This window comes from Parvularcula mediterranea, from assembly GCF_013085255.1.
Taxonomy (GTDB): Bacteria; Pseudomonadota; Alphaproteobacteria; order Caulobacterales; family Parvularculaceae; genus Parvularcula; species Parvularcula mediterranea.
Map to the genome: position 1 here is coordinate 1,521,163 of NZ_JABFCX010000002.1, position 205,553 is coordinate 1,726,715.

Consider the following 205,553-nt stretch of genomic DNA (forward strand, 5'->3'; position numbering starts at 1 on the left):
GCGCTTCGATGTCCGGAGCAACATGGTTAACGGCATGCCGCGCCGTGAGGAATTCCGGGTCTAAGCACCCTGCGGCAAGGCGAGGACGAGTTCGGGGAGAGCTTCGTAATCGTCAAATACTGGGGCGCCTGCAATCCTCGGATCGCCGGCGCCATATCCTTCTTTGAAGATGAGGCACGGCATCCCGGCAGCTTCCGCCGCGAGAAAGTCCGTCGCCGTATCCCCCAACATGACGCCCCGCTCAGCACCTGTCCGCTCCTTGATGGTCAGAAGAGGAAGAGCTGAAGGCTTTTTCTCCGGCAGGCTGTCAGCGGAAACGATTTCCGCGAACCGGTCCCAGAGGCCGAGATCCTTGAGAAGCGGCTCCGTCAGCCGCTCCACCTTGTTCGTGCAGATCGCGAGGGTCGCTCCGAGGTCGGACAGGCGATCGAGCGCGTCTTCCACGCCGGGGAAGGCATGGGAGTGCTCGCTGATCCTGCTCGCATAATCATCGATATAGTCGAGGACGAGGCGGTCGGCCTCCTCGCCATCCGGGAACACCCTGTCCTGCATCGCGAAACCCCGGGTCAGGAGGGCCCTCGCGCCTTCGCCGACAAGGCCCCGGACCTTGCTCTCATCGATTTCCTTGAGGCCCTCCCGGAGGAGCGCTCGATTCAATGCCGCCGTCAGGTCTGGCGCCGAATTCACGAGCGTGCCGTCGAGGTCGAAGATGCAGACGGTTCCGGAGAGCTTGGCCATGGCTCCTCTATGCCCCTGTTTTTTCCCGTAGCAAGCATTCACAGCTTGTGAGGCGACGCCAACTGGGAAAAAGCCCTATCCCACGCATCCCAAGGGAGCTTTCATGACCAAGGTCGCCGCCATCATCCTCGCCGCCGGACACGGCACCCGTATGCGTTCGGAAACGCCGAAGGTTCTCCACGAGGTCGCGCACCTGCCGATGCTGGGCCACTGTCTCAGGACCGCGCGGACCTTGGGCGCGGAGAACGTCTCCGTCGTCATCGGCGCAGGCGGAGAGAAAGTGCGCAAGGCGCTTGAGACGCTCGATGCCGATGCAGGGGTCGCGGTTCAGGACCCGCCCCAGGGCACAGGCGATGCGGTTACCGCCGCCCTGCCGCTGCTTGAAGGTTTCGAAGGCCACGTCTTGGTCCTCTACGGCGACACCCCGCTCATCACCGCCGATACGTTGGGGCGTCTCCTCGCAGAGCTCGACCAGGGCGCCGAAGTGGCCGTCCTTGGCTTCGAGCCCGAGGATCCCGGCCCCTATGGCCGCCTGATCACCGATGAGAGCGGCGCGCTTCTCCGCATCGTCGAGGCGAAGGATGCAAGCCCTGAAGAGCTGGCGGTCCGCCTGAGCAACTCCGGCGTCATGGCGATGACCAGCCGCGCATTGCGTGAACATCTTCCGCGCATCACCAACGACAATGCCAAGGGCGAATACTACCTCACCGACCTTGTCGGTCTCGCAGGCGAGGCGGGCGGCAAGCTCGCAGCGCTCAAAGGCGATGAGGACGAGGTGCTGGGCGTCAACAACCGGGTCGAGCTGGCCGAGGCCGAGCGTCTCTGGCAGGCGCGGGCGCGCCGGTCCTTCATGGAGGAGGGGGTGACCCTCCGCGATCCGGACACGGTCTATTTTGCTTACGACACCGAGATCGGGACCGACTGCGTCATTGGCCAGAACGTCGTCTTCGGTCCGGGGGTGAAGCTTGAGCCGGGCGTCACGGTGAAGCCCTTCTCCCACCTCGAAGGCGCCACCATGCGTGAAGGCTCTGACGCGGGTCCCTTCGCAAGGCTTCGTCCGGGTGCGGATCTTGGCAAGGGTGCCCATGTCGGCAATTTCGTTGAGATCAAGAAGTCGGTCCTTGGCGAGGGGGTCAAGGTCGGGCACCTCACCTATCTTGGTGACGCAACAATCGGTGCGCGGACGAATATCGGCGCAGGGACGATCACCTGCAATTATGACGGTTTCAACAAGTCGAAGACTGAGGTCGGTGAGGACGCTTTCATCGGTTCGAACACCATGCTCGTCGCGCCAATCTCGGTCGGGAAGGGTGCTTTCACAGGTTCTGGTTCTGTCATCACCAAAAACGTTACCGCAGACGCGCTCGCCGTCGCGCGGGGCAAGCAATTCGAGAAGGCTGGCTGGGCCAATTCCTTCCGTAAAAAGAATAATAAGGGTAGCTAATCATGTGTGGTATTGTTGGGATCGTCAGCGATCATGGGGTTGCCTCGCGTCTCGTCGAGGGGCTCAGGCGACTTGAGTATCGCGGGTACGACTCCGCGGGCATCGCAACCCTGATCGATGGAGAGATCCACAGGAAGCGCGCCGTTGGTAAGCTTTCCGCCCTCGAAACGAAGCTTGAGGCAGAACCCCTCGCGGGCACCACGGGTATTGGCCACACCCGCTGGGCCACCCATGGCAAGCCGACCGAGAAGAACGCCCACCCGCACGGCGGGGCCAAGGTTGCGGTTGTCCACAACGGCATCATCGAAAACTTCAGCCCCCTGAGGAACGACCTCAAAGACAAGGGTGTCACCTTCGAGAGCGAGACCGACAGTGAGGTCATCGCGCGTCTCCTCGAAGACGAACTGGCGCAGGGAAGCGACCCGATGCGCGCGTTCCGCGAGGTTCTCGCCAAGCTTGAAGGTGCCTTCGCCCTCGGCGTTCTCTTCGCAGGTGAGCCGGACGCTATTTTCTGTGCACGGAAAGGGAGCCCCCTCGCGCTCGGCAAGGGCGAAGGCGAGATGTTCATCGGTTCGGATGCGCTGGCGCTTGCTCCGTTCACGAACCGCATCACCTATCTGGAGGAAGGTGACTGGGCTGTGCTTTCTCGCGAGACTGTCGCCATTTTTGACGGCGCAGGCACGCCGGTTGAGCGCGAAGAGACGATCTCTGACGCTTCCGCAGCGCTCGTCGGCAAGGGCCGTCACCGCCACTTCATGGCCAAGGAGATCGAGGAGCAGCCCGAGGTCGTAGCCCATACGCTGACCACCTATCTGAACCCCTCCGAGGGGACGGTGAATCTGCCCGAAACCGGCATCGATTTCTCGAATATCAGCCGACTGACCATATCGGCTTGCGGCACGGCTTATCTCGCTGGCCTGATCTCGAAGTATTGGTTCGAGACCCTCGCCAGGCTCCCGGTCGAGATCGATATCGCGTCCGAGCTCCGCTACCGCGACGTGCCCTACCAGAAGGGCGAGGCGGCGCTGTTCGTCAGCCAGTCAGGCGAAACCGCCGACACCCTCGCAGCCATGCGGCACGCCGCCGAAGCAGGGGTCACGGTGGGCGCTGTCGTCAACGTCACCCAGTCGACCATGGCCCGCGAGGCGGACGCGGTCTTCCCGATCAAGGCTGGCCCAGAGATCGGTGTCGCGTCGACCAAGGCTTTCACCTGCCAGCTCGCAACCCTTGCCTGCCTTGCGATCGCAGCAGGCCGCGCCCGCGGCTACGTCACGCCGGAGCGCGAGGCCGAGCTTTGCGAGAGCCTCCTCAAGCTTCCGCGCCTGATGAACGACGTCCTCGCCCATGCAGAAGAGTTCGACCGCCTCGGCACGCTTCTCCAGCCTGCGCGTGATGTCCTCTATCTCGGCCGCGGTGTCAGCTTCCCGATGGCCCTTGAAGGGGCGCTGAAGCTCAAGGAAATCAGCTATATCCACGCGGAGGGCTATGCCGCCGGCGAGCTGAAGCACGGCCCAATCGCCCTTGTGGATGAGCATGTCCCCGTGATCGTCATCGCGCCCCGCGACGCACATTTCGAGAAGACCGTCTCGAACATGCACGAAGTCATGGCGCGTGGCGGCAAGTGCCTGCTGTTGGCGACAGAAAAGGGCCTCGAGGCTGCGAAAACCGATGAACCGCTCCTTGGCAGCTTCGCGATGCCCGACGTTGATCCGCTCTTCTCGCCGCTGATCTACGCCCTGCCGATCCAGCTCCTCGCCTATCACACGGCCGTTCACAAAGGGACGGACGTCGACCAGCCACGAAATCTCGCCAAGTCCGTCACGGTCGAGTGAGGTAAATCAAGGCTCCGGGAGTATTTCGAGGCAGTGTAACAGCGGGAAACAAACAGTCACTTCGATTGGCCGGTTTCTCCATACATAAGACACACTGCAGGGTTTAGGGGTCTTCCATGTTTGATGAACCGGCCAACGATTTGAGGGCAGCAGCCACCGTGCGCGGAACCGTCCGTCTTGTGGGCGTGGGTCTGCACACGGGTGAAGACTGCGAACTCATCATCGAGCCGGTTCCCGCAGGCCAGGGCATCCGCTTTATCCGTTCGGATCTCGAAGGCCCGATGGCCCAGCGAACCATTGCCGCTGACCCGGCCCTCGTGACCAAGACCCAGCTCGGCACGGTCCTCACAAACGCCCACGGCGCCTCGATCTCGACGGTTGAGCACCTGATGGCTGCGTTTGCGATGCTCGGCATCACCGAAGCTGACGTCTTCATCGACGGCCCGGAAATTCCCATCCTCGACGGCTCCTCCAAGAATTTCCTCGAAGCCATCGAGAAGGTCGGCGTCCGCGTCTACCCGCACACGATCGAGCCGATCGCTCCCAAAGGCGAAGTCACCGTGGCCCAGGGCGACAGCTGGGCGATTGCCGAGCCGCTTCCCGAGGGCTCGGGCGCCGAGGTCATCCTCGACGTGACCATCGACTTCGATCATCCCTCGATTGGCCTTCAGCGCATCATCATCGAAGGCGACCGCGAGACCATCCTCAAAGAGGTGGCCGAGGCCCGCACCTTCACCGAGCTCCGCCATGTCGAAGCTTTGCGTGAGATCGGTCTTGCCCGTGGGGGTTCGCTCGAGAACGCCATCGTCCTCAACGATGAGGGCGTGATGAACGAAGGCGGCATCCGCATGGAGCGTGAGTTCGTGCGTCACAAGGCGCTCGACCTCGTCGGCGACCTCTACCTTCTTGGCGCGCCGCTCGGCTGCAAGATCACGGCGCACAAGCCGGGTCACACGCTGAACACGGCCCTCGCCAATGCCCTCGCAGCGGACGAGCGTGAGAGCTTCGCCCGCGAGCCGATGGTCGCCACGGCCTGAGGCCCTTCAAAATCCTAACCCTTCGACGGCTTCACTTTGCATTTGATGCGATGTGACTCTACACCGTCTCGGCACGACGTCTGCAGGCGTCTGGCGGGTAGGTAGGCTAAGGGGTTCTTCATGTACGTATCGCGTCTCGCATTGGTTGCCGCTGTCGCGCTGGGGCTTTCCGCCTGCGCTGACGACCGGACCGGCACCAACCGTTTCGCCTATGTCGAAGAGCCGGTGGAGCAGCTCTACCGCAACGGCACCGAGAGCCTCGAGACCCGCCGTTACGAAGATGCCATCGCCTATTTCGCAGAGGTCGAGCGCCAGCACCCATACTCCGCCTGGGCTCGCCGTGCGATGCTGATGACGGCGTACACGGAATACCTCACCAACGATTTCGACGCCTCGCTTGAGTCGATCGACCGCTTCCTTGCGATCCACCCCGGCAACAAGGACGCCGGCTACGCCTACTACCTGCGTGCCATGAACCACTATGAGCGCATCCGCGACGTGAAGCGCGACCAGGGGATCACCCGCGATGCCCGCGATGCGCTGATCGACGTCATCCGTCGATATCCGGGTACGGAATATGCTCGGGATGCTCAGCTCAAGCTCGACCTGACCCTCGACCACCTCGCGGGCAAGGAGATGGATATCGGCCGCTGGTATCTCGAAAGGAACCAGCACGTCGCCGCTCTCGGCCGTTTCTCGAACGTCCTCGACAAGTACCAGACGACGTCGCACACGGAGGAAGCTCTCCACCGTTCGGTCGAGGCCTACCTTGAGCTTGGCCTTGTGGAAGAAGCCCGCCGTCACGCGGCATGGCTCGGCCACAATTATCCGAACTCGGAATGGTACGAGGACACCTACCGCGTCTTCCGACGTCACGGGCAGGAGCTTCTGGACCTTCAAGCCGCGAATGCTGGCAATGAGGAAGAACGAGAAGAGCTGACGCCAGAGCAGAAGCTCGAGCGCGCCGGCCGCATCCGCGACCTCGACAACGCGCCGGAAGTCCTCTCGCCGCAAGACGAAGTCGACGTCACCCCGCCGACGATCCCCGGCCAGCCCCCGACGAACTAAGACTAGGTCGGTCGATCTGCTCTCTTGTTTTTGCGCGATCCCAACTGCTTAATGGGAAGTCGGGAGGCACTCATGGCGAAGAAATTCAAAGAAGCGCAGCCGAGCAAGCTCGTCCGCGTAGATGAGCTGGAGGGGATGCACGAACTAACTGTTTGGCGCTCACGCGGCTTCTTTCAGACTCTTGGGCTTCTCCTGGGACCCGGCCTTCTCATCCTCGGAGGCTTCATTACTCCTTACACACCGGGCGGCCTCGTCGTGCTTCTGGTCGGTGCGGTCGTGTTATTCCTGTCTTGGAAGAAGCCGAAAGAGAAGATCGGCTTCGACGATGTGGGGATCAGTAAAGGAAGCAAGCGCTACCGCTATGAGCTGATTGAAGACCTCAAGCTTTCACATGCCTATTCTGAGGGCGTGATCGTCCCGCGGGGGAACATGGCGGCCGCTGCTGCGATGCACACGTCGCAGAATGGGTACTATGTCGCTCTCACCTATGGTGGCACCGAAATCCGCTTAGTCACCGGTCTTCAGCGCACCCCAGGGGAATACGTTTTCCGCGAGATTCTGCGGCTCGCTGAGAATTACGGATTTGTCGAGGCCTAAACTCAGGCCGCGTCCATGACCTCGATGGTGTAGCTCTCCATCACAGGGTTCGCGAGGAGGCGGTCGCACATGGCCTTTGCCTTTTCCTCAGCGTCCGCAGCGTTGGCCGCGTCAGTGATGTCGAGCTCGATCAGCTTGCCCTGACGGACGCCAGCTGCGCCTTCGAAGCCCATGCCGTGGAGGGCGCCTTCGATGGCTTTGCCCTGCGGGTCGAGGACACCGTTCTTCAGGGTGATCAGGACACGGACCTTCATGACGGAGCCTCTCCATTGTTCCTGACGAGCTTCGGCCCGGACTTGTCGCCGGTGCCCTCGTCATCATTGCGCAGGACGCCGAGACGGCGTGCCACTTCGCGATAGCCTTCGACCACGTCACCGAGGTCCTTGCGGAAGCGGTCCTTGTCCATGACTTCGCCGGTGTCGAGGTCCCAGAGGCGGCAGCCATCGGGGCTAATCTCATCGGCGAGGATCAGGCGGACCATATCGTTCTCATACTGACGACCGAACTCCAGCTTGAAGTCGATCAGGCGGATATGCGCCGCTGCGAAGAGACCCGAGAGATAGTCGTTCACGCGCAGCGCATAGGCCATCATGTCGTCAATCTCCTGCGGGCTGGCCCAGCCCCAGGCGGTGATGTGATCTTCAGAGATCATCGGATCGCCGAGCTTGTCGTCCTTGTAGTAGAACTCGACCACGGACCGGGGCAGGGGATCACCCTCCTTGAGGCCCAGCCGCTTGCAGATCGAGCCGGCGGCGACGTTCCGCACGACCACTTCGAGCGGCACGATCTCCACATGGCGGATCAGCTGCTCGCGCATGTTGATGCGCTTGATGAAGTGGGTCGGGATGCCGATGCGCTCGAGGCCCAGCATCACGAACTCTGAGATGCGGTTGTTGAGGACACCCTTGCCCTCCAGCACGGCCTTCTTCTGCGCGTTGAAGGCGGTCGCATCGTCCTTGAAGAACTGGATGAGCGTGCCCGGCTCAGGACCCTCATAGAGGATCTTGGCCTTGCCTTCGTAGATTTGCTTGCCGCGGGCCATGTCTGGCTCCTTCGTCGAATCTTGGAAAGAGCGGGGGCCGATGCCCGTCGCTCCGGAGCGAGCGCTGCTAACACGCATGGCGGATGCGAGCAAAGCGCTTTCATGCGAGGCCGCTGCGCCCTACGTAAGGGGTCAAGAAACGCCACGGGAGCGCGCCATGTCCACCTTCGAAGATCGCAAGAACCGCTTCGAATCGAAGTTCGCCAACGACCAGGAACTGAAGTTCAAGGTCGAAGCCAAGCGCAACCGGAAGGTCGGCCTCTGGGCCGCAGAAAAGCTCGGCAAGACCGCCGACGAAGCTGCCGCCTACGCCAAGGACGTCCAGAAAGCCGACTTCGAGGAAGCCGGTGACGAAGACGTCTTCCGCAAACTCCGCGCCGACCTTCCCAAGGGCGACGTCAGCGACGACGACATCCGCCAGGCCATGAGCGAAGCCCTCGCCGAAGCGATGGACGAAGTTCAGAACGGCTGAGGGTGAGGCTTTTCGAGCGGATATTCGGCACCAAGGACTATCGCCTGCGCCTGACCGAGGAGTTGAGGGGACATCCGCTCCGCCTCATTGCTCCATTCATAAGTCTGGCGTTTTTCGTCGGTTTGGGGGGAGCTATGCTCTTCGATATGACCGAGGTTTTTCAACACTGGGTCGACGACGCTTACCAGCTGATACTCCGGAAAACATTCCTCTGGCTCTTTGTGGTCGGACTATCCTTGCTCTCAACCTACATGGCCCTCAGTATGAGGATCATTTGGCGAGTAAAGAACGAGTTCCACGGGCGTCCGAGCTGGGCTCGTCGCGCTTTCAGGAGGTTGGGGCTCAGTTACGCACTTGCCATTCCAGCAGTCATCGTTGGATCCATTCTCACCAGCGTCATCAGGGGCGAAGAAGTATTTCCACACCCCGACCCCTATAGGAATGAATATGGTTCTCATTCATCCGTAGACTAATCGTTGCGCGATAGTCGCTGACGAGATTAAGATCAGAACGACAAGCCACGCTGTCCCAAGGAGGGCGGCTTAACGATATGAGGAAACACCATGGGCAACCGACTAAAGGGCAAAAAAGCCTTCATCACTGGCGGGGCGCAGGGCCTCGGCCTTGCCATGGGCAAGATGTTCATGGCTGAGGGCGCCGATGTGACGCTTACGGACATTCAGGTCGACAAGGTCGCTGATGCTGCTGAGGAAATCGGCGCCGCGGCGGGGATTGAGCATGACGTCACCGACCCCTTCGCGTGGAAAGCGGCCCTCGAGGCTGCCAACGAGCAGATGGACGGCATCAACGTCCTCGTCCACAACGCAGGGATCGGCAGCTTCGGCAATGTCGAGACCGAGACCTACGAGATGTATCGCAAGGTCTGCGCCATCGACATGGACTCGGTCTTCCTCGGCACGCAGGCAGCCATGCCTTACCTGAAGGAGCACCAGCCAAGCTCGATCATCGTCATCTCCTCCGTGGCCGGACTGATGGCCGATGGCAACTTCCTCAGCTATAACGTCGCCAAGGCTGGCGTTGCAATGATGACCAAATCGATCGCGCTCCACTGTGCCCGCAATGGCATGCAGATCACGGCCAACTCGATCCACCCAGTCTTTACACGGACGGCCATCATCGACCCGATGATCCAGATCAAGGGTTCGCAGGAAGAGGGTGAGAAAGCACTCACCCGCAACATCCCGATGAAACGCCTCGGTGAGCCTGAAGAAGTCGCCTCGATGGCGACCTATCTTGCTTCTGACGAAGCCAAGTTCGTGACGGGCTCGGAGTTCCGCATCGACGGCGGCATTACCGCCTGCGGTCTGGGGTCGAAGTAGGAACGGAGCGCTCCGCGCGCTTTTTCGTCGATGGGTCCTGGGCCAAGCCCAGGATGACGATATCTGAGAGCATGTCTCTCCATCCGTCATCCTGAACTCGATTCAGGATCCATCAGAAAACTAAAGCAGCGACCCCTGCTCGGGCTTGCGCACCTTGAGCGGAGCCCGGTCATCCCGCTTCATGCTCTCGATCTCCGCTGAGTACCGAATGTCGGGATCACGATCCGTCAGGAACGGGATCAGCTGCAGGTCTGTCAGCTCACCCCATTTCTTTCCCTTGAACTCTCCCCGAGGCACGCGCGGCAACTTGCCGGGCAGGGTGGTCCAGTCAATCAGCGTCTGTGCACCTTCCAGGTTCAGCATGTCCCTCAGGTGAAACGCCGTCGTATAGGCGTCAGGGTACGCACGATGCACCGGCAGCGCCCGCTCGCGGTCGAGGCCCTTAGGCTTTCGCCAGTACTTCAGCACCTGATTGGAGAAGGACGGGCTGTCCGGAAAGCACCGGAGCGCCGTTTTCCACGTGCAGATCCAGGGCAGGCCGCCCGTCAGCTCCGGCGTGCAGTAACGGCTCTCGAAAGATGCCCTATGCGCCGCTAGCGCAATGCAGCCTTCCCCAGGGCGAAGGATATCCTTCGCGATATCCCGAAAGACCGGTGCACCGACCACATCTTCATCCGTGATGTGATGAACCGCCTGCGTCATTGCGGGAATAGGGCGCTCGGGATTGCAAAGTTGCGCACCGTCCGCTCCGCCGATCTTCCAGCCCTTGGGGGTCTCGACGACGTCCTGCCAGCCAATCTCGCACACCGCATGGGCAGGTGGGCGCGAGCCGGTTGTCTCGAGGTCAATGACGCGAACGAAGCGTTGCATCGGAGGAGCTTAGCACTCCCGCCCACTGCACCTCAACGCGGCGAAAAGGTTGGAACGCAGCGGCTCTCGGCGTACCGTTCAGGCAGGAGGCCCCATGCAATATCTTCACACAATGGTCCGCGTCAGCGACCTTGATAGCTCACTCCGCTTCTTCTGCGACGGCCTCGGCCTTGTTGAGACCAACCGCTACGAAAACGAGAAGGGTCGCTTCACGCTCGTCTTCCTCGCAGCGCCCGATGACCTCGACTCCGCTAAGGAGAAGAAAGCGCCGCTGGTCGAGCTGACCTACAATTGGGACCCTGAGGAGTATGGCGGCGGGCGGAACTTCGGCCATCTCGCCTATCGCGTGGATGATGTCTATGCTCTGTGCACGCATCTTCAGGAGATGGGCGTGACCATCAACCGTCCGCCCCGCGACGGACACATGGCGTTTGTCCGTTCACCTGACGGGATCTCCGTCGAACTCCTGCAGAAGGGCGAAGACCTCCCGCCGCAGGAGCCGTGGGCGTCGATGGAGAACACCGGCAGCTGGTAGGGAGCGAGCGATGTTCGTCGGACACTATGCAGCAGCATTCGCAGGCCGGGCCGCATCCGTGGCCGTGCCGCTCTGGGTTCTCTTCTTTGGTGTGCAGTTTGTCGATTTTCTCTGGGCGGGTTTCATCCTGACGGGGATCGAAGAGGCGCGGGTGGTGGACGGATTTGTCGAAGCCTCGAACCTTGACCTCCACCATATGCCGTACACCCACAGCCTTGTCGGGTCGCTCTTCTGGTCCGTGATTTTCGCGGCGGGATATGTGTTGATTGCGAGGCCGCAGAACTGGAAGCTCGCGGCGCTCCTAACCGGCGGGGCTGTCTTTTCGCACTGGCTGACGGATCTCATCGTCCATGTGCCGGACCTGCCGCTGGTCTATGGCGAGCCGAAGGTCGGCTTCGGGTTATGGCGGAGCCTCCTCTGGTCGCAAGCTTTGGAGGTCACGATCCTCCTTGCAGGGACGATTTGGTTCGTCAGGCGGACGGTGCCGAATGGTATCGTAGGCAGGCTTTCGCCATGGCTTTTGCTTGGCGTCCTCCTGGTCATGCAGCTCGTCAGCCACCTGCCGGCAGAGGAGCTGCCATCCATCCAAGCCTTCGCGGTGCAAGCGCTTATCGCCTTCACCGTCCCTGTTCTGATCGCTGCCCTCGTCGACGCGACGCGGGCAGCGAAGCCTTGAGGCTTAGCTCTCGCCGAACACCCGCTCGAAGATCGTGTCGACATGCTTGGTGTGGTAGCCCATGTCAAACATCGCCTCGAGTTTCTCCGTGTCGAGAGCATTCATCACCTCGTCGTCCTTCTTGAGGTAGTCGAGGAAGTGCCCGCCATCGTCCCAGACCTTCATGGCGTTGCGCTGGACGAGCCGGTAGGCGTCCTCACGGCTGACACCCTCTTGGGTCAGCGCCAGCAGCACGCGCTGGGAGAAGGTGAGACCGCCAAGCTGGTCGAGGTTCTTCTGCATGTTCTCGGGGTAGACGAGCAGCTTCTCGATCACCCCTGCGAGGCGGTGAAGCGCGAAGTCGAGGTGTCCTGTCGCATCAGGGCCGATCCCTCTTTCCACGGAGGAGTGGCTGATATCCCGCTCATGCCAGAGGGCGACATTTTCCATCGCCGGAACCACGGCCGAGCGGACCAGGCGGGCAAGACCCGTCAGGTTCTCGGTCAGGATCGGGTTCTTCTTGTGCGGCATCGCCGAGGAGCCCTTCTGGCCCTTCGAGAAGTATTCCGAGGCTTCGAGAACTTCCGTGCGCTGAAGGTGGCGAATTTCTGTCGCCAGCCGTTCGACTGACGACGCGATGACGCCGAGCGCTGCGAAGTAGGCAGCATGGCGGTCGCGCGGGATCACTTGCGTTGAGACAGGCTCAGGCGTGAGGCCGAGCTTCTCCGCGACATAGACCTCCACCTCAGGCTTGGTGTTCGCGAAGGTGCCGACAGCGCCGGAGAGGGCGCAGGTGGCGATCTCTTCCCGCGCAGCCTTCAGCCTCGTCAGTCCACGGTCGAACTCGGCGTAGAACGTGGCCAGCGTCACACCGAAGGTCGTCGGCTCGGCATGGATGCCGTGGCTGCGGCCGATCTTGATCGTGTTCTTGTGCTCGAAGGCCCGCTTCTTGAGCGCGGCCAGAACCCGCTCCATACCTTCGATCAAGAGGTCCGACGCGCGGGCCAGCTGCACGGCGAGCTGGGTGTCGAGGATGTCTGAGGAGGTCAGGCCCTGGTGCACGAAGCGTGCATCGTCGCCCACGAACTCCGCCAAGTGTGTCAGGAAGGCGATGACATCGTGCTTGGTCTCAGCCTCGATCTCGTGGATCCGCTCGACAGAGAACTCAGCCTGCGAACCTTTCTCCCAGATCGTCTTCGCAGCGCCTTCAGGGATGATGCCTTCTTTCGCCATCGCTTCGGCGGCGTAGGCCTCGATCTCGAACCAGATGCGGTACTTCGTAGCGTCGGACCAGAGTTCCTGCATGGCGGGGCGGGTATAGCGGGGGATCATTTTTTCATGTCCTTGTCATCTGAAGCGAGCAGTGCTGACTATCTTTGACGAACAAAGCACCGCAAGGATGCCCTGCGGTTGAACCGAAAGAGCCTGACGATCAAGACCCAGTACGACTGCCTGAAATGCCCGGCTTATTGCTGCTCCTACGAGCACATCCCGGTGACGGGAGGCGACATCAAGCGCCTCGCCAAACACTTCGACCTGCCTGCCGACGAGGCAAAGAAGAAGTTCACCAAGAAGGGCGACGAGGAAAACCCCCGCGTCCTGAGGCACAAAGCCGACGAGCATTTTGGCACGATCTGCCGTTTCATTGATACCGAGACCCGTGGCTGCACCGTCTACGAGGCAAGGCCTGAGATCTGCCGGGATTTCCCGAACCGAAAGCGCTGCGGCTACTACGAATTTCTCCTCCATGAACGGGAGACGCAGGAGGACGAGGAATGGGTCTCAACGACGGGCAATTACGGCCGTTAGGCGAGGGCCGCTGCCTTCCTGCGATGGTCTAGCACCCGGAGCGTAAGCCAGAAGCCTGCGCCTGCCGATGCGCCGGCCAGCGTAAAGGCCGCCACTGAGCGCAGACCGAGAACAGCGTGCCAAGCTAGGGAACCAAGGCCTTGAGGCCCATGCTGCGCGAAGAACGCATCTGCTCTCAGGATCCCGAACAGCAGGACCAGCGGTACGGTGCCTATCACGGCTCCAGCGCCGACGCACCGCCATAGGGTCAGCCCGAACCGCTCCTCAACGCCAAGCGCGAGCGGATAGCCAATCAGCACGGCGATGATGAAGCAGAGCGGCCCGATAACCAGCGCCGCGGGTGCCATGACAACGGTTAGGAGAAAGGGAAGAGCCCCGAAAAACGCTGCGGCGATACAGGCAAGAAGCTTGTCTCCATTATCCGTACCGGTGAGCGTCACGGGCTATCCTCCTACCGCTTATGGTTCCGCCAGTCGTCGACCCTCGCGATGACGATGTAGATGGCTGCGATGATGGCGATGACGCCTGCAGCAATGACGATCGCGTCTAGCGCTTCGTCCGAGCCGACTGCCGAGACGAAGACTTCCTCGGCTTTTTCGATAGTGGAGACAGGCTCCGCCGGCGTTTCGGTCTCGGGGACGTCCACGACCTCTGGCGTCTCTTCTTCGGCCAGCTCGCACTCGGCCAGCTCCGTGTCGGTCAGCTCTTCGCCTTCCTCCAGCGGTTCCTGGCAGTTCGGCGGGTCACCGTCGTCGGTGCTCGTGCCGCCGTCGCCGGCGCTCGCGTCACCATCTCCGGGAGTTTCGCCGCCAGCGGTGTCTTCAGAGCCTGACTCCTCGTTGGCGTCGTTACGATTATCGAGAAAGACCGAGCCCGCAGCGACAGCGCCTGCGCCGCCTGCTGCCGTCGCACCGCCCACGGTCCGCGACTCGCCAAGGTTTCCGCGCCGCGGGGAGTTCTCCTCGATCGGCGCACCGCGCTGATCATCGAGAATGTCGGTGTCTTCTGGGCTGTAGCCTTCGAGGAAGAGCGCAGCTTCCGCCTCGCGGCGGCGCTTCAGGCCAGCCACCACGCGGCCGCCAGCCTTGTTCCACCACTTCATCGCCTCCGCCGCGCCTTCATAGTCGCGGTTGTTGATGCGTTTGATGAAGGTCGAACCCTTCATCGCGTTGACGCCGATATTGTAGGTCAGGGAGACCAGGGCATCGAACATATTCTGGGTGATTTCGACCTTCACGGCCCGCTCGACGCCGTTCTCATACTGGCCAAGGTCGCGGCGCAGGATTTCAGAAGCCTCGGCTTCTGTAATCTCCATGCCCGGTTTGACCTCGGGCGGACCGGCCATTGACGTATGGCCGTAGCCGATCGTCCAGACACCAACGATGTCTTGATAGGCCTCAAGCTCAAGGCCTTCGAACTCCTTGATTAAGTTCAGCCCTCGATTGGAAATATCCATTCCTAGCCCCAGTCACACCCACAGGTGCGGAGAGAATAACACAGGTCGGAACCCGGGTCAGCTTTTCCCTTTAACGAAAACTAGAGCCTTATCGCGCGAAACAACTTGTTGGTTTCATGAGCGCTGTTGTCGTTCCCCGTGACCGCCGTTAATGGCTGCATGTAGGCCCCGAAAAGTGGGTGCGGGGAGACCAGGGAGGCGGCTGTGTCTGTTGCCGAGCAAGAAGAGTATCGTCCGAGCGATGATGAGCCGTTCATGAATGAGCGGCAGCTGGAGTATTTTCGCAAGAAACTCCAGGACTGGAAGAACGACATCCTTGAGCAGAGCAAGCTGACGATCGGTCAGATGCAGGACGCGACGCTCCATGCGCCTGACGCCGTGGACCGCGCCTCGTCGGAGACCGACCACGCGCTCGAGCTCAGGACCCGCGACCGGCAGCGCAAGCTGATCGCCAAGATCGACTCGGCCCTGCGCCGCATCGATGAAGGCGAGTACGGCTACTGCACCGAGACGGGGGACCCGATCTCACTTCAACGACTGGAAGCCCGTCCCACGGCGACCATGTCTCTCGAAGCACAAGAGCGCCACGAACGGCGCGAGAAGGTCCACCGCGACGACTGACGCGGGGGCACGGAACTTGCGCTGGAAGGCGCGAACAGAACGGGTGATGACCATGCTGAGACCTCAAGCCATTTTCCTGACACTCGGCGCGCTCATGCTCGCTGCCTGTGCCGGCATCACGCCGCCGCCGAGCGAGGGCATTTCCCGCGCTGAGCTGCAGGGCCAGGAATATCCCGAATATGTGATCGGCCCGTATGACGAGCTCCAGGTCTTCGTCTGGCAGGCGCCCGAGCTCTCCCAGCAGGCCCGCGTCCGTCCCGATGGCCGTATCTCGACCCCGCTGGTCGAGGACATGGTCGCAGCAGGCAAGTCGCCGACCGAGCTCGCCGCTGACATCGAGGACCGCCTCACCGAATTTGTCCGCACGCCGGAAGTCACGGTCATCGTCACGGGCTTCAGCTCGACCTTCGACCAGCAGATCCGCGTCCTTGGCGAGGCCCAGCGTCCCGCTGCGCTGCCTTATCAGGCAGGCATGACCACCCTCGACGTGATGATCGCTGTCGGCGGCCTGACCGAATTCGCTGCAGGCAACCGCGCCAAGCTCATTCGTGGCCGCGATGGCGAGAAGCAGACCTACAAGCTGCGCCTCGGCGACCTTCTCCGGAAGGGCGACGTCACCGCTGACGTGCCGCTCCAGCCAGGCGATGTGATCCTCATCCCGGACTCGATCTTCTAGGGTGCGGGCCGGTCAGCCGATGCCGCGCGCCATGAGCCGTTTCCTGACAGCCACCTCGGCTATCGCCCTCCTCGCAGGGGGCGAAGCCCTCGCGTTCCAGCGCGGTGCACCCGCCGCCGATGGCGAGGTGCGCCGGATTGCAGGGAACAGCTGGTCCATCACGGCTTCGGTTAACCATTCCGATAACTTCTCGCGTCTCCCCGAGGGAAACTACGAGCGCCGCTTCATCCTCGATGATGAGTTCCTCGCGGCGCTGCCGATCATCGAAGAGTTCGAGCCGGGCCGCTTCCGCATCGTGCCGGAAATCATCAGCGACACGATCGAAGTCGACAACATTCCCAAGACCTCCGCTTCGCTGACCTTCAGCGGAACGTCGGTCTACTCCCGTCCGGGCCTCGAGGGCATCCTCCGCGGCCAGGTGCGTGTGGGCCATTTCTTCGATGGCGACGGCTTCAACGAAGAGATCGCGGACGAGCTGAACAACGGGTTCCCGCAGGAGCTCCTCGACGAGTTTCCCGACAGCGAGATCACGCCAACGGTCGCGATCCCGAACTTCTTCGAGCAGACCTTCATCGACCCGAATATCTCGGGGCTCGGGACGGTCGAGCTCGCGGGGCGTCGCCTGTTCCTCGAGGCTGGCGGCTTCGTCACCGAACAGTCCCGCGGCGGTGGAGGCGGTGCGCTTCTCCAGCAGGCCCCCGGCGCGAACATCAACGAGCTGATCGTCGGCGGCTTCTTCGTAACCCCGGTCAGCCAGTGGCGCCTCGCAGGCGACCAGATGGTCGAGCTGCGGGCCAGCCATTCCGCGGTCTATGCCCTCGATGAGCCCGATGAAGAACTCTTCGTCGGCAGACAGATCGAATTTGGATCGAGCTTCAACAATGAGGCCGGCGTCCTTTACACCACCGGTGGGCTCTTCTCGAACCTGACCGCTGAGCTTGAAGCTTCGGGACGCTACTTCGAGGAAGAGGAAACCGAGACGAACCCGGAGCAGACCTTCGAGCAGCTCTCTGGCGCGCTCAATATGAGCTACGCCCTAACGACGACCTTCGCCCTGACGGGATCCGTCGGCTACGATGATGCCGAGCTCGAAACGGGACCGCTGCCTGAGATCTTCCTGCCGGAGGTGGATGATCCGGACGATCCGTTCGTCAACGACCCGCGCGTTCAGGACCTGTCAGCCGTCTTCTACAATGTCGGCTTCGACTACAAACCTCGCCCTGACATCCGCATCGCGGCTGGGGTTGGTGAGCGCTACAATCAGTTCACCGTTCGCTCCAACGTCAGCTTTCCGATTACCCCGAGGATGCGCTTCGATGCGTCGGCGCAACGGAGGGTGACCTCAGGTTTCCAGGAAGCTCAGGAAGGCGCCCGTTTCGGAAACGCTCAGGGCCTCCAGTTCGTCCAGCAGCTTCGAAGCCAGAACCGCTCGCTGTCGAGCAGGGACATTGAGCGGATCTCGAGCCTGAACGCCGGTGGTAACCAACTCGGTGGTCTGGCAAACTTCAACATCCAGACGGTGCAGAGCTACCGCGCCCGGCTGCAGGGGACCTATGGTCGGACCACGTGGGCACTCTCGGCAGATTTGCTGCAGAACGACCCGGAGTTCGAAGAGGATGATGGGCGCCTGGGGCTTGTCAGGCAGGGGGATCAGTACCGCGCCGACGCCTTTATCGAGCGCCGGGTGAACCGGCGGCTGACGGTTTCCGCAAGGTCGCAGGCTCTGGCAACAGAAGTGATCCCGCCCGAAAACCCAGCAGCGGAGCCTGTCATATTCGGCCGTCTCCGTGACGACTTTGTCGAACATCTCCATTCGGTTTCCGCGAACTATCAGTTCGGTCGCAACTGGTCGATCAATGCCCGTTACTCCCACCTGCGCCGCGACATTCGCGGGGCGGAGCCTGATCCGATAAGCTTCTTCGATGGCGTGCTTTTTGAATATCAGGAGAACCAGTACCGCATCGGGATGCGGCGACAGTTCTAGCAGGAGGTGACATGGTCGAGGCGCAAGGAGGAAACCCCCCGGCGCCTTTTGCCAGGGCACGTCAGAACGGCTTCCTCTTTCAGTCAGGCGCCCTTTCGCGCACCTTCGAGAGTTTCGCCGAGACGCTCATGCGTTGCGAAGAACCCTCGGTGATCGCTGGCCGTCCCGGGATCGGAAAACGCACCATCCTCGAAGCGTTCGCCAGCCTCCGCGCCCGCGAAGGCGATACCCCTGTCATGCTTGCGGCGCGGGCACTCCGTCCGGGCCTCGTCGCTGAGCAGGTCCTCGCGGCCTTCGGCCAGCAGCCTGCAGAGGGCTCATCCGCGCTTCTCGGTCTCGCCGACTATCTCGCTGACGCACGTGAGGCACGAGAGACGCTCTTCGCCGTCGTGCCGAACCTTCAGACCGCCCAGCCCGAATGCCGCGAAGAGCTCGCTGAGCTCTGCAGGCCAATGGACGAGGGAGGCGCAGGCCTCTGCGCACTGATCAGCACGTCAGACCCTACACTGGCGCGTGCCTTCGGCGTTCCGGCGCTGATTATCGGAGCTATGCAGCCCGGCGAGATGCGCCGCTTTATCGAGAGCGTCTTGGCAGCCTCGGGCCTCGCCATCCGGGTCTCGGACGATGCCATCGACGCATTCTCGATCGCGAGTGACAGCCTGATTGGCAAGGCAGGCAGCCTCCTTGACGACGCCATCGCGCGGCTCGTGCGGGAGGAAGGCAGCACCCTCGAAGCCCGCCACGTCATGCCCGATGCGTCGGGAGCAGACGTTCCATCCGCCAGCGATATCGAGCGCGCGCTCCTCGACCTTGGCTCCGAAGCCGCCGGGGCACCCAGCAGGTCCTTCCCACGTTTCGGCGAAGGCCAGCCAAGGCTTCCGGAGCAGGGTCCCGCCAACGACATCCCGCCCGCGGTCGACCCCCGCGTCTTCTCGGCGCTCGAAGACATCCGAGGCGACATCGCTCATATTCAGGGGCGTCTGGAGCTTGCGAAGACCCGGCTTTCCTCGCTTTACGACCGCCATGCAGACAGGCGGCAGCGCATAGGCGACTCGTCCGAAACGCTCGTCTCCGACATGCGAAATCTCAGCGGCGACAGCATCAGGCGCTAGAGCGCGCGGTCTCAATAGGTTAATGCTCCCCGGTCTTTCCGTGGGGGTCACGCCGATGATCAGGGTCTTTCTGCCGCTCGTTCTTGCGCTCGTCGCCTATGCAGGCCCTTGGACGGGAGCGGGCGAAGGCCAGGTCTACGGCTATGATCTCGCCGAGACGACGAAGGACTGCTTCCTCGATCTCAACCCGAGCTTCACCGGCGAGTGCGCGCCGACGGGTAGCCTCAGGGACCGTCTCGTCACCTACACCGTGATCGGAGGAGCCATCGCCGCCGTCCTCTCGGTCTTTGGCCTCCTGCCTCTCATCGGCAGGCTCACGAGCCTCGTCGTGCTGATCGTCGGGGCTGCTGGCGCGGTCGCAGCGGTCCTGACCCTGCTTGAAAGCAGCGCCCAGCTCATGGGCTGGGGCGCATGGGGGAGCCTTGCGGCAGGGGTCGCCTGCATTGCTGGTGGGCTCGACGGCCTCCGCGGAGGCAGGGACTAGCGCGAGCGCCAGGTCGCCACAGGCGGCAGGCTCGACAGGATCGACTTCACATTGCCTCCGGTCTTGAGCCCAAAGGTCGTGCCGCGATCGTAGAGCAGGTTGAACTCCGCATACCGGCCGCGCTGAAACATCTGCTCCTCGCGCTCATCATCCGTCCACGGCTGGTCCATCCGCTTGGCGACAAGGGCAGGGTAGGCGGCGAGGAACTGCTCGCCCGTCGCCTTGGTGAAGGCGAAGTCCGCCTCCCAGTCACCCGTGTTCAGCCGGTCGTAGAAGATGCCGCCGATGCCCCGGGGCTCGTCCCGGTGGGGCAGCCAGAAGTAGGTGTCGCACCACTCCTTGAACCGTGGATAGTCGCCTGACGCGCTGGCCGCGCAGGCTTTCTCCATGGCCTCATGGAAAAAGACCGAATCGTCGTGCTCTTGCGTTCGATAGGCTGACAGCATCGGGTTGAGGTCTCCGCCGCCGCCGAACCACTGCTTCGACGTGACCACCATCCGGGTGTTCATGTGCGCGGCAGGGGCATGGGGGTTGCGGGTGTGGGCAATCAAGCTGACCCCGCAGGCCCAGAAGCGCGGGTCCTCTTCAGCACCGGGGATCTGCGCCCGGAACTCCTCGGAAAACTCTCCGTGCACTTCGGAGAAATGGATGCCAGCCTTCTCGAAGACCCGGCCTTCGATGAGGCCCATGCGGCCGCCGCCTTGCTCAGGACCGCGCTCCCATTCCTCGAGCTCGAATCGCCCGGGCTCCATCCCGTCATAGAGATCGCCGCCATCGTCCTCGAGCTTCTCGAAGGCTGCGATGAGCTGCTCCTGAAGAGAGCGGAACCACTGGCTGGCGCGAGATTTCTGAAGGTCGAGGTCTGTCATGGCGGGACGGGTAGGGGAGACCCTGAAGCACCACAACTCAGGAATGTCTCGTATGCAGCCGAGGCCGCAGACCACCTTTGACGCAGGCGCCGCGCCTCCAAATGAACAGCTGAGCTCTTACCTGAAGCATGCTCGTCAGGGACTGCGGGTTTTATGGGGTTCAGCGAGGCCGAGGCGCACAGGCGAGACGCCGGATCATTTTGCCTTCTGGCCCTAAGTTCACCGCAATATCTGGCAGATATGTCATCCCGGAGCGCGGGTCGCGCGACCACCCGGCACATTTACAAAAGGGCGGCAATCCCGCACCTGCACACTAGACCTCGCGGGCGCTTCGTGGCACCTGCGGCAGGAAAATTTAGAAGGTATTGTAGGCAACGATGAGTTCCACGACCGAAGACCAGGGCGAACTGATCAACCAGCACCGGCCGAAAGGCGACTGGGTCCAGCCCGACTCGAACGAACCCACCAAGCGTGAGTTCATTCACCTGCTCGCAGCAGGCACCGCGGCGGCGGCAGGCGCAGGGATCGTGATCCCGCTCGTCAGCCAGCTCGCACCCGATGCCGCCGTCCGCGCGCTCGCCCAAAAAGAGGTCAGCGTGGCTGGCGTCGAGCCGGGTCAGGCCGTGAAGACGATCTGGCAGGGCAAGCCTGTGTTCATCCGCCGCCTGACGGAAGACGAGCAGGCCACCGACGACGGCGTGGCGATGGCGACCCTGAAGGACGCCCAGGCCCGCAACGACAATATCGGCACCGCCGATGCGACCCTCGAGAACCGCATCCAGCAGGGCGGCTTTGTCGTCGTCCTCGGCGTCTGCACCCACCTTGGCTGTGTTCCGCTTGGCACCGAGACCGGCGAGAACCGCGGCGACTTCGGCGGCTGGTTCTGCCCCTGCCACGGTTCGCACTACGACAGCCTAGGCCGTATCCGTAAGGGCCCAGCGCCGACGAACCTCCCGGTTCCGCCGCTCGAGTTCCTGTCCGAAACCAACATCCGACTGGGGTAACGCATGTCCCATCAAAGCACTTACAACCCGCAGACCGGGGTCGAGAAATGGGTGGATGAGCGTCTGCCCATCGTCCGCCTCGGCTATGACAGCTTCGTCGATTTCCCGACGCCCAAGAACCTGAACTACTGGTACACCTTCGGCGGCATCCTCGCGATCTGCCTGATGGTTCAGATCGTCTCCGGTGTCGTCCTCGCCATGCACTACACGGCGCATGTCGATTATGCCTTCCTGTCGGTCGAGCACATCATGCGCGACGTGAACTATGGCTGGCTGATGCGCTACACGCACGCGAACGGCGCCTCGATGTTCTTCATCGCGGTCTATGCCCACATCGCGCGCGGCTTCTACTACGGCTCCTACAAGGCGCCCCGTGAGATCCTCTGGATCCTCGGCGTGGTCATCTTCCTCCTGATGATGGCAACCGCGTTCATGGGCTACGTTCTCCCCTGGGGTCAGATGAGCTTCTGGGGCGCGACGGTTATCACCTCGCTCTTCTCGGCGATCCCGGTGATCGGTGACCCGATCAAGACGCTCCTCTGGGGCGGCTTCTCGGTCGACAACCCGACGCTCAACCGCTTCTACGCGCTGCACTACCTGCTGCCGTTCCTCATTGCAGGTGCTGTGATCCTGCACATCTGGGCGCTGCACGTGCCGGGCAACAACAACCCGTCCGGCGTCGATGTGAAGGACGTGAAGAAGGACACGCTGCCGTTCCACCCGTACTACACGGTGAAAGATGGCTTCGCGATCGTCGTCTTCCTGCTGCTCTTCGCGGCGTTCGTCTTCTACATGCCGAACGCGCTTGGGCACCCGGACAACTATATCGAAGCCGATCCTCTGGTGACACCTGCGCACATCGTGCCCGAATGGTACTTCCTGCCGTTCTACGCGATCCTGCGGGCGATCGACTTCAACTTCCTCTTCATCGACTCCAAGCTCGGCGGCGTTATCGCGATGTTTGGCTCGATCCTGATCTGGTTCGTCGTGCCGTGGCTTGACCGTTCGAAGGTGCGCTCGATGCGCTACCGTCCGATCGCGAAGCAGTTCTTCTGGGCCCTGATGGTTGCTTTCTTCGGCCTCGGCTGGCTCGGCGCTCAACCGGCGGAAGGCATCTATGTCGTCTTCGCCAAGATCCTGACGCTCTACTACTTCGCCTACTTCCTGGTGATCCTGCCGGTCCTGTCGGTCACGGAGAAACCATTGCCGCTGCCCAAGTCGATTGCCGACGCGGTGCTCAGCGACAAAGCGAAGAAGGGCAAGGCGAAGAGCCCGGCTCCCATTACCGCAGGCGGCGCACAGCCGGCTCCGGCGGAGTAAGAATGATGATGAAGAAGCTCCTCACCGCTGCCGCTCTTGCGGCAGCCATCCTCCCCGGTGCCGCCTCTGCTGCTGGCGTTGCCAAGGAACCCAAGTCCAAGGAGTGGTATTGGGACGGCCCGTTTGGTCACTATGACCGCGACAGCCTCCAGCGCGGCTTCCAGGTCTACCGCGAGGTCTGCGCGGCCTGTCACTCGATGAAGCTGATCGCCTTCCGTCACCTCGGTGACCCGGCCGGTCCGTTCTACCTCGAAGAGTGCCCGGTCGAGCTTGGCCTGCCTGATTCCACCGACTGTTCCGACCCGGCCCAGAACCCGATCGTGAAGTCCCTCGCGGCTGAATACACGATCACCGATGGCCCTGACGAAGCAGGCGACATGTTCGAGCGTCCAGGCCTGCCCGCTGACTATCTGCCTTCGCCGTATGCGAACGTGCAGCAGGCAGCTTCGGCCAATGGCGGCGCCTATCCGCCGGACATGAGCCTCCTCGTGAAGGCCCGCGTCAACGGCGCGAACTACATCTACAGCCTGCTGACGGGTTATCCGGAGAAAGACCTCAAGACGATCGAGGTCCCGGGTGGTCAGTACTACAATCCTTACTATCCCGGCGACACGCTCAGCCTGATGAAGCCTGAGTACATCGACGAGAACGGTGAGATCATCGAAGACGCCGTGCGCGCTGCGGAAGACCCGAAATACGTCTCCTCCGACGGCCACATCTACGGCGGTGCCTTCAAGATGAAGTCTCCGCTCACGGACGGCATCGTCACCTATGAAGACGGCACCGAAGAGACGATCGAGCAGTACGCTAAGGACGTGGTGAGCTACCTCGCCTGGGCCGCTGAGCCGAAGCTCGACGAGCGCAAGGGCATGGGCACCTTCGTCATGGCCTACCTCTTCATCTTCGCAGGCATCACGTATGCCTCGTACCGCCAGATCTGGAGCTCGGCGAACATCGAGCACTAAGCTCTCTCTGGATTTCCTTTTGAAAAGCCGCCGCCCCTCGGGTCGGCGGCTTTTTTCGTGATGGATCCTGGACTTGATCCAGGACCTATCAAAAAAACAAAGCGCGCGAAGCGCACCCAACCCTGCTACCGCACGCGAAACACCCGAGGAGCACCCCATGACCGACACACGCGAAACCTGCCTCGCCATCTTCGGCGGCTCCGGCATCTACGAGATGCCCGGCCTGACGATTGAGGACGAGCGCGATGTCGAGACCCCGTGGGGCAAGCCCTCAGCACCCGTCACGGTCGGCAGGCTGAACGGCGTCCGCGTTCTCTTCCTCTCCCGCCATGGCAAGGGCCACTCGATCCCGCCGTCAGACCTCAACGCCCGCGCCAACGTCGCGGCAGCGAAGATGCTCGGCGCGACCGATATGCTCAGCCTCTCCGCCTGCGGATCGTTCCGGGAGGAGCTCGCGCCCGGCCACTTCGTCGCCGTCGATCAGTTCGTTGACCGCACGAAGGGACGCACACCGAGCTTCTTCGAGACAGGCTGCGTCGCCCACGTCTCCATAGCCCACCCGGTCTGCTCGCGCCTCTCGGAGGAAGCCGCCCAGGCCGCCGAAGCCGCAGGTGCCAAGGTGCATCGCGGGGGCACCTACCTCGTCATGGAAGGCCCGCAATTCTCGACCAAAGCTGAGAGCGAGCTCTACCGCTCATGGGGCATGGATGTGATCGGCATGACGGCGATGCCCGAAGCCAAGCTCGCCCGTGAGGCAGAGCTTCCCTACGCCATCCTCGCCATGGTCACCGACTATGACTGCTGGCACGAAGACAACGGCGCCGTGGACGTGGCGTCAGTCCTCGCCATCCTCGGCCAGAACCGTGACAAGGGCCATAAGACCGTCGGCGAGATCACCAAGATGATCGGTACCGAGAGGACACCGAGCCCTGACGGCATCGACACCTGCCTCGACTACGCCATCGTGACCGCGCCCGAAGCGCGCGACCCGAAGGCCGTCGAAAAGCTCAAAGCCATTGCGGGCAGGGTGCTCTGAGAAAAATCAGTGGCCTGAGTGACCGCCGCCGCTGCGGAGGGGATCCTTGACCTCAATCGGAAGGGTCTCCACCCGGCCGCTGGCGAAGGTCAGGGTCACGTCCCGCGTCTCACCCGCTTCGAAACCGCCGCCGAGACCGAACAGCATCAGGTGGTTGCTGCCTGGCTTGAGAATTAGCGTCTCGCCGGCAGCCACGTCATAGCCCTCGACTTGGCGCATCTTCATGACGCCGTTCTCGTCGAGGACAGTATGCAGCTCGACCCGGTCCACCCCTTCGATCGTCGCGGAGACGAGGCGGTCATCCTGATCGCTGGTCACGGAAAGGTACGCCGCAGACATGTCGGCTCCCGGCGCTGGCAGCCTGATGAAGCTCTCGACCGTACCTGACGTGGCGTCGCCATCCACTCCGCACGAAGTGAGGGCGAGGCTGGCGAGGAGAGCGGTCACGAAGCTGCGCATGGGGATACCTTTTCGATCCTGAACTTGACGCGGGGCTTAGGAGGAAGCACTCCATGGGCCAAGACAAGAACACGCGGATGACCATGAACGATCAAGAACGTAATCTCCTCCAGACCTTCCTGCGCGGCCGTTTCAACACCCAGGACCTCACCGTCCGGGGCCGCCCCAACAAGGAAGACAGCTCCGAAGTCTATATCGGTGAGGAGTTCATCGGCGTTCTGACCCGCGATGATGAGGACGAGGACCTGTCCTACGACTTCCACATGGCGATCCTCGACGTCGATCTCGAGCCCGTTGGCAACGCCTGAGCTTAGAGACGAGCTGATCGGCGCGCTCTCGGCGTGTCGCCACTGCGAGAGGGAGGGTCTCATTCCCGAGGCCCGGCCCATCTTCCAGCTGCCCGAAGGCGCGCGGATCGGCATCTTCAGCCAGGCGCCGGGCAATCTCGCCCATCAGGGCGGCAAGCCCTTCCTCGATCCCTCAGGCGTCCGGCTGCGCCAATGGCTGGGTGTCGACGAGGCCCAATTCTATGACAGCGGCCGCTTCGCCATCGCGCCGATGGCCTTCTGCTTCCCCGGCTATGACGGCACCGGAAAGACAGGGAAGGGCGGTGACCTGCCTCCGCCCAAGGTCTGCGCCGAGATTTGGCGCAAACGGGTGCTCGGACTTCTTGAAGGGACCCTCGAAGTCGCCCTCTTGGTGGGCAGCTATTCCCAGGATTGGCACCTCGGAAAGGCGAAACGGAAGACCCTCACCGAGACAGTCCGTGCGTGGCGCGACTATCCAAGAGAGCCTGCTACGGGGGCCAAGCTCTATGTCCTGCCCCATCCCAGCTGGCGCAACACGGCATGGCTCCGGAAGAACCCCTGGTTCGAAGAGGACATCGTGCCGGAAATCCAGGCCGACATCCAAAAAGCCCTGCGTGACTGAGCGCACGAAAAAGCCGGGCCGCATGACGCGGGCCCGGCTCTTCAGACGCTAGTCCTGTCCGCGATTAGCGGTTCGGTTCGTCGTTTTCGTCGACATCGACATCAGCGTCGACGTCTGCATCAACGTCAACATTGAGGCCTTCGTCGTCCATGACTTCAGTCTCTTCGCCATCAGCGTCGTCTTCCGGAACGTCAACACTGACAGTCGGGACTTCAACGGTGACTTCCTTCATGCCTGCGTCAACTTCGGGGCCGCGAACTTCGACTTCGGGAAGCTCGACGTCACCCTGGACTTCGACTTCAGGAATCTCACCGCCTTCAATGTCGGTGTCGAAGAGCCAAGTGTAGCCAAGGAAGGCCAGCACAACGACCACGACAGCAGCAACAATCTTACCCATGACAATACCCTTTCGCGTTGTCTGACCCTCTAACACGGACTTTAGGGTCTAGTTCGTTCCATTGCGGCGGCGACGCAGAAAACGGGAACTTTGCGACTCAATGTGAGCTTTGTTGCAAATGGCTCAGCTGACCGTCTCGTCTTCACGGCTCCGTGCGGACGATTGCTGCTGCCAAAGCCGGGCGTAGAGGCCGTCCTTCGCCAGAAGCTCCGCATGGGTCCCAATCTCTGCCACCTGACCCTGGTCGAGCACCACGATGCGGTCCGCATCCACGATCGTCGAAAGGCGGTGCGCGATCACGATCGACGTCCTGCCCTTGGACACTTCGTTCAGGGCACTGAGGATACCGGCCTCGGTCTCGCTATCGAGCGCCGAGGTCGCCTCGTCGAGAATGAGGAGAGGGGGGTTCTTGAGGATAGACCGCGCAATCGCCACCCGCTGCTTCTCTCCGCCTGAGAGCTTGAGGCCGCGCTCGCCAACGACCGTGTCGTACTTATCGGGCAGGGTCTGGATGAAGTCGTGGATCTGCGCAGCCCATGCTGCCTTCTCGATATCGTCCGGTGTCGCGCGAGGGCGGGGATAGCCGATATTGTAGCCGATCGTGTCGTTGAAAAGGACCGTGTCCTGAGGAACCACCCCGATCCCGGCGCGAAGGCTTGCCTGCGTCACGTCGCGAATGTCCTGATCACCGATTAGCACCGCGCCGCCCGTCACATCGTAGAACCGGAAGAGAAGCCGTGCGATCGTTGACTTGCCCGCGCCAGACGGACCGACAATGGCCGTCTTCTTCCCCGCGGGCGCCTCGAAGCTGATGCCTCTCAGGACCTCGCGCCCCCGGCCATAGCCAAAGCGCACGTTCCTGAACCACACCGAGCCCTCGGTGACAGAGAGAGCCTCCGCATGCGGACGGTCGGCGACATCCGGCCTGATCTTCAGAAGGGCGAACATCTTCTCCATATCGATCAGCGACTGTTTGATCTCGCGATAGGCGAAGCCGAGAATGTTGAGGGGCTGGTAGAGCTGCATCATGATGAGGCTTACAGCCGTCAGCTCACCGACCCCGTAACGCCCATCACCGACCCCCTGCGCGGTCAGCCCCAGCGCTGCGATCATCCCGCCATTCATGATAGCGGCCTGGCCGATGTTCACCCATGCGAGGGAGCGGTTCGAGCGGATGGCCGCATCCTGATAGCTCTCAAGAGCCTTCGAGTAGCGGTGTGTCTCACGCGCCTCGGCACCGAACAGCTTCACGGTCTCGTAGTTGAGAAGGGCATCGACCGAGCGCTGGGCCGCCTGCTGGTCCCTCTCGTTCATCTCCCTACGGAACTTCAGCCGCCACTCGGTCGAGCTGGCCGTGAACCAGAAGTACCCCACCACCGTCACCAGCGCGACCGCCGACAGCGCCAGCTCGTACCGCGCCGCGAAGATGATGCAGACAAAGCCAAGAAGCAGCAGCGTCGGCCCGATATTGAAGAGGAGGAAACGGAAGAGGAAATCGATCGACCGGTTCCCGCGCTCCATCACCCGCTGAAGGCTCCCCGTCTTCCGCTCGAGGTGGAAGCGTAAGGACAGCCCCTGCAGGTGCCGGAAGACATCGACGCCCACTTCGCGCTGGGCCGTCTGGCCGACCTTGGCGAACAGAAACTCCCGCAGGTTCGGGATCGCCGCCGACAGGAACCGCAAGAGGCCATAGCCGACGATGAAGCCCATGACCGAGGCGATGATCCCTTGGGTCAGGTCCTGCTCAGCAATCCGGTTGATCCCGTCCGCGAGCACCAGCGGCGCCTGCACCGTGATGAAGGAGCCCAGGATGATCACGACGATCGAAAGAACGATCCTGACCTTGAACCACGGCCGCCCTTCCTTCCACAGATAGGGGAAGAGGAGGCCGAGGTTGGAGATCTGCTCGCTCAGCTTGGTCTGGCGGGCGCTTTCGAGGTCTGGTTTCGGATCGGACATGGCGCCCACATAAGACCGATTTTACGGCATTACGAAGGCTTTCGCGTTGCGGCCTTAGTTGAAGCCGAGGATGTCGAACTTCACGAGGATTTCCTCATCCTGCTCAAAGCCTGCGACCGTCGAGTTGTCGAACCGGTAGCGGATCGAGACAGCCGCGCAGCGGTTGGCAAGGCGGACGGCGAACTCCGTCTGGGTGCTTTCGCCAGAGTCGAGGTTCTGGGCCTGACGCGCCGCGATGCTGAGATGCTTGTTCACCCGCCACGCAGCCGAGACCGTCAGGAACTCGTCGAGGATCTGGTTCGTCTCGAAGTCATCACTCTCTACACGGAGATAGTTGAGGTTTGCCGAGAGGGGACCGATGCGCGAGGAGACGAGCGATTCGAGCCGCCTGAAGGCGCCTGTGTCGTCATCAATCCGGAAGCGGTTATCGAGCACAAGGTTCTTGCCGATGCGGATGTCGACCGCGCCGACATAGTCCGACTGGACCTCACCGATGCCGCCTTCATCATCGAAGGCGTCGGATTGCTCGCGACGGAACTGGTTGCCGATCATGCCGTTGACCGTGAGGCCGGAGCCGAGCGCTGCCGTGCCCGAGACGCCCGCATTCACCCGCTGGCCGTCTTCCCAAAGATCGAGGCCCGTCGACTTGTTATAGTCGAAGAGGGTGATCTGATCGAATTGGAAGAACTGGCTGTCCTCGTTGAAGATGTCGTCCCGGAAGCTGCGCGTCGGGCTGACGACCGCCTGCACGCGAGGCTCGATTATGAAGCTCGTGTTCTCGCCAATGCGGGCGAGGGGGTAGGACCACTCCGCGCCGATGGTCGGCAGGAAGCGAGAGACCTGAAACTCCGTCTCCTGACCATCCCGCGGTAGGAACTGGCGGCAAGTGTTGTAGAACCTGTCCGCGACATTGCAGGGCTGGATGCCTTGATCGGCGTCGCGATAGGCATAGTGATCGCCGCGCACCTCGCCATAGGCCTCGAAGCGGTGACCGCTGCGGGTGAGCTTCACGCCCTGGTAGCGCAGGTGCGCCGAGCCACGGAAGCTGTCGACGCCGTCCTCGCGCAGGAGGCTCAGCAGGCTGCCGCCGACGGTGATCTCGCCACCGGGAGCCTTGTAGAAACGGTCATGCCTGATCCGCGGCAGGGCCTGCGCGGTGAAGCGCTGGTCTTCGTTCAGGCGCAGTGTCTGGAACAGATAGCCAGTGAGGTCCGTGCGAGATTGCTCCGTATTCCGAGAAAAGCTGAGATTGCTCGCAAGCCTGTCAGGACGGAGGATGTTGATCTCCTCCTGCAGCTCACCCTCGGGCGCAATGTCGTAGATGAGGGAATAGCCCTTGTCCGAGACACCATCGATATCGGCCTCGAGCTGCCATTGCATCGGCAGGTCGCGGCGGTAGCGGCTGAACCAGTGCCAGCGCGTCGAGTCGGGGTCGCCGCCTTCTTCTGTCAGGTCGTTCGTCGGATTGATGACCCCAGCCTGAATGATCAGGTCGGAGTTGTGCGTGTTCCGGCGATACTCACCCTTCATCAGCAGTCCGAGATCGGAGAAGTTCCGCGGCGAGAAGGTGAAGTCCTGATAGTTCGAGATGGCGAAATAGTAAGGGAGTTCCACCTCGGTCCCGCGCCGGGTGGATCCGCCGATCTCAGGGGGAAGGATACCCGATGCCCGCTCGACCGAAGGGTCCGGGAGCTGGGCGTAAGGCGTATAAATAAGAGGTACACCGAAGATTTCGAGGAAAGCGTCGCGGAACCGGAGGACCTTGTTCTCCTCGTCCTGAATGACCCGGCGGGCTTTCAGCTGCCACACCGGACGGTCTGCGCGCAGCCCCTCGTCGCAGACTTCGCACAGGGTGAACTTCGCGCGCCTGAGCTCGTTCTTGCCGTTGGCCCGCCTGATCGCTGAGGCAGCGCCGAGCGTTCCGTTTGGTGCCAACTCGGCAGCAAACGCCTCCGCGATGCCGTTCCTCAGGTCCTTGGACAGGACCACCGTGTCGCCAAAATAGAGCTGCCCGTTCTCGTCCTTCACCGCGACATTGCCCTCGGCGGTGACGAGGCCGGTTTCAGGATCGTAGATCACCCGGTCGGCCCGGACGAAGCGCTCTTCGCTCGCTGCGCGGACGTCGCCTTCCGCGATCAGCTTGCCGTTCTCGTCCTCGCGATAGACCCGCTCCGCAGACAGAAGGACATCGTCTTCCTGCGCAGGGGGCAGCTCTGTCGCCTGAACGGTCAGGGCAGCGCTGAGCGAGAAGAGGAGGCTGGCGAGCATGAGGTCTCCGGTGGGCCAGACTTCCCTAGTGAACCGGTCTTAACCACGTCTCAAGGGGGAAGGAGCGCCTAACCGTCTTCTTGGAAAAGAAGAATCGTCAATCCGACCAGCAGTGTGACGAGCGGCGGTGTCCAGGCCGCAATCCTTGCCGGGATGAGGCCCGCTTCACCGATCGTCTGGCTGAACTGGATCAGGATGAAGGACAGGAACCCCGCCGCGATACCGGACAGGATCAGCCGCGCCGTCCCGCCTCCGCGGGCGTGGATGGGGAGGGCGAAGACGCAGGCGAGGACCGCCATCGCTGCGAGCTTTACCGGCGTCGCGAAGATCTCGTTGAGCCTCAGCGCATAGGGCTCGAGCGGGATGCCCGCATTGCCGATCCGCGCCATGAGGCCCGGCAGGTTCCAGAGGTGCAGCACCTCCGGCCGGTCACCGGACTTGGCGAGGTCGTCGATGACAAAGGTCATGGGGAAGGAGACGTCGCCCACCTCTGCCGAAAGATCAGCTCCAGGCACGGAACGCTTGGCATCGAGGAGGGTGAGGGTCTGTCCTTCGAGCTGACCGTCCGCCGCGTCGAAGCGCTCGATCAGGGTCCCGATGGGCGTCTTTCTCCAGACGAGGAGCTCGCCGAACTCCCCGGTGGTCACATTGATCCGCTCGGCACGGACGATCAGGACCTGACCCTCGGCAAGGTCTTGCCTGAGCCAGACACCATCGCGGAACGCCTTGGGCGTCGTCTCCGTCGCGCCGCCCCGGTAGGAAGCGAGCTTGTTGTCGGCGGTCAGCGACATGCGCGTCGTCAGCGGATCGACCACGGCGATCAGGAACATGCCGATGGCCAGCGCCAAGAGGACCGGCGCCCCGACCACACGCCAGACCGAGAAGCCTGCGGCCCTGAAGACGGCAATCTCCAAAGAGCCCGCAAGCTGGGCAAAGGCCATCAGCGTGCCGAAGAGGACGATGAATGGCGACAGGATCATCAGGAGCTGGGGCGTCCTGAGGAGCGTGAGCTCGAACGCCTGCGCTGCACCAGCGCCTGGCAGCTCGCTGACCTGCCGAAGGGCTTCGAGGAAGTCGATCGAAACGGTCAGGCCAAAGGACGCGAGACCGAGCACGATGATACCGCGCAAGGTGCGCTGCATGATGTACCGCTCGGGAAGGGTCAGACCGATCATGCCGGAGCTCCTTCCCGTTTCGGTGTCGGTGCCTCAATCTCTCTCAAGGTTCGGGACGACACGCTCCGCGGGTTGATCAGCGCGATGCTGGCCACGGCGATCCCGAGGAGAGGCAGCCCGTACTGCACCCGGTCAAAGAGAGCGTTCTCCGAAGCGAGGCTCTGAGCAAGGAAGCCGAAGATGCGGAGGAGGGCACAGACCGCAGCGGCGATCAGGATGCGCCGACCGTATCCCCGCCTGCTCGTCGTCGCGGATAGCATCACAACCGCCGAGATCAGGACGAAGGCGATGCAGTAGAGAGGCGTCGCCAACCGGGCATGGCCCTCGGCCCTGAAGACGCCCTGATACTCTTGGTTATAGGGCCGTTCGAGATCGGGGTTGAAAAGCTCGCTCAGAAACCGCTCGGAAGTCTCCCACGGTTTGTTGACCGGTCGTCCGTCCGCAAACCCTTCGAGGTCTACAGCCGTCTCCTCGAAGCGCACGATCTCGATCTCGCCCGTCTCGGCATCCTTCCACTGACCGGTGCCCCTAAGCAGGTAAAGCCTAGGCCCTGCCTCGGTTACGGTGAAAAGACCGTTCTCTGCCGTGTAGGTGACCGGCCGTTCGGTATTCCGCGTATCGTAGATGTGCAGGCCCACATATTGGTCGCCCGGCCGGACCTCTTCGGCGTAGAAAGTGACTTGGCCTGTGACGTCGGTGAACACCTGATCCCGGACCAATGACGAGGCGATATTGGACCTCACATCCCAGACCGTCTCGCGAAGCTGACGGTGGCTCTTCGGCGCGAGGTCGAGGTTGATCCAGTAGACCGCCCCTGCCGCGATGAAGCCGAGAAGGAGAAGCGCCCGCGCGATCCTGAACCGGCTGGCGCCAGCTGCGCGCATGACCGGGATCTCGCTATCCACCATCAGGACGTTGAGGATGTAGAGACACGCCGCGAGGAGCGCGACGGGGATCACGATACCGACAAGGCTCGGGATCAGGAGGAGCGTGATCTTGAGGAAGGCTGCTATCGTCCCGCCATCATCGACGATGATGTCCATCCGTTGCAGCACCTGGGTCAGCCACGCCACGGCCGTCGTGCAGATGAGGATCATCAGAAAGGGCAGCGACGTCGCTTGGAAGAGGTAACGGTCGAGACGGCTCACTACGGACCTTTGATCATCTGGACAAACGGGGCGGGTTCCCCAAATCGCTGGCGACGCCTAGCACGCCTGTGACGAACGATACGAGGCCCCGAGCCCGAGGAGAATGACGCGATGCAATTAAACTTCACAAAAGACATCCCCAATTCCGGCATGATCGTCGTGCCCGTGGCCAAGGATGCCGCGATTTCTCTCCCCGCTGGCCTGAGCGCAGCCGAAGCGGAGGCCAAGCGCGCAGCGAAAGCCTCGGACTTCTCTGGTAAGCCCGGCCAGACCGTCGTGATCGCAGGCCCTGAAGCCATGCCCGAAGCGACCCTGATGCTGCTCGGCGCTGGTGAGATCGATGCTGACAAGGCCCTCGCCATGCAGAAGCTCGGCGGCAAGATCGCTGCCCAGGCTGTCCGCCGCGCAAAAGAGCTGACCATCCTCGCCCCCGGAGGCGCAGCGGCAGACGTCGCCTACGGCGCGATGCTCCGCTCCTACAGCTTTACCAAATACATGAAGAAGGCCGAGGCGGATGAGCTGCCGAAGCTCCAGAAGATCAACGTGGTCTCTGACGATCCGAACGCGGAAGACAGCTACAACGCTCTTGGCGCCGTTGCCGACGGTGTAAAGCTTGCCCGCGATCTCGTCACCGAGCCGCCGAACGTCCTGCACCCCGAGAGCTACGCTGAGCTCTGCAAGGAAGAGCTCGAAGGCCTCGGCGTCGAGATCGAGATCCTCGGTGAGAAAGAGCTCGCCAAGCACGGCATGCACATGATGCTCGGCGTCGGTCAGGGTTCTGTTCGTGAGAGCAAGATGGTCGTCATGAAATGGTCGGGCGGTGGCAGCGAAAAGCCGATCGCCTTTATCGGCAAGGGCGTGACCTTCGACACGGGCGGCATCTCGCTGAAGCCCGGCGCGAACATGGACGAGATGAAGATGGACATGGGCGGCTCGGCAGCCGTCGTGGGTGCCATCCGCGCGCTCGCCGGCCGCAAGGCTAAGGTCAACGCCGTGGGCCTGATCGGCCTTGTCGAGAACATGCCCGACGGGAATGCCCAGCGTCCGGGCGATATCGTCGACACCATGTCCGGCCAGACCGTCGAGATCCTGAACACGGACGCTGAAGGCCGCCTGGTCCTCGGTGACGTGCTGACCTACTGCCAGAAGTTCCACCAACCTAAAGCCATGGTCGACCTGGCGACCCTGACCGGTGCGATCATCATCGCGCTGGCCCATGAGTATGGTGGTCTGTTCACGGAAGATGACAGCCTCGCCACGGCGCTTCTCGAAGCTGGTGACACTTCGGGTGATGAGCTCTGGCGGATGCCGCTCGGTGATGCGCACCGCGACATGATCAAGTCCGACGTCGCAGATATGAAGAACATTGGCGGTCGTGACGGCGGCAGCTCTTCGGCTGCTGCTTTCCTTTCGCGCTTCGTTGAGAAGGGTACGCCTTGGGCGCACCTCGACATCGCGGGTTCAGCCTGGGTCAAGAAGGACTCCGACACATCGCCCAAGGGCGCAACGGGCTTCGGCGTCCGGCTCCTCAATGAGTGGGCCAAGGGCTTCGAGGCTTAGTCGCCGTGCTCACCGCACTCCTCGCATCGCTCAGCCTCGCCGCAGCGCAGCCCCCCGCGCTCGGCGGGGTGGAGCGGACGCCTGACCCGGTGGTCTCCGCTCCGGTGGGGCCGCTCCTCGACCAGCTTCAGTGGAAGCGGCGTATCCTGATCGTTCACAACGACTTCGTCCGTGACCAGATCGGCACGACGGAGAAGAACGCAGCCTTCGCTGAGCGGGAGATCGTGGTCGTCAATTTCGGCGCACGGGGCGTGGGCATCACCCTCTTCGATGAGGGCGGCCAGAATGTCCGGGGCAGGGCGCTCAAGGCTCCCGGCGCGCTGGAAGACCTCTTCCAGCGCTACGGCGTTGCTCCGGGCAAGCCCGAGATCGTGCTCGTCGGCAAGGACGGCCAGATCAAGGGCCGGTGGGAGGAGAGCGTTGAGCTCGAAACCCTCACCACACTGATCGACTCAATGCCTATGCGACAGCAGGAGATGGACAACCGCTAGCTTCTTGTTGGCTCGCGTTTTCGAACCGCGAAACCGGGCCCACTTTCGCTGAAAACGCGAGAGCTTAGCGGCTGTCCCTCAAGCCAGCCTTCTCGATCCCGGCGCGGGCGCATTTGGCGTCCTCGACGGCCGGTGCGCCTGAGACCCCGACCGAGCCCAAGAGCACACCGTCAGAGTAGACCGGAACGCCGCCCTCGACCGAAGGGCCACCCGTGGTCATCGCCCAGCCGAGGCGGCCTTCGCCCACGGCCTCGGCGAGCACCTTGGTCTCATGGCCCCAGCTTGCGACGTACTCGGCCTTTTTGACTGCGAGGTCGGCAGGGCCCTGGCGGACGCCATCCATGCGCAAGTAGCCTGCCATCTTGAGGCGGTCGTCAAGCACGGCGATCGCCACTGCCAGCTCATTCTCCTCAGCATAGGCTTTGCAGCCTTCGATAATCGCGAGGGTCGAATCAGCGTTGAGGCGCGGCGCGTCGGTCTGAACGGTGAGGGCGAGGGCGGCAGCTGCGAGAGCTGAGATCATGGCGGAGCTCCTTATTGGCTGCGCCTATCAGGACCCGCCGTGCCTCCATCGTCAAACGCTGTGAGCAGTCACGCCCATTAAGGCGCGTTTAGGCCAAGCGCCTTCAGCGCCGCCTTGTCCCAGCCCTTATCATCCGTATGGAGAGAGAAGGTGTTGGTATAAGCCCAGATGCACCACGCGATGTCGCGCTTCTCCATTTCCTCGGCCACCGCTCCCATATACTTCACCCGCTCACGGTTCTTCGCCGCGCTGTTGACGCCGATCTCGCCTAGGAACACTCGGTGCCCCGTCGCTTCCGCGAAGGCGGCAGCCGTGTCGGCATCGCGCTTCAGGGCCTGACGCTCGTCAGTATTGCCCCAGCCGCGCTTGCCTTTGGGCATGTTTTCACCGAGCCATTCCGCACCCTGATGAGTGAACTCGAATGGGTCGTAATAGTGGAAGCTGAAGACGATGTTCTCGTCCGGCGCATCCATGTTGGTCTCGAGCGAGCGGATGCTCGACCAATTGTCGCCCATGAGAATGATGATCCGTTCGGGATCGATCTCGCGAATGCCCTTCACCGCAACGTCCTGATAGGCACGCATCAGCTCACCCTCGAGGGCGTCGCGCGGCTCATTCAGGGTCTCGTACCAGAGGCTGTCGGGCGCATCGTTGTAGTGGGTCGCGATCTGACGCCAAAGCCCCAGGAACTTGCGCGCGTAGTCCCGCGGCTCCTCCATCACCTCGTCGAAATGGTGGATGTTGAGGATGACGTTGAGGTCCATCGCGAGGGCCGGCTCGACCAGCGCGTCGACCCGCTCGAAGAAGGCCGGGTCGATGGTGAAGGGCTCTTCGTCCGCGGCGTAGTCGTCCCAGCGCACCGGGATGCGGACCGTGTCGAAGCCGGCGGACTTGATCTTCTCAAGGTCAGCGACCGTATGCGCCCGCGCACCCCAGCTCGCGCCTTTGGGCCGCTCGAGATCGTTGCCGAGGTTTACGCACCGCTTGGCGTCATAGGCGGCGGCGATCTCCTGCGCGCCCGCGACGGCAGGGATGCTTGCGAGAAGGGCGGCGGCTAGGGCTTTCATGGCATCTCTCCCTCAGGACTTTGCGTCCGTTGACAACGATATCAACACGCAGGACCCGAGACTGCAAGAGAGCTGATCTTACCCCTGCGGGTGGAAGTGATCATAAATTCTCTGGGCTAGGCTCTCCGATATTCCGTCAACGGACATGAGGTCCTGTGCCTTCGCCCGGCTGACGCCCTTGGCGGAGCCGAAATGGTGGAGGAGGGCCTTCTTCCGTGCAGCGCCGACACCGTCGATCGCATCGAGAGGGTTCTGGCTGATCTGCTTCGTCCGCTTGGCGCGCTGGGCACCGATGGCGAACCGGTGGGCCTCATCGCGCAGGCGCTGGATGTAGTAGAGGACGGGCGAGCGCGGGGGCAGCATGAAGGCGTCCCTGCCGGGGGCGAAGATCTGCTCCGCCACAGCGCCTGCTGACCGGTCAGCCGTCTTTCCTCCGCGTGCGTCCTCACGCCGGGCCTTGGCGATGGAGATGAGCATGATCTCGCCGCCTTCGATGTCGGGACCGACGCGGATGCCCTGATCTTCCATTGCCTGCTTGGCGGCGGAGAGCTGGCCCATGCCGCCGTCGATGACGACGAGGCCCGGCCAATCGTCCTGACCCGGAGCGCTTTCCTTGACGAGGCGGGAGAACCGGCGGGAGAGGACTTCGTTCATGGCGCCGAAGTCATCACCTCCGACGACGTCCTCGCCCTTGATGTTGAACTTGCGGTAGCGGTTCTTCTCGAAGCCCTCTTCGCCGGAGACGATCATGGCACCGACCATTCCGGTGCCGCCAATGTGGGAGTTGTCGTAGCACTCGACGCGGGAGGGGCTGCCGGTGAGGTCGAAGGTCTGGCAGAGGGCCTGCATCAGGCGCTTCTGGCTGGCTGTTTCCGCGAGACGGCGAGCAAGGGCCTCCCGGGCGTTGACGAGCGCCTGGCGAACGATGTCCCGCTTCTCTCCGCGCTGGGGGACGGAGACCTCGACCTTGCGACCTGCCTTGATGCCCAGGGCTTCGCCCAGAAGCTCACGGTCGGGGATTTCTTGGTTCAGCATGATGGAGCGGGGAGGCATACGGCCATCGTAGAATTGGCTGAGGAACGCGCCGAGGATGGTGGCTGGCAGCTCTTCTTTGTCCGCCTTCGGATAGTATGCGCGGGAGCCTAGGTTCTGTCCTGCGCGGAAGAAGAAGGCTTGCACGCAGCATTGTCCGCCATCCGCGTGGACCGCGAAGACGTCGGCTTCTTCGACAGAGCCGGGGTTGATGCCCTGGCTTTCGGTAAGGTGGGCAATGGCCCTGATGCGGTCACGGAGCCTTGCAGCACGTTCGAAGTCTAGGGCCTCTGCGGCTTCTTCCATTTCCTTGGAGAGGTCGGCAGTCACCTCGCGGTTGCCGCCTCTCAGGAAGGTCGTCGCTTCACGGACGAGTTGGGCGTATTCGCGCTGGTTTACGACGCCGGTGCAGGGGGCTGCGCAGCGCTTGATCTGGTAGAGGAGGCAGGGGCGGTCCCTGTTCTCGAAGACGCTGTCATTGCAGGAGCGGAGGAGGAAGGCCTTCTGCAAAGTGTTCAGCCCACGGTTGACTGCGCCTGCGCTGGCGAAGGGGCCGAAATATTCGCCGGGGCGTTTCTGGGCGCCGCGGTGCTTGAGGATCTGCGGGAAGTCGTGGTCCTTGGCGACGAGGATCGAGGCGAAGCTCTTATCATCGCGCATCAGCACATTGTACCGTGGACGGAGCTGTTTGATGAGGTTCGCTTCGAGAAGGAGCGCCTCGGTTTCGGTATCCGTGACCACGAACTCCATGGCCACCGTCTCGGTGATCATGCGGGCGATGCGGTTCGTGTGGCCGTTGAGGGTCGCGTAGTTGGAGACCCTGGCCTTCAGGTTCTTGGCCTTGCCGACATAGAGGACCTGCTCCTCTTCGCCGAACATGCGGTAGACCCCGGGCCGCGTCGGCAGACGCTGCACCTGGTCTGCGATCAGCTCATGGCCGCGCAGGGGTCTTCCGAGTTGGTCGCTCATCCTATCCGCCGGTATCAAGGGATTCCGGCGTTTAGCGAAGGCAATCGGCGGTAACTAGCCCGCCTTGGCTAAATCCTTGTCACCCATGCTCTTCACCTTGCGGCGGATGAACTCACCCGCCTGCTTGGTGCGGCGCTTGGCCCGAAAGTGGAGCATGGCCATGGCCGGGACGACGAACATCAGGACCACGGTGCCGAAGAGGATACCGAAGCCGAGCGACACGGCCGTTGGCTTGAGGAAGGCGGCCTGCACGGACTGCTCGAGGACAATCGGCGTCACCCCGAGGAAGGTGGTGAGCGAGGTCAGGATAATGGGGCGGAAGCGCTCGATCGCGGCATCGGTGATGGCTTTGCCGACCTCGATCCCTTTCTCGAGCTTTTCATTGATGAAATCGACCATCAGGAGGGCGTCGTTGATGATGACCCCTGAGAGACCGATGATCCCGAAGATCGACAGGAGGCTGATTTGCAGGCCAAGGAGCGCGTGGCCCCAGAAGGCGCCGATCAAGCCGAAGGGGATGACCGACAGCACGATGAAGGGCTGGGTGTAGCTCCTGAACGCCAGTGCCAGGAGCGCGTAGATGCAGAACATGGCGAGGACGAAGTTCCTGAGGAGCGCGGGCAGGGCGCGAGCCTGCTCTTCCTGTTCGCCCGCCGGGGAGACCGAAACGCCGGGATAGTCCGCAGCGATTTCAGCCCATGCCGGGCCGAGGATGGCCTGGGTCACGGCGCCGCCTGTGGTCACAGCATCGTCGACGTCGCTCGAGATGACGAAGACGCGCTCGCCATTGATCCTTGTGATGGAAGCTGGTGCCTGACCGATGGAGATGTCGGCGACGGCGCTTATCGGGACGGAGACGTCACCGAGGATGATGCGCTGTTTCTTGACGTCCTCGATCGTCCGGCGCTCGTCTTCTGGGAGGCGTACACGGACTTCGATCTCTTCGCGGTCCCTCTGGATACGGACGGCTTCGGCACCGAAGAAGGCTGCACGGACGCTGCGGGCCACGGTCTGGAGATCCACGCCATAGGAGGCGGCCTCGGGCAGGAGGCTGATCTGCACCTCGCCCGTGGTCCGTGAGCGGTCGTCGGTGGCGTCGAAGACGCCGGGGATGGCTTCGAGCTTCTTGCGCAGCTTGCCGACCACTTCGCGGGCCTTGGCATCGTCATCGGAGGCCACCTGCACTTGGACAGGGAGGCCGCCGGCCACGAGGTCGTAGGAGAAGGTGAGGGTCTGCGCGCCCGGGATACGCCCCGTGGCATCGCGCCAGCGCCGTTCAAACTCTGGTGCCGTGAACTTGCGGACGGCTGCGTCCTGAAGGCGGACCTCGATGAAGGCGTAGTTGGCCGCAGCGCCGCCCGAGGTCGTGACATTGCCCACATCGGTGTTCGAAGTTTTCTGGCCAAGGGACCAGAAGACGTTCTCGATGATGTCTTCAACTGGCGTGCCGGTACGCTCGGAGATTTCCTGAGCGGCAACTTGCGCTGCGTCGAGGATCTGCTCGACCGAGCCGATTGTCTGGGTTTCCGAGGCGGCTTCCGCGAGCTTCAGTTCTCCGGTGACGAAGTTGCCTTCGATTTCGGGGAAGAAGATCGTCGTGATGACCCCGCCGGAGAAGAGGCCGAAGGTGGCGATCAGTGCACCGAGGGAAAAGAACGCGGTGGCGAGAGGTTTGTAGACCGCGAACTGGATCGCGGGCTTCAGCCTGTTGGCCGAGAAATGGTCGAGCTTGCGCGCCACCCAGTTCCTGAGCGGATCGGCATAGCGACGGATGGAGAGCTTTCCCGGCGGCCGGTCGTGAAGGTGGCTCAGGTGCTTGGGCAGGATGTAGAAGCTCTCGATCAGCGACAGGACGAGGACCGCTGACACAACGAAGGCGATGTCACCGATGAACTGACCGACCGTGGACGGAACGAACATCAGGGGCAGGAAGGCCGCGACAGTGGTCGAAACCGAGAAGAAGACCGGCGGCGCCACGCGGATGGTGCCGCGCTTGGCGGCCTGCTTGGGGTCTTCCTCGCCGTCCTCGACGGTGGCGTAGATGTTCTCGCCCACGACGATGGCGTCATCGACCACGATGCCGATGGCGAGGATGAAGCCGAAGAGCGAGAGCTGGTTGATAGCGATGCCTGCGGCGGCCATCGGGATGAAGACACCCATGAAGCTGATCGCAACGCCGACGCCGACCCAGAAGGCGACGCGGACATCGAGGAACAGGAGAAGGATCACGAAGATCAGGATGAAACCGATCAGGCCGTTCTTGACGAGAAGGTCGACACGGTCGCGCAGGTTGCTCGCCTGCTCCCAAAGGATCTGCGCCTCGACGCCGGGGGGCATATAGGATTGGGCTTCGTCCACGGCCTTGGTGACCGCGTCCATCATCTCGAAGACCTTCTCGTCCCCGACCCGGATGATGTTGAGCGCCACGGCTGGCTGGCCATTGAGGCGCATGAAGTAGGGGTTCTCGGATAGCCCGTCCCGGACGTCGGCGATCTCGCCGAGGAGGACCGGAGCCTGCTCTTCTGAGGTGAGAATGGTGATCTTCTCGAACTCTTCGCCGATCTCGGCTTCGCCCAAGGTCCTGACGAGGAAACGCGAGCGCTCATCCTCGATCTCGCCGCCGGACAGCTCCAGCGACCGTGCACGGATGGTCGACGCGATCTGGTCGAGGGAGAGGCCCAGCGCCTCAAGCCTTGCCGAAGGGATCGTGATGTCGATCAGATATTCCTGGATGCCCGCGATCTCCACCCGGCTGATGGCTGGAGAGGAGATGATCTGACTGCGGAGATCGTCGGCGAGCTTCTTGAGCTCTGCCGGGTCGCGGCTGCCTGAGACAGTGAGCTGCGCGATGGTCTCGTTGGATTCGAGCTCTGAAATCTGGGGCTCTTCGGCGGCTTCGGGGAAGACCGTGATCTGGTTGACGGCGTTGCGGACGTCGTTGGCGATCTCTGCCGTGTCCGCGCCAAAGTCGAGCTGGACGACAATGTTGGCGACGTTCTCCGCCGCCAGTCCGTTGATCTTGCGAACGCCGTCGAGGCCCTGAACCTGCTCTTCGATCGGTTCGACGATCCCTTCCTCCACCTCCTCGGGCGATGCGCCGGGATAGGGGACGGTGATGTTGACCGTGTAGGGATCAACGTCGGGGAACAGCCTGACGGTAAGGCTGCGTGCACTGACGAGCCCTGCCGCGACGAGGAAGATCGCGAGGAGATTCGCCGCAACACGGCTGTCGATGAACCAACGGATGAGCTTGTTCATGGATCAGGCGCCGCTTTCGTCCTGCTCGGAGGCGATCTCGACGCGGATGCCTTCGGCCTCTTCGGTGAGGGCGGTGAGGACGAGCCGCTCATCGGTCAGGTCGGTGGTGGTCCTGAAGATGACCTCTTCGCCGGTGCGCTTGAGGGGCGTGACATCGACCTTCGCGAGGCGCTGCTCTGCGTCGAGGATCCAGACGAAGCTCTCACGCCTCACCGAACCGAGGGGTGCGGAGAAGAGGAGGCCCTCGCTCTCTGCGGGGATCTCGACCGTCACGTAGTCGTTGGCGAAGACGGACGCTCCGTTGTCGGAGGAGAAGGCGTCGGGGACTTCGATGACGACGGGCACGGTGCGGCTGCGCTCATCAACGGCGGTGCCGAAGCGTTTGAGGTTGCCGGTGAGGGTGGCGGTGGAGGCGCTGGCCCTGCCGGGAGTGACCTGGACCTTGAGGCTGTCGCCCATGCGGCGGGATGCCCGGCGGACGGCGTCTGCGTCGGTGGGGCGGAGGCCCACGACGATTTCGGCTGCGCCGGTGTCGTAGATCCGCGCGGCGGCCATGCCGGGCTGGACGAAGCGGCCAAGCGCGACTGTTTCTGAGATGACCGAGGCGTCGAAGGGGGCGGAGACCTGCGTGTCGTCGAGGCGCTTCCTTGCCATCGTGAGGGCAGCGCGGCTCTGGCCGACGCGGGCTTTTGCCGAGGCGAGGGCTGCGTCGGACTGCTGGCGGCGGGCTTCTGCGGTGGCGCCGATTTCTGCGAGGCGCTGCTGGCGGGCGGCTTCGGCCTTGGAGCGTTCGAGCTCGGCTTCGGCTGCCGCTAGGTCTGCGACGGCGCGCTGGAGGTCGGCTTCGAAGGTACGCGGGTCGATGCGGAACATCAGCTCCCCAGCTTCGAAGCTGCCGCCGGGTTCAAGTTTGGGTGAGACTTCGACCACCTTGCCGGAGATTTCAGGCACGACGTCGATCACGGCGCGGGGGCGCAGGAAGCCCTCTTCCACGACGGTGAGGCTCTCGACCTTCGTGGCCGAGACGGTCTCGATGAGGGGGAGTGTCTCCTCGCGGGGCTCGCGCGCATTGTCGCGGGCCTTGGCGATCTCCCCGGCGATGACATTGATGGCGATCCCTACGCCTAGCGCGATTGCGCCAATCAGGAGCCAACGCTTACCGCCACCCGCGGTGTCCGACGTGCTCATATTCAGTGGTCCTCTTGCGGGCTCAACCTACCCTTACCAAACCGATGCTAGGGACCGGTAAAAGATCGGGGGCAAAGCGCCAATGAGACTCCATTTATATCTACTATGCGCCGCGTCACTCTCGGGATGCATCGCCGTGGGGCCGCGTTACGACGCACCCTCTCCCGATGGTGTGCAGGAGGGGTACGTCTACGAAGACCGCCCCGTTTATAAGCCCTCGCGAGACGAGGAGCATAACCCGCTGTGGTGGCAGGCTTTCTCCGATCCGAGGATCGGGGAAATGGTGGCCATCGCGCGGGCGGAGAACCGCGACCTGCGGGCTGCGTTCTACCGCCTCGAAGCGGCTGATGCGCGGGCGGGAGCCGCGCGTCGCGCGCTTCTGCCGCAAGGTGCCACGAGTTTCGCCATCACCCGGCAGCAGCAGGCCCAGGCGGCCTTTGCAGGCTTTGCCGGTGGGGGCGATGGTCCGCAGGGCGGGAATGCTCCGCCGCCGGACAACCCTGAGTTTACGATTTACAACGCCCAGCAGCAGGTAAGCTGGGAAGTCGATCTCTTCGGCCGCCTCCGCCGTCAGGCGCAGGGAGCCTCCGCGCGGGCCGAGCAGCAGGCTGAGCTGCTGGTTGATTCAGAGCGGCTGATCACAGCTCAGACGGTCGATACGTTCCTGACCCTCGTCGAGGCGCTGAACCGCAGGCGTGTGGCCCTCGACAATCTCGCGCTGCAGGAGCGCTCGCTGGTTCTCGTCGAGCAGCTCTACGACCTTGGCGAGATCCCGGAGCTCGATGTCCTGCGCCAGAAGACCCTCGTGGCGTCTACCGCTGCACAGGTGAAGCAGGTGGAGAACGCAGCCGCGGACGGTACAGCAGCCATATCCCTCATCCTCGGGATGACGGTGCCTGAGTTCCTAGCACGGTTCCCGGACCTGGTGGATGAAGAGGTGGCGCCTGAGCTGCCGACGGCTGATCCGGTGGTTGCGCTGATCCGTCCGTCGGAGGTGCTCCGTAGGCGTCCTGATGTCAGGGCGGCTGAGCGGGCATTGGCCGCGGAGACGTATGATATTGGCGTCGCCACCGCCGATCTCTTCCCGCAAGTCAATCTGACGGGATCGGGGAGCCTGACGGCTCTCGATTTTGCAGGGCTTGGTGAGGATGATGCGGTTGGTTACTCCGTAGGCCCGCAGATCAGCTGGAGGCTGTTGAGCTATCCGCAGATCCTCAAGCAGCGGGCTGCTGCCAAGGCGGAAGCCGGGGCTGCGCTGGCGCAGTATGAGCAGGCGGTCCTCCGTGCGCTGACCGAGACGGACCGGGCGCTAGCGCTCCATACCGGGGCGGTGGAGCAGGCGGTGATCCTGACCGGCGCGGAGAACGCTGCCGTGCGCTCAGCCGAGCTGGTCGAGGCGCGCTACAGGGAAGGGGCGGACAGCCTCCTGACCCTCCTCGATGCCCAGAGAACGGCGCTTTCGACCCAAGACCAGGCAGTTTCTGCCCGGATCGCCGCGCTCAGGACCCGCGTGCAGATCCACCGGGTTCTGGCTGACTAAGCCTTCCGTCTGCGGAGGAAGAGGAGCCCTGCTGCGAAGAGCGGGAGGGCGCCTGGCACCGGGATGGCGCTGCCAGGACGGTAGCTGAGATCATCGAAGAAGGTGCTGTCGATGGCTGCGTTTCCGGGGCCGTCATAGATGATGTAGGCGATGAGGCTGCCTAGCCCCGTCGCGTCGATGCCCCAGAAGGCCGAGCCACCTTCGCCGACTTGAGGGACGATCACCGTCTCGAGGAGTGATCCGTCGGCGGCGTAAGCGCTGAGGCGGCCTGTCGAGAAGTCGTTATCAATGATCTGCATACCGACGGCTGCAACAGCGTCGGTGAAGTCGATCCTGATGTCGGCTACGTTCTGGCCGTTGTTCGCCGGGCCGAGGAAGAGGCCGCCGGAGGTGTAGTTCGGCGAGCTCGATGGGGAGCCGCCGCCGCCGACCGTGTTCAGGACCTTCATGTCGTCCTCGAACCGGCCCGAGGCATCGGCGGCATCGGTGGTGTTGAGGGTGCCGATCTCGTCTTCGGAGGAGAAAACAAGCCCTGTGATCTGGGTCGAAAGATCCGTGTTGGGCGCAAGGCTGTCAAAGTCGATGACCACGTCGCTGGAGCCTGAAAAGAAGCTCTGTGACGTGATGGGCGCGGCGCTGGCTGCGCCGGTGAGTGCTGTGGCGGCTGCCAGAATGGCGAGTGTGCGCATGGTTTGTTTTCCCCTCATCCCCTTGCTCACGCGATCGTAAGAATTGTTAACCGTGAAGCCAAGCGCGAGGCGCAGCTGCGCAGCGTTAAGGGGCGGCCTGCTTTTCGGGGCAGCCGCTTGATGGGTCGCGGGGGCTGGAGCGGGCGGTCGGCAACGCTTCAGTGGTAATGTGTGTGGCGCGCGTCGCGCCCGCTCCCGGTGTCTTGGCAAGGGGCCGGGTCCGCGGGGCGCTAGGGGAAGGCACCCGGCGGCTCAGCACTTGAAGCCCTTGTCGTCAGGCTGGCTCTTCGGGACCGGGAGGCGCCTTCTCGCCCGCCCCGGCCCGCAGGGTGTCAGCCCTGCCCATCCTATCCGAACACCGCCCCTCCGCCGTCCCTGACGACCGGTCCGCCCGCGAATGCGGAGGGGAACGTGGGGGGATTGTGGGGGAGGGTTGGAGGTGGGGGGATAAGTTTGTGGTGCGCTGCCGCGCGCTTCTTTTGGGGATGGATCCTGGATCGGGGTCCAGGATGACGAGAATTGCGAGGTGTGCTCTCCGTCCGTCATCCTGGACTTGATCCAGGATCCATCCCCAAAGGAATGCGCGCGCAGCGCTCCGAAAGCCCTCACCCTCGGTCCCTCTCCCCTGGGGAGAGGGAGGCGGTACTTGCGCCGCTTTGCCCTTTTTCCGACGGTTCCGCGCGAAGGCGCCCGACCGGGCGTCCGGGCCGGTCAGGCCCGCCCCATCGGAGGCGCCACGCGCCGTGAGATAGAAAATCTTTCTAGGGGCAGAGGGACTCGAACCCCCAACCTAGCGGTTATGAGCCGCCAGCTCTAACCAATTGAGCTATGCCCCCAGAAGGGCGGGAATCTTGGCTCCCGGCCTGCCGCTGTAGCAGAGCGTAACGGAACCTCAAGCGTATGCAGAGCCGTTGCTGGCGTTCGGTGCCGCGACGGTCTAATGGCGTCCCCAACTAGGAAAGAAGGAGACGCCCCATGACTGAGGCCTTCATCTACGACGCGGTCAGAACGCCGCGCGGCAAGGGCAAGCCAGATGGCACCCTGCATGAAATCACCCCCGTCCAACTTGGAGCCCAGGTTCTCGCCGCACTGCGCGACCGGAACGAGCTCGACACCCGCTACGTCGATGACGTGGTGTTCGGATGTGTCTCGCCTGTCGGCGAGCAGGGTGCGGACATCGCACGGACTTCGGTCCTCCAGGCGGACTACGCCCAGACGACGGCTGGTGTGCAGATCAACCGCTTCTGCGCCTCGGCGCTCGAAGCCACGAACATGGCCGCTGCGAAGGTCATGTCCGGCGAGGCCGATATGGCCATCGGCGGCGGTGTCGAGGCGATGAGCCGCGTGCCGATGGGCTCGGACGGCGGCGCCATGGTCTCTGACCCGGCGGTGACGTTTAAAAACTACATCGTCCCGCAAGGCATCTCGGCCGACATCATCGCGACCAAGTACGGCATCACCCGCGACGACGCCGACAAGTACGCCGTCGAGAGCCAGAAGCGCTCGGCCAAGAGCTGGGAAGAGGGCCGCTTTGCGAACTCTGTCGTTCCCGTCAAAGACGTGATCGGCATGGAGATCCTGAAGCACGACGAGAACATTCGTCCGCAGACGGACATGCAGTCGCTCGGCTCGCTGCCCCCGGCCTTCCTCGGCATGGGCGAGATGATGCCCGGCTTCAACAAGGTCGCGCTTCAGAAGTATCCTGAGCTCGAAAAGATCGAGCACATCCACACCGCGGGTAACTCCTCGGCCATCGTGGACGGCGCTGCCGGTATCCTCATCGGCAACGAAGAGATGGGCAAGAAGTTCGGCATGAAACCCCGTGCACGGATCAAGGCGATGGCCTCGATCGGTTCGGAGCCGACCATCATGCTGACGGGCCCTGAGTTCGTGGCGAAGAAGGTCCTCGACCGTGCTGGCATGTCGAAGAATGACATCGACATCTGGGAGCTGAACGAAGCGTTCGCTTCGGTTGTCCTGCGCTTCATGCAGGCCCTCGACATCGACCACTCGGACATCAACGTCTGCGGCGGCGCGATTGCCATGGGTCACCCGCTGGGCGCGACCGGCGCGATGATCCTCGGCACGGTGCTCGACGAGCTTGAGCGCACCGGCAAGCAGACGGCTCTCGCCACGCTGTGCATCGGCGGCGGCATGGGCACGGCTACGATCATCGAGCGGGTCTGAGGCCCTTAAGGGATGAGGTCTCCCATCCAGCAGAGCGGAAGAGTCCTCGGCCTCCTGGCCGGGCTCTGCATCGCGGTTCTCGTGTGTCTTGCCATTGGCTGGCCGCTCGAGCGTGCGGTGTTTGGCATCCCGTTGGGATTGCTGGCCGCCTGGATAGCGGGTTTCGTCATCCGTAAGCGGAGTAACGCGGAATGAAAGCTGTCTTGTTCGCCGCGGCAGCCACCCTTGCATTGGGCGCAGCCCATGCCGAGGACTGTGCTGCCAGTACGGACTACGCCATCGGTCTTCACGGTGGTGCGTATACGAATGGTGAGAACATCTCGCAGCAGCAAATGACCTATATCCGCGAGCTTGCGGCGCAGGTCGGACGGCAACTTCGCGCGGGCGCTACGGCGGTCGATGCGGTGGAGCTGGCTGTCGGTGCGATGGAGGAAAGCGGGCTCTACAATGCCGGTCGTGCCTCGATCACCAACCAGGAAGGCTATGTCGAGAACGATGCGTCCATCATGGACGGGTCGAACCTCAACGCCGGATCGGTTGGCTCACTGATCAATACGCGCTCACCGGTCCACGCCGCCCGGCTCGTGATGGAGAAATCCCGTCACGTGATGGTCGTCGGGGACAGGGGCGAGGCCTATGTCCGCGAATTGGGTGCCGATGAGGCGCCCAAGGGCTGGTTCCTGAAGTCCGGTTCCGAGAAGGACGAGCACGGAACGGTTGGCGCCGTGGCGCTCGACCGCTGCGGCAACCTTGCTGCGGCCACCTCGACGGGCGGTTACGATGCCAAGGTGCCTGGGCGCCTCGGTGATGTGCCGGTCATCGGGGCAGGGACCTATGCGGACAATCAGGGCGCTGCGATCTCCGCCACGGGTCACGGCGAGTGGTTCATCCGCCACGCCGCCGCGCACTCCATCTCACTCCTCGTCGAGGGCGGCCTCGGCGTGCAGGAAGCCTCAGAAGTCGTCCTTGAACGGATGGCCGAAAAACGCGGCCTCGGTGCCGTCATCACGCTGGACACGGAAGGCAACTTCGCCGCTCCGCACTCAACGCGCGGCGTGATCCACGCCTTCGCCAGTGACGACACCGACGCCTATTCCAAGAAAACCAGCGCAGAGCCCCTTGGTCGCGCGAACTGAAACACGGGAGTAACCCCATGAGCTACGACAGCTTCAAAATCGAAACGGATGCCGATGGCATCGTCACCATGACCATCGACCTGCCGGGCAAGTCGATGAACGTCTGGGACCAGAACCTCATCGCGGACTTTGAGAAGTTCGTGGACGAATTTCTCGGCAATGACGACATGAAGGGCCTGGTCATCACGTCGGGCAAAGAGAGCGGCTTCCTTGCAGGAGCCGACCTCACCATGCTTGGTGCGATGCCAGAGGACGCGACGCCCCAGCAGATGTTCGAGGCGAACTACGGCCTCCAGCAGGCTCTCAGGAAGCTCGAGACAGGTGGTCAGCCTGCGAAGCTTCTCCAGAAGGGTCAGGCGCATGCCAAGCCGGTTGCGGCTGCGGTCAACGGCCTGGCGCTCGGCGGCGGTATGGAGCTGGCGCTGGCTGCGCACTACCGCGTGGCCTCCGATGCCAAGGGTGTCCAGTTCGGCCAGCCCGAAGTGCAGGTCGGCCTGATCCCGGGCGCAGGCGGCACCCAGCGCACCATGCGCCTCGCAGGTGTCCAGAACGCCATGCAGATCTGTACCCAAGGCAAGCCGATGAAGGCTGACGCCGCCAAGGCGATGGGCATTGTCGACGAGATCGCTCCGCATGCTGAGATCGTTGCCAAGGCTAAGGAGTGGGTGAAAGCCAACCCGAAAGCCGTTGCTCGCTGGGACGCCAAGGGCTTCAAGATCCCGGGCGGCGCAGGCGCCATGGACCCGCGGGTCGTGCCGATCTTCGCCGGTTCCTCGGCGATGGCCCAGGGCCAGACCAACCACAACTATCCGGCGGTCGAGCGTATCCTGTCCTCCATCTATGAAGGCTCGATCGTTCCGATCGATGTCGGCCTCCGCATCGAGAGCAAGTACTTCGTCCAGTGCTTGATGGAGCCGCAGGCGAAGAACATGATCCGTACGCTGTTCGTCAACAAGGGCGCAGCGGAGAAGGGTGCGGCACGGCCCGAAGGTGTCGAGAAGCAGAAGATCAAGACCCTCGGCGTTCTCGGCGCTGGCATGATGGGCGCAGGCATCGCCTACGTCTCGGCCAAGGTCGGCATGAAGGTCGTCCTTCTCGACCGCGACATGGAGTCTGCGGAGAAGGGCAAGGGCTACTCGGTCAAGCTGAACGAGAAGGGCATCTCGCGCGGCAAGCTCTCGAAAGAGAAGTCCGACGCGATGCTCGACCTCATCACGCCTACGGACAATGTCGAGGACCTCAAGGATGTCGACCTGATCATCGAAGCGGTCTTCGAGGATCCTGCGGTGAAGAAAGACATCACCGAGCGTGTCGAAGCGGTCATCCGCAAGGACGTCATCTTCGCTTCGAACACGTCGACCATTCCGATCGGCAACCTTGCGAAGAACTTCACGCGCCGTGAGGACTTCATCGGCATCCACTTCTTCTCGCCGGTCGACAAGATGCCGCTCGTCGAGATCATCACGCCGGAAGGCTGTGGCGACAAGGCGCTGGCAACGGCCCTCGACTATGTCCAGGCCATCAAGAAGACGCCGATCGTTGTCTCTGACACGCGCGGTTTCTACTGCAACTCGGTCGTTGTTCCGTACCTCAACGAAGCAGCCCTGATGGTGAAGGAAGGGATCAACCCGGCCCTCATCGACAATTGCGCCGTCCATATGGGCATGCCGGTTGGCCCGCTCGCCCTAATGGACGAGACGAGCCAGGAGCTTGGCTGGCGGATTGCTCAGTCCACGATGAAAGAGATGGGCGACGACTATCAGCCCAACGGCGTCGAGGACCTCCTGAAGCTTTTCGTCGAAGACCTTGGCCGCAAGGGCAAGAAGGTCGGCAAGGGCTTCTACGAGTACCCCGAAGGCGGCAAGAAGCACCTCTGGCAGGGCATGTCCGAGCACTTCCCGCTCGCTGACGATCAGCCTACGGCCGATGAAGTCAAGGAACGTCTCCTCTACGTGCAGCTCGTCGCTGCGGCGAACATGTATGCTCAGGACGTCGTCCATGATCCGCAGTCGGCCGACCTCGGCGCGATCTTCGGCTGGGGCTTCGCTCCGTGGACGGGTGGCCCGATGAGCCACATCGACACGATCGGCCTTGAAGAGTTCGTCCGTACCGCCGAGCGTCTCGCCCAGAAGCACGGCTCGAAATTCTCGCCGCCGGCGAAGTTCCGCGATATGGCGGAGAAGAACCAGAAGCTCTACGCGGCCTGAGGCTAGCTAGATGTTTTGAAGATCAGGGCCCGGAGGATTTCCTCCGGGCCCTTTTTTGTGGGGGAAGAGGAGAGGGCCCATGGCGACGGTGCAGGAGTACTTCGACAAGCAGGAGGGGGAGGTGCAGTCGATTGCTCTCGCGCTTCGTGCAGTGCTCGATGAGATGATCCCTGATGCAGAGGTGAAGTTGGCCTGGGGGTTTCCGTGCTGGCTGCGCGGAAAGTACCGCGTCGCGTCGATCATTGCGCATACGGACCGGTGCAATCTCCAACTCTGGCAGGGCTCTGCTCTCGCCGACCAGTTTCCCGAACGGATCGAGGGGACGGGCAAGGACCTGCGCCACGTCAAGGTGCGCAAGATCGGCGAGGTCGATGAGGGCCTTCGCGCGATCATGGATGCGGCGCTGGCGCTCGATCCGAAAGCCATCCGTTAGCGGATAAAGAGGAGAGCGCTCGCCTTCCCCCTCGAAGGCGAGCGCTTCCTTGATGGAGCGCCGTGGGCTGGCACTCCAGAGCAGCCGGCGTTTCAGGCGCAGATCCTCATCTGCAGCCCGAGTCTTCATCGCCAGCAGCGTCTCTTCCCGCCAATTGCCGAAAAGCCAGGAAGAGAAGAGCTCTTCCCCAGCTGCGCGAGCACTGGCGAGAGACAAGCCAAATGGCAGGCTCCGAAGACCTCGATCTCCAGTCGCCAACACGTTTGGAAGCCCTGTTGCTTGTTGTTTCTACGCCTTATTCAGCTGCGGCGAATTGTATAGAATCGACATCTCTGTCATTCTTGACAGCAAAGAGTTCCAACCCAAGGGACCCCTCAAAGCGTGCAGTTCGAGTATTTCACACCTGCCAGCGAACTTCAGGAGGCGATTGGTAGCTACTACCAGGTCTCCTTCTCCGCGCCTTTCGAAGACCGGATGCGGGCGGAAATCGCTAATGTCCGCTTTGTCCTTGAAGGCGCTGTGCGCTCTGACCTGATGGGTAAGTGGCGGGAGTTCAAAGCGCCGTTCGCTCTGCTCTGCGGGCCGACATTCAGGTCCAGCCGTATTGAGTTTGATCCGGGTACAGTTGTTTTCGGCGCAGCGGTCACGCCGCTTGGCTGGGCGCAAATGGCGCCGTCCTCCGCACACCATTTCGCTGACCAGTTCGTGGACCTCAGGAACACGATGGAGGAGCGGTTCCGCCCGCTGATCGACGAAATCTTCGCAGCGAAGACGACGGAGGAACGCCTCTCCAAGGTCGACGGCTTCTTCGCGGCTGCCCGCAGGACGTCAGCGCGGATCGACCGGGTGTTCCTCGACCAGATCACCGAGTGGATCACCCAGCCGGGTCCGATGGAGCTGGAGGACCTGCTTGAGACATCTGGACGGTCCCAGCGTCAGCTTGAGAGGCTTTGCAAAGCCTATTTCGGCGGGTCGCCGAAGAAGCTGCACCGCAAGTTCAGGGCCCTTCACGCTGCGAACGCCTTTGCCTGGGACGAGCATCAGGACTGGCGCGATGTGGCCTCGACGACCTACTACGATCAGGCCCATTTCATTCGTGAGTTCAAGACCTTCAACGGCAGGACCCCGACCGAGTTCATCAACGGTCCGCACTTTCTTGTGCGCGTGACGCTCGACCAGCGCAGGCAGATCGACCATCCTTCCCCCTATAGCCTGATCGGGTGATCCGGCACGTCGTTTGCAGCGGTCTCCGCATGATGAACAACGCAGAAACCATGTTGGACCTCCTCGAAGGCCGTGCGCGCGAGATCGCTGATACCGTGCGCCGGGAAGTCGAGGCCTGTGCCCCTTATGCAGAGTTTGGCCTGGCGCTGGGTGTGCCGACGTGGTCGCTCTTCGACAGGGTCGTCTCGCTCATTCCCTTCGAGCGGAAGTGCAACCTGCACTTCTGGCGCGGCAGTGACCTCGATGCGATGCTGCCGGGAAGGCTGCGGGGGACAGGCGCCGGGGCGATCCGGTTCATCGAGTTGCGGTCGCTCCTCGACGTCGATGCAGAGGTGAAGCTCCTCCTCCGCGAGGCCTTCCAGCTGCAGATCGCGCACCTGGCCGAGGCGGAAGCGGGCCTTGAAGGCAAGGTAGCTTTGTCGCGATGAGCGGCAGTTCCTGATTGCCGACAGGGCGTTTCGACCCAAAGTTCCTATCCGTCATTCGACGCGAGAAGGAACTCGACGATGAAACTCTTCGCCACGGCAGCCCTTGCCGCTCTCAGCCTTTCCACCGCAGCCGTCGCGCAGGATGTGCCCAGCGGGACCTATCAGCTCGACCCGACCCATACGACGGTGATCTGGGGCGTCAGCCATGCTGGCTTCTCCCTTTACCGCGGCTCGTTTGAAGAGGTCGGCGGGGCGATTGAATGGAACGCCGACCGCCCGGCACGCTCCTCCATGATGGTGACGATCGGTGCGGACAGCGTCGATGTGCCAGCAGCGGTCAGCCACGCGGGCAATGATACCTTCGCAGAAGACATCGCGAAGAACGCCCTCGGCTCTGAAACCCAGCCCGAGATCACGTTCAAGACGACCAAGCTGAAGAAGACCGGCGACAAGACCGGCGTCGTCACGGGCGACCTGAGCTTCAACGGCAAGACCGGTGAGATCACCATGGATGTCGAGCTTGTCGGCTCCGGCGATTTCATGGGCACGCCAAAGCTTGGCTTCTCCGGCAAGACCACGATCGACCGGACGAAATGGGGCTCTGACGCCTGGACCCAGTTCGGCATCGGCACCGATGTGACGATCGAGATCAACGCTGAGTTCGCGAAGACTGAGTAGTCGTTCGCGATCACTTTGGCGCAGTACAGTGAAGGCGGTGAAGCTTCTTGCTTCGCCGCCTTTTTCGCGCGAGGCTCGTGAGTCTAGGGTTAAGGATTCCGGGGCTTCACATGAAAAAACTCGTCTCTTTTGCTGCAGCTGCTCTCATGGCGACTGGCGTGGCCGCCGCGCAGGGCAACTCCTTCGGTCAGGCGTCACCAAGGCAGATTCTTGATAATCTGGACGTCGGCAACGTTCAGGCTGCTGTGGTTGCGAACGGCCAATCAGCGACGATCCTCTCAGCAGGTGACGGCAGCCGGGCGGTCGGTGTGCAGATGTCTTCGGGCGTTCGCTTCGTCATCGTCCCGGCCGCTTGCCGGAACGGCAACAGCAATTGCGCAGGGGCGTCCTTCATGGGCCTCGTGCAAGGGCCTCGCCTGACCGGCGATGGGCTCAACGCTTTCAACTCCTCTGGTGTGATCCCGAAAGCCATCAAGCACCCCGATGGCGTGATGATCCTCCACTACATGATCGCGGACTATGGTTTCGTCATCGGCAACTTCCGAAGCCAGATGGCAGTCATGGACACCGCTGTGCGCTCGATGATCCAAGGCACGCGCAGCGGTTCGGCTGCGTCCGTCTCCCTCGGTGCCCCCGGCAGTGCCGAGCGTGTGGAGCGGATCAAGGCGATCGTCGGTGATGCGCCCCACGAAGTGCCGGAGATGAGCTTCGAGATGCGCGAGTTCCTGATGGGCGGCAGCAACTAGCCTTCCGGCTACATGTTGTAACAGGTGTTATAACGCGCTATCTTCTCGGAAGAGGAGATAGCGCGATGCACAAGATCAAGCTCCGCAAGATCGGCAATTCGGTGGGCGTGGTCCTGCCGAAGGAACTGCTCGAACAGCACCAGTTCGAGCAGGGCGACGAGGTGTATGCTGTCAGCTCGACCGAGGGTGTTGAGCTCAGGCGGTACGATCCTGAAGTCGCGAAGCAGCTTGAGACCGGGCGTTCGGTGGCGAAGCGCTATCGCACGGCGCTCAGGGAGCTTGCGAAGTGAGCGAGCCGGTCTGGCTGCTCCCCGAAGTGCTCTCGATCCTTCACGAAGAACAGTTGCTCGAGCATGGCGGCGGTCGCGGTGTGCGGGACGCTGGCATGCTCGAAAGTGCACTTGCGCGGCCTCGAAACTCCTTCGCTTACGGCGAGACAGACCCATTTGCTCTGTCCGCAAGCTATGCGTTTGGCATCGCGAAGAACCATCCGTTCGTGGATGGAAACAAGCGGACCGCCTTCATTGCATCGGTGGTGTTTCTCGAGCTGAACGGCTTTGTGTTTGAAGGGTCTCAGCTGGATGTGGTGGAAACGGTGCTGAAGCTTGCGGCGGGAGAGCTGTCTCAGGATCAGTATGCGGAGTGGCTTCGCCACAATTCCGTGCCCGTTGCTTCTGACGACTAGCGGACGATGGTCAGCTTTTTCGCGGCTCTTGTGACGCCGGTGTAGAGCCAGGCCATGCGGTGTTCACGGAAGGCGTAGCTTTCGTCGAAGAGCACGACATCGTCCCACTGCGAGCCCTGTGCCTTGTGGACGGTAAGGGCGTAGCCATAGTCGAACTCGTCGGAGTTCCGGCGTTTCTGCCAGGGGATGTCGCCGGTTTCGCCTGCGAAGAACTCCGGCAGGACCGAGACCTTGGTGGCGCGGCCGCCATCTTCGGGGAGGAGGTCCATGCGGATCATGCCCCGGCGGCGGCCATTGCGCTGCTTGACGGTCCACATGGAGCCGTTGAGGAGGCCCTTCTGCTTATTGTTCCGCAGGCAGACGAGTTTTTCCCCAACGCAGGGCTCTAAGCCGTCAAAATCCTGCCTCTCGCGAAGGCGTTCATTGTAGCGGCGGCGGGTTCTGTTGGTGCCGACGAGGACTTGATCGGTGGATAGGACAATGTCGGGGTCGATGTCGCGCTTGGCGATGACTTGCGCATCGCCATAGTCGCCGAACTCAGGCAGCTCGCCGTCGCGGATCTGCATGGAGAGGCGGACGATGGGACTTTCCTCCGCCTGCCGATGAACCTCGGTCAGCATCGCGTCGGGCTCGGCGTCGGTGAAATAGCCGCCGCCTTTGACGGGAGGGAGCTGCGCCGGGTCGCCGAGGACCAACACGGGCGCACCGAAGGAGAGGAGGTCGCGGCCCAGCTCCTCATCCACCATCGAGCATTCATCGATGATGATGAGGGACGCTTCGCCCGCGGGCGCATCGCGGCGGATGGTGAACTCGGGGTTCTCGCCGGGGTCCTCATCCTCGCTGACGGCAGGGCGGTAGATGAGGGAGTGGATCGTCTGGGCGCCGTCGCAGCCCTTCTGGCGCAGGACGTGGGCGGCCTTGCCGGTGAAGGCGCCGAAGACCACGTCGCCGTCGACGTGCTGGGCGATCTCCTTGGCGAGGGTGGTCTTGCCCGTGCCTGCGTAGCCGAAGAGGCGGAAGACCTGGCTGTCGCGCTTGGAGAGCCACTGGCTCGCAGCTCTCAGGGCGTCGTCCTGCTGGGGGGACCACTTCATGGGCCTTACCTTTGGTGGTCGCTAGCCGGGGAACGTAAGGTGAACTGGCGGGGGCGTCCAGCGGTGCCGAACGCCCAGCCTGCCGTTGTGGATAACTGCTCAGTCGTTCGTCAGGCGGATTTCGACGCCTTCGATGGGGTTGGTCTCGACGTTCAGGACCTCGTTCGTCTCCAGCTTCACGGCCAGGACACCGCCTGACCAGACCATCGGGCCGAAGGCTTCGCCGGGTGCGCCCTTGACGATGACAGCGTTGCCGAAGCCCTCATCGAGGGGGGCGGCTTTTTCGATGACCGAGACGTGGGCGGAGGGCGTCGCGTTCTCACCGCACTGGCGGGCGAACATCACCGCGTCGAACCGGTCGTCAGGAGAGGTCAGGCGCGAGACCTCCGTATTCTGACATTCGCCTGAAGGGTAGGCGTTCTTGGCATAGAAATAGGTGAAGCCGATCATAGCCACCGCGAGGAGGCCGAAAACGGAGATGATGATGCGGGATTGGGTCATTCGAAAGTGGCCCAGACTGGGACGTGGTCGGAGGGTTTGGTGTCTCCGTTGCCGACCTCTGGGTCGCGGGCGTCGGCGTCGACGCCTGCTTCTTCGAGGCGGTCGGCGGCTTCGGGGGACATGAGGATGTGGTCGATGCAGAGGCCGTTGTTCTTCTTCCAGGCGCCGCCCTGGTAGTCCCAGAAGGTATAGTAGGGCTCGTGCAGGAGGGTTGGCACGGCGCTGGTGAGGCCAAGGTTCAGCATCCGGCGCAGGGCTTCTCTTGCCTCGGGGCGGAAGAGGGCGTCGTCTTTCCAGCCGATCGGGTCGTAGACACCTTCAGCGGTCGGAATGATGTTGTAGTCGCCTGCCACGAGGAAGGCGTCTTCGTCCTCAAGGCTCTCCTCCATGTGGCGGGTGAGGGCTTCCATGAAGGCGAGCTTGTACTCCCACTTCGGCCCCGGCGCGGGGTTGCCGTTGGGCATGTAGAGGCCGCCGACGCGGATGGGCTCTTGGTCCTCAGGGAAGACCGTACCCTGAATATAGCGGGACTGCTCATCCTCGAAGCCGGGGACGCCGCGGATGACGTCCTCCACCGGGTGCTTCGAGAGGAGGGCGACACCGTTATAGGTCTTTTGTCCGTGGACGAAGACGTTGTAGCCGCGCTCCTCGAAATCGCCTGCGGGGAAGGCGTCGTCCACGCATTTGATCTCTTGCAGGACGCAAACGTCGGGCTTCGCATCATCGAACCAGTCGAGGATGCGGGGCTTGCGCGCCTTGATCGAATTGACGTTCCAGGTGGCGATCTTCACCGAGTTACGCCCCCATCAGCTGGCCGTAGAGCTGGACCCACATGAGGATGAGGGTGACGAAGCTCACAAGGAAGATCAGGAGGCGGACCATCACGATGTTCACCGTGACATGGACCGCAGCGTGCAGGATCCGCGCGATCACATAGACCCAGGCAAGGGTCACGAAGCCGTCGCTGATCGGCTGGCGCGAGGCGATGGCGAGGAGGATTGCCACGTAGAAGAGGACAGGGGTCTCGAACTGGTTCTGGAGGTTGTCGATCCAGAGCTTCGACTGGGGCGTGAAGACGTCCTTCCGGCCCTTGGCGGCCTCGCGGGCCATCGCCTTGTCATTGAGCGAAGGCACGATGCGCATGAGCGCGCCGCCTGCGAGGATGACGAGGGACAGGGCGACCTGAATGAAGAGAGGCGGGAGAATGGCTTCCATGGGACTTCCTCAAACGCTTTTGGAGCGTCCCTAGCCCTAATCGCCGCCCCGCGGCCAGATCAGATGGAGAAAGAGGTGCCGCAGCCGCAGCCTGACTTGGCGAGCGGGTTGTCGATTTTGAACGCGGCAGCGATCAGCTCGTCGGCGAAGTCGATGACAGCGCCGGGCATGTATTGCTGGCTGACCTCGTCGATCAGGATCGTGGCGCCGTCGCGCTGGAGCACGAGGTCATCGGAGCCCTTCTCGGTGACGATCTCGAAGTCGTACTGGAAGCCCGAACAGCCGCCGCCGAGCACCGAAACGCGCAGCATGGAGCCCTGAGGCTCCCCCGCCAGCACTTCGGCAACGCGCGTTGCGGCGCGGTCGGTCATGGTGATCGGCTTGTCTTCGGTCATCGCTTCCATGACCCCCAGATAGGCGCGGAAGACGCCGGAATAAAGGCCTTTCCGGGCATGTCACAGTGCCGCGCAAAGCAAATTGTCTGGACCGGTCTAACGTTAATTTAGCCGCGTTGTGGGACGGATGCGCTCCAGGGCTGGAGAGATTCATCGTGCAAGAACGCTTCGCTAGCGCCAATGGCGGCGCTGCCATCGCAGGTTTTATCGCATTCGTTTCGGTGGTGGTGATGGCTTTTGCCGGAACTTCCACCCTTTTCCTCATTCTGGCCGGGCTCGGCTCTGCCGGTGCGCTGGTCTTAGGGATTGTGGCCATGAACCGGGCAGGTTCGGCCGCGGCGAAGTCGTCTGAGGTCGCTGCGCAGGCAAAAGAGGCGGAGGCTGCCCTGGCCACCGCCCATGCCGAGCGCGATGCAGTTCAAGCTGACGCGGAGGCTGCGTCCGCGGAAGCGGCTGAGCAGGGCGCCTTGCTTGAAGCGGTCGGCCGGACGCAAGGCTGGATCAGCTTTGACCTCGACGCGAAGGTCCTTGAGGCCAATGAAGTTTTCCTCGGCGCGATGGGCTATTCCGCTGACGAGATCAAAGGCCTGCCGCACAGCACGTTTTGTGATCCCGCCTATGCTTCTTCCCGTGAGTACGATGCGTTCTGGGGCAGGCTGAAGGCTGGCGAGGCCGTCACTGGCAAGTTCACCCGGTTCGCGAAAGACGGCTCTGAAGTCATCATCCGTGCTGCCTACAACCCTGTGGTTGGAGAAGACGGTGCGCCCAAGAAATTTGTGAAGTTCCTCACCGTGGTCACGAAAGAGGAGCGGACCGCGCAGGAGGCGGCTCGCAAGGGCGTTGCCTTTGAAAAGACGTCCGTCGCCACGGTGATCGTCGATGCCGAGCAACGGATCATCGACGCAAACGACGCATTCCTCGCCCTTGTTTCGGAGCAGTCCGAAGCCTTTGCGGAGCGCTGGTCAGGTATCGCTCGCGGTTCGATGGTCGGCGAGACGCTGCATGTTGCCGGAGCTGATCTTTCTGCGCAGGCGGGCCTCTTCGCTGAAGGTCGCCACACAGATGACCTTGATGCGGGTGAGCGCAAGTTCAGCATCAACGCCGCTCCTGTCTTCTCGAAGAAGGGCGACTATGAGGGCAGCGTCGTCGAATGGCGCGACGTCACCGCGAGCCTGACCCGCGATGCGCTCCTCAAGGCCTTCGATACGACCCAGGCGCTGATCGAATTCTCCGTCGACGGTACGATCAGGGATGCCAACGACAACTTCCTCGCAGCTGTTGGCTATGAGAAGGACGAGATCGTCGGCCAGCATCACCGCATGTTCGTGACGGCTGATGATGCGCGTTCGGATGAATACCGCGCCTTCTGGAACAAGCTTGCCGAGGGTGAAGCCCAATCCGGCCGCTTTGAGCGGGTGAGCAAGGACGGCGAGGCTGTCTGGCTGCAGGCGACCTACATCCCGGTCAAGGACCGCTCGGGCAAGGTCTTCAAAATCGTGAAGTCCGCTGCTGACATCACCGCTTCGGAAGTGGCTGAACGCGACCGGGTGGCTGTCCTCGAAGCTGTGGACCGGACCCAGGCTGTGATCGAGTTCGACCTCGAGGGCCGCATCCTGCGGGCGAACGACGCCTTCCTTTCGACCGTGGGCTATAGCCTCGACGAGATCGTTGGCGAGCATCACCGCATCTTCGTCGACAGCGCTTACGCCGCAAGCAACGAATACAGAGCATTCTGGGAGAAGCTGGCTTCGGGCGAGTACGATGCTGGCCGCTATGAGCGCCTGGGCAAAAACGGCGACACGATCGTCATTCAGGCCGCCTACAACCCGATCTTCGATGCCAGCGGCAAGCCTGTTCGCGTCATGAAGTTCGCCACCGACATCACTGAAGTTGAGAGCCTTGCGCGCGAAGCCATCTTCAAAGGCTCTGCCTTCCAGCAATCCGCTGCGCCGATGATTGTTGTGGCGCGCGACGGAAGTGTCGAGCACGTCAATGAAGCAGCAAAAGGCTTCTTCGGTTCACGGACGGAAGCATTCGGTACTGCGTTTGACGAGATCACTGGTGCTGCCATTGGCGATCTGCACGCTGACCTCGCCGGTGTGGTTGGCCGCGTGGCGTCTACCGATGAGCACCCGCTGGTCATCGATAGCGATGCAGGCGAGCTGAAGATCTGCATCTCGGCTTCTCCTATTGCGGATGAAGCTGGTGAGGTGATCGGCTCGGTCCTTCAGTGGGAGGACGTTACCGAGGCCCGGGTCTCTGTGGGTATGATCCAAGCCTTCGGCCAGAGCCAGGCTCTGATCGAGTTCTCCCCGGAGGGCGTGATCGAGAAGGCGAACGCGAACTTCCTTGACGCCGTCGGCTATTCTGAAGAGCAGGTCGTTGGTCAGCATCACCGCATGTTCGTCACGGAAGAGTACGCTCAGTCTTCTGAGTACCGTGACTTTTGGGCGGCGCTTGCGCGGGGTGAGTCCTCTGCTGGCAAGTATGAGCGCGTGCGCAATGGCGGCGAGCCACTGTTCCTGCAGGCGACCTACACGCCGATCACGGACGCTCACGGCGTGGTCTACAAGGTTGTGAAATCAGCAGCCGACATCACTGCCATGGAGCTTCAGGCCCAGGCAGATGAAGCTGAACGTCAGCGTCAGGACGATGTGCAGGAGCGCGTTGTCACGATGCTTGCGGAAGGTCTCGACAGGCTCTCCGATGGCGACTTCGGCTTCGAGATTCTCGACCATTTCCCCGAGGAGTATCAGCAGCTTCGGTATGACTTCAACGCTGCGGTGACCAAGCTCCGCAACTCTGAAGAACAGCGTGAGGTGATTGCTTCCGAGCAGAACCACGTCGTGGAACGTCTCGCGACTGCGCTTGAAGAGCTGTCGGAAGGCGTTCTGACCTGCCAGATCGATGACGCCTTCTCTGGCCAGTACGAAAAGCTGCGCGTCGACTTCAACGGTGCGATTGCGCAGCTGCGCGATGTGATGGGCTCGATTGCCGAGACCGCGACGCATATCTCGACGGGTGCGGGCCAGATTACGCTGGCTGCTGACGATCTGTCGAAGCGGACCGAGAACCAGGCTGCGACGCTGGAAGAAACGGCTGCGGCGCTTGACGAGATCACCTCCACCGTTCGTCAGACGGCTGATGGTGCCAAGGAAGTCAACACGGTCGCCACGGACACTCGCGCTGAGGCTCAGGAGTCGGGCGAAGTGGTCCGTAGTGCCGTGAGCGCGATGGGTGAGATCGAGAAGTCCTCGACCCAGATTAGCCAGATCATCGGCGTTATCGACGACATCGCCTTCCAGACGAACCTTCTCGCCCTCAACGCCGGTGTCGAAGCCGCGCGGGCAGGCGATGCGGGTCGCGGCTTCGCAGTCGTGGCGCAGGAAGTCCGGGCCCTCGCGCAGCGGTCATCGGATGCTGCGAAAGAGATCAAGGAACTGATCTCGACCTCCTCCGAGCAGGTCTCGCGCGGCGTGGATCTTGTCGGCCGGGCAGGCGAAGCCCTTGGCGAGATCGTCGGCCGTGTGGAAAATGTCAGTGCACTGGTCTCCGAGATTGCAGCCTCTGCGCAGGAGCAGTCGATCAGCCTCGCTGAAGTCAACGCCGCGATGAACAAGATGGACCAGGTGACCCAGCAGAACGCTGCGATGGTCGAGGAATCCACCGCTGCGAGCCACACGCTTGCAGAGGCATCGGGCAAGCTGATCGAGAAGGTCGGTCACTTCGAGACCGGCGTGAAGATCGAGACGGCGAAGACAGCTGCTCCGCGTGCTGCGGAACCTGCCGATGAGGAAGAGGCAGCGACGCCTCCTCCGGTTCATCAGCAGCGCGAGGCTGCCCAAGCCTTCTTCGCTGGCGCCGGCGGCGCGGCGGAAGAGCTCGACGATGATAATTGGGAAGAGTTTTAAGCTTTTAGAGGCATCGTGAAATTGGGGAAGACGCCGAGGGGAGGCGCTTCCCGCGTGAGAGTTTAGGGGTTGGCATCCACCATGGCGAAACGCCGTATCAAGGTCCTGATTATCGATGACAGCGCGACGATGCGCGGTCTGATGGCGCATGTCGTCGAGAGCGATCCCGAGCTGGAGGTCGTCGGCTATGCCGGTGACGCCTACGGAGCAAGGGAAGCGATCAAGACCCTGAACCCTGACGTCGTCACCCTCGATATCGAGATGCCGCGGATGGACGGGCTGACCTTCCTCGAGAAGCTCATGCGCCTGCGTCCTATTCCGGTGGTGGTCGTCACCTCCAAGACCGACGCGATGGATGAGATCGAAGGCGCTGCGCTCAAGCTTGGCGCTGCGCACTGCCTGTTCAAGCCACAGGGCCTGGCCGGGGCGGAGCTGTTCGATGCGCTGCCTGACAAGATCAAGGAAGCCGTTGATCAGGGTGCTGCCAAGGCTCCTGAAGACCGGGCGGAGCAGGACCAGATCTCCTTCAACCCGAGGAAGCACATCTTCCTTGGCGCTTCGACGGGCGGCGTGGATGCGCTGGTTTCGGTCCTAAGGACCTTCCCGAAGAACTGTCCCCCGACGATGATCGTCCAGCATATGCCGGCGAAGTTCATCGACCTCTTTGCCCAACGCCTGAACTCGGTCTGTGCACCGAGCGTCTCCGTGGCGCGCGGCGGTATGAAGGTCGAAGCGGGCCGGATCCTGATTGCTCCGCACGGCACGCATATGCGCCTCAGCCGGAGAGATCCGTCCGTCGTGATGCTCGAAGACCGGCCGCCTGTGAACGGCTTCAGGCCTTCCGTCGACGTGCTGTTCACGTCGGGTGCTGACGCCATTGGCAAGCATTGCGTGGCCGCTCTTCTGACCGGCATGGGCCGTGACGGTGCGACTGGCCTCAAGAAAATCCGCGAGGCGGGCGGTGTGACCCTGGCGCAGGATGAAGAGACCAGCGTTGTCTACGGCATGCCGCGGGTTGCCAACGAGATGGGCGCAGTCGACAAGCCGCTTCCGCTCGGTGAGATTGCGAACGCACTCCTCAAGCCCTGCCGCTCGGAACGTATGCGGGACGCGTCATGATGAGAGCTGTCAGCGACTACGCCCCTCGGCCGGGACCGCCGCCGACACTGATCGGCATTGGCGGTATCGCGTGGAGCGGTGATCCGTCCGTATGCTACTCAACCCTGCTTGGCAGCTGTATCGCGGTCTGCCTCTGGGACCCGATGGCATGCAAGGGCGGGATCACGCACTTCCTTCTCGCCGAAGCGCCGAGCGACAAGGCTGATGACACGCGTTATGGCACCGTGGCGCTGCCGCTGCTCGCCATGAACCTTGCTGCTGTCGGCTGTGACCGCCAGCGCTTTCGAGCGATCGTTGCAGGTGGTTCGGACCTCTTGAGCAATATGAAGCCCATCGGAACCGAGAACTCCGAATACGCGCTTGAATGGCTGCGTCAGGAACGGATCCAGATCGTACAGAAGGACTTTGGCGGTTCCAATGCCCGCAGGGTGCGTTTTCACCCCTCGACTGGTGTTTGCGAGATCACGACCATCGCAAATGCACCACAATCTCCGTCCTGAGCTTAAAAGGCCAGTAACCGCGCTGCGCTAGGTCTTTACCGTGAGAGATTATCCGGCGGCTCTTCATGAGTCTTCGGGCTGGGCAAAGGGCACATGGCATGAGTGAGGGCGGCGGATACTGTCAGATCACGCTCGACGCCAAGCTGGCCTCGCGTGCGGCACCTGAACTTTATGAGCGGCTGTCTGGCCATAAGGACGATACTGTCGTGCTCGACGCCTCCAAGGTCGAGCAGGTTGGCGTGCTTTGCCTCCAGATCCTGGCGTCGGCTCACAAGAGCTGGTCCGAGCGTGGACTTGAATTCGAGGTTGTCGATCCGTCGGCAGCCTTCCGCGAGAGCACCGAGACGCTGGGTCTCGATCTCTCGTTAATCGGTGTAGCGACGATGGGAGAGGTGCAGGGTGGCGCTTAAGATTCTTGCGGTTGAGGACAGCCTGACTGTCCGTACCATGATTGAACACGTCCTGAAGGATGCAGGTTTCGAGGTCCACCTCGCGGAGGATGGCCAGCACGGCCTGCGCCGCCTGATGGAGGTGAAGCCTGACGTCATCACGACGGACATGAACATGCCGGTGATGGATGGCCTCGGCTTCATCAAGGGCGTTCGTGCGAACGACCAATACAAGATGACGCCGATCCTGGTGATCTCCTCGGAAACGGCACCTGAGCTCAAGACCAAGGCCCGTAGCCTCGGTGCGAGCGGCTGGATGGCCAAGCCCTTCCACGATGAGCGCCTGATCTCGGCGGTCAAAAGGCTGGCGGCTTAAACCCGATGAGTGATCCGCTCGCAGAACTTCGGGAGACGTTCTTTCTCGAATGCGACGAGCTTCTGGAGAAGCTCGAGTCGGATCTGCTCGCGCTCGAGCAGGGCGCGACCGATGAAGAACTGGTCAACTCCGCTTTCCGCGCTGTCCACTCAATCAAGGGTGGCGCAGGCGCGTTCGGCATGTCGGGTATCACCGACTGCGCCCACGTCTTCGAGACGGCGCTCGACCATGTGCGTTCGGGCGAGCTGAAGCTCGATCCTGATCTCTGCCAGCTGTTCCTGCGCGGGAAGGACCTTCTGTGGACGCAAGTCGGCGCGGAGAAGGGTGGGCCTCCTGCCGATCCAGCCGAGATCGAAGCGGTGAACTCCGCCTTCGAAGAGGTGAACCCCAAGGAAGAAGAGTTCGACGCGTCTGAAGTCTTCAAGCCTGTGGCGATGAACCTCGGTGACCTTGGCGGCGGCTCTGATGATGCTGCGCCGATGGATCCGATGGATATCCTCGCGCAATTCGAGAGCGGCGGGGACGACGAGGGCGAGGCGGACGGTGACGAGCTGGCGGCTGGCCGTGAGCTGATTGTTGCGTTTGCGCCGAAGCCTGAGTTTTTCGCCCGCGGCAACGACGCGGCTCCCTTTATCCGTGAGCTGAGGGACCTTGGCGAAGCGGAAGTGATGCTCGATGCCTCGGGCCTTCCGGGCTTTGACGAGCTTGACCCGGAGAAGCCCTACTTCGAGTGGACGGTCTCCCTTGATCCTTCGGTGGATGAAGGTGCTGTCGAAGAGATTTTCGAGTTCGTGGCCGAGGACTGCACCCTGTCCGTCGGCCAGAGCGTCGGGTTTGCGCCTGACGTGACCGAGCCGTCCGAGCCCGAAGCGATGGTGTTCATCGACTTTGAGGAAGAGGCCGAGCTTGAGGCTGCTGCTGCGGTCGTTGAGGAAGTGCCCGAAGTGGTGGAGCCCGAGGCTCCCGCTGAGGTTGAGCCGCAGCCTGTCGAGAGCGTTCTCGATCTGGCGCAGGCCGCTGCCGTCGCGATTGAGGACGATGCTCCGAAGGCTGAAGAGAAGCCTAAAGAGGCTGAGGCTGAGAAGCCTGCCGAGGAACCTACTCCCGTTGCTGCCGCTGCTGCCGCGAGCCCGGCTGCGCGTCAGGTCCAGGCACCGAAGCCTGTGGTCCGGGTGGAGCTTGGCCGGGTGGACCGCCTGATCAACCTCGTCTCGGAGCTTGTCATCAGCCAGTCGATGCTGAGCCAGGCTGTCGAAGAGCTTCACGGCTCCACCGACAACCGTGCACTGACGACCGGGCTTGATGAGTTCCGCCAGCTGACCCGTGAGCTGCAGGAATCTGTGATGGCCATCCGCGCGGAGCCCGTCCGCTCCATGTTCATGCGCATGGGCCAGATTGCGCGTTCGGCTGCTCAGGTTTGCGGCAAGAAAGTCCGTCTGGTGACGGAAGGCGAGCAGACCGAAGTCGACAAGACGGTCATCGAACGCCTCGCCGAGCCGCTGACCCACATGATCCGCAACGCTGTCGACCACGGCATCGAAGGGATCGAGGAGCGCATCGAGGCCGAGAAGAAGCCCGAGGGCACGGTCTTTCTGTCTGCGGAGCACCACTCGGGCCGTGTAGTCCTGACGGTGCGTGACGATGGCAAGGGCGTGAACCGCGAAAAGGTCCGCGCCAAGGCGATCGAAAAGGGCATCATCACCGAAGATGCTGTCCTGACCGATGCCGAGATCGACCAGCTGCTCTTCGCGCCGGGCTTCTCCACCGCTTCGGAGATCAGCCAGGTGTCGGGCCGCGGCGTTGGCATGGATGTGGTCAAGCGCGAGATCAATTCGCTCGGCGGCCGGATCACTATGGCTTCGGAGCCGGGGAAGGGGACGACCTTCACGATCTCCCTGCCGCTGACCCTCGCAGTCCTCGACGGCATGGTTATCAAGGTCGCTGAGCAGACGGCGGTGCTGCCGCTGTCGGTGATCGCAGAGAGCCTTCGTCCGGAGGCTGATGAAATCCAGAAGCTCGGTGAGAACGACCAGTGCATCTTCGTGCGCGGCAAGTTCGTGCCGATCCTCGATGTCGGTGATGCCCTTGGCTACCGCGAAGCGATCGACGACTTTGCGGGCAAGGTCATGCTGCTGGTCGAGAACGATAACGGCCAGAGCTACGCCTTCGCCGTCGACGAGATTGTTGACCAGCGCCAGGTGGTCATCAAGGGCCTCCAGGACAATTACGGCCGCATCGAAGGCGTTGCAGCTGCGACGATCCTCGGTGACGGGCAGATCGCCCTGATCCTCGACGTCAATGATCTGACCCATGAATCCACTGCGATCGGCGCGGGAGTTCCCCTGCCGGACGCCATGAAGGAGGCAGCCCATGTCTGAAGCCGTCAGTGAGCTGAATGCAGCCATGACCGAAGTCATCGCCTTCAAGGTCCATGATGACGAATACTGCGTGGACATCATGTCCGTGCGCGAGATCCGCGGCTGGACCCCGGCAACGCGCATCCCGCATGCGCCGCCCTATGTGCGCGGCGTGATCAACCTGCGCGGTGCGGTCCTGCCGATTATCGACCTCGCCGCACGGTTCGGGTTCGATACAACGGAGACGTCCGAGCGGAACGTCATCATCGTCGCACAGATCGATGGGCAGCTCTTCGGGCTTCTCGTGGATGCAGTGAGCGACATCATGTCAATCACGGCGGATGACCTCCAGCCGACGCCGAACATCGGCTCGGAGCAGGCGCGGACCTTCATCAAGAACGTCATCGCCCGCGAGGAGCAGATGATCCGCTTCATCGACCTCAAGCAAATCCTGCCGCAACAGATGGCCAACGTCGCCTGAGGACTGAACGCCAGTGCTGCTAGAAGCCAGGAACCCTGAGTTTCCCTATACGGATGATGACTTTCGTCAGATCAAGGGCATGATCTATGACGATGCGGGCATCTTCCTGCCGGATACCAAGTCCAACCTCGTCTATTCGAGGCTGGCAAGGCGCCTGCGTGCGCTCGGGATGTCCTCCTTCCGGGACTATGTCGTGCACGTCCAGTCGCGGTCAGGCCGTGACGAGCGGCACCACCTGATCAATGCGCTGACGACGAACTTGACGCACTTCTTCCGTGAGCCGCACCACTATGAGATCGCGCGGCGGGAGCTGGCGAAAGAGGCGCTCGAGCGGACGGCCAATGGCGGGCGCTATCGCGTGTGGTCAGCTGGCTGCTCGACGGGAGAGGAGGCATACTCCCTGGCGATCACGTTGCTCGATGCGGAGCCTGAGCTCCTGAACCGTGATGTCCAGATTCTGGGTACCGACATTGACTCGAACGTCGTCGAGACGGCGACGAAGGGTGCCTACACCCGCGATGTGGTCGCTCCGGTCGAGCCCCGGCTGTTGCAGCGCTACTTCGAGGCAGGGTGGGGTCCGAGCTGCGAGAAGATGGTCATCGGTGACGACGTCCGGCGGATGGTGACCTTCAAGACCCTCAACCTGATGCAGCACTGGCCGATGGCGACGAAGTTCGACGCTATCTTCTGCCGCAACGTGGTCATTTACTTTGATGAGGCGACGAAGTCGGTCCTTTGGGAGCGCTTTGCCCAGCAGATGAAGCCTGAAGGATGGCTCTTCATCGGGCATTCCGAGCGCATTTCAGGCGCCGCGCGGCAGCGCTTCACATCGGCTGGCCTGACCACTTACCGGGTCCAGCGCTGAGCCTTATCCTTTTTGCCGGTTCACCAATTCGGGCTCCGGCGTCAGCCTCGCATTAACCGCGGGGTTCTAGATTGTAGAGGGGTTCCCCCTTCAGGGACCCGCCCTTTGGTGAGAGAGAGCGACGCATGTCACTGGCGAAAGTCCTCAAGGTTATGGTCGTCGACGATATGTCGATCAGCCGTGGTCTTGTGACCCAGACACTGTCTTCCGTCGGGATCCAGAACATCCGCTATGCGGAGGATGGCCGCGAGGCACTACAGATGATGCGGGAAGACCCCGCGCACCTTGTCATCTCGGACTACAACATGCCGAAGATGACGGGCATCGACCTGCTTTACGCCCTGCGTCAGAACCCGAAGACCCAGAAGGTCGGCTTCATTCTGATCACGGGCAAGGCGACCCGGCAGATCCTCGAAGAGGGTGTCCACCTGAAAATGAACAACTATCTCCTCAAGCCTTTCGAGCCGCGCCAGCTCATCAAGGCCATCCAGGAAGTGTTCGGCCCACTGTCGGCGGCAGGTTGACGGGCGGAGCTGCTCTCCTGCAGGGCTAGCGACAGCGCGCAGGGGAGGCGAGATGGCTGACCAGAGTTACGACAGCTTCGAGACCTATCAGGCGCGCAAGCGGTTCCTGAATCTCGACGGTCTGCGCTTCATCTGTATCTCGGCTGTGATCTGGCACCATTCGGCGGCTTACACTGCAGAGGGTCTGCGGTTTCTCGAGCGCGGGTTCCTGGGCGTCGATTTCTTCTTTGTGCTGAGCGGGTTTCTCATCACGTCGCTGATGCTGCGTGAGGAAAGCCGTCAGGGAAAGGTCTCCTTCTCAGGCTTCTACTGGCGCAGGTTCCTGAGGATCATCCCGGTCTACTTCTTCGTCGTGACGATCTGTACGCTGTATGTCGGCGTGATCAGGGGCGATGCCGAAGCGTTCGAGCGGGCGCCTTACTACTATCTGTTCCTGTCCAACTTCCTTGCCGGGGACACCCAGCTCCTTGGGGTGACCTGGTCGCTGTCCGTCGAGGAGCAGTACTACCTCGTCTGGCCGTTGATCCTCGTCTTCATGCCGAGGAAGATCCTGCCGTGGTTCGTGGTCGGAGCGATAGCGCTCAACCTGCTGACGGCTATCGGTGCGTTCGACTGGATCTCCGAGGAACCCTACCAGAACGGGCGGTTTATCCTGAAGCTGCCTTCAGCGACCTACTCTCCGATCCTGATGGGATCGCTCGTGGCGGTGATGCTCCACTACAAAAGGAGCTACGAGGTGCTGGCGAAGGCATTCGGCTACCACTGGATGCCTGCGATCCTCGGCTTCGTCCTTTTCATGCTGTGCTGGCATCTACCGAACCCGCTGATGGGATGGGGCGGTTTCTTCATCCACCTCGTCATGTCCGGGTTCATGATCGCGCTCCTCACCAAGGAGGCGAACGTAGCGACGCCGTTCCTGACGATGAAGCCGATCGTCCGTATCGGTGAGATCAGCTACGGCATCTATCTCTACCACCTGATCGCGCTCCACGGGGTTATGACGATCCAGCGCGAGGTCTTCGACACGGCGAACCTGTGGGTGAACCTCTTCGGGATGTATGCGCTGTCGATCGTGATCGCCGAGCTGAGCTACCGGACGCTGGAAGCCTTCTTCCGCGACCTGCGGCACAAGCCGCCCTTCTTCATTGCCCCCTCAACAAAGGTTCAGGGTTCGGCGCGCTAGCTGCTCTCGACGCGCACGGAGGAATCACGCAAGCGGTTGTCGTTCTTATCGAAGGATGACCGTCAATGCCCCTCGCTTTTCCCGCGCCTCTCGCGCCCTACGCCTCGAAGGCGGAGGAGACGCGCGGGCGGCTGCATGAGGAAATCGAGAGCACCGGCAGGACGCCTTTCCAGCGTGACCGCGACCGGGTCCTGCACACCGTCGCCTTCCGCAGGCTGAAGCATAAGACGCAGGTTTTCGTCTTCAACGAGGGCGATCATTACCGCACCCGGCTGACCCATTCGCTTGAGGTGAGCCAGATCGCGCGGGCGATGGCGCGGACGTTCAAGCTGGACGAGGACCTCGCGGAGGTCGTCGCGCTGAGCCATGACCTTGGCCATCCGTGCTTCGGGCATACCGGCGAGGACGTGCTCATCGAGATGATGGAAGGGGCAGGGGGCTTTGACCACAATGCCCAGACCCTCCGCCTGCTGACCAAGCTCGAGCGGCAGCACGGGGCCTATCACGGCCTCAATCTGACGTGGGAGACGCTCGAAGGGACCGTGAAGCACAACGGCCCGATGGTTGGACCGCGACGCGTCAAGGACAAGCCTCTGCCTGTCGCGATCGAGGAATATGCCGAGCGGCATGATCTATGGCTCGACACCTACCCGAGCTTCGAGGCGCAGCTAGCGGCGCTGGCGGATGACGTAGCCTACAACTCTGCCGATAGCGATGACGGCCTGCGCGCCGGGCTCTTCAGCTTTGACGATGCGATGGACGTCCCGCTCCTCGGGCCAGCGCTTCACGGCTCGCGCAAAGCCTGGCCTGACGAGCCGCGGGAGGTGCAGATCGCGGAAGCCGTATCGGCCCTGATCGGGCGGATGGTTGCCGACATCCAGGAAGAGACCCGCGCCCGGATCGAGGACCTCGATCCTCGCCATGCGGACGATATCCGCAGGGCGCCCCGCGCCATGGCAAGCTTCTCGGACAGCTTTGATGCCGAGCTTAAAGAGCTCCGGGCCTTCCTGTTCGAGCACATGTACCGCCATCACAAGGTGAACCAGGTCAGGAGCCAGGCGCGGCGAATCGTTCGCGACCTTTTCGAGCTCTATGTCGAGGAGCCTGACGTGCTGCCGCCTGCATGGTTCGACCGGCAGGACGGCGAAAGCATCGAGAAGCGCAAGCGCGTCGTCTGCGACTACATCGCTGGAATGACCGACCGTTTCGCGATTCACGAGCACAGCAGGCTCTTCGATCTGTCACGAAATTTTTTATGATGGTTAACAGCGTCTTTACCGATGGGTGGGCAAAGCCTTAACGCCCAAGATAAGGAATGACCGATGTCGAGCACGGCGGCTTCAATGAATGACTTTGTTGACGACGAAGAAGGTGGCCTCTCAGGCTTCACGATTCTTGCTATCCTCGTCACGCTGATCGTCGTGTTCAGTCTTGTGGTTTGGTATGCCTATCAGCAGGGCAAGGCTTCGGCCGCCGCGACCGCGGAGCTCCCGCAGGTTGCTGCCAACCCTTCACCAGTTGCGGAAGACGTCCCGCTCGATGCCACGCGTGATGGTGGCAGGCAGGAAGTCTACGACCGGGTCAGCGGTAGCGTTGAGACCCGTGTCGTGACCCAGGAGAATCCGGGCCGCGACCCTCTCGATGGCTATGGCGGTGCGCCAGCCTCGATGACACCGAGAGAGGCGCCCGCGACCGCAACCTCTGAGCCTGCGCGCGAGGACCCTGTCGTCGCTGCGATCACCCAGAACGAAGAGCCGGCGCGGACGGTCCAGCCTCCGAGCCGTAACCCGCGCACCCAGACGCAAACCCAGACCCAGCCTGCCCAGCGCCAGCCCGTCCGCGTGACCGAGGCCGGGACGGCTGCAGCCACCACCGCTGCGACCCAGACGCCAGCGCGCGCTGCGCCTGCGGCGATGACCGGCACCCATGTGGTTCAGGTCGGTGCGTTCGATTCGAACAGCGCGGCTCTCGATTATTTCGACGGTCTGTCGCGCCGCCTTGGCACCAGTGTCAGCTCGAAGCTTCCCGACATCCAGGTCGCTGAAGTGAACGGCCGGACCTACCACCGCCTGCGGATCGGCCCCTTCACGTCGAAGGCTGAGGCTGACCGCTACTGCGCGGATCTCAAGACCCGTGGCCAGGATTGCCTCGTTCGCGGAGTTTAATGTGCGGCGAACCTCCGACTCGGCTTAGCTGTTTGGAGGTAACGCCAGGAAAGAAGCAGCGTGTTTGACGATCAGGTCCCTGAATTCGAGGAAGATGCGGGCAAATCGGATGCGTCCGAAACCCTGATCCTCCGGCTCGAAGGCTACGAGGGACCCCTCGACGCGCTTCTCGATCTCGCCCACCGCCAGAAGGTGGACCTGCGCGAGATCTCCGTCCTCGCACTGGCCCAGCAATATATCGAGTTCGTCGAGGAGGCGCGGTCCCGGAACCTGCAGCTTGCCGCCGACTATCTCGTCATGGCGAGCTGGCTCACCTACCTCAAAACCCGACTCCTGCTGCCCAAGCAGGAGGATGATGAGGAGCTGTCCGGCGAGGAAATCGCTGCGCTTCTCGCCCACAGGCTTCGCAGGCTCGACGCCATGCGGAAGGCTGCACGGGCACTGACGGGCCGCCGTCTTCTTGGCCGGGATGTTTTCCCGCGCGGGGAGCGGGGGACCGAAGTCCGCCGCACGACCCACACGGCGGCTGAGCTTTATGACCTCCTCCAGGCTTATTCCTCGCAACGCCTGCGCGCGGCACCGCCTGAGAAACGCAAGGATCCGATCCCGATTTTCCGGATCGAAGAGGCCCGGGACACGCTGAAAGAGGCGCTTTCCAGTCACGACGACTGGTTCGAGCTGACCGGCATCAGCAGCCGCCGCGAGACGATTGCGCCGCGCGGCTCGGTGGTGGCCTCGACCTTCACCGCTGCCCTTGAGGCCGCGCGGGACGGCAACGCTGCCATCCGCCAGGACAAGACCTTCGACCCTATTCTCGTGAGAGCCGCCCATGGATGAGCTGACCCACAAGCCTGACGTGACCTATGAGCCGCAAGGCGAGGCGCCTGCGCTCGATTTCACCGAGGAGACGGTCGCGGAGGCCCAGCGCCTGCGCCGTATCGAAGCGCTGCTCTTTGCGTCGCCTGAGCCGCTGTCGGAGACGGTGATCGCCGACCGTGTGCCCGGTGGCCCCGTGAAGCCGCTGCTTCAGGAGCTTTCCGAGGCGTACAAGGACCGCGGTGTGAACCTGCGTCAGGTGGCAAACCGCTGGCAGTTCGTCACCGCTGAGGATTGTGCCCAGGTGCTCGTGACCACGCAGGAGACGACGCGGAAGCTGTCGCGGCCTGCGCTCGAGACGCTGGCGATCATCGCCTACCACCAGCCCTGCAGCCGCGCTGACATCGAGGAAGTACGCGGGGTTTCGGTCTCCAAAGGTTCTCTCGACCAGCTCATGTCGCTCGGTTGGGTGAAGATGCGCGGCCGCCGCGATGCGCCAGGCCGTCCGCTGCTCTACGGCACCACGGCTGCTTTCCTCGAGCACTTCGACCTGACGGCGATCGGCGACCTACCGGGTCTTCAGGATCTCAAGGCGCAAGGCCTGTTGGAAGGCACGCTTCCGCCGGACTTCGACGTGCCGAAACCGACCGAAGCGGACGACGGTATTCTACCGCTCGACGCAGAAGAACAGGAAGAGGCCGCTTGAGTTCGGCATTCGCTGGGCGCAGGTAAGGCTCCATTACGAACATTCCGGCAAAGGAGCGGGTATGTTTCCCGGTTGGCAGCAGCTTCTCATCGTCCTTGTCCTCGTGCTGATCCTTTTCGGCGGCCGCGGACGTATCTCATCTCTGATGGGTGACCTCGCGAAGGGCATCAAATCCTTCCGCTCGGGCCTCGCCGACGATGGCTCCGACGAGGAGCAGCCGAAGACGGCCCTCGACGCGAAGACCGGCGAGACCGTTGAGGTCTCCGAGAAAGACCCGGCCAAGAGCGAATGAGCCTCGTTCCGCAGCTCGGCTTTCCGGAGCTGATGGTGCTTGGGGTTCTCGCCCTGTTGGTCATCGGTCCCAAGGACCTGCCGAGATTCCTCCATTCCGCTGGTCAGGCCTTCGGCAAGATGCGCCGTATGGCTGACGAGTTCCGCGCCGGGCTGCAGCAGGTCGCCCGCGAGGCGGAGATCGATGAGATGCGCAAGGAGATCGAGAGCCTGAAAGAGGCCTCGGGCGCGAAGGATGTCGAAGACACTTTCCGCGACATCCAGCGTGAGGCAAACAAGCCCCTGAGCGTCGCTGAGCAGCGCGACGCCGACGACGATATCGACTCGGCCCTCGATCATCACGATGACCACGGCGACTATGAGTGCGATGGCGGCGGCGACGAGCCTGACGACACGCCTGAGCCGGAGACCAAGAGCTCCCATGGCTGAGGACCTCGCCAAGCCTGACCTCATTGACGATGACGGTGCCGATGGGATCGAGAGTTCCCGGGCGCCGCTGATGGATCATCTGATCGAGTTGCGTTCGCGGCTCCTCGTGATCGTGGGTGCGCTCGCGGTCTGTTTTGTCCTCTGCTTCATCGTCAGTGCGCCGCTCTACAATGCTCTGACGCTGCCTTACGTCGATGCACTGGCGGATGCGGGGCAGGAGGATGCGGTCCTCAACTATTTCCCGCTGGAGCTCTTCTTTGCCCAAGTGAAGCTCAGCTTCTTTGCGGCACTGATGATCAGCTTCCCGATCACCGCCTGGCAGGGTTACGCCTTCATCGCGCCGGGTCTCTACAAATCGGAGAAGCGGGCAGTTCTGCCGTTTCTCTTCGCCATGCCCGTGCTGTTCGCGATGGGCATCCTGCTGGTGCACCAGATGGTGCTGCCGTTGGTTCTCGACTTCGCCTTGGGCGTTGAGGGCAGGGCGGAGGCCACGGCTGCTGCGAGCTACAACCTGTTTGTGAAGGTCGGAGACTATCTCGATCTCGCCGTGGCGTTGATGCTCGGCTTTGGCTTTGCCTTCCAGCTGCCGGTGGTCCTGATGCTGCTGGGGCAGGCGGGGCTTGTGACCGACGACTTTCTCGTCAGGAACAGGCGCTATGCGATCGTGCTGATCTTCCTTGTGGCTGCGTTCCTGACGCCGCCTGATCCGATGAGCCAGATCGCCCTCGGCGGCACTATTCTCCTGCTCTACGAGGTCTCCATTTGGGGCGTGCGCTGGACGCAAAAAAAACGGAGGCCAGAAGCCTCCGAAAGCAAGATCTGAAATCTTGGAAAGGTTCTGCCTGTTCTTTGCCTGTCCGCCCCTCTCGGAACAGGCAAAGTTAAGGCTGGACCTTAAGCAGCTGCGCTCTTCCGGCGGCCGCCCTTTTTCGCAGTAGCTTTGCGGCCACCTTGGGTGCCGAGGCCGATTTGCTTGGCGAACTCGGAACGACGCTTTGCGTAGTTCGGTGCGACCATCGGGTAGTCAGCAGGCAGGTTCCACTTGCGGCGATACTCTTCCGGGCTGAGGTTGTATTGGGTCCGGAGGTAACGTTTCAGCATTTTCAGCTTCTTACCGTCCTCGAGGCAGATCAGGTAGTCGTCGGTGATCGACTTCTTCACCGGAACGGCCGGCTTCTGCTGAACCTCTTCTTCCTTCGGCGCGCCGCCGAGGGTGCTGAGGGTCTGGAAGGTGTTCTGCAGCAGGTCCTGAAGTTGTTCAGCTGGGACCGAATTGTTGGCGACAAAAGCAGAAACGATGTCTGCAGTCAGGGCCAGGGTCTCGGATTGATCAAGAACTTCCTGCTGAGAGGTATTTTCGGTCATTTGTAGTCCTTAGGGGTCAAATATGAAGGCGAAGTCGGGAGTCTTTCGAAAGACTTCTGATGACTTCGCACGACGTCGATTTATCGCTGCTAGAGATATTTGACTGCCATCTCAAGAGAAAAAAGGCGTAAACACAGTGAAGTTTTGTGGCATAGATGGGTGACGGGAAATGTTCGCGTCACTTGCGCCCAAGGGCTGTTTTCCCCTTTGCGCTGACGCTGCGACGGGCGTAGGTCCCGGGCTTCCACAGATTCTCGCTTCGGTGACCGACATGACCACTGCTGACCAACTCTCCGCACAACCCTTCACCTTCGATGAGGGCCTCTCCAAGACAGACCCGCAACTCTTCGAGATGATGGGCCGAGAGTTCGACCGGCAGCAGCGCCAGATCGAGCTGATCGCTTCGGAGAACATCGTCAGCCAGGCGGTGCTGGACGCGCAGGGCTCGGTCCTGACCAACAAGTATGCTGAGGGCTATCCGGGCCGCCGGTACTATGGCGGCTGTGAGTTCGTGGACGAGGTCGAGACCCTCGCCATTGAGCGAGCCAAGCGCCTGTTCGACTGCGCCGAAGCCATCGTGCAGCCGCACTCAGGCAGCCAGGCGAACCAGGCGGTCTTTATGGCTCTGCTTAAGCCGGGCGAGAAGATCCTCGGCCTCGACCTCGCCGCTGGCGGGCACCTGACCCACGGTGCGAAGGTCAACCAGTCGGGCAAGTGGTTCGAAGCTGTCCACTACGGCGTGCGCGAGGATGACCACCGCATCGACATGGACAATGTCCGCGAGATCGCCCTGCGCGAGAAGCCGCAGCTGATCATTGCCGGCGGTTCGGCCTATTCGCGGATCATCGATTTCAAGGCGTTCCGCGAGATCGCTGATGAGGTGGGTGCATACTTCCTCGTGGACATGGCGCACTTCTCAGGCCTCGTTGCCGGTGGTCATTATCCATCGCCGATCCCGCATGCCCATGCGGTGACGTCGACAACCCACAAGACGCTCCGGGGCCCGCGTGGCGGGATCATCCTGACCAATGAGAAGGATCTGGCGAAGAAATTCCGCTCGGCGCTCTTCCCAGGCCTTCAGGGCGGTCCGCTCATGCATGTCATCGCGGGCAAGGCCGCTGCCTTCGGCGAAGCTCTGACGCCTGAGTACAAGGTCTACACGCGCCAAGTGATCGAGAACGCGAAGGCGTTGGCTTCGGTGCTCGTGGACGCCGGTTACGCTGTCGTCTCGGGCGGCACGGACACCCACGTGATGCTGGTCGACCTCCGCCCGAAAGGCGTGAAGGGCAACGCGGCCGAAGAGGCGCTCGAGCGGGCAGGCATGACCTGCAACAAGAACGGCGTACCGAACGATCCTGAGAAGCCTGCGATCACGTCAGGCATCAGGCTTGGGACGCCTGCTGCGACCTCGCGCGGGTTTGGCGTGGCGGAGTTCCAGGAGACGGGCCGCCTGATCGCGCGCGTGCTCGATGGTCTCGCTGAAGGCGGCGATACGACGGAGCTTGAAAACAGCGTCCGCGCCGAAGTCGAGGCGCTGACGGGCCGCTTCCCGATCTACGGCGGTTGAGTTCGGCGCTTCACTTCTCCCTCCGGGAGAGGTCGAAATCTCCGATTTCGGGTGAGGGTAAGTGAAGCTCCGCCCTCATACGCACTCACCCAAAGCCTCTCTTCGAAAGCCTTTGACCTCTCCCGGAGGGAGAGGTGGGGCGCCGCTTCCAGCCATAGCGCGAGCAGGCTAGCCTTTCCCCATGCGTATCTTCCTCGCCGCCTTCGCCCTTCTTGCTGCCGCCTATGCCGGGGAGCCGGAGGAGGACATCCGCGCCGTTCTCTCCATGCAGACGGCGGCCTGGAACAGAGGCGACATCCACCGTTTCATGGACGGCTATGTGCGCTCGGAGCAGCTGCGCTTTGTCTCGGGCAATGAAGAGAAGCGTGGCCACGGCAAGACGCTCGCGCGGTATCTCGCGACCTATGACACGCCTGAGAAGATGGGGACGCTGAGCTTCAAGGACCTCGAAGTGCAGGTCCTGGGCGATGATGCGGCGATGGTGTTCGGGCGTTTTCTGCTCGTCAGGCCCGAGGTCGGCGACGCGACAGGGCTCTTCACCCTGATCTTCCGCAAGACGGACGAAGGCTGGCGCATCGTCCACGACCACACGTCGAGCTAGGTAAGGGCAGGCGCAGGAAACCTCCTGCGCCCAGAAAGATCAGGCTGTGGCCTTCTTCTTGAGGCGGGTCGCGAGAGCCACACCGCTCAGGAACAGCCATGCTCCTGCGGGCAGCGGGATCTCGCCAAGATCACCGTCATCATCCGAAGCTGCGATCCTGAGATTGTCGAAGCTGGCATAGCCACCCGACAGGAGGTCGATCTGCAAGGTGACGTTGCCGTTCGTGTTGCCAGCGGTGCTGAGGCCTTCAACGACGCGGGTCCAGTCGAAGGTATCGCGCGCGGAGAAGGTCGTGGTTGCGTCCACCGTTGAAAGAACGGTGCCCGAGCCTGTGTTCCGCGCGCCGCCGGGATTGTCGAACAGCGTAAAGCGGAAGGTGGCTTGCGCACCGCCAGCTGGCTGGAAGGGCCCACCGAAATTATTGAGGTCGACGGCCGAGATATCGATCCCGATGTTCAGGAAGTCCCTGTCACCGACATCGAAGCTCAGACCGACAAGGTCATTCTGCCTGCTCGACAGCATACCGACAGAGAAGTTGCCGCCGGTCCCGGACGGATCCTTAAACCCGGTACCGTGCGCAGCCGTCCCGCCGCCTCGGTTCGAGCCGGTGATGTTCAGGATTTCCGTGGTAAACTGCTGGGCGAAAAGAAAGTCCGGCGTGCTGTAGTTCAGGTTGATCGTGTCGGCGCGGATATCGACGTCGCCGCCGCTGTTCACGTAGCCGGCCGGATTCTCGAAGTCCTGATCGTAAAGCACGACAGTCCCTGCCAAAGCAGGCGATGCCATGGTGCCCGCCATTATGGCCGCGAGCGTTGCCTTGAGCTTTGTCACAATCGTTCCCATCCCTGTGATAATTGTTAAAGTGCGCTCTAAGACGCGTCTTGGTCAAGGAAATGATGCTGTATCGATGGTGTCACTTGGCGTGGGGGCCTGAGAGGTCTAAGCGCCCGTCCGATGCGCTGCCCATTCTGCCAAGGCGAAGATACCCAGGTGAAGGACTCCCGGCCTGCCGATGATGGCGCCGCGATCCGGCGCCGGCGGCTGTGCAACTCCTGCGAGGCGCGGTTCACGACCTTCGAGCGGGTCCAGCTACGAGAGCTGACGGTGCTCAAATCCTCGGGCCGCAAGGTGCCCTTCGACCGGGAGAAGCTGCAGCGCTCGATCGCCATTGCCACCCGCAAGCGCGATATCGACCAGGAAACGCTCGACATGACGGTTAGCAAGATCGTCCGCTCCCTCGAGCAATCCGGCGAGACGGAGATCTCCTCCCAGACCATCGGCGCCCACGTCATGGCGGCGCTGAAGGAGATCGATGACGTCGCCTTCGTTCGCTATGCGAGCGTCTACCGAAACTTCCGTGAAGCCCGCGATTTCGAGGGCTTCCTCCGTGAGATGAACAGTGACGACTGACAACAAAACCAAAGACTACGCAAAGGCCCTCCGTGAGCGGAGGACGCTGGCGCGGCTGGGGGCTGTGCAGGCCCTCTACCAGATGGAGCATTCGGGGCAGGGCGTGGATGCGACTGTGCGCGAGTTCCAGAACTACCGTCTTGGCGGGGAGCTCGAAGGCGAGGCGATCCGCGAGGCGGATGACGAGTTCTTCGAGGACCTCGTGCGCGGCGTCATCGATGCGCAGAAGCCGATCGACCCGCTGATCAACCGCAACCTGCGCGAAGGCTGGAAGCTGTCGCGGCTTGATGCGACGGCGCGGGCTATCCTGCGTTGCGGCGGTTACGAGCTTGTTCGGCGTGCGGACATTCCTGCGCCTGTGGTGATCGACGAGTATGTCGAGATTGCCAAGGACTTCTTCGGTGAAGGCGAGCAGGAACCGAGCTTCATCAACGCTGTCCTCGAGGCTTGCGGCCGCGAGGCAAGGGCGGACGAGTTCGCCTGAACCCATGGCTGAGTTCGAGCGCATCGCCCGCTATCTCCAGCCCCTCGCCGGGGAGGGGGCGATGGAGCTGCGCGATGATGCGGCGCGGGCCTATGGCCGTGTGCTGACGAAAGACGTGCTGGTCGAGGGCACGCATTTCCTCCCCGGTGATCCGATTGATCTTCTGGCGCGGAAGGCGCTGCGGGTGAACGCTTCGGACCTGATTGCCAAGGGTGCGGAGCCCGAGGCCTATATGCTCGGGCTTGTTTGGCCCGAAGCGCGGGGCGAGGCGGAGTTCGCCAGCTTCTGCGACGGGCTTCGGGTGGAGCAGGAGCTGACAGGGCTGGAGCTTCTCGGTGGAGACACGACTCGCGGTCCCTGCCTGATGATCAGTGTGACGATGTTTGGCGTGCGCACCGGTCCCGAGATTCTTCGCTCGGGCGGAGAGGTTGGTGATATGCTGATGGTCACAGGGACGATTGGCGATGGCCTTCTGGCGTTGGAGGCTGCGAAGGAGGGCCAAGCCGACGCTGCCGCGGCCTATTACCTTCCGCCTGTTCCCTATGGGGCGGAATTCGCAGTCTCCGCCCACGCCAACGCTGCTCTCGATGTCTCGGATGGGCTGATCGCGGATACAAGGCACCTCGCCGAGGAGAGTAAGATCGGTATACGGCTCTTCGCAGGGCGCATCCCTCTTTCTGCCGCGGGAAAAAAAGCCGCGTCTGAAGGACGTCTGCCAGATCTCCTGACAGGAGGAGACGACTATCAGTCGTTGATGCTCTGCCGCGTGGAAGAGAAGATCAGCGATGATCGGTTCACGGTCATTGGTGAGGCGATGGACGGCCTGCCGCCTGGACATGTCGAGGTCCTCATGCCCGACGGCGAGCTCTGGGTACCAGAAAAGGGCGGCTGGGACCACTTCACGTCCTAAGACACCGCCGGAGCCTGAGCCCTCCATCCGCACGGTGACGATCGCGTCATCTTCTGTGTACGGCAGTGGACAAGATACGTCTTCCGGCGTCTCATCACAGCATAAAGAGCCCGGCGAAAAGTCGGCGGATCCTTTGGGGTGAATGTCTCACGCGATGCGGATGAGCCATGCGCCACCGGCCTCAGGGCCCTCCCTTCGCGACGATCAAACCCGGGACGCCTCGCGCCGTCCCCCGCAAGGGAGAAGACCATGAAGACCCACGCCATCGCCGCCGCCCTGTCCCTGTCCTGCATCGCAGCACCGGCCCTCGCTGCCGATATCGAGGTAGAGGTTGATCTCAGGATGCTCGAAACCCGGCAGGGAACGGCCATTGTCTACGAGAAGCTTGAGAAGAAGGCCGTCCGCTCTTGCCGCCAGATGACCTCGCGACTGCCCACCCATCTCAGGGCCTGCGAAGCTGACCTGATGGAGCAGTTCGTCGAGGACCTCGACCATCCGATGCTGACCGCCCATCACCGCGGAAAAGACGCTCCGCTCTACGCCTCTCGCGGGTAAAAACCTGAACTGCGCCCGAAGGTTGAGCCCGGCGGCTGGAGCGACACTCCAGCCGCCGGGCTCAAATTGATTCCCTTTTTCAGGTGATTACACCATAAACATTGATTCTGGCAGTGAAGTGCTCGTGATACAGAATCGATGCATAGTCACGTGCTCACGAAAAATCGGCAGCGCTCGATCCGATTTTGTCTTGAACCCCACCAAACAAAGAACACATGGATCCCGTCAGAACGACGCATAACAGTTTCGATAGAGGCCAGAAATGCCACTACTATACATGATGCAGGTCGTGATGACGTTTGAAGTAGTTCAGTATTGTTTCGCAAGTCTTGGAATTGGGATCAAGGGAAAAGGACAAGAGCCATGCGTAAGATCACACTTGCCGTCGCAGCCACAGTCGCCGCCTCCATGGCAGCACCTGCGCAAGCCGGGGACGTGAAGTTCTCGTTCGAGCGCTGGATGCTCGGCTCCGACGAAGGGACCCATGCCGTCTACGAAAGGCTGGAACGGGTCACGAAACGCGCCTGCACCTTCATGCCGGGAGCAAAGTCCCAGCAGCTGAAAGAAGAGTGCCGCGATGATCTGATGACGCAGCTCGTCACCAAGATCGACAACCCGAAGCTGACGCTGCTCCACCTGGAAGGGGGCGCCGTCCGCTACGCCAAGCTCCAATAGGTCGCCGCGAGGCCGATCGCAGGAGCGCTTCTTCGGACAGGGGGCACGCCTCCTGCCCACCGTCCGCAAGAAGCGCTCTTTTCAAGGCCCTGGCGCTGCCCCGCCGGTGGCCGACCCCCCTCGCGAGCTTAGGGGAGCGGGACTTCATGCAGGGGCGTGAAGTTTCGTGAGGGGAGTGGTGACGCCGCGTCTGCCATCAGCTATGGCGGCGCGGCGTCCCCTTAGCTCATCAGGATAGAGCGACAGATTCCTAATCTGTAGGTAGCAGGTTCGAGTCCTGCAGGGGACACGCTCTTCAGTTTTGTCTGTATGGCCGCTTCGCTAATAGGGCGCAGCGCGCTAGCAACGGCTGGTAGGCCGTGTTGTGGCAGAGGGAGCAGCGCACATGCTCGGACGGTTCATGTCGGAGATACGCCGTCGGCGCGTTCTCAACCTTTTCACGCCTTATCTCGTCGCCGTCTGGCTGGTGATCCAGATTGTCGTGGCGATCGGGCCGACGCTCGGGTTTCCTGACTGGATCGCGACCCTCGTGGTTGTGGCGTCGATCGTCGGGGTGCCAGCGGCGTTCTATGTGGCCTGGTTCTTCGATTTCACCTCGGAAGGGGTCGTCCGCACGCCGAGCCGAGAGCGGGCGGAGGTGATCGAGCCTCTTGGCCCCGCCCATTATGCGGGTCTGGCAGCGACGCTATTGTTCGCGGCGCTGGCCGGATGGCTCTCTTTTGGCATTATCGTCAACAGGACAGACAATCCGCCCACGGCCTCGCGATCCATCGAGAACAAGTCCGTGGCGGTCATGCCGTTCGATGATTTGAGCCCCACCCAGGAGCTGAACTACCTCGCGCAGGGTCTTGCCGAGGAGATCACCGTGGCGCTGGGCAAGCTCGGCAATATCCGCATCTCCGCGCCTTCATCGGCATTCCGGGCGACAGAGCAGGCAGGTTCCGCCGTCGAGATCGGACGCCTCCTGAATGTCGGCGCGATCCTGCAAGGGAGCGTGCGCCTGGCGGGTGACCAGCTCCGCGTGACGGCTTCCCTCGTAAGCACCTCCGACGGGCTGACCATCTGGTCCGATGCGTTCAGCAGGTCGCTCTCTGAGTCGGTCCTGATGGAGGAACAGATCGCAAGGTCGATCCTCGGGATCATGCTCGACCGTTTTCTGACCGACGAAGACGAGATCCTTCTCGACCGCCCGAATGCTGCGGATGCCTATCAGTTCTACTTGCGTGGCCGTGAGAAGATGCGCATACGGACGGCAGAATCGCTGGGCGAGGCGCGGGCTTTCTTCGAGCAGACGATCGCTGCCGATCCTGAATATGCTCCGGGCTATGCGGGCCTTGCTGCGGTTCTTCTGCTGCTCGGGGAGGGGACGGAGAATTTCGGCACAATCGACAAGTCGATTGCGGCGCAGCTCGCTACGGCCAATGGCGAGAAGGCGCTGCTGCGCCAGCCGAACCTTGCCGAAGCCCATGCCGTGATGGGCCGTGCGGCAGCCTTCAGGGGCGAGGGGGAAGCGGCGCTTGCAGCCTACGACAAGGCCATCGCGATCAATCCGAGCTATGCCGACGCCCATCTCTGGAAGTCGAACCTTCTCTCCCGGCAGGGGGACCTCGACGGTGCGGCAGCCAGCCTCGAAGATGCCTTCAAGCTCGATCCGCTTTCGCCGGTGATCCTCTACAACAAGGGGTTCCAGCAGGTGCGGCGCGGCCGCTTCGCTGAGGCCAAGGCGTTTTACGAAACGCTTCTCGACCTCGAGCCCAATTCGCCGCTCGGGCATCGGGGCCTTGCTGACGTGGCGCGGAGGCAGGGGGACCTCGCCTCGAGCGCGAAGGCCTGGAAGCGGGCGCTCGATAACTCGCCCAATTCTGTTCAGTATAGGGAGAGCCTGGTTGGGGCTCTGCTGACCCTGGAAGCCGGAGAGGCTGCGCGCCTCTTTGCTTCGCCTGACTATGAGACGAACCTGCGGATTGCGGCGGGGGATTTTGATGGCGCCATCGAGAAAGTCCGCTTCGACTATGCTGCGTCCCCTGACGATGCATGGATGGCGTTCGAAGCGGGGTGGACGGAGCTTCTCTATGGTGACGAAGAGCGGGCCTATGACGCACTGATCAGGTCTGATGCCGCGCTTGGCGAGGAGGATCAGTTTGCCATGCCTTACTGCTCTCCTGCCATCGAGGCCGCGTGGGCGCTGCGCCAGCGGGGTGCCGAGCAGGAGGCGGCCGCGCGGATCGAGCGATGCCGCGCCGCCCGGGAGGAAGCCTTGGCGGGGGGACAGCGCTCCATTGAGCTCGACTATCTCGGGGCGAGACTGGCTGCGCTCGGCGGCAACGAAATCGAAGCGGTCCGCCTGCTGACGAAAGCCTACGAAGGCGGCTGGCGGGAGCCTTGGTCAGCCCACGACCCTCTGCTTCGCCCCGGCGGGGAAACGGATGGCCGTGTATCAGCAGTCCTGGACGAGATCGCCAAAGACCTCGCGCGGCAGCGTCTCGAAATCGCAAGCGAGATCGAGGCATGGAAGGCGAGCGCAGGAGACTAGCGCTTCGTCGCCCCGCGGATGCCGACTGCGCCGCCAAGGCCTGTCAGCATGAGGAGGGCGCCTGCCGGTAACGGGATCTCCGAAATCGGCCCGGTGCCTTCGAAGAACACCGCGGCGCGTTCGCCGCCGAAGACGATGGGGGTCAGATTATCCCGCCGCGCACCGCGGGTCGTACAGTCACTGTCAGCGCAGTCGAAGAATGCGTTTCCCTCGCTCGGCGTGAAGGTGACAGTCAATGACAGGAGGAGATTGTAGGTGTCGGGAAGGAAAAGGCTGTCCGGGATGTCGAAGGTGGGGTTGAGCGTATCGGACGTGAAGGTGAAGCCGCCTATCTCCCATTCGATCAACGCATCGAGCCCGGATGCGGGCTCGAGCTCGCCGTCCTGCCCGACCTGAAGGAAATCAAAGGCCGTGCCTTCACGGACCGCAAAGAATTCAAACTGCTCACCGAGCGCAAAGGTGTAGAAGACATCGTTGCGGTAGCTTCCGTCGGGAAGCGGGATGAAGGCGCCCTCATCGAGCGGCTCGAAAACGAAGGATGCGCCCGTGCTTGTGCCTTCTTCAAAGACGCCGACGCCGGTGCCAAAGAACCGGTTGTAGTTATCGCACTGACCGCTATCACCGCTCGATCCACCGGAGCGGACGACCCTTGCGTCTGCGGTGTTGAGAGCGGTTGCCGCCACACCGGCCGACAGCAAGCTGGCTACATGAACCCGAGTGATTTCATGTCTCTACCCCCGTCTAAGGGTCCGTTCTATCATCATTGCCGGACAGGCAACACGGCGATCCCACGCCCTGCCTGACTGCAGAAAAAGGTTCCCCTTCGCGGCGACCGTGGCAGCGTGACCACAGGCAGATTACAGGGGACCGACCCATGAAAATGTACATCAAGAGCGTCATGGTCGACGACCAGCAGAAGGCGCTGGACTTCTACACCGGCAAGCTCGGCTTTGAGGTGAAGCATGACATTCCGATGGGGCAGTTTCGCTGGCTGACCCTTGTGTCGCCCGAGGAGCGTGGCGGGACCGAGCTGGCGCTTGAGCCGAACCAGCACGACGTTGCGCGCCAGTGCCAGGAAGCGATGAAGAAGGATGGCATCCCCTGGACCGCCTTCAGCACCGATGACATCGAGGGCGAGGTTGCCCGCCTGAAGCGGGAAGGGGTCGGGTTCACCGTGCCGCCGACCAAGGCTGGCGATGTGACCATGGCGATCCTCGACGACACCTGCGGTAACCTCATCCAGCTGATCCAGCTCAGCTGATAGGAAGGGCCGGAGAGTGAACACGGCTCCGTGAAGGGCGGTCTCCCGGCCTTTCACGCAGCGCACAATTTTGCCAATGGCACTCGGCTCGCTGGCAATCTCTGCCAGCGGCGGCGCGCAGTGCACACAGCTGCCTTGCGCGCCATACGACGTCTCAAACAGGGAGTTTCCCTTGGACCAAGATCTTAGCCTCGATGCCCTCCGTGCGCGCCTCGCAGACCTGCGTGCGCAGCTGGAGAACGACCCGCTCGCCAACCCTGTCCGCCGCATGGCCCACGACCTGTCGCGTGCCATCGAAGCAGGGCGCCTGACACTGGACGATACGGAGGCGATGATCTCCGAGCTTGCGTGCGAGGCGGCACGGCAAAGGAAAGAGCGGGGCGCGGCCTATCTTGCGGAGAGCGGGACGCTTAGCGAGGCGATCAGCCTGCTGACGGATGGGGTGAAGGAGCCTGAGGAGTTTGCCCGGCGGCTGGAGAAGCCGCTGGAGACCATCGTCTTCACGGGCCACCCGACCTTTGCGATGGATGAGGATGGCGGCTTTGCCTTGCGCGGGAAGAGGGACATCGCCGAGGCGACCACGATCCGCACAGGGATTACCCTTGCCGAAGAACACCGCGAGGCGCGGCGCGCGCTGGCTGCGGGTGCAGATGCCATCGTTGCGGCGAGCCGTGAGGCGCTCAAGCTGGCTTCGGAGCGGTATGGCGATGCCTACAAGGACATGCTGCCTCTGCCGGTGAGCCTTGCGACCTGGGTCGGTTATGATCTCGACGGGCGCCAGGATATCAGCTGGACACGGATCTTCTGCCACCGCCTGATCGAGAAGGCGGAGGCGCTTGCTGACTATATTGCGCGGCTTGATGGGTTTGCATCTGTCGAGGGAGTGGCTGAGGTGAAGGCCCGGCTGCAGGCTTCGCTGGACCGGTCGCAGAAGCTGGCTGAGATCTTCAGCGATGATGAGAACCTCAAGGATCCGCAGGACATTGCCGCCGCTGCGAACCGTCTGACGGCGGATGATGCGGAGCGGCTTGTGTCGCTGAGGCTGCTGATCGCTGACCTGCGGAAGGCGGCGAAGGGCGCGGGCGATCAGGAGACGACGATCGGTCTTCTCGGTGTTGCGGCACTGATGAAGGCGCGGGGGCTTGGTCTCGGCGAGATCCACTTCCGCCTCAACGCCTCGCAGATCAGGAACGCCTCGCGGGCGCTCATCCCGATCAGTCGCGATGCTGACCTTTTCGGCCATACGGCCCTGCAACAGGTCAATGAAGCGATCGCAGGTGTGGTGCCGGTTCGGGTGAACTTTGGCAGCCTCGCGACGGAGACGAGCTCCGCGCGACGCATCGCTATCGCCGCAGCACAGATAACCAAGCATATCGACGGTGACACACCGATCCGCCTGCTGATTGCCGAGTGCGAAAACCCGGTAACGGTGCTGACCGCGATCTACCTCTCCCGCCGCTATGGTGCCGACAAGCTCGTGGACGTTTGCCCGCTCTTCGAAACGGCAAAGAGCTTTGACCGCTCACGGAGGATCCTCGACGTTCTCCTCGCGCAGCCTGCCTATCGTGAGCAGGTGGAGCAGCGGGGCAGGGTCTCGATCGAGGCGGGCTTCTCCGATGCGGGCCGGTTCATGGGGCAGCTTTCCGCCACACTGGCGATCGAGCGACTACAGGTTCAGCTTGCTGACGAAATGGAGCGCAATGGGCTCGGCCACCTCGAAGCGGTGATCTTCAACACCCACGGTGAGAGCATGGGCCGGGGCGGGCATCCGACCTCGATCCTCGACCGCAGCCGTTATGCCATGAGCCCTTATGCGCGGAAGAGCTTCGAGAACCGGGGCATCAGGCTTTGCCATGAGATCAGCTTCCAGGGCGGCGACGGCTATTCCTGGTTTGCTTCTGATGAGGCGGCCGAGGCTGTTGTCGCAGGCCTGCTGCGAGCGCTGACGGGCAATCCGGACCCGGACAAAGACCCGTTCTATGAGCGCTACGAGGCCAGCCTCGATTTCTACAATACGGTGCGTAAGGAGCAGATCGACCTCTTCGAGGAAGAGGCGATGGCGACCGTGGCCATGGGGCCGGGGCTGTCGCTCCTGCCGCCTGCTGGTTCGCGCAAGACCAAACGCCAGTTCGAGCGTTCGGGCGAGGAAGAGATCAGCCTGCGCCGTATCCGTGCGATTTCGCACAATGGTTCGCTGCAGCAGATCGGTTATGTCGCCAATATCCATGCTGGTGTCGGCGAGGCGATTTCTACCGAGCCTGAAGCCTATGAGGATATGGCGGAGACTTCTGACCGTTTCCGTAGGCTGATGAAGCTGGTCGCTCGCGCGGCGCAGCTCTCGGATATGAAGACGCTGATCGCCTATATGAAGCTCTATGACGGCAGCTTCTGGGCGACCCGGCCGATTTCTGGCGGTGAACCGCAGATTGAGAAGGCCTGCGGTGACCTCGCAACGCATCTCGTCGGGGACCGGCGGTACTTCGCTGCGCTGGAACTTGCAGCCCGGCTGCGGCCCGGGGCGATCACGCTCAAATGGGGGTTGAAGTCGATGGGCTTCGAGGACCTCGACCGTGCCCCTGCGAACCTTGATCTGCTCCATGCGCTGAGGATCGCGCTGATGCAGCACATGTTCCTCCTCGGCGCGCGGCTGCCTTCGTTTGCGCGGGCAGGTGGGTTCTCACGGCCTGAGGTGCTGGACGAGATTCTGGCGCTTGACGTGGACCGGGCGGTGCAACAGCTCCGCGAGGGCTTCCCGCAACGTCAGGATACGGAGATCATGAAGCTCTTCGACGAGCCTGCCGATGATGACGGCTCGGAGACGGGCTACGCTGCAATTGAGCGGGACACGATTGCGCCGCTCGAGCGTACCTTCAATCAGTGCCGGAGGATCAGCCTCGCCGTGGCGCACCATTTTGGGGCACATGGGTAAGCGGAGCATTTGGCTTGGATCACCTCTCCCTTGGGAGAGGTCTGAGGCTGCTTTAGCAGGCTCAGGGTGAGGGCGGGCTAGGTCCTGCTCTCGAAGCCCTCACCCGAAATCATAGATTTCGACCTCTCCCAGAGGGAGAGGTTGGGCGCTGCGCTAGAAATCCGTCTGTCTACGCAACATCAATGAGGTGGCTCGCTTCAGGCAGGTCCTCGCCAAAGGCGCGCTGGTAGAACTCCGCGACCAGGGGCCGTTCAAGCTCGTCGCACTTGTTGAGGAACGTCACGCGGAAGGCGTAGCCGATGTCGCCGAAGATTTCGGCGTTCTGAGCCCAGGTGATGACCGTCCGCGGGCTCATCACGGTGGAGATGTCGCCAGCCATCAGCGCGTTGCGGGTCATGTCAGCGACACGGACCATCGCGTCGAGGGTCTTCTGGCCCTCTTCGTTCTGGTAGCCGGGAAGCTTGCCGGAGACGATCTTCGTCTCTTCCTCATGCGCAAGATAGTTCAGTGTGGTGACGATTGACCAGCGGTCCATCTGGCCCTGGTTGATCTGCTGGGTGCCGTGATAGAGGCCCGTCGTGTCACCTAGGCCGATCGTGTTGGTCGTGGCGAAGAGGCGGAAGCTCGGATGGGGCTTCAGGACCTTGTTTTGGTCGAGGAGGGTGAGCTTGCCCTCGGCCTCGAGGACCCGCTGGATCACGAACATAACGTCAGGGCGGCCTGCATCATACTCGTCGAAGACGAGCGCGACAGGACGTTGGAACGCCCACGGAAGAATGCCCTCCTTGAAGGAGGTGATCTGCTTGCCGTCTTCGATGGTGATGGCGTCCTTGCCGATCATGTCGATGCGGCTGACGTGGCTGTCGAGGTTCACCCGGACGCAGGGCCAGTTGAGGCGCGAGGCGATCTGCTCGATGTGGGTCGACTTGCCCGTGCCGTGATAGCCTTGGACCATCACCCGGCGATTGTGGGCGAAGCCTGCGAGGATCGCGAGGGTCGTCTGCGGATCGAAGCGGTAGGAGGGGTCGGCCTCAGGCACGTGGTCGCCGCCCTCGGAGAAAGCAGGCACCTGCATGTTCGACTTGATGCCGAAGGTCTCGGCTACGGACACGGTGATGTCAGGTTCGCGTGCGGGATCGACGTCGCTCATTCATTCTCCTCGGGCGAACGCTGGCGTGTTCAGCGAAACACCTTGCTCAGGACTTTCCGGGTGGGCCGCATAAGAATTGGCGGCAGGATTTGTTCCAGCGTTTCGTTGGTCCTGACTTTCCAGTCAACGCGGTCGTTGGTCCCTTTGCGAACTTTGAACTGCGTCGTTTTCTCAATCTGATCATCCTGCCAGGTCGCCGTGTAGTAATAGAGGGCGATCGAGCGTCGAGGCTTGAGATCTGGATGAGCCACGGGTTCGGGATGCCCATGCCAGCTGTTACCCGTGGTCGAGAAGATGACGCAGCGGCTTGCTACCGGAGCGATCCTCTGACGGCACTCCTTCATTTTCTCGTCCCACAGCTCGAGGTTTCCGCCGTAGCTCTCGTCCCAGTCATCATTCAGATAGATCAGGACGTTGACCCTGCGCTCAAGCCCGAGTGGCTTGTGGTGGTTGAAGTCCGCATGCATCGACAGATGCCCGCCTTGCCTCGTCTCGTGGAAACCACCTCCGAGAAAGTATGGGTCCGGAATGAGCCCCTTGATCCCAGTAATACGTTCGACAAGTTGGAGGAACGGTAGGCTATTGAACGTGTGAAACAGAGACCTGAGCTTAAGGTCGTCAAGCTCATCAGGGCGGAAACTTCGTTTGAAGCGCTCCTGATCCCGGTCGAACTGGTTGCCCCCTTCGCGAATCTCGCCCGGGAAGTTCTGCTGACAGTAATCGACGACCCCCCGCGGGAGGAAGTCCTCGATGACTGTATGAGGAAAGGGGTCGGCGGCCTGATAGGCCGCCGAGAGCTCATCACCTCTCGCACGGATGGCATCCACGTCGAGCGAGAAGGGTGGTTGGTGACGGATCGGCAAATAGGACATCGCTGGGCCTCTGGGCTTTTCGCGTGAACATCTGCAAGCACTGTTCCGCGAGAACAGCACTTTTTGCAATGCACCTAAATCAGTCTCGAGCGGTTCCTTCAGCCATCTGCGCGTCGCGGATGGCTTTGAACTCGTTGCCTTCGTACCAGTTGGGGTAGGCTTCGGTGTTGGCCAGCTCGAGACCGGTGTCGCGCATGATGGTGAGGAGCTCGGTCATGCCGTCCCAGCGCCAGGTCGAGGGATGGTCCACCTCGTCCGTGACGTTGTGATAGGGGCCCGAGGAGTAGGCATTGCCTGCTGCGGTACCTGCAGCTTCGCCACCTTCAATCAGGTCGACGCCGTTATCGACGTAGAGCATCGGCACGCCGCGCTTGGCGAACTCCACATGGTCCGAGCGGTAGAAATAGCCGCGCTCAGGCGTCGGGTCGGGGCGGAGGACCTTGTCCGCGGCGGCTGCGACCTCGGCGAGGATGTCCTCAAGCTCTGAACTGCCGAACCCGACGACGGTGAGGTCACGGGCAGGGCCGGTGGGGAGGATGGCGTCGATGTTGATGCCCCCGACGATGGAGGAAAGCGGGACGGGCGGGTTCTCTGCGAAGGCTTTCGAGCCGAGGAGCCCTGACTCTTCCGCCGTCACGGCGAGGAAGATCTGAGAACGCGCCGGGCGGTAGCCTGCTTCGACGTAGGTCTCGGCAATGGCGAGGATGCCGCCTGTGCCCGTCGCATTGTCCACGGCGCCATTGTAAACGCCGTCCTCGCCCTCATCGAGGCGTGCCTGGTCGACGCCGAGATGGTCCCAGTGCGCGGTGTAGATGACATACTCATCCGGCCGCTCAGTGCCCGGCAGGACGCCAGCGACGTTGGCGCTTTCGGTCTCTTCGAGGCTCTGGGTGATCTTGGCGGAGAAAGTGATCTCGCCGATCGGCTGAGGGGTGAAGCCAGCCATGGTGGCAGCTTCTTCCATGCCTTCGAGGTCCATGCCGGCTTGCTCGAAGAGCATTTCGGCTTTCTCTTGGGTGATCCAGCCTTCGAGCATCACGGGCGGTGTGTCGTTCGGGTTCCGCGGCAGGTTGAGCTGCGGCCCTGACCAGGAGCCGGAGACGACGCCCCAGCCGTAGGAGGCGGGCGCCGTCTGGTGGATGATGATGGCCGCGGCTGCGCCCTGGCGGGCGGCCTCTTCGTACTTGTAGGTCCAGCGGCCGTAGTAGGTCATCGAGTTGCCGCCGAAGATCTCGCCCTGCTGGCGGAAGCCCGGATCGTTGATGAGCATGACGACCGTCTTCCCGGCGGCGTCAATGCCTGCGTAATCGTCCCAGCCATATTCAGGCGCCACGACGCCGTGGCCGACGAAGACGACTTCTGAGTCGTTGATGGTGATCTCGGTGTCGTCGAGCTTGGTCCAGAAGACGGTCTCCGGGCCGTATTCGAGGTCATCGACGAGCGTATCGGAGTAATTGAAGCCGGCCGAGGACTGGGCCGGGTCGAGGGCGCGGCTGACCAAGGTCACCTTGTGCTCGAAGCTGTCGCCGATGGGCTCAAGGCCGAGGCGCTCCATCTCTCCGACGAGGTATTCGCGGGTCATCATGCCGCCAGCTGTGCCGGGAGCGCGGCCTTCGAAGCTGTCGTCCGCCATGGTGATGACGTGGCGCTTGAGCGTCTCATCGGAGACCGGGGGCAGAGCGACGGAGGTCTCGACCTCCGGTCCAGCCGATTCGGTCGGGGCGTCTTCGCCTCCACAAGCTGCCAGAGCGATAATCGTTATGCCGAGGAGCGCCTTTGCGTGCGTCATGTTTCCTGCTCTTCTTTTGTCTCGAAACGCTGGATAATCGCGCCGGACGCCGGGAACAAGGCAAGAAGCGCGAACTAAGGGATGAGACATGGCTGAGGAAACCTGTGACGTTGTCGTCATCGGGGCAGGGCTGTCAGGCGTAGGGGCCGCCTCGAGGCTGAAGATTCACCACCCGAACCTGTCGGTTAGGATCTTTGAAGCGCGTGAGGATCTGGGCGGGACCTGGGACCTTTTCCGCTATCCCGGCATCCGGTCGGACAGCGACATGTACACCCTCGGCTATCCCTTCAGGCCCTGGCACCTGCCCAAGTCCCTGACCGATGGCCCGTCGATCAAGAACTACATCCGGGAGACGGCCGAGGAATACGGCGTCTATGAGCGGATCGAGTTTCAGACGCGCGTTACGGAGATGAGCTTCAACTCCGACGAGGCGATGTGGACCACGAAGATCAGGCGGGATGACGGCTCGACCGAGACTGTCCGGTCGCGTTTCGTCATCTCGGGCGTTGGCTATTACGACTATGAACGCGGCCACGTCCCGATGATGGGCGGGGAAGAGGATTTCAAAGGCGAGATCCTCGAGCCGCAGTTCTGGCCTGAAGACCTCGACTTCCAAGACAAGAAGATCGCCGTGATCGGCTCAGGCGCGACGGCGGTGACGATTGTCCCGGCGATGGCGGAGCAGGGGGCGGGCTTTGTCACCATGGTGCAGCGCTCGCCGACCTACATCGCCAGCCTTCCTGCGAAGGACCCGTGGTTCGATACGGTGAGCAAGGTGTTGCCTTCGAAGGCGACCTACAAATTCTTCCGTATCAAGAGATTGCTGATGGGCACCGCGACCTACCAGCTCTCGCGTCGCTACCCTCAGTGGATGAAAAAGCAGATCAGGAAAGCGACCGAAGAGGCGCTCGACGGCAAGCTGCCGGTCGAGCCACATTTCACGCCGACCTACAACCCGTGGGACCAGCGTTTCTGCCTCGTGCCGGACAATGATCTCTTCGAAGCGATCAAGAAGGACAAGGCGACGGTCGTCACTGGCGGTATTGATCGGTTTACGGAAGACGGCCTCCTCATGGAGGACGGAACGAAGATTGAAGCCGACATCGTCGTCAAGGCGACCGGCCTGAAGCTCAAGCCGCTCTCGGGGATGAACATCTTTGTCGACGGCGAGCGTTTCGTCTTTGGCGACAGCTATATCTATAAGGGCTTCATGTTCTCAGGTATCCCGAACTTTGCGGGGATGTTCGGCTATACGAATGCTTCGTGGACACTGAAGACGGACCTTGCGAGCCGGTACTTCTGTAGGCTGATCGATGAGATGAAGGCCAAGGGGGCGGAGATCATCGTGCCGGATTATGGCTCGGAGAGGCCAGACCCGCATCCCGCGATTGACCTGATGGCGAGCTACGTCAACCGCGACATCGACCAGTTCCCCAAGCAGGGCGGCGAACGTCCGTGGAGGAACCACCAGTCCTACATTGCGGACTATTTCGACATGAAATTCTCGAAGCTCGACGATGGCGTCATGGCCTTCCGACAGCGCTCGCCGCAGTCTGAACTCGTGATGAAGGAAGCTGCAGAGTGAGCGGCAAGGGTACCGCCGTCATCACAGGCGCAGGCAGCGGCATCGGCCGTGCACTGACAGCGCTTTGCGCCAGCAGAGGCTATGATCTCGCGCTGTTCGATATCAACTCAGAAGAGCTGGAAGAGGCTGGCGAAGAGGGGCGGGCACTTGGGGCGAAGGTCCTGACGCGCAGGCTTGATGTCTCCGATCCTCAGGCCTGCGATCAGGCGGCGGAAGAAGTCGCGCAGGGTTGTGGGCCTGTGTCCCTCGTCATCAACAATGCGGGTGTCGCGCTGGGCGGCTACTTCGATGAAGCCTCGCCGGAAGACTTCCGCTGGCTGACGGAAATCAACTATTTCGGCGTGGTCAACATGACCCGCGCGTTTCTGCCAATGCTTCAGGCGCATCCCGTGCACGGACAGCTCGTCAATGTCAGCTCCGTTTTCGGGATGATCGCGCCTGCCGGCCAGACGGCCTATTGCGGCGCCAAGTTCGCAGTGCGCGGGTTTTCCGAAGCGCTCCGGCACGAGCTGCAGGGAACGTCCGTAGGCGTCACAGTCGTCCATCCCGGCGGCGTCGCGACCAACATTGCGAAGCGCGCACGTATCTCGAAGGGGATCGGGATCGAGCGCCTAGAAGCAGCACGTGAGCAGGCGGAGAAGAGCCTGAGCATGCCGCCTGAAAAGGCTGCGCAGATCATCCTCGACGCTGCTGAGCGTAGGTCTCAGCGATGCATCGTCGGTAATGACGCACGGATGCTCGAAGCGATCCAGCGTGTCCTTCCCATCAACTACTACGCGATCCTAAAAATGCTGGGTCTCTCGGCCCCGCCGCCGAAACCTGCAGAGAAGTCAACGGCTTCCTGACAACGTAGGTCAGTTTATGACACAGGTCTCACGCTCAAGAGTTCCAAGGCATGATAGTCTTGGAACAAATGGGGGCTGGTAAAGGAGGCCATAATGGGCACCAAACCTTGGATTGCAGCACTCGCTGCTGGCCTGTCGTTAAGTCTAGGCGGCGCTGCACTTGCGGACCGCGGCGGACCCGACATCGATGTTGGGGTTCGTCTTGATGGCGCGAATTTCTCTGCGCTGATCGGGACCGACGGGTTCCGTTATTGGAACGATTTCTACCCGCGGCACCACGGCTATTTTGGCCGGGGCTACAGGACCGACACCTTCATCACGCGTGGCGGCTACATCGAGCGGGTCTATTACCGCCGTGGCCGGATCGTGGATAGCGTGATCATCGGGCGCGTCGACCGGTGGGGTAACCACCGCTACTGGAACGTCCGTGACCGGTATGGTCGGTACCATGATTATCGCGGCTGGAACCGTCGCCACGCGCGCTGGGACGACCGCTGGGATCGCCGGGACAGGCGCTATGACTGGCGCGATGACCGCCGTGACCGCAGACGCGACTGGCGCGATCACCGGTATGACGATCGCCGGGATCGTCGTGACCGCCGTGATGATCGGTATGATGACCGCCGTGACCGCAGGGACGACCGCTATGACGATCGTCGGGACAGGCGTGACGACCGTCGCGACAACCGCAGGGACCGCCGCGATAGCCGTTACGATAGTCCCTATCGCGGTGACCAGGGCAGCACAGGTGTTCGTGCACGGACGGATGTCCTTAAGAACCCTGAGAAGTACCTGAAGGACGATGACGGCTTGATAATCCGCAGCGAAAGCGGCGTCGTCGGTCGCCTCGTGAAGGAGAAAAAGGACGACTGACCCGTCCTCTATCTAACGACAGAGAAGGCCGGAGCCGCAGGGCTCCGGCGTTTTTCATTCCGCGAGCTCGAGGAAGCTCGCGATGACTTTCTTGTCGCCGACATCGTCGAACTCGACCTCGAGCTTGTTGCCCTCGGCGCGCAGGACCGTGCCTTCGCCGAACTTCGCATGACGCACGCGTTCGCCGGCCGAGAAGGTCTCTTCTCCGGGTGCGGAGGATGCAACAAGGCGTGCGTGGCCGTCGATGGCAGGCTCACTGACCCGCCGCTGGCCATACTCGCGGGCACGCTTCCAACCCGGGGTCTGGTAGCGGTTGGCGCTATCCTCGAGCACGAGGTCCGCAAAGCGCGACTGGGCCGGGGTGTCCTTGGCTGAGACGCCGTAGAGGCCGGGTTCAGAGATCACGTCGACCTCCTCCTCGGGCAGCTCATCGACAAAGCGTGAGGGCAGGGCGTTCTGCCATCGTCCGTACACTTGCCTGTTGGCCGCGAAGCTGATGCGGCAGCTCTCCCGCGCGCGGGTGATGCCGACATAGGCGAGGCGACGCTCTTCCTCGAGGCCGACCTTCCCGTTCTCGTCGAGACTGCGCTTCGAGGGGAAGATCTCTTCCTCCCAGCCGGGTAGGAAGACGACCGGGTATTCGAGGCCCTTCGCCGCGTGGAGGGTCATCAGCCAGACCTGTCCGTCTTCGGACTCTTCAGAGCGCTCGGCCACGAGGCTGACATGATCGAGATAGCCTGCGAGGGTTTCAAACTCTGATGCTGCGTTGACGAGCTCTTTCAGGTTCTCAAGCTTCGAGGGGGCCTGGACGTTCTTGGAGTTCTTCCAATAGTCTGTGTAGCCCGCTTCCTCCAGAACCATCTCGGCGAGGGGCGCGGGCGCCATCGCTTCGGCCTCGTTCTGCCAGCGCTGGAGGGAGGCAAGGAAGGTGCCCATCGCCGCCTTGGCCTTGCCCTTCAGCTCATTCGTTTCGAGCATGAGCTGGCCTGCCGCCACGAGAGACATGCGGTTCTGGCGCGCGATGACGTTCAGCTGCTGCAGCGTCTTGTCGCCAAAGCCACGGCGCGGCTTGTTGATGATCCGCGAGAAGCTGAGATCGTCCTCGGCGTTCCTGACGAGCCGCAGGTAGGCCAGGGCGTCGCGGGTTTCCTCACGCTCGTAGAAGCGGGGACCACCGACGACCCGATAAGCGATGCCTTGCGTGTTGAAGCGCTCTTCGAAGCTGCGCATCTGGAAGGACGCACGGACGAGGACGGCCATGTCCGAAAGGGAGCGGCCCTTCATTTGCTCGCTCTCGATATCCTCCGCAATCTGACGGGCTTCCTCCTCGCCGTCCCAGACGCCGCGCAGTTTGATCAGCTCACCGCCTTCCTGCTCGGTCCAGAGGTCCTTGCCGAGGCGGTCAGTGTTGTTGGATATGATCGCGCCTGCCGCGTTCAGGATCGCCTGGGTCGAGCGGTAGTTCTGCTCAAGCCTGATGACCTTTGCGCCGGGGAAATCCTTCTCGAAGCGGAGGATGTTCTCGACCTCGGCGCCGCGCCAGCCATAGATCGACTGGTCGTCATCACCCACCACGCAGATGTTCGCCGGGTCGCCTTCCTTGCCTTGGGCGAGGAGGCGCAGCCAGAGATATTGCGCAACGTTCGTGTCCTGATACTCGTCCACCAGCATGTAGCGGAAGCGGCGGTGATACTCCGCCCTGATCTCTGGTTCGCGCTGGAAGATCGTGAGGTTGTGGACCAAGAGATCGCCGAAGTCCGCAGCGTTGAGATCGATCAGGCGCTGCTGGTAGTCCCTGTACAGAGAAACAGCCTTGCCATCGCCGAAGACGTCCCCATCATGGGCCTTGAGGTCTGCGGGGGTCAGGCCCTTGTTCTTCCATCCGTCGATGACCGCGGCCATGCCGCGGCCTGACCAGCGTTTCTCATCGAGGCCAGACGATTCGATCACCTGCTTGCAGAGCCGGACCTGGTCGTCGGTATCGATGATCGTGAAGCTAGGCTTGAGGCCAACGATCTCCGCGTGGCGGCGCAGGATCTGCGCGGCGACCGAGTGGAAGGTGCCCATCCAGCGCAGGCCTTCGACCACCTCGCCGACGAGGGCACCGACGCGCTCCTTCATCTCGCGGGCAGCCTTGTTGGTGAAGGTCACGGCCAGCACTTCCCAGGGCTGGGCTTTGCCAGCGGCGAGGAGGTGGGCGATCCGCGTCGTCAGCGCCTTAGTCTTGCCGGTCCCCGCGCCAGCGAGCATCAGCACCGGCCCCTCGGTAGTGAGGACCGCTTCGGCCTGCTTGTCGTTGAGGCCGTCGAGATAGGAGCTGTTCTGGGGCGCAGCCGTGGCGCGCGCGCGCTGGGAGAGAGAAGCCATCCACCGCATATAGAAGAGTCGGAACGCTTCGGGAACGGCGGAAGCCGCCGCAGGGCATCTCTTCTTCTCCATCTAGGCATGTGGAAAACGGCCTCGGTGACGTGAACACGGCAAGATCACTGGGCTTGGGGGATCAGCTGCGCCTGAAATACACAGCGATTGTGCGAAATTTGATGAAAGGTCTTGATTTGTTCTCCCTAAAATGGGAACAGGAAAAGAACAAAGAGGGAGCGAACTATGTCCTTGCTGAAAGATCTCGCCGGATTCACCATCGTTATCAGTGTCATCGCCACGGCGATCACCGTCATCGGCTAAGGCCGCGCTCCCTGTGGAGAATGAGGGTGCGCAGGGGGCTCCTGAATCGCCTACCGTATGGGCGATGCCAGCTTCATTCGTTCACCTGCACACTCATTCGGCCTACTCCCTCGCGGAGGGGGCGATCCCGGTCAAAAAGCTGAAGAGCCTTTGCGAGGCGGCGCAGATGCCCGCCCTCGCGGTGACCGATGCGAACAATCTCTTCGGGGCGCTCGAAGTCGCGGAGACTTTCTCGCCTGCGGGTATCCAGCCGATCGTGGGGATCGAGCTGGCAGTCGGTGGCGACAAGCCAACCGATCCGCGGGAGAGGGCGCCTGCCCCTTCCAAGCTGGTGCTGCTGGCGCAGAACGAGACCGGCTACATGCGGCTCATGGACCTTGCGTCCAAGAGCTTTCTCAGCCCGGCGCAGGAGGGTGAGCCTTGCGTCGCGCTCGACGAGGTTTGTCAGTCAACGGATGGGATCATCTGTCTTTCCGGCGGACTCGATGGTCCTGTCGACCGTGCGCTGAGCAAGGGCGATGCTCGAAGAGCCGCCAAGCTGGTCGCTACTCTGGCCGCAGCGTTTCCCGACCGCTTCTACGTCGAGCTGGTCCGCTCGCCTGCTTCCGATGACACGGACCGTGCTGGGCGGTTTCCCCACGAAGCCAAGCTTGTGGAACTGGCCTTCGCGCAGGATCTGCCCCTCGTCGCTACGAACAATGTCTACTTCCCCAAGGCGCAGGACCACGCAGCCCACGACGCGCTCCTCTGCATCGCGGAGGGGAGCTATATCAGCCAGGACGACCGTCGCCGGGTGCCAGAGGATTTCTGGTTCAAGTCCGAAGACGACATGCTCGCTCTCTTCGAGGACCTGCCCGAAGCCTGCGCCAGCACGATTGAGATCGCCCAGCGCTGCGCCTTCCGGCCGCGCACCCACCCGCCGATCCTGCCTTCCTTCGCGGGCGACCTCGAAGGCGAGTTCGCAGCCCTCGAGAAGATGGCGCGCGAGGGTCTCGACGCCCGGCTTGAAGCCATCGAGCCCGCAGCCTCGCGGGAGGAGTATGACAAGCGCCTCGATCACGAGCTGAACGTCATCAAGGGGATGGGCTTCCCCGGCTATTTCCTGATCGTTGCGGACTTCATCCAGTGGGCGAAGGCGGAGGATATTCCCGTCGGTCCGGGCAGGGGTTCGGGTGCGGGCAGCCTCGTCGCCTATGCGCTGACCATCACGGACCTCGATCCTCTTCGGTTCAACCTCCTGTTCGAGCGGTTCCTGAACCCTGAGCGTATCTCGATGCCGGACTTCGACATCGACTTCTGCCAGGACCGCCGGGACGAGGTGATCCGGTACGTCCAGCGTAAGTACGGCCACGACCGCGTCGCCCAGATCATCACGTTCGGTAAGCTTCAGGCCCGTGCCGTCCTGCGCGATGTCGGCCGTGTGCTGCAGATGCCGTTCGGGCAGGTGGACCGGCTCTGCAAGATGGTGCCGAACAACCCCGCTAACCCCACGACCCTCGCCGAGGCTGTCGCTGGCGAGCCGCGCTTCGAAGACGAGAAGCGTGAGGACCCCCAAGTCGGTGTACTGATCGAAACGGCGCTGAAGCTCGAAGGTCTCTACCGCCACGCCTCGACCCACGCCGCGGGTGTCGTGATCGGCGACAGGCCGCTCCACGAGATCGTGCCGCTCTATCTCGATCCGCGCGCCGACATGCCGGCGACCCAGTTCAACATGAAGTGGGTCGAGCCTGCCGGTCTCGTGAAGTTCGACTTCCTCGGGCTCAAGACCCTCACGGTGATCAGGCGGGCGCTCGATAATTTGAAGGCGGAGGATATCGACCTCGACATCGACAAGATCGACGTCGGTGACGAGGACACCTTCGCCATGCTGACCCGCGGGGAGGCGACCGGCGTCTTCCAGCTTGAAAGTTCGGGCATGCGTTCGGCGCTGAAGGGCATGAAGCCTGACAGTCTCGAGGACATCATCGCGCTCGTCTCGCTCTACCGTCCGGGTCCGATGGACAACATCCCGACCTACAATGCGCGGAAGGCAGGCGAGGAAGAGCCCGACTATCTCCACCCGCTGCTCGAAGACATCCTGCGGGAGACCTTCGGGGTCATCATTTACCAGGAGCAGGTGATGCAGATCGCCCAGGTCCTGTCCGGCTACTCCCTCGGGGAAGCCGACCTTCTTCGCCGCGCCATGGGCAAGAAGAAGAAGGAGGAGATGGACAAGCAGAAGGTGCGCTTCGTCGCTGGCGCGAAGGAGAACAACGTCTCCGCTGCCAAGGCCGAAAGCATCTTCAACCTGGTCGCGAAGTTCGCTGGCTACGGCTTCAACAAATCCCACGCTGCGGCCTATGCGTGGATCGCCTACCAGACGGCGTTCCTGAAGGCGCACCATCCGGCGGCGTTTCTTGCCGCGTCGATGTCCCTCGACCTTGCGAACACGGACAAGCTTGCGACCTTCCACGGCGAGGCGAAGCGGTCTGGCGTCAAGGTGCATCCGCCGTGCGTGAACCATTCGCAGGCTGACTTCTTCTCCAAGGAGGGCGAGGTCTTCTACGCCCTCGGTGCGGTGAAGAATGTCGGCTTTGAGGCGATGCGCCATATCGCTTCGGTGCGCGCTGAAGGTGGGCCGTTCAAGGACCTCTTCGATTTCGCCGAGCGGATCGATGGCCGCCAGGTCGGCAAGCGCGGTATGGAACAGCTGGCGCGAGCAGGGGCCTTCGACGGCATCCACCCGAACCGCGCGCAGGTCTTCGCGGCGGCGGACACGCTGGTCCGCTATTCTGCTGCGTGCGCTGATGAACGGACGTCGGACAACCTCTCGCTCCTCACCCTCGACGAAGCGGTGAAAACCGAGCCGCCGCGCCTGCCGGGCGCTGCGGAATGGAGCCTGATGGAGCAGCTCGAGGAAGAGCGTCAGGCGATTGGCTTCTACCTCTCCGGCCACCCGCTTTCGGCCTTCCGGGAGGAGCTGGAGCAGAACCGGGTCCAGCCCTCCGCGCCGCTCCTCGCCGAGGAGGAAGTTGGTACACGCACGGTCCTTCTCGCAGGCGTCATCCGTGAGGTGACGAACCGCCGTTCGAAGTCGGGCAAGCCCTTTGCCTGGGTCACGCTGTCGGACGAAAGCGGCGAATTCGAGGTGACGCTTTTCTCGGAGACGCTGCAGAAGCACCAGGCGCTCCTTGAGCCCGGAACACCCATCCTCCTCTCCGCTACAGCAGACGACCATAGCGGTTCGCTGCGCCTGACGGGTGAGGGGATCAGGAAACTGGAGAAGGGGCTCGGCACGAAAAAGCGCGGTCCGGTGCCACTGGCGATCACAGTGGCTGAGGTCGACGCCTTCGCGGAGATCAAGCAGAGCCTCAAGGGGTGCGCCTCTTCTCAGGAAGACGCGCCGCCGCGGCTTGTGCTGCCGATCCCCGAAGAGGGCTGCGAAGTCGTGATCCACCTGCCTGAAGCATTCAAAGCAGGCACCGCGAGCAAGGGACCGCTGCAGCTGATCCAGGGCGTTGGCGCTGTGGAAGAGACCGCCTGAGAAGCAACCCGCGGAGGGAGAGTTCCCTCAAGGGGTGGCAAACCCCGCGCCAGCGGCTAACTCACGGCGGTGTGGGCAGCCCGACGGCGGGTTGCCTTATCTTACGTAAGGATGCGCTATGACCCCGTTTCGCCTGCTGTTTGCTTCGCTTCTCGCCCTTGGCGTCGCCGCCTGTGGAGGGTCCTCTGACGAGGCGAGCGATGCGGCCCAGGCCGGCGTCGCGGAAGAGCCTGCTGAGGAGCAGCTCGCTTCGACGCTCCTAGAGATCATCCAGAGTGAAGCGCGTTTTTCCACCCTTGCAGCCGCATTGGATGCCGCTGACCTCGAGACGACCTTCGATACGGAAGGTCCTCTGACCCTGTTCGCACCAAGTAATGATGCATTTGGCAGCCTGCCCACAGGTTTCTCCGTGGACGTCCTGACGGCGCCTGAGAACCAGGCGCTGCTTCAACAGATCCTCGCCTACCACGTGCTCGGCGAGCGTGTGACGTCGAGCGATATCACTGGTCAGCAGACGGAGGTACCGACTGTGGGCGGACCGATGCTGCGGATCGACGCTTCGGGCGAGATCGTCATCATCGGCAGCGAACCCGCCACGGCGCTCGTCGTCGTGCCTGACATCGAGGCGCGCAATGGCGTCATTCACATCATCGACGGCGTGCTTCTTCCGCCTGCCGAGTAATCAGACTTCGCGAAATGCGATGAGTATGCCGGGTTGGGGCAGGACATTTCCTGCTCCGCCAAGGCAGCGTGCGAGCGCGGCTGGGTAGAGGATGTGCTCGGCCTTCTGCACGCGCTCGGCGAGGGTGTCCGGCGTGTCGCCGGGCTCCACAGGCACGACGGCCTGACCGACGATCGGACCACCATCAAGCTCGGGCGTGACGTAGTGGACGGTGCAGCCCGAAACGGCGACCCGCGCTTCCAGCGCCTGCTCGTGGACGTGGAGGCCACGGAAGAGCGGCAGGAGCGAGGGGTGGATGTTCAGCATGCGCCCCGACCAGGCCTCGACGAAGCCTTGCGAGAGGACCCGCATGAACCCTGCGAGGCAGACGAACTCTGCGCCCGCGTGGATCAGTTCTTCCTGTACGGAAGCCTCGAAATCTTCACGGCTTTTGCCCTTGCTCGGGACCACGGCGACAGGGATGCCCGCATCGCTCGCGGTCTGAAGGCCAGCCGCATCGGCGCGGTTGGAAAGGACCAGTGCAACCTCGGCGGGGACCTCGCCGCGCTTTATCGCATCGAGGATGACGGCCATGTTCGAGCCGCGGCCTGAGATCAGGATGGCGATCTTCTTCATGCGTCTGTCAGCGTACCGATCACGAAGGAGCCCTCGGCTTTGGCGAGGACCTCGTCCGCCTTCTCCGCCGACGCGATCAGGACCATGCCGACGCCGCAGTTGAAGACGGTCCTGAGCTCGGTATCCGACAGGTCGCCCGCCTTTTGCAGCCACTCGAAGAGCGGTGGCTTGGGCAATTTCTCGTCATCGAACGATGCCGCAAGACCGTCAGTCAGGACCCGCGGGACGTTCTCGATGAGGCCGCCACCGGTGATGTGCGCCATGCCCTTGAGGAGCCCGCCAGCGAGCAGGGGCTTGACCGCCTCAGCATAGATGATCGTCGGCGCAAGGAGCGCATCGCCCCAATTCTCACCCCACGGAGCGTCGGCGGAGAGGTCCACGTTCTGCTCCGCGATCAGCTTGCGTATGAGGCTGTAGCCGTTGGAGTGGGCACCGGAGGAGGAGAGCGCGATCATGACATCGCCCGCCTTCATCTGATCCATCACGGGCAGAATGGCAGAGCGTTCGACCGCGCCGACGCAGAAGCCTGACAGGTCGAAGTGTCCGTCTGCGTAAAAGCCGGGCATCTCGGCCGTCTCACCGCCGATCAGCGCAGCGCCTGCCTGGCGGCAGCCCTCAGCGACCGAACCGATGACGGAGGAGGCTGCGTCCTGGTCGAGCTTACCCGTCGCAAAATAGTCGAGGAAGAAGAGCGGCTCTGCGCCCTGAACGAGGACGTCATTGGCGCACATGGCGACGAGGTCGATGCCGATGCCGTCCAGCTTCCCGGTTTCGATCGCGAGGAGCAGCTTCGTGCCCACGCCGTCGGTACCAGAGACAAGAATCGGATCGTCGAACCCAGCGGCTTTCAAGTCGAAAAGTCCGCCAAACCCGCCGAGATCGGCGGCGGCGCCGGGACGGCGCGTGGCGGCTGCTAAGGGGCTGATGCGCTTCACGAGCGCATTGCCGGCGTCGATGTCGACACCGGCCTTTTTGTAGGCATCGGTCATGGCGCCCGATAGGCGGAAACGGCCCCCTCGTGAAGACCTGTCAAACTGGCTGTTAGCAGTCGCCCTTTAGGGCAGGCGGTGCTAGAGGAGGACAGGATCGCTCCGGGGACCGCTTGATGCTGCGTTTTTTCGCCCTTTTTTCCGTTGTTTTGAGCCTTCTGCCTGCCTTTGCGCAGGACGTTTTCACCGTCGCGGAGGTGCCTGTGGCTGCGCAGGCGAAGTCCGCTGCGGAGGCCCAGGAACAGGCCCGTGACCTTGGACGCAGGCAGGCGCTGGACCTTCTGCTGCGCCGTCTCGTGTCGGAAGAGGACTGGATCTACCTGCCGAACCTCGCTGAGGAGCTTGAGGCCGAGGCAGTTACGACCCCGCGGGCCGAGACTTACGACATCTACGATCCCAATTCGGTCGAGGCGCAGCTTCCGACGAAGCAGCCGCTCTCCCTAACGGAGCAGCAGATTCGCTCGTTCGAGATGGAGACCAACGTCTTCAACGAAAAGTCGTCGGGAACGACCTACCGGGCGCAGATCACCTACCGGTTCAAGCCCGATGCGATTCGAAACATCCTGCGCGGCGCGCGGCTTCCTTACTCTGAGGAGCAAGCGCGACGGGTGTTGATCCTGCCGGTGCTGAGGACCGCGAACGACACCTATCTCTGGGAAGCGAAGAACCCCTGGGCGCGGGCGTGGCTGGCAAGACCGCTGGTCAACGAGCTGACGCCTATGGAGCTGCCTCAGGGCGACGTCATCGACACCCAAGCGATTACCGCTGACGAAGCTGCGAACCTGAACGGCGCTGCGCTGCGGGCATTTGCTGAGCGCTATACCGCCAGCAAGATCTACCTCGCCAAGGGCGACCTTCAGGAAGTGAACGGTGAGTTCCGCCTGCGAGTCCGCCTGATCGATGCCACGCCGCCCTCGCTCAATGCCTCAGGCCCTCAGACCTCGGCCATCGGAACAGAGGTCGTGGACCTCTTCTTCCGGGGCAAGGATGACGATTTCCCTGCGCTCGCCCGCCGTGCGGTGGAGAGCACCGTGGCCCGCCACTCGGCAAGCTGGAAGCGCCGGACGCTGGTCGACTACAGCCAGCAGCGGACCTTCGACCTCACGGCCTGGTTCAACACCCAGGCCGCCTGGTCGCACATTCAGGACGCGATCAACGATTCCGCGCTGGTTCAGGATGCTGAGACCCAGGCCTTCAGCAACGCGAACGCGATCATGATGCTGACGGTCGTCGGCGCCGAAGAGCAGTTCTCCCTCGCCATGCGTGAGCGTGACCTGACCGTCTGGCAGGACCGCTCTGAGCGCTGGCACATCGCCGAGACAGATCTTGCTTCGGTCCTGATGACGCGGACCGAGCCGCTGACCACGGACATCGACGAGGAAGTCGAGCGTCGCCGGGGTCTTGGCCGCTTCTTCGGTCGCCGGGGCAATCGCGATGACCGGGCCGATGAGCCAGAAGCCGAGGACACGTCCGAGGCTGAAATCCCCGAGCTCCCCGACGATCTCTTCGGTGATGACGGCGGACGATAAGATGGGGGCGGCAGTGCAACCCGCGCTGCCCTTCAAGCCGCGTATCGACGAGCAGCCGCCTTATCGGCCGAGCCCGCAGCAGCTGGCTGCCGAGAGCGGCCTACTCCGTCAGTTCGAGGCTTTCGGCAGGGCGGTTGGCGGCCTGACTTCGGTCATTCTGACAGGCCCGGCAGAGGCCGGGAAAACGCGCCTCCTCGAGGAGCTCCTGCTCTCCGGCCGCGCGACGGAGTTCGAGGTGCTGACCGTCGCCGAAGTCGCGCCGCTGGAGCTTTTCGCTGAGATCAACCGCTGCGCCTCGGCGGGGATGGCGCTCGTGCTCGAAGCGCGCCAGCCGGTCAGCCGTTGGTATCAGGACCGCGAAGACGAAGTGCCGCCTGACCTGACCTCACGCCTTGGCGCGCTGCCGGTCGTCACCGTCGAGCGTCCCGGAGTGGAGGGCTTGCTGCCGGCGCTCGTCGCTGACCTCGACGCGCATGGGCATCGGCTGAACGAGAGCGAGGCCGCATGGGTTGCAGGCGAGCTTCCCCGCTCCATGGCTGCGCCTCGCCGTTTCTGTCGCGCTCTTGATCGTGCAGGGGGCAAGGAACCCCGTCGGGCCCTGTTGCAGTGGGCGGTGGAACAAGCTCATCTCCGCCCCGAATCACCAGACTGAGAACGAGGATTGACGTGAGCGCCACGCCGAATGACCAGCAACCAGCCGCCATCACGATGGAAAGCCCTGAGCGCTTCATCAACCGGGAGCTGAGCTGGCTCGATTTCAACGATCGGGTGCTCGACGAAGCGAACAATGAGAACCAGCCTCTTCTGGAGCGCCTGCGGTTCCTTTCGATCTCGGCCAGCAACCTCGATGAGTTCTTCATGGTGCGCGTTGCAGGCCTCGCGGGACAGGTCTCGAGCGGGGTCACGAGCCGCAGCAAGGAAGGCTACAGCCCCTCGCGGCAACTGCGCCTGATCAACGAGCGGGCCGGCCAGCTGATGGGACGCCAGCAAGACACCTGGCGCGACCTGCGCGGGCAGCTCGCCGCGGAGGGCGTGGAGCTTGTTGGGCCCGAAGGTCTAACGGTAGAGGAAGCGGCGTGGCTGGAAGAGGAGTTCCTCGGGAACATCTTCCCTGTGCTAACGCCACTGGCCCTCGACCCAGCGCATCCGTTTCCGTTCATCCCGAACCTTGGCTTCGTGCTCTGCTATGAGCTCAAGGGTCAGATGGGCGATCTGACGGCGCTCATCCCTGTACCGAGCAAAGTCAAGCGTTTCGTCCGCCTGCCGAACGTCTCCGAACGGACGGACGGCAAGCCGCGGGTGCGGTTCATCACCCTTGAAAAGACCATCTCGCACTTCCTCCACCACGTCTTCCCCGAGCGCTCCATCGCCGCCTCTGGTGCATTCCGCGTGATCCGGGACAGCGATGTCGAGATCGAGGATGAGGCCGAAGATCTCGTCCAGCAGTTCGAAACCATGCTGCGCCGCCGGCGCAGGGGCGACGTCATTCGCCTGACCATGGACAAGGAGATGCCCGAAGAGCTGCGCGAGCTCGTCGGCTCGAAGCTCGATGTCGAGAGCAGCGCCTTCGTGCTTGTCGATGGGCTTCTGGGCCTCGCGCAAACCTCGGAGATGATCCCTTCGGACAGGCAGGACCTGCTGTTCGAACCCTTCGAGGCGAGGTTCCCCGAGCGGATCCGCGAGCACAATATGGACTGCTTCTCGGCTATCCGTGCCAAGGATATTGTTGTCCACCATCCGTATGAAGACTTTGATGTTGTCGTGCAGTTCCTCAAACAGGCCGCCGCCGACCCGAACGTCATCGCGATCAAGCAGACACTCTACAGGACGTCGAAGGACTCACCCATCATCAGTGCCCTGGTCGAAGCGGCTGAGTCCGGAAAGAACGTGACCGCCCTTGTCGAGCTGAAGGCCCGGTTTGACGAGGAAGCAAACATCCAGTGGGCGCGGGCGCTCGAACGCGCCGGGGTCAACGTGGTCTACGGTTTCGTCGACTACAAGACCCACAGCAAGCTGAGCTATGTCGTCCGCCGGGAGGGGGAGCAGACCCGCTCCTACGTCCATATCGGCACCGGCAACTATCACCAGTTTACGGCCAAGGTGTATACGGACATTTCGCTCTTCACCTGCGACGAGCGTATCGCCAAGGACACGGCGCGTGTCTTCAACTACGTCACAGGTTACGCCGCTCCCAAGGAGTTCGAGCACTTCGCCATCGCGCCGGTGAACCTGCGCGAGACCTTCGAGCAGCTGATTGCCGACGAGATCGAGCATGTGCGCGCCGGTCGCCCCGGCGGGATCTGGGCAAAGATGAACTCGCTGGTCGATGGCGACATGATCGATCGCCTTTACGAAGCGAGCCAGGCCGGGGTTCAGATCGATCTGATCATCAGGGGTATCTGCTGCCTTCGCCCCGGCGTTCCGGGTCTCTCCGAGAACATCAGGGTCAAGAGTATTGTCGGTCGTTACCTCGAGCACTCGCGGATCTTCTGTTTTGGCGCGGGAGAGCCTCTCCCGTCTGATGATGCGAAGGTGTTTATCTCATCAGCGGACTGGATGCCGCGTAACCTCAACCGCCGGGTTGAAGTCCTCTGTCCTGTGACCAACGAAACGACGCACAACCAGATCCTCGACCAGATCATGGTCGCGAACCTCAAGGATAATGTGCAGAGCTGGACGCTAGGATCTGATGGTCAGTACACCCGCGTCCAACCTGAAGAGGGCCGTGAGCCGTTCAGTACGCAAGACCACTTCATGACCAACCCGTCTCTCTCAGGTCGCGGCACAGCGCTCAAGGAACGCCCGCCTATGGCCTTGAAAGTGAGGAGCGATAGCTGATGCCCCACTGGCCGCGCCGCGCCGTCGTTGATATCGGATCCAACTCGGTCCGCCTCGTGATCTTTTCCGGCCCTCCGAGGGTACCGGTGACCATCACCAACGAGAAAGCGCTTTGCGGCCTAGGCGACAGGGAATCGGACACGGGCAACTTGCGAGCCGACGCCATGGAGCGAGCGCTGGCGATCCTCCGACGGTTCCGGGTCCTGGTCGAGACGGAAGCGCCAGAGACCCTCGAAGTGTTTGCGACGGCAGCTGTTCGAGATGCTCCGAACGGGGAGGGCTTCCTCCAGGCTATCCGCAAGATCGGGTTTTCGCCGCGTCTTCTTCCGGGTGAGGAGGAAGCGCGGCTTGCGGGCCTCGGTATCCTCTGTAGCGCACCAGAAATCCTTAGGGAGGGCCGTCCTGCCATCGGTGGCGACCTCGGCGGCGGTAGCCTCGATATGAGCCTTCTGGGCGGTGATGCGGGAGATGTGACGGAGACAACGAGCCTCCCCATCGGATCCCTGCGTATGCTGACGGAATTCGGTGACGATCACGACGCAGCGCGGAAGCTTGCGCAGCGCAATTTTGGGGAGATGCCGTGGCTCAAGAGCCTTCGCGATCCACGTCTCTATGTCGTTGGTGGATCCTGGCGGGCGATTGCTCGCGTCGCGATGCATCAGGCCGAGCACCCGGTCCCGATACTCGACCACTACACGATGTCGGCGGATCAGGCGCTCGAGGTTTGTCGCCTCGTCGAGGAGACCGATCCTGAAGACCTCGGCAAGATCAGCGGTGTGCAGAAGAAACGCGTCCCGACCCTTCCGATGGCGGCCATCGTGCTGCGTGAACTGATCAACTACGCAGAGGCGTCGGACGTTTGCGTCAGTGCGTGCGGCGTTCGTGAAGGCCTTCTGTTCGACCGGCTGCCGGGGACACTGCGTGCTACGGAACCGCTTTTTGCGCTCGCAGACGATCTGGCGGACAGGCTTTCCGGTGGGCGCAAGCCCCGAGCGAGCGCAGTCTGCAGCTTCGTCGATCCACTTTTTGAAGACAGCGAAGCCATGCGCAGGCTGCGTGTTGCGAGCGCCAAGATGATCCGCATGGGGAACATGACGCACCCTGACCGCCGGTCAGATCATGCAGCCGCGACGATCATGGCTGGACCATTCCTAGGCATTGATCATCTTGAAAGGGCGCTCCTGACCGTGATGGTCAAGTCGCGGTTCCAAGGATCGATATCGAAGTCGGACCCTGTCGTGCCTATCGACCTGATCAGTGATGAGCTCATGGACTACGCCGTCCGTGTCGGGCTCGCTCACCGGCTTGCTGCATCGCTCCGCATGCCGCTCTTTCAGGAGGAGAGCGGCTTCAGGATCGAGCGGCTTGATGACCGGATCGTCCTGCATGTGGATGATGACGTCGCGGACTTCGTGGCCGAGACTGCTGTCAAAGACTTCGACAAGCTCGCCTCGGCTTTCTCCTTGCCCGGAGAGATCGTCAATCAGTCTGGTGATCGACGAGTTTGACGCGCCGGCCATCAAGGCTGAGTGCAAGTTCGCCGTTCTTGAGGCGCAGCGCCATCTCGCCGAACACCTCGTGCCGCCAGCCCTTGAGGGCGGGGATATCGGCCTGATCACTGAGCGCGAGTGCGTCGAGATCAGAGGAGCTTGCAAGCAGCTTCGGCGCCACCTCATGCTTCTCGCATTGACGCTTCAGCAGCACGCGGAGGAGGTCGACGACATCCGGCGGGGCCTGCTCGCGTGAGCGGGTCGCAAGCTTCGGTAGTTCTTCGTGCGGAATGGCGATGCCTTCCGCCACAGCCTCGAGGAGCCCTTTGGCCATCGCCGAGCGCTCGAAACCCTGGGGTACAGAACGCAGAGCGCCTAGCTCCTTGACCGAGCCTGGCCGGGCCCGACCAACTTCGAAAATGACGTCGTCCTTGATGATCCGTGCACGGGGGACGTTGCGCTGCTGCGCTTCGCGTTCGCGCCACTCGGCGATCTTCATCAGGGGGCCGAGTTCTTTTGGCCTCACGTTGCGCATCTTGAGACGCTTCCATGCCTCGGTGGGCTCCGTGCGGTAGAGCTCGATGTCGTAGAGCTGCTGCAGCTCCTCCTCGACCCACGGACTGCGGCCGGTCTCGTCGAGGCGCTTGCGCAGGGCCTCGTAGACATCGCGAAGGTGCGTGACATCGCCGAGGGCATAGGTGAGCTGCTTGTCCGACAGCGGCCTGCGCGACCAGTCGGTGAACCGGCTGCCCTTGTCGACTTGGTGGCCGGTCAGATCACGGACGAGCGGCTCGTAACCGACCTGGTCACCGAAGCCGAAGACCATCGCTGCGATCTGTGTGTCGAAGAGTGGCTTGGGGATTTCCCCTGAGAGGTGGACGAAGATTTCGAGGTCCTGCCTTGCGGCGTGGAAGACCTTCACCGTCGCTTCGTGCTGCATCAGCTCGAAGAAGGAAGCGAGGTCGATGCCTTCCGCCAGCGGGTCAATGATGACGGCTTCGTTCGTCGTCGCCGCCTGAATGAGACAGAGCTGGGCGTAGTAAGTCTTTTCACGGAGGAATTCGGTGTCCACCGTGACGTAGTCGAACGATTTTGCGCGCTCGCAGAAGCCTTTCAGCTCCTCCGTGTCGGTGATGACTTTCATGCTGTCTTTCTGATGGTGAGGATGAGAACCGGCCAGCGTTCAGTGCCGCGGACATCGCGGAGCTTAAAGCCGTTCTCTTCGTAGACGGATTGAACAGAAGCCATCTGCTCATCAAGAAGGCCCGCAAGGATCACGGTCGCGTTGTCCGCAGCGACAGCTGCGATGTCTGGCGACAGCTCCTTCAGCGGGCCAGCGAGGATGTTAGCGAAGATGAGGTCGTAGGGGGCGTTGTCCTGAATGAGAGGACTGTCCGTACCCGCTGCGATCCCGAACCGGACACGGGGCGTGCCGTTGGTGGTCGCGTTCACTTCGGCGATGGCCACCGAAGGTTCGTCGATGTCGGTCGCGACAATCAGCGCTTCTTCGTAAAGGCGGCGCGCAGCGATGGCGAGGACGCCTGAGCCTGTGCCGATGTCGAGGACTTTCGTCGGCGCGGTGAGGAGATGGTCGAAGGCTTCGAGGCAACCTGCCGTGGTCGGATGATGCCCGGTACCGAAGGCCTGGTTCGCTTCGATCTGAAGGGGAATCCCGTCGCGGCCCTCGATTTTGTCCGCGTCGTGACTGCCATAGAGGAGGAAGGGGCCTGCTTCGACGATGCCGAGCCCCTCGAGCGAATGGGCGACCCAGTCGCGGTCTTCCAGCTCTTCTTCCTCAGGCTTCGGCGTGCCTTCGGGAAGGATGGCGAGGATATCGCGGGAGATCTTGTCCTCCGTGTAGACGTGAAGCAGCCACGGGGCGTCTTCGGGCTCCGCGCTCGCATCATCGTCCCGCACGAGGGATACGGCGTCCACGGAGGGCATGGCGACCTCGGTGAGGATCGTTTCAATCTGTTCGAGGAGGGCGCGGTCGCCGCTCCATGTCGTCTTCCAGATCATGAGGCCACCTTGACGAGGCCGTGCTTCTTCTTGCCGATGGAGAGTTTGATCGCGCCATCACGGAGGTCGTCCGTGGACAGAGGGCGTTCTTCCTTCAGAGCTTCGTCGTTCACCTTGAGGGCGCCAGCCTTAATGTGACGACGGCCTTCGCCGTTGCTCTTGATCAGGCCGAGCTCGCTGAAGGGGCCGAAGAGGGGCAGGCCCGCGGAAAGCTCCGCCTCGGAGGCGGTCACAGAGGGCAAGTCAGCGGATGCTGCGCCTTGCTCGAAGGTCTGGCGCGCGGTTTCGGCGGCCTCTTCCGCAGCCTGACGTCCGTGGAGGAGGGCTGTGGCTTCGGTCGCAAGGATCTTCTTCGCCTCGTTGATCTCGCCGCCTTCGAGGGTTTCGAGGCGCTGGACCTCATCGATCGGGAGGAGCGTGAAGCGGCGCAGCATCGTGCCGACATCGGCATCGTCCGTGTTCCGCCAGAACTGCCAGTAGTCGTAGGGACTGAAACGCTCTGCGTTCAGCCAGACGGCGCCTTTCTCCGTCTTGCCCATTTTCTTGCCGCTGGCGGTGGTCAGGAGCGGCGTGGTCAGGCCAAAGGCGTGGAGCTGCTGGTCGTCGGTCGCGCCGACGCGGCGGATAAGTTCTACGCCATTGACAATGTTCCCCCACTGATCACTACCGCCCATCTGCAGGACGCAGCCGTAACGGCGCTGCAGCTCGAGGAAGTCGTAGGCCTGCATGAGCATGTAGTTGAATTCAAGGAACGTCATCGGTTGCTCGCGATCAAGGCGCAGCTTGACCGAGTCGAAGGTCAGCATGCGGTTGATCGTGAAGTGCACGCCGTAGTCGCGCAGGAACTGGACGTAGCCTAGCTCAGACAGCCACTCGTCATTGTTGACCATCATCGCATCGGATGGTCCGTCGCCAAAGGTCAGGAACGGGTCGAAGGCTTTCTTGATGCCTGCGATGTTCGCTTGAATGTCCGCATCTGAGAGAAGCTTACGCTGTTCGTCCTTGCCCGTCGGGTCACCGACCTTGGTCGTGCCGCCGCCCATCAGGACGATAGGCTTGTGCCCTGCCGCCTGCAGGTGGTGGAGCATCATAATCTGGACCAGCGAACCCACATGAAGGCTGTCCGCCGTCGCATCGAAACCGATATAGGCCGACACAGGTCCCTTCAGCAACGCTTCGTCGAGCGCGCCAGGGTCCGTGGTCTGATGAATGAAGCCGCGCTCCTCAAGGGTGCGCAGGAAGTCCGAACGAAAACCGGACGTGGTCATAGGTCTATCCTTCTAGCTACGCTCGCTCTCGATCCACCGGTCGATCTCCTTTTCGAGGAGGTCGAGGGGGAGGGGCCCCGTGCGCAGAATGGTGTCGTGGAAGCCGCGGACATCGAAATTCTCACCGAGTTCGGCCTTGGCCTTCTCGCGGAGTTCGATGATGCGCAGCATACCGATCTTGTAAGCGGTGGCCTGGCCGGGAAGGACGATGTAGCGCTCGATGGCCTTCACCGAGTCGCCGTCCGGGTTTGGCGTGTTCTCCTGGAGGTAGGCGATGGCCTCGTCCATCGTCCAGCCTTTGGCGTGAAGGCCCGTGTCGACCACGAGGCGCGCCGCGCGCCAAAGCTCCATCGCGAGGCGGCCGAAGTCCGAATAGGGATCTTCGTAGAAGCCGATTTCCTTGGGCAGAAGCTCTGAATAGAGGCCCCAGCCTTCCGTATACGCTGTTGCGCTGCCGAAGCGGCGGAACATGGGCAGGCCCGTCTGCTCGATCTGTAGCGCACGCTGCATATGGTGGCCCGGGATCGCCTCGTGATAGACGAGCGCCTCGAGCTGGTAGGTCGGCATATCCTCCATGCGCATCAGGTTCGCATAGAAGTAGCCGGGACGCGTGCCCTCTTCATCCGGCTGAGAGTAGAAGGCCTTGCCAGCGCTCCGCTCACGGAAGGGCTCGACGCGGCGGACTTCGACGGAGGCTTCAGGCTGGATCGTGAAGAGCTCGTCGATCTTCGGCCGGAAGCCTTCGATATAGTCGCGAGCCAGCTGCAGATAGGCCTCTCGACCTTCAGCGGTGTTCGGCAGGTAGAAGCGTTCGTCCGTGCGCATCGCGTCGAAGAACTCTTCGAGCGTACCTTCGAACCCGACGGTCGCCATGATGCCGCGCATCTCTTCATGGATACGTGCGACCTCGGCGAGGCCCGTCTCATGGATCTCGTCAGCTGTCAGATCGGTCGTGGTGTAGTTGGCGAGCAGAGCGGCGTAGAGCGCACCGTCTTCGTCAAAGCGGGTGACGCCGAGGTTTTCCTCGTCCGCCGTAAGCTCGGCCAGCGCATCGACGCGGGCTGCGAAGCGTTCATAGCCCTCTGTGTAGGGACCGAAGAGCGCCTGTTCGAGCTCGGCCTTCAGTGCGTCAGCATTCTCGAGCCCGGCTTCACCGACCTTCTCCGCAAAGTCGTCGCGAACGGCGTCGCCCGAGCGAGCGTTCCGCGCGGCCTCAGCGATCAGGGGATAGGAGAAGGACGGAAGCGTCGCGCCAGCTTCCGCTCCGGCTTCTAGCTGCGAGGCGGCCTGGTCCAGCACCTCGTCCACCTTGCTGACCCGGGCGATGTACGCCTTCGCGTCGGCCTCGTTGTCGATCACGTGGTAGTTCGACAGGAACACCGGGATCGAGCTGTGAATGCCGCTGAACTGGCTGAGCGGATAGCGCTTCAGGCGGAAGGCATCGAGGGCGAGGCTGTTCTCGGACTGCGCGATGAACAGGTCGTAGTTGAGCTGACCTTCCGTGCTCAGAGCATCGCGGTTGATATCTTCGCGGAGAACGGCGATCTGACGGCGCATGAGCTCCGCTTCCAGCTCGTCAGCCTCAGGCGTGCGCGGGGTCCACTGGTCGTAGTTGGTCTTGCGGCCGAGGCGCGTCTGATACTCCGGGTCCAGCGCAACGCGGGCTTCCCAGAAGGCGTCCAGCATCTCCACCAGCCGGGCGTCTGCAGCCGCCATCTCCGCCGAGAACTCAGGCGGAGGCGGCGGTAGCTCGGTTGTTTCGGGGGCAGGGACGCTCCCCTGTCCGCAGGCGGCGAGGAGAGCGCAGAGCGCGGCGAGAGAGGTGGAGCGTCGCATACCCTGTCCCATAGAAGAGCCGTTTACTCCGCAGCCTGACCGGTCTGCATTTCCGGGCGGCCGTGGCAGTGCTTGAACTTCTTGCCCGAGCCGCATGGGCAGGGCGCATTGCGGCTGACCCGGCCCCACGTGGAGGGGTCGTCCTGCCGCACTTCCTGGCTCATCCTCTGGGCACGGATCGATGAAGCGCCGACCGCCTGGCCGTAGCCGCGGCGGGGAGCTTCAGGATTGCCGTGGCCAGCGTCATTGATGCCGGTCGTCGCGTCGATATGCTCCTCACGGAGCTTCGACGGGTCGAGCGCGCCTTTCTGCTGGAGCTCCGCGATGAGGCGCTTGGCTTCTTCGACATCGAGCTGCGGGGCCTCCGGCTGACGGATCTGCACGTGGAAGAGGCTGCGCGTCACGTCGCGGCGCAGGCCGTCGAGCAGGAACTGGAAGAGCGCGAAGGCCTCGGTCTTGAACTCGTTCAGCGGGTCACGCTGGCCGACGCCGCGCAGGCCGACGATTGAGCGGAGCTGGTCAAGCTGCTGCAGGTGCTCGCGCCAGTTCTTGTCGATGGTCTGGAGGAGAATGGCCTTCTCGACCCGGCGAGCGTTTTCCTCACCGAATTCAGCCGTCTTCTCTGCCCATTTTTTCTCGGCAGCTTCGCGCACGCGCTCAGCGATCTCATCGTCGGCAACGCCTTCTTCGGCGGCCCAGTCCTGAACCGGCAGGTCGAGGCCGAGCACCTCGATCAGGTCCTCGCGCAGGCCGTCCGTGTCCCATTGCTCTGCATACGAACGCTCGGGGATGAAGGTGCGGACGATGTCGTCAATGATCGTCTCGCGCATGTCCGCGACAATGTCAGCGACATCGTCCGTATCCATGAACTCGATACGCTGCTCGAAGATCGCCTTGCGCTGGTCGTTCATCACGTCGTCATATTTGAGGACGTTCTTACGGATGTCGAAGTTGCGCTGCTCGATCTTCTTCTGGGCGTTCTCGACAGCCTTGGTGAACCAGGGGTGCTCGATCGATTCGTCAGGCTTGATTCCGAAGCGCTTCAGCATCTTCTCCATACCGGAGCCGAAAATGCGCATCAGATCGTCTTCGAGGGAGAGGTAGAACTTGGTCGTCCCCGGGTCGCCCTGACGGCCTGAGCGGCCGCGCAGCTGGTTGTCGATCCGGCGGCTTTCGTGACGCTCCGTAGCCAGAACGTAGAGGCCGCCTGCTTCAAGAGCCTTCTGTTTCTGATCAGCGATCTTCGCCTCGATTTCGGCACGCTTGCGGGCGATGGTTTCTGCGTCGTCCTCGTCGGTGAGGTGCTGGACGATCTCCATGTCGACCGAGCCACCGAGCTGAATGTCCGTACCCCGACCAGCCATGTTGGTGGCGATGGTCACGGCGCCGGGCTCGCCTGCCTTCGCGACGATCTCGGCTTCCTGTTCGTGGAAGCGGGCGTTGAGAACGCTGTGCGGGACAGGGATCGGCCGGCGTGCCATGGCCTCGACTTCGCCTGCCAGCTTGACCAGCTCTTCCTTCGCTTCGACTTCCTTGTCCTTCAGGTTATCAGCCTGCTGACGGAGATCGGCGGCGACGTCTTTCCAGAACTTCTTGTCGGAAAGCAGTTGCGAGAGGTACTCGGACTTCTCGATCGAAACCGTGCCGACGAGCACCGGCTGTCCCTTGAGGTGGCAGCGCGCGATCTCCTTGGCGATGGCGCGGTACTTCTCCGCTGCCGACATGTAGAGCTCGTCGTCGAAGTCTTCGCGGGCGATGGGGCGATTGGTCGGGATTTCGTAGACATCGAGCTTGTAGATGTCCTGAAACTCGCCTTCCTCCGTGATCGCTGTACCGGTCATGCCGGAAAGCTTCTTGTACAGACGGAAATAGTTCTGGAACGTGATCGAGGCCATCGTCACGTTTTCAGGTTTGATATCGACGCCTTCCTTGGCCTCGACAGCCTGGTGCAGGCCATCGGACCAGCGACGGCCATCCATCATGCGGCCGGTGAACTCGTCGATGATGACGACCTTGCCGTCCTTGACGATGTAGTCCTTGTCTCGCGTGAACATCTTGTGCGCACGCAGAGCATTCTGGACGTGGTGGACGACCGAGACGTTCTCGGCCTCGTATAGCGCTTCGCCCTGCAGAAGGTCGGCCTCGCGGAGGAGGTCTTCCATCCGCTCATTGCCTTCCTCGGTGAGGATGATCGTGCGCTTCTTCTCGTCGATCTCGTAGTCTTCTTCCTCGAGCTGAGGGATCAGCTTGTCGACCGCGATGTAGAGCTCGGACTTGTCGTCCGTCGGTCCACTGATGATCAGCGGCGTCCGTGCTTCGTCGATCAGGATCGAGTCCACTTCGTCGACGATGGCGTAGGCGTGGCCGCGTTGGACCATCTCTTCCTTCGTCTGCTTCATGTTATCGCGCAGATAATCGAAGCCGAGCTCGTTGTTCGTCGCGTAGGTGATATCGCAGGCGTAGGCCTCACGGCGCTGGTTGTCGTCGAGCTCGTTGGCGATGACGCCGGTGGTCATGCCAAGCTGGGCGAAGACCTTGCCCATCCATTCCGCGTCACGCTTGGCGAGGTAGTCGTTGACGGTGACGACGTGGACGCCTTCGCCGGTCAACGCGTTGAGGTAGGCGGGCAGGGTGGCGACAAGCGTCTTGCCCTCACCGGTCTTCATCTCGGAGATGTTGCCGCCATTGAGGACCATGCCGCCGACGAGCTGCACGTCATAGGGGCGAAGGCCGAGGGCGCGCTGGGCGGCCTCACGGACCAGGGCGAACGCTTCATCGAGGAGCTGGTCGAGGGTCTCGCCGTCCTTAAAGCGTTGCTTGAACTCCTCAGTCTTGGCGATAATTGCCTCGTCCGAGAGGGCCTGCATCTCCTCTTCGAGACCGCCGATCTTTTTCGCGCGCTTCATCATCGGCTTCAGACGCCTGTCGTTGGCGGAGCCGAAGATGCGCTGCGCGAGCGATTTTTTTGCCATTATTCCAAGCCTTTTCGAACTTTTCACGTTGCCCGCCACCGGCGTGCTGGGCGCACGAACAAGGGTCCGCGCCCGGCGGCTGCTGGGGGCTTTCGCAGATAGGTAGGTCCCGCCGCCGCTGTCAAATGGAGAGGTGTCTGGACAGTTGGCACTTGTCTCGCACTGGAGAATTCGTCACTGGCGTTCTCAACCCTTAATGACCAGTTAACGGGGACGACCAGGGGGACGGAGACAAATATGACGCAACTTTCCTCTAAAGCGGGCGTGGGGGCGCCTTCTTCGCTGGGTTTCCAGGCGAAGGTGATGGGATCGTTCCTGCGTGATTTCGATGCGCGCACGGCTCTGCGGGCCATTTTCTGCGGGGTTCTGGTGAGTGCAGCCGCTGCGGAAGCTATCCGTTTCGGTGTCGTGGAGCGCCCGCTGTCGCTCTACGCCAACTATGAAGAAGTCGATCCCGTCGTGGCCCGTGTGGGTGACGATGTGCTCCGCGTTTCGGATGCCATGGCCCACGCCATGTACACCGGCGTTGATGCCGAGACCGCCGCGGATGTCCCGAAACTGATCGCCACCGGCACCGTTGAGGATGCTGTGGACCATCTCGCTCTGGCACAGATGGCGCGCGATGCAGGTATCGCTGATGCCCTCGAGATCCGCGCTGCCGTTGCGCTGGCTGAGCGCCAGATCCTCGCTGAGGCGTTCCTCGACACCATTGCCCGCGATGCTGCGTCGGAAGACAAGATCGTCGCTCGCTACGAGGCTGAGAAAGCCACGCTCGAGCGCGACAGCCTGATGCGCCTTTCCAAGATCGTCGTGGAAACGGAAGACGAGGCGAAAGCCCTCGCTGCCCGTTTGCCGCGCGCCAACTTCGCAACCCTCGCCAAGCAGAAGTCGCTGCACCGCCAGACCGGCGAGAATGGCGGCGCCATGGAAGAGCGTCAGATCGCTGAGCTTGGTCCTGAGCTGACCGAAGCCCTCGCGACCCTGCCGATCGGCGGCGTGACCGAGCCGGTTCAGACCGAAGAAGGCTGGACCCTCGTGAAACTCGAAAGCCGCCGCACCCTGCGTCTGGCTCCGCTTTCGGAGCGCCGTGAGGCGATTGCCAAGGCTCTCCGCGAGGAAGCCATTGCCGCTGCGATGGACAAGTCCCGCGACGAGTTTCCGACTCAGGTGCGGTCCGCCGAAGCGATCATCGAAGCTGCGCCGGACTTCCCGGCTGGCATGATCGCCGCTGCCCGCATCAAGAACTGAACAGCGAGGCGTGCTGGTCGTCTCCGCCTGCGCGCTCATTGACCGCGCAGGCCAGGTCCTCCTGACACAACGACCTCCCGGCAAGGCCCATCAGGGCCTCTGGGAATTCCCCGGCGGCAAGGTCGAGGAGGGCGAAGACCCTGCCGAGGCTCTGATCCGCGAACTCCGAGAGGAGCTGGGGATCGACACGCAGACGAGCTGTCTGGCGCCGCTGGCGTTCAATGCGGTCGATGACCTGCTGCTGCTTCTCTTCGTGTGCAGGAAGTACAAGGGCATCCCAGCCCCGCTCGAAGGGCAGGGGCTTGCTTGGACCGCGCCGGGGGATCTCTTGAGCGCCGACCTCGTCCCCGCTGACATACCGTTGGCCGCTGCTGTCCGCGACTTGCTGAGCTAGCAGTCGGCGCGGCCTCTACCTCTCCCTCCGGGAGAGGTCGAAATCTGCAGATTTCGGGTGAGGGCAGGCTACGTTCCGCCTCGAATTCCCTCACCCGAAGCCTTCCGCAGGAAGCCTTCGACCTCTCCCCGAGGGAGAGGTGAAATCACTCATCCTGCATCCGTTGCACCGCATCGGCGAGCGATGCCTTCGCACTTCCTGGCTTCAGAGGCTTGGGCTGGCTCGGATGGGGCGTCCATCCTGTGAGCACGCCGAACTCGAAGAGTGTTTCCTGACCTTCCAGCTCCGCCATGGCCGTTGCCAGCACATCCCGCCTCAATGGCGGCCCCGGCTTCTTCAGCGCCAGCGTCTCCCCCATGCCACGAAGATCCTTGAGCAGCGTCAGTGGCTGGCGATACCGGACCTTCACCGGCTGCACGTCGACCACTGGGAGGGCGAATCCTGCGCGTTGGAGGAGGGCTCCTGCGTCCTTGATCTGCACGAAAGGCGCAACGCGGGGCGCGACCCCTCCGGTCAGCGCAGCCTCGGCGTTTCGCAGGGCTTGCCTCAGGCCCATCAGCGTCTGCTCCGCCGGGAAGCTGCCGATGAAGAGGCCGTCGGGCTCTAGCACCCGCCGCGCCTCCATGAGCGCGCCGGGGAGATCATCCTCAGCGTGGAGGCTCATCAGCGAGACCACGAGGTCGAAGCTGTCGTCCTCAAAGGGCAAGGCTGTCGCGCTCGCCTCGATGGGATCAGCTGCCCCGCGTGCGTTGAGGAAGGCGCCGCTCTCGCCAGCGATCGTCACCTTCCCAACGTCGGCTGCATCGGTCAGCAGCTCTGCCAGAAGCGGTGCCGCCGGACCGTAGAACAGCGCATTTTCGAACCGCTTCTGCACCGTCTCCAGACGGTCGAGAGCATCCTCGGCCACGCGGCGGTGGAGGAAGTCATGCTCAGAAAAGTTGCGTGCCGCACGGGTTAGGCGCAGCTTCCTCACGTGGGGCGCGAAGACTGAGGGCGGCTTTTGATGGACCATCGGGGCGCTGTTCCTCTGGGGCTCTCCGCCATTTGGCAGAGATTGAGCCTGCGCCAAGCCCTTGGCCGCTCTAAGCGACTGAGTGAAGCGCTTCTCTTCCCCGCGTCGTGCCCCCTGACCGGCGAACCCTTGGCCGACGCAGGTGAGTTTTCTGCTGAGGGCTGGGCCAAGCTGGAGCATAGCTCAGACAGAGGGTGCACCCTCTGCGGCGGTCCTGTCCCGGCGGAGCGCGATGGCCCCCTTTGCGGGCCCTGCGCGGCGCCCGACCGCTATCCCCGGAACCTTTGCGGTAAGGGGCGGCTCGACCGGCTCAGGAGCGGCGTGGTCTATGGCGAGGCCGTCGCGAAGCTGATCCTTGAGCTCAAATATGCCGACCGGCACGACGTTGCGGCCCCGCTCGCTGCACTCCTGAGGCAGGCGGTGACAGAGCTCGATCCACCGAAAGACGCCATCCTCGTCCCCGTTCCCCTGCACCCGCAAAGGCTGCGGCAGCGCCGCTATAACCAGGCGCTGGTCCTCGCACGGGCGCTCGGCAAACGCTCAGGCCACCTGGTCGAGGCCGAATTCCTCTTCCGGCGAAAGGCGACGCCGCAGCAGAAGGGCCTCGGCTTCGACGCCCGCTTCCGCAACCTGACCGGCGCTTTCGAGGCGAGCGATAGAGCGAAGGGCCGGAACATCGTCATCGTCGACGATGTTCTCACCTCGGGAGCGACCCTTGTCGGCTGCGCCCGCGCGCTGAGGCGCAATGGTGCGCGATCTGTGATGGCTGTAACCGTTGCGAGGGTTTTCCCGGATAGCAAAGACGCTCAAGTGGAGCTGCCCGAGATCTAGGAGACCGACCTTGGCCAAAGTGACCGTCTACACGAAGATGATGTGCCCCTACTGCATCCGCGCGCTCGATGTTCTGAAAAAGAAGGGCGCCGAGATCGAGGACATTCCGGCCGCCTTCGACAAGGCGAAGAAGCAGGAGATGATCGAGCGATCGGGAGGTCGCATGACCTTCCCGCAGATCTTCATCAATGATGAGCATATCGGCGGCTGCGACGACCTTCTCGCTCTCGACCGCGCAGGCAAGCTCGACGCAAAGCTCGCCGCCTAGGCATGCGCGTCGCGGCGGTGCAGATGCGCTCCGGCATCGACCGGGCAAGCAACCTCGAGGCAGCCGAGGCGCTGATCCGCAAGGCTGCCAGCGAGGGCGCGAGCTTCATCGCGACACCGGAAATGACGACGCTTGTCGATCAGAACCGCAAGCGCATCCTCGCCTCCGTCGCTGAGCCTTCGCCTGACGAAGAGAGCGCCCTCTGTGCCCTGTCGCAGGAGCTGGGCGTCACCCTCTCGATAGGCTCGATGCCGGTGATGGGCGAGAAAGAGGGGATGCTGCGCAACCGTCAGCTTCTCGTCTCCGAAGGCCGGGTCGTGGCGACCTATGACAAGGTGCACCTCTTCGACGTGGACCTCGACACCGGGGAGAGCTGGAAGGAATCGAGCCTCTACGAACCGGGCGAGGAGGCGGTGGTGGCGGACCTTGGCGGGGTGAAGCTCGGCCTCACGGTCTGCTTCGATCTTCGCTTCCCCAAGCTCTACCGCCAGCTTGCCGAAGCCGGGGCGCAGGTCTTCACCGTGCCCGCCGCCTTCACCGTGCCAACCGGCAAGGCCCACTGGCTGACCCTCCTCAAGGCGCGAGCCATCGAGACAGGCAGCTTCGTGATCGCCCCTGCGCAAGGCGGAGAGCATGAGGACGGCCGCAGGACCTATGGCCACTCCGCCATTATCAGCCCCTGGGGCGAGGTGCTGGACGAGCTGCAGCATGACGAGCCGGGCATCGCCTACGCCGATATCGACTTTGCGAAGGTGGCGGACATGCGGTCGCGCATCCCGACCCTCGACCTTGCGCGCGACGCCAAGCTCCGCATCTATAAGGCGTGATGAAGTACTCCCTGCGTTGTTCCGACGGCCACCAGTTCGAAGGCTGGTTCTCCTCCTCCGCCGACTATGACCGGCAGAAGGAAGAGGGCCTGCTCGAGTGTCCCGTCTGCGGCACCGATGAGGTGCAGAAGGCGCTGATGGCTCCTGCCGTGAGGACCAGCCGGCGCGCCGAGAGCTCCCGCGCCATGGAAACCTTCCGACGGGAATGGAACGAAACGGCGAAGAAGGCGCAGGTCTACGTCGAGAAGAACTTCGAGAATGTCGGCAAGCGCTTCCCCGAGGAGGCGCGCAAGATCCACTATGGCGAAGTCGAGGCCAAGCAGATCTACGGCGAGGCTTCTCCGAAAGAGGTGAAGGAGCTGAAGGAGGAGGGAGTCACTGTCGCTCCCGTTCCCCAGCCCGTGCCTGAGCCCTCCGAGGCCAAGAAGAAGCTCAACTGAGTCGAATTGACTCACTGGGGAAAGCGAGCGCGCTGGCGGCGGTCAGTCCGTGTTAAGCTTTTCCCATGCCACTTGATTCGCCAGCCCTTGCCGATGCGCCGCTCCTCGGGGTCGAACACTCCGCCAAGGGACAGGTCTGGAAGCAGCGGCCCATCTGTCGCCGCTCGGCCGATCTGGCGGTCCAGCGCTATGGCGTAGATCCTCTGCTGGCTGACGTTCTTGTCGGCAGGGGTGTCGAGGTCGAGGAGCTGAAGGCGTATCTTTCGCCGAGCCTCAAGAGCTCGATGCCTGACCCGTCGGTTCTTCTTGAGATGGATGAGGCCGCAGCGCGGATCGCTGATGCCGTCGAGCGTGGCGAAACCATCGGCATCTTCGGTGACTATGACGTGGACGGAACGAGCGCGGCATCGCTGCTCTTCCGTTACTTCCGCGAGCTTGGCACCGAGCCGGTTGTTCATCTCCCTGACCGCTTCACTGAAGGCTACGGGCCATCCACGGAAGGCTTCCGCAACCTGGAAGAGCGCGGAGCGAGCCTGATCCTGACCGTCGACTGCGGCTCGAACCACGGCGATGTGGTCGGTCGTTCGTCTGCAGACGTCATTGTTCTCGATCACCATTTGATGGGCGAGCGTCCCGACGTCTTCGCGCTGGTGAATCCGCAGAGGGAAGGGGACCATTCCGGCCTCACCGGGCTGTCGGCAGGCGGCGTGGCCTTCATGGCTGCGGTCGCGACCAACCGCGAGCTGCGCAAGCGCGGCGCGTTTGAGACCAAGCTTGAGCCGAAGCTCATGCGGCTCCTCGACCTTGTGGCCCTGTCTCTCGTTGGTGACGTGATGCCCCTGCGCGGGCTGACGCGGGTGCTGGTCGCCCAGGGCCTGAGGCTCATCGGTACGTTCGAGGAAGGCGGCGGAAATGCTGGCCTGCGCGCACTCGCCGAAGTCGCAGGACTCTCGGGGCAGGCGCAGGTCTCGCATCTTGGCTTCCAGATCGGCCCACGGATCAATGCCGCTGGCCGGATCGGCCATGCGCGGATTGCCTTCGATCTTCTGACCACGGACGAGCCCTCCCGCGCTGCCTCTATCGCCCAGAAGCTGGAGGCCCTCAACAAGGAACGCCGCCGCATCGAGGACGCCGTCCGCCGCGAGGCGCAGGCGCAGGTGGACGCTCAGATCGAGGCGGGCCAGCTCCCCGAAGGCGCAGCTATCGTCGCGGCGGGCGAAGGCTGGCACCCAGGCGTCGTCGGCATCGTCGCGGGCAGGCTGAAGGAGCGCTATCACCGTCCTGCCTTCTGCATCGCCATGGAAGGCGGAAAGGGCACAGGCTCTGGCCGCTCGCTCACTGGCGTCGACCTCGGCTCAGCAGTCTCAGCGGCTGCTGCTGCAGGGGTCATCGACGGCGGAGGCGGCCACGCCATGGCGGCTGGCCTTTCCTTGCGCGAGGAGCAGATCGACGGCTTCCGCGCCTTCCTCGCTGACCGCCTCAGCCAAGACGTCACCATGGCCACCGAAGAGCGCCCCCTGACCATAGACGCGGTCGTCAGCGTCGGTGCCATCCATGGCCGCACGTGCAAAGCCGTTGCTCCGGCAGGTCCTTTCGGAGCTGGCCACCCCGAGCCGCGCTTCGCCGTTGCCGACGTCGTCATCCGTCACGCAAGACAGGTTGGCGACCGCCACCTAGCCATCACCATCGAAGATGCCGTGGGCAACACAGCGAGGGGGATCGCTTTCGGGGTCATCGGCGAGCCGATCGGCGATCTTCTCCAGTCCGGCGACCGCACCCGCCTCCACCTCGCAGGCCGGATCACTCCTGATACATGGAGGGGCGGGGAGGCTGCACAGTTCGAACTCGACGACGCCGCAGAGGCCTGATCGGGACCGATGGGGAAAAGTTGCGCGACAGCAAGGCACAGACCCCAAAAAAGGGGTTGATCGCCCCCTCCCGATTTTCTATGTGCGGCTTTCCGAGCGCTACGGCTCATGCGCTCCCTTCGTCTATCGGTTAGGACGCCAGGTTTTCAACCTGGAAAGAGGGGTTCGATTCCCCTAGGGAGTGCCACTTTTCCCTGCTATTGGAGTGGCCTGAGCTTGTCCACGGCACGCTGCTGCCTGTCTGAAACTGTTCCCAGTTTTTCGAGCTGTCTGGACGGGGGCGCTGCCCTTCGATAGCTCCACCACGCTATGTCCCAGACCCATGTTGCCGCACTCTACCATTTCGCGCCGCTCGATGAGCTTGAGCGCCGCCGCGAGGAGCTGTTCTCGCGGCTTGGGCAGTTGGGCATTCGCGGGACGCTGCTGATCGCCCCTGAGGGGATCAACGGGACGATCGCAGGCCTGCGCGACGGGCTGGATCAGGTCGTCGCGCAGATCCGCTCCTTTCCCGGCTTTGAGGATCTCGAGGTCAAGTGGAGCACGGCTGACGAGCAGCCTTTCCTGCGCACGAAGGTCCGTATCAAGAAGGAAATCGTCACCATGGGCGTTCCGGGAATCGACCCGACGCTGAAAGTGGGGCGCTATGTCGAGGCGCGGGACTGGAACAAGGTGCTCCAGGATCCTGACACGATCGTTGTTGATACGCGTAATGACTATGAGGTTGAGATCGGCACTTTCACAGGTGCGATCAATCCGGACATTGAGAGCTTTCGTGAGTTCCCAGCCTGGTTCGACGCCCTGAAGGCTGAGAACCCGGACAAGCGGATCGCCATGTTCTGCACGGGCGGCATCCGCTGTGAGAAGTCGACGTCCTATGCCATTCAGCAGGGTGCGGAGGATGTCGTGCACCTCAAGGGCGGGATCCTCAAATATCTCGAGCATGTCGATCAAGCCGATAGCCAGTGGGAAGGCGAGTGCTTCGTCTTCGACGGGCGCGTCGCGGTCCGGCACGGGCTAGAGGAGGGGACCTACGACCTCTGCCATGCCTGTCGGCGCCCAATCGACGAAGAGATGAAAGCAGACGCGCGCTACGTGCCTGGTGTCTCCTGCCCACACTGCGTTGATGCGGTTACGGATGAAAAGCGGGAACGCTTCGCTGAACGCCAGAAGCAGATGGAGCTGGCCAAGGCCCGCGGGACCCAGCACCTAGGCGTCAAGCAGGACGGCTGATCATGGGTGAGACTCTCCCGACGCTCTACTCCTTCCGCCGCTGCCCGTACGCCATGCGCGCAAGGATGGCTTTGGTCGTGACGGGTCAGCGGGTGATGCTCCGTGAGCTGATCCTTCGTGACAAGCCTCCCGAGATGCTGGCAGCCTCGCCTAAAGGAACCGTCCCAGTTCTGGTGCTTCCTAATGGTGAGGTGATTGATGAAAGCCTCGCGGTCATGGATTGGGCGGCGAGCAAAGCGCCCGACGCGTTCGGGTTGCCGACGCCAGACGGCGCCCAGCTGATCGAGCGAAATGATGGTCAGTTCAAGCGCGACCTCGATCGGTACAAGTACCCGACCCGCTACGAAGACGTAGACCCGCTCGAGCACCGCGCCTCAGGAGCAGAGTTTCTCACCGCGATTGACGAGGCTCTTTCAGGCACGGGCCAGCTTCAGGGGCAGGAAGCTGGGTACACGGACTACGCAGTCTTCCCCTTTATCAGGCAGTTCCGCATCGCCGATCCTGAATGGTTCGACGCACAACCGTGGCCGCAGCTGCATCCCTGGCTCCAAGCGCACATCACCTCCGACCTGTTCAAGCAGATCATGCGCAAATACTCTCTCTTCGCGGAGACGGGCGAGGAGCATGAATTCGGCTGTCCTTCTTCTTGAACCTGCGGTTCTACGCTCCGTGCACGGCAAACTTCACCTGGTCGTGACCCAGCGCGCAACCTTAACGGGACTTCACCCGAACGGGATCTCCTCCAGCCCGTTCGTTAGGTGAAGCTGCTTTCGAGCGGCGCGAAAAAATACAAGGAGGCATATTATGAGCAATTTTGGCACGCTGAAGGAACTCTACGTCGACCAGCTGCAGGATAACTATTCTGCCAACAAACAAATGGCATCGATCCTTGCCGATTTTGAAGGGGTCGTGGAGACGCCGAAGCTGAAGCAGTACCTGCGCAACAGCCATGACAAGATCGTCGAGCACCAGACGACGCTTGAAACGGTCATCAAGAGCCATGACGCAGACCCCAATGGCGAGCACTGCAAAGGCATGCAGGGTCTCGTCCGTGAGGGCCGCGCCCATGGTCTCGAGCCGGAGTTTTCGGACAAGAAGGTCCAGGAAGCCGCGATCATTGCGCAGCTGAACCGCATGAACCACTACGGTCTCGCAGGCTACGGTACGACGAAAGCAATGGCCCAGGAGCTTGGTCTCGAACGCGACCAGCAGCTCATCCAGAAGGGTCTGGACGACATCTATGATGGCGACCGCTTCGTCAGTTTCCTCGCAGAGGAACGCATCAACGAACAGGCCGCAGCCTAACAGTCAGGCAGCTGAGTAACTTGAAAGGGCCGTCCCTACCGGGGCGGCCTTTTTCGTGCGCGACACTTTGCGACAAAGATCGCGTGGCTGGGGACACTTCTGGGACAGCGAACTCTGATCCTTGAGGGGCGAAAGGAGACATCCCATGCGAAACGTCCTGATCCTTGCCCTGACCACCTTTGCGGTTGCTGCTTGCGCCAGCAGCCAGGCGAATGCCGGGTGGCGATTGAACCCCGCGCTCTGCCCCGACCTGCGGGAGGATGTGAGGGATCGAGCCGTGACGCGCGGCGTGCGTGATCTTCGCGAAGACCGGCGGGACGAGCGGGTGGTGAACTGTCCGCGTTCGGCTTTCGTCTACACGGATGCCCGCGGCAGGGCCCTCAGAAATCCCCCCGTCCTGCCGCGTGCCTATGGCCGGGTCTATCTCGGTCCGCGCGGTGCTTATTACACCGTGTACGGCGGACGGCGCCGATCCCTCGCCGTCATTCGCCTCTAGGAGCTCAGCCCTCGAGCTCCTCCCGTTTCATCTCGAGCTCGAGCCATTGCTCTTCCGCCGCGGCCAGGTCTTCCTGCGCCGCGGTCAGGCCTTTCTGGGCCTTGTCGAAGGCTGCCGGGTCCTTGGTGAAGAGGTCTGGATCAGAAAGGGCAGCCTCATGCTTGGCGATAGATACCTCGAGTTCTTCCATCCGTGAGGGGAGGGTTTCGAGGGCGTGCTTGTCCTTGAAGCTGAGCTTTCCGGACGGTTTCTTCTTCTGAGGGGCCGAGCCGCCGGTTTTCTTCGCGGCGGGCGCGGCATCTTTGGGCACGGTAGCGCCTTTGCGCTGGGCCATCATGTCGTCATAGCCGCCGGGATATTCGCGCCAGCGTCCAGGGCCTTCTTCAGGGACAGGGGTCAGAGTGCTGGTGACCACCCGGTCGAGGAAATCCCGGTCGTGGCTGACCAGCATCAACGTACCCTGATAATTCGCCAGCGCCTCTTCGAGAACGTCGAGCGTCTCGAGGTCGAGATCGTTGGTCGGCTCGTCTAGGACGAGAAGGTTCGACGGCTTGGCCAGCGCGATGGCGAGGGCCAGCCTGCCACGCTCACCGCCCGACAGCGCACCGATCGGCTGGCGCGCCTGCTCGGGCGAGAAGAGGAAATCCTTGAGATAGCTGAGCGCATGGCGCGGCTGGCCGCCGATGGTGATCTGGTCGCCGCGACCTTCGGTCAGCGCATCCATGAGGCGGGTGTTGTCTTTCAGGCCCGCGCGTTCCTGATCGAGGCCAACGATTTCGAGCTTCGTTCCGTGCCGCACGCTTCCCTCATCAGCCTGCTGCTGATCGAGAAGGAGGCGGAGGAGGGTGGTCTTGCCCGCGCCATTGGGTCCGACCAAGCCCAGCCTGTCACCCCGGGCGAGCTTGAGGTTCAGGTCTTTGACAATAGGCCTGTCGCCATAAGCGAAGCTGATGCCCTTCGCCTCGATGACGAGCTTGCCTGACGCTTCTGCCTCGCTGACGGAGAGGTCGACCGAGCCCTGTGGGCCGCGCCATTCTGCGCGCTGCTGGCGCAAGTAGCCGAGTTCCGCCAGCCTACGGACATTCCGCTTACGTCGTCCGCTGACCCCATGGCGAAGCCAATGCTCCTCGCGCACGATCTTGCGGTCGAGCTTGTGGGCGGCGAGTTCTTCCTCTTCGAAGACTTGATCGCGCCAGTCTTCGAAGCCTTTGAACCCCTTGTCCCGGTGCTTCGTCTCGCCACGGTCGAGCCAGACGGTCTCGCGGGTGATGTTCTCGAGGAAGCGCCGGTCGTGGCTGATCAGGACGATGGCCGACCGCAGCCGCGCCAGCTCGCCTTCAAGCCAGAGGATTGTGTCGAGGTCGAGGTGGTTGGTCGGCTCATCCAGCAGCAGAACCTCCGGCTGCGGAGCAAGTGCGCGGGCAATGGCCACACGGCGCTTCTCCCCACCGGAGAGGGGCTTGGGATCGGACTGCGGATCGACGCCGAGTTCCGCCAGCAGCCTCCCCACTTCTCCCGGGTCATCGGTTGGCGCCAGGCCGTCCAGCACCACGTCCTCTGCCGTTGCGAAACGCGAGAAGTCCGGGTCCTGTTCGAGATAACGGAAGGTGGTGCCGGACTTGACCGTGCGCTCGCCGCCGTCGGGTTCGACGATGCCTGCCGCGATCTTGAGGAAGGTCGACTTGCCGGAGCCGTTGCGTCCGACGAGCGCGATCCTCGCGCCCTGGTGAACGATCATCTCCGCCGACGTGAGGAGTGGGTCGCCTCCAAACGTGAGCGCAATATCTTTGAGCGAGAGAAGAGGCGCTGCCATCTGCCGGGGCTAACCGCCGTCAGGCCCGGATGCAATCACCGCCCGAACCTGCAAAGGGAAAACCATGTTGAGAATCGTTGCCATCGCCTTCGCCCTCATATCCGCGGCTTCGGCCCAGAATACGGCGGGCGTATTCGGGCCCAAGATCAACCGTGACCACAAGCTCGCCGAGTACCGGTTCTCGTCAGGGGAAATCTTCGATGAGCTGACCCCCTGGGCCCAGCGGATCTTCTATGAGCAGGCCTTCACCGACAACATGATGTGGCGGGTCGAGTACCAGTGGCGTGACACGTCTGAGTTCACCGACGCCGAGTTCGACTTTGTCCGCGGCATGCTCTGGATCGACGCAGGTCAGATCACCGAAAACTGGCACACAGGTTTCCGGCTTGATGCACGGATCAGAGATGGTGCACGGCCCGACGATTTCGCGACCAGTTGGTCGAACCAGTTCAATATCTCCGACACGGTCTTCGCGCGGTTCGTCGTCATGGGTTTCTTCAATGTCGGCGATGGCGTGGACTCAACGCCGATCATCGAGACCCGGTCGAGCCTCTACAAAAGCCTCTCCAGCGGCCACAGCATCGGTGTCGAGCTCTACGACAATTTCGGCCGGGCCAATGATTTCCGCTCCTTCGATGAAGGCCGACACGAGATTGCTCCCGTCGTCACCTGGCCGATCCCGGGGCCCTACACGCTCTACACCAGCGTGGCGTTCGGACTCTCCGATCCGATGCCCGACTATGGCCTGCGTCTGAGGGTCGGTCGGCGTTTCTGACGCTCGCATGGGTTGAGGGGAGAGCAGAGCTTTCTCCTCGCTTCCGAGCGCTTGGGCGCTAGGCTCCCCCTTGTCTGAAGACGAGGTCACGCCATGCTTTTCTCCCTAACCGCCGCCCTGATGCTCTCCGCCGCTGCGGTGGACGACCACGCCGCTGAAGCGCCCAAGGCGACTTCGCAATCCAAGGTCAGCCAAGCGCACAGCGAAACGGTCATGACCTGGTCAGCAGGCGGGACGCGCTTCGACTACACGGTGCGCGCGGGGTTCCTCCCGCTGGGCCCGGAAGGGGCGCCGGACGTTGAAATCTTCCACACGGCTTATTTGAAGCAGGACATCGACCCGGCCGAGCGCCCGATCACCTTCGTCTTCAATGGCGGCCCGGGCGCGGCGTCGGTCTACCTGCACATGGGCTCACTCGGCCCAAAGCGGATCGGCTTCACCGAGGATGGCGACCTCAAGGCACCGCCCGCGACCGTCGAGGACAATCCCGACAGCTGGCTCCCCTATACGGATCTCGTCTTCATCGACCCCGTAGGCACAGGCTTCTCCCGCTTCGTCGGCGAGGCTGCGGAGATGGAAGGCGGTGAGCCGAAGGGCGCCAAGGACTATCAATCCGTAGACGGAGACCTGCGGGCGCTCGGCGAGTTCATCGAGCGCTGGCTGGCCGAGAACAAGCGATTCCGCTCGCCCGTCGTCGTCGCCGGTGAGAGCTATGGCGGCTTCCGCGCGGCGATGCTGGCGCAGCTGCTGCCGAAGAGCCACGACGTGCCGCTCTCCGGCTCCGTGCTCATCTCGCCGAAGTTCGACCTCTTCGGGGGCAGGAGCGACGGCCTCCACCCTGCGCCGTGGCTGACCCGCGTGCCGAGCTACGCCGCCAGCGCCGCAAGCCAGGGCAGGGGGCTAGCCGACGAGAAGATCACGACGCTTGAGGGGATGGAGGACATCCTCAACGAAGCCGAAGCTTTCGCGGTGGGCGACTTCACACGGTACCTCGTGCAAGGCGAGCTGATGCCGCTGCCCGAGCAGGCCGACATCCTGAAGCGCTTTGCAGAGATTACAGGACTGCCTGAAGACTTCGTCCGTATGCAGCGCGGACGGGTATCGCAGTCGGAATATGCCAGCGCGCTCCTCAGGGACAAAGGCGAGCTGGTCGGCATCTACGATGCGACCATTGCTGTAACGGACCCGGAGCCTGAGGATTTCGAGAGCGGCTACGCCTCGGATCCACTTTTCGTCCTGTCCGGGCCCTATCGCGCGGGGCTGATCAGCTTCCTGTCCGAAGAGGTCGGATTCGAGATGCCTGACCGCCGGTACGACAGCCTCTCAGGCTCGGTGAGCTCAGCATGGCGCTACTATGTCGGCTCCGCCAAACGGCCCCAGCCGCCCGCCGCCGCCATGGCGATGCGCGAAGGGCTGAGCATGAACAAGCACCTGAAGGTCTGGATCACCCACGGCGCCATGGACCTGCAGACGCCTTATTTTGAGACGGCGTATGTTGTGGCCAACATGGGCATCCCTGAGGCCGTGCGCGAGAATGTGACGCTCACCAACTATTATGGCGGGCACATGTACTACATGCACCCTCAGTCATCGGAACAATTCGCCGAGGATACCGCCGAGTTCTTCGAAAGCTTGGGGGAATAGGGACCCCTTACCTCTCCCTTCGGGAGAGGTCGAAATCTATCTGATTTCGGGTGAGGGTGAATGGAGTGCGACGTTGCTCGCCCTCACCCAAAGCCTGCTGGCGCAGCCTTTGACCTCTCCCGGAGGGAGAGGTGGTCAACGCTTCGATCAATCAAAAAGGCTTGAAACCGACTCTTCATTCGCGATCCGGCGGATCGCTTCGGAGAGGAGCCGGTCGATCGACACGACTTCGATCTTCTTCGCCCCATCCCGGCGACCGTCATTGCCGATCGTGTCGGTGATCACGAGGCGCTTCAGGTGCTCAGACGTCTCGACGCGCTCGACGGCTTTGCCCGAGAGAACACCGTGGGAGACGTAGGCTTCAACGGACTTGGCGCCCTTATTCATCAGCGCGGTCGCTGCGTTGACGAGCGTGCCGCCCGAATCGGCGATGTCGTCGAACAGGATGCACTCCATCCCCTTCACGTCACCGATGATGTTCATGACTTCCGAGACGCCGGCCTTCTCCCGTCGCTTGTCGACGATAGCGAGAGGCGCATCGCCGAGGCGCTTCGAGAGCGCGCGGGCGCGGACAACGCCGCCGACGTCCGGCGAGACGACGCAGACATTGGAGAGGTCGTCCTGACGCTGGCGGCGGATGTGATCCTCCATCACCGGGGTCGCGTAGAGGTTGTCGGTCGGGATATCGAAGAAGCCCTGGATCTGCCCGGCGTGGAGATCCATCGTCAGCACACGGTCAGCACCTGCCGTGGTGATGAGGTTAGCCGCCAGCTTCGCCGTGATCGGGGTGCGGGGACCCGCTTTCCGGTCCTGCCTTGCATAGCCGAAATAGGGAATCACCGCCGTGATCCGGCTGGCCGACGCGCGGGCGAGGGCGTCGATCATGATGAGCAGTTCCATCATGTGATCGTTTGCCGGGTTCGACGTCGACTGGATGACGAAGACGTCCTCGCCGCGGACATTCTCTTGAATTTCCACGTGAACTTCGGAGTCGTTGAAGCGCTTCACATGCGCTTTTGCGACGGGGACATCGAGGCGTTTCGAGATGGCTTCGGCAAGGGGAAGGTTCGAGTTGCCGGCGAGGATTTTCATGGCGCTGGGCTCCTGGACGCTGGCGCGTTTGTGACCCTCCCGTGACAGGAGTCAAGCAGGCCGAGCGACGCCCGGGACAATAGCCGACAGGTTGTGCCCGAACTGCTTCTCACCAGCGTGGCAGGCGGCGCGGTACGAGAAGAAACGCTGAGGCTCCGCCAACGTGTTGCCGCCCGTATCCGCGATCAGGTCGTCACTGATTCCCGCCTCGATCAGCCGGGCGCGCACGAAGCCGGTGTGGTCGTAGTGCCAGTGCTCGGCGTCCTTTTTCGTGAAGAACTGATCTGCGTCCGGATATTTTGCAGTGACTTCCGAAAGAAGGTCTTCCCGAACCTCGAAATGGCTGCCGCGCAGGTGGGGCCCAATCGCCGCGCGCAGGTTCTCCCGCGCCACGCCTTCGGCTTCCATCAGCGCTACGGTGGCTTCGAGGATGCCGCCGAGGCTCCCTCTCCAACCGGCGTGGGCCGCCGCAACAAGATCGCCACCATCGAACAGCACAGGCACGCAGTCAGCCGCGAGAACACCGACCGCAAGACCGGCCTTGCCCGTCACCAGCGCATCGGCTTCGGGCCGCTGATCTGGGGGGAAGGGCTCCCCCACGAGGATCGCCCGAGCCGAATGGGTCTGCTTCGCGGTCAGCACATGCTCAGCACCGAGAGCTTCTGTCATACGTTGCCGATTCTCGGTGACGGGCTCTAGCTCGTCGCCCGAATGAAGGCTGCCGTTGAGGGAGGCGAAGATTCCCTCCGACACACCGCCTTCACGCCCGAAGAACCCGTGGGGCGCATTGAGGAGATTACTCGTCAGTCTCGGGATCATTCAAAACCCGGCGGAACGTCAGCACCCTTGGGGCTGAGGCACAGGACCTTAAACAGAGAGCCCATCCCATCCCGGTCGATCAGGCGGAGCGCGCCCGACCGGAAGAGCTCGCGCTTCTCCTTGTCCTTGATGCCTTTCTCGACAGCCTCGAGGCGGATCTTGAGGCCGAGGCGTTCCAGGAAGTCACCCTGCCTGACGGGGCCATCGACGCGCATGTCCTGCTGGCGTCCCTGCCGCGCGAGGGCCGCGAAATCGACATGGGCGGTGATGTCAGCAAGGCCCGGCTTCTCGAGCACCGGCCAGAACTTATGCCCCTTCATCGCCTGCAGCGTGTCGCCATAGCCTGAACGGCCGTGGCCGTAGTCGATGATCAGGGCACGGCCCTTATGCTCACGCAGGCGGTGGCTGATTTCCGCCACGACTTCGCCCGCTGCGGTGCAGACTTCGAAGACGCTTTCGGGCTGGGCGCCGGGAGGCATCCCCGTTTGCTCGCCATAGGTCTGCTCTGAAAGGACGAAGGCCAGCTTTCCGTCATCGCCGAGGCCGACAAGACGCTCCCTCCACGGAGCATCATCGCGCGCCGAGGTCCTTACGAATTGCCGGATAGGCAGGCAGTCGAAAAACTCGTTGCCCACGAGGAGGAGGGGACCTGGCGGCACATCGTCGAGCTTGTCGGCCCAGGTAATCCTGACACCAGCATCGGCAAGAAGCCGCTTCTGGGCATAGCGCATCCTGCCGGATGCCTCGATCATGTAGACGTGGGCCGCCTTAAGGAACCGCGGCCTGACCTTCGCGACACGAAGGATGTCGTTCATCAGCGTACCGCGGCCGGGGCCCAGTTCGACAAGGTTGAACGCTGAGGGCGCGCCGATCGCTTCCCAGCTGTGCACGAGCCACGAGCCGATCAGCTCACCGAAGATCTGGCTGATCTCAGGCGAGGTCGTGAAATCGCCCTTCGTGCCCAGAGCTTCCTGCGTCGCGTAATAGCCATGCTGGGGATGGACCAGTGCATCGGTCATGAAGTCCCCGACACGGATCGGTCCGTGGTCGCGGATCAGGTCGACAAGCCTTGTCTCCAGCGGTGTGGGTTCGTGGGCCTCGCTCACGCCGCGCTCCTCGCGGGGCCTCCGAGCTTCGGATGCACCCGGTAGAAGAGGAACGCTCCGAGCAGCACCATCGGAAGCGACAGCAGCATCCCGCGCGTCAGGAAGCCAAGTGTCGCCGCATAGGTGTCGGGCTCGCGGAAGAACTCCACGAAGAACCGGCTCGCGCCATATCCGAGGAGGAAGAGACCGGTGGCTGCGCCCCGGAACCTGAGGATGCGGAACCGGGTCACCGCGATGCGGATCACTATGAAGAGGACGAGGCCCTCGAGCGCTGCCTCATAAAGCTGGCTGGGGTGCCGGGGAACGGCGTCAGCGGCGTAGACCCACTCGCCAGAGGCACGGTCGTAATATTGCGGGAAGCGCATGCCGATCCAGCTGTCCGTCGCGCGGCCATAGAGCTCGGCATTGATGAAGTTGGCGAGCCTTCCGAAGAAGAGCCCGATGGGCGCTGCGCAGGCAAGGAGGTCGCCGATCCGCAAAGGGTCTGTGCCGCGCTTCTTCGCAAACAGCACCGTCACGATGGCCACGCCGATCAGCCCGCCATGGAAGCTCATGCCGCCGGTCCAGACGGCCAAAGGCGGCCAGATTGGCACCGTGCCTAGAAGCTGCGGCCACTCTGACAGGCTCTGCCACATCAGCTCAGGCCGGTAGAACAGGACGAACCCCAGCCTGCCGCCGAGGATCACGCCTAGGATGATCCAGCTCACAAAATCGTCGAGCTTTTCCTTGTCGAGGGGCGGCGTCTCGGGGTTCTTGATCGACCCCCGCGCGTTCCAAAGCGGCTGCTGCTTGAGGAGGCGGTTCAGGTAGATCCAACCGAGCGCAATTCCCGCCAGATAGGCAAGGGCATACCAGCGGATCGGAAGCGGTCCGAGATGGAAGAAGACTGGGTCAATCTCAGGAAAGGACATGGGAGGGGCCTTAGTGCGTTTGTGCGGGGAGCAACAGGGCTTCGTAGCCAGTCCGCGCAGCGGATCAAAACCTCCGGGGGAGGTTTTGAAGGCGAAGAAGGCCACGGCAGTGGCTCAGGTGCTTTCTGTTGAAAGCATCTTGGATGCCTCGCTGACGCTCGCGATGGATCCTGGATCAAGTCCAGGATGACGAGAATCGCGAGCTGGTCTCTCCGCCCGTCATCCTGGACTTGATCCAGGACCCATCAAAAAAGAAAAGCGTGCGAAACACACCACCCCCGCGACCCTGCTGGCGCTTGACCTAGGAGGCTTTTCGGCGCCTACCTGCCCCAGAACTTCAGGAGGCCCCGGCCATGCAGACCAAATCACCTGTTTTCGACGGTATGGCGAAGATCATCGCCGAGGCTGCAGGCACGGTCGACGGCGTCCGTCGCGAGGCGGAAACGGCGCTCTCCAGCCAGCTCCAGCGGTTCCTCGCTGAGCAGGACCTTGTCACCCGCGAGGAGTTCGAGACGGTCGAGGACATGGCCAGATCCCTTAAGGAAGAGGTCGAAGCGCTGAAGGCTGAGATCGCCGCCCTCAAGTCAAGCGACTGATTCGCCCACGGAGCGTCATGCGCTGCAGCGATTGTGGATAGGGTGGAAAACTACCCCCTTGCCGCTGCCAGCTGATTCGCGGCTCGTTTCGTTTTCAAGATCGACTGCGGTCTTTCCCGATCCCGCTTGGCGACCCTTGCGAGTCATCCCCTCATAGGCTCACCGGGCGAGGCGCTTTGCTCTCGCGTGAATTGGAGGTGGCCATGTCCCTGTACGAGCCGAGCTTGGAGACCGAGATCGCTGATCCGATCGACATGATCGAAACCCTTGCGCGTTCCCAGGACATGGAAACCCAGCGTGTCGACGACACTGAAGTGCATCTCTGCCTTTCAGGTTCGTGGAAGGACATCTCGCTCTGGTTCTCCTGGCGAGCAGAAGCGCAGGTCCTCCAGATCGGCGCACCGCTCGAGCTTAAAGTGCCTGCACAGCGCAGGGCAGAAGTGCTCAACCTCCTTGCACGGATTAACGAGCGGCTCTTCATCGGCCACTTCGATATCTGGGGCGAGAGCGGAGAGATCGTCTACCGCAACGGCGCGGTTCTGGCGGAGCGTCAGGGCATTGCACCGGGTCAGGCAGAGGTCCTCCTGCGTAGCGCCATGGAGGCGTTTGAGCTCTACTACCCGGCCTTCAATTACGTGGTCTGGGCGGGGAAGACTGCCGAGGAAGCGATCACCGCGTCGATCCTCGAGCCGGTCGGCTCTGCTTAATCAGGGCCCGGAGCGTCGAACACCTCGACGCCCTCGGAGGCTTTCAGCGCACCGACCACCTTGTACGTCACCGGCGTCAGCAGGGCCTCCCACAGCACCTTCAACACATAGTTGGTCACCGCCACGGTGATCACGAGGCTGACCGGCCAGACGCCAAGGAAGGCGAGGGGATAGAAGAGAAGGCTGTCTACGCCTTGCCCCACGGCCGTTGAGCCAATGGTCCGCTGCCAGAGTTTCGAGGCTCCGCGCTTCACCTTCATAAGCGCCATGACCCGCGCATTTGCGATCTCACCGAAGAAGAGCGCAACCAGCGAAGCGGCCACGATCCGAGGCGCCTGGCCGAAATTGGCTTCGAAGGCCGTCTGCCGGTCAATCCCTCCGAGGTCTGAATTCCAGCTCCCCGCAGGCGGCATCCAGGTGATGACTCCTGCCATCAACGCAGCGAACAACGCCGCCGCCGTCGCTGCCATGATCGCCCGCCGCGCCTTGGTGTACCCATAGACCTCTGTCAGCACGTCACCGAGGACGTAGGAGAGGGGGAAGAAGAGAACCCCTGCGCCGAACGCAAAGCCGCCAACCTCTGCGACTTTCCCCGCACCGATGATGTTTGAGCAAACAACGATCACGCAGGTCGCGGCAAGCAGCAGGTCGAAATGCTTGTAGGCCCGCGACCCCGCAACATCGCCCCTGATCTGGGTGAGACCTTCCTGCATCGCCGTGCCCTCGTTCCGATCGCGGGGAGTTAGCGGCGGTCGGAGCTTTGGCCAAACGCGGAGCAGGCCAGCCTCACAATCGCTCCATCCCCCTTGGGTTTCCCGAAAGGTTCCCCTAGCCCCCTGCCATGACCAGACCGATTCGCATGATCCAAATCGGCGCAGGCTCCATGGGCGGCGCACTCCTGAAATCCTGGGTAGAGAGCGGCATCCTCGATGCAGCCAACTCTGCCGTCATGGACCCGAACCCGCATCCCGAAATCGCTGAGCTCTGCGAGAAAGCAGGCCTGCCCATCAATCCTGAGGTGAAGGCCGATTACGACCTCTGCGTCCTCGGCATCAAACCGCAGATGTTCGGCGCGATCCTGCCGACCCTCGACTGGCCAAACTTCGGCGAGACACTGTTCGTCTCGATCGCTGCTGGCTTCACTGTCGAGGAGATCGGCATGCTCCTCAAAGAGCGTGCGGCCGAGCCCAAGGTGCTGCGCGTCATGCCGACCCTTCCGGCAAAGGTCCGCCGCGGCGTCTCGCTCCTCGCCGAGAACCCCGCGATCAGCGCCGAGCAACGCGCCATGGGCGAGCGCCTGATGGAAGCCGCTGGCGAGACGCAATGGTGCAAGGACGAGGACGAGCTCGACCGCCTGATGGGCGTCACGGGTTGTGCACCAGCCTTCCTGCTCCGGGCCGTCGAGGGCCTCGCTGCCGCAGCCGAAGATCAGGGAGCGACCCCGGAAGCCGCGAGAAAGATGGCTGAAGAGACCTTCATCGCCACGGCCATGCTCCTCAATGAGGACGGCCGGGACGCCGGCTCCCTGCGCGAGGCCGTGACCAGCCCCGGTGGCACCACGGCCGCAGGGCTCGATGTCCTCAACGAACGCGGGCTGGTGGAGAGCTTCGTCGCCGCGGTGCAAGGCGCTTATAAGCGGGCCAAGGAGCTGGCGAAAGGATAAGGGCTAGCCCCCTCGCTCAGCGCACCCTAAGAGCCTCTTTCGATGACCGGAATGATCGTCACCGCGCGTCACGGGCGCCCCAATGTCGACCGCAGCGTGAAGATCACGGCGCGGGAGTACGGTTTCTGGTGGGCGAATTACGACAAGACCGGCCTCGCCCCCGGACAGACGCCGCCTGACGGCCTGGTCAACATCGCATCCGAGGCGGAGGTCGTGCTCTGCTCGACCCTGCCGAGGGCGATCGAGACCGCCGACCGCGTGACCAACGGCGCAAGGATCGTCCCTAGGGACGCGCTCTTCGTGGAAGCGCCGCTTCCGCCACCGCCTTTCTTTCCGGACTTCATCAAGCTGACGCCCACCACTTGGGGCGTGATCAGCCGGGCCTTCTGGTTCGTCGGCTACGCGCCTGAGGGCTGCGAAAGCCACCGCCGCGCCCGCCGCCGGGTGAAGAAGGTCGTGGAGCGCCTGACCTCCGAGGTGGACAAGGTGGACGGCGATGTCCTTCTTTGCGCCCACGGCTATCTCAACTGGATGGTCCACCGTGTGCTGATCAAGCGCGGGTGGAAGCTCGTCGATCACCAGGGCGGCAATGACTACTGGTCCCACAGGGCCTACCGCCGCCAGACCCCTCCCGCTGCCGCCTCCGGGCGCAGCACAGAAGCTACGATGGCTGCCGAATGACAGAACAGACCAAAGCCGCCCCCGTCGAAAGCCTCTCCTTCGAGGAGGCGCTGAAGCAGCTCGAAGCGATCATCGCCAAGCTCGAAAGCGGCGATGTGGCCCTCGAGCAGTCGATCTCCCTTTACGAACGCGGCGCTGCCCTCAAGGAGCACTGCGAGAATACCCTTGGCGCTGCTCGCGAGCGCATCGAAAAGATCGTCGAAGGGAGGGGCGGAGAGGTCTCCGCCGAGCCTGCAAGCTTCGAATAGAGCCCGCGCACCCGCAGCAATGCTCGCTTGCCGCACCTCGCGGAACCAAGTAGCCCTACGCGATGACCACCACCCCCCTCCTAGACCGCGTCGTTTATCCTTCTGACCTCCGCACTTTGGCGAAGTCAGACCTTCGGCAGCTTTGTGATGAGCTTCGTTCGGAGGTGATTGATGCTGTGTCCTGCACGGGCGGGCATCTTGGCTCTGGGCTTGGTGTGGTCGAGCTGACGGCGGCTATCCATTATGTCTACGACACGCCTCGGGACCGGTTGATCTTTGACGTCGGGCACCAGTGCTATCCGCACAAGGTGCTCACCGGACGGCGGGAGCGGATCAGGACCCTGCGCCAGAAGGATGGCCTCTCGGGCTTCACCAAGCGCTCCGAGAGCCCCTACGACCCCTTCGGCGCGGCCCATGCGGCCACCTCGATCTCCGCGGCGCTCGGCATGGCCGTGGCGCGGGACCTCAAGGGGGAGCAGGACCGCAACAGCCCTGACGATGCGGCCACGGGCGGCGGCGCCAAGAATGACGACCGCCGGGTGATCGCGGTGATCGGCGATGGCTCCATGTCGGCGGGCATGGCCTATGAGGCGATGAACAATGCCGGGGACACAGGCGGACAGCTGACCGTCATCCTCAACGACAACGAGATGTCGATCGCCCCGCCGGTGGGGGCCATGTCGGCCTATCTCGCAAGGGCTGCCAGCTCGGGCAGCTATCAGGGCTTCCGCAACCTCGCCAAGCAGCTGACCAAGCGCCTGCCTCCGCGCCTCCGGGACATGGCAGGCAAGGCGGAGGAGTATGGCCGCGCCATGGTCACCGGTGGTGGCACCCTCTTCGAGGAGCTGGGCTTTTATTACGTGGGCCCGATCGACGGGCACAATCTCGACCACCTTCTGCCCGTGCTTGAGAACGTCAAGAACATCACCGACCGCCCCGTGCTGGTCCATGTCGTCACGCAAAAGGGCAAGGGCTACCAGCTCACCGTCGACAAGGGTGACAAGCTCCACGCGGTCTCGAAGTTCGACGTCATCTCCGGCGAGGAGGTCAAGAAGACCTCGAACGCGCCGAGCTACACAGGCGTCTTCGCAGGCCAGCTGATCGAAGAGGCCAAGAAGAACGAGCGCATCGTCGGCATCACCGCGGCCATGCCGTCGGGCACCGGCATCGACAAGTTCATGAAAGAGTTCCCTGACCGCACCTTCGATGTCGGCATCGCCGAGCAGCATGCGGTGACCTTTGCGGCGGGCTTGGCGGCCGAAGGCATGGTGCCCTTCTGCGCGCTCTACTCGACCTTCCTGCAGCGGGCTTACGATAGCGTCGTCCACGACGTGGCGCTTCAGAACCTGCCCGTGCGCTTTGCCATGGATAGGGCGGGGCTCGTCGGCAATGACGGCGCCACCCATGCGGGGGCCTATGACACGGCCTACTTGGGCTGCTTGCCGAACATGGTGCTGATGGCCTGCGGCGACGAGGCCGAGCTCCAGGCGATGACCCGCACGGCGGCGGAGTTCGACGAGCACCCGATCGGCTTCAGGTTCCCGAGGGGCGAGGGCATGGGCGTCGACATGTACGCGCCCGAAGACGTGCCGCTCCTCGAGATCGGCAAGGGCCGCATCGTGGCCGAGGGCACCAAGGTCTGCCTCCTGAACTTCGGCGGACGTTTGGGTGAATGCATGAAGGCCGCAGACCTTCTCGAGGCCCGCGGGCTCTCCACCACCGTCGCCGACGCCCGGTTCGCCAAGCCCCTGGACGAGGACCTGATCCGCAGGCTCGCCAAGGAGCACGAGGTCCTGATCTCCGTCGAAGAAGGCTCGATCGGCGGCTTCGGCTCCTTCGTCCTCGAGTTCCTGAACCGCGACGGCCTCCTCGATGCCGGCGCCCTCAAGGTCCGCACCATGCACCTCCCCGACATCTACCAGGACCAGGCCAGCCCCAAAGAAATGTACGAAGAAGCCCGCCTCCAGGCCGAACACATCACCGAACAGGCCCTCATGGCCTTCGGCCAAGCGGCTGCGGCTGCAGGTGACCGCGCCTAAACCCATGCGGCTCGACCAGGCGCTCGTGGAGCGAGGCCTCGCGCCAAGCCGCTCCCGGGCGCAGGAGCTCATCAAGCTTGGCCATGTGTCCATCAGTGGGCAGACGGCTACAAAAGCCAGCGTGAGGGTCGATCCGCAGGCGGACTTCTCTATCAGCGACGACGCCCACGACTATGTCTCCCGCGCTGCGCTCAAGCTCGCGGGCGCCCTTGATGCGTTTCCAGTGGACCCGGCGGGGAAGGTCGCACTGGATCTCGGTAGCTCGACCGGCGGGTTCACTGAGGTTTTACTGCGACACGGCGCGGCAAAGGTCTATTCGGTGGATGTGGGGCGCGACCAGCTTCATCCATCACTTCGCAACAGGCCGGAGGTGGTGAGTCTCGAAGGAACTCACGCCAAGGACCTGACGCGAGAGCTCATCCAAGAGCCGATCGACATCCTCGTCTGCGATGTCAGTTTCATCAGCATTCTGAAAGCCCTGCCGCCTGTGGCCGCATTGATGCGGAAGGGCGGCGACATGATCACCCTCACCAAACCCCAGTTCGAGCTCGGCAAGGACGCCATCGGCAAGAACGGCCGAGTCCTGCCCTCGCCGGAAGAGCAGGAAGGCTTCATCAGGGAAACGATCCTGCCAGAGATTGCCAGCTGGGGCTTCACCATCCACGAGCTTATCAACAGCCCCATCCTCGGAGGTGAGGGCACCAAGGAATTCCTCCTCCATGCGACCAAGACGACCGACTAAGCGCCGCCGTCTCAAGACGGAAGTCCGCAAGCTGACCGTCGAGCGGCTGAACGCGGCTGGTGAAGGGCTCGCTGGCGACATCCGCGTGCCCTTTGCGCTGCCCGGCGAGGAGATCACGGCCACCGTCGAAGGTGGTCTCGCACGGGTGAAGGAGCGGCACACCGATGCTCCCTCACGCACCAAAGCGCCGTGCAAGCATTTCGGCCTGCCTGGCGATGGGTGCGGCGGTTGCTCACTCCAGCACATGGGCGACGAGGATGCCTTGGCTCTCAAAGAAGACCAACTCCTCCGTGCCGTGAGGAGTGTCTATCCCGACGCTGAGATCTCCGCCACCCATCGCTCTCCCCCGCGCTCCCGTCGCCGGGCAAAGATCGCCGTCAGGCCTGAAGCGGCGGGCTTCTACCGCAAGGCCGCGCGCACGATCGTTCCGCTGACGGAGTGTCATGTGTTGAGGCCAGAGCTCTTCGCGATGCTGGGACCTCTGCGCGAGCTTTCCCGGAAGCTCGGCAAGCCTTTCGAGGCGCAGGTGACGATTACCGGTGATGGCCTCGATGCTGACCTGCAGGGCCTCGATGTGGCGGAGCTCGAGCTCCCTCAGCATGAAGCCCTCGCGGAGTTCTCCGAGAGCCAGTCCCTCGCGCGGTTATCGCTGGAAGGTTCGACCGTTGCCGAGCGTCGTCCGCCTACGGTGCGTCTGGGCGGTATCGAGACCCAGTTGCCCCACGGCGTCTTCCTGCAGGCGACGGAAGAAGGTGAGGCGGCGCTGGTGCAGGAGGTGCTCGCGGCGACGCAAGGCTATGACCGGGTCGCCGACCTTTTCAGCGGTATGGGCACCTTCGCGCTGCCGATCAGTCAGCATGCCGAGGTCTACGCCGCAGATGCGCAAGGGCCAGCAATCGTGTCGCTCGACCTGGCGGTGAAGGCGACGGAGCGCGCCATTACTGCCGAAGCGCGGGACCTCTTCAAGAGGCCGGTCATGGCGAAGGATCTCGCGGCCTACAGCGCCATCGTCTTCGACCCGCCGCGGGCAGGGGCTCGGGAGCAGGCGCCAGAGATCGCGGGCAGCGGTGCCGCTCGCATTGTCGCGGTGAGCTGCAACCCCCAGACGCTGGCGCGGGACCTTCGCCATTTCGCTGCGACCTACGACCTCACCCGGCTCGTGCTGGTGGACCAGTTCGGCTGGTCTCCCCATGTTGAGGCGGTGGCGGTGCTCGACCGGAGGAGCGATGGGACTGGCGGCTAACATCGAAACGAAGCTTCGCGAGGCGCAGTATCGTGCTGCGACGACGGCGAAAGTCGGTTGGTTTACAAGCTTCTATGTGATGGGTCGCCATATCGTTGGCCCGCTGACTTCGCCCGGTGAGGTCCCCAAGGCGACGCCCACCGAGGCCCCGAGCATGGGGGATATGCGGGCGTCCTTCTTCAAGCTGTTCGATGACGAATGGGCTGATGTGGAAGCAAAGCGCTACCGGATGCCGCGCGAGTTCCGCACCCGGCCTGACCCCGTGGCGGCTGTTCGTAAGGCGCGGAACTATCTCGATGAGGCGCGCGCCGTGGCCCGGCGTTCGAAGACCAAGGGCGGCGGGACCGAGGTGCGCGAGACGGCGCCTGATGGTCTGCCTGCGTATTATCGCCAGAACTTTCACTTCCAGTCCGATGGCTGGCTGTCCGAAGAATCAGCCAGCGTCTACGACACGCAGGTCGAGGTGCTCTTCACCGGCTCTGCCGACGCGATGCGCCGACGGGCACTGCCGGCCATCTCAGAAGAGGTGCGGCGGCTCGTCCGTGAGCGGGGAAGCGAGAAGGACATCCATTTTGCTGACGTGGCTTGCGGGACCGGGCGGCTTCTCTCAGATGTGGCTGATAACTTCCCTGAGCTGACGGTTTCTGCGGTGGACCTCTCCGGGCCCTATCTTGAAAAGGCGCGCGCGAACAACGCCCATGCGAAAAACGCCAGCTTCATCGAGGCGGCGGCGGAGAAGCTCCCCTTCGAAGATGGCAGCGTCGATATTCTGACCACGGTCTATCTCTTTCACGAGCTGCCGCCGAAGGTGCGGCGCGAGGTGGCCGCTGAGGTCGCGCGGGTCTTGCGGCCCGGTGGGCTCTACGTGCACGTCGATAGTGCGCAGTATGGCGACACCTGCATGGATGCGCTGCTCGAAGGCTTTCCGAAGGCGTTCCACGAGCCGTTCTATGACAGCTACGCGCGCGAGGACTTGCCTTCGCTCTTCGGTGAGTCAGGGCTCGAGCCGGACGGTCAGCGGATCGGGTTTTTGACGAAGGCGTCCTCGTTCAGGAAGCCGAACTAGGTTTCATGCGCCAAGCGAACACGTTGGCTGCAATGATAATGGCCCAGTAGGCCAGCGTGGCGATGATCGGGAATCCGTTAAACCCCAGGGCCATTGCCGCTGCCTCAGGCAGCGTCTCGAGCCCTTCCTTGATCGTTACCAGACCAATGGATTGGTCGTGGCCCGACCCCAAGACCAACTGAACTAATGCGAAAACCGCTAGGTGTCCGAGCAGCACCAAGCCTCCCACGAGTCGAAAAAGCCAGCGCACTCGCTACCCTTCAAACATCCTGAGCGCGATCTGCGCGCTCGCTACGGCACGGTCGCGGTCGTCCTGCCAGCCTCTGGCTTCGACGAAGGCGATGCGGCGGCCAACGCGCTGGACGTCGACGGAGACGAGGAGGTCCTGGTCCCGGCTTCCCCGCAGGTAGCTTGTGTGCACACTGATGGTACGCGCCTGCACCGGGGTCGGCGCGCGGCTCAGGACTTCCAGCGTTGAGGCGTACTGAAGGAAGGCCGAAATCACGCCGCCGTGGAGGGCGCGGATGACTGGATTGCCGATATGGGGCTCGTCAAACGTCAGACGGTAGCGCTGCTCGCCCTCATCAATCGACACCTTGGTGCCGAACCATTGACCCATGGCGGAGGCTTCAGCGAGCTCGAGGGCCTTAGCTACAGTCTCGTCCGAGACGTCGAGGAGATCGCGGCGGGTGCTCATATGCGGCTCACCTGTGCCGAACGGGTGCCGACCATAAAGGTGCCTGCGCCGGTGGCGAGCAGTGTTCCGTCCTCGGACGTCGCTTTACCGCGGACAATGGAGACGTCATCGCGGATGCCTTCGCAGGTCGCTTCGATGATCACATGCTTGCCAACGGAAGCGTTCTCATAGACGTCTGTCTGCAGATTGATCGTCGCGAGGGGCGAGAACTCGTCAAGGTCCGCCCAGGTCGCCATGCCCATCACCGTGTCGAGGAGGATGGTCATCAGCCCTGAATGTACGCCGTCTCCATCGAGAAACGTCTCTGTCGGCGTGATGCGCACGATCAGCTCACCGCGACCGACGCGCAGGGGCTTCGGCGCCATCTGGGTGAAGAGCGGATGCTCCTTCATGAAGGCGTTCTGAATGCCCTCGAAGGCCATCGCTACCGCAGGGGCGAGGGGTTGCGGCTGGTCGCTCACTTCTGCCTCAGTTTTTCTTCTTCATACTGAATGCCCCAGCCGATGATCTGACGCCACAGCGCCTCGGCGAGGGAAGGGGGGAGCCCTTCGGTCTCGGCGCGGGTGCGCACCTTGTCGATCACTTCCTGGATCCGCCAAGGCACCGTGGCCTCTGCCGGATTGGCTTTCAGCTGCCAGGCGCGGTCCACATAGCCCCAGCGCTCTGCCAGAAGGTCGATCAGCGCAGCGTCAAGACGGTCGATCTCCGTTCGCACGTCGCCCATGTCTTGGCAGTCTTCAGGCTTCATCCCGCTTCCCCTCGGTCAGGACGCGGGCGCACCCCGCGTGGTGATGTGTGAGCCGCGCTCCAGCGTTTTATGCACCGGGCAGCGGTCCGCGATCTGGAGCATACGCTCCCTTTGCTCGTCGCTCAAATCGCCTTCCAGCGCAATCTCACGGGTGAAGCAGTCGGTCGGGGTGTCCTTCTCCATGCCGTCCTTCATGCTGTCGGCGTGGCATTTCTCGTGACTGACCTTCACCGAGACCCGGTCGAGAGGGATCTTCTTGAAGTCCGCATACATACGAATGGTCATTGACGTGCACGCGCCGAGCGCCGTTGAGAGGTACTCGTATGGGCTAGGCCCCGTGCCAAGGCCGCCATCAACGGAGGTCGGCTCATCGGCCAGCATCATGTGTGGCCCGGCTTTCACCAGCGCCTGAAACTTGCCCTGTCCGGTCTCGCGGACAGTCACGTCCATGGCCTCTTCCGCTGCGCCTTCGGCGAGCTCCAGCCCGTTGCCGATATAGCGCTCAGCCCATGCCGCGATGACATCAGCTGCGTACGCTGCGTCTTCCTTGCTGGTCAGCAGGTGGTCCGCCGTGTCGAGGCTCACGAAACTCTTAGGGTGCTTCGCCGCGAGGAAGAGGCGGGAGGCATTGTCGATGCCCACCGTGTCATCGGTCGGTGCGTGCAGGACGAGAAGCGGCCGCTTCAGAGCCCCGGCGCAGGCTTCGACATCATGCTCGTCAAGGTCATCAAGGAACTGCTTGGTGATCGTGAAAGGCCGTCCGGCCAGCGAGACCTCGGCCGATCCGTCCCGCTGGATCGCATCTGCGCTTTCGCCGAACTGGTGCGTGACGTGAGCAACGTCCGCAGGCGCACCGATCGTCGCCACGGCCTTCACCGAAGGCAGCTTCTGCGCCACGGCGATCACCGCTGCGCCGCCGAGGGAATGGCCAACGAGAAGGCTCGGAGCCTGGTAGTTCTCCTCGAGATAGCGCGCGGCGCGCTCGAGATCGCCAAGGTTCATCGTGAAATTGCTCGACCCGAAGTCTCCGCCAGAGCCGCCAAGCCCTGTGAAGTCGAACCTCAAGACACCGATCCCGGACTTGGTCAGCGCCGTGGCAACCGCTCGGCTGGCCGTCAGGTCCTTCGAGCAGGTGAAGCAGTGCGCAAAGAGCGCGAACGCCTTCGGGTGACCCGCCGGCAAGTCGATCCGCGCGGAAAGCTCGGCTCCGCCTGCGCCCTCGAAATTAGCCCTGATCGGTTTGGCCATGATGGTCTCCTCTCTGTTACACCTAGATGGCGCGCGCTCAGTCTCTCGGCCAACTCTTCGGCACAGCTGAGCTGAGGTTACTTCTGGACGACATCTCGAAAAACGATAAGTCTTCTCCGTCTAAGGGAGTTCCAGCATGCGTAACCTGTTCTATTTGCTCATTTTCGTTGTCGTAGCGGCTTGCGGGCGAGAGCCTGAAGCGGCGGAGGGCAACCGTGCAGCGACGCTGGAAGACTATCGCGGTGACTGGGAGGGCATCCTGTCGGTGATGACCCAGGAGCTGCCCGTGAACATCCACGTGACCCCGGACGCCGGGGAGCAAGTGACCCTCGACAGCCCTGACCAGGGCCTCTTCGGGCTCGCCGCCACGGAGGTGGAGGTCTTCGAGGGTGCTCTCCGGCTTGAGTGGGAGACCCTCGGCGCCGCCTATGTCGGCCGGATCGATGATGCTGGCGAGGCGATCAATGGTGAGTTCAGCCAAGGGCCGATCACGACCGAACTGGTCTTCACCCGGATGGACCCGGCCGAGGCCGCGGCGCTGGAAGAGGAAGCTGCCGCCCCGACGGCGACACGCCCGCAGGAGCCTGTCGAGCCATTCCCGTACCGCACAGAAGAGGTGTCGCTTGCGACCACTGACGGGGTGACCCTCGCCGGGACCCTTACGCATCCTGAAGGGGAAGGGCCATTCCCTGCTATCGTGCTGCTGTCAGGATCGGGCGCGCAGGATCGCGACGAGGCCCTGGCGCGCCACCGGCCTTTCTTCGTTTTGGCTGACCGGCTGACCCGAGCAGGCATCGCGACGGTACGCTTCGATGACCGCGGCGTCGGCGGCTCTGGCGGTCAGTATGACAACACCGAGTTCGACCGTTTGGGCGATGACGCAGCGGAGATGCTCGCTATGCTCCGTATGCGGGAGGATATCAGAGAGGCCGGTTTCCTTGGTCATTCCGAGGGCGGCATGGTGGCAGGCGTCGCTGCGAGCCGCGGCGAGAAGCAGCCTGACTTCATCGTCGCGCTGGCCAGCCCCTTTGCTCCTCTGACAGAGGCCATCATCGACCAGGTCGCCTACGGCCAGCGTCAGGCCAAGGTGCCCGAGGCCATCGCCGAGCAGAACATCGCGCTTCAGAGGCAACTCCTCGACGCGCTGACCTCTGCCGATAGCCGCGAAGAGGGCTGTGACGCGGCCAAGGCGATCCTCGAACCGTTCGGAGCCGCTGCGCAGGCCGAACCGCTTTGCGGCATCCAGCGCTACAGCTCGTTTCTGGTCGACATTGAGGCTGACTACACAGCTTACGGAGGACCGGTGCTGGCGCTCTTCGGCGGCAAGGATATTCAGGTCGTCGCGGAAACCCACGCACCGGTGGCGGAGCGTGCGCTGGAGGGCGAAGAGATGAGCCGCGTGGTCGTCGTCCCCGACGCCAACCATCTCTTCCAGACGGCGGAGACGGGTGATCTCTCCGAGTACGGTTTGATCGAGACAACCATGGAAGAGGACGTCATGGCGACCATCGCGGAGTTCGTCAGCGAGGTCACCGCGCAGCAGTAGGCGACTTCCGCTACTTGATGTCCTGATAACGGGCGAGCGCTTCTTTCCGGCGCTCCCCGTGGTCGACAATCGGCTTCGGATAGGTCTCGCCGAGCTTCACACCTGCCTTGGCTAAAACGTCCCGCGGCGCATCCCACGGTGCGTGGATATGCTTTTTCGGCATATCCTTCAGCTCCGGCACATGACGGCGGACATAGTCACCGTTCGGATCAAACTTCTCACCCTGACTGACGGGGTTGAAGACCCTGAAGAAGGGCGAAGCATCAGCGCCGCAACCTGCTACCCATTGCCAACTCGCCGTGTTGGATGCGGGATCAGCACAGACGAGCGTGTCCCAGAACCAGTCCATGCCGCGCCGCCAGTCGACCAGCAGGTCCTTGACCAGGAAGCTGCCAACGATCATCCGCACACGGTTGTGCATGTGCCCTTCGGTCCAAAGCTGCCGCATGCCTGCGTCTACGATGGGGTAGCCGGTCTGTCCCTTCGTCCATGCAGTGAAGGCATCATCGTCGTCGTTCCAGTTGAACGCCTCGAACTTCTCCATGAGAGGCTTCTCGAACATCTTTGGAAAATGAAAGACGAGATTGTAGCTGAACTCGCGCCAGGCGATCTCCGACAGGAAGGTTTGTCCGGCGTCTGACGGTATCTCGCGTTCTGCGATCTTGTCCTGCATCTCTCTGTACATGGTGACCGCGGAGATTTCACCGAAATGGATGTGCGGGGCCATGCGCGAGGTGTTGTCGCAGTCAGGCCGGTTGCGTTGTTCGCCGTAGTTCTCCGCACCCTCGGTCTTCAGCCAGGCAAGCCAGCGCTTGCGGGCCCCGCGTTCGCCTGGTGTCCATACGGGCCCAAAGCCCTCAGCCCAGTCAGGCTTGGTCGGGAGGAGATCCCAGTCTTCAAGCTTGTCTGACTTCGGACTGTCTGAAAGCACATCAAGCTTCTGGACCTTGGGGAGAGGGTCTCGCACGTCGCGCTGCTGAACCTGTTTCCAGTAGGGGGTATAGACCTTGTACGGACCACCGGACTTCGTGCAGATCTCCCACGGCTCGTTAAGGAGCCTCCCATTAAAGCTCTTGACCTCGTAATCGTCAGTCAGCGCCTCTTTGAGCGCTTTGTCCTGTTCGATTTGCCAGCTCATGTAGCGCCGGTTCCAGAAGATCGCGCCTGCGCCGATCTCTTTCGCGACTTCGGGCAGCAGCTCTGAGGCGTCGCCGCGCCTTAAGATCAGTGTGCCGCCGAATTTGTCGACATCTTCCACGAGGGCCTTGAGGGAATAATGCAGCCACCAGCGCTGGGCGCCCCCCAGCTTGAAGTCGCCCGGGGTCTCGTCGTCGAGAATGTAGAGGATGGCCGTCGGCGCATCGCGGTCCGCGGCTTCGCGGAGCGCTGGGTTATCATCGAAGCGCAGGTCTTCGCGCAGCCACACGAGAGAAGGTTTGTTGCTCATCGCGAGGACATAGCGCGCTTGGTCGCTATGCCACTGCGTTGCGAGGTCTCAGCCGCTGCGGGGCCGACAAAAAGAAAGAGCGCGACCCGAGGCCGCGCTCTTCTTGCGATCGTTATAGAGTGTTCGCTTAGCTGCGCTTCTTGCGGCGAGCAACAGCGATACCGCCGAGGCCAGCAAGGAAGAGCGGCAGTGCACCCGGGATCGGCGTCGTGATGCCCGGAGGCGTCGTGAAGTCGATCGCTGCGAGAGCGTAGTCGCCGTCAGCGTCATCGTTGCCGAGGCCAGCGGTGAAGACGATGCTCGAAACGCCGAGGACGTCGAGATTGCCTTGGTTGCCAGCGCGCTCGTAGCCCGGCGTCGAACCCGTGTTGGTCATGCCAGCGAGGGTTTGAACAGTGCCGGTGCTGAACGTTGCAATAGCGGTTTCGGTGTTAGCCGCCGTCATGTTGCTCTCGTCGCCGGTGAAGAGGTCAAGAACACGCCAATCGTCGATCTGGACGAAGACTTCCGAACCGTCGTCGAGGTTGAAGAACTCAACGGTCAGCGACTGGTTGCGTGCTTCGTTGTCTTTCTGGGTGACTTCGTCGTTGCCGATGCCGAGGCCGTCGGTGTCACAGGCGAGGTCGTTCTCAGGATCGGAACAGCTGGCTTCGCCGGTCTCGTCCGAGTTGATGCCTTTGCCGATCGGCTGACCGGTGATCTTGATGACCAGGTTGCCAGGGCCGACTTGGACCCAGATCGGGTTGTTGGCGTTCGGCGAAGGAATGCCGTTGTAAACGTCGATGTCACCGAATGCGGTGCCAAGCAGCGTCGTGGCGAAGTTGTCACGCTTCGTCAGGTCAAGCGTGACGGACGCAGCGTTAGCAGCGCCGGTAAGGGCCACGAGAGACGCGGCCGCGATTGCAAAATGCTTCTTCATTTGGTTTCCCACTCGTCTTTGGCGCGAACGCTTTGGACCCCCCAAAACGCGACCTGAATAATTTATACACGAACGGGTTAGAGTTTGTATACCTTGAAGCAGTCGTTAACCATGAAAAGTCGCAAGAAATTGAAGTTATTGCCGAAAATTTTCCTTAACCACGTCAAATCACAACGTCGAGAGGAGGCTTAGGCGCCAGGCTTCCCGCTCTCCGTGTAAATCGCGGCTCGATCGAGAGGAATCGTCGTGCGTCCCGGCTGGCGTTTCACGGCCACGACAGCGTAGTTCGTAGCCACGGTTCGCTCGAATGCGCGGATGAAGAGGGCGAAGTAGATCTGCCAAAGAATCGTCCTGGCCTCGCCTGCCTCTCGCACCGCAGCATCGCGGTTCTCTTTCAGGCGGCGCTCCCACTCCTGAAGCGTCAGGTAATAGCTATCGCGCAGGCACTCGACGTCCATCACCTCGAGGCCCATTCGGCCCATATTTGTCAGGGTGTTACCGATGTAGTCGAGCTCGCCGCCGGGGAAGATGTAGGTGGTGATGAAGGTCATCGACTTCGTCGCCTTGCGGAAGTTCGAGAGGTCCTTTCCGCCGCGCCGAGTCGTTGCCTGGTGGTAGTAGACGCCTTGCGGGACGAGCAGGTGCCGCACGGTTTCGAAGTGCATGTCGAAGTTCTCCCACCCGACATGCTCGAACATCTCGACCTGGCAGACCTTGTCATAGACCTCACGCTGGTCGGCTAACTCACGGTAATCCTTGAGCTCCAGCGTCACCTGGTCCTCAAGGCCGCGCCGCTTCACCTGCTCGAGGCCGTAAGCAAGCTGCTCCTTGGAGAGGGTCAGGCCGTGGACGTGAGCGCCATAGTGCTCTGCAGCATGGCACGCGAGAGAACCCCAACCGCAGCCGATATCGAGCATCCTGTCGCCCGGTGTCAGGCGCAGTTTCCTGCAGATCATATCCAGCTTGTGGAGCTGGGCATCCTCGAGGCTCTCATCCTCGGACCGGTAGTAGGCGGTGGAATAGAGCATCCGCTCATCGAGGAAGAGGCGGAAGAAGTCGTTCGACACATCATAGTGGAAGCCGATCATCTCCTGATCGTCCCGCTCTTCGACGGTCTCGCCGGCATCCTTGTGATAGCCCGGCAGGTCTCGATCAGGAATATCGCCGCCAAGAACGAAGGGCAGGGCGTGCCTTGCGACCTTCATCTTGTCGATCCGGCGGACCAGGTGAATGCCCTTGCCGTGGTCCCAGCGTTTGACAAAGTCGTAGGGGCTGCCGCCCTCCAGCATCAGGTCCTTCGACGCCACAAGCTGAAGCAGCGTCAGGATTTCAGGCTTGAGGAGAAGCCTCCGCACCACGTTCGGCGAGCGGATATGCATCCTGAGGTCGCCTTGAGCATCTTCCTTAAGCGGCACTTCCTCGCCGTTCCAGAGAACAACGACGAAGTCAGCCTCAAGATGACGCGCGACCTCGGCGAGCATGATGCGGATGCTCTTCAGCTGCTTCTGGGCGCGGGCCGAGCCGAGGTTCTGGGTGCTCTTCATGTCCATGACAGTGTCTTTTTCGGTCAGGCGTAGGCGATTCGTCGTCCCTTAGGTGAGGAGAACGCCTGCGCGAAGCCCTGAGGGCTCGTGATAATCTCGGCTTTGCGCTTGTCGCGGTGCGGCCTATGGCTGGTGGTCCACTGAATTTCAGGAGCCCCCGCATGGCCCGCCGCCCAAGCGCGAAGAAGAACGCGCCTCCGCCACCCGAGAAGATCTTCGACGAGCCGATTACCGAAGCGCTGGCCCAGCGTTACCTCGCCTATGCGCTCTCGACCATCACCGCCCGCGCGCTTCCCGACGTGCGCGATGGCCTGAAGCCGGTCCACCGGCGCATTCTCTACGCCATGCGCTCGATGCGCCTGCTGCCGTCGGGCGGCTACAAGAAGTCGGCGAAGATCGTCGGCGAGGTCATGGGTAACTTCCACCCCCACGGCGACCAGGCGATCTATGATGCGCTCGTCCGCCTTGTGCAGGACTTTTCCGTCCGTGTGCCCCTTGTCGATGGACAGGGAAACTTCGGCAACGTCGATGGCGATAACGCAGCCGCCATGCGGTATACGGAAAGCCGGATGACCCATGCCGCTGAGCTCCTGCTCGAAGGCATCGACGAAGACGCTGTCGATTTCCGCGACACCTATGATGGCGAGGGCAAGGAGCCTGCGGTCCTGCCTGCTGCGTTTCCGCACCTTCTTGCCAATGGCGCGGCGGGCATCGCGGTCGGCATGGCGACTTCGATCCCGCCGCATAATCCGTCAGAGCTGATCGACGCCGCCGTCCATCTAATCAAGACGCCCAACGCGCGGACCGAGACGCTCCTCAAATATGTGCAGGGCCCGGACTTTCCGACCGGCGGCGTCTGCATCGAGCCGCGCGAAAGCCTTGTCGAAGCCTATGAGACGGGCAGGGGCGGCTTCCGCCTGCGCGCCAAGTGGCATACGGAGGATCTCGGTCGCGGCAAGTACCAGATCGTCGTCACCGAGGTCCCCTATCAAGTCCAGAAGGCGCGGCTGGTCGAGCGCATCGCCGAGCTGATCAATGGCAAGAAGCTGCCCATCATCACGGACGTCCGCGACGAGAGCGCGGAGGATGTCCGCCTGATCCTCGAACCGCGAGCAGGGACCCTCGACCCTGATCAGGTAATGAGCGCCGTCTTCAAGATCACCGATCTCGAGACCCGCTTCCCGCTCAACATGAATGTTCTCGATGCGGAGGGTTCACCCCGCGTCATGGGCCTCAAGGAGGTCCTCGCGGCCTTCGTCGATCACCGCCGCGACGTCCTCGTCAGGCGGACGAATCACAGGCTCGACAAGATCGCCCACCGCCTCGAAATCCTTGGCGGCTACCTCATTGCGTATCTGAACCTCGATGAAGTCATCCGCATCATTCGGTACGAGGATCATCCGAAAGAGCAGCTGATTGAGACCTTCGACCTGTCAGAAGTGCAGGCCGAGGCGATCCTCAACATGCGTCTCCGCGCCCTTCGCAAGCTCGAAGAGATGGAGATCAAGAAGGAGAACACGGCCCTCAAGAAGGAGCAGAAAGAGCTCCGTGCCCTGCTGAAATCGCCTGAGCTGCAGGACAAGGCGATGACCGAAGCTCTGCGCGAGGTGAAGAAGCACTTCTCCGGCAAGGACGGCCTCGGCAAGCGCCGCACGGAGATGTCCGACGCTCCTGTCGAGGTGGACATCAGCCTCGATGACCTTGTCGAAAAAGAGCCGGTCACCGTCGTCATCTCGGCCAAGGGCTGGGTCAGGACCCTCAAGGGGCACACGGAGGACCCTGCCACCATCAAATACAAAGAGGGCGACCGCGCGCGCTTCGTTCTCAACGCGATGAGCAATGACAAGCTCACGCTCTTCTCGACGTCGGGCAAGAGCTACACCCTTGCCGTGGCCGACCTGCCGGGTGGGCGCGGGCAGGGCGAGCCGATCCGCATCCTCGTGGACATGGCGTCCGGCGATGAGCCCCTCACGCTCCTGAAGCAGGAAGAGGGCCGCACCTTCCTCCTCGCATCGTCGGCAGGGCACGGCCTCTTCGTCGAAGAGAAGGACGTCTCCGCCAACACGAGGAAGGGCAAGCAGCTCCTCAACCTCGCCGCTGGCGCCGAGATGGTCGTCGCGCGGGTGCTGCCTGCGACCCCGACGGACAAGGATTATGTCGCATCGGTAACCTCGAACCGAAAGCTCCTCATCTTCCCGGCTTCCGAACTGCCCACGATGACCCGCGGCAAGGGGGTGATTCTCCAGAAATCAGCCCGTGCATCCCTCGTAGACGCCAAGCTTGTCCAGCCTAGCGAGGGCTTCACCTGGAAAGACCGCGCAGGCCGCGAACAGTCCGAATCCAAGTGGAAATCCTGGCAAGGAAAGCGTGGCGGTGCGGGCACAGCTGTCCCGAAAGGTTTCCCGAAGAACTTGAAACTGGGATCCTAGTGTTAATCTCTGAGCGCATCAGTGTATGACATGCGTACGAGGGTAAGAGGCAGAGTGATGATTCGTTCTTTGATGACGGCAGCGGCGGCCTATTGCCTGCTCACCGCCGGTGCTTCTGCCCAGACGCCCGAGGAGATCGAGCGCTACAAGAAGATGACGATCTTCCAGATCGGTCTCGCTGTAGCGGTCAATGACGAGCCTTATGTCAATTTCAACGACGGCACGCCGAACATCCTCGCGGTGCCGTTCTACGTCTACAACAAGAACAATTTGACCCTCGCGGGGCCGAACATCTCCTACCGGTTCTGGAAGCCGGGCGGGGTGCAGCTTTCGGCCGAGGCGAAGTACCGCTTCCAGAACTACGACGAAGACGACAGCCCGTTCCTCGAAGGCATGGGCGACCGCAACGGCACGTTCGAAGTCGGCATGAAGGCCCAGAAGCGCGTCGACCGGCTGCGGCTTCAGGCTAACGGCTTTGTCGATGTGGCGGGCCAGCATGATGGCTACGAGCTTCAAGCCCTCGCCACCCTTGAGGTCGGCAACGGCCGGATGATCTCCTTCCGTCCGCTGATGGGCATCGCCTACCAGTCAGAGAACGTGCTCCAGTATTATTACGGCGTCACCGCCGAGGAAGCGCGCACGGGCCTCGCCGTGGGCGACGGCACCTTCATGGACCGTCCAGAGTATAGCGCAGGCCCAGGCTTCACGCCCTTCGCAGGTGCTGAATTCAGGATCCGCCTCTCCCGCCGCCTCGCCCTGTCGGGCCAGCTCAAGAACAATTTCCTCGGCGACGAGATTGTGGACAGCCCCATCGTCGAAAGCGGCAACCGTGCCAGCGCCTTCGTCGGCCTCAGCTACGGCCTCTCCGGCCCGGGTATCATCAAGGGCAAGTGGCTCTAGGCCTTACCCAAGCTTCGGCACCTCCGCCGCAAAGCTGACCATCAGGCTGCCGTCCGTCAGTTCTTCCCTTCGGAGCTTCAGGTAGGGCGCGTACTCAGGCGAGGTGTAGAACGCCTGCGCCTGTTCCTGGCTCGGAAACTTCGCCAGCACGGCCCAGTTGCCCTCGGCTTCACCTTCGACCACCCCGGCGATCTGCGTCGCCGCGAGGAACTCGCCGCCGAACTTTTCAATGATCGGGGGCAGGGGCTTGCCGTACCGCTCCAGATAGTCGGCGTGATCCTTCACCTGGATGTAGGCGAAGCTGTAGACGGGCTTGGACATGAGGGCTCCTCAGAAGCGTTGCGCCGCGGTGAGGCTTGGGGCATCAGGCGGCATGGCTCGCATTCTTATCACGTCCGCGCTTCCCTACATCAACGGCATCAAGCACCTCGGCAATCTTGTGGGCTCGATGCTCCCGGCCGATGTCTATGCCCGCTTCATGCGCGCGCGGGGGCACGAGGTCCTCGCCATCTGCGCCACCGATGAGCATGGCACCCCGGCTGAGCTTGCGGCGCTCAAGGCAGGCAAGGACGTCGCCACCTATTGCGGTGAGCAGCACCAGATCCAGAAGGACGCAGGCGACGCCTTCGGGCTGAGCTTCGACCATTTTGGCCGTTCGTCGTCGGCCCAGAACCATCAGCTCACGCAGCACTTCGCCGCGAAGCTGAAAGAGAACGGCTACATCGCCGAGGTGGAGGAGGAGCAGATCTACTCCCTCGCCGATGAGCGCTTCCTGCCTGACCGCTATGTCGAGGGCACGTGCCCCAACTGCGGCTTCGAGAAGGCGCGGGGCGACCAGTGCGACAATTGCGGCAAGCTCCTTGACCCCACCGACCTCATCGATCCGTACTCGGCGCTCTCGGGCTCGAAGGATATCGAGCGGCGCAAGACCACCCACTACCACCTCCTGCAGTCCAAGCTCGAGGGTGAGGTCCGCGCATGGGTCGATGCGCACCCGGACTGGCCGGTCCTGACCAAGAGCATCGCCTACAAATGGCTCGACGAGGGCCTGCGCGACCGGACGATCACTCGCGACCTCTTCTGGGGCATCCCTGTTCCGGGGCTCGAAGGAAAAGTCTTCTACGTCTGGTTCGACGCACCCATCGCGTACATTGCCGCGACCGAAGAACATCTCGGTGCGGACTATAAGACATGGTGGCGCGAGGACGAAGGCGCGGACGATGTCCGCTACGTCCAGTTCATGGGCAAGGACAATGTCGCCTTCCACACGGTCAGCTTCCCCTGCACCCAGATCGGCTCGGGCGAGCCTTGGAAGAAGGTCGACACGCTGAAGTCGCTCAACTGGCTCACCTGGTATGGCGGCAAGTTCTCGACCTCCGAGGGCCGGGGCATCTTCATGGACCAGGCGCTCGAGCTGCTGCCCGCCGATCTCTGGCGCTGGTACCTGATGGCCAATGCTCCTGAGTCGGACGACACGGCCTTCACCTTGGAGGCCTTCCAGCAGACGGTGAACAAGGACCTCGCCGACGTTCTCGGCAATTTCGTGAACCGCATCGTGCGCTTCACAGGCTCGAAGTTCGACGGCGTCGTCCCTGACGGCGGCGAGCCGGGCGAGGCCGAAGTGCAGCTTCAGCAAGATCTCTCCGACAAGATCGCAGCGTACACCAAGCATCTCGAAGCAATGGAGTTCCGCAAGGCCTTCGCAGAGCTCCGCGGCCTCTGGGTCCTCGGCAACGAATACCTCCAGTCTGCGGCGCCCTGGGCGGCGTTCAAGGAGGACGAGGACAAGGCGGCGATGATCGTCCGCACGGCCCTCAACCTGATCCCGCTCTACGCCCAGCTGTCGGCGCCCGTCATTCCGCACACGGCGGACAAGCTCGCCGGCGTTTTCGGCACCGATGCGCAGGGCTGGCCAGGTGAGGGCGAAGCGCTCCTCGACAGGCTCGAACGCGGCAAGACCTTCGAAGCCCCGCCGGTCCTCTTCAAGAAGATCGAAGATGAACAGGTCGAGGAATGGGCGGAGAAGTTTGGCGCGCCGAGGGGGTAAGCGCTGCCTCGACCTCTCCCTCTGGGAGAGGTCGAAGGCTGACGCAGTCAGGCTTCGGGGGAGGGCATGAGAGGTTCTTCACTGCGCACCCTCACCCGAAATCAGATAGATTTCGACCTCTCCCGGAGGGAGAGGTGAGGCACTCAGCGGTTCGTACTCTCAAAAATCTTGTCAGCGCTCGCAGCGACAAAGCCCTGATAGAGCCCGCCTGCAGGCATCTCGAACCGTTTTGCGAACTCGTAGAAGCAGCTCGGCAGCTCGTGTTCGCCATCTTCGAAGCTGACGGTGACCTTGGTGGCCATGGTCGAGCATTGCTCGAGGTAGACCTCCGGCGAGCCTTTCACGAGGCCGCCTGAGCGGTTCATCGGGTAGCCTGCATCTTCGATAAACGAAGCCAGCTCTTCGAGGTTCTTAAAGCCCTCGAGCGCGTTGACGAAGACGGTGAAGTGGTTGGCGCAGAAGCCGAAGGCCGAGAACCACGCCGCGTACTCGCTCTCCTCATAGAGGCGCTCATAGGTCGCAAAGTCCGACTTCCAGCAGCGCCCGGAGTTCAGCATCAGAGGATCGGAGAGCTGCTCTTCCGTCATCTGATCGATGATGTGTTCCATCGCCTGTCGGACGTCGTCGGAGCATTCTTCGAGCAGCAGCTCGGAGATGAAGACCTTCGGCCGCGTCTCGTCCTCGTGGGCGTAGTAGCGCGCGAACAGTTTCTTTTGTTCGAAACGATACTCGTCCTTCGCCTCGTAGCCGAGGGAGAGGAACGGCGCGGCGATCTTGTCGATGCCGAGCCTGTGGTCGTTCAGCGTGCGGAAGGCGACGTGGTCATTGATGACCGTCTCGCCGCGACCCTCGAAAAGCTGCCTGATGGCATCAGCCTGCGGGGTGAGGGCGGCATAACGCTGCCAGAGCTGGCCGAACAGGCTGTCGAGGGTCAGGTCCGTCATTCCGCCGGTTTCTCCGCATCAGGCTTCTTGCCGAAGGTCTGCTTGATGTTGCCGATGATATCCACGTCGGCACCGGCCCGCTTCATGATGAAGTACTGCTGCACCACGCCGAGGAACGTGTTCCAGAACCAGTAGAGGACGAGGCCCGCGGCGAACGGCGCGAAGATGAAGATGAAGATCAGCGGCAGAAGGCCGAAGACCTGCGCCTGGATCGGGTCCGTGGGCGGAGGATTGAGCTTGGTCTGCACCCACATGGCCGCGCCCATCAGGAGCGGCAGGATGCCGATGCCGAGGAACGCGCCGACCACCGGGATCATCGTCGGGTCGTAGGGGAGAAGGCCGAAAAGGTTGAACAGGTTCGTCGGGTCCTGCTCCGCAAGGTCGCGGATATAGAGGAAGCCTTCGTGACGGATCTCGATCGTCGTGAAGAGCACCTTATACAGGGCAAAGAAGATCGGCATCTGGAGAAGCACCGGCAGACAGCCCGCGGCCGGGTTGATCTTGTGCTTCTTGTAGAGCGCCATCATCTCCTGCTGCTGCTTCATCTTGTCGTCGCCGTAGCGCTCGCGGATCCGCGTCATCTCCGGCGCGACCTTCCGCATACCCGCCATTGAGCGGTAGCTGGCGTTGGCGAGGGGGAAGAGCAGAGCCTTCACGACAAGGGTGAGAAGCAGGATCGCGACGCCGTAATTGCCCGTCAGCTCCGCGAAGAAATGCATGGTGTGGAAGATCGGGCGTGTCAGGAAGAACAGCATCCCCCAGTCCACGGCCTTGTCGAAGTCCGAGATGCCGAGGCCATCCTCATAGCCGCGCAGGGTCTCGACGACCTTGGCGCCTGCGAACATGCGCGAGGTGACGGTGGCTTCCTGGCCGGGTTCAAGGAAGAAGCCGTCGAGTTGGTAGCTGGCGCGGTAGAGCGGCGTGCGGGTGCCCTGAACGCGAGTTAGCTTGAGGTCGAAGTCCTGGTCCTGGGGAGGAATCGCAGCAGCCAGCCAGTACTTGTCCGTGATGCCAGCCCAGCCGCCAGTGCCGGCCTCGTCAATCGTGTTCTTGGACTTGTCGAGCTTCTTGTACTTCTTCGAGAAGAGCTGGCCGTCGACGACACCCAGAGGGCCTTCGAACAGGATCATGAAGTTCTTGAGGTCGTCGGGCAGGTTCTTCTGCGCGGCAAAGCCGTAGGGCAGGAGCGCTGCACGGCCTGAGCCCTGGTTGATGACCTTGTGCTCCGCCGTGAACATGAACTCTTCATCGACGGTGATGGTCATCTCGTGGCGGACCTCGCCGTCCTGACGGCTGAGGGTGACAGGGGTCGCTGGCGTCAGGCGAGCACCCTCAGGAGCGGTCCACACCGCCTGGTCGTCGCTCTGGCCGTCGACGATGACGCCGTTCCTGATGAAGGTCGCGGTCTCGGTGGAGCGGGGGCTCAGAACGTTGACCAGCGGCGCGTCGTCTTCCGGCGTGATGCGGTAGTTCTTCAGCGAGATGTCGTCGAGCGTCGCGCCAAGCAGATTGAGCGAGCCAATCATGGTCGGCGTCTCGATCGCCACACGGCCCGGCGCCTGCTTCAGCGCCTCGATCCTCGTGAGGGTAGCATCGACCGTCGGCACGGAGAGATCAGCGGTCAGCGAGGGCCCTGCGGCCTCTGCCGCTTCAATGCCTGCTTCCCGCTTCGCGGCCTCGAGAGCCTCGCGCTGCGGTCCGGCAATGAGCACATCCCAGCCGAGGAGAATGATGAATGCCAGCCCGATGGCGACGACGAAATTGCGGTCCATGAAACGCTCTTTCCAGTGCGGGGCCCTGCTGACGCCCGCCAAATACGTAAGAAGGCCGCGGGGGCGCGGCCTTAACCTTCGCGTGCGTCTAGGAGCGCGCCGCGAAGCTCGTCAAGCAAGTCGGGGAAGTCTCTGGTCGCCGCCTTGCCTCTCGCAAGGATCACGTAGTCATGACCCGGCTGCGCTTCGAGAGGAAAAATGTCCCGAACGGCAGCCCGGAGGCGTCTTTTGATGCGGTTTCGCTGAACAGCGCCGCCGAGCTTCTTCGTAACCGTCAGGCCCACGCGTGCGAAAGGCAGGTCATTGGAGAGGACCTGCAACGTGAAACTTGGACGGGAGAAGCGACGGCCTTTGCGCGCCCTGATGAAATCAGGACGCTTTCGGAGCGTGTCGACTTTTACGCGGACAGGCTCTTGCGGCCCTTGGAGCGGCGGTTGGCCAGGACTTTGCGGCCACCAACGGTGGCTTTGCGTGCAAAATAGCCGTGACGGCGTTTGCGCTTCAGATTGGAAGGTTGGAACGTGCGTTTCATCGGTGACCACCGGTCTAAGGTCTGACAAGTCGCGCCCAATACTCGGAAACCCCCTGCGAGGTCAACGGACTTCGCCCATGAATTTCTAGTGGAGACCACAATGGCAGATGCGAGCGGAACGAGCGCCGAACCCATGACCCTTGATGATGCAAAATCCAAGGCGACAAAGACCCTGAAAGTCGATGTCTGCGTGATTGGCGCTGGCTCCGGCGGCCTGACGGCTGCTGGAGGTGCAGGCGGTCTTGGGCGCAAGACGGTGCTTCTCGAAGCGAACAAGATGGGCGGCGACTGCCTCAACTATGGCTGTGTTCCGTCAAAGACGCTGATTGCTTCGGCCAAGGCTGCCCATGCCATGCGCGATGCTTCACGATTCGGAATCACGCCGGTCGAGCCTGACGTCCACTTTCTCGAAGTGATCGACCGGGTCCAGAAGACGATCGCTGATCTCGCCCATCACGACTCAGAAGAGCGGATGAAGGAGGAGTTTGGCGTCGACACCATCCGCGAGCGCGGCCGATTCGTCGGGCCGCGTCAGGTGCTGGCCGGCGACACGCTGATCGAAGCGAAGCATTTCGTCATCGCGACAGGCTCCTCGCCCTTCGTGCCGCCTATTGAGGGTCTCGCGGAGACGGACTTCATCACCAACGAGAAGGTCTTCGAGCAGACCTTCCAGCCAAAGCACCTGATCGTCTTGGGCGGTGGTCCCATCGGCTCCGAGATGGCGCAGGCCCACAGGCTTCTTGGCTCGAAGGTCACCATCATCGAGATGGGCCAGATCATGGGCAAGGATGATCCCGAACTCGCGGAAGTCGTGCGCAAGCGCTTCATCGCTGACGGCATCGACCTGCGCGAAGGCCATAAGGCCATGAAGGTTCGCCAGGACGGCGACCTCTTCACCGTTACTGTCGAGACGCCTTCGGGCGAAGAGCTCGCCATCTCCGGCGACCAGCTCCTCGTCGCGGTCGGCCGCAAGGCGAATGTCGATGGCCTCGGCCTCGAGCAGGCGGGCGTCGAGTACACCCCTCGCGGGATCAAGGTGGATGACAAGCTCCGCACCACGAACAGCCGTATCTATGCCATCGGCGATGTCACCGGCGGGCTGCAGTTCACCCACGTCGCGGGCTATCAGGGCCGCCTCGCGCTCAAGAACATCCTGCTCAAGAACATGGGCGGGAAGAACAACACCGACATCGTCCCGTGGGTCACCTATACCGAGCCAGAGCTGGCGCATGTCGGCCTGACTCAAGCCCAGCTCAAGGAACGCGGCATTGACTTTGAAGTCGTCCGCGCTCCCTATCACGACAATGACAGGGCCAACGCCGAGGGCGAGACCGAGGGCATCGTCAAGGTGCTCGTTGGCAAGGATGGAAAGATCTGGGGGGCTGACATGGTGGGACTGCACGCAGGCGAAGTCGTCCAGCAATATGCCCTCGCCGTCGCCAATGGCCTCAAGATGGATGCCTTCGACAAGATGATCTCTCCGTACCCGACGCTTGGCGAAATCTCCAAGGCGGCCTCGGACGAGTGGAGCTTCAAGAAGACCTTCACCGCCTTCAACAAGGCCGCGATCAAGCTGCTGGGAGCTTTTGACTGATGACCGACCGCGCAGAGCTCTACAAGGAAGCTGTGAAAGCTCTGCGCCATGATGCGCGCAACCTGCTGAACGCCGTCGTCATCATGCAGGAGCATGCTGAGAAGCTGGACGATCCCAAAAGCAAGCAGTTTGCTGACTATCTCGACGACAAGGTGCGGGCGATGGTGCGGCTCGGCGAGCGGGCTGACATCATCGCGGGCATCGCCTCGACAGAAAACACCGTACACGACCTTTATGTGCTGGTCGGCACCGTCGTGGACCAGCTTGAAGCCGAAGAGGGGCAGGTTACTGTCCAGCTTGGAGCGTCCGAGGCGACCTGCGATGGCGCGCTGACCTGCCTTGCCCTCGAGGAAGTGCTGGTCAACGCCGTGCAGACAGGGTCGAGGGTGACGGTCAGTTTCGATCACGATGCCGGAGCCCTGACGGTTGCTGACCAAGGGCCCGGCGTACCGGGCGCTGCCCTGCCGAAGCTGTTCGAACCCTATCGCGGCGCGAAGCGTCCGGGCGGTTCAAGTCTTGGGCTTCCCATGGCAAGGCTCGCCATGCGGGCACAGTCGGGTGAGCTCGATCTGTCTACGGACAAGGATACCGGAACGACCGTCAGGCTCGTCCTGCCGAACGCCTAGGCGGGCGTCAGGTCAGCTGGCCAGCGGCGGTGGAACCAGAGCCATTGCTCAGGCCGCGCAAGGATGAACTCGCCGAGAATATCGTTCACTTCGCGGGTCAGGTCCTCGACCGACCGATCGCCCGGTTCGATCGGATCATGCACGGTAATTGCGAACCGAGCGCCTGGCAGCCTGACCAGCTGAAGCGGCACAATCGGAATGTTGTGCTTCTTCGCAAGCCGCGCAGGCGCAGGAGCCGTCATGGCGGGATGGCCGAGCAGCGGAACCTCGATCCCGTCGTTCAGCTTCTGGTCCGTCACCATGGTGAGCGACAAACCGCTCTTCAGTGCAGAGAGCAGTTCGCGGCCGCCGCGCTTACCCTTGGGGATTTGGTAGCGGGTCATGGCTTTCGCCCTGACCTGGATGATGTGTCTGTCCACCAGCGCATTATTCGGTGCACGGTAGACCGCGGCGAACTTGACGCCCTCACGCCTGATGACAGCGCCAAGGACTTCCCAGTTGGCGAAGTGCCCACTGACGAAGATCGCCTGCTTGCCTTCCTCCGCATAGGCGCGGAGGCCCTCGACATTCTCGACGGTCACGCGCTCGGCCATGTTCTCGAGATGGGCATACTCGGCCATCGTCCGGCCGATATTGTCCCAGGCATCCCGCAGGATTGCCGAACGCTCTGCAGCGGTCATGTCGGGGTAGATCAGCCTGAGGTTCGCTTCACCGCGATGGTGGACCGAACGGAGGAGGGGCCCAAGGGTCCGCACCAGCTTGCCTGCAAAGCCTGATGCGCGCTCGACCGACATCGAGCCCATGACTTTGAGGAACGCGAAGAAGAGGGCTGCCTCGATCCGGCGCCTCAGGGTCAGCGGCTTGTTGGTGCGAGGCTCAGGAAGCTTCGCATCCGCATCCCAGACATCTAGTGTCGTGTCACTCATTCCGCGTTCTCGACAAGGCTCAACAGTGCCTCTTCCTCGGCAATCCTCATGCCGCCGGGGATGGGTGTGATGCCATCTCTCCTCTCCGGAGGGAAGCGGACATAATCCTTCTCCGTCGTTACAAGGGTCGCTCCTGCTTCGATGGCGTCCGCCTTCAAGGCGTCGATCTCGTCGCTCGAGAAAGGATGGTGGTCTGGAAAAGCCTTGAAAGACAGAATCTTGCCACCACTCTCTTTGAGAGAGCGTTCGAACCGTTCCGGCCTGCCTATGCCGCAAAAAGCGTGGAGGGGGGCGTCCGGGATGGACGATTGTTCAACCTCGAACCATGCACGGAAGACGGGTTTTCCGTCTGCAAGAGCGCAAATTCTGTCCGGAACCTGCGTCTCTGGACCCGGGAGGACAGCCACCAATGCCCCTGCGCGGGATGCGGCAGCCTCCGGTCTTTCCCGCAAGGGGCCGGCTGGGAAGACCTCGTCATTGCCGAACAGCGTGGCTGCGTCGACGAGCATCAGGGACAGGCTCTTCTGAAGGCTTGGGTTCTGGAAGCCGTCATCCATCAGGATCATGGACGCGCCTGCTTCCTTGGCAGCTTTCGCGCCCATTGGTCTGTCGCGGCTGACCCAGACTGGAAGGGTCCTTGCGAGGAGCAGGGGCTCGTCACCGACATGCGCGGCGTCGTCCTCGGGCCTGACGCAGTAGGGGCCCTTCTCCTTGCCGCCATAACCGCGGGTCAGGATGTGCGGGGCATGCCCCCGCGCCTGCAGAGCCTCTCCCAGCGCACGGACGAAGGGCGTCTTGCCGACCCCGCCTACGGTCGCGTTGCCGATGCAGATGACGGGGATGCCGGCCCTTGCTCCCGGCTTCTTGAGCCTGCGCTGGGTCTCCCAGTGGTAGATGGCACCGAGCGGCGAGAGCAGCTTCGCGGCGAGCGAAGTCCCCTCCGCCTGCCACCAGAAGCTGGGGCCTTCGAGGTGCATCAGGCGGCGATGCCGCCTTTTTCGAGGACCGGCTCGAGCGCTTCGACAAGAGCCTCCAGAACAGTCCGCGCGCTGGCTTCCGCCCATGTCGCGGCCTGGTCGGCCATGGTCTTGCGGGTCATCTCATCGGTCAGGAGCCTGGTCAGGCTGGCCGCGAGATCACGCTCATTGCGAACGAGCGCTGCTGAGCCGGACCGGCGCATGTCCTCGTAGGTGTCCGCGAAGTTGAAGACTTCCGGCCCATGAAGGATCGCGCAGCCGAGCCTTGCAGGTTCGAGCGGGTTATGCCCGCCAATGGCTGGGAAGCTACCGCCGACGAAGGCAATGTCCGAAAGGGAGTAGAAGGTCCCAAGCTCACCGAGCGTGTCCGCGAGATAGACCTGCGTATCGGGCCCGATCCCTTCGCCGTCCGACCTGCGCGCAACAGGGAAGCCGTGGTCATGGCAGATCTCAACGATCTCATCGCCGCGGGCAGGGTGCCTTGGCGCGAGGAACAGGACGGTGTCCGGCAGCTCTGCAAGGATCTGGCGGTGCGCGGAGAGAACTTGGATCTCCTCGGTCTCGTGGGTCGATGCAGCCAGCCAGCGCGGGCGGCCATCGAGCCAGCCTTCGAGCTGGCCGAGCGCTTCAAGCGGAGCGGGCAGCTTATCCGCCGCGAGCTTCAGGTTGCCCAGCGTTCCGACGTGACGCTCGCTGAGGCCCTCGAAGCGCTCTGCGTTCTCAGCGTTCTGGGCGATGATGATGTCGAAGACCGAGAGCAGCTCGCGCGCGGCTTTCTTCCGGCCCTGCCAGCTCTCGTAGGTGCGGGGGGACATGCGCCCATTGATGAGCGCAGCCGGAATCTTCCTCTTCGCAACTTCGCCGAGCATGACAGGCCAAAGCTCGGATTCAACAAAGAAAGCTGCATCTGGCTTCCAGTGATCAAGGAAGGCTCTGACGAAGTGCGGCTGGTCGATCGGGATGTAGTGGTGGACAGCCTTTGGAGGCAGGCGGTCAGCCATCAGCGCGGCCGACGTCACGGTCCCTGTCGTCACGAGGAACCGCAGCTCCGGATGAACCTCCGACAGGCGGTCCACCAGCGGCAGGATCGAAAGGCTCTCACCCACCGACGCGCCGTGCATCCAGAGAAGCTTGCCCTCAGGACGCGGCAGCGAGGCGATGCCGCGGCGTTCGGACAGGCGCGAAGGGTCTTCCTTCCCGGCCCGCAGGCGGCGCTCCAGCGCATAATTGGCCACCGGACGAAGCAGCTTCGTCGCGGCCCTGTACGTTCTGAGCGACCAGGCCTTCGGCGTGGGCATTATGGGAGACCTCCTGAGTGGTCCTCGCCTATGCCACTGCCCGCGGGAAAAAGCACGCTGCGGTGCACGCTTTTCGCAAAATTCTGGCGCTGGACCCGGCGGGCGGTCATTGCCAAAGGTGGCTGATGGCTGAACGGTCGTCCCTTCTCCTCCGCGTCTGGCGAGAGCATCTGAGCCGCTACAAGGGCCGGATCGCCATTGCGTTCGTCTTCATGGTGGGCCTCGCGCTGGCTGAAGTCGGCTTCGTGCTGGCCACCGAGTGGATCTTCTCCGGCCTCGAACCTGACCGCGACAGCCGCTTCACGGGCGTCGATGCGCGGCAGGTGATGATCTTCGGCCCGACACTGATCATCGGGCTCGCGATCCTTCAAGCCGGGTTCTTCTACGCCCAGGCACTCACGGCGCAGAGCGTCGGTATCTCCGCCCTGCGCGACATCCAGAACCGCATGTTCGGCGCGATCCTCCGCTACGACGTGGCCCAGCTGAAAGGCCGGGGCGAAGGCGAAGCCAAGGTCGGCGGGCTCGTGAGCCGCTTCACCAACGACATGACGACCCTGCGCGAGACCCTCCGCAGGGCACCCAATGGCGCGAGGGACCTTGTCAGGCTCATAGGTTTCATCGGTGTGCTGGCTTTCCTCGACCCGATATTGTTCCTCTGTGTGCTGCTGATCTATCCGCTGGTCGGCTTCCCCATCGGCATCATCGGCAAGGCCATCAGGAAGCTCGCCCGGAGAGTTCAGGCGCAGATCGGCGACATGACCGGCCTCCTGACCGAAAGCATCTCGGGGCAGGAGGTCGTGAAGAGCTACCGCCTGGAAGACAGCGAACGCGCCCGCATGGGCGATGCCTTCGAGGAACGCCGCTCCCTCCTCATGCGGCTCGTGCGCTTCACGTCCGCCAACGAACCGATGGTCACAGTGGTCGCGTCGCTTTCGATCGCCTTCATCATCGCCGTCGCCGCGTTCAGGATCAGCGCAGGGCTGCTGACCGGACCAGAGCTCGTCGCGTTCCTGATCGCGATGGCGCTTCTGTCCCAGCCAGCCCGGGGCCTCGGAACCCTGAACGCCGTCCTGCAGGAAGGCCTTGCCGCGATGGAGCGCGTGTTCGGCGTTATCGACGAAAAGCCCAAGATCACCGGCCCCTCGGACCCCATTGCGCCGCCTCAACCAAAAGGCGGTGCACCGACGGTCAGCTTCGAGAACATCGTCTTCAGCTACGACGAGGCCGCGTCGCTCCTCAAAGGTTTCAGCCTCCACGTTCCCGCGGGCGCGACGGCGGCATTGGTCGGCCCTTCGGGCGCAGGCAAGTCGACGGTTTTCGGCCTCCTGCCGCGTTTCTACGATCCGCAATCCGGGCGCATCCTGATCGAGAGCACCGACATCCAGAAGGTCTCCATCCCTGATCTCCGCGACCAGATCTCCATCGTCAGCCAGACGCCCGTGCTCTTCGATACAACGGTCGCTGAAAACATCCGCATGGGTCGCCCCGACGCCACCGATGAAGAGCTCGAGGCCGCCGCAGAAGCTGCCGCCGCGCACCGCTTCATCGTCCGTATGCCAAACGGCTATGCTTCGCGCGTCGGCGAGGGCGGTAGCGCTCTGTCTGGCGGGGAACGCCAGCGGATCGCCCTTGCGCGGGCTTTCCTCAAGGACGCGCCGATCCTCCTCCTCGACGAAGCGACCTCCGCTCTCGACGCCGAGAGCGAGCGGCTGATCGAAGAGGCGATGGCGAAGCTCCGGAAGGGCCGGACCACCCTCATCATCGCGCACAGGCTCTCCACGATCCGTGATGCCGACATGATCGCCGTCATGGAGCGCGGGCAGCTCATCGAGCAGGGCACGCATACAGAGCTTCTGGAGCAAGGTGGCCTCTACGCCCGCCTCTCCGCGCTCCAGGGCCGCGAGACGGAACCCGCATGAAGCCGCGCGAGGCGCTCCTTCTCCTCGCGGTCTGCGCAGCGTGGGGCCTCCACATGGTCATCGTGAAGTTCGTGACGGGGCATGTCTCGCCTCTGGTCTACGTGGCCTTCCGCATGCCGATCCTTGCGCTGATCCTGGCCCCGCTCCTCCGCTGGTACCCAGGCCAGATGCACCGCGTGCTGATCGCCGGAGCGTGCTTCGGCGGGATCAACTACATCTTCATGTTCTCAGGCATCGCGCTGACCAATGCTTCGATGGGCTCCGTCCTCGCAGAGACCTACGTCATCATCGCGACCATCTTCTCCGTGGTGTTCCTCGGTGAGAAGGTCGGCTGGAAGCGGATCAGCGGCATAGGCGTAGCTCTCATCGGCGTGCTGATCATCGCAACGGCTGAGGGGGACGGCGAGGCGAGCCAGAACTTCGCCCTCGGCGCGCTCCTCATCGTCCTTGGCTGTACAGCGGAGGCGACAGGCGCGATCTTCGTCAAGAAGATCGACGGCGTCACGCCCCTCGGCCTCCTCGCATGGATGGCGGTCGTGGGCAGCGTCGTCTGCTTCGTGCCTGCGGCGCTCCTGACGGATAACCAGTTCGCGTGGATCTCGAGCGACTCCTTCACCCCTGTCACGCTCTCGCTGCTTTATTCCGTGCTCGTCGCATCGGTCTTCGGGCACACGAGTTACTACTGGCTCTTGAAGCGTGTGCCGCTGAGCATCATTGCGCCGTCAGGGCTCCTCATCACCCTGTTTGCCGTGGTGTTCGGCGTGCTGCTCTTGGGTGAAGAATTGACCATCCGGCTGATTCTCGGGGCACTTCTTGTGGTGTCAGGTGTCGGAGTGGTTCTGGTTCGCGGCGCGAAGCCCGACCGCAAGCAAGTGATCGCCAGCGCGGCGGCAGGAAGCGAAGGCTGATCCATGAACGGCACACCGGTAAGAACCGACTGGAAGTCTCCCAACCACGGCGACCGAAAGGGCCGTGACGTGTCGATGGCGGTGATCCACTACACGGGCATGAAGTCGGCCAAGGAGGCACTCGAGCGCCTCTGTGATCCCGAAGCGCAGGTCTCCGCCCACTACGTCATCGAGGAGAACGGTCGCACCCACCAGCTCGTCGCCGAAGACCGCCGGGCTTGGCACGCAGGCGCTGGCATCTGGAAGGGCGAGGCGGATATCAACTCAGTGTCCATCGGGTTTGAGCTTGTGAACCCCGGCCATGAGTTCGGCTATCGCGAATTCCCCGGCGAGCAGATCGACGCCCTGATCGATATCCTGGAAGCGGTGAAGGCCCGCTACAACATTCCCCGTGCACGGATCATCGGCCACTCGGACCTCGCGCCTGATCGCAAGGAAGACCCCGGCGAGAAGTTCCCCTGGCGCGCCCTCGCAGCGGAGAAGCTGGCCTTCGGCCCTTGGACTGGCGAGCGTCCAGAGCAGCTACCGACCGAGGAAGAGGCCGCCGCGATGCTGTCGAAGATCGGCTATGGGGTGGAGATGTTCGGCGTCGAGCCCTGCGTCACGGCCTTCCAGCGCAGGTTCGCACCGCGCCTTCTGGGGCAGAAGCTCTTCGACGATACGCGCTCGGCAATCTGGGAAGTGCACAAGCGCGTGACGGCTTAGCCGCCGAAGATACCAGCGTGCCAGAACGCCACGGCGACGATGACGACAAACAGGGCGAACCCAATCACGGAGCCTTTGCGCTTCATTCGGTGCTTTCCTCAAACGTATCGGCACCGATAGACACCGAGCTTTCGCCTTCCGCAAGGTATGGGACAATCGGCTGCGGTTCAGCGATCGCCTCGCGCCGCCTGACCTGCCGCATCACGAGGTAGATGATGAGGCCGAACGGCCCCGCCATGAAGGTGAAGAACAGCGCCGGGATGGTGAGGAAGTGGTTCACCCGGTTCGCCGCTGCATCCCTCGTGATCCATGCGCCGACGAAGAGGTCGAAGGCGAGGTAGTGCACCCAGCCTGCAACAAAGCCGAGCTTGTTGCTCATCAGCGCCTGAATGCTCTCGATCGAGGAGAAGTCGGGGGCTTCGAAGCTACCGCCTGAGGTCGTCACTTTGATCAGGACGCTTGCGTAGACGAGGCTGAGGATCGGGATGATGATCCCAAACACCGCCATCTGCGAATACCGCCAGCGTGGCGCGATCACCAGGAGCAGCCAGCCCGGCAGGACCGCCATATTGCAGACTTTGAACAGTAGGTCGGCGCTCATAAGGTTCTCCCGCGGGATTCGCTTCGAAGGATGATAGCCATGTGCACGCGCTTTGATAGCTCAGAGGTCAGCCAGCACCGATGACCGTCATCGTCGTCATGGGGCCGTCAGGGTCCGGAAAGACCACCGTCGGCCAGATGCTTGCGGACCGCCTCGAGGTGCCTTTCTACGAGGGGGATGATTTTCACCCGCCGGAGAACATCGCCAAGATTTCCCGCGGGGAGGGGCTTTCTGCGGACGACAGGCGTCCGTGGATCAGCACGATCTCAAAGGCACTCAATGCCGATGCAGCGCCGATATCCGTCCTCGCCTGTTCAGCCCTCAACGCGGTCGTCAGGGATCAACTCTGCGAAGAACTTCGAGCGGAGGCTCGCTTTGTCCTTCTTGATGTTCCGCCTGAGGAGCTTCTGCGTCGCCTACAAACCAGGGCCGCTCATTTTGCGGGGCCTGACCTTCTGAAGAGCCAGCTTGAAGCTCTCGACGCGGCTGAAGAGGCGTACCGTCTGCCTGCGGATCGCCCAGCGGATCAGCTTGCCACCGCGATCGCGGATTGGATCCAGGCTGCGCCATCTTCCTAAGGGTCTGGACGGTGAAGTCCCGGAAGGACGCCACGCGGAAATAGCTCGTGTGGATCATCTCGTCCCAGGTGAAGGTCTCCTGCACCTCGTTGAAGATGTCGCCCGAACGCCGCGGCTTGCTCGTCAGAGTATGGCGGAGGTCAGAGACGCGGTTCCGCATGTGGGTGTCCGCGTGGTCTGACAGCGCCTTGGCAAGATTGTTCGGAATGCTGACAAACTTCGCGGCACCGCTTTCCGGCCGGTCGCCGACGCGCTTGATCGGATAGCCGTCATCCATCCCGAGGGAGCTAGTGATGACGCCGGATGATGCTGCTGCGTTCACGATTGGCGTCACGATGGCTGCAATCGGATGGGCGATCACTGGCGCGATCAGACGAACGAGCGTCGTCCCGATTGCAGCGAGACTGATCAGGAACGGGAAGGCAATGATCGCGATGAGGCCGTAGACAGCCGCCATGCCCTTGAGCTGGTCGAGCGTGTCCTCAAGCGAACTGTTCCCCTGAGGGATCGGGTTGTTGGGGTTCACCGTGGGCGGCGGCTGGTTCGTGAAATTGAGCCAGGCCATGTAGCCGAGAAGCCCGAGGAAGCCGACCAGCGCGAGCTGGTTGAAGATCATCGGCGCGTTGTTCCGGAAGGACTTCGCAAGCGAACTGACGGTGACGACCTTGATCTTCAGCTTACGGACATTGCTCAGGAACGCGATAGCCTCATCATCCTCGTGGGCAATCGCCGTGATCCGCTTCGCGACGGAGCTATAGCGGTTCGGGTTCAGGATGATCCCCCGCACCGTCTGGAAGATCAGGAAGATGCCATAGAGCACCGTCGGCGCAGCTGCTGCCATCGCGAACAGCTGACCTTCGGCACGGCTCATCGACAGTTGTCCGATGATGCCCAAAGAGACGAATGATAGGATAGCGAGCACGGCGAAGATAAAGCCGTGACGCTTCTTCACCCCCGCCAGCAGCATCTGGTGCAGCGGCCGCTTGCGGTCGAGAAACGGCGTACCGACAGTAATCAGGCGAGCAGTCTTGTTCTTCCGTGAGCGGACGAGCGCTTCCCGCGCGACATTGCCGCCGTGGCTGTGTGCGAGGATCAGCGTATCAGGATCTTCGATGGCATCGAGTTGCTTCGCGAGCCGCTGGGCGGCGACCATGCGGTCACGGTCGGAATTGTTGCCGGACCACTGAAAGGCCTCAACGTGATATCCGGCGCGTTCGAGGTCGGCATGCATGGGGCTACCATGCTGCCACCAGCGATCACCGTCGGTTGTCTTGTCGTTGTCGAACGTCCCGTGGACGCAGATAACACTCGCCATGCCCCGTACTCCCTGAGGGAAAGTCTAGCACGGAAGAGCAGCTCAAGACATGGAAAGCGAAGACGAGACGAAGCCACAGATAAAACGTCGAAGATACAAAAGCTTGCTAAGCGCTCTGCACATCTGACCATCAAACCCAGTCGGTTTTAGCCTCCAACCGCCTCGAGAATGTGTGCCCTTGCCTCGGGCACTCGGAAGTAGGCCGTGTGGATCAGCTCGTCCCAGGTGAACTCCCGGTCGAGGACGCCGAACACATCGCCCCCTTTTTGAGCCATATCGCTGAGGACACCCCGCAAGTGACCGACGCGAGCACCAAGATGCTTGTCCGCGTGCGAGGTCATGGCTTCTTCAACCGAGGAGGGGAGCGCGGGCACCTTGCCCCCTGCCACCGGCACGCCGCTGACGCGCTGAACGGCGGACGTGTTGCCGAGGCCAAGCGCATTGGACGTGAGCGCTCCGTCCACCACACCGTTGAGGACAGGGGTCATTGCAACGCCGAGTGGGATGGAAAAGATCTTCGCGACCGCGCTCAACATCAGGAATGTTGCCCCGAAAAAGAAGACTGACGATATGATAATCAATGCCGGGATGATCGCCCAGTCGATGAGGCCGGGTCCATCAGGACCACTCAGAAACCGTGTGAATGCGTAAGCGAGAAAAACGACCGTCCCCAAGAAGAGCGGTATAAGGAGGAAAGTCGAAAGGGTCTTCTCGAGCGTAGACCCGGATGACCGCCAGTTGAGCGGAGCTATCTTGGCCTGGTAGACTGCGTGCAGGAGGTTGACTGCTTCGTCGCGCCGATGGGAAATCGGTACTGTGAAGTCCGCGACCTTCGCGTACTTCACCCTCGATCGTAGATATCGTCGGACAATGCTTACCGGCCAGAACAGCGCCGCTGCTCCCGCCGCGATGTAGAATGGCACCTGCAGAAGCTGCGCAAATCCGTCACCGGCCAGCGATCTGACCGTCGCGGCGATCAAGATCAAAACCCCTACAATCACCGTATGCGGTCCCAGCAGCAGCGACAGAAGGTTTCCCGTCCGGTCAATGAACGGCGTGCCGACCGTCACCACACGGAGCGCCTCTCGCTCTTTCGCCGAAAGCCGCGCAGCCGCTTCCCGCGCGACGTTGCCGCCGTGGCTGTGGGCGATGATCCTGATCTCCCCCTCGGCAAGGAGAGGCTTCAGCTTCTTCGCCAGCTTCTCTCCTGCGGCGACGCGGTCGCTGTCGGAGTTCTCACCAGACCAGCGAAACGCGATCACCTGATGGCCAGCGGCTTCGAGGTCGGCGCGCATCGCGCCGCCCTTTTGCCACCAGCGCTCGCCCGTTTCGCTCTCGTCACCGTCAAAGGTGCCGTGGATGAGGATAATCCGTGTCATGACGTTCCAACCTTCTCAAGAATGTACGCGCGGCACGCTGGCACCCGGAAATAGGCCGTGTGGATCAGCTCATCCCAGGTGAAGGTCTCGTCGAGCGCTTTCATCGGATCGATGCCCTTCTGGGAGGCCGTGGTCAGAACCTCGCGCAACAGACCGACCCGTCCGCTCAGCGCGGCGTTGGCGTGATCGGAGATGGTCGCCTCCAACCCGCTGGGCATAGTCTGCACTTTGCCTCCAGCGACAGGGCTGGGCCCGACGCGCCTGTAGCTGGCACCGCTGTCGAGGCCGAGGCCCGATGATTTGATCGTGGACTGAACGATCCCGTTGAGAACCGGAGGTGCCACGTAGCTCAGCGGGAAGGAAAGAAACGTCGTCAGGATCACGCCTGCGAAGAACGTTCCCGCGGCAAACAGCGGAATGCCGACAAGCAGCCCCTGCCATTCATCATACGCGACCTCCCAGTTGATCGCGAAGTAGTAGAGCAGCCACACGACACTTCCCGCCATCGCAAGGAAGACCAAGGGCATCATCGCGAGCCTGATCGTGCTGCGGGAATTGGCGACGGTCGCAGCCTCGATCTTCTGGCGGTCGGCCATCTGGAGCATGGCGACTGCTTCGTCCCCGGTGTGCGTGATCGGCGTGAAGAGGCCCGCCACATCCGTGTAGTTGGCAGCTCGGTTTCTGACGATGCGCCACAGGAACAGAAGCGCCCAGCTCACGCCGATCACCCCGAACCCTGTGAGGATCTCGTTATCGCTCAGCCCACTCATCTCCTCGAATGATCGACCCGAGACAGGCTGAATGGCAATCAGGATTGCGAAGACCGAAACGAGAAGGAGCGTCTCCCACCCCCAGAGGTTTCGGGTGAACGGCGGCACACGGTCGAGAAACGGGGTGCCGATCGAGACCGTCCGTATGCGGGCTCGCTCGTCAGGCTTGAGCAGGATGAGCGCTTCTCGGGCGACATTGCCGCCGTGGCTGTGGGCGAGGAGGGTGACCTCGTCGTCCGTTTCAGCGAGGCGGTGAGCAAGCGCCTGTGCCGCCTTCATGCGAGCCACGTCGGAGTTCTCGCCCGACCAGCGGAACGCCTCGACCTGGTGCCCGGCAGCCTCAAGGTCAGCGCGCATGGCGCCGCCCTTCTGCCACCAGCGCTCGCCGGTTTCGCTCTCGTCACCATCAAAGGTGCCGTGGATGAGAATGACCCTGCCCATGCTCTCGCGCCCTTTCCCTGAGCGAAAGCTAAGCGGAATGCCGGGGGCAGGGAAAGCCTTGCGGAAACTAGCCTTTCCGGACGGCCTTTCCGACTGCAAGATCAAGCGCTTGAAGGAAGCGTGACCGGTCGTTCTTGGAGAAGGGCGGGGCACCTTTGCCGACCTGATCGCCCGATCCGCGCAGGTCGTTCATGATTGCGCGCTGGGCAATCGCCCCGCCGATCGTATCCTTGGTGAAGGGGTGACCATTATTGCCGATCACCTCGGCACCAGCCTTGAGGCAGCGGTCTGCGAGGAGGATGTCGGCCGTGACCACCACCTTTCCGGGTGCCGCCAGCTCAGCGACATAGTCGTCGGCCTCGTCGAACCCTCCGCCTACGACATGTTGCCTGATAAGCGGGTCTCGCTCCAGCCTGAACCCCTGATTGGCGACGAACAGCACGCCAACCCCGTAGCGCAGGGCCACGCGAATGGCCTCGTCCTTCACAGGACAAGCATCGGCATCGACGAGGATGAGGGCGTCTACGTTAGTCATCATGGATATGAAAAGGCCGCCCGAAGGCGGCCCGATCTCTTAGTTGTCGAGGAAGCTGCGAAGCTTCCGGCTGCGGCTTGGGTGCTTCAGCTTACGGAGCGCTTTTGCCTCGATTTGGCGGATGCGTTCGCGGGTCACCGAGAACTGCTGGCCGACCTCTTCGAGGGTGTGATCGGTGTTCATGCCGATGCCGAACCGCATACGGAGGACACGCTCTTCACGCGGCGTCAGCGAGGCGAGGACGCGGGTCGTGGTCTCGCGCAGGTTCGACTGGATCGCCGCATCGATGGGCAGGATCGCGTTCTTGTCCTCGATGAAGTCACCGAGATGGCTGTCTTCCTCGTCGCCGATCGGCGTTTCGAGGGAGATCGGCTCCTTGGCGATTTTCATCACCTTACGGACTTTCTCGAGCGGCATGGAGAGCTTGTTGGCAAGCTCCTCAGGCGTTGGCTCGCGGCCGATCTCGTTGAGGATCTGGCGCGAGGTCCGGACGATCTTGTTGATCGTCTCGATCATGTGGACCGGGATACGGATGGTCCGCGCCTGGTCAGCGATCGAGCGGGTGATGGCCTGACGGATCCACCAGGTCGCGTAGGTCGAGAACTTGTAGCCGCGGCGGTACTCGAACTTATCGACCGCTTTCATGAGGCCGATATTGCCCTCCTGGATCAGGTCCAGGAATTGAAGGCCACGGTTCGTGTACTTTTTGGCGATCGAGATCACGAGGCGGAGGTTCGCTTCGACCATTTCTTTCTTGGCGATCCGCGCTTCGCGCTCGCCCTTCTGGACGGTCTGCACGATGCGGCGGAAGTCGGAGACGGTGAGGCCGGTTTCCTGAGAAAGCTGACCGATCTCGTCGCGGATCTCCTGGATCTGCGGTTCAGCCTTCGTCGTGAAGTTACCCCAGCCACGGCCATCGAGGGCCGAGACGCGCGGCAGCCATTCAGGATCGAGCTCGTTGCCGAGATACTCCTTCAGGAACTCCTGACGGTTCACGCCATAGCTGTCGGCGAGCCGCACGAGCTTGCCCTCGAGGGCCATCAGTGCACGGTTGATCGCGTAAAGCTGTTCGACCAGCGCTTCGATCCGGTGGTTGTGAAGGCGCACGGACCGGACGCGCTCGACAATGTCCTTCTGGAGCTTCTTCAGGCGCTTCACCTGGCTCTCGGTGAGGTCTTCACCCTGGAGCTGCTGCTCGATCTGAATGTCCTGCAGACGGCGGAGTTTCTTGAAGTCGTCCGCGATGTCCTGGAACGTCTGCATGACGCCTTCGCGCAGCTCGGCTTCCTTGGCCGAGAGCGAGAGGTCGCCTTCGTCGAACTCGTCTTCGTCCTCGCCGGTTTCAGCGGCGCGGGCTTCCTGTTCCTTCTGGACCTGCTCGGCGACTTCGGGCCGCGTCATGTCAGGCTTGCTCTCAGGGCCACCCGAGAACGTCGCGTCGAGGTCGATGATGTCACGGAGAAGGACGCGGCCTTCTTCGAGTTCCTCGCGCCAGACGGTGATTGCTTCGAAGGTCAGCGAGCTCTCGCAGAGCGCGCGGATCATCGATTCGCGGCCAGCCTCGATCCGCTTGGCGATGGCGATCTCGCCCTCGCGCGACAGGAGCTCCACGGCGCCCATCTCGCGCAGGTACATGCGCACCGGATCATCGGTGCGGTCGCTGTCTGCCTTGGTGTTGGTCGTGACCGTCTGGGCGGTTTTCTTTTCGACAACAGCGGAGCCCGTCGCTTTCGCGCCGTCCTTGTTGTCCTCTTCCTCGACCTCCTCGTTCTCGGTGACGTTGATGCCCATATCCGAGAGCTTGGACATGATATCTTCGATCTGCTCGGACGAGAACTCGTCCTCCGGCAGCACCGCATTGAGCTGGTCGTAGGTGATGTAGCCTTTTTTCTTGGCTTCCTCGATCATCTTCTTGACCGAGGCCTGGTTCATGTCGAGGACCGGCTGTTCGCCTGTTTCCTCACGCTGCACTTGAGAAGTCTTGCTCATTAGGCCCCTTGTCTCGCGCCATCTACTCTGCGCGAGGGCCGGGAATGCGGCCTAGTCGTCGGCAGAGCTCTGTTTTTGCTCGTCATGCGTACCAAGGCTTAGTCGCACGGAGTTTAACCAAATTTTCTCTCGGCCGCTGTCGAGGTGTGCCTCCGCGCCCGCTTCATTGATCTCGGCGTTCAGTACCTTCTGCCGCCGGTCGATCAGAAAAACGTCGCGCCACCCGTCCTTTGCGACCTCGTCGTCTGCATCCCGTCTAATGAACCGCACGGTCCGGATCAGGGGGTCCGCGGACCAGCGCTGATAGACGGATTCCGAGTCGGAACAAACGCTCAACTGAGAACGAAGGCCCTCAAAGTCAAGGTCAGGGTGCGCAATCAGCGCATCGACTGTTTTGCCCCAAAGCTTTGAAAGCCCGGGGTCCGAGAGCTGCAGCTCCAGTATTTCCGATTCGAAATGCTGAAACAGATCGGGATGGTGGACTAAACCGATCACCAGCTGCGCCTCGCGAGCCGCTGATCCGGGTGCTCCCGTCGCGCCTTGGCCGAGACGCGAGCGGAGCGCCTCGGAGAGCCGGGTCGCCTTGACCGCACGGCCACGCTGCACCCGCTCCTTCTGGCGCTTGGAGGCGAAAAGCTCACCGCGCAGGGCGTAGAGCCTGTCCTTGAAGGCCCGCTGGAGGGCCGAGCGCATGGCCGGGTCCTGAATCTTCTGGCCACGCTCCTTCAGCTCGCCTTCCAGGGCGGCCAGCGCTTCGGCGGACTGGGTCCCGTGGCGGGCGAGGGCGAGGCGCCACATCGTCTCTTCGGCATCGGCACGCGCATCGACCTGCGCCTGCATGGCGCCCTTGCCGCCGCGCTTGATGAGATCGTCAGGATCCTCGCCATCGGGCAGGAAGACAAAACGAAGGGTCTGCTGCGGCGTCAGGAAAGGCAGGGCGCGCTCAAGGGCCCGCTCAGCCGCCGCCCGGCCAGCGCGGTCGCCGTCGAAGCAGAGAACCGGGGCAGGGGTCACGCGCCAGAGGAGCTTCATCTGCTCCTCCGTCAGCGCGGTCCCGAGAGGCGCGACGGCCGCAAACCCGGCCATGTCGAGCGCCAAGGCGTCCATATAGCCCTCGCAGACGAGGACAGGCGCATCGCCCTTCATCCGCTCCCGCGCACGGCCGAAATTGTAGAGGACGTAGCCCTTGTGGAAGACGTCAGTCTCGGGGGAGTTGAGATACTTCGCGGGGACGTCCTTCGACAGGGCCCGCCCGCCGAACGCGATGCAGCGGCCTCGCGTATCGTGGATCGGGAACATCACGCGGTCACGGAAGCCGTCATAGGTCGACCCGTCGCTCTCCCGCACCTTCAGGAGCCCGGCCTTCACAAGTAGCTTCTCGTCGACGCCGCGGCCAAGGAAGAACCGCTTGAGGCCGTCCCAGCCCGCGGGAGCATAACCAAGGCCGAACCGCTCCACCGCTGACATCTTTACACCCCGTCGCCGCAGGTAGTCGCGAGCGTCCCGCGCCTCGTCGCCCTCCAGCGCCTTGCGGAAGAACTGGTCCGCATCGCTCAGGACCTTGTAGAGGACCTCCCGCTCGGACATCCGCCGCGCTTCCTCGGGGGTGTTGCGCGGCACCTCCATCCCGGCGAGGGCCGCCAGCTCTTCAACCGCCTCGGGGAACGTCTTGTTCTGGTGCACCATCAGGAACTTGATGATGTCCCCGGACTGTCCCGACGAGAAATCGAAGAAGGCCATTTTCTCGTCATTCACGTAGAAGCTGGGGGTCCGTTCCTTGTTGAAGGGGCTCAGGCCACGCCATTCGCGCCCGGCCTTTTTGATCTGGACATGCCGCCCGATCACATCCGATGCGCGAAGCCGGGACTTTAATTCGTCCAAAAATTGCGGGGGATAGCTGGCCACGGGTCAGAAGGTACGCCCGCCCGGCCCGCGGGGCTACCGATCTTTATCAAGGCTCGCAGTCAGAAGTGTTACCAAATCCTTACCACTTATACGGGAGACTCGGCACGGATATTGTATCAGGTTGGTCAAGGAGACCGACCCGAGCGATGCGAGACCTGCCAGAACACGACAACCGCAAGGCAAGCCTGCCCGTGCTGACAGCACGCAGGGCCCGTCGCCTGCGCAATATCGCGGTGCTCGCTGTCTTCGGCAGCGCAGCAGCTGCAACGGTTTTCGCGACGGCTCAGGTCGAGAACAAATGGCCTGAGCCCAACGTCGAGGCGTTCCTGATGCCCGGCGAACAGCTGATGCGCCAGCGTCTCAAGGCCGAGGAGGCGTCAGGCGAAAACCAAGCGCAAAACGAAAGCATGGCCTCGCTTCGCGCGAGAAATGAAGAGAACCTCCGCCAGCGCTTCGATGAGAAAGAGCAGGGGCTCTGGGACAAGGCTCAAGGTCCCGACGGCAAGGACGACTTCGGAACCGATGGCGACCAGGCCGCAGCTCCCGCCACTGGTGATGCGCCAGGCGAAGCCCCTGAAGGCAAGGGCAAGGTCTTCACCGCTGAGAAGATCCAGGAGATCATCCGGGAAACCTTCGGTGGCCCGGCGGAACGCAGCTTCCCGGTTTTTGCCAGCCTTCCTGCCAGCTCACGCCCAAGTCCGGGCGGCTCTGGCGGCTCCAGCCGTCCCGGTGCACCTGTGACGGGTGACGCTGGCAGGCACAGCCCAACGGGCGGTGGTGGCATAGCCATCCCCGTCGGCGGAATTGGCAGCGAAGTCGTCAGGCAGGTTCTTCCTCTCGATGAAGACGAGGAAGGCGAGAACGGCAGCATCCCTGAAAACCCGGGCGACGATCAGCCGGACAATGGTCCGCCGCCGCCCGTGGTTCCGGACATGCCTGATGGCGAGGTGCCGATCCCGGCACCCCTGATCCTCCTGCCCACGGGTGTTCTGATCTTCAGGGCCGTGAAAGCCCGCGCCAAAGCTTAGCCCAGGCGCTCTTTCACGACCTTGTTGGCCGCGGAGAAGTCCATCCGGCCAGCATAGCCCGACTTCAGCGCGCCCATGCACTTGCCCATGTCTTTCAGGCCCTCGGCACCGATGTCGGCAATGACGCCATCAACAGCGGTTTCGATTTCCTGTGCGTTCATCTGCTGGGGCAGGTAGCCGCGAATCACTTCGTTCTCCGCGCGCTCCTGTTCGGCCATCTCAATACGGCCCGCGTCCTCATAGGTTTTGGCAGAGTCGTCCCTCTGCTTGACCATCTTGGTGAGGACCTGACGGACCTCATCATCGGAGAGGCCACAGCAGCGGTCTTCGCTCCTCGCCTGGATGTCACGGTCCTTGATCGCAGCCTGCATCAGGCGAAGCGTGGCAATGCGCAGCTTGTCGTCGCGCGCCTTCATCGCGGTCTTGAGGTCCGAGGCGATCTGTTTCGCCAGTTGTCCCTGCTCGCTCATAAATTCCTTCCGCGCGGGCGGCAGTTTTGCGTGCCCGCTCTATCTTAACCTCTTGCGTACGGCGCGACCGGGTGTATGCCCCTGGCCGTTTGCCAAGAATTCAAGAGGCTCCTCGGACCGGCCTGTCCGGACACAAGAGCCGCGGGAGATGATGTGCCGCTCAAGCTTAGTCAAGAGACCACTCCGCAGACTGTGACCGGCCTCCTCGTTTTGGAGGACGGAACCATCTTCGAAGGACAGGGCTTCGGCGCTGTCGGAGAAGCGGTGGGCGAGGTCTGTTTCAACACAGCCATGACGGGGTATCAGGAGATCCTGACGGACCCCTCCTACGCCGCGCAGATCGTGACCTTCACGTTTCCGCATATCGGCAATGTAGGCGTGAACGACGATGATCTCGAGAACGCTGCGCCAAATGCCGCAATCGCGGCCCGTGGAGCCATCGTCCGCGCTGACGTCACGAGCCCCTCGAACCACCGGGCGCGCCTCGATCTCGAGGCATGGCTCAAGCGTCGCGGAATCATCGGCCTCGCAGGCATCGACACCCGCGCGCTGACGGTCCGTATCCGGGAGCAGGGGATGCCGAAGGGCGTCATCGCGCACAGCCCCAATGGACGCTTCGAACGCGACTGGCTGATCGAGCGGGCCCAGAAGTGGGACGGGCTCGTCGGCATGGACCTCGCCAAGGAAGTGACCACTGACCGGCCCTTCGTGCTCTCCGGCACAGGACCGCACGTCGTCCTCATCGACTATGGCGTGAAGCGGAACATCCTCAACCGCCTCCAGGCTGAGGGCTGCAAGGTCACGGTCGTCCCGGCCCAGTCGAGCTTCGGCGACATCATGAGCCACCAGCCTGATGGCGTTGTCCTCGGCAATGGCCCGGGTGATCCCGCAGCGACGGCGGAGTACGCCGTTCCAGTCATCCGTGAGCTGATCGACGCGAAGATCCCGCTCTTTGGCATCTGCCTCGGTCACCAGCTGATGGCCCTCGCGCTTGGCGGCAAGACCAAGAAGATGGAGCAGGGCCACCACGGCGCGAACCATCCCGTGAAGGACCACGAAAGCGGCAAGGTCGAGATCGTCTCGATGAACCACGGTTTCACGGTCGACGAGGACAGCCTGCCCGACCGGGTGGAGAGCACCTACACCTCGCTCTTCGACGGCTCGAACTCAGGCCTCCGCGTGAAGGACGCGCCCGCCATGGCTGTCCAGCACCACCCCGAGGCGAGCCCTGGTCCGGAAGACAGCTTCCCCGTGTTCAAACGCTTCGTGGAGCTCATCCGTGAGCATACAAAAGCGGCCTGAAAATGCGCCTTCAGGCACTGCCTGAGGGCCGATTCGGAGCCTGAAGTTGAGGATTCATCAGGGCTTTAGCCTATGATGCACCGCAAGATTGCCAGCCGGTAAGGTCGTGGTTAACGTTCCCTTTCGGACATCGAAAAAGGGCACCTTTCCATGGTCATGAAAGCACTCGGCGGCATCCTCAATCTCGGCATCTTGCCGCTTGTCGTTCTCTTCCTCGTCACGCTCTTCGCGTCGGACTATCTCGGTCCGGTTCTTGGCGCAGGCGACACCCTCGGCAATCTCGTCGGCGGCCTCGTTCCCCTCAACGGCGCTGAAGGCGCAGGCGACAGCGCGTTTGGCGGTGACGGCCTTGTTACGCTCTTCCTCGGCGTCATCATGGGCCGCTTCGCAGGCTTCTTCGGCGGCCGCGACTAAGCGATCATCCTTTGGGGCATTTGGTGAAGGCCTTGGGCGTCAGCCCTGGGCCTTTACTTTGTCCGCATACATCTTTTCGAGCGGCTCATAGTGCAGCCAGAAGTCACGCGCCTCATCGCCATTGGTGAGATCGACCAGCAGGTCGAGATGCGCATGCCATCCGGCAGCCGCGCCTGACCTGTGCTCATCCTTCGCGAGCCGCGAGTGCTCGAGGTGAAGCTGCGTCCCGCCATCCTTCTCTTCGAGCCGTATACGGACATGTGTGTCTGCGCCGCTCTCCTCAGGCCAGCTGAAAGCCAGCTCTCGCGGCGGATCATAGGTCGTGATCTCCCCTTCGAACGTGATCGCCTCCGAACAGCCCGTCTTGCCGGGAGGAGGTGAATTAGAGATCCGGTTATGGTCGAAGGCGAAGACCATCTTCCCGCCCGCATGGGCATCCATGTCCCCGGCGCAGAACCATTTCTGGCGCAGGGCAGGGTCGGTCAGGTACTGCCAGACCACCTCCCGCGAAGCCTTGAGCTGCCGCTCGATCGTGAGCCTGTCTTCGAAAAGCTGAACATCCGTACTCATCGCTTCGTCTCCTCTTCGAGAGCGGTTTCAAGGGCGTCGAGAGCATCCGCCCAGAACCGCGCATAGCGTTCGAGCCAGTCCCGCGCCTCGCGCAGGCGCTTGGCTTCGAGCGCCAGGATCTGCTGCCTGCCGACCTTCCGCCTGCTGACGAGCCCTGCACGTTCGAGCACCTGTACGTGCTTCGAAGCCCCGGCGAGGCTCATGTCGAGCGGTGCTGCCAGGCTCGAAACGGAAGCCTCGCCTGCCGACAGCGCAGCAAGCATCCGCCTTCGGGACGGGTCGGAGAGCGCCTGAAAGATGGCGTCGAGATGCTGTTCTTCAACCATAAGGTTGAGTATCGCATGTGCGCCGAAAGATCAACCTATCGGTTGAATGAATGTCAGCGCGTGCCTTTGGGCGGTCCTCTGCGCGGGGCAGGCCCCTTCCGTGCAGGCGCACGCCGCGCCGAAGCCTTGCCAGCCGCGCCCTTGCGCGGACGACGCTCGAACTTGGCCGGTGCGTCGCCATCGCCGCTCCTGCGCGAGCGGTCGCCCTCGCGCCGGTCGCTTCGGGGGCCGGAGGGCTTGCCGCGCCGCTTCTCGTTCTCCCGCTCTTTCGCCGCTTTCTTCTCAGCCGCCTGCTTCGCAGCACGCCGCTCGCGCGTGTCCTCGGCCTCTTCGTCCGTGCGCCGCTTTTTGTTCTTCGAACGGCTGGCCGCGATCTTAGCCTTCTCATGGCGCGAGACAGGCTTCTTCTTCTCCGCCCTCAGCGGAGGTTTCTTCTTCGCACGCGGCGCCCGAGCAGGCTTCGCATTCTTTTCTTCAGGCTCGCCAGCCTTGGTGATCATCTCAAAGAGGAGCCCGCCCTGAACGGGCGTCACTTCGAGGAGGCGTACCTTCACCGGCATACCGAGCGTATAGGCCGCGCCCGAATGCTCCGAGACCATCGCGTTGCGCTTCTCGTCATGCTCGAAGCGTTCCCAGCCGAGGGTCCTCGCAGGAATGAAACCGTCAGCCCCCGTCTCATCAAGCGAGACGAACAGCCCGACCCGTGTGATGCCTGACACACGCGCAGGGAAGACCGCGCCCGTCTGCTCCTCGAGATAGCTCGCCAGCATCCGTGCAGCCGTATCCCGCTCAGCCTGAATGGAAGCCCGCTCGGTCTGCGAGATCTTCTCCGCCACCGTCTGGAGGCGGAGGGAATCCTCATCCCGCTCAGCACCCGGCCCAAGGCCCAGCGCCCGCACGATACCGCGGTGCACCGTCAAGTCAGCATACCGACGGATCGGCGAGGTGAAATGCGCGTAGTGCTTCAGGCTCAAGCCGAAATGGCCGATGTTCTTGGTGTCGTACACAGCCTGGCTCTGTGAACGGAGGATCGACATCGCGATGATGTCCATCTCCTCCCGCTCCCGCGCACGCTGGAGGACGGAGTTCAAATTCTTCGACGCCACATCCTCCGCCTTCGGAAGAGAGTAGCCGAGCCCTTCGAGATACTCCTTGAGCGTATCAAGCCGCTCGAGGTCCGGCGCATCATGCACCCGGTAGATCGCCTCGCGGTCGTGCTCCTGCAGCGTCTCCGCCGCGCAGACATTGGCAAGCACCATGAACTCTTCGATCAGCCGGTGGGCATCCATCCGCTCCTTCCGCGACACGCCAGTGACGTTGCCGTTCTTATCCGTCTCGATCACGCGCTCGGGCATATCGAGATCGAGGGGCTGCCTGCGCTCCCGCGCGATCACGAGAGCCCGGTACGCCTTGAAAAGCGTGCGGACCGTCTCCGGCCCCTCCATCGCGCCATCCTCAATGGCCTGCGCCTTCTCATAGGCGAGGTTCTGATGGTTCTTGATCTTGGCACGGAAGAAGCGGTGCTTCTTCTTCCCGCCCTTCGCCCCGATCTCGATCTCGCAGCAGAGCGCCAGCCGCACCTCGCCTTCGCGCAAGGAACAGAGGTCGTTCGACAGCCGCTCAGGCAGCATCGGGATCACCCGGTCGGGCAGGTAGGTGGAGTTGCCGCGCTTCTCCGCCTCACGGTCGAGAGCCGTTCCCGGACGGACGAAATAGCTGACATCAGCAATGGCGACGGTCAGGCGGAACCCGCCATCCTCCAGCTCCTCCGCATGCACCGCATCGTCATGGTCTCTCGCCGACGCGGGGTCGATCGTGACGAGGGGCAGGGCGGTCAGGTCCTTGTGGTGCTTCGAGGCTTCAAGGTCGAGCGCCTCGGATTCGGCGATCACCTTGCGCGGAAACTCAACAGGAATGTCCTGCTCGGCCACTGCGATGAGGGAGAGGTTCTTCTGCTCGTCCACCGAGCCGATCACTTCGGCGACCCGACCCCGGCGAGGCCCGTAACCGCGCTGGGTCTTAGGCTCCGCCCAGACAAGGTCGCCATCCTCGGCGCCTCCCGTGTCACTCTTTGCGATCTCGAAGCTTGTCTTGGTCTTCCTGCTGACAGGCTCCACGAACCCGCCCGAACGGGTGGAACGGAACACGCCGAGCATCCGGCCCGCAGGCTTGCCGAGCGCCTTGATCACCGTCGCCCGCACCCGGCCCTTGTCCTGGTGCAGCTTGCCGAGAAAGCGGTCCCCGACGCCGAGCGGCGGCTTCTGCTTCGCGGCTTCGGAGGAGAAGAGAATCACCTCCGCGTCGCTGTCGTCCTTGGTCAGTTTGCAGACGAGGTCGCCCTGGCTGTCCATCTTCTCAATCGACAGCACCGTGACAGGGGGCAACTGCCCGGGCTTCTTCGTCTTCTTGCCGTCGAGGGCGAGCTTCCCTTCATCCTCCAGCCTGCGGAGCGTGGCGCGCAGTTCGGTGCGGGCAGGGCCCTTGATCCCGAAGGCGCGCGCGATGTCCCGGCGGTCGACGGGAGTCTTCCGCTCGGCGTTCTCGCGTTCAACATAGGCAATGAGGTCTTGGTCTGAGGGGAAATCCATTCGCCCCCAATGGCACAGACCGCCCAATTGTCCCAAAGAGAAACAAGCTGAGCGGTAAGATTAGCCGTTTGTTAAGCGCAGATACCCCAATGGTTGACTGACTCTGAATCCGACACCCCCTGCGGAGCCTGTCATGACGACCCTGAAGAAGCGCTTCCTCCCAGTCTCCAGCCTGGCCCTGGTCACCGCTGCCTGTGCCGCGATCATTCTCGATGCCGCGCACGCCCAGCAGGTGCCAGTCCGCTACGGCACGGACCCGGGCTACTCCAGCGAAGCACCGCAGGTTCTCAGCTACGCGGACCGCGATGCGCCCGAGCCCACCGGCGAGATCGAGCACGTGGTCGAGCCGCGGGAGACCGTCTACGCCCTCGGCCGCCTCTATGATGTCAGCCCTGCTGCGATCATCGAGAAGAATGGCCTGCGCCGCCCCTATGGCCTCGAAATCGGCCAGGTGGTCCTGATCCCCGTGAAGCCCGAAGAGGACCTGACCCGCATCCGCGAGGTCTCGACCTCGCGCCGCGATATGCCCTCGGCCCGTGAACTTGCAGCTCTTGAGAGCACCCGCCGCATTCCGGTCACCACGGGGGATTACATCGTCCGTCAGGGCGATACGATGTATTCGATCTCCCGCCGATTCGGCGTGTCGGTGGCCCAGCTTGCCGCTGCCAACAGCATTCGCGCGCCCTACACGATCAGTCTCGACCAGCGCCTCGTTATCCCGGGGCTTCAGCAGGCTCCCCAGCAGCTTCCGCGCATGGCCCGTTCGGAGGCTCTCGAAGCCCGTGCGCCCGTGCGCCGTCCGGTGCAGGAGCAGCTCGACCGCAAGATGGTCGAAGAGACCATGACCCCGCGTTCGCTCCCTGAGCTTGGCGCCGGCAGCCCCTTCGCCTGGCCCGTCCGTGGCCCCGTGCTCACTGATTTCGGTGATGCGCTGAAGACCGGCGGCCGCAGCGACGGCATCAACATTGCCGCCCCGATCGGCGCACCGGTCCGCGCTTCGGCTGACGGCGAAGTGGTCTATCGCGGCAATGAGCTCGACGGCCTCGGCAATCTGCTCCTCGTGAAGCACGATGGCGGATGGGTCTCCGCCTACGCCCACGCCGACGCGATCCTCGTCCGCAAGGGCGACTATGTCCGCCAGGGCCAGGTGATCGCCAAGGTGGGCCGCAGCGGCACAGTCGACCGTCCGCAGCTTCACTTCCAGCTTCGCAAGAACCTGCAGCCGCAGGACCCGATCATCGCCATGCAGGGCGAGCTCGACGGCGCGACCCTGACGGCTGCGAGCCTCAGGAAGCGCTAAGCGCGGCGGAGCTTCAGAGCTCCGTCACCGTCCCATCGTCGGCAATCAGTTTCGGCCGCTTTGCCTGCAGTGAAGCGCCGATGATCCCTGAGCGGGCGACGATCTTTACCGGCACGTAGGCGAGGTGCTTGGAGCGCGCAGCTTCCGGAACCTCGGCCATGTAGACCCAGATCTCGCCGTCGATATCGCCTCGGTCGTTCTCTTTGTAGCCAGCGACTTTTTTCTGGAAGAGGCGGCACTTGTAGGCATCGCCCTTGAACCGGCCCGGGCCGTTCTTGGAGATGTATTCCTGCCCGTCGGGCTCCATCACCAGATCGAATCGCCTCCGGCCATCAAGCACAGGCACCGCGCGGTCGCAGGGCTCTCCGCCCTCAGCGACAGGAGTGAAGGCCAGCGCCACGAGAGCGGCAAGGGGGTCCACGGCGTCCTCAGCCTGCTCGACCGAGACGGGCTCACGGAAATTGTACTCAGGCAACGCCCACAGGCGGTAACGCTCAGCTTCGGCCTCCCGATAGATCTCGGTGCGCTGCTGGTCGTCTTCGCCGTTGAAGTCGTGGTTGTAATAGTAGCTGGAGACAATGTCGGAGGACTGGGGCGCAAAGAGGCCCTCGGCGACAGCCACCGCCTCGCCATCGGAGAACCAGCGGGCGATGCCGCGCTGCTCCATCTTGTAATCCACGCGGTAGCCCTTGTCCGTGACCTTCACGTCGAGGAACACCCGGCCGATATCGAGGCCAGCCAGTTCCCCCTTCAGCGTCGTGTTGTAGGTCACGCCGCGGCCGATATCGAACGGCGCCTCGCCAAGCGGCGTCTCCGTCGGGTCCACGGCAAACAGCTTCTTCCACGCCTCTGTCCCGGGGTCGGGGTAGGGCCCCGTGTCACTGACGACAGCGGAGGCAGCCCCGAGGGCGAGGAGGGAACAGGCGGCAGCGCGAACCATGGTGGACCTGACTTTGCTCATACGGACTTCCCGATAATACCTCAGAAAGCTAAACGTCTCGCAGCGCAGCGAAAAGGGAAGGAACTCTTTCCCACGTCATTGTAACGCTTGACGCGCTCAGGTCTCGCCGCTACGCGCCGCGCTTCCGATTTCTTTTGATTTGCTTGAGGTCACCCCATGTCCCGCGTCTGCGAGTTCACCGGCAAAAGGCCGATGGTGGGCAACAACGTTTCCCACGCTCAGAACAAGACGAAGCGCCGTTTCCTTCCGAATCTGTGCAATGTCACCTTGATGAGCGACCGGCTCGGCCGTCAGTTCAAGTTCCGCATTTCCGCTGCAGCCCTGCGCTCGGTGGACCATGTGGGCGGTCTTGATGCTTTCCTCACCAAGGCGAAGGACGATGTCCTCTCGGACCGCGCCCGCAAGGTGAAAAAAGACATCGCTGCGGCAGTGTCGGCCTAACTGATCTCCTTTGATCGCCTTCCGGCGGCAAGCGGGAGGGGCGAATGGCGGCTTCCAAGCCATCGAAAAGGCTGGGCTCTGAGTCGATAGAGCCCATGGTCACGGAGCGTTTCTACGACCGTGAACTGAACTCGCGTGAGCGGGCAGTCCGAGGGCTGCGCGCCACGCTTCAGGGCTTTCTGAAAGCCCTGGCTCTCGCCGGGATCATGCTGCCCTTGCAGCTCTTCGGGATCCTGACCCTCGATCTTCCGCTCTCTCTCTTCGACGCCTTCGCACCGACGCAAGGGCTCAGGCCGTCCGCGTGGATGAGCCTTGGCGAGGGGCTCCTGATGCTCCTCGTTCTGCTGACCATTCTCATGACGAGGCGATGGGGCGCGGGGGCCGTTGCCGGCTCGGCGCTGCTTGGGTGGGCGTTGACCTTCTCGATCATCACGATGCTGATCGTCGAGCTTGCACCGGAACTTCAGGACGGCGACTTCCCGAGCGGCCGCTTCATTTCGGTGCTGATCATTTCCTGGGTGGCAGGTCAGCTCTTCGCAGGAAGGGTCTTCGACATCACGCGCGGCGGGAACTGGTGGAAGGCACCATTCTTCGGTGCAGCCTTCGGCTACGGCTTCCAGGCACTGATCTATTTCCCGGGAGCCTTCGCCGGGACAGGCGCGCCCTGGCTCTGGTGGATGCTGATCTACCTCGTCATCACGACGGCGATCTCTCTGGCCTTCGTCCTGATCTACGGCCCACTCCGCAGGCTCATCGTGCCGAAGGCGGGCCTCGGCGGCCGCTTCGACTAGGGTTCAGACCCTAGAGCGGACAGCTTTCGTTCAGCCGCAGGCTCATCAGAACCGTGCGCTGGATGTCGTTGTGATTGTCGTCCGAGATCAGAAGAAGATGCGGCGCGCCATTCTTTGCACGGAAGAACGTCATGCCTTCCATGTTGTCGGCACCGTCAAGAAACGTCAGCCGTCCAAGCTCCTCCGCAGGCAGGACATCAGTCGCACCTGACCCGAGCTCTCCCACAGGCACAGCAGCGATCCGCGCACGCGGCCCCTTGGCCCGGCTATAGGCGCGCTCGAGGATTAAAAGGGTCTCACCTTGATCATCGACGCTCAGATCGGTGACGGCATGCTCGTCCCGGGGTTTGTGAAAGCCTGATGCCGCAGCGATGCCATCCTTCGCGATGACCACGGGGGAGAGGCCGCCGGCGAAAACAGTCTCGGGGATCGCAACATAACCGCCGCCGGGCAGGGCGGTCACGCCCTCATATCCGCCATTGCCCTCGACGCCGTCGACAACGCCGAAGTTCATCTCGATACGGACAGCCTCTGCGCGCAGGTCATCGACCTCAACCATCACGAGGTCCTGCCGCCGCTCACGTGACACGAAGAACCCGCCATCGGCACCGATCAACGCTTCGGTATCGCGCACAGGCCGGATCTCGCGGGCAGCAAAGCCCATCTCGCGCATCACGCCGTTCGACAGGCTGACCACTTCGCCCTCATCGCTGATCTCGACATCAGCAAAGAGGAGGTGCGCCCGGTCAGAGAGAAGTGTGAGCTTCTTCTGCTCCTCATCGAGGTGCATCCCGGAATAGCCGCCAAAAGCTTCCGGTCCGAAGAGGACGTGCCCCGACACCATGGTCATGCAGCCAATCTCGAGGCCATTCTCACCAAGGCCCGGAAAGGCACGCACACGGATGGGTGCGGGCATGTCTGCCGCGGCTAGGGCCGAAGCGGCCAGAAGCATTGAGATCATGCGCGTTTCCTACGCGGGCGAGGGGCCCGGCTCTCATCTTCGAACAGCGCCGCCAACTGCTCGGTCATCGCACCGCCCAGCTGATCGACGTCGGAGATGGTAATCGCCCTTCGATAAAATCTCGTGACATCGTGCCCGATACCAATCGCGAGAAGCTCGATCGGCGAGCGGTTTTCGATCTGCGCAATCACCTCGCGCAGGTGCCGCTCGAGATAGCTGCCGCCATTGGCCGAGCTCGTCGTGTCATCGACCGGCGCGCCGTCCGAGATCACCATCAGGATACGCCGCTGCTCTGGCCGCGCCATTAGCCGGTCATGGGCCCAGAGGAGCGCCTCGCCGTCGATGTTCTCCTTGAGGAGTCCCTCCTTGAGCATCAGCCCGAGATTGTCCCGCGTCCTCCGCCAGGGAGCCGAGGCCGATTTGTAGATAATGTGCCGGAGGTCGTTCAGGCGCCCGGGATGCTTGGGCCGTCCGTCTGCGACCCATTTCTCCCGAGACTTACCGCCTTTCCAGGCCATGGTCGTAAAGCCCAGCACTTCGGTCTTCACCGCGCACCGCTCCAGCGTCCGCGCGAGAATATCCGCGCAGATCGCCGCCACCGAGATAGGACGCCCACGCATCGATCCTGAATTGTCGAGTAGGAGCGTCACCGTCGTATCGCGGAACTCCTGCTCCTGCTCTTGCTTGAAGGAGAGGGGCTGGAACGGGTCCGTCACCACACGGCTCAGCCTCGCAGCATCGAGCACTCCTTCGTCGAGGTCAAACTGCCAAGCCCGGTTCTGCTGAGCGAGCAGCCTCCGGTGCAGCCTGTTCGCCAGCCGCGCCACAACCGCGTGCAGCGTCTCAAGCTGGCCATCGAGCTGGTTCCTCAGCCGCGCCAGCTCTTCCGGTGCGCAAAGCTCATGGGCATGGGCCACCTGATCGAACTCTGTCGTGTACGCACGATAGACCTCACCAGAATCACCCAGCGTCTCCCGGCGCAGGATCGGCGCCTCGTCGCCCGCATCGTCGCGGGGGTCGCCTTCATCAAGCTGCTGCGGATCGTCGTTGATCTCCGCATCGCCATCATTGGCCTCGCCAAAATCAGGGGTCTGGTCCTCGGGCTGCTCGCCACCATTCTCGGTGTCTTGATCATCCTCGGACTGAGCATCCATATCAGGTTGCTCGTTCTCGTCCGGCGGCGCGTCTTCGTCGTCCTTCTGGTCGGTGTCCTCCTCGCCAGTCTTGTCACCAAGGTCGAGCGCCTCGATCAGGCTCCGCGCGAGGTCAGAGAATGCCGTCTGGTCGCCGTGCGCCGCATGCTCAGCCAGCGCATCGAGCGCTTCGCCAGCGGTGTTCTCGATTTCCTCTCGCCAGAGGTCGACCAGCTTCTCGGCAGATTTCGGCACCGCCCGGCCCGTCATCCGCTCCCGCGCGAGAAGAGAAACGATGTCCTGAACCGGCACATCCTGCCGGTCCTCCATCCTCTTATAGCCCTTCTCCTCGAGCCGCCGGTCCAGCGCCGCGTCGAGATTGTCGCCAATGCCCTTCAGCGCGTTCGACCCCAGCGCCTCACAGCGCATGTCCTCAAGCAGCTGGAAGAGGGCCCGCCCTTCAGGGTTCTCAGGCTGAAGCTGCATGTGCAGCGCCTGATCATGGTGCGCGAGCCTGAGCGCCGCGCTATCCGCCTGGCCGCGGCTGACGGATACCTTCTTCTTGTCGAGCCTCCGGGGTGGAAGCGGCAACCGCGCCTCATTCCCTGCCACAACAGGCTGATCCCCGCCAAACTTCACCTCGGCATCGGGCTCAGCCGCAATCGCCCGCGTCGCGGAGGCAATCACACGCTTGAAACGCTCAGACGGGCTCTCTTGATGATCCATCAGCGGGACTTAAGGCGCAGCGCCCCGAATGTCAGCCCGAACCCTTGCGGCGAAGCGCTACGTTTTCCGGCCGAGGAGGTGGCTGAGCACCCTTCGCCAGAAGGGCGCGCGGAGCTCTTCCCAAGAGACCGAGCCGTCGGCGTGCCGCCTCTCGCGAAACGCGATCCCTCGCTCGTAGATGATCCGGGGTTTCTCCCGCCTCAGGAGACCAAACGGCATGGCCTCAAACGTCCAAGGCTTCCTGCGCAAAGGCGGCGTTGTCCTGAATGAACTGGAAGCGCGGCTCGGCTTTCTTGCCCATCAGGCGGCCGAAGAGGTCAGACGCTTGATCGAACTCGTCGGGGAGCTGAACGCGGGCGAGCTGGCGCGTTGCGGGGTTCATGGTCGTGTCCTTGAGGTCCGCGGCGTTCATCTCGCCGAGGCCCTTGAAGCGTCCGACGTCTACCTTAGCATTCGCAGCAAATTCCTCCGCACGCAGCTTTTCCCGCTGGGCATCGTCGAGGGCGTAGACCGTCTTTCCGCCATGGCTGAGGCGGTAGAGCGGGGGCTGGGCGAGGTAGAGGTGCCCGGCATTCACGAGCTCCGGCATCTCCACGAAGAACAGCGTCATCAGTAGCGCCGCGATGTGGGCTCCATCGACGTCGGCATCGGTCATGATGATGACCTTGTCGTACCTGAGATCGTTCACGTCGAAGTTCTTGCCCAGCCCGACACCGAGCGCGAGGGCGATGTCCATCACCTCCTGGTTGGCCATGATCTTGTCGCGGGTGGAGCTCGCGACGTTCAGGATCTTGCCGCGTAAGGGGAGGATCGCCTGCTTCTCGCGATTCCGCGCCTGCTTGGCAGAGCCGCCAGCCGAGTCGCCCTCGACGAGGAAGATCTCCGTGCCCGTCCTATCCTTCGCGGTGCAGTCCGCGAGCTTGCCGGGCAGGCGGAGCTTTTTCATGGCTGAGGCGCGCTGCACCTCTTTCTCCTTACGCCGACGAACCCGGGCCTCGGCCTGGTCGATGACGTGCTGGAGGAGCTTCTCCGCTTCCTTGGGATGGTCCGCAAGCCAATGGTCGAAGGCCGGGCGCACGACGCTGTCAGCGATCTTCTGCGCCTCGACCGTGGCGAGCTTGTCCTTGGTCTGGCCCTGGAACTCAGGGTTCGAGACGAAGACCGACAGCACAGCCGCTGCCGTACCCAGAACATCTTCCGCAGTGATCGACGCGGCCTTCTTGTTGCCGGTCATCTCCGCATAGGCCTTGAGGCCGCGGGTAAGGGCCTGCCTGAAGCCTTGCTCGTGGGTGCCGCCTTCGGGCGTCGGGATCGTGTTGCAGTAGGAGGAGGTGAAGCCGTCCGCCATCTGGCCAGCGGGGCTCTGGAAACCGGCGCCGCCCCAGGCGATGGCCCACTCCACCGTGCCGTGGCCGCCATCCTTCTGCACACGTCCTGAGAATAAAGACGACGTCACCGTAGGCCGCTCACCGACGATCGAGGCGAGATAGTCGCGCAAGCCGCCGGGGAACCGCAGGGTTTCTTTCTCAGGCGTCGGATCATTCTCCTGAAGAAGCGCCTTGTCGCAGGACCAGCGCACCTCCACCCCGCCAAAGAGGTAGGCCTTCGACTTCGCCATCCGGAAAAGCCGCGAGGGCTTGAAAGCAAGCTTCTTCCCGAAGATCTCAGGGTCCGGATGGAACTTCACCGTCGTTCCGCGCCGGTTGGGCGCCTTGCCGACCTTCTTCAGCTTCGAGGTCGGAAGCCCCCGCGAATAGGTCTGGCGATAGAGCTCCTGGTCCCGCGCCACCTCGACGGAGAGATCATCCGTAAGCGCATTGACCACCGAGATACCGACACCGTGCAAACCACCGGAGGTCGCATAGGCCTTGTTCGAGAACTTACCGCCCGCGTGGAGGGTCGTCATGATGACTTCGAGCGCCGACTTGGTCTTGAACTTAGGGTGCTTGTCGATCGGGATGCCGCGACCATTGTCGCCAACGGTGAGGTAACCGTCAGCATCAAGATGAACCTCGATCCGGGTCGCATGGCCTGCCACGGCTTCGTCCATCGAGTTGTCGAGCACCTCGGCGAAGAGGTGGTGCAGGGCGCGCTCGTCGGTGCCGCCGATATACATGCCGGGGCGCTTGCGGACGGGCTCGAGGCCTTCAAGGACCTCGATATCCTTGGCGCTGTAGGAATCGGCCTTGGGGGCGCGGCGGGTCGCGGACATGCTCTCTCCGGCAGTTCGGAACGGATAAGGAACGTCAGCGCTTAGGCTGATCTGCCCGCCAGTGAAAGGCTAACGGAGCCGTCTGGGGATAGTTACCCGCCGCATAGGTTCGCCAAGGGAGGCTGTCGCGCGCTCGGGCGTCTTCTCGCTGTCCTCGTCCTCGTCGCTCTCCGTCTCGTGGAGAGGGCCGGCCAGCTCATCAGGCAGCACGTTCTCCGCCTTGCGGAAGAAGCGGTTGAGCCAGGGCCAGCGCTTGCGCATCGCCTTGAGGAGCTTCGCCGCATAGGGGTTCGACGCGACGAGGATCACCACGCCGATGAAAAGGATCAGGAGGCCCAGAGGGATGGGCGACAGGGTCAGCGGAATGCCGATCAGCACAAGCGCGGCACCGACCACGTTCCCAATGATGCGCCAAAGAAGCATGAGCCCTGCCTTCCTGAACTCAAGGTAAGGGCGGACGGCATCTCCGGCTAGGGCAGGCGTGAAATCTTCACACCAAGACCGGGACGGGAGCGCGGGGGCTGACCCCTTGTGGCGTCACATCACAGACGACGGCCCGCATGTGGACGCCATTTTCAGCGGCCCAGCTCAGGCCCTCGGCATATTTCGGGTCGAGATCGGCGGCAGCCTTCACCGCCTCCGCATCACCGCGCTGGACGATGAAGAGGAGGAGGGCATCCGCGCCCGTCTCCTGCGCCCGGACCAGCTCGCGCAGGTGCTTGAGGCCCCGGGCCGTCACGCAGTCCGGAAACTCCGCCACGCCGTCTTCCCGGCGCAGGAGGTGGCAATTCTTCACCTCGATATAGAGGTCCCGCTCGCCCGGCTGGAGGAGGTCGATCCGCGACTTCTCCTCGCCGTAGCGGACTTCCTTCCGAAGCTCGCCTTCAGGATCGATCCCCTCGACGAGGCCCGCCTTGATCGCTTCCACCGCCAGCTTGTTCGGCAGGTTCGTATTGATCCCCACAGGCACCGTCCCGCCCGGAGAGCTCGGGCAATCCACCACCTCCAGCGTTAGCGGCAGCTTCCGCGCCTTGTTCGCCGAACGGCTCAGCCAGCAGGGCGCGCCCTCGGGCGCCACCCCCAGCATCGCGCCTGGGTTCGGGCAGTGCACCGTCTCCTCCCGCCCATCGGGATGGGCGACATCGGCAAGGAAGCGCTTGTAGCGGCGGAGGAGGGTTGCAGGCTCAAGGGGCGGGTCGAAAAGCATGGCAGCATCCAAAGCGCGGTTCTTCGCCTCTGTCACGGCAAACGGGGTGTGATCCTCCGCGAGCGCATCTATAAGCCGCCGATGACCGACCTCCCGAAATACCCCCGCGTCGCCTGCCTCCTCATCGGAGACGAGCTCCTCTCAGGCCGGACGCGTGATTCCAACTCCCACCACCTCGCCCAGAAGCTTCACGAGCGCGGTCTTCCGCTGATCGAAGTGCGCGTCGTTCCCGACGAGGAGATCTCCATCGTCAAGGCGCTCAGGTCCCTGAAGAAGCGCGCGGACATCGTGTTCACCTCGGGCGGGATCGGCCCGACCCATGACGACATCACCGCCGACGCCGTCGCCTCCGCCCTGCAGGTCCAGATCGGCGAGCGTGAGGACGCGATGGCCATCCTCCGCAAGCACTACGCAGCCAGGGGCGAAGACGTCACCGACGCCCGCCGCCGCATGGCGCGCATCCCCGACGGCGCGGAGCTGATCGAGAACGGCATCTCCGGCGCGCCGGGCTTCTCGCTCAAGGGCGTCTACGTCATGGCCGGGGTGCCTGCGATCTTCGAGGACATGCTTGCCCGCGTCCTGCCGACCCTCCCTGAGGGGCCGAAGGAGACGGTCTACACCGTCGCAGGCACCATCGGCGAAAGTCAGATCGCTGACGGCCTCAAGGACCTGCAGATCGCCCTCAAGGGCCTGAAGATCGGCTCCTATCCCGGCCCAACAGGGCAGGGCGGCCAGCTTTCCATCGTCTGCAGCTCCCACAATCCGGCCACCGCGGAGCAGGCTGCCCTCGCCGTGAAGGCGCTTTTTTCAGCGCAAGGGGTCGATGCTGAGATCCTTGAGGGAAGACCGCGTCAATCTTAGGAAAAAGATTAGGCGAACTGTGACCATCTTTTGGCGTTATCCTCATCATGGTCGAGAGAGAACGCCATCACAGGCAGAACGCCGTGCTCGTTTGCGAGGATGATCCCGTACAGGCGCACGCCACCGTCAGCGTCCTGCAGGCGCAGGGCTGGCGCGTCATTGGCCCGGCAGTCTCCGCCAAGCAGGCTGCACGATTGGCCGAAGACGAAACGATCTGCGCAGCGCTCCTCGATGTCTCGCTTGATGGAGGTTCGTCGGCCGAAGCTGGCTCGATCCTCCGTGCCCGCGGCGTGCCTTTCGCCTTTGTGACGTCCTACGGCCCCGCAACCGCCGCGACCCTCGGTCAGTTCTCGGAGCATCTCGTGGTTCCAAAGCCGATCACCGCGGAACTTGTGGAGCAGATCCTCGATACGCTCCTGACGCCGCACCGGGCAGCGGCACTCCGCGAAGCTCCCGCATTGTCAGCGACCCCCTGATCAGTCCATAAGACCCGAACGCGCGGGCGTGGCGGAATGGTAGACGCAGCGGACTTAAAATCCGCAGGCCTTGGCCGTGAGGGTTCGAGTCCCTCCGCCCGTACGTTACGTTTTCTATCTCACGGCGTGCAGCGCCTCCGATGGGGCGGTGCAGAAGCGCCGGACGCACGCTTGTGCGCCTTCGAGCGGAACCGTCGGGATGAATGAACAGCGGCGCAGGTACCGCCTCCCTCTCCCTAGGGGAGAGGGATCGAGGGTGAGGGCTTCGGAGATGGTCCGCAAAGCGGATCAAAACCTCCGGGGGAGGTTTTGAAGGCGAAGAAGGCCACGGCAGTGGCTCCCCTCAGGAAGAACCATCAAAGCCCCAGCGCCTCCATCAAAAGCCCCGCCTGCACATCCCAGGCCTCCGTGCCCGGAGCAATCAGCTCCACATGCCCGCCGGGCACCTCCACATACCGCGCCTCGCCACCGGCGCGCAGCACGGCATTCGTATAGGCCTCACCCAGCAGCGGAGGCGCGATCCTGTCGCGCGTTGCGTTGACGCTGATCTGCTCTGCCTGCGGAGGAAGAAGCCCAGCCAGCGACGTCTCCCGCAGCACATCCGGCCGCTCGTCTGTCACGGGCCCCGTCAGAAGCTCCATGACATCGGCAAGGCAGCTCTTCAGCGTCACCGGCTCCGACATCTCAAGATCAGCAAGACCGCCGGAAACCACTACAGCTGCAATCGGTTGATGCGGCTCACGGCGCAGCGCGCTTCCGCCAGGCAGGTTCCTCCGCGCCGAAGCCCACGCTGCCAAGTGCCCGCCCGCCGAGTGTCCGAACGCCACCACCCGGCTCGTATCAAGGTTCAGCTCCGTAGGCGCTTCGGAGATCAGGTCCACCGCTTCCGTCACATCAAGAAACGTCCCCGGATACCCGCCGCCTGCCTCATCCACGCCGCGATACTCGATGTTCCAGACCGCCATGCCCCGCTGCCGCAGGTCTTCGGCTGCATAATTCATCAGCGTACGGTCTGCGATCGCCTTCTGCCAGCAGCCACCATGGATCATCAGGACGAGCGGATGAGGACCCTCACCATCCGGCACCCAGACATCCACAACGCCAGCGTCGCCCTCGCGATAGCGCAGCGTCGCCTGAGGCTCAGGCAGCTCCCCCGACGTCAGGTCCGGCCACTGCATCAGAGGCGCAGGCTCGGCCACCGCATCAGCAGCAGGCGGAGCATCCGCGCAGGCGAGGACGGACAGGCCGAGAGCGAGAGCAGCAACGAGACGCATGATGTTCCTCCTGAGTGGCGAGACGGTAGAAGCGCTCGCAGCCCCTGTCACTGTTCCCATGGTCGGAGGTTCCGCCTCCCTCTCCCTGTGGGAGAGGGATCGAGGGCGAGAAATTTCGGCGTCCGGCGCGGAAAAACCCTCACCCGAAATCAAAGATTTCGACCTCTCCCTTGGGGAGAGGTGAAGTCGCGCACTCCTTAGCCCCCACTTTCCAACGCTCCCCAAAACCCCCAAGAACCCGCCCCATGTCAGACTTTCCGACCTCCGCCGAAGAAGCCGCAGCCTTCGACGCAGCAGACCCGCTCGCCAGCCGCCGCGCGCTCTTCGAGATGCCTGAGGGCCTCACCTACCTCGTCGGCCACTCTCTCGGCCCGGCAACCCGAACGGCGATCGCCCGGGTGGAGGAGGCCGCTCGTCAAGAATGGGCCGGGGGCCTCGTCGCCAGCTGGAACAAGGCCGGCTGGATCGATCTCGCCAAGAAAGTCGGCGGCAGGCTCGCCCCGCTCATCGGCGCAGCGCCCGAAAACGTCCTGATCGCCGACTCCGTCTCGGTAAACCTCTTCAAGCTCGCAGGCGCCGCCCTACCGCACGTCCGCACCAAGACGATCATGGTCGAGGATGACGAATTTCCGACTGACCAGTACATCGCTGAGGGCCTGTCAGGCCTCTCCGGCGCGGTGTTCGACCGCCTCAAAGCGGGCACGGCCTTCGATGCGCTCGCAAAGGGCGGCGTCCTGATCAAAAGCCTCGTCGGCTATCGCTCTGGCCTCATCGCAGACGTTGCCGCCTACGAGGCAGAGGCCGAGAAGCACGGCGCCATGATCGTCTGGGACTTGAGCCATGCCGTTGGCATCGTCCCCGTCGCGCTCGAAGCGGACGGCGCAAAGCTCGCCGCTGGCTGCACCTACAAATACCTCAATGGCGGCCCCGGCGCGCCCGCCTTCCTCTACGCCGCACCCGGGATCGTTGAGAAGCTCCAGAACCCCATGCCCGGCTGGCTCGGCCACGTGAAACCCTTCGCCTTCGATCCCAACTATCAGCCTGCTGAGGGTGTCGAGCGCTTCACGGTCGGCACGCCATCGATCCTCTCACTCTCCGCCCTCGATGGTGCACTTGCGGCATTCGAGAGCGTCACCCCTGCAGACCTCCATGCCAAGGCAGGCACGATGGGCGACATGGTGCTCTCACGTATCGAAGGCCTCGCGAAGTACGGCGTCAGCGGAGCATCGCCAAGGGATCGCGCCGAGCGGGGAGGGCATGTCAGCTTCACCCACGCGCAAGGCTTCGCCGTGGTCAAAGCCCTTGCAGCGCACTCCATCGAGAGCGATTTCCGCGAGCCCACGACCATCCGCTTCGGCCTGTCGCCGCTCTTCCTGTCCTACGCTCAGCTCTGGGCAGCGATGGATGTGCTCGAGGATATCTTGGTGACCGGAAGCTGGGACCGTCCCGCGTTCAAGGTCAGGTCGAAGGTGACCTGAACGGGTCCGTCATCAGATCCGTGAACGGCTTGTCTTCCGCGCCCTCGACACCATAGGCACCCTTGCGCGGCGCCTCTTCATAGCTGCCAAAGAACCGATCGAAGAACGTGGTCAGCGTGCCGTAATTGCTGTCTGTATACCGACGCTCAGGGATATGATGGATCCGGTGATGGTCCGGCGACACCACGACCTTCCGCAAAACGTCGTCGGCCTTCTGCCCGAGCCTCAGGTTCGAATGGTGGAAGCCCGCAGCAATCACCACCGCAGCGTCAAAGATCAGGATCGCCGGCACGGAGACATCGAACAGCAGGACATAAACCCCGCGCACCAGCGCCGATAGGATCACCTCGCCCGGATGAAACCGGAGCGCCGAGGTCACATCGAGAAAGCCGTCATAATGGTGCACCCTGTGAAACCGCCACAGGAACGGCACCTCATGGTTGGCGCGATGCCACCAGTAGATGAAGAACTCGAGGATAAAGAGGTCCGTCAGCACACGGACCCACATCGGCCACGTCTCGCGCCACGGCGCCCCGAACTGCGCTGCCGTCAGCGAGACCGGCGTGACGATCGCAAAGGTCGCCCCGAGGCCGACGACACCGAGCAGCACATTGCGCACAATCCTGCCGCCACCTTGGCCCGACGAGAACGCCGGACGCAGACGCTCCGCCGCCAGCCAAAGGCCGAGCAGAGCAATCGTCGCGATGGTCAGGTACAGCGTCACCGGAAGGACCTAGGCCCTTTCCCGCCCCTTGGGAACTCTGGTTGAGTTCTCCCGGCACGCCCAAGCCAGAGGCTCAGGAAGCAGGCATCGCCGCAATGAACGCTTCGGCCTCGGCAATCGCCCGGTCCATCTCTCGGATCAGGGCATCAACCCGCGTCTCGATCTGCGCCAGCTCGGCGTCTAGCCCAGCAATCGCGCGGGCGTTGAGGTTGTGCTTCAGGAACAGCACCTGGTCCTCGAAGACCTCCATCACGGGGTCCATCCGGTCCGCAGCAGCATTCATCGCGGAGAGCACCTGCTCATAGCGGGCCTCGGTATCGCGCAACTGCTGCTCCGAGCGGCGACGCAGGTCGGCGGAGGAGTAGTCGTTCAGCTCCTGCCGCCACTCCCGGAACAGCGCAGAGCCAACATTCTCGATGGAATCGATCCGCGAGCGCACGACATTCGCCTCGCCCTCGAGCTTCGCATATTGCTTGGAAAGCCGGTCATAGGTCGCCGCAAGGTCACCGCCGTCGAAGTTCACGAGCTCACGGTACTGGGTCAGCGCGTCCTTGAACTCTTCCTGCGCGCCAGCCTGCGCATCCCGCGCATTATCCACCCGCCGGACCAGGAGGTCCCGCTTCTCGATCCCGACATTCTCGAGCGCCTGGTAATAGGTGCTCGCGCAGCCGGAGACGACGACGCTGCCGAGAAGAAGGGCGATGGCGGAAGGAGCGCGAAAGACCATGCCTTCAATATGGCGGGTTCCGCCCTGCTTCCCAACCCAAAACCACGTGACAGGCCAGCGAACTGCAGTCGGCGAAAAGAAAAGGCCGGCGCAGCATCCTGCACCGGCCTCCGTAATTCTGATCTGCCCGAAAAGGGCAGGGGCGCCTTACTCGGCGTCGTCGTCCTTGACCTCGGTGGCCGGGACCTCGTCGGGTGCGACCTCTTCGTCGTCGTCCTCAGCCTCTTGCGACTTGAGGCCCGACGGAGCGGCGATGGTCGCGATGGTGAAGTCGCGGTCGGTGATGGTCACCTCGACGCCCTTAGGCAGCGACGTGTCGGAGATGTTGATCGTGTCCGAGAGCTCTTTCGCCGACAGGTCGAACTCGAGCGCTTCGGGGATCTCGGTAGCCGGCGCGACCACTTCCACGTCGTGGCGCACGACGTTGAGGACACCGCCTTCTTTGAGGCCCGGGCAGGTCTCTTCGTTGAGGAAGCGGACAGGAACGTTGACGGTCACGCGGGTCTTGGCGTTGACGCGCATCAGGTCGACATGCATCGGCAGGTCCTTGATCGGGTCCACCTGGATGTCACGGCCGATGACGCGCTGGTCTTTGCCTTCGAGCTTCACGATCGACATCACGTCAATCAGGTTGCCCGTGTTGTACGCCTTGAGCACCTCGTTGTACTTCATCTTGATGTTCATCGGCTCTTCGTCACCGCCATAGATGATGGCAGGGACCCAGCCGTCACGGCGAACGGCGCGCGAGCCGCCGGTGCCGGAGCGCTTGCGGGGCTCACATTCGAATTCAAAAGCGTCAGACATGGCTCTCTCCTCTCATTCATCCCGCAGACCGGACCTCCGGCCCCCGGAAGAAGAGCCCAGCCGCCAAGAGCGAAGCAGCAGGACCCGGGTTTCCTGGAAGCGCGGCGGGTAGGGGAAAAGGGCAGGGATGGCAAGTGCGAAGTCACTGAACCCGCGCCTTGCAGCCTTACCGATGGAACCATACGTAACCTGTTGAAGGGCGTGCGTGATGATCCCAATCCTCGGCGAGGTGACCTGTTTATCCATCGCGGCTGACATCGCCACCACCGGCGTGGTCGCGGGGACGATCGCGAAGTACAGAGATATCTGCGACCGCGCGCGCCGTCTCGATGATGAGACCAACGAACATATTGGCCGCGCGCTTCTCACAGCACACTATCGCTCCGCCCGAGAGGTTTTCCTTCTCACGAGGGAGCAACACCCTCCGAAACGCTTCAGCCTGCACGTCGGCCCTCCACAACCGAAGCTAGCGCTTCGTTTTATCGCCGAGCAGTATCTGCTTCTCAGCAAGGAACTCCCGCGTGCCCGTCTTGAGGCACTGACAGCGGAATGGCGGTCGGCACTCGACTGGGCCCTCAGCGATCACGACCTCGATCCGCACGAACTGTCGGCAGGCTTCGGTAGCCGTCTTGCTGACGCAGCCCGGTCGCAATTCGACAGCGACATTGAAGACTGGCGGCGTCGGGATTCGCTTGCAGCGGAGAGAGCCGCTTCACTGTTTACCGAGCCATCGGGGTACCTCGCCTACTTCCGTGGAGCCCTCTGGCAGGAGTTCAAGAGCGAAAGGCGGCCTGAGTTCAGAAGGGCGTACGGGGTGATCCTTCAGCGCGAAACGAAGGACGGTATCGCGCAGCTGAAAGTGGCCCACGCCCAGTCAACCCAAGCGATCCTGGATCGCATCGACGGGGCCGAGAAGTTCCTTGGCGAGAAAATAGACGATCTGGCCGCGCAGGGTGATACGCAGCATAAAGAGCTCTTGGCGAGGTTTCGTCATCAGGATGCTCTGATAGAAAAGCTCACGAATTCGCTCGGTGACAAGGACGCTTCCCCCGCTGCCCGCGAGGATCAGGCTGAAGCTATCGAGCATATCGTCACCTCGGACGACAAGGTGGATGAGCGAGCGTCGGAACTGCTGGCTGAGGGTGCAGTCGACGACGGTTTTGACCTGCTCGTGGCCCGCGCCGAGAGAGAGATGGAGACTGCGGTCCAGCGTTACCGCGATATCGCGGACCTCGCCCAATTTGTCCGCATCAAGACCGCCGTCCTTGCGATGGAGAAGGTCTGCGCCGGGGCGCCGGTGTTCTGGGATTGGGTCAAACTCTCCCGTTTTCTGAAAATCGACGGGCGTCTGAAGGATGCGGAAGTCGCCGCACGTAAGGCGCTGGCGGCCGCAGAAGACGACCGCGACCGATCCGTCGGAAACAACGAACTCGGCGATGTCCGCGTGGCGCAGGGAGACCTTCCCGGCGCGCTGTCATCCTATGAGGCGGGCCTTGCGATCGCAGAAGAGCTTGCCGGGCGTGACGCCGGGAACACGGAATGGCAGCGTGACCTGTCGGTCAGCCATAACAAGATCGGCGATGTCCGGAGAGCGCAGGGAGACCTTCCCGGCGCGCTGTCATCCTATGAGGCGGGCCTTGCGATCCGGGAAGAGCTTGCCGGGCGTGACGCTGGGAACACGGAATGGCAGCGTGACCTGTCGGTCAGCCATGACAGGATCGGCGATGTCCGGAGAGCGCAGGGAGACCTTCCCGGCGCGCTGTCATCCTATGAGGCGGGCCTTGCGATCGCAGAAGAGCTTGCCGGGCGTGACGCCGGGAACACGGAATGGCAGCGTGACCTGTCGGTCAGCCATAACAAGATCGGCGATGTCCGGAGAGCGCAGGGAGACCTTCCCGGCGCGCTGTCATCCTATGAGGCGGGCCTTGCGATCGCAGAAGAGCTTGCCGGGCGTGACGCCGGGAACACG

195 protein-coding genes, 4 tRNA genes and 2 pseudogenes (1 of these 201 running past the window's edge) are annotated in these 205,553 nt (G+C 62.7%); 117 read left to right on the top strand and 84 right to left on the bottom strand.

The window, feature by feature from the left end:
• On the top strand, window positions 1–64 hold the final stretch of the coding sequence (locus tag HK107_RS07925; protein ID WP_173198313.1) for a hypothetical protein. It extends 131 nt beyond the left edge of the window; only the last 64 of its 195 coding nucleotides appear in the window; its start codon lies beyond the left edge, outside the window; the stop codon is at window positions 62–64.
• Here HK107_RS07925 and HK107_RS07930 read toward each other — a convergent pair.
• Window positions 61–738: an HAD-IA family hydrolase gene (locus HK107_RS07930; protein WP_173198315.1), complete on the bottom strand. Its 678-nt coding sequence runs from the start codon at window positions 736–738 to the stop codon at window positions 61–63. The genes HK107_RS07925 and HK107_RS07930 overlap by 4 nt on opposite strands.
• A 103-nt stretch (window positions 739–841) precedes the next feature.
• Between HK107_RS07930 and glmU the strand changes: the two genes are divergently transcribed.
• The 5 genes from glmU to HK107_RS07955 all read left to right on the top strand — a co-directional run bounded on the left by glmU (window position 842) and on the right by HK107_RS07955 (window position 6,716).
• The gene (gene glmU / locus HK107_RS07935; RefSeq protein ID WP_173198316.1) at window positions 842–2,182 is read left to right on the top strand and encodes a bifunctional UDP-N-acetylglucosamine diphosphorylase/glucosamine-1-phosphate N-acetyltransferase GlmU; all 1,341 of its coding nucleotides are present in this window, start codon (window positions 842–844) and stop codon (window positions 2,180–2,182) included.
• Between the two features lie 2 nt (window positions 2,183–2,184).
• The gene (gene glmS / locus HK107_RS07940; protein ID WP_173198318.1) at window positions 2,185–4,014 is read left to right on the top strand and encodes a glutamine--fructose-6-phosphate transaminase (isomerizing); all 1,830 of its coding nucleotides are present in this window, start codon (window positions 2,185–2,187) and stop codon (window positions 4,012–4,014) included.
• Window positions 4,015–4,130: 116 nt separating this feature from the next.
• Window positions 4,131–5,051, top strand: coding sequence for a UDP-3-O-acyl-N-acetylglucosamine deacetylase (lpxC, locus tag HK107_RS07945; RefSeq protein ID WP_173198320.1), 921 nt, complete (start codon window positions 4,131–4,133; stop codon window positions 5,049–5,051).
• A 120-nt stretch (window positions 5,052–5,171) separates the two neighbouring features.
• On the top strand, window positions 5,172–6,119 hold the full coding sequence (locus tag HK107_RS07950) for an outer membrane protein assembly factor BamD (RefSeq protein WP_173198322.1): 948 nt from the start codon (window positions 5,172–5,174) through the stop codon (window positions 6,117–6,119).
• Window positions 6,120–6,191: 72 nt separating this feature from the next.
• The gene (locus HK107_RS07955) at window positions 6,192–6,716 is read left to right on the top strand and encodes a hypothetical protein (RefSeq protein WP_173198324.1); all 525 of its coding nucleotides are present in this window, start codon (window positions 6,192–6,194) and stop codon (window positions 6,714–6,716) included.
• A 2-nt stretch (window positions 6,717–6,718) separates the two neighbouring features.
• Here the strand turns inward: HK107_RS07955 and purS are convergent, their stop codons facing one another.
• Window positions 6,719–6,970: a phosphoribosylformylglycinamidine synthase subunit PurS gene (gene purS / locus HK107_RS07960; protein ID WP_173198326.1), complete on the bottom strand. Its 252-nt coding sequence runs from the start codon at window positions 6,968–6,970 to the stop codon at window positions 6,719–6,721.
• Window positions 6,967–7,758, bottom strand: a complete 792-nt coding sequence (purC, locus tag HK107_RS07965) for a phosphoribosylaminoimidazolesuccinocarboxamide synthase (protein ID WP_173198328.1) — start codon at window positions 7,756–7,758, stop codon at window positions 6,967–6,969. Before purC ends, purS begins: the two co-directional genes overlap by 4 nt.
• Before the next feature lie 157 nt (window positions 7,759–7,915).
• Here purC and HK107_RS07970 point away from each other — a divergent pair, with 157 nt between their 5' ends.
• The 3 genes from HK107_RS07970 (at window position 7,916) to HK107_RS07980 (ending at window position 9,570) form a co-directional block, all read left to right on the top strand.
• Entirely contained in the window at window positions 7,916–8,230 is a 315-nt protein-coding gene (locus HK107_RS07970; protein WP_173198329.1) for a DUF1476 domain-containing protein, read from the top strand.
• A gap of 2 nt (window positions 8,231–8,232) precedes the next feature.
• Window positions 8,233–8,703, top strand: a complete 471-nt coding sequence (locus HK107_RS07975; protein WP_173198330.1) for a hypothetical protein — start codon at window positions 8,233–8,235, stop codon at window positions 8,701–8,703.
• A gap of 90 nt (window positions 8,704–8,793) precedes the next feature.
• Entirely contained in the window at window positions 8,794–9,570 is a 777-nt protein-coding gene (locus HK107_RS07980; RefSeq protein ID WP_173198331.1) for an SDR family oxidoreductase, read from the top strand.
• A 120-nt stretch (window positions 9,571–9,690) separates the two neighbouring features.
• Here the strand turns inward: HK107_RS07980 and HK107_RS07985 are convergent, their stop codons facing one another.
• A complete protein-coding gene (locus HK107_RS07985; protein ID WP_173198332.1) occupies window positions 9,691–10,440 on the bottom strand; it encodes a 3'-5' exonuclease in 750 nt (249 codons plus the stop codon).
• Window positions 10,441–10,534: 94 nt separating this feature from the next.
• Here HK107_RS07985 and HK107_RS07990 point away from each other — a divergent pair, with 94 nt between their 5' ends.
• Both HK107_RS07990 and HK107_RS07995 read left to right on the top strand, forming a co-directional pair.
• Entirely contained in the window at window positions 10,535–10,975 is a 441-nt protein-coding gene (locus HK107_RS07990) for a VOC family protein (protein WP_173198333.1), read from the top strand.
• Window positions 10,976–10,985: 10 nt separating this feature from the next.
• On the top strand, window positions 10,986–11,651 hold the full coding sequence (locus HK107_RS07995) for a hypothetical protein (RefSeq protein WP_173198334.1): 666 nt from the start codon (window positions 10,986–10,988) through the stop codon (window positions 11,649–11,651).
• Window positions 11,652–11,654: 3 nt separating this feature from the next.
• Here HK107_RS07995 and purB read toward each other — a convergent pair whose 3' ends face one another.
• Complete coding sequence (gene purB / locus HK107_RS08000) at window positions 11,655–12,962, bottom strand: adenylosuccinate lyase (RefSeq protein ID WP_173198335.1); 1,308 nt, start codon at window positions 12,960–12,962, stop codon at window positions 11,655–11,657.
• Window positions 12,963–13,040: 78 nt separating this feature from the next.
• Between purB and HK107_RS08005 the strand changes: the two genes are divergently transcribed.
• Entirely contained in the window at window positions 13,041–13,439 is a 399-nt protein-coding gene (locus tag HK107_RS08005; protein ID WP_233061172.1) for a YkgJ family cysteine cluster protein, read from the top strand.
• On the opposite strand, the gene HK107_RS08010 is transcribed toward HK107_RS08005, so the two are convergent.
• Window positions 13,436–13,879 carry a hypothetical protein gene (locus tag HK107_RS08010; RefSeq protein ID WP_173198337.1) on the bottom strand — a complete coding sequence of 148 codons (444 nt, stop codon included), beginning with the start codon at window positions 13,877–13,879 and terminating at the stop codon, window positions 13,436–13,438. The two genes, HK107_RS08005 and HK107_RS08010, sit on opposite strands and share 4 nt — an antisense overlap.
• Window positions 13,880–13,890: 11 nt before the next feature.
• Entirely contained in the window at window positions 13,891–14,895 is a 1,005-nt protein-coding gene (locus HK107_RS08015) for a lysozyme (protein WP_173198339.1), read from the bottom strand.
• Between the two features lie 255 nt (window positions 14,896–15,150).
• Here HK107_RS08015 and dksA point away from each other — a divergent pair, with 255 nt between their 5' ends.
• From dksA to HK107_RS08040, 5 genes are read left to right on the top strand one after another with little or no spacing between them, the layout of a single operon-like run.
• Window positions 15,151–15,516 carry an RNA polymerase-binding protein DksA gene (dksA, locus tag HK107_RS08020; protein WP_173198853.1) on the top strand — a complete coding sequence of 122 codons (366 nt, stop codon included), beginning with the start codon at window positions 15,151–15,153 and terminating at the stop codon, window positions 15,514–15,516.
• 52 nt (window positions 15,517–15,568) lie between these two features.
• Window positions 15,569–16,192 (top strand): XrtA/PEP-CTERM system exopolysaccharide export protein, encoded by a 624-nt coding sequence (locus HK107_RS08025; RefSeq protein WP_233061174.1) that lies wholly within the window; start codon window positions 15,569–15,571, stop codon window positions 16,190–16,192.
• Window positions 16,193–16,223: 31 nt separating this feature from the next.
• The gene (locus tag HK107_RS08030) at window positions 16,224–18,176 is read left to right on the top strand and encodes a hypothetical protein (RefSeq protein WP_173198344.1); all 1,953 of its coding nucleotides are present in this window, start codon (window positions 16,224–16,226) and stop codon (window positions 18,174–18,176) included.
• An 11-nt stretch (window positions 18,177–18,187) separates the two neighbouring features.
• Window positions 18,188–19,288 carry a hypothetical protein gene (locus tag HK107_RS08035; protein WP_173198346.1) on the top strand — a complete coding sequence of 367 codons (1,101 nt, stop codon included), beginning with the start codon at window positions 18,188–18,190 and terminating at the stop codon, window positions 19,286–19,288.
• A gap of 55 nt (window positions 19,289–19,343) precedes the next feature.
• On the top strand, window positions 19,344–19,772 hold the full coding sequence (locus HK107_RS08040; protein ID WP_173198348.1) for a hypothetical protein: 429 nt from the start codon (window positions 19,344–19,346) through the stop codon (window positions 19,770–19,772).
• Here HK107_RS08040 and hemF read toward each other — a convergent pair.
• Window positions 19,769–20,641: an oxygen-dependent coproporphyrinogen oxidase gene (gene hemF, locus HK107_RS08045; protein ID WP_173198350.1), complete on the bottom strand. Its 873-nt coding sequence runs from the start codon at window positions 20,639–20,641 to the stop codon at window positions 19,769–19,771. The two genes, HK107_RS08040 and hemF, sit on opposite strands and share 4 nt — an antisense overlap.
• A gap of 377 nt (window positions 20,642–21,018) precedes the next feature.
• Between hemF and petA the strand changes: the two genes are divergently transcribed.
• The 4 genes from petA to HK107_RS08065 all read left to right on the top strand — a co-directional run bounded on the left by petA (window position 21,019) and on the right by HK107_RS08065 (window position 24,966).
• Window positions 21,019–21,645 (top strand): ubiquinol-cytochrome c reductase iron-sulfur subunit, encoded by a 627-nt coding sequence (gene petA, locus HK107_RS08050; protein WP_173198352.1) that lies wholly within the window; start codon window positions 21,019–21,021, stop codon window positions 21,643–21,645.
• 3 nt (window positions 21,646–21,648) lie between these two features.
• Complete coding sequence (locus HK107_RS08055; protein WP_173198354.1) at window positions 21,649–22,965, top strand: cytochrome b; 1,317 nt, start codon at window positions 21,649–21,651, stop codon at window positions 22,963–22,965.
• A gap of 2 nt (window positions 22,966–22,967) precedes the next feature.
• A complete protein-coding gene (locus HK107_RS08060; protein WP_198912334.1) occupies window positions 22,968–23,930 on the top strand; it encodes a cytochrome c1 in 963 nt (320 codons plus the stop codon).
• Between the two features lie 157 nt (window positions 23,931–24,087).
• Entirely contained in the window at window positions 24,088–24,966 is an 879-nt protein-coding gene (locus tag HK107_RS08065; protein ID WP_173198356.1) for an S-methyl-5'-thioadenosine phosphorylase, read from the top strand.
• A 6-nt stretch (window positions 24,967–24,972) separates the two neighbouring features.
• Here HK107_RS08065 and HK107_RS08070 read toward each other — a convergent pair whose 3' ends face one another.
• The gene (locus HK107_RS08070; RefSeq protein ID WP_173198358.1) at window positions 24,973–25,425 is read right to left on the bottom strand and encodes a copper chaperone PCu(A)C; all 453 of its coding nucleotides are present in this window, start codon (window positions 25,423–25,425) and stop codon (window positions 24,973–24,975) included.
• Window positions 25,426–25,478: 53 nt separating this feature from the next.
• On the opposite strand from HK107_RS08070, the gene HK107_RS08075 reads away from it, so the two are divergent.
• Window positions 25,479–25,733, top strand: a complete 255-nt coding sequence (locus HK107_RS08075; protein WP_198912335.1) for a DUF3126 family protein — start codon at window positions 25,479–25,481, stop codon at window positions 25,731–25,733.
• Window positions 25,720–26,355: a uracil-DNA glycosylase family protein gene (locus HK107_RS08080; protein ID WP_233061176.1), complete on the top strand. Its 636-nt coding sequence runs from the start codon at window positions 25,720–25,722 to the stop codon at window positions 26,353–26,355. The genes HK107_RS08075 and HK107_RS08080 overlap by 14 nt, the downstream gene beginning before the upstream one ends.
• Window positions 26,356–26,419: 64 nt before the next feature.
• Here the strand turns inward: HK107_RS08080 and HK107_RS08085 are convergent, their stop codons facing one another.
• From HK107_RS08085 to HK107_RS08105, 5 genes are all read right to left on the bottom strand, one after another.
• A complete protein-coding gene (locus HK107_RS08085) occupies window positions 26,420–26,752 on the bottom strand; it encodes a hypothetical protein (RefSeq protein ID WP_173198360.1) in 333 nt (110 codons plus the stop codon).
• A gap of 123 nt (window positions 26,753–26,875) precedes the next feature.
• Complete coding sequence (locus tag HK107_RS08090) at window positions 26,876–28,711, bottom strand: ABCB family ABC transporter ATP-binding protein/permease (protein WP_173198362.1); 1,836 nt, start codon at window positions 28,709–28,711, stop codon at window positions 26,876–26,878.
• Window positions 28,712–28,765: 54 nt separating this feature from the next.
• The gene (locus tag HK107_RS08095; RefSeq protein WP_173198364.1) at window positions 28,766–30,979 is read right to left on the bottom strand and encodes an LPS-assembly protein LptD; all 2,214 of its coding nucleotides are present in this window, start codon (window positions 30,977–30,979) and stop codon (window positions 28,766–28,768) included.
• A gap of 68 nt (window positions 30,980–31,047) precedes the next feature.
• Window positions 31,048–32,154 (bottom strand): LptF/LptG family permease, encoded by a 1,107-nt coding sequence (locus tag HK107_RS08100; RefSeq protein WP_173198366.1) that lies wholly within the window; start codon window positions 32,152–32,154, stop codon window positions 31,048–31,050.
• Window positions 32,151–33,302, bottom strand: a complete 1,152-nt coding sequence (locus HK107_RS08105; RefSeq protein WP_173198368.1) for an LptF/LptG family permease — start codon at window positions 33,300–33,302, stop codon at window positions 32,151–32,153. The genes HK107_RS08100 and HK107_RS08105 overlap by 4 nt, the downstream gene beginning before the upstream one ends.
• A 111-nt stretch (window positions 33,303–33,413) precedes the next feature.
• On the opposite strand from HK107_RS08105, the gene HK107_RS08110 reads away from it, so the two are divergent.
• Together HK107_RS08110 and HK107_RS08115 are read left to right on the top strand one after the other, a co-directional pair.
• Complete coding sequence (locus tag HK107_RS08110; protein WP_173198370.1) at window positions 33,414–34,862, top strand: leucyl aminopeptidase; 1,449 nt, start codon at window positions 33,414–33,416, stop codon at window positions 34,860–34,862.
• Window positions 34,863–34,867: 5 nt separating this feature from the next.
• Entirely contained in the window at window positions 34,868–35,353 is a 486-nt protein-coding gene (locus tag HK107_RS08115) for a DUF4174 domain-containing protein (RefSeq protein WP_173198372.1), read from the top strand.
• A gap of 64 nt (window positions 35,354–35,417) precedes the next feature.
• On the opposite strand, the gene HK107_RS08120 is transcribed toward HK107_RS08115, so the two are convergent.
• From HK107_RS08120 to HK107_RS08140, 5 genes are all read right to left on the bottom strand, one after another.
• Entirely contained in the window at window positions 35,418–35,876 is a 459-nt protein-coding gene (locus HK107_RS08120) for a GlcG/HbpS family heme-binding protein (protein ID WP_173198374.1), read from the bottom strand.
• A 77-nt stretch (window positions 35,877–35,953) separates the two neighbouring features.
• On the bottom strand, window positions 35,954–36,943 hold the full coding sequence (locus HK107_RS08125; protein ID WP_173198376.1) for a glycoside hydrolase family 5 protein: 990 nt from the start codon (window positions 36,941–36,943) through the stop codon (window positions 35,954–35,956).
• A 78-nt stretch (window positions 36,944–37,021) separates the two neighbouring features.
• Window positions 37,022–38,944 (bottom strand): excinuclease ABC subunit UvrC, encoded by a 1,923-nt coding sequence (uvrC, locus tag HK107_RS08130; RefSeq protein ID WP_173198378.1) that lies wholly within the window; start codon window positions 38,942–38,944, stop codon window positions 37,022–37,024.
• Between the two features lie 54 nt (window positions 38,945–38,998).
• Complete coding sequence (locus HK107_RS08135) at window positions 38,999–42,202, bottom strand: efflux RND transporter permease subunit (RefSeq protein WP_173198380.1); 3,204 nt, start codon at window positions 42,200–42,202, stop codon at window positions 38,999–39,001.
• A gap of 3 nt (window positions 42,203–42,205) precedes the next feature.
• Entirely contained in the window at window positions 42,206–43,390 is a 1,185-nt protein-coding gene (locus tag HK107_RS08140; protein WP_173198382.1) for an efflux RND transporter periplasmic adaptor subunit, read from the bottom strand.
• 82 nt (window positions 43,391–43,472) lie between these two features.
• Between HK107_RS08140 and HK107_RS08145 the strand changes: the two genes are divergently transcribed.
• Window positions 43,473–44,930: an efflux transporter outer membrane subunit gene (locus HK107_RS08145; protein ID WP_233061178.1), complete on the top strand. Its 1,458-nt coding sequence runs from the start codon at window positions 43,473–43,475 to the stop codon at window positions 44,928–44,930.
• Here HK107_RS08145 and HK107_RS08150 read toward each other — a convergent pair.
• Both HK107_RS08150 and HK107_RS08155 read right to left on the bottom strand, forming a co-directional pair.
• On the bottom strand, window positions 44,927–45,619 hold the full coding sequence (locus HK107_RS08150; protein WP_173198386.1) for a hypothetical protein: 693 nt from the start codon (window positions 45,617–45,619) through the stop codon (window positions 44,927–44,929). The two genes, HK107_RS08145 and HK107_RS08150, sit on opposite strands and share 4 nt — an antisense overlap.
• A gap of 762 nt (window positions 45,620–46,381) precedes the next feature.
• A tRNA-Ile gene (locus HK107_RS08155) sits at window positions 46,382–46,455 on the bottom strand.
• Window positions 46,456–46,594: 139 nt separating this feature from the next.
• On the opposite strand from HK107_RS08155, the gene HK107_RS08160 reads away from it, so the two are divergent.
• The 10 genes from HK107_RS08160 (at window position 46,595) to HK107_RS08205 (ending at window position 55,343) form a co-directional block, all read left to right on the top strand.
• The gene (locus HK107_RS08160) at window positions 46,595–47,806 is read left to right on the top strand and encodes an acetyl-CoA C-acetyltransferase (protein ID WP_173198388.1); all 1,212 of its coding nucleotides are present in this window, start codon (window positions 46,595–46,597) and stop codon (window positions 47,804–47,806) included.
• Between the two features lie 191 nt (window positions 47,807–47,997).
• Window positions 47,998–48,942, top strand: coding sequence for an isoaspartyl peptidase/L-asparaginase family protein (locus tag HK107_RS08165; protein ID WP_173198390.1), 945 nt, complete (start codon window positions 47,998–48,000; stop codon window positions 48,940–48,942).
• A gap of 17 nt (window positions 48,943–48,959) precedes the next feature.
• Complete coding sequence (locus HK107_RS08170) at window positions 48,960–51,149, top strand: 3-hydroxyacyl-CoA dehydrogenase NAD-binding domain-containing protein (RefSeq protein WP_173198392.1); 2,190 nt, start codon at window positions 48,960–48,962, stop codon at window positions 51,147–51,149.
• A gap of 79 nt (window positions 51,150–51,228) precedes the next feature.
• On the top strand, window positions 51,229–51,582 hold the full coding sequence (locus HK107_RS08175) for a DUF1801 domain-containing protein (RefSeq protein ID WP_173198394.1): 354 nt from the start codon (window positions 51,229–51,231) through the stop codon (window positions 51,580–51,582).
• 381 nt (window positions 51,583–51,963) lie between these two features.
• The gene (locus HK107_RS15985; protein WP_173198396.1) at window positions 51,964–52,806 is read left to right on the top strand and encodes a helix-turn-helix domain-containing protein; all 843 of its coding nucleotides are present in this window, start codon (window positions 51,964–51,966) and stop codon (window positions 52,804–52,806) included.
• Window positions 52,807–52,835: 29 nt separating this feature from the next.
• Entirely contained in the window at window positions 52,836–53,234 is a 399-nt protein-coding gene (locus HK107_RS08185) for a DUF1801 domain-containing protein (protein ID WP_173198398.1), read from the top strand.
• Between the two features lie 78 nt (window positions 53,235–53,312).
• Entirely contained in the window at window positions 53,313–53,912 is a 600-nt protein-coding gene (locus HK107_RS08190) for a YceI family protein (protein WP_173198400.1), read from the top strand.
• A gap of 110 nt (window positions 53,913–54,022) precedes the next feature.
• Entirely contained in the window at window positions 54,023–54,658 is a 636-nt protein-coding gene (locus tag HK107_RS08195) for a hypothetical protein (RefSeq protein ID WP_173198402.1), read from the top strand.
• Between the two features lie 65 nt (window positions 54,659–54,723).
• Window positions 54,724–54,948, top strand: coding sequence for an AbrB/MazE/SpoVT family DNA-binding domain-containing protein (locus HK107_RS08200; RefSeq protein ID WP_173198404.1), 225 nt, complete (start codon window positions 54,724–54,726; stop codon window positions 54,946–54,948).
• Window positions 54,945–55,343, top strand: a complete 399-nt coding sequence (locus tag HK107_RS08205) for a type II toxin-antitoxin system death-on-curing family toxin (protein WP_173198407.1) — start codon at window positions 54,945–54,947, stop codon at window positions 55,341–55,343. The genes HK107_RS08200 and HK107_RS08205 overlap by 4 nt, the downstream gene beginning before the upstream one ends.
• Here the strand turns inward: HK107_RS08205 and HK107_RS08210 are convergent.
• The 5 genes from HK107_RS08210 to HK107_RS08230 all read right to left on the bottom strand — a co-directional run bounded on the left by HK107_RS08210 (window position 55,340) and on the right by HK107_RS08230 (window position 58,557).
• Complete coding sequence (locus HK107_RS08210) at window positions 55,340–56,437, bottom strand: ATP-dependent DNA helicase (RefSeq protein WP_173198409.1); 1,098 nt, start codon at window positions 56,435–56,437, stop codon at window positions 55,340–55,342. The two genes, HK107_RS08205 and HK107_RS08210, sit on opposite strands and share 4 nt — an antisense overlap.
• Window positions 56,438–56,536: 99 nt before the next feature.
• On the bottom strand, window positions 56,537–56,938 hold the full coding sequence (locus tag HK107_RS08215; RefSeq protein ID WP_173198411.1) for a hypothetical protein: 402 nt from the start codon (window positions 56,936–56,938) through the stop codon (window positions 56,537–56,539).
• Entirely contained in the window at window positions 56,935–57,729 is a 795-nt protein-coding gene (locus tag HK107_RS08220) for an exodeoxyribonuclease III (protein WP_173198413.1), read from the bottom strand. Before HK107_RS08220 ends, HK107_RS08215 begins: the two co-directional genes overlap by 4 nt.
• Before the next feature lie 4 nt (window positions 57,730–57,733).
• Window positions 57,734–58,153, bottom strand: a complete 420-nt coding sequence (locus HK107_RS08225) for an MAPEG family protein (RefSeq protein WP_173198415.1) — start codon at window positions 58,151–58,153, stop codon at window positions 57,734–57,736.
• A 59-nt stretch (window positions 58,154–58,212) separates the two neighbouring features.
• Window positions 58,213–58,557: a HesB/IscA family protein gene (locus tag HK107_RS08230; protein WP_233061180.1), complete on the bottom strand. Its 345-nt coding sequence runs from the start codon at window positions 58,555–58,557 to the stop codon at window positions 58,213–58,215.
• Window positions 58,558–58,703: 146 nt separating this feature from the next.
• Here HK107_RS08230 and HK107_RS08235 point away from each other — a divergent pair, with 146 nt between their 5' ends.
• The 17 genes from HK107_RS08235 to tatC all read left to right on the top strand — a co-directional run bounded on the left by HK107_RS08235 (window position 58,704) and on the right by tatC (window position 75,483).
• Window positions 58,704–62,459: a PAS domain S-box protein gene (locus HK107_RS08235; RefSeq protein ID WP_173198417.1), complete on the top strand. Its 3,756-nt coding sequence runs from the start codon at window positions 58,704–58,706 to the stop codon at window positions 62,457–62,459.
• Between the two features lie 81 nt (window positions 62,460–62,540).
• On the top strand, window positions 62,541–63,578 hold the full coding sequence (locus HK107_RS08240; protein ID WP_173198419.1) for a protein-glutamate methylesterase/protein-glutamine glutaminase: 1,038 nt from the start codon (window positions 62,541–62,543) through the stop codon (window positions 63,576–63,578).
• The gene (locus HK107_RS08245) at window positions 63,575–64,078 is read left to right on the top strand and encodes a chemotaxis protein CheD (protein ID WP_173198421.1); all 504 of its coding nucleotides are present in this window, start codon (window positions 63,575–63,577) and stop codon (window positions 64,076–64,078) included. The genes HK107_RS08240 and HK107_RS08245 overlap by 4 nt, the downstream gene beginning before the upstream one ends.
• A gap of 98 nt (window positions 64,079–64,176) precedes the next feature.
• Entirely contained in the window at window positions 64,177–64,488 is a 312-nt protein-coding gene (locus tag HK107_RS08250) for an STAS domain-containing protein (RefSeq protein ID WP_173198423.1), read from the top strand.
• Window positions 64,478–64,843: a response regulator gene (locus HK107_RS08255; protein WP_173198425.1), complete on the top strand. Its 366-nt coding sequence runs from the start codon at window positions 64,478–64,480 to the stop codon at window positions 64,841–64,843. Before HK107_RS08250 ends, HK107_RS08255 begins: the two co-directional genes overlap by 11 nt.
• Window positions 64,844–64,848: 5 nt before the next feature.
• Window positions 64,849–67,221: a chemotaxis protein CheA gene (locus tag HK107_RS08260; RefSeq protein WP_173198427.1), complete on the top strand. Its 2,373-nt coding sequence runs from the start codon at window positions 64,849–64,851 to the stop codon at window positions 67,219–67,221.
• A complete protein-coding gene (locus HK107_RS08265; RefSeq protein ID WP_173198429.1) occupies window positions 67,214–67,681 on the top strand; it encodes a chemotaxis protein CheW in 468 nt (155 codons plus the stop codon). Before HK107_RS08260 ends, HK107_RS08265 begins: the two co-directional genes overlap by 8 nt.
• Window positions 67,682–67,694: 13 nt before the next feature.
• Entirely contained in the window at window positions 67,695–68,546 is an 852-nt protein-coding gene (locus HK107_RS08270; protein ID WP_198912336.1) for a CheR family methyltransferase, read from the top strand.
• A gap of 125 nt (window positions 68,547–68,671) precedes the next feature.
• Window positions 68,672–69,070: a response regulator gene (locus HK107_RS08275; protein WP_173198431.1), complete on the top strand. Its 399-nt coding sequence runs from the start codon at window positions 68,672–68,674 to the stop codon at window positions 69,068–69,070.
• 52 nt (window positions 69,071–69,122) lie between these two features.
• A complete protein-coding gene (locus HK107_RS08280; RefSeq protein ID WP_173198433.1) occupies window positions 69,123–70,253 on the top strand; it encodes an acyltransferase family protein in 1,131 nt (376 codons plus the stop codon).
• Window positions 70,254–70,318: 65 nt separating this feature from the next.
• On the top strand, window positions 70,319–71,512 hold the full coding sequence (locus HK107_RS08285; protein ID WP_173198435.1) for a deoxyguanosinetriphosphate triphosphohydrolase: 1,194 nt from the start codon (window positions 70,319–70,321) through the stop codon (window positions 71,510–71,512).
• 63 nt (window positions 71,513–71,575) lie between these two features.
• On the top strand, window positions 71,576–72,418 hold the full coding sequence (locus tag HK107_RS08290) for an SPOR domain-containing protein (protein ID WP_173198437.1): 843 nt from the start codon (window positions 71,576–71,578) through the stop codon (window positions 72,416–72,418).
• Window positions 72,419–72,478: 60 nt separating this feature from the next.
• The gene (locus HK107_RS08295; protein WP_173198439.1) at window positions 72,479–73,255 is read left to right on the top strand and encodes a segregation and condensation protein A; all 777 of its coding nucleotides are present in this window, start codon (window positions 72,479–72,481) and stop codon (window positions 73,253–73,255) included.
• A complete protein-coding gene (gene scpB, locus HK107_RS08300) occupies window positions 73,248–73,940 on the top strand; it encodes an SMC-Scp complex subunit ScpB (protein WP_173198441.1) in 693 nt (230 codons plus the stop codon). The genes HK107_RS08295 and scpB overlap by 8 nt, the downstream gene beginning before the upstream one ends.
• A gap of 61 nt (window positions 73,941–74,001) precedes the next feature.
• The gene (locus tag HK107_RS08305; RefSeq protein ID WP_173198443.1) at window positions 74,002–74,232 is read left to right on the top strand and encodes a twin-arginine translocase TatA/TatE family subunit; all 231 of its coding nucleotides are present in this window, start codon (window positions 74,002–74,004) and stop codon (window positions 74,230–74,232) included.
• A complete protein-coding gene (gene tatB, locus HK107_RS08310) occupies window positions 74,229–74,660 on the top strand; it encodes a Sec-independent protein translocase protein TatB (protein WP_173198445.1) in 432 nt (143 codons plus the stop codon). Before HK107_RS08305 ends, tatB begins: the two co-directional genes overlap by 4 nt.
• Window positions 74,653–75,483: a twin-arginine translocase subunit TatC gene (tatC, locus tag HK107_RS08315; RefSeq protein ID WP_173198447.1), complete on the top strand. Its 831-nt coding sequence runs from the start codon at window positions 74,653–74,655 to the stop codon at window positions 75,481–75,483. Before tatB ends, tatC begins: the two co-directional genes overlap by 8 nt.
• Window positions 75,484–75,554: 71 nt before the next feature.
• Here tatC and HK107_RS08320 read toward each other — a convergent pair whose 3' ends face one another.
• Window positions 75,555–76,025 carry a MucR family transcriptional regulator gene (locus HK107_RS08320; protein ID WP_173198449.1) on the bottom strand — a complete coding sequence of 157 codons (471 nt, stop codon included), beginning with the start codon at window positions 76,023–76,025 and terminating at the stop codon, window positions 75,555–75,557.
• Window positions 76,026–76,296: 271 nt separating this feature from the next.
• Here HK107_RS08320 and glyA point away from each other — a divergent pair, with 271 nt between their 5' ends.
• Together glyA and HK107_RS08330 are read left to right on the top strand one after the other, a co-directional pair.
• Window positions 76,297–77,592, top strand: a complete 1,296-nt coding sequence (glyA, locus tag HK107_RS08325) for a serine hydroxymethyltransferase (RefSeq protein ID WP_173198451.1) — start codon at window positions 76,297–76,299, stop codon at window positions 77,590–77,592.
• Window positions 77,593–77,773: 181 nt separating this feature from the next.
• Window positions 77,774–78,193 carry a YybH family protein gene (locus HK107_RS08330; protein WP_173198453.1) on the top strand — a complete coding sequence of 140 codons (420 nt, stop codon included), beginning with the start codon at window positions 77,774–77,776 and terminating at the stop codon, window positions 78,191–78,193.
• A 39-nt stretch (window positions 78,194–78,232) separates the two neighbouring features.
• Here HK107_RS08330 and HK107_RS08335 read toward each other — a convergent pair whose 3' ends face one another.
• A complete protein-coding gene (locus HK107_RS08335) occupies window positions 78,233–78,979 on the bottom strand; it encodes a hypothetical protein (RefSeq protein ID WP_173198455.1) in 747 nt (248 codons plus the stop codon).
• A 168-nt stretch (window positions 78,980–79,147) separates the two neighbouring features.
• Between HK107_RS08335 and nrdR the strand changes: the two genes are divergently transcribed.
• The 7 genes from nrdR (at window position 79,148) to HK107_RS08370 (ending at window position 84,760) form a co-directional block, all read left to right on the top strand.
• Window positions 79,148–79,603: a transcriptional regulator NrdR gene (gene nrdR / locus HK107_RS08340; protein WP_173198457.1), complete on the top strand. Its 456-nt coding sequence runs from the start codon at window positions 79,148–79,150 to the stop codon at window positions 79,601–79,603.
• Entirely contained in the window at window positions 79,593–80,087 is a 495-nt protein-coding gene (gene nusB / locus HK107_RS08345; protein ID WP_173198460.1) for a transcription antitermination factor NusB, read from the top strand. The genes nrdR and nusB overlap by 11 nt, the downstream gene beginning before the upstream one ends.
• 4 nt (window positions 80,088–80,091) lie before the next feature.
• On the top strand, window positions 80,092–80,997 hold the full coding sequence (gene thiL / locus HK107_RS08350) for a thiamine-phosphate kinase (protein ID WP_173198462.1): 906 nt from the start codon (window positions 80,092–80,094) through the stop codon (window positions 80,995–80,997).
• Window positions 80,998–81,246: 249 nt separating this feature from the next.
• Window positions 81,247–81,552, top strand: a complete 306-nt coding sequence (locus HK107_RS08355) for a UrcA family protein (protein WP_173198464.1) — start codon at window positions 81,247–81,249, stop codon at window positions 81,550–81,552.
• A 363-nt stretch (window positions 81,553–81,915) separates the two neighbouring features.
• A complete protein-coding gene (locus tag HK107_RS08360) occupies window positions 81,916–82,227 on the top strand; it encodes a UrcA family protein (RefSeq protein WP_173198466.1) in 312 nt (103 codons plus the stop codon).
• Between the two features lie 215 nt (window positions 82,228–82,442).
• A tRNA-Arg gene (locus HK107_RS08365) sits at window positions 82,443–82,516 on the top strand.
• Window positions 82,517–82,612: 96 nt separating this feature from the next.
• The gene (locus HK107_RS08370; RefSeq protein WP_173198468.1) at window positions 82,613–84,760 is read left to right on the top strand and encodes a tetratricopeptide repeat protein; all 2,148 of its coding nucleotides are present in this window, start codon (window positions 82,613–82,615) and stop codon (window positions 84,758–84,760) included.
• Here HK107_RS08370 and HK107_RS08375 read toward each other — a convergent pair.
• Window positions 84,757–85,443, bottom strand: coding sequence for a VPLPA-CTERM sorting domain-containing protein (locus HK107_RS08375; protein WP_173198470.1), 687 nt, complete (start codon window positions 85,441–85,443; stop codon window positions 84,757–84,759). The two genes, HK107_RS08370 and HK107_RS08375, sit on opposite strands and share 4 nt — an antisense overlap.
• Window positions 85,444–85,634: 191 nt before the next feature.
• Between HK107_RS08375 and HK107_RS08380 the strand changes: the two genes are divergently transcribed.
• Window positions 85,635–86,021: a VOC family protein gene (locus HK107_RS08380; protein WP_173198472.1), complete on the top strand. Its 387-nt coding sequence runs from the start codon at window positions 85,635–85,637 to the stop codon at window positions 86,019–86,021.
• A 172-nt stretch (window positions 86,022–86,193) separates the two neighbouring features.
• Window positions 86,194–88,950, top strand: coding sequence for a phosphoenolpyruvate carboxylase (locus HK107_RS08385; protein ID WP_173198474.1), 2,757 nt, complete (start codon window positions 86,194–86,196; stop codon window positions 88,948–88,950).
• A 169-nt stretch (window positions 88,951–89,119) separates the two neighbouring features.
• Here the strand turns inward: HK107_RS08385 and cobS are convergent, their stop codons facing one another.
• The 3 genes from cobS to HK107_RS08400 all read right to left on the bottom strand — a co-directional run bounded on the left by cobS (window position 89,120) and on the right by HK107_RS08400 (window position 92,761).
• Window positions 89,120–90,100 (bottom strand): cobaltochelatase subunit CobS, encoded by a 981-nt coding sequence (gene cobS / locus HK107_RS08390; protein ID WP_173198476.1) that lies wholly within the window; start codon window positions 90,098–90,100, stop codon window positions 89,120–89,122.
• A 29-nt stretch (window positions 90,101–90,129) separates the two neighbouring features.
• Window positions 90,130–90,972, bottom strand: coding sequence for a 2OG-Fe(II) oxygenase (locus HK107_RS08395; protein WP_173198478.1), 843 nt, complete (start codon window positions 90,970–90,972; stop codon window positions 90,130–90,132).
• A 79-nt stretch (window positions 90,973–91,051) separates the two neighbouring features.
• Window positions 91,052–92,761: a M28 family peptidase gene (locus HK107_RS08400; RefSeq protein WP_173198480.1), complete on the bottom strand. Its 1,710-nt coding sequence runs from the start codon at window positions 92,759–92,761 to the stop codon at window positions 91,052–91,054.
• Window positions 92,762–92,849: 88 nt separating this feature from the next.
• Between HK107_RS08400 and HK107_RS08405 the strand changes: the two genes are divergently transcribed.
• From HK107_RS08405 to HK107_RS08415, 3 genes are all read left to right on the top strand, one after another.
• Entirely contained in the window at window positions 92,850–94,346 is a 1,497-nt protein-coding gene (locus tag HK107_RS08405) for a flavin-containing monooxygenase (RefSeq protein WP_173198482.1), read from the top strand.
• The gene (locus HK107_RS08410; protein WP_173198484.1) at window positions 94,343–95,191 is read left to right on the top strand and encodes an SDR family NAD(P)-dependent oxidoreductase; all 849 of its coding nucleotides are present in this window, start codon (window positions 94,343–94,345) and stop codon (window positions 95,189–95,191) included. The genes HK107_RS08405 and HK107_RS08410 overlap by 4 nt, the downstream gene beginning before the upstream one ends.
• A gap of 93 nt (window positions 95,192–95,284) precedes the next feature.
• Window positions 95,285–96,064 (top strand): hypothetical protein, encoded by a 780-nt coding sequence (locus HK107_RS08415; protein ID WP_198912337.1) that lies wholly within the window; start codon window positions 95,285–95,287, stop codon window positions 96,062–96,064.
• A gap of 54 nt (window positions 96,065–96,118) precedes the next feature.
• On the opposite strand, the gene HK107_RS08420 is transcribed toward HK107_RS08415, so the two are convergent.
• Window positions 96,119–98,431 (bottom strand): ATP-dependent helicase, encoded by a 2,313-nt coding sequence (locus tag HK107_RS08420; RefSeq protein WP_173198486.1) that lies wholly within the window; start codon window positions 98,429–98,431, stop codon window positions 96,119–96,121.
• 379 nt (window positions 98,432–98,810) lie between these two features.
• On the opposite strand from HK107_RS08420, the gene dnaE reads away from it, so the two are divergent.
• Both dnaE and HK107_RS08430 read left to right on the top strand, forming a co-directional pair.
• Window positions 98,811–102,269, top strand: a complete 3,459-nt coding sequence (dnaE, locus tag HK107_RS08425) for a DNA polymerase III subunit alpha (protein ID WP_173198488.1) — start codon at window positions 98,811–98,813, stop codon at window positions 102,267–102,269.
• A 118-nt stretch (window positions 102,270–102,387) separates the two neighbouring features.
• On the top strand, window positions 102,388–102,951 hold the full coding sequence (locus HK107_RS08430; protein ID WP_173198490.1) for a fasciclin domain-containing protein: 564 nt from the start codon (window positions 102,388–102,390) through the stop codon (window positions 102,949–102,951).
• Here HK107_RS08430 and purN read toward each other — a convergent pair whose 3' ends face one another.
• Together purN and purM are read right to left on the bottom strand one after the other, a co-directional pair.
• Entirely contained in the window at window positions 102,952–103,566 is a 615-nt protein-coding gene (gene purN / locus HK107_RS08435) for a phosphoribosylglycinamide formyltransferase (RefSeq protein ID WP_173198492.1), read from the bottom strand.
• Entirely contained in the window at window positions 103,563–104,555 is a 993-nt protein-coding gene (gene purM / locus HK107_RS08440; RefSeq protein ID WP_173198494.1) for a phosphoribosylformylglycinamidine cyclo-ligase, read from the bottom strand. Before purM ends, purN begins: the two co-directional genes overlap by 4 nt.
• 116 nt (window positions 104,556–104,671) lie before the next feature.
• Here purM and HK107_RS08445 point away from each other — a divergent pair, with 116 nt between their 5' ends.
• The 4 genes from HK107_RS08445 to HK107_RS08460 are packed head-to-tail and all read left to right on the top strand — an operon-like array spanning window position 104,672 to window position 110,430.
• Window positions 104,672–106,084: a DUF2066 domain-containing protein gene (locus HK107_RS08445; protein WP_173198496.1), complete on the top strand. Its 1,413-nt coding sequence runs from the start codon at window positions 104,672–104,674 to the stop codon at window positions 106,082–106,084.
• The gene (locus HK107_RS08450; RefSeq protein ID WP_173198498.1) at window positions 106,068–106,736 is read left to right on the top strand and encodes a P-loop NTPase family protein; all 669 of its coding nucleotides are present in this window, start codon (window positions 106,068–106,070) and stop codon (window positions 106,734–106,736) included. The genes HK107_RS08445 and HK107_RS08450 overlap by 17 nt, the downstream gene beginning before the upstream one ends.
• A 14-nt stretch (window positions 106,737–106,750) precedes the next feature.
• Window positions 106,751–108,922: an RNA degradosome polyphosphate kinase gene (locus tag HK107_RS08455; RefSeq protein ID WP_332871527.1), complete on the top strand. Its 2,172-nt coding sequence runs from the start codon at window positions 106,751–106,753 to the stop codon at window positions 108,920–108,922.
• Window positions 108,922–110,430, top strand: a complete 1,509-nt coding sequence (locus HK107_RS08460) for a Ppx/GppA phosphatase family protein (RefSeq protein WP_173198500.1) — start codon at window positions 108,922–108,924, stop codon at window positions 110,428–110,430. The genes HK107_RS08455 and HK107_RS08460 overlap by 1 nt, the downstream gene beginning before the upstream one ends.
• Here the strand turns inward: HK107_RS08460 and rnd are convergent.
• From rnd to secA, 5 genes are read right to left on the bottom strand one after another with little or no spacing between them, the layout of a single operon-like run.
• On the bottom strand, window positions 110,402–111,556 hold the full coding sequence (gene rnd / locus HK107_RS08465) for a ribonuclease D (RefSeq protein ID WP_173198502.1): 1,155 nt from the start codon (window positions 111,554–111,556) through the stop codon (window positions 110,402–110,404). The genes HK107_RS08460 and rnd overlap by 29 nt on opposite strands.
• A complete protein-coding gene (locus tag HK107_RS08470) occupies window positions 111,553–112,431 on the bottom strand; it encodes a 50S ribosomal protein L11 methyltransferase (protein ID WP_173198504.1) in 879 nt (292 codons plus the stop codon). The genes rnd and HK107_RS08470 overlap by 4 nt, the downstream gene beginning before the upstream one ends.
• Window positions 112,428–113,699: a tyrosine--tRNA ligase gene (tyrS, locus tag HK107_RS08475; RefSeq protein WP_173198506.1), complete on the bottom strand. Its 1,272-nt coding sequence runs from the start codon at window positions 113,697–113,699 to the stop codon at window positions 112,428–112,430. Before tyrS ends, HK107_RS08470 begins: the two co-directional genes overlap by 4 nt.
• Before the next feature lie 12 nt (window positions 113,700–113,711).
• Window positions 113,712–115,535 carry a DUF885 domain-containing protein gene (locus tag HK107_RS08480; protein ID WP_173198509.1) on the bottom strand — a complete coding sequence of 608 codons (1,824 nt, stop codon included), beginning with the start codon at window positions 115,533–115,535 and terminating at the stop codon, window positions 113,712–113,714.
• A 23-nt stretch (window positions 115,536–115,558) separates the two neighbouring features.
• Complete coding sequence (secA, locus tag HK107_RS08485; protein ID WP_456299596.1) at window positions 115,559–118,510, bottom strand: preprotein translocase subunit SecA; 2,952 nt, start codon at window positions 118,508–118,510, stop codon at window positions 115,559–115,561.
• 234 nt (window positions 118,511–118,744) lie between these two features.
• Between secA and HK107_RS08490 the strand changes: the two genes are divergently transcribed.
• Together HK107_RS08490 and HK107_RS08495 are read left to right on the top strand one after the other, a co-directional pair.
• Window positions 118,745–119,755 (top strand): peptidylprolyl isomerase, encoded by a 1,011-nt coding sequence (locus HK107_RS08490; RefSeq protein WP_173198513.1) that lies wholly within the window; start codon window positions 118,745–118,747, stop codon window positions 119,753–119,755.
• A gap of 10 nt (window positions 119,756–119,765) precedes the next feature.
• Window positions 119,766–120,149, top strand: a complete 384-nt coding sequence (locus tag HK107_RS08495) for a (deoxy)nucleoside triphosphate pyrophosphohydrolase (protein ID WP_332871528.1) — start codon at window positions 119,766–119,768, stop codon at window positions 120,147–120,149.
• Between the two features lie 145 nt (window positions 120,150–120,294).
• Here HK107_RS08495 and HK107_RS08500 read toward each other — a convergent pair whose 3' ends face one another.
• Window positions 120,295–121,161: a class I SAM-dependent methyltransferase gene (locus HK107_RS08500; protein WP_173198515.1), complete on the bottom strand. Its 867-nt coding sequence runs from the start codon at window positions 121,159–121,161 to the stop codon at window positions 120,295–120,297.
• On the opposite strand from HK107_RS08500, the gene HK107_RS08505 reads away from it, so the two are divergent.
• The 10 genes from HK107_RS08505 to HK107_RS08550 all read left to right on the top strand — a co-directional run bounded on the left by HK107_RS08505 (window position 121,153) and on the right by HK107_RS08550 (window position 128,426).
• Window positions 121,153–121,992, top strand: coding sequence for a ComF family protein (locus HK107_RS08505; protein WP_173198517.1), 840 nt, complete (start codon window positions 121,153–121,155; stop codon window positions 121,990–121,992). The two genes, HK107_RS08500 and HK107_RS08505, sit on opposite strands and share 9 nt — an antisense overlap.
• Window positions 121,993–122,002: 10 nt before the next feature.
• Complete coding sequence (gene grxC / locus HK107_RS08510) at window positions 122,003–122,260, top strand: glutaredoxin 3 (RefSeq protein ID WP_173198519.1); 258 nt, start codon at window positions 122,003–122,005, stop codon at window positions 122,258–122,260.
• Between the two features lie 2 nt (window positions 122,261–122,262).
• Complete coding sequence (locus tag HK107_RS08515; protein ID WP_173198521.1) at window positions 122,263–123,087, top strand: carbon-nitrogen hydrolase family protein; 825 nt, start codon at window positions 122,263–122,265, stop codon at window positions 123,085–123,087.
• The gene (locus HK107_RS08520) at window positions 123,084–123,527 is read left to right on the top strand and encodes a DUF1178 family protein (protein WP_173198523.1); all 444 of its coding nucleotides are present in this window, start codon (window positions 123,084–123,086) and stop codon (window positions 123,525–123,527) included. Before HK107_RS08515 ends, HK107_RS08520 begins: the two co-directional genes overlap by 4 nt.
• Window positions 123,528–123,592: 65 nt before the next feature.
• Complete coding sequence (recJ, locus tag HK107_RS08525) at window positions 123,593–125,395, top strand: single-stranded-DNA-specific exonuclease RecJ (protein WP_173198525.1); 1,803 nt, start codon at window positions 123,593–123,595, stop codon at window positions 125,393–125,395.
• Window positions 125,396–125,507: 112 nt separating this feature from the next.
• Window positions 125,508–125,582, top strand: a tRNA-Glu gene (locus HK107_RS08530).
• Between the two features lie 122 nt (window positions 125,583–125,704).
• A complete protein-coding gene (trhO, locus tag HK107_RS08535; RefSeq protein WP_173198527.1) occupies window positions 125,705–126,625 on the top strand; it encodes an oxygen-dependent tRNA uridine(34) hydroxylase TrhO in 921 nt (306 codons plus the stop codon).
• A gap of 2 nt (window positions 126,626–126,627) precedes the next feature.
• Window positions 126,628–127,275, top strand: a complete 648-nt coding sequence (locus tag HK107_RS08540) for a glutathione S-transferase (protein ID WP_173198529.1) — start codon at window positions 126,628–126,630, stop codon at window positions 127,273–127,275.
• Between the two features lie 154 nt (window positions 127,276–127,429).
• Window positions 127,430–127,930, top strand: coding sequence for a YciE/YciF ferroxidase family protein (locus HK107_RS08545; protein WP_173198531.1), 501 nt, complete (start codon window positions 127,430–127,432; stop codon window positions 127,928–127,930).
• 145 nt (window positions 127,931–128,075) lie between these two features.
• On the top strand, window positions 128,076–128,426 hold the full coding sequence (locus HK107_RS08550) for a hypothetical protein (protein WP_173198533.1): 351 nt from the start codon (window positions 128,076–128,078) through the stop codon (window positions 128,424–128,426).
• A 4-nt stretch (window positions 128,427–128,430) separates the two neighbouring features.
• Here the strand turns inward: HK107_RS08550 and HK107_RS08555 are convergent, their stop codons facing one another.
• Window positions 128,431–130,239: an ABC-F family ATP-binding cassette domain-containing protein gene (locus HK107_RS08555; RefSeq protein ID WP_173198535.1), complete on the bottom strand. Its 1,809-nt coding sequence runs from the start codon at window positions 130,237–130,239 to the stop codon at window positions 128,431–128,433.
• Between the two features lie 64 nt (window positions 130,240–130,303).
• On the opposite strand from HK107_RS08555, the gene HK107_RS08560 reads away from it, so the two are divergent.
• Both HK107_RS08560 and HK107_RS08565 read left to right on the top strand, forming a co-directional pair.
• Window positions 130,304–131,014: a hypothetical protein gene (locus HK107_RS08560; RefSeq protein ID WP_173198537.1), complete on the top strand. Its 711-nt coding sequence runs from the start codon at window positions 130,304–130,306 to the stop codon at window positions 131,012–131,014.
• A 93-nt stretch (window positions 131,015–131,107) separates the two neighbouring features.
• The gene (locus tag HK107_RS08565) at window positions 131,108–132,658 is read left to right on the top strand and encodes a S10 family peptidase (protein ID WP_173198539.1); all 1,551 of its coding nucleotides are present in this window, start codon (window positions 131,108–131,110) and stop codon (window positions 132,656–132,658) included.
• A 147-nt stretch (window positions 132,659–132,805) separates the two neighbouring features.
• Here the strand turns inward: HK107_RS08565 and HK107_RS08570 are convergent, their stop codons facing one another.
• Genes HK107_RS08570 through lgt form a run of 4 tightly spaced genes read right to left on the bottom strand, consistent with a single transcriptional unit; the run spans window position 132,806 to window position 136,586 of the window.
• A complete protein-coding gene (locus HK107_RS08570) occupies window positions 132,806–133,750 on the bottom strand; it encodes a ribose-phosphate pyrophosphokinase (RefSeq protein ID WP_173198541.1) in 945 nt (314 codons plus the stop codon).
• Between the two features lie 51 nt (window positions 133,751–133,801).
• A complete protein-coding gene (pgeF, locus tag HK107_RS08575) occupies window positions 133,802–134,569 on the bottom strand; it encodes a peptidoglycan editing factor PgeF (protein ID WP_173198543.1) in 768 nt (255 codons plus the stop codon).
• Window positions 134,566–135,675: a class I SAM-dependent methyltransferase gene (locus HK107_RS08580; protein ID WP_173198545.1), complete on the bottom strand. Its 1,110-nt coding sequence runs from the start codon at window positions 135,673–135,675 to the stop codon at window positions 134,566–134,568. Before HK107_RS08580 ends, pgeF begins: the two co-directional genes overlap by 4 nt.
• Window positions 135,672–136,586 carry a prolipoprotein diacylglyceryl transferase gene (gene lgt / locus HK107_RS08585; protein ID WP_173198547.1) on the bottom strand — a complete coding sequence of 305 codons (915 nt, stop codon included), beginning with the start codon at window positions 136,584–136,586 and terminating at the stop codon, window positions 135,672–135,674. The genes HK107_RS08580 and lgt overlap by 4 nt, the downstream gene beginning before the upstream one ends.
• Window positions 136,587–136,939: 353 nt before the next feature.
• Here lgt and HK107_RS08590 point away from each other — a divergent pair, with 353 nt between their 5' ends.
• Window positions 136,940–137,182, top strand: a complete 243-nt coding sequence (locus HK107_RS08590; RefSeq protein ID WP_173198549.1) for an accessory factor UbiK family protein — start codon at window positions 136,940–136,942, stop codon at window positions 137,180–137,182.
• Between the two features lie 203 nt (window positions 137,183–137,385).
• Window positions 137,386–137,889, top strand: a complete 504-nt coding sequence (locus HK107_RS08595; protein WP_173198551.1) for a type III secretion system chaperone family protein — start codon at window positions 137,386–137,388, stop codon at window positions 137,887–137,889.
• On the opposite strand, the gene HK107_RS08600 is transcribed toward HK107_RS08595, so the two are convergent.
• Window positions 137,886–138,602, bottom strand: coding sequence for a queuosine precursor transporter (locus tag HK107_RS08600; RefSeq protein ID WP_173198553.1), 717 nt, complete (start codon window positions 138,600–138,602; stop codon window positions 137,886–137,888). The two genes, HK107_RS08595 and HK107_RS08600, sit on opposite strands and share 4 nt — an antisense overlap.
• A 128-nt stretch (window positions 138,603–138,730) precedes the next feature.
• On the opposite strand from HK107_RS08600, the gene proC reads away from it, so the two are divergent.
• The 7 genes from proC to HK107_RS08635 all read left to right on the top strand — a co-directional run bounded on the left by proC (window position 138,731) and on the right by HK107_RS08635 (window position 145,571).
• Window positions 138,731–139,552: a pyrroline-5-carboxylate reductase gene (proC, locus tag HK107_RS08605; protein ID WP_173198555.1), complete on the top strand. Its 822-nt coding sequence runs from the start codon at window positions 138,731–138,733 to the stop codon at window positions 139,550–139,552.
• Window positions 139,553–139,594: 42 nt separating this feature from the next.
• Window positions 139,595–140,233, top strand: coding sequence for a histidine phosphatase family protein (locus HK107_RS08610; RefSeq protein ID WP_173198556.1), 639 nt, complete (start codon window positions 139,595–139,597; stop codon window positions 140,231–140,233).
• Complete coding sequence (locus HK107_RS08615) at window positions 140,230–140,481, top strand: exodeoxyribonuclease VII small subunit (protein ID WP_173198557.1); 252 nt, start codon at window positions 140,230–140,232, stop codon at window positions 140,479–140,481. Before HK107_RS08610 ends, HK107_RS08615 begins: the two co-directional genes overlap by 4 nt.
• Window positions 140,482–140,543: 62 nt before the next feature.
• Complete coding sequence (dxs, locus tag HK107_RS08620) at window positions 140,544–142,520, top strand: 1-deoxy-D-xylulose-5-phosphate synthase (RefSeq protein WP_173198558.1); 1,977 nt, start codon at window positions 140,544–140,546, stop codon at window positions 142,518–142,520.
• A complete protein-coding gene (locus HK107_RS08625; RefSeq protein ID WP_198912338.1) occupies window positions 142,507–143,262 on the top strand; it encodes a TlyA family RNA methyltransferase in 756 nt (251 codons plus the stop codon). Before dxs ends, HK107_RS08625 begins: the two co-directional genes overlap by 14 nt.
• Complete coding sequence (locus HK107_RS08630) at window positions 143,240–144,505, top strand: class I SAM-dependent RNA methyltransferase (protein WP_173198559.1); 1,266 nt, start codon at window positions 143,240–143,242, stop codon at window positions 144,503–144,505. The genes HK107_RS08625 and HK107_RS08630 overlap by 23 nt, the downstream gene beginning before the upstream one ends.
• Window positions 144,489–145,571 (top strand): class I SAM-dependent methyltransferase, encoded by a 1,083-nt coding sequence (locus HK107_RS08635; protein ID WP_173198560.1) that lies wholly within the window; start codon window positions 144,489–144,491, stop codon window positions 145,569–145,571. The genes HK107_RS08630 and HK107_RS08635 overlap by 17 nt, the downstream gene beginning before the upstream one ends.
• Here the strand turns inward: HK107_RS08635 and HK107_RS08640 are convergent.
• Genes HK107_RS08640 through HK107_RS08660 form a run of 5 tightly spaced genes read right to left on the bottom strand, consistent with a single transcriptional unit; the run spans window position 145,555 to window position 148,264 of the window.
• On the bottom strand, window positions 145,555–145,788 hold the full coding sequence (locus HK107_RS08640; RefSeq protein WP_173198561.1) for a hypothetical protein: 234 nt from the start codon (window positions 145,786–145,788) through the stop codon (window positions 145,555–145,557). The two genes, HK107_RS08635 and HK107_RS08640, sit on opposite strands and share 17 nt — an antisense overlap.
• Before the next feature lie 36 nt (window positions 145,789–145,824).
• The gene (locus tag HK107_RS08645) at window positions 145,825–146,268 is read right to left on the bottom strand and encodes a PaaI family thioesterase (RefSeq protein WP_173198562.1); all 444 of its coding nucleotides are present in this window, start codon (window positions 146,266–146,268) and stop codon (window positions 145,825–145,827) included.
• The gene (locus HK107_RS08650) at window positions 146,265–146,729 is read right to left on the bottom strand and encodes a PaaI family thioesterase (RefSeq protein WP_173198563.1); all 465 of its coding nucleotides are present in this window, start codon (window positions 146,727–146,729) and stop codon (window positions 146,265–146,267) included. The genes HK107_RS08645 and HK107_RS08650 overlap by 4 nt, the downstream gene beginning before the upstream one ends.
• On the bottom strand, window positions 146,726–147,016 hold the full coding sequence (locus tag HK107_RS08655) for a chorismate mutase (protein ID WP_173198565.1): 291 nt from the start codon (window positions 147,014–147,016) through the stop codon (window positions 146,726–146,728). Before HK107_RS08655 ends, HK107_RS08650 begins: the two co-directional genes overlap by 4 nt.
• 15 nt (window positions 147,017–147,031) lie before the next feature.
• Window positions 147,032–148,264: a bifunctional alpha/beta hydrolase/OsmC family protein gene (locus HK107_RS08660; RefSeq protein ID WP_198912339.1), complete on the bottom strand. Its 1,233-nt coding sequence runs from the start codon at window positions 148,262–148,264 to the stop codon at window positions 147,032–147,034.
• A 136-nt stretch (window positions 148,265–148,400) separates the two neighbouring features.
• Between HK107_RS08660 and HK107_RS08665 the strand changes: the two genes are divergently transcribed.
• Window positions 148,401–149,810, top strand: a complete 1,410-nt coding sequence (locus tag HK107_RS08665) for an alpha/beta hydrolase family protein (protein WP_173198567.1) — start codon at window positions 148,401–148,403, stop codon at window positions 149,808–149,810.
• A 10-nt stretch (window positions 149,811–149,820) separates the two neighbouring features.
• Here HK107_RS08665 and HK107_RS08670 read toward each other — a convergent pair whose 3' ends face one another.
• The 3 genes from HK107_RS08670 to HK107_RS08680 form a co-directional block, all read right to left on the bottom strand.
• Window positions 149,821–151,257: a cryptochrome/photolyase family protein gene (locus HK107_RS08670; protein ID WP_173198569.1), complete on the bottom strand. Its 1,437-nt coding sequence runs from the start codon at window positions 151,255–151,257 to the stop codon at window positions 149,821–149,823.
• Between the two features lie 127 nt (window positions 151,258–151,384).
• Entirely contained in the window at window positions 151,385–152,176 is a 792-nt protein-coding gene (locus HK107_RS08675; RefSeq protein ID WP_173198571.1) for a VPLPA-CTERM sorting domain-containing protein, read from the bottom strand.
• 188 nt (window positions 152,177–152,364) lie between these two features.
• A complete protein-coding gene (locus tag HK107_RS08680; protein ID WP_198912340.1) occupies window positions 152,365–153,726 on the bottom strand; it encodes an SAM-dependent methyltransferase in 1,362 nt (453 codons plus the stop codon).
• A gap of 155 nt (window positions 153,727–153,881) precedes the next feature.
• Between HK107_RS08680 and parC the strand changes: the two genes are divergently transcribed.
• Both parC and HK107_RS08690 read left to right on the top strand, forming a co-directional pair.
• Window positions 153,882–156,149, top strand: coding sequence for a DNA topoisomerase IV subunit A (gene parC, locus HK107_RS08685; RefSeq protein ID WP_173198573.1), 2,268 nt, complete (start codon window positions 153,882–153,884; stop codon window positions 156,147–156,149).
• 57 nt (window positions 156,150–156,206) lie between these two features.
• The gene (locus HK107_RS08690) at window positions 156,207–157,049 is read left to right on the top strand and encodes a MipA/OmpV family protein (protein WP_173198575.1); all 843 of its coding nucleotides are present in this window, start codon (window positions 156,207–156,209) and stop codon (window positions 157,047–157,049) included.
• 3 nt (window positions 157,050–157,052) lie between these two features.
• On the opposite strand, the gene HK107_RS08695 is transcribed toward HK107_RS08690, so the two are convergent.
• Complete coding sequence (locus HK107_RS08695; RefSeq protein ID WP_173198577.1) at window positions 157,053–157,370, bottom strand: DUF1330 domain-containing protein; 318 nt, start codon at window positions 157,368–157,370, stop codon at window positions 157,053–157,055.
• Window positions 157,371–157,422: 52 nt separating this feature from the next.
• On the opposite strand from HK107_RS08695, the gene metG reads away from it, so the two are divergent.
• A complete protein-coding gene (metG, locus tag HK107_RS08700; RefSeq protein WP_173198579.1) occupies window positions 157,423–159,096 on the top strand; it encodes a methionine--tRNA ligase in 1,674 nt (557 codons plus the stop codon).
• Window positions 159,097–159,239: 143 nt separating this feature from the next.
• Here metG and HK107_RS08705 read toward each other — a convergent pair whose 3' ends face one another.
• The 4 genes from HK107_RS08705 to rpmH form a co-directional block, all read right to left on the bottom strand.
• Window positions 159,240–160,040, bottom strand: coding sequence for a DUF1338 domain-containing protein (locus tag HK107_RS08705; protein WP_173198581.1), 801 nt, complete (start codon window positions 160,038–160,040; stop codon window positions 159,240–159,242).
• A complete protein-coding gene (yidC, locus tag HK107_RS08710; RefSeq protein ID WP_173198583.1) occupies window positions 160,037–161,812 on the bottom strand; it encodes a membrane protein insertase YidC in 1,776 nt (591 codons plus the stop codon). Before yidC ends, HK107_RS08705 begins: the two co-directional genes overlap by 4 nt.
• Window positions 161,813–161,883: 71 nt before the next feature.
• Window positions 161,884–162,177 (bottom strand): ribonuclease P protein component, encoded by a 294-nt coding sequence (rnpA, locus tag HK107_RS16085; protein ID WP_408636662.1) that lies wholly within the window; start codon window positions 162,175–162,177, stop codon window positions 161,884–161,886.
• Window positions 162,178–162,209: 32 nt separating this feature from the next.
• Window positions 162,210–162,344: a 50S ribosomal protein L34 gene (gene rpmH / locus HK107_RS08715; protein ID WP_173198875.1), complete on the bottom strand. Its 135-nt coding sequence runs from the start codon at window positions 162,342–162,344 to the stop codon at window positions 162,210–162,212.
• 100 nt (window positions 162,345–162,444) lie between these two features.
• Here rpmH and HK107_RS08720 point away from each other — a divergent pair, with 100 nt between their 5' ends.
• Window positions 162,445–163,938, top strand: a complete 1,494-nt coding sequence (locus tag HK107_RS08720; protein WP_198912341.1) for a dihydrolipoyl dehydrogenase family protein — start codon at window positions 162,445–162,447, stop codon at window positions 163,936–163,938.
• Window positions 163,938–164,564 carry a sensor histidine kinase gene (locus tag HK107_RS08725; RefSeq protein ID WP_173198587.1) on the top strand — a complete coding sequence of 209 codons (627 nt, stop codon included), beginning with the start codon at window positions 163,938–163,940 and terminating at the stop codon, window positions 164,562–164,564. The genes HK107_RS08720 and HK107_RS08725 overlap by 1 nt, the downstream gene beginning before the upstream one ends.
• On the opposite strand, the gene HK107_RS08730 is transcribed toward HK107_RS08725, so the two are convergent.
• Genes HK107_RS08730 through HK107_RS08740 form a run of 3 tightly spaced genes read right to left on the bottom strand, consistent with a single transcriptional unit; the run spans window position 164,561 to window position 167,765 of the window.
• Window positions 164,561–165,490 (bottom strand): lysophospholipid acyltransferase family protein, encoded by a 930-nt coding sequence (locus HK107_RS08730; RefSeq protein WP_173198589.1) that lies wholly within the window; start codon window positions 165,488–165,490, stop codon window positions 164,561–164,563. The genes HK107_RS08725 and HK107_RS08730 overlap by 4 nt on opposite strands.
• On the bottom strand, window positions 165,487–166,467 hold the full coding sequence (lpxK, locus tag HK107_RS08735; RefSeq protein ID WP_173198591.1) for a tetraacyldisaccharide 4'-kinase: 981 nt from the start codon (window positions 166,465–166,467) through the stop codon (window positions 165,487–165,489). Before lpxK ends, HK107_RS08730 begins: the two co-directional genes overlap by 4 nt.
• Complete coding sequence (locus tag HK107_RS08740) at window positions 166,467–167,765, bottom strand: 3-deoxy-D-manno-octulosonic acid transferase (protein ID WP_173198593.1); 1,299 nt, start codon at window positions 167,763–167,765, stop codon at window positions 166,467–166,469. Before HK107_RS08740 ends, lpxK begins: the two co-directional genes overlap by 1 nt.
• A 125-nt stretch (window positions 167,766–167,890) precedes the next feature.
• Here HK107_RS08740 and HK107_RS08745 point away from each other — a divergent pair, with 125 nt between their 5' ends.
• From HK107_RS08745 to HK107_RS08755, 3 genes are read left to right on the top strand one after another with little or no spacing between them, the layout of a single operon-like run.
• The gene (locus HK107_RS08745) at window positions 167,891–169,684 is read left to right on the top strand and encodes an ABC transporter ATP-binding protein (RefSeq protein WP_173198595.1); all 1,794 of its coding nucleotides are present in this window, start codon (window positions 167,891–167,893) and stop codon (window positions 169,682–169,684) included.
• Window positions 169,681–170,592, top strand: a complete 912-nt coding sequence (locus HK107_RS08750) for a DMT family transporter (RefSeq protein WP_173198597.1) — start codon at window positions 169,681–169,683, stop codon at window positions 170,590–170,592. Before HK107_RS08745 ends, HK107_RS08750 begins: the two co-directional genes overlap by 4 nt.
• A 3-nt stretch (window positions 170,593–170,595) precedes the next feature.
• The gene (locus tag HK107_RS08755) at window positions 170,596–171,297 is read left to right on the top strand and encodes an N-acetylmuramoyl-L-alanine amidase (RefSeq protein WP_173198599.1); all 702 of its coding nucleotides are present in this window, start codon (window positions 170,596–170,598) and stop codon (window positions 171,295–171,297) included.
• A gap of 82 nt (window positions 171,298–171,379) precedes the next feature.
• On the opposite strand, the gene HK107_RS08760 is transcribed toward HK107_RS08755, so the two are convergent.
• Complete coding sequence (locus HK107_RS08760) at window positions 171,380–171,898, bottom strand: ABA4-like family protein (RefSeq protein ID WP_173198601.1); 519 nt, start codon at window positions 171,896–171,898, stop codon at window positions 171,380–171,382.
• Window positions 171,899–172,035: 137 nt separating this feature from the next.
• Here HK107_RS08760 and HK107_RS16090 point away from each other — a divergent pair, with 137 nt between their 5' ends.
• Complete coding sequence (locus HK107_RS16090; RefSeq protein ID WP_408636663.1) at window positions 172,036–172,476, top strand: gluconokinase; 441 nt, start codon at window positions 172,036–172,038, stop codon at window positions 172,474–172,476.
• A gap of 991 nt (window positions 172,477–173,467) precedes the next feature.
• On the opposite strand, the pseudogene HK107_RS16095 reads toward HK107_RS16090, so the two are convergent.
• The 6 genes and pseudogenes from HK107_RS16095 to dnaG all read right to left on the bottom strand — a co-directional run.
• Window positions 173,468–173,791 (bottom strand): annotated as a pseudogene (locus HK107_RS16095) (esterase/lipase family protein); the annotation flags it as partial.
• A gap of 146 nt (window positions 173,792–173,937) precedes the next feature.
• Window positions 173,938–175,170, bottom strand: a complete 1,233-nt coding sequence (locus HK107_RS08770) for an esterase/lipase family protein (protein ID WP_173198605.1) — start codon at window positions 175,168–175,170, stop codon at window positions 173,938–173,940.
• Window positions 175,167–176,381, bottom strand: coding sequence for an esterase/lipase family protein (locus HK107_RS08775; RefSeq protein WP_173198607.1), 1,215 nt, complete (start codon window positions 176,379–176,381; stop codon window positions 175,167–175,169). Before HK107_RS08775 ends, HK107_RS08770 begins: the two co-directional genes overlap by 4 nt.
• 67 nt (window positions 176,382–176,448) lie before the next feature.
• Entirely contained in the window at window positions 176,449–176,919 is a 471-nt protein-coding gene (locus tag HK107_RS08780; protein ID WP_173198609.1) for a YaiI/YqxD family protein, read from the bottom strand.
• A gap of 36 nt (window positions 176,920–176,955) precedes the next feature.
• Complete coding sequence (gene rpoD, locus HK107_RS08785) at window positions 176,956–178,905, bottom strand: RNA polymerase sigma factor RpoD (protein ID WP_173198611.1); 1,950 nt, start codon at window positions 178,903–178,905, stop codon at window positions 176,956–176,958.
• 51 nt (window positions 178,906–178,956) lie between these two features.
• A complete protein-coding gene (gene dnaG / locus HK107_RS08790) occupies window positions 178,957–180,786 on the bottom strand; it encodes a DNA primase (protein WP_173198613.1) in 1,830 nt (609 codons plus the stop codon).
• A gap of 170 nt (window positions 180,787–180,956) precedes the next feature.
• Between dnaG and HK107_RS08795 the strand changes: the two genes are divergently transcribed.
• Window positions 180,957–181,838 carry a hypothetical protein gene (locus HK107_RS08795; RefSeq protein WP_173198615.1) on the top strand — a complete coding sequence of 294 codons (882 nt, stop codon included), beginning with the start codon at window positions 180,957–180,959 and terminating at the stop codon, window positions 181,836–181,838.
• Here the strand turns inward: HK107_RS08795 and HK107_RS08800 are convergent.
• A complete protein-coding gene (locus HK107_RS08800) occupies window positions 181,835–182,308 on the bottom strand; it encodes a GatB/YqeY domain-containing protein (RefSeq protein ID WP_173198617.1) in 474 nt (157 codons plus the stop codon). The two genes, HK107_RS08795 and HK107_RS08800, sit on opposite strands and share 4 nt — an antisense overlap.
• Window positions 182,309–182,383: 75 nt before the next feature.
• Between HK107_RS08800 and carA the strand changes: the two genes are divergently transcribed.
• Both carA and HK107_RS08810 read left to right on the top strand, forming a co-directional pair.
• On the top strand, window positions 182,384–183,610 hold the full coding sequence (carA, locus tag HK107_RS08805; RefSeq protein ID WP_173198619.1) for a glutamine-hydrolyzing carbamoyl-phosphate synthase small subunit: 1,227 nt from the start codon (window positions 182,384–182,386) through the stop codon (window positions 183,608–183,610).
• Window positions 183,611–183,760: 150 nt separating this feature from the next.
• Window positions 183,761–184,024 (top strand): hypothetical protein, encoded by a 264-nt coding sequence (locus HK107_RS08810; RefSeq protein WP_173198620.1) that lies wholly within the window; start codon window positions 183,761–183,763, stop codon window positions 184,022–184,024.
• A gap of 39 nt (window positions 184,025–184,063) precedes the next feature.
• On the opposite strand, the gene HK107_RS08815 is transcribed toward HK107_RS08810, so the two are convergent.
• From HK107_RS08815 to rnr, 3 genes are read right to left on the bottom strand one after another with little or no spacing between them, the layout of a single operon-like run.
• Window positions 184,064–184,594 carry an SRPBCC family protein gene (locus HK107_RS08815; protein WP_173198622.1) on the bottom strand — a complete coding sequence of 177 codons (531 nt, stop codon included), beginning with the start codon at window positions 184,592–184,594 and terminating at the stop codon, window positions 184,064–184,066.
• Complete coding sequence (locus HK107_RS08820; RefSeq protein ID WP_173198624.1) at window positions 184,591–184,920, bottom strand: ArsR/SmtB family transcription factor; 330 nt, start codon at window positions 184,918–184,920, stop codon at window positions 184,591–184,593. The genes HK107_RS08815 and HK107_RS08820 overlap by 4 nt, the downstream gene beginning before the upstream one ends.
• 53 nt (window positions 184,921–184,973) lie before the next feature.
• Entirely contained in the window at window positions 184,974–187,508 is a 2,535-nt protein-coding gene (gene rnr, locus HK107_RS08825) for a ribonuclease R (RefSeq protein ID WP_173198626.1), read from the bottom strand.
• Window positions 187,509–187,641: 133 nt separating this feature from the next.
• Between rnr and HK107_RS08830 the strand changes: the two genes are divergently transcribed.
• Window positions 187,642–188,808, top strand: coding sequence for a LysM peptidoglycan-binding domain-containing M23 family metallopeptidase (locus tag HK107_RS08830; protein ID WP_173198628.1), 1,167 nt, complete (start codon window positions 187,642–187,644; stop codon window positions 188,806–188,808).
• A gap of 13 nt (window positions 188,809–188,821) precedes the next feature.
• Here HK107_RS08830 and HK107_RS08835 read toward each other — a convergent pair whose 3' ends face one another.
• On the bottom strand, window positions 188,822–189,769 hold the full coding sequence (locus tag HK107_RS08835) for a DUF3108 domain-containing protein (RefSeq protein WP_173198630.1): 948 nt from the start codon (window positions 189,767–189,769) through the stop codon (window positions 188,822–188,824).
• Between the two features lie 156 nt (window positions 189,770–189,925).
• On the opposite strand from HK107_RS08835, the gene rpmB reads away from it, so the two are divergent.
• Both rpmB and HK107_RS08845 read left to right on the top strand, forming a co-directional pair.
• Window positions 189,926–190,210 carry a 50S ribosomal protein L28 gene (gene rpmB, locus HK107_RS08840; protein ID WP_173198632.1) on the top strand — a complete coding sequence of 95 codons (285 nt, stop codon included), beginning with the start codon at window positions 189,926–189,928 and terminating at the stop codon, window positions 190,208–190,210.
• A gap of 44 nt (window positions 190,211–190,254) precedes the next feature.
• Window positions 190,255–191,001 (top strand): hypothetical protein, encoded by a 747-nt coding sequence (locus tag HK107_RS08845; protein ID WP_173198634.1) that lies wholly within the window; start codon window positions 190,255–190,257, stop codon window positions 190,999–191,001.
• Window positions 191,002–191,011: 10 nt separating this feature from the next.
• Here HK107_RS08845 and HK107_RS08850 read toward each other — a convergent pair whose 3' ends face one another.
• The 5 genes from HK107_RS08850 to sfsA all read right to left on the bottom strand — a co-directional run bounded on the left by HK107_RS08850 (window position 191,012) and on the right by sfsA (window position 197,240).
• Window positions 191,012–191,962: an esterase-like activity of phytase family protein gene (locus HK107_RS08850; protein ID WP_173198636.1), complete on the bottom strand. Its 951-nt coding sequence runs from the start codon at window positions 191,960–191,962 to the stop codon at window positions 191,012–191,014.
• Window positions 191,959–193,821 (bottom strand): cobaltochelatase subunit CobT, encoded by a 1,863-nt coding sequence (gene cobT, locus HK107_RS08855; RefSeq protein WP_173198638.1) that lies wholly within the window; start codon window positions 193,819–193,821, stop codon window positions 191,959–191,961. The genes HK107_RS08850 and cobT overlap by 4 nt, the downstream gene beginning before the upstream one ends.
• Window positions 193,822–194,044: 223 nt before the next feature.
• Window positions 194,045–196,033, bottom strand: a complete 1,989-nt coding sequence (gene parE, locus HK107_RS08860; protein ID WP_173198640.1) for a DNA topoisomerase IV subunit B — start codon at window positions 196,031–196,033, stop codon at window positions 194,045–194,047.
• A gap of 69 nt (window positions 196,034–196,102) precedes the next feature.
• A complete protein-coding gene (locus HK107_RS08865) occupies window positions 196,103–196,456 on the bottom strand; it encodes a sulfite exporter TauE/SafE family protein (protein WP_173198642.1) in 354 nt (117 codons plus the stop codon).
• Window positions 196,457–196,523: 67 nt separating this feature from the next.
• On the bottom strand, window positions 196,524–197,240 hold the full coding sequence (gene sfsA / locus HK107_RS08870; RefSeq protein WP_173198644.1) for a DNA/RNA nuclease SfsA: 717 nt from the start codon (window positions 197,238–197,240) through the stop codon (window positions 196,524–196,526).
• Between the two features lie 81 nt (window positions 197,241–197,321).
• On the opposite strand from sfsA, the gene HK107_RS08875 reads away from it, so the two are divergent.
• The 3 genes from HK107_RS08875 (at window position 197,322) to HK107_RS08885 (ending at window position 198,680) form a co-directional block, all read left to right on the top strand.
• Complete coding sequence (locus HK107_RS08875) at window positions 197,322–198,101, top strand: competence/damage-inducible protein A (protein ID WP_173198646.1); 780 nt, start codon at window positions 197,322–197,324, stop codon at window positions 198,099–198,101.
• A 47-nt stretch (window positions 198,102–198,148) separates the two neighbouring features.
• Window positions 198,149–198,577 (top strand): response regulator, encoded by a 429-nt coding sequence (locus HK107_RS08880; RefSeq protein WP_173198648.1) that lies wholly within the window; start codon window positions 198,149–198,151, stop codon window positions 198,575–198,577.
• Window positions 198,578–198,599: 22 nt separating this feature from the next.
• Window positions 198,600–198,680, top strand: a tRNA-Leu gene (locus tag HK107_RS08885).
• 253 nt (window positions 198,681–198,933) lie between these two features.
• Here HK107_RS08885 and HK107_RS08890 read toward each other — a convergent pair.
• On the bottom strand, window positions 198,934–199,851 hold the full coding sequence (locus HK107_RS08890; RefSeq protein WP_173198649.1) for an alpha/beta hydrolase family protein: 918 nt from the start codon (window positions 199,849–199,851) through the stop codon (window positions 198,934–198,936).
• Window positions 199,852–200,096: 245 nt separating this feature from the next.
• Here HK107_RS08890 and HK107_RS08895 point away from each other — a divergent pair, with 245 nt between their 5' ends.
• Window positions 200,097–201,329 (top strand): aminotransferase class V-fold PLP-dependent enzyme, encoded by a 1,233-nt coding sequence (locus HK107_RS08895; protein WP_173198651.1) that lies wholly within the window; start codon window positions 200,097–200,099, stop codon window positions 201,327–201,329.
• On the opposite strand, the gene HK107_RS08900 is transcribed toward HK107_RS08895, so the two are convergent.
• The 3 genes from HK107_RS08900 to HK107_RS08910 form a co-directional block, all read right to left on the bottom strand.
• Window positions 201,310–202,053, bottom strand: coding sequence for a sterol desaturase family protein (locus HK107_RS08900; RefSeq protein ID WP_173198653.1), 744 nt, complete (start codon window positions 202,051–202,053; stop codon window positions 201,310–201,312). The genes HK107_RS08895 and HK107_RS08900 overlap by 20 nt on opposite strands.
• Window positions 202,054–202,126: 73 nt before the next feature.
• Window positions 202,127–202,780: a DUF2959 family protein gene (locus tag HK107_RS08905; RefSeq protein ID WP_173198655.1), complete on the bottom strand. Its 654-nt coding sequence runs from the start codon at window positions 202,778–202,780 to the stop codon at window positions 202,127–202,129.
• A gap of 147 nt (window positions 202,781–202,927) precedes the next feature.
• Entirely contained in the window at window positions 202,928–203,584 is a 657-nt protein-coding gene (locus HK107_RS08910; RefSeq protein ID WP_173198657.1) for a 50S ribosomal protein L25/general stress protein Ctc, read from the bottom strand.
• Window positions 203,585–203,792: 208 nt separating this feature from the next.
• On the opposite strand from HK107_RS08910, the pseudogene HK107_RS08915 reads away from it, so the two are divergent.
• Window positions 203,793–205,553, top strand: a pseudogene (locus HK107_RS08915) (hypothetical protein); the annotation flags it as partial.

Coding starts and splice junctions, on each gene's coding strand:
- HK107_RS07930 (WP_173198315.1), bottom strand. CDS start 738: ATGGCCAAGCTCTCCGGAACCGTCTGCATCTTCGACCTCGACGGCACG.
- glmU (WP_173198316.1), top strand. CDS start 842: ATGACCAAGGTCGCCGCCATCATCCTCGCCGCCGGACACGGCACCCGT.
- glmS (WP_173198318.1), top strand. CDS start 2,185: ATGTGTGGTATTGTTGGGATCGTCAGCGATCATGGGGTTGCCTCGCGT.
- lpxC (WP_173198320.1), top strand. CDS start 4,131: ATGTTTGATGAACCGGCCAACGATTTGAGGGCAGCAGCCACCGTGCGC.
- HK107_RS07950 (WP_173198322.1), top strand. CDS start 5,172: ATGTACGTATCGCGTCTCGCATTGGTTGCCGCTGTCGCGCTGGGGCTT.
- HK107_RS07955 (WP_173198324.1), top strand. CDS start 6,192: ATGGCGAAGAAATTCAAAGAAGCGCAGCCGAGCAAGCTCGTCCGCGTA.
- purS (WP_173198326.1), bottom strand. CDS start 6,970: ATGAAGGTCCGTGTCCTGATCACCCTGAAGAACGGTGTCCTCGACCCG.
- purC (WP_173198328.1), bottom strand. CDS start 7,758: ATGGCCCGCGGCAAGCAAATCTACGAAGGCAAGGCCAAGATCCTCTAT.
- HK107_RS07970 (WP_173198329.1), top strand. CDS start 7,916: ATGTCCACCTTCGAAGATCGCAAGAACCGCTTCGAATCGAAGTTCGCC.
- HK107_RS07980 (WP_173198331.1), top strand. CDS start 8,794: ATGGGCAACCGACTAAAGGGCAAAAAAGCCTTCATCACTGGCGGGGCG.
- HK107_RS07985 (WP_173198332.1), bottom strand. CDS start 10,440: ATGCAACGCTTCGTTCGCGTCATTGACCTCGAGACAACCGGCTCGCGC.
- HK107_RS07990 (WP_173198333.1), top strand. CDS start 10,535: ATGCAATATCTTCACACAATGGTCCGCGTCAGCGACCTTGATAGCTCA.
- HK107_RS07995 (WP_173198334.1), top strand. CDS start 10,986: ATGTTCGTCGGACACTATGCAGCAGCATTCGCAGGCCGGGCCGCATCC.
- purB (WP_173198335.1), bottom strand. CDS start 12,962: ATGATCCCCCGCTATACCCGCCCCGCCATGCAGGAACTCTGGTCCGAC.
- HK107_RS08015 (WP_173198339.1), bottom strand. CDS start 14,895: ATGGATATTTCCAATCGAGGGCTGAACTTAATCAAGGAGTTCGAAGGC.
- dksA (WP_173198853.1), top strand. CDS start 15,151: ATGAATGAGCGGCAGCTGGAGTATTTTCGCAAGAAACTCCAGGACTGG.
- HK107_RS08025 (WP_233061174.1), top strand. CDS start 15,569: ATGCTGAGACCTCAAGCCATTTTCCTGACACTCGGCGCGCTCATGCTC.
- HK107_RS08030 (WP_173198344.1), top strand. CDS start 16,224: ATGAGCCGTTTCCTGACAGCCACCTCGGCTATCGCCCTCCTCGCAGGG.
- HK107_RS08035 (WP_173198346.1), top strand. CDS start 18,188: ATGGTCGAGGCGCAAGGAGGAAACCCCCCGGCGCCTTTTGCCAGGGCA.
- HK107_RS08040 (WP_173198348.1), top strand. CDS start 19,344: ATGATCAGGGTCTTTCTGCCGCTCGTTCTTGCGCTCGTCGCCTATGCA.
- hemF (WP_173198350.1), bottom strand. CDS start 20,641: ATGACAGACCTCGACCTTCAGAAATCTCGCGCCAGCCAGTGGTTCCGC.
- petA (WP_173198352.1), top strand. CDS start 21,019: ATGAGTTCCACGACCGAAGACCAGGGCGAACTGATCAACCAGCACCGG.
- HK107_RS08055 (WP_173198354.1), top strand. CDS start 21,649: ATGTCCCATCAAAGCACTTACAACCCGCAGACCGGGGTCGAGAAATGG.
- HK107_RS08060 (WP_198912334.1), top strand. CDS start 22,968: ATGATGATGAAGAAGCTCCTCACCGCTGCCGCTCTTGCGGCAGCCATC.
- HK107_RS08065 (WP_173198356.1), top strand. CDS start 24,088: ATGACCGACACACGCGAAACCTGCCTCGCCATCTTCGGCGGCTCCGGC.
- HK107_RS08070 (WP_173198358.1), bottom strand. CDS start 25,425: ATGCGCAGCTTCGTGACCGCTCTCCTCGCCAGCCTCGCCCTCACTTCG.
- HK107_RS08075 (WP_198912335.1), top strand. CDS start 25,479: ATGGGCCAAGACAAGAACACGCGGATGACCATGAACGATCAAGAACGT.
- HK107_RS08085 (WP_173198360.1), bottom strand. CDS start 26,752: ATGGGTAAGATTGTTGCTGCTGTCGTGGTCGTTGTGCTGGCCTTCCTT.
- HK107_RS08090 (WP_173198362.1), bottom strand. CDS start 28,711: ATGTCCGATCCGAAACCAGACCTCGAAAGCGCCCGCCAGACCAAGCTG.
- HK107_RS08095 (WP_173198364.1), bottom strand. CDS start 30,979: ATGCTCGCCAGCCTCCTCTTCTCGCTCAGCGCTGCCCTGACCGTTCAG.
- HK107_RS08100 (WP_173198366.1), bottom strand. CDS start 32,154: ATGATCGGTCTGACCCTTCCCGAGCGGTACATCATGCAGCGCACCTTG.
- HK107_RS08110 (WP_173198370.1), top strand. CDS start 33,414: ATGCAATTAAACTTCACAAAAGACATCCCCAATTCCGGCATGATCGTC.
- HK107_RS08120 (WP_173198374.1), bottom strand. CDS start 35,876: ATGATCTCAGCTCTCGCAGCTGCCGCCCTCGCCCTCACCGTTCAGACC.
- HK107_RS08125 (WP_173198376.1), bottom strand. CDS start 36,943: ATGAAAGCCCTAGCCGCCGCCCTTCTCGCAAGCATCCCTGCCGTCGCG.
- uvrC (WP_173198378.1), bottom strand. CDS start 38,944: ATGAGCGACCAACTCGGAAGACCCCTGCGCGGCCATGAGCTGATCGCA.
- HK107_RS08135 (WP_173198380.1), bottom strand. CDS start 42,202: ATGAACAAGCTCATCCGTTGGTTCATCGACAGCCGTGTTGCGGCGAAT.
- HK107_RS08140 (WP_173198382.1), bottom strand. CDS start 43,390: ATGAGCACGTCGGACACCGCGGGTGGCGGTAAGCGTTGGCTCCTGATT.
- HK107_RS08145 (WP_233061178.1), top strand. CDS start 43,473: ATGAGACTCCATTTATATCTACTATGCGCCGCGTCACTCTCGGGATGC.
- HK107_RS08150 (WP_173198386.1), bottom strand. CDS start 45,619: ATGCGCACACTCGCCATTCTGGCAGCCGCCACAGCACTCACCGGCGCA.
- HK107_RS08160 (WP_173198388.1), top strand. CDS start 46,595: ATGACTGAGGCCTTCATCTACGACGCGGTCAGAACGCCGCGCGGCAAG.
- HK107_RS08165 (WP_173198390.1), top strand. CDS start 47,998: ATGAAAGCTGTCTTGTTCGCCGCGGCAGCCACCCTTGCATTGGGCGCA.
- HK107_RS08170 (WP_173198392.1), top strand. CDS start 48,960: ATGAGCTACGACAGCTTCAAAATCGAAACGGATGCCGATGGCATCGTC.
- HK107_RS08175 (WP_173198394.1), top strand. CDS start 51,229: ATGGCGACGGTGCAGGAGTACTTCGACAAGCAGGAGGGGGAGGTGCAG.
- HK107_RS08185 (WP_173198398.1), top strand. CDS start 52,836: ATGATGAACAACGCAGAAACCATGTTGGACCTCCTCGAAGGCCGTGCG.
- HK107_RS08190 (WP_173198400.1), top strand. CDS start 53,313: ATGAAACTCTTCGCCACGGCAGCCCTTGCCGCTCTCAGCCTTTCCACC.
- HK107_RS08195 (WP_173198402.1), top strand. CDS start 54,023: ATGAAAAAACTCGTCTCTTTTGCTGCAGCTGCTCTCATGGCGACTGGC.
- HK107_RS08200 (WP_173198404.1), top strand. CDS start 54,724: ATGCACAAGATCAAGCTCCGCAAGATCGGCAATTCGGTGGGCGTGGTC.
- HK107_RS08210 (WP_173198409.1), bottom strand. CDS start 56,437: ATGAAGTGGTCCCCCCAGCAGGACGACGCCCTGAGAGCTGCGAGCCAG.
- HK107_RS08215 (WP_173198411.1), bottom strand. CDS start 56,938: ATGACCCAATCCCGCATCATCATCTCCGTTTTCGGCCTCCTCGCGGTG.
- HK107_RS08225 (WP_173198415.1), bottom strand. CDS start 58,153: ATGGAAGCCATTCTCCCGCCTCTCTTCATTCAGGTCGCCCTGTCCCTC.
- HK107_RS08230 (WP_233061180.1), bottom strand. CDS start 58,557: ATGGAAGCGATGACCGAAGACAAGCCGATCACCATGACCGACCGCGCC.
- HK107_RS08240 (WP_173198419.1), top strand. CDS start 62,541: ATGGCGAAACGCCGTATCAAGGTCCTGATTATCGATGACAGCGCGACG.
- HK107_RS08245 (WP_173198421.1), top strand. CDS start 63,575: ATGATGAGAGCTGTCAGCGACTACGCCCCTCGGCCGGGACCGCCGCCG.
- HK107_RS08250 (WP_173198423.1), top strand. CDS start 64,177: ATGAGTGAGGGCGGCGGATACTGTCAGATCACGCTCGACGCCAAGCTG.
- HK107_RS08260 (WP_173198427.1), top strand. CDS start 64,849: ATGAGTGATCCGCTCGCAGAACTTCGGGAGACGTTCTTTCTCGAATGC.
- HK107_RS08265 (WP_173198429.1), top strand. CDS start 67,214: ATGTCTGAAGCCGTCAGTGAGCTGAATGCAGCCATGACCGAAGTCATC.
- HK107_RS08275 (WP_173198431.1), top strand. CDS start 68,672: ATGTCACTGGCGAAAGTCCTCAAGGTTATGGTCGTCGACGATATGTCG.
- HK107_RS08280 (WP_173198433.1), top strand. CDS start 69,123: ATGGCTGACCAGAGTTACGACAGCTTCGAGACCTATCAGGCGCGCAAG.
- HK107_RS08285 (WP_173198435.1), top strand. CDS start 70,319: ATGCCCCTCGCTTTTCCCGCGCCTCTCGCGCCCTACGCCTCGAAGGCG.
- HK107_RS08290 (WP_173198437.1), top strand. CDS start 71,576: ATGTCGAGCACGGCGGCTTCAATGAATGACTTTGTTGACGACGAAGAA.
- scpB (WP_173198441.1), top strand. CDS start 73,248: ATGGATGAGCTGACCCACAAGCCTGACGTGACCTATGAGCCGCAAGGC.
- HK107_RS08305 (WP_173198443.1), top strand. CDS start 74,002: ATGTTTCCCGGTTGGCAGCAGCTTCTCATCGTCCTTGTCCTCGTGCTG.
- tatB (WP_173198445.1), top strand. CDS start 74,229: ATGAGCCTCGTTCCGCAGCTCGGCTTTCCGGAGCTGATGGTGCTTGGG.
- tatC (WP_173198447.1), top strand. CDS start 74,653: ATGGCTGAGGACCTCGCCAAGCCTGACCTCATTGACGATGACGGTGCC.
- HK107_RS08320 (WP_173198449.1), bottom strand. CDS start 76,025: ATGACCGAAAATACCTCTCAGCAGGAAGTTCTTGATCAATCCGAGACC.
- glyA (WP_173198451.1), top strand. CDS start 76,297: ATGACCACTGCTGACCAACTCTCCGCACAACCCTTCACCTTCGATGAG.
- HK107_RS08330 (WP_173198453.1), top strand. CDS start 77,774: ATGCGTATCTTCCTCGCCGCCTTCGCCCTTCTTGCTGCCGCCTATGCC.
- HK107_RS08335 (WP_173198455.1), bottom strand. CDS start 78,979: ATGGCATCGCCTGCTTTGGCAGGGACTGTCGTGCTTTACGATCAGGAC.
- nrdR (WP_173198457.1), top strand. CDS start 79,148: ATGCGCTGCCCATTCTGCCAAGGCGAAGATACCCAGGTGAAGGACTCC.
- thiL (WP_173198462.1), top strand. CDS start 80,092: ATGGCTGAGTTCGAGCGCATCGCCCGCTATCTCCAGCCCCTCGCCGGG.
- HK107_RS08355 (WP_173198464.1), top strand. CDS start 81,247: ATGAAGACCCACGCCATCGCCGCCGCCCTGTCCCTGTCCTGCATCGCA.
- HK107_RS08360 (WP_173198466.1), top strand. CDS start 81,916: ATGCGTAAGATCACACTTGCCGTCGCAGCCACAGTCGCCGCCTCCATG.
- HK107_RS08370 (WP_173198468.1), top strand. CDS start 82,613: ATGCTCGGACGGTTCATGTCGGAGATACGCCGTCGGCGCGTTCTCAAC.
- HK107_RS08380 (WP_173198472.1), top strand. CDS start 85,635: ATGAAAATGTACATCAAGAGCGTCATGGTCGACGACCAGCAGAAGGCG.
- cobS (WP_173198476.1), bottom strand. CDS start 90,100: ATGAGCGACGTCGATCCCGCACGCGAACCTGACATCACCGTGTCCGTA.
- HK107_RS08395 (WP_173198478.1), bottom strand. CDS start 90,972: ATGTCCTATTTGCCGATCCGTCACCAACCACCCTTCTCGCTCGACGTG.
- HK107_RS08400 (WP_173198480.1), bottom strand. CDS start 92,761: ATGACGCACGCAAAGGCGCTCCTCGGCATAACGATTATCGCTCTGGCA.
- HK107_RS08405 (WP_173198482.1), top strand. CDS start 92,850: ATGGCTGAGGAAACCTGTGACGTTGTCGTCATCGGGGCAGGGCTGTCA.
- HK107_RS08415 (WP_198912337.1), top strand. CDS start 95,285: ATGGGCACCAAACCTTGGATTGCAGCACTCGCTGCTGGCCTGTCGTTA.
- HK107_RS08420 (WP_173198486.1), bottom strand. CDS start 98,431: ATGGCTTCTCTCTCCCAGCGCGCGCGCGCCACGGCTGCGCCCCAGAAC.
- dnaE (WP_173198488.1), top strand. CDS start 98,811: ATGCCAGCTTCATTCGTTCACCTGCACACTCATTCGGCCTACTCCCTC.
- HK107_RS08430 (WP_173198490.1), top strand. CDS start 102,388: ATGACCCCGTTTCGCCTGCTGTTTGCTTCGCTTCTCGCCCTTGGCGTC.
- purN (WP_173198492.1), bottom strand. CDS start 103,566: ATGAAGAAGATCGCCATCCTGATCTCAGGCCGCGGCTCGAACATGGCC.
- purM (WP_173198494.1), bottom strand. CDS start 104,555: ATGACCGATGCCTACAAAAAGGCCGGTGTCGACATCGACGCCGGCAAT.
- HK107_RS08445 (WP_173198496.1), top strand. CDS start 104,672: ATGCTGCGTTTTTTCGCCCTTTTTTCCGTTGTTTTGAGCCTTCTGCCT.
- HK107_RS08450 (WP_173198498.1), top strand. CDS start 106,068: ATGACGGCGGACGATAAGATGGGGGCGGCAGTGCAACCCGCGCTGCCC.
- HK107_RS08460 (WP_173198500.1), top strand. CDS start 108,922: ATGCCCCACTGGCCGCGCCGCGCCGTCGTTGATATCGGATCCAACTCG.
- rnd (WP_173198502.1), bottom strand. CDS start 111,556: ATGAAAGTCATCACCGACACGGAGGAGCTGAAAGGCTTCTGCGAGCGC.
- HK107_RS08470 (WP_173198504.1), bottom strand. CDS start 112,431: ATGATCTGGAAGACGACATGGAGCGGCGACCGCGCCCTCCTCGAACAG.
- tyrS (WP_173198506.1), bottom strand. CDS start 113,699: ATGACCACGTCCGGTTTTCGTTCGGACTTCCTGCGCACCCTTGAGGAG.
- HK107_RS08480 (WP_173198509.1), bottom strand. CDS start 115,535: ATGCGACGCTCCACCTCTCTCGCCGCGCTCTGCGCTCTCCTCGCCGCC.
- HK107_RS08490 (WP_173198513.1), top strand. CDS start 118,745: ATGACGCAACTTTCCTCTAAAGCGGGCGTGGGGGCGCCTTCTTCGCTG.
- HK107_RS08505 (WP_173198517.1), top strand. CDS start 121,153: ATGGACCATCGGGGCGCTGTTCCTCTGGGGCTCTCCGCCATTTGGCAG.
- HK107_RS08500 (WP_173198515.1), bottom strand. CDS start 121,161: ATGGTCCATCAAAAGCCGCCCTCAGTCTTCGCGCCCCACGTGAGGAAG.
- HK107_RS08515 (WP_173198521.1), top strand. CDS start 122,263: ATGCGCGTCGCGGCGGTGCAGATGCGCTCCGGCATCGACCGGGCAAGC.
- recJ (WP_173198525.1), top strand. CDS start 123,593: ATGCCACTTGATTCGCCAGCCCTTGCCGATGCGCCGCTCCTCGGGGTC.
- trhO (WP_173198527.1), top strand. CDS start 125,705: ATGTCCCAGACCCATGTTGCCGCACTCTACCATTTCGCGCCGCTCGAT.
- HK107_RS08540 (WP_173198529.1), top strand. CDS start 126,628: ATGGGTGAGACTCTCCCGACGCTCTACTCCTTCCGCCGCTGCCCGTAC.
- HK107_RS08545 (WP_173198531.1), top strand. CDS start 127,430: ATGAGCAATTTTGGCACGCTGAAGGAACTCTACGTCGACCAGCTGCAG.
- HK107_RS08550 (WP_173198533.1), top strand. CDS start 128,076: ATGCGAAACGTCCTGATCCTTGCCCTGACCACCTTTGCGGTTGCTGCT.
- HK107_RS08555 (WP_173198535.1), bottom strand. CDS start 130,239: ATGGCAGCGCCTCTTCTCTCGCTCAAAGATATTGCGCTCACGTTTGGA.
- HK107_RS08560 (WP_173198537.1), top strand. CDS start 130,304: ATGTTGAGAATCGTTGCCATCGCCTTCGCCCTCATATCCGCGGCTTCG.
- HK107_RS08565 (WP_173198539.1), top strand. CDS start 131,108: ATGCTTTTCTCCCTAACCGCCGCCCTGATGCTCTCCGCCGCTGCGGTG.
- HK107_RS08570 (WP_173198541.1), bottom strand. CDS start 133,750: ATGAAAATCCTCGCCGGCAACTCGAACCTTCCCCTTGCCGAAGCCATC.
- pgeF (WP_173198543.1), bottom strand. CDS start 134,569: ATGATCCCGAGACTGACGAGTAATCTCCTCAATGCGCCCCACGGGTTC.
- lgt (WP_173198547.1), bottom strand. CDS start 136,586: ATGTCCTTTCCTGAGATTGACCCAGTCTTCTTCCATCTCGGACCGCTT.
- HK107_RS08590 (WP_173198549.1), top strand. CDS start 136,940: ATGCAGACCAAATCACCTGTTTTCGACGGTATGGCGAAGATCATCGCC.
- HK107_RS08595 (WP_173198551.1), top strand. CDS start 137,386: ATGTCCCTGTACGAGCCGAGCTTGGAGACCGAGATCGCTGATCCGATC.
- HK107_RS08600 (WP_173198553.1), bottom strand. CDS start 138,602: ATGCAGGAAGGTCTCACCCAGATCAGGGGCGATGTTGCGGGGTCGCGG.
- proC (WP_173198555.1), top strand. CDS start 138,731: ATGACCAGACCGATTCGCATGATCCAAATCGGCGCAGGCTCCATGGGC.
- HK107_RS08610 (WP_173198556.1), top strand. CDS start 139,595: ATGACCGGAATGATCGTCACCGCGCGTCACGGGCGCCCCAATGTCGAC.
- HK107_RS08615 (WP_173198557.1), top strand. CDS start 140,230: ATGACAGAACAGACCAAAGCCGCCCCCGTCGAAAGCCTCTCCTTCGAG.
- dxs (WP_173198558.1), top strand. CDS start 140,544: ATGACCACCACCCCCCTCCTAGACCGCGTCGTTTATCCTTCTGACCTC.
- HK107_RS08630 (WP_173198559.1), top strand. CDS start 143,240: ATGCGACCAAGACGACCGACTAAGCGCCGCCGTCTCAAGACGGAAGTC.
- HK107_RS08635 (WP_173198560.1), top strand. CDS start 144,489: ATGGGACTGGCGGCTAACATCGAAACGAAGCTTCGCGAGGCGCAGTAT.
- HK107_RS08645 (WP_173198562.1), bottom strand. CDS start 146,268: ATGAGCACCCGCCGCGATCTCCTCGACGTCTCGGACGAGACTGTAGCT.
- HK107_RS08655 (WP_173198565.1), bottom strand. CDS start 147,016: ATGAAGCCTGAAGACTGCCAAGACATGGGCGACGTGCGAACGGAGATC.
- HK107_RS08660 (WP_198912339.1), bottom strand. CDS start 148,264: ATGGCCAAACCGATCAGGGCTAATTTCGAGGGCGCAGGCGGAGCCGAG.
- HK107_RS08665 (WP_173198567.1), top strand. CDS start 148,401: ATGCGTAACCTGTTCTATTTGCTCATTTTCGTTGTCGTAGCGGCTTGC.
- HK107_RS08670 (WP_173198569.1), bottom strand. CDS start 151,257: ATGAGCAACAAACCTTCTCTCGTGTGGCTGCGCGAAGACCTGCGCTTC.
- HK107_RS08675 (WP_173198571.1), bottom strand. CDS start 152,176: ATGAAGAAGCATTTTGCAATCGCGGCCGCGTCTCTCGTGGCCCTTACC.
- HK107_RS08680 (WP_198912340.1), bottom strand. CDS start 153,726: ATGGACATGAAGAGCACCCAGAACCTCGGCTCGGCCCGCGCCCAGAAG.
- parC (WP_173198573.1), top strand. CDS start 153,882: ATGGCCCGCCGCCCAAGCGCGAAGAAGAACGCGCCTCCGCCACCCGAG.
- HK107_RS08690 (WP_173198575.1), top strand. CDS start 156,207: ATGATTCGTTCTTTGATGACGGCAGCGGCGGCCTATTGCCTGCTCACC.
- HK107_RS08695 (WP_173198577.1), bottom strand. CDS start 157,370: ATGTCCAAGCCCGTCTACAGCTTCGCCTACATCCAGGTGAAGGATCAC.
- metG (WP_173198579.1), top strand. CDS start 157,423: ATGGCTCGCATTCTTATCACGTCCGCGCTTCCCTACATCAACGGCATC.
- HK107_RS08705 (WP_173198581.1), bottom strand. CDS start 160,040: ATGACGGACCTGACCCTCGACAGCCTGTTCGGCCAGCTCTGGCAGCGT.
- yidC (WP_173198583.1), bottom strand. CDS start 161,812: ATGGACCGCAATTTCGTCGTCGCCATCGGGCTGGCATTCATCATTCTC.
- rpmH (WP_173198875.1), bottom strand. CDS start 162,344: ATGAAACGCACGTTCCAACCTTCCAATCTGAAGCGCAAACGCCGTCAC.
- HK107_RS08720 (WP_198912341.1), top strand. CDS start 162,445: ATGGCAGATGCGAGCGGAACGAGCGCCGAACCCATGACCCTTGATGAT.
- HK107_RS08725 (WP_173198587.1), top strand. CDS start 163,938: ATGACCGACCGCGCAGAGCTCTACAAGGAAGCTGTGAAAGCTCTGCGC.
- HK107_RS08730 (WP_173198589.1), bottom strand. CDS start 165,490: ATGAGTGACACGACACTAGATGTCTGGGATGCGGATGCGAAGCTTCCT.
- lpxK (WP_173198591.1), bottom strand. CDS start 166,467: ATGCACCTCGAAGGCCCCAGCTTCTGGTGGCAGGCGGAGGGGACTTCG.
- HK107_RS08740 (WP_173198593.1), bottom strand. CDS start 167,765: ATGCCCACGCCGAAGGCCTGGTCGCTCAGAACGTACAGGGCCGCGACG.
- HK107_RS08745 (WP_173198595.1), top strand. CDS start 167,891: ATGGCTGAACGGTCGTCCCTTCTCCTCCGCGTCTGGCGAGAGCATCTG.
- HK107_RS08750 (WP_173198597.1), top strand. CDS start 169,681: ATGAAGCCGCGCGAGGCGCTCCTTCTCCTCGCGGTCTGCGCAGCGTGG.
- HK107_RS08755 (WP_173198599.1), top strand. CDS start 170,596: ATGAACGGCACACCGGTAAGAACCGACTGGAAGTCTCCCAACCACGGC.
- HK107_RS08760 (WP_173198601.1), bottom strand. CDS start 171,898: ATGAGCGCCGACCTACTGTTCAAAGTCTGCAATATGGCGGTCCTGCCG.
- HK107_RS16090 (WP_408636663.1), top strand. CDS start 172,036: ATGCTTGCGGACCGCCTCGAGGTGCCTTTCTACGAGGGGGATGATTTT.
- HK107_RS08770 (WP_173198605.1), bottom strand. CDS start 175,170: ATGACACGGATTATCCTCATCCACGGCACCTTTGACGGTGACGAGAGC.
- HK107_RS08775 (WP_173198607.1), bottom strand. CDS start 176,381: ATGGGCAGGGTCATTCTCATCCACGGCACCTTTGATGGTGACGAGAGC.
- HK107_RS08780 (WP_173198609.1), bottom strand. CDS start 176,919: ATGATGACTAACGTAGACGCCCTCATCCTCGTCGATGCCGATGCTTGT.
- rpoD (WP_173198611.1), bottom strand. CDS start 178,905: ATGAGCAAGACTTCTCAAGTGCAGCGTGAGGAAACAGGCGAACAGCCG.
- HK107_RS08795 (WP_173198615.1), top strand. CDS start 180,957: ATGCGAGACCTGCCAGAACACGACAACCGCAAGGCAAGCCTGCCCGTG.
- HK107_RS08800 (WP_173198617.1), bottom strand. CDS start 182,308: ATGAGCGAGCAGGGACAACTGGCGAAACAGATCGCCTCGGACCTCAAG.
- carA (WP_173198619.1), top strand. CDS start 182,384: ATGCCCCTGGCCGTTTGCCAAGAATTCAAGAGGCTCCTCGGACCGGCC.
- HK107_RS08810 (WP_173198620.1), top strand. CDS start 183,761: ATGGTCATGAAAGCACTCGGCGGCATCCTCAATCTCGGCATCTTGCCG.
- HK107_RS08815 (WP_173198622.1), bottom strand. CDS start 184,594: ATGAGTACGGATGTTCAGCTTTTCGAAGACAGGCTCACGATCGAGCGG.
- HK107_RS08820 (WP_173198624.1), bottom strand. CDS start 184,920: ATGGTTGAAGAACAGCATCTCGACGCCATCTTTCAGGCGCTCTCCGAC.
- rnr (WP_173198626.1), bottom strand. CDS start 187,508: ATGGATTTCCCCTCAGACCAAGACCTCATTGCCTATGTTGAACGCGAG.
- HK107_RS08830 (WP_173198628.1), top strand. CDS start 187,642: ATGACGACCCTGAAGAAGCGCTTCCTCCCAGTCTCCAGCCTGGCCCTG.
- HK107_RS08835 (WP_173198630.1), bottom strand. CDS start 189,769: ATGAGCAAAGTCAGGTCCACCATGGTTCGCGCTGCCGCCTGTTCCCTC.
- rpmB (WP_173198632.1), top strand. CDS start 189,926: ATGTCCCGCGTCTGCGAGTTCACCGGCAAAAGGCCGATGGTGGGCAAC.
- HK107_RS08845 (WP_173198634.1), top strand. CDS start 190,255: ATGGCGGCTTCCAAGCCATCGAAAAGGCTGGGCTCTGAGTCGATAGAG.
- HK107_RS08850 (WP_173198636.1), bottom strand. CDS start 191,962: ATGATCTCAATGCTTCTGGCCGCTTCGGCCCTAGCCGCGGCAGACATG.
- cobT (WP_173198638.1), bottom strand. CDS start 193,821: ATGGATCATCAAGAGAGCCCGTCTGAGCGTTTCAAGCGTGTGATTGCC.
- parE (WP_173198640.1), bottom strand. CDS start 196,033: ATGTCCGCGACCCGCCGCGCCCCCAAGGCCGATTCCTACAGCGCCAAG.
- HK107_RS08865 (WP_173198642.1), bottom strand. CDS start 196,456: ATGCTTCTTTGGCGCATCATTGGGAACGTGGTCGGTGCCGCGCTTGTG.
- sfsA (WP_173198644.1), bottom strand. CDS start 197,240: ATGCTTTTCGACCCGCCCCTTGAGCCTGCAACCCTCCTCCGCCGCTAC.
- HK107_RS08875 (WP_173198646.1), top strand. CDS start 197,322: ATGACCGACCTCCCGAAATACCCCCGCGTCGCCTGCCTCCTCATCGGA.
- HK107_RS08880 (WP_173198648.1), top strand. CDS start 198,149: ATGGTCGAGAGAGAACGCCATCACAGGCAGAACGCCGTGCTCGTTTGC.
- HK107_RS08890 (WP_173198649.1), bottom strand. CDS start 199,851: ATGCGTCTCGTTGCTGCTCTCGCTCTCGGCCTGTCCGTCCTCGCCTGC.
- HK107_RS08895 (WP_173198651.1), top strand. CDS start 200,097: ATGTCAGACTTTCCGACCTCCGCCGAAGAAGCCGCAGCCTTCGACGCA.
- HK107_RS08905 (WP_173198655.1), bottom strand. CDS start 202,780: ATGGTCTTTCGCGCTCCTTCCGCCATCGCCCTTCTTCTCGGCAGCGTC.
- HK107_RS08910 (WP_173198657.1), bottom strand. CDS start 203,584: ATGTCTGACGCTTTTGAATTCGAATGTGAGCCCCGCAAGCGCTCCGGC.